The sequence below is a fragment of the Synechococcus sp. MU1617 genome (assembly GCF_020514235.1).
GTDB lineage: Bacteria > Cyanobacteriota > Cyanobacteriia > PCC-6307 > Cyanobiaceae > Parasynechococcus.
The window spans coordinates 1-216978 of record NZ_VTLB01000001.1 but is presented as its reverse complement, the minus strand read 5'-3'; the positions used below and the strand labels follow the sequence as shown (position 1 = coordinate 216978).

Below are 216978 nucleotides of genomic sequence, written 5' to 3'. Positions count from 1 at the left end.
CGCGTTGGCACCTGCTTCGATCACCTTCCAGGCATTGCCAGCTTTGATGCCGCCATCCACTTCGATCCAGGGATCGAGGCCCTTCTCGTCGCACATGCGGCGCAGGTCGCGGATTTTCTGGACCTGGCTTTCGATGAAACTTTGGCCACCAAAACCGGGGTTGACGCTCATGATCAACACCAAGTCGCAGAGCTCGAGGCAGTACTCGAGGGTGTCGATCGGAGTTGAGGGATTCAGGACTGCACCTGCTTTTTTGCCCAGGTCCTTGATCTGAGCCAGGTTGCGATGCAGATGCGGGCAGGCTTCAACCTGAACAGAAATGATGTCCGCGCCGGCTTTGGCGAAGTCGGGGACGTACTTCTCCGGCTCAACAATCATCAGGTGAACGTCCAGGGGCTTCTGGGTCACCGGACGCAGCGCCTCAACAATCAGCGGTCCAATGGTGATGTTCGGAACAAAGCGGCCGTCCATCACATCCACATGGATCCAATCTGCACCGGCTTCATCCACGGCTTTCACTTCTTCGCCGAGGCGTGAGAAGTCAGCCGACAGGATCGACGGCGAGATCACCAGGGGCTTGGTGCTCATGGATGAGGAGCGCGATTTGCCGGGAGATTTTAGGGACTCCTGCAACCACTGATACAGTGAGCCGCGCTCAGACGTCGAGATCCACTGCGGCGACGGCCAACTGCCCGTCCAGGAGATCTCGCCAACCCGTCCCACCTCATCCGGAGTCCCGTGGATCAGACCCTCATTCAGGAAATTCTCGAGATCGTCGAGCAGGCCGCCATCGCTTCCGCCTCGCTCTCCGGCAAAGGCCTGAAGGATGAAGCGGATGCATTGGCCGTCGATGCCATGCGCAAGCGCATGAATCAGATCCAGATGCAGGGCCGCATCGTGATTGGCGAGGGGGAACGTGATGAAGCCCCGATGCTCTACATCGGAGAAGAGGTCGGCACCGGCACTGGCCCTGGCGTGGATTTCGCTGTCGACCCTTGCGAAGGCACCAACCTTTGCGCCTTCAACCAGCGCGGCTCGATGGCTGTTCTCGCCGCTTCCGATCGCGGTGGTCTGTTCAACGCCCCCGACTTCTACATGAAGAAGCTGGCTGCTCCTCCGGCTGCCAAGGGCAAAGTGGACATCCGTAAATCGGCCACTGAAAACATCAAGATCCTCAGCGAGTGCCTGGGTCTCCCCGTCGACGAGCTGAACATCGTGGTGATGGATCGTGCTCGTCACAAGGATCTGATCGCTGAGATCCGTGCCACCGGTGCTCGCATCCAGCCCATCTCCGACGGCGACGTTCAGGCCGCCATTGCCTGCGGTTTTGCTGGCACCGGAACCCACTGCCTGATGGGCATTGGTGCTGCCCCTGAAGGTGTGATTTCCGCCGCTGCCATGCGCGCTCTTGGTGGTCACTTCCAGGGTCAACTGGTGTACGACCCTGCGATTGCTCAGACCTCCGAATGGGCTGACATGACCAAAGAGGGCAACCTGGCGCGTCTCTCTGAGATGGGCATCAGCGATCCCGACAAGGTCTACGAAGCAGAGGAGCTGGCCTGCGGCGAGCATGTTTGTTTCGCTGGCAGCGGCATCACTGATGGTCTGCTCTTCAATGGCGTTAAGTTCGAAAAGGACTGCACCCGCACTAGCAGCCTGGTGATTAGCAATCTGGACAACACCTGCCGCTTCACCAACACCGTGCACATCAAAGACGGCGCCCAGAGCATCGCTCTGAGCTGATCGTCACCCACTGGTTGAGAGGAACGTCTTCATGCATATCTCCGTCGTCGGCCTCAGTCATCGCACGGCACCGGTGGAGATCCGGGAACGGCTCAGCATCCCTGAGCAGACCATGGAGACGTCCCTTCAATCCCTCCGCGGCAATGAGCAGGTGCTCGAGGCATCGATCCTCAGCACCTGCAATCGCCTTGAGATTTACACCTTGGTCCGCAATCCGGACCTCGGCGTGTCTGCTGTTAGCGACTTCCTCAGCAGTCACTCCGGCCTTGAGACAGGGGAGCTGACCCCTCACCTGTTCAGTTATCACCACGAAGACGCTGTCGACCATCTGATGCGGGTGGCAGCAGGTCTCGACAGCCTTGTGCTGGGGGAAGGTCAAATCCTCTCCCAGGTGAAAAAAATGATGCGGCTCGGCCAGGAGCACAAATCCCTGGGTCCGATCCTGAATCGTTTGCTCACGCAGGCCGTCACCACGGGCAAACGTGTCCGCAGCGAAACCAACCTCGGAACAGGGGCCGTTTCGATCAGCTCAGCGGCCGTTGAGCTCGCCCAGCTCAAGCTTGGTCAATCCCGGGGACTGGATCAGCTGGTCACCCTGGAAAGCGAGCAGATTGCCGTTGTCGGTGCCGGGCGCATGAGCCGTCTGTTGCTTCAGCACCTTCAGGCGAAAGGTGCCTCGGGTGTTGTTCTGTTGAACCGCACCGTTGAACGGGCCGAACAGCTGTCGGCCGATTTCCCCGATCTTCCTGTTCAGTGCCGGCCGCTCACGGATCTGGATCAGTATCTGAGCACCTGCTCGCTGATGTTCACCAGTACCGCCGCAGATGATCCGATCATCGATGCCGCGCGTCTGGCTCCTCTGAACCGGCGCAGCAAGCTTCGCTTGATTGATATCGGGGTGCCGCGCAACATCGCTGCTGATGCTGCCGATGTGGACGGCGTTGAATCCCACGATGTGGATGACCTTCAAGAGGTCGTTGCCCGTAACCAGGAAGCCCGTCAGGCCATGGCCCGGGAGGCTGAGCAGTTGCTTCAGCAGGAAGCGCAGCAGTTCCTCGAGTGGTGGGACAGCCTCGAGGCTGTGCCGACCATCAACCAGCTGCGCTCCTCGATGGAGTCGATCCGCTCGGAGGAACTCCAGAAAGCCCTCAGCCGAATGGGTCCTGATTTCTCAGCCCGGGAACGCAAGGTGGTCGAAGCCTTGAGCAAAGGGATCATCAACAAAATCCTCCACACGCCGGTGACCCAGCTGCGGGCTCCCCAGACCCGTCAGGATCGTCAACAGGCCCTTCGAATTGTCGAAAGACTCTTCGATTTGGAAGCCTCTTGAGCTCTTGAGCGATTCAGTCGCGAACTGAATCCCAGTAATCTCGACTGATTCTTCCCAAAGACGGTTGAGAAGCCAAAAACTCCGGTAAGTTCTTGCGGCAACGCCGATTTGGGACAGCGGCATGAAGCGGGTTTTGGCCATCATTCTGGGCGGCGGAGCAGGCACACGCCTGTATCCGCTCACAAAAATGCGCGCCAAGCCGGCCGTCCCTCTGGCAGGCAAATATCGACTGATTGATATTCCGATTAGCAACTGCATCAATTCCGACATCAACAAGATGTACGTGATGACGCAGTTCAACAGTGCGTCACTCAACCGCCACCTGAGCCAGACCTACAACCTCAGCAATTCCTTCGGTGGAGGGTTCGTTGAGGTGCTCGCAGCCCAGCAGACCCCTGACAGTCCCACCTGGTTTGAAGGCACTGCAGATGCTGTACGCAAGTACCAATGGTTGTTCCAGGAATGGGACGTTGATGAATATCTGATCCTTTCCGGCGACCAGCTGTACCGGATGGATTACAGCCTCTTCATTGAGCACCATCGCCGTTCAGGCGCCGATCTCACCGTTGCTGCCCTTCCCGTTGATCCCAAGCAGGCCGAGGCTTTCGGACTGATGCGGACCGACGAAAACGGCACGATCAAGGAGTTCCGTGAAAAGCCCAAGGGTGATTCGCTGCTGGAGATGGCTGTTGACACCTCTCGCTTCGGTCTGAGTGCTGATTCAGCCAAGGAAAGGCCTTATCTGGCTTCCATGGGCATTTATGTCTTCAGCCGTCAAACCCTCTTTGATCTGCTCGACAAGCATCCCGCCCACAAGGATTTCGGCAAAGAAATCATTCCCGAGGCTCTCGCGAGGGGCGACAAGCTTCAGAGCTATGTGTTCGACGACTACTGGGAAGACATCGGCACCATCGGTGCGTTCTATGAAGCCAACCTTGCGCTGACCCAACAACCCACGCCCCCCTTCAGCTTCTACGACGAGAAGTTCCCCATCTACACCCGCCCCCGTTACTTGCCCCCCAGCAAGCTGGTGGACGTTCAGGTCACCAATTCCATCATTGGCGAGGGATCCATTCTCAAGTCCTGCAGCATTCACCACTGCGTGCTCGGTGTCCGCAGCCGGATTGAAAGTGACTGCGTCCTTCAAGACACGCTGGTGATGGGAGCCGACTTCTTTGAATCGCCCGACGAACGTGCCGTCTTGAAGGAGCGAGGAGGTATTCCTCTTGGCGTGGGCAAGGGCACCACGGTGAAACGCGCCATCCTCGATAAGAACACCCGCATCGGTTCGGGTGTCTCGATCATCAACAAGGACAACGTGGAGGAGGCCGATCGTTCCGATCAGGGCTTCTACATCCGTAACGGAATCGTGGTGGTTCAGAAAAACGCCACCATCGCTGATGGAACGGTGATCTGAGCGCTGGAAGCGCTCGCGTGAATGAGCCGCCGTCTCCCTGAGCCGATGGTTCATTCCTGACATTTGTTGGTTGATTTGCAGTCAGCACCAGCCGAGATCAACACACTGAGGTCAATCGTTAGTGGTCCATTAGGCCATGTCCAAGTCTCACTTCGGCCTCATTGGTCTTGGCGTGATGGGCGAGAACCTCGTCCTTAATGCGGAGCGCAACGGTTTTTCCAGCGTTGTTTACAACCGCACCTACGCCAAAACTGAAGACTTCCTCCAGGGGCGTGGCAAGGACAAGAATATTCAGGGGGCCACTGACCTCGAAGATTTCGTTTGCAAGCTGGAACGACCCCGCAGAATTTTGATGATGGTGAAGGCGGGGCCTGCCGTCGATGCCGTCGTTGATCAGCTCTCTCCTTATCTCGAAGAAGGCGATCTGCTGATTGATGGAGGCAACTCCGACTATCACGACACCGAACGTCGGGTGAAGCAACTCGAGAGCAAGAGTTTCGGCTTCATCGGTATGGGTGTATCCGGAGGCGCCAAAGGTGCCCTGGAGGGGCCGAGCATGATGCCCGGAGGAACCAAGACCTCCTACGAGGCCATCGAGAGCCTCGTGAACAAGATGGCGGCGCAGGTCGAAGACGGACCTTGTGTGACTTACATCGGTCCCGGGGGGTCAGGACACCTGGTCAAAACGGTCCACAACGGGATCGAATACGGGATCGAGCAGATCCTTGCCGAGGGCTACGACCTGATGAAGCGGGTCAAAGGAATGAGCGGTGTGCAGATGGCCGACGTTCTCGGTCAATGGAACGCCACAGAAGAGTTGTCGTCGTATCTGGTGGAAATCACTGAGGTGTGTCTCCGCACCAAGGACCCCGTCGATGGCACTGATCTGGTGGAGAAAATCACCGACCAGGCTGGCCAGAAGGGCACGGGACTCTGGACCGTGGTGACAGCGCTGCAGATGGGCGCTTCTGTGCCAACGATCTATGCCTCCCTCAATGCACGGGTGATGAGCTCGATGAAGCCTCAGCGCATGGCGGCGGAATCGATCCTCAAGGGTCCTGCCGTTAAGGACTTTGATCTGGGGACGCCTGATGACGCCATGGCTCCGTTGATGGACGCCACGGTGCTGAGCTGCATCGCCAGTTATGCCCAAGGCATGGAACTGCTGCGCATCGCCTCCCAGGATCTCGATTATGAGCTCCACATGCCATCGATCGCTCAGATTTGGAAGGGTGGTTGCATCATTCGGGCCCGTCTGCTGAAGCGCATACAGGATGCTTTCGATGCTGATCCCCAACTGCCCAACCTGATGGTGGATCCCTGGTTCGCTGAGCAGATCAACAGACGGCTGCCCGGGCTAGCTCAAGTGGTGGCCGGCGCCGCCGAGGCCGGTATTCCCGTTCCCTGCTTCAGCAGCACCCTCGACTACATCAACAGCTACCGCTCCGGTCGTCTCCCCCAGAACCTGGTTCAGGCGATGCGCGACTGCTTCGGCTCCCATACGTACCAAAGGGTCGACAAGGAGGGCGCCTTCCACACCGAATGGCTCAGCTGAGCTGTTGAGTGATGACCAACTACCGCATTGAGCGGGCCAAGGATCCCCAGGACCTCGCCCGCCAGGCCTGCGAAACAATTGCCGCCCAAATTGACTTGGCACTGGATCAACGGGACCGCTGCCAGATCGCTCTCTCGGGTGGAAGCACGCCGGCCAGGGCCTATTCCCTGCTCGGACAGGAGCGGTTGCCCTGGGATCGTGTGGACGTCGTCCTGGGCGACGAGCGCTGGGTTGCTGCCGACGATGATTCGAGCAACGCCGGCATGTTGCGACGCACCCTGCTCTCCCCCGGGCCTGGAGCTTCGGCCGCCTTTCACCCGGTGCCCACCGTGGAACTGGAAAGTCCTGAGGCCAGTGCCCTGGCGTTTGCTGAACAGATTTCTCAGCTTTGTTCAGGAGCCCCACCGGTGTTCGATGTGATGCTGCTGGGCCTGGGTGATGACGGCCATACCGCATCCCTTTTCCCTGGTACGGAGGCTCCAGCGGTGCTGGATCGCTGGACGACCATCGGCCGTGGCAAAGGGTTAGATCGAATTACCTTGACGGCTCCTGTGCTCAGTGCCGCCCGTCAGGTGATCTTCCTCGTCAGTGGGGCCGGAAAACAGGAGGCCCTCCGGCGACTGGTGGATCCCTCCGAATCCTCCGATCGGACCCCCGCTCGGCTGGTTCAACCTGCTAGTGATGTGCTGGTCCTTGCCGATCAGGATGCAGCCGCCGGCCTCTGAGCAGATTCTTTTCCAGGGCAGCGACTTTGCTGACTGGGCCAGCCTGAACGACACGATCATGGGCGGCCGATCCCGTGCCGGTTGTCGCGTGACCCCTGATGGCCTCGTGCTGGAGGGGGACCTGGTGGAAACCGGTGGTGGTTTCGTGAGCTGCCGTTCCCCCCGCCTGCAGCCCGCGCTCGATCTGTCGACCTATTCGGCACTTCGGCTTGATGTTGAAGGCGAGGGACGCACACTGAAGATTGCCCTCGGTTGCCGGGATGGTGCCATGGGACTCACCGAACTGATTCCTGGTGGTCTTCGCTGGGTGGTGGATGTTCCAACTCAACCCAATGGCGTGACCCCTGTGGTGGTGTCTTTCGACGACCTCAGACCCACCGTGAGGGCCAAACCCGTTGGCTTACCGCTGCGCTTCGACCCCAGTGGCATCACCCGCATTCAAGTGTTGCACTCGAAATTTGGTGATGCAGGGGATCTCAATCCGGGTTTTCGCGCAGGCTCTATCCGGATGCTGATCCGCTCAATCCGCGCCTTGCCCTGAGCCCATGGACCTTCTGGTGTTGATTGCCAAGGCGGCTGACGTTTGCCTCAAGCCCTGGAACCATGCGGTTGTTTTGATCGATCCTTCAGCTCCCGAACAAATCGACGATCTGCACGTGCGGATTGAATGCCGCGATGGCGAAGGCCAGCGTTGCTCCGAGCAGGACCTTGAACTGGAGATCTACCGGAGTGGTAACGAGATCAATCTGATGCTCAGCTGGTGGGACCAACCGGAACGCCCGATGCTCTGGCACGGGCGCCATCCGGTCTGGATGGATGGTGGATCCGGTCAGCGTTGCGCGGCACCACAGGATGCCGCCCCCCTAGAGGCATTGGGTCGGCGTTTACGGGCCTTGGTTCAACCGGCTGTTTGACTGCGCCGAATTCAATCGGCGTGGTCGGTTGTTGCACCGCGGCTTGAGCTGGAAACCAGCCGTGCGTATTTGCCGAGAATTCCATGGCGATAGCGCGGTTCCGGCTTGCTCCATCCCGCCCGCCGGCGCTCCAGTTCCACTTCATCCACGTTGAGTTGGAGCAGCAGCTGGTCGGCATCGACGGTGATGCTGTCGCCCTCTTGAACCAGGCCGATCGTTCCACCAACAGCAGCTTCAGGTGCCACGTGACCTACCACCAGGCCATAGGTGCCACCGCTGAAGCGGCCATCGGTGATCAGGGCGACCTTGTCCCCCAGGCCTTGACCCACGATCGCTGATGTGGGAGCCAGCATCTCCCGCATGCCCGGTCCACCAACGGGACCCTCGTTGCGGACCACCACCACATCCCCGGCCTTGATCTTTTTGTCGAGGATGGCGGCAAGGCAGTCTTCCTCACTTTCGAACACCCGAGCCGGGCCAGTGAGCACCGGGGTCTTCACACCGCTGATCTTGGCCACGCTGCCCTCGCTAGCGAGGTTGCCCTTGAGGATGGCGAGGTGGCCTTTGGCGTAAAGGGGATTGCTTAAGGGGCGGATCACGTCCTGCCCTTCGGCGGGGACCGACGGCACGTCTGCCAGCAAGTCCTTCAGGGTCTTGCCCTCCACCGTTCGGCAGTCGCCGTGCAGCAACCCGGCATTCAGCAGCAGCTTCATCACCTGGGGAATGCCGCCGGCGTTGTGCAGATCAACGGTGACGTAGCGGCCACTGGGCTTGAGGTCACAGATCACAGGCACCCGCTGACGGATCCGTTCGAAGTCATCGATGCTCAGTTCGACGCCGGCCGTGCGGGCGATGGCCAGCAGGTGCAGCACCGCATTGGTCGAGCCACCCACCGCCATGATCACGCTGATGGCGTTCTCAAAGGCTTCCTTGGTCAGCAGATCCAGGGGGCGAATGTTGGCTTTCACAGCCTCCACCAGCACCTCAGCGGAGCGAGCGGCACTGTCGGCCTTTTCCTCGTCCTCCGCAGCCATCGTGGAGCTGTAGGGAAGGCTGAGACCCATCGTTTCGATGGCGGCGCTCATGGTGTTGGCGGTGAACATGCCGCCGCAACTGCCAGCTCCAGGGCAGGCATTTTTTTCAACTGCGGTGAGCTGCTCTTCGTCGATCTTGCCGCTGGTCAGTTGGCCGACCGCTTCAAAAGCGCTCACCACCGTGAGATCACAGCCCCCCAGCTTGCCCGGCTTGATCGTGCCGCCATAGACGAACACCGAAGGAATGTTCATCCTTGCCATGGCCAGCATGGCGCCAGGCATGTTTTTGTCGCAGCCACCAACTGCCAGCACCCCATCCATGCTCTGGCCGTTGCAGGCCGTTTCTATGGCGTCAGCAATCACTTCACGGCTCACCAAGGAGTACTTCATCCCTTCGGTGCCCATGGAAATTCCATCACTCACGGTGATGGTCCCGAACATCTGTGGCATGCCTCCGGCATGCCGGGCAGCTTCCTCAGCCCGTTTGGCCAGGTCGTTCAGCCCCACATTGCAAGGGGTGATGGTGCTGTAGCCGTTGGCAATGCCCAGGATGGGCTTGCCGAAATCACTGTCTCCAAAGCCAACGGCCCGCAACATGGCGCGGTTGGGAGACCGCTGAATCCCCTTGGTGACGGCGTCGGAGCGAAGCATGGAACGGAGCGGACCAGTGGCAATCAAGCCAACCTACCGAGCGCTCATCCTTCGCTTCCGAGTCCCTCGAGCTGGGCACGAACGCGGGCAATCTCCGCGTTGAGTTTTTCCACCCGTTCCTCGAGGTGCCCGTTGGCTGAACTGTCCAGCACTTCAGAACCGTCCTGCATCCGCGGTGCGTGCAACATCGACGTCTGCGCGCCGTAACGCCTACGCCTGTCAGCTTCATTGAGGAGCCACCAGGCCAGGCCTGCAGCACCGAGCATTGCTCCGGTGACCAGAGTTGCCAGGGTGCCTGAGCCCGTGTCGTGCTGCTGGGCCATGGGTGCGATCAACCTGCCTGAAGGTTAGTCACGCCCTCAAGATCTGAAGTTCAGCCGTCGCACAGGGTCACCGATTCCCGGACGAATCTCGCCTTTCTCCCCCAGGCTTTCGTCGATGCAGGCGGTATGCAGCGTTAGGTCTGGAATCGCTTCACCCAAAAGCTTCAGTCCAGGACTGGCACACAACGCAGTGATCACTCGCAGCCGGCGTCCATCCACACCCTTGGCTTGGAGCTCTTGCAGAAGCTTGAGGGTGGCTTGCCCATCGCTGATCTGGTCAACAAACAGAATCACCCCGGCATTGGCTTCGATTTCCTCTGGGCATGACCCCAGGCTTAGGGAGGAATCGGGAAGGACGGATCGTCCTCCCTGCCAAAGCTCAAGGCCTGCTGGCAGCACTGGAATGGCGATCAGCGGAACCGACGACTCAACGATGGTGCCTTCGGTGTCTCCATCGATTCCGGGCACCATGTCCCGTCGATGGGGCAGCCAGTCCCGCAGGGCTTCGTAGGTGAGCCAACGGCCCAGCTCCTGCAGGGCGGTGGCGTAGAGGGCAGCAGGGGTTTCCCGGTGCCGCAGCATCGTCAGCCAATGACCGATTAGGGGATGGGGTGGGACCACCACCCGCAAGCTCATGGCCATATCGACTCGCTCCGCTGACAGTTGCCATAACGTGATTGCTCAAATTACCGGTCTCATGGGCGCCCTTCGACGTATGGCCTCGCTGTTGGCGGTGATCACGCTGGCGATCAGCACAGTTTTCTGGTCTGAATCAGTGCAGGCCATCACCGCTCCCGAGTTGCGTGGTCAATTCGCAGTTCAGGAGATCAGCGCTGATATGCACGGTCTCGATCTCAAGGAAAAAGAGTTCCTTAAGGCCGATTTGCGTGAGGTGAATCTCAGCGGCACGGACCTGCGCGGAGCCGTGATCAACACCTCTCAACTGCAGGGGGCCGATCTTCGAGATGCCGATCTCTCCGATGTTGTCGGCTTTGCCAGCCACTTCGAGGGCGCAGATCTGCGGGGGGCCAACTTCACCAACGCGATGATGATGCAGAGCCGTTTCACGGACGCGCAGATCGACGGTGCTGATTTCACCAACGCCGTGATCGATCTGCCGCAACAGCGAGCCCTTTGTGCTCGGGCGGATGGATCCAACCCGATCAGTGGCGTCTCAACCCGTGAGAGCCTGGGCTGCCGCCCTTAATCCTCATGGCTAAGCGTCTGCCGGTGACCGTGATCACCGGGTTTCTTGGGGCCGGCAAGACCACGGTCCTCCGCCATCTGCTCACCCGCGGAGGCCAGCGATTGGCCGTGATGGTCAACGAATTCGGCAGCGTTGGGCTTGATGGTGATCTGATTCGCAGCTGTGGCTTCTGTCCCGAGGAGGATGTGGATGGCCGGTTGGTCGAGCTGAATAACGGTTGCCTCTGCTGCACGGTGCAGGACGACTTCCTCCCGACGATGGAGACGTTGCTGGAACGGGCGGATCAGTTGGATGGGATCGTTGTCGAGACAAGTGGTCTGGCCTTGCCACGGCCTCTGCTCCAGGCCTTGGATTGGCCGGCCATCCGCAGCCGTGTGCATGTGAATGGTGTGGTGACGCTGGTGGATGGTGAAGCCTTGGCTGCAGGTAGTCCAGTGGCTGATGCTGAAGCGCTGGAGAGGCAACGTGCCGAGGATCCCAGCCTCGATCACCTCACAGCGATTGACGACTTGTTTGAGGATCAACTCCAGGCCGCTGACCTGGTCTTGATCAGCCGGGCTGATTGCCTGGATGCATCAGCGATGGCTGAGGTGCAGGGGCGGATCAAGGACAAAGTCCGCCCGGGAACCGCTCTGCTCCCGGTGTCTCAGGGACAGGTGGAGACATCAGTTGTGTTGGGTCTGGAGCACAAGCCCACCCATCACACCCGCCACGATCACGACCACGATCACGACCACGACCATCACGACCACAGCCATGTCGAGATGCTCGGCAGCAATGTTCGTGTCGAAGGTGCGTTGGACCGCCAGGCCCTAGAGGATCTGTTGCCCAGCCTCGTCAGCGATCACCAGGTGGTGCGACTCAAGGGGCGTGTCTGGTTGCCCAGCAAAATGCTTCCCTTGCAGATCCAAATGGTGGGTCCGCGGTTGAACAGCTGGTTTGAAGCAGCTCCCAGCCATGCCTGGCGACCCGATCAGGGCTGTGGTGCTGATCTGGTGGTGTTGGCCTTGAATAAGGCTGCCGCTTCGGCAGTGGAATCCAGCCTTCAGAGGCTGGTGCAGGCCACACCGGCCAAAGCGAGCCCCGCGGCAGCCACGCCAGAGAGCTGAATTGGGTCTCCTTCCATTCGGCCCACAAACAGCGCCATCACTGGCGCCGTGGCCATCAGCGTCACCCCTTCTCCAACGGGCATGCTCTGCAACACCACTTGTTGCAACAAGATTCCCCCGTTGGTTCCGATCACGGTGGCGGTCACAAGCCTCCATTGCTCCCGTCGCGTCAGGTTGGTTTGTCTCCAGATCCCGTTGAGGAAGGGGAGTAGACCAAGCCATCCGCCCAGCAGCCTGATGGCTGCCGTCTGCAATGGGGTTAGGTCGCTGCTGATCAGCACATGACGGGCCAGAAAGGCTCCGCTTAGCCCACAGATCACGGCCGAGAATGCCAACAGCAGCCCGGGGCCGAGGTCAGCAGCGATCCCCCCCTGGTCGCTTTGGTTCGTCTTTTTCGCCTTCAAAGCAATGAGAACTACGGCGCTTGAAACCAAAAGCGCGCCGAGACCGTTCTTCACTCCCAAGCTGTCTCCCATCACCAGAACCCCAGCGATGCTGGCCAGCACCGGGCCGCTGGCTTCCACAGTGAGGGTTCGTCGGGTGCCGAGTCGCCGCAGCGCCCCGAGATAAAAGCTGTCGCCGACCGCGATGCCGATCAAGCCGCTGATTAACAGCAGCAGAACGGCCTGCATTTCGGTGTTATGCGGAAGTGTGAGTAGAACCGGCAGAAACAGCAGGCTGGCCAGCCCGTTTTTCATGGCATTGAGCCGGATCGCCGTCATCCGCCCCGATAGCGACCGCCAAAGTGCACTGGCTCCCGTCCAGGCCATGGCCGCTCCGAGGGCCGCCAGTACACCCGTCATTTTTTGGTGGTGATCGTTGTGCAGTCTGCTGCGCTGTTCCGAACTCTGTGCACAATTCGGGAATGTGAGGTCTGGAGACGTGCAAGGTGCTGGGGCATTTGCTGGAAACCCTCTCGGGGCATTGGGCGGTTCATCTCGAAAGTCGTGTTCCGCGCACTGAGCTCTATGAAGCCCGGATCGCATCATCCAAGCCATCGCTTGGCTTCTTCATTCTTCTGATCAGTTCTGCGGTGATCGCCACGCTCGGGCTGGTTTCCAACAGCACGGCGGTAGTGATCGGGGCCATGATCGTCGCCCCTCTGATGGACCCCATCCTCAGCCTGGCCTTTGGCTTGGCAGTCAGCGATGGAAAGTTGATCCGACGTTCCGCTGTCACGATCGGCTTTGGCGTGTTGGCGGTGGTCGGCACCGCATCGTTGCTCAGTTGGGGGCTCGGCATCAGCCATGTGCAGTCGGAGATCACCGGACGCACGTCTCCGAACCTGATCGATCTCGGCATCGCTATTGCGGCAGCGGTTGCCGGGTCGTTCTCGATGACCCGCCAGCACTTGTCGAATTCGATTGCCGGGGTTGCAATTGCTGTTGCCCTTGTGCCACCCCTCTGTGTCAGCGGCATCGGCCTCGCCCTCGGCTCGGAAATGGTTGCTGTGTTTGGGCGAGGAACAGTGGCGGGCCTCACCAATCAGATTGCGGAGGGATCGTTTCTGCTCTTTCTGGCGAACCTGATCGGCATCACTGTCACCAGCCTTGTGGTGTTTTTGCTGCAGCGTTACGGTTCAATCCGCAGGTGTTGGCGCAATCTTTTGGTTTGGCTTGGATTACTCGGCTTGCTGAGCATTCCGCTGTCATCGGCCTTGCACGACTTCAGCATCCGGCAGGAAATGGATGCCGTGTTTGGTCGCTTTAAGGCAGGCCAATTGAAACGTGTAGCTATCGCCCAAAGCAACCCAAGATTTTGGTCGAGGGTTCGTCTGATGTACAGCAATGTGATAGTCGTCAATAACAAAGCAAGGCTTGATCTTGTTTTGAATGCACCAGAAGATTTTCTAAATCAATCACTGATGGACGACTTTTATCAGAAAATGCAGAGACGAGCTAAAGACTTTGGCTTAAACGATCTTGATGTGAACATCAGCGTGATTCCCAATCGTGTTTATAAGTTTGATAGCCAGAAGGTGAATTAAATCATGGCTTGCTTTTTTTGATCAATTTGAGCATCAGATTGATGGCGTTAGAGCAGAGTTGATCAAATCGTTCGACAACGTCCAGAGCATCGTCGCTTTGTCGCTGTCATTCGCTTCCTCGGATGGTTCTGTTGGTTTGAATTGGTGCCGACCGGGGCCCAACAGGCCATTGCTCCAGTAGCTGAAGCCTGGCTGATGAAGCTGTTCATTGATGAGCTGCACAAGCAGTCCTCCAGCTCGCTCAACGCTCTCCGTCAGTCTCAGAACATCTCGGGCAACAAACCCAAACAAGGCCTGCCCTAGGGGATTGGCTTGGCGACTGTTTCTGAAAAAACCGCCCGATGTCCGAGGAATGACCAGTCCTGGACTCCACGCCACAACAGGCAAACCGGGACGCTGCCGATGGATCTCCTGGGCCATCAGCAAATTGCAGAGCTTGCTGTCTTTGTAGGCCTTATCCGCATTGAACCGACTCTCTGCATCCACCATCGGGGCACCAGGTCCCTGGTGAAGTCCCTCCATCGCTCCCAGCCCGGCAGGAAGGCCGACCCTTCCCCCGCCGCTGGATGGGTTGTGCACCTCCGAGGCGGTGATCACGATGGCTCGGGTGTACTCCTTCAATCCTTCCACCAGGAGTTGATGGGCGAGGTGGTTCACCGCAAAGGTGAGTTCAATGCCTTGTGCACTCCAACGGGGTGAGCCATGGCCGGCGTATTGCAACCCAGCATTCAGCACCACTACATCGAATGGCGTCCCGTCACAGCAAAGTTCTTCGATCGCCCTGGCGACGGATGCAAGGTCTGCCAGATCGGCAATACAGGTTTGAACGGAATCAGACAACGCCGCCCGGGTTGCATCGGCCCTCTCCGCATTGCGACAAACAACGGTGAGTGCATCGCCACGGGATACCAGCATTTTTGCCGTTTCAAGGCCAATGCCGCTGCTGGCACCGGTGATCAGAACGCGGCGCTTTTCAGCAGTCGTCATGGAGTTTGAACACGTAGAGATCCGCGTCCCGATCGCTCACCACGTACATCCTTTTTTGCACGGGATCGAAGGCAACACCCTCCGGTTTGCGGATCCGTTTTGGCTTGTCTCCCGAGCTGATGGTGAGATCGAGGCGCTGGAGAACAGTGTCGCCTGTCCAGTCGTATTGGAACAGGCACCGCCCCTTGTCGCTGACGATCCAGAAGGTGTCGTTGCTGCGGTCGTAGCTCAGGCCCGAGAAATCCAGCTTCTCGGCCTCTAATTCGGGATGGATGAACTCTTGGCTGGGTTGCAGCACTCTTGTGGAGAGGATTGTCGTGAGTGAGGAATCGATCTCGATCAGCAGACCGGGCTGGCACTCTTTCACCACAACCACATGGTTGTTCCTGGTGTTCACGGTGATGCCCTCCAATCCGTTGTTGTCTGGAGGGTCTGGGAAGTGGTGCGCAATTGTGTCGAAGTTGGTCATCGCTGAGAGGGGGCGTCGATAGCGTTCCTTCCTGCTGTTCAGATCCACCACCACCACAGAATTGCTCTCTTCCTGGACAACGAGCAGCTCGCTGTCATCGCTACGGATCGCAATGCCCTCCAAGTTGTCGAGACCGATGAAAAACGAGTCGCTTACTGACACCGTGCCTTGGAGATCCAGACGAAAAATCGCCTTGGTGTCATCACTGACGGTGTACAGCGCCGAGCCATCCCTGTTCAACGTCAGTCCCGATGGTTCATTTAGGCCGAGGCCTGGGTCACGAATCCGATGACGGCTCAGCAGCTCAAGGCGCATCGAGGTCATCTTCATCGGGACCCGTTCCTGGTGATTCTCGGGGCTTGGCTCGTTTTTATCAGCCATCGCAGGTGAGGATGAATGGATCACAGCGAGGCGTCATGAATCGGATCGCTGTGTATTGCGGCTCCTCGAGCGGCGACTCGAGCCTGTTCAAGCTTGCTGCCACTGAGTTAGGTGCACTGATCGCCTCCCAGGGCATGACCCTGGTTTATGGCGGAGCTCGGATTGGCTTGATGGGCGTTGTTGCTGATGCCGCTTTGGCCGCTGGCGGGGACGTGATCGGGGTCATCCCCGGGGCGTTAATGAACGATGAGGTGGTGCATGCCGGTTTGACCCATCTCGAGGTTGTTGGATCGATGCACGAGCGCAAAGCGCGAATGCTCGACCTGGCCGATGCAGTCGTGGCCATGCCCGGAGGCCTCGGGACCCTCGATGAGTTGTTTGAAGCCTTGACCTGGGCTCAGCTGCGTTTTCATGCCAAGCCCATCGGCATGCTCAACCTGAATGGCTATTTCGATGCGTTGCTGAGCTTTCTGGATGACAGTGTTTCGACGGGCTTTCTCTCGGAGCGCAATCGCGCGCTCCTCCTGGATGCAACAACGCCAGAATTGATCATTCATCGACTCCTCAATGCGCCTTGATGCAACGCACTGTTTTGCTCACTGGAGCCAGTCGTGGCATTGGCCGTTCCATTGCCAGGCGTTTGCTCACTGATGGTCACCGCCTCAGTCTTGGCCTGCGGGATCCAAATGCTTTAAGAGGAACAGATCTGGATGTCGAGACGGTGTTGCATCACGCCTACGACGCCAGCGATCCAGCCAGTGCTGATAGCTGGGTTGGCTCCACAGTTCGTCACTGGGGTGCAATCGACACCCTGATTCACTGCGCGGGAATTTTGCATCGAACACCGCTGCTGTTTGCGGATGGTGAGGAGCAGCAGCTCGACGAACTCTGGGCGATCAATGTGAAGGGGCCCTGGTGGCTGACTCGTGCTGCCTGGCCGTTCCTTGTGACCAGTGGCCATGGACGAATCCAGGTGCTGGTGTCGATGAGTGGTAAACGCGTCAAAGGTCGAATGGCGGGCTACCCCGTGAGCAAATTCGCCTTAATGGGGCTTTGTCAGAGCATGCGCAATGAAGGTTGGGACAAGGGGATTCGGGTGACGTGCATCTGCCCAAGTTGGGTCAATACCGATATGGCTTCCGCGGTGACGGCCGTTGAGCCTTCTGCGATGACCCAACCCGAGGATCTTGCGGTTCTCTCCAGCAGCCTGTTGTCGATGCCGAACGCTGCCGTTCCTTTCGAGTTAGCGATGAATTGCTCGCTCGAAACATGAGTTTTCTCATTAGGACCATGTCGCCTCCAGATGACGTCGCTATGGATGACTCAGCGTCCGTGCCCTGCGATGTGTCTTCTGGCGGCGATTGGCCTACTGGCCCCACGCCTTGTGTTGGTGCTGATGTGGGTGATCAACAGCAGCTTCGTGCTGCAGCCCTTCAATGGCACCAGTGTTCCCAATCCGGTGTTGCCCATCCTGGGCCTGCTGTTTCTCCCCACCACAACCCTCGGCTATTGCTGGGCTGCGGCATCGTTCGGAGGTGTGTCGTCGTTCAGTGGCCTCTTGGTGGTGTTGATCGGACTGATCATCGACTTCGGTTTGATCGGTAATGGCCGCGGTGCCGTTCGTCGTTGAAGATCATCCCCGTGGAAAACTGCGCCATCTGTCAGCTGCATATCGACCCCGCAGCGCAAGAGCGTTATGAGATTCAACGTTCTGAACTCTGGGTCTTGCGCCATCACCCCGACCCAGCACCTCTCCCTGGTTGGCTTCTGTTGGATTCACTGAGGCACTGTTCCGGCCCTGTGGATTTCACGGCGGTCGAGGCTTCTGATTGGGGTCGCGCTGTTTGCGATGCCAGTGAGTTCGTGAAACAGATCACCGGATGCGAACGCGTGTATGCGATTGCCTTTGGTGAGGGGGCCCAGCACCTTCATCTGCATCTCATCCCGCGCCATCTGAATGAACCGGCCTCCAAGGCCTGGGCGATCGCCGACCTGTACCGTGCGATGGATCGTGGAGATCGAGCCGCTGCCGATCCCGCTGCTGTGGCAGCGATGGTGAAACGCTGTCGATCGTTGATCAGCGCCCCGGGTTGAAGCGTTTGCGCGTCTTGGTGCCGTTGGCGAATTGCTTGAGATTGCCCAAGGGCCAGCCGAGGTGCCTGAGATGGTTCACCGTGTTCGGCGATGCGTTGAAGCAGTTTTCGTTGTAGCTGCTGGCGATACCGATCTCTTTGAGGGTGAGTAACAGCAACCTCTGCTCTCGGCGTGTACCCCGACGGCTCGCGAGCACCACGAAATCGCGTTCGCGAAGCTGTTCGCTGATTGCATCGATGTTGCTGGAATACCCAAGGGAGAGGGTCTGATCAATGGCCCGATAGGCGGTGTAGATCCTTCCTTGAGGATTGTCCTCAAGGGTTTGAACCCTTTCACTCAGGGCAATCACGGCATCCATCACCGGTGCCTGGAGCGCTTGTTCGATCCGATCAAGTTGCACGATCACAGCCCTCCCACGGCCAAACGTTCATCACAGGCAGCCTCGTAGGCGCGGATGGCTGCGTTGGGTATGGAGCCATTGCTCTTGAGTTGGCGAATCGAGAGCTCTACGCACTGGAGCACAACACTGGTGAGCTCACGCCCTTCGCACAGGGCCCAGCCGCGAAGCAGCACATGAAGGCTCGGGGGAACGGAGACCGTGAGCTTGACCTGGGTCTCGCGGGTGGAGGTTTTGATCATGACCCGTCTGCTGCCGGAGCATCTCAAAGGTAACCCGAGAGATACCCAAAAGCAACTAGAGAGTATCTCGTGGGTGTCTTGTGGGTTGTTGCAAGGTTGCTTGGCAGTGTTTCTTGGCCGTGCTGCGCGATCTCAATGGCTGGTGCACGTGCACTCGGTCCATGGACCACATCTCTGGAGCGGCAGGCTTTGCTGATCTGGCGGTAATTGTTGTGTCTTGGTGTCGTCAATTCAGCTGTTCCATGGGTATCCCCGTTCTGCCAACTCGGTGATTCGATGGATCGACTTTGAATGTCCCAAGCGAAGCCCCTTCTATGCAGATTTCGCATCAATGTGGATAAAATGTCACTACGCTCGCTCTGAATTTGATGGGCACTGCTTCTGTTCAGGCTGACAAGGTGGTCAACGTCAGGTTGTCTGAATCAGAGCACACCCTGCTGAAGGCCTACTGCGCTTCGTTAAACCGAAGCATGCAAGATGTGCTCCGTGATTTCGCCTTGATGCAAATCCAGAAGCAACGATTTTGTTGCCGCCTTGTGCGCTCCTTGATGGCTGAGCACGGGATCGAGCAAGACCCGAGGGTCAGCAAACCTTGCTATGGCTATGCCTGTTATTACTGCAGCCATGCAGAGGCCTGTACGGCTGGCGAGACTGATCTGCTCTATATCCCCCGGCAGGAGATACGTGAACTCGTTACTGAGGAATCGGCTTTTATCTTCGATTTCGACGGCAGCAGCATTGATAACCCCGTCCAGGCGGGTTGATCGTGTTTCGTCGCGCCAATAACCTCGTCTTTTGAGGGATGGTTCTTCGATTCCAGAGTTCCGCCCAGGCCACCTAGGCAAGAATCATTTCGAGTCTCGAGCGCAATTTGTGGATGTCATCAAATGACAGTGCAACCCCTTCAAAAATCAGGTCGATTCGTCCCATAGTGATGTGGCCAAGTCGCTAGACGGGCTTGGAAGCCGGACAGAGCGATGTCCGACGTGTTGGTATTTGACTCTTGCTTTGGCGGGGGTCAAATCCATTTCTTTCTTAAGAAATCTGGTTGTGTATTCAGGCGAACGGAAGGACCCGTCAAGGTGTTGACGTGGTCGAATCGCTCCGGTGATGCATCACCGTCGGCCACACAACATTCTCTGATTCATTGAAAGACGATCGATCGCTGTGATCGTCTTATCGGGTTGTACAAAACGGAGAGGGTGGGATTCGAACCCACGGTGCCCGTGAAGACACGCTGGTTTTCAAGACCAGAGCCATAAACCACTCGACCACCTCTCCAGAGGTTGTCAGGTGCCCCGCGGGACACCCGACAACTGTATCGGGACGAGATCCCTGCTCAGTTTTCCGGCTTGGCCAGAGGCAGCAGACACTTGTCGGAATCACAACCAGCGGGGCCGGCTTCGGTCAGCTCACCCTGGTCGTAACGCTGCAGTGCTTCAAAGAAATCACTGCTGACGCGGCGCTTCACCACAGCGGATTGCAGCTCTTCGTAGGTGGCTGCATCGATCGGCTCGAAGGGCAGGCGGGGGAAAGTGGCATTGGCATCGAACCGGGCCAGAAGTGCCGCTGAGATGTACCCCTCGCCCTTCTCCATGGCTTGATGCAGAGCATCAGCCAACGGTTCGATTTCGTGCTCGCGGAATTCGATCGTGGCGGAGGTGTTATGGGCGGTGTAATGCCGCTGCACCTGCATGTAGAAGTCGAATTGCGCCATGGCACTGAAGCCGTTGATGTCGACGGCATCAGCACCTGGCAGGTTCGCCCAGCTCACCTCGGTGGGGATCTCCACCAACCATTCGGTGCAGCGGGGATCGAAGGGGTCATTCAGCAGACGGCCTTCCTCATCCTTGTCGGACTGGGAGGGAACGATGGTGTAGCCGTAGTCCATGCAGGCCATGGCTACGGGATCGTTCTTGCGGAAGGTGATCCGGCGGATGAAGCGCTGGGCTTTGGGGGGATGCCAGCCAGGTGCAGCGCCGGTGAGAAGGCTCTTGGTGCCTGCAGGTTGGACAGTGGTGCAGCGGTTGGGGCGACGCAGACCCTGGCGGTCGCAGTAGTCCCAGACCGTTTGATTGACGATCTCCTTCCACCGGCTCAGGTAAGCGGCTTCCTGCTCCTTGAAGTGCAGGCCTACCTCGGTATCAGGCCGGCCGGCTTCCCACCAACGCAGCCAATCCGTTCCGAAGGCATGCACAAAGAAGTCGAATAGACCGGTGAAGCTGACGCCAACGATCGGATCCCACTCGCGGCTCTGGCGGTACCGCTCAACCTCGAAACGGTGGTTGAGCAAACAAGCAACCGACAGGCCAGCTGCACGGAAAGCATCGGCCTGGCCCTCCTCGTCACTGGGGTCGATCTGGTTGAGGTGCACCTCGGCCAGGTTGCAGTGGAAGTCAGCACCCAGGATCTCGCCGCAGGGATTTAGGCCGTAACGGCTGAGGCGGTGCTCCAGCTCGTTGGCGCCGATGGGGCCATGGTTGTCGGACAACCAGCGACCTGCTTCCTTGCGACCCTGGTCGCAGTAGATCTCGATGAACTCCGTGCGCAGTTCAGGGGTGGTGAGCAGATCGGCATTGGAGCGAGCGATCGCTTCGGGAGCGAACTGGATCGCACCTTCACCGGAGTGGAATTGCTTGGTCACCGCTGCGTGCACAACGTCCTTGCTGGGACGGGTGTGATACACACGGGTGTGGTTGGCCATCCGCAGAGCATCACGCTCGGGATCGATCCTCCAGTTGCCCTCCTCGTCTTGCTGCCAGAGGTTGTCCTTGGAGGACGCAGCGGCCTGGTCGTCTGCAGCGAACTGGCGCATGCCGGCGCTGCGACGGATGTTTCCGGCCACGATCGTGACGGCGGCTTCATCGATCAGCAGGCAGCACTCCACCGAAGTGAGCCGACGGCCCTGGGCTTTGTTCAGAAGCCGAGCAACGCGCCCGTAGAGATCCTTGAGCTTGACGGGGTTTGCCATGCCGCCGAAACCCTTCAGCGTTTCCCCAACAGGACGCACATCACTGAGGTCCACTTCGATCTGGATTGGACCGCCATTGAATCGTGCATCGCTGCTCAGCTCGAGCATCAGCTGGTAGCTGTCAACCCAGCCACGGCGGGTGTCACCCACCTTGATGCTCACCTTGTTGCCGTCAATGCTGTGGGTGCAGTCGTCCTGTCGCTCAGATGCAGGAGTGATGCCGATGTCGCTGACGCCGAGGACTTCAAAGGTGTTGCGCACCACTGGAAGCCTGTCGATCAGGTGCGGCTCGATGATGGCGCCGGTGCCACAGCCCATCATCGCCAGGTCCATCATCAGACCGAAGGCCTGCCAATCCACCAGGTTGGTGGACGTGCAGTTGTATGAGCCCGAGAAGTTTTCCGGCTGCTCGATCCAGCGTGTGCCACCGATCCAGAGCCAGCGGCCTGACGGAAGAGCTTTTTTCTCGGCCTGCATGCGAGCCAGCAGGGCCACTTCCGCGTCGTTGAGGTTGCCCAGCTGACGCAGACCTTCCAGGTTTCGCGCACCCACCTGACTCCAGCTCTCACGGCCGCTTGGGGTTTTGCGGCTGTAGGTGCGATAGAAAACTGGGTTGGCAGCAGGAGCCGTTGCGGGGAAGGCGCCGAACACGGCGACAGATCCCGCAGAGGTCTCCACACGATTTGGAGTGAGGGTCACGTGCGGTGCGTGGGCAAAGGACAAGTATCGAAACCCTAACGCCACAGATGGGGGGAGCAAGGTCTCTTTACCACCATCAACAGTGTCCCGTTCAAACTGAGTTCCAAATCGGCAGCGAATGATGCAGCGGCGGCTGGAGCCTGAGTTGATGAACGGCGATGCACAGGTGCAGGCCTATGCCGCTGCCGACTTCAGTTCCGGCGATCAAGACACCATCGAAGCGATACAGCGTCTCCTCTTTGCCACATCACCTTTGCCCCAGGATCCACTGGTGGTGGATCTGGGCTGTGGCCCAGGAAACATCACCCTTCGGCTGGCCGGACTTTTCCCCCAAGCTCGGATTATCGGTATTGACGGTTCCGAATCGATGTTGGCTCTGGCTAGGGGGCGGGCGCAGCAGCAGCAGCTGGAGATGTCATTCCTCTGTCAGACCCTTCAGGAGGTGCTTCGTGGTCCACTCCTCGGGCAGGCCGATCTGATCGTTAGCAACAGCCTTTTGCATCACCTACACCAACCCGATCTCCTCTGGAAGGTCAGCCGAGCCTTGGCCGCACCGGGTTGTCGCGTGTTGCATCGGGATCTGCGGCGTCCGTCCTCCGATGCTGGACTTCAACAGCTGCTGCGCAAGCATCTGCCATCTGCGCCAGAGGTGTTGCAGCACGACTTCGCTGCTTCGTTGGCGGCGGCCTTTGAACCTCAGGAAGTGACTGAGGAGTTGTACAAGCTGGGCCTCAACCAATTGACAGTGTCGGTGGAGGACGACCGTTACTTGGTGGTGTCAGGCTTGGTGAAGTCCTGAAATCCGATGAGCGGCAGTCAAGCGACCACTGATGGTGATCTAGCCCAGGTTTTGGCCTCGGCGGTGGATCGCCGTCGCAACTTTGCGATCATTTCCCACCCGGACGCGGGAAAAACAACCCTTACTGAGAAGTTGCTGCTCTACGGCGGTGCGATTCAGCAGGCCGGTGCTGTGAAAGCGCGGGGTGAGCAGCGCAAGGTGACATCCGACTGGATGGAGCTTGAAAAGCAGCGGGGGATCTCGATCACCTCAACGGTGCTGCAGTTCGATTACGGCGCCACCACGATCAATCTCCTGGACACGCCAGGTCACCAGGATTTTTCCGAAGACACCTATCGAACGCTGGCGGCTGCTGACAACGCCGTGATGCTGGAGGACGCCGCTAAGGGTCTTGAGCCGCAAACCCGAAAGCTGTTCGAGGTTTGCCGCATGCGGGAGATCCCAATTTTCACCTTCATCAACAAGATGGACCGCCCGGGGCGGGAACCGCTGACCCTGCTCGATGAAATCGAGTCGGAACTCGGCCTTACCCCCTGGGCCGTGAACTGGCCCATCGGTAGTGGGGAGCAATTCCGTGGCGTGATCGACCGGCGCACAAAGGAAGTGGTTTTGTTCAGCCGTGCTGAACGCGGCAAACAGGCCAGTGAGCAGCGTCTCTCCCTGGATGACCCTGCCCTCCGGGAGTTGGTGGAAGAGGACCTCCTGGATCTTGCTGTTGAAGAAATGGAATTCCTGGAAGCTGCAGGCGCCGAGTTGGATATCGAGATGGTCCATGCCGGCGAGCTCACCCCGGTGTTCTTCGGCTCGGCGATGACCAATTTCGGGGTCCGTCCGTTCCTCGATGCCTTCCTTGAGATGGCGCAACGGCCGATTGCCCGATCCAGCAGCGAAGGCCTGGTGGACCCGTTGCGGGAGGGGTTCAGCGGCTTCGTGTTCAAGCTTCAGGCCAACATGGACCCCAGGCACCGCGACCGGGTGGCCTTTGTCCGTGTCTGCAGCGGCCGTTTCGAAAAAGACATGACGGTGAAGCATGCCCGCACCGGCAAAGCAATCCGCCTCTCACGTCCTCAAAAGCTCTTCGGTCAAGACCGAGCCGTCGTGGAAGACGCCTATCCGGGGGATGTGATTGGTCTCAACAATCCCGGCATGTTTTCCATTGGCGACACCCTCTATGTGGGTTCGAAAGTGGAATACGAAGGCATTCCCTGCTTCAGCCCGGAGATTTTCAGTTGGCTGCGCAACCCCAACCCTTCAGCCTTCAAGAATTTCCGCAAAGGGGTGAATGAACTGCGGGAAGAGGGGGCTGTGCAGATCCTCTACGACACCGATGAGAGCAAGCGGGACCCAATTCTGGCGGCCGTCGGACAACTCCAACTTGAGGTGGTGCAGCACCGGCTGGAAAACGAATACGGCGTTGAAACCCGCCTTGAGCCCATGGGTTTCCAGGTTGCCCGTTGGATCAGCGGTGGTTGGGCTGACCTTGAGAAGGTCGGGCGGATCTTCAACTGCAAGACCGTGCGTGATGCCTGGAATCGGCCTGTGCTGCTGTTCAAAAACGAGTGGAATCTCAATCAACTTCGAGAGGACCATCCCGAGCTTGAACTCAGCAGTGTTGCGCCGGTGGTGAGCGGAGTGGAGCCGATCAGTCTTTGAACAGGGCTGATCTCTTCATCCACACCTCCACGGCTCTCTCGCCAGAATCATGCCGCGCGTCCAACTCTCGTGAGTACGTTCTGGCTGCTGAAGAACAACGCTGACGGCGGCACCGAATACGTGTGTTTTCGTGGCGATGATGAATCAGTGGAAATGCTCGAGGGCTACCACTTTCCTCCGCAGATGCCGTTGATCAAACGTCGCTCCTGGATGAACCGGGTGGATGCCCTCAGCTGTCGCAGCCGGCTTGAGCGAAGCGAGGGTTTTCGTCACGGTGCACCCCTCTTCTGAACAGGCCCCGATACGCTCATCAAACGACCCCAATCGACGCAATGGCAGCCCTGGGTGAATCTGGTCCCGATGCAAACGCAGATGATCCATTTGCTCGCCTCGGCCTGAGCCGTGATGCGGGGTTTGAACAGGTTCAGGCGGCGAAGGCGCGCTGCCTGTCCGAGGTTTCCGGTGACGATCAGGCCCGGGCAAAGATTGAAGCGGCCTACGACGCCGTCTTGATGGCTCGACTTCGGGACCGGCAACAAGGTCAGGTAAGTGCTGCTGCAGCCACAGCATCGGAACGTGAGGCGACGGCAGGATCAATGCCCTCGTTGCCGGCACAGGCTCCGATGGGCAATGTGTTGGCGAATCTCCGCAGCAAGTTGCCTGATCCCTCACAGTCTCTTTCCGGCCTCAAGCCGGACTGGGCCCTGGTGGAAGGACAGGGGCGTTCCGTACGCATCATTGCGGGGATCGTCGGCGTTGCTCTGCTGCTGCTTTCCGCCGGCAGCATTCAATTGGTGCTGGCTTTGGCCACCATCGGTGTGTTTCTCAGCCAGATTCGCCGTGGCCGTCGACCACTGGCATCCCTGGGCTGGACGCTGCTGGTGCTCAGCATCGGCTTGGCGGTGGGCTCTTTGCTGAACCTGGCGCTCTCTCCCACTGCTTTTGAGCAGCTGGCTCTCAGTCCTCTGCAGATTCAAGCCCTGCCTGCTGCACTGCTGCTCTGGGCGGCTGCTCTGTTCCTGGCCTGAAATTCAGTCAGGCAGCCGACGGCAGGCCATCAATCAGTTCCTGAAGCTCCGCAGCACTCACGTCATAGCGGTTGTTGCAGAAGTGGCAGGTCAGTTCCGCGCCACCATCCTTGTTTTGCATATCGGTGAGTTCCTCCCTGCCCAGCAGGAGCAGGGCCGCCTTGCTGCGTTCACGGCTGCAAGGACAGAAAAAACGAAGCTCCTGACTGGCCTCGGCGTCGTCGAGTGGTTTGGGGTCAAGGTCGGGGAAGACATCCTGAAGCAGATCTTCAAGCTGGTCTCCACTTGCAGCCAGCCGCTGACTGAATCCAGTGATCTCGCGGCAACGCTGTTCAATCAGCTCCACCAGGGCTGGCTCTTCCGCTGCTTTGGGAAGGATTTGAACCAGCAGGCCCCCGCTGGCATGGATGCCGGCACTGCTCACCTGCTCTCCCACAAACACAGCTGAAGGGGTTTGTTCGGAGTGGAGCAGATAGGAGGCAACATCCTCACCAATGCCTCCGCTGACGAGCTCAACGGTGCTGTTGAAGGGCTCACCCTTGCCGTCATCACGCATCACGTGGAGGTAACCGGTGCCAGCGGCTTCCTTGAAGTTGAAGCTGAAGTGTCCGGCTTCATCCTGAATCGGATCGAGTTCGAGGGCCGGCTCGCCGACGTAGCCACGAACGGTTCCGTTGCGACCGGCATCCACCATCAAGCCCTTGATGGGTCCATCGGAGCCGAGGCGAAGATTTACGCGGCCGTGGCGCACCTTCATCGAACTGGCGAGCATCAGTCCAGCCGCCATGGCCCGTCCGAGCATCACGCTGGTGATGAACGACAGCCCATGGCGTTCTCGTGCCTCACGCACGATGTTGGTTGTCGATACCGCCACCAACCGGATGCCACCTGCAGCTGCGGTTGCGCGAACCATCCGGTCGGCCATGTCCCCTTGGAAGCTCAGGGCAATGTAGTCATCGGATCGAGCCGCCCGCCCTGCAAACGCAGCCGTTGGCAGTCCCAGTCCTTGAACAGCTCGGGTTCATGGGTGACCACGATCAACACCTGTTCGCGAGCCAGGCCGGCGAGCAGATCCAGCACGTCTCGTCGCACCGACCAATCCAACCCTGCGGTGGGTTCATCCAGGAGGAGCACTTCAGCGCCGCGGAGCATTTGCACCGCTAGGGCAAGCCGCCGTTGCTGCCCGCCGCTCAGTCGTTCTGGTGCCGTTGTGGAGGCGATGTTGTTGAGGCCAACGCGTTCCAGCACGCTCTGTTCGCGCTCATGACCAAGCCGGCGATGGCCCAGCCGTAGTTCCTGAGCCATGCTCAGACCGAGGAAATGGCGCTCGGGAAACTGGAAGACGAAGCCGCAAAGCCAGCGCAGCTGCCGCCGTTTCATCGCGCTGCCGTTCCAGCGGATGCTGCCGGATGTGGCTGACGCCAAGCCGCTGATGATTTCGAGCAGCGATGTCTTTCCGGATCCACTGGCGCCAGCGATCAGCAGCGGCCGTCCCTTCTGCATCTGAAAACCGACGCCATCGAGGATGGGGGCGCCAGCCGTAGCAGGTGCATAGGTGATTCCTGAGAGCTCGAGCATGTGATCAGCTTGAACGATGATGAAGGTGTCGCGATGGCCCCATGGACATTCGTTTTCGTGAAGTCGATCCCTTCAATTGCTGGTTATGGATCCGTTTCTCGGAACCCCCCAGCCAGGGGGAGCGAAATTACGTGGATGGGGTGTTTGACAGCTGGTACGTGATTGGGCGTTTGGGCGGCTTCAATGCAGAAAACCTGCAGGTTCACGATGCAGGCTCCGATCTCAGTTGGATGGCCTACGAAAACGATGGGGCTGAGTCGGCGATGCCTGCCCTGATGCACAACATGGGACAGCTCGAATATCAGAACGACTGGGGACGCTGCTGGGTGGATCTCGGTACGTCGGATGGTGTCGCCATCGATGTCTTGATCAATGCCCTGCGTCAACTGGACTCTGATGTAGTTCAGCTCGAGGAGCTGGTCGTTGGTGGGGTCAATGAAAATTGGCCGATCGAAGATCATCCGGACAGCGTTTTCCCTGCAGGTGGCTGAACGCCGACGTTTACTCCTGGCGCCTGATCGCCTGGAGGAGGGTGGATCGGTTCTGCTCAACACCGAAGAGCAGCACTATTTGCGGAGGGTGTTGCGTTTGCGCTCTGGCGAGCAAGTGGATGTGACCGATGGTTGCGGCCGCCTCACGCTCGCAACCTTGGTGGAACCGCATTTGCTTGCGCTCGACATGCCAGCGCAACTGATCGAGCCCTTGGCACAACCTCAGTTGGGCTTAGCCGTGGCCTTGATGCGGCGGGGGATGGATGAGGTGGTCCGAATGGCCTGTGAGCTCGGTATTGATCGGATTCAGCCCTTGCGCTGCGATCGCTGTGTTCCCCAGGCCGACCATCGACCGGAGCGGTGGACCACGATCATTCGTGAAGCGGTGGAGCAGTGCGAGCGTTTGTGGATGCCGCAGCTGCATGAGCTGAACGGTTTATCCGAATGGATCGGAGCGGTGGATGGTCTTTGCCTTGCAGGGGTCACCCGCGAGACCGCAGCTCCATCTTTGGGTCAATGTTTGCGCCAACAGGGCGATCCTCTTCAGCCCACTTGGTTGGTGATCGGTCCTGAGGGGGGATGGACCTCAGCAGAGCAGAGCCTCTTTGCCGATGCAGGGGTCCGGCCTGTGCGGATGGGGGCAACCATCCTTCGCAGTTCAACAGCAGCAGTGGCAGGCGCGGTGGAACTGGTTCGTTGGCGCGATGGCCTGATCAGCTCTTGAACAGATCAGTGGAAATTCAAAGACAACAACGTCGCTGGATTTTGTGGCTTCCCTGTGGTTTGGCGCATTTTTGAACCACAAGTCTTGAGTTGAGCTGTGATGGCTCAAAACTGACCAAATCTATTGCCGCTTGCCTGAGTCCGATACGTCTGACGGGCTACATCAGGGAGGAGGTCCGAGGCGCTGGTTTGTTCCTACCCATCGCGTACCGGGGGGGGCAAAGAGGGAGCAGTTAGCAGTTGCCTGAGCCAATCAGTTGCGACGGAGCGTTTCTGAAACAGCAAAACTCTGGGACGAAAAGAACGCAATGATCTGAAACCGGTCCAAAAAGAACGCACTGACTGGCACCCAACAAAGTCCCCACCAAACCTTGGAGATTGCGCTCTTGCATCAGCAGGGACTGTCAGAACATGCTCGTTTCTCTACTGGTGTTGGCGGTGTTACTCGTGTGGGGAGTCCTAAAAAAGGCGTGCAAGTCAAAGCGGTAAAACCATGGTTTATCGAGGGGACTTCCGCAGGTAGTCACTTTTTTCGTGCCCGTTTTCAACCGCTACTCACCACAGAAGCGACTGCTTGAACGACGGTGTCCACTCGCCTCGCCTCGCCCTTTCAAACAGACGAAGGGTTCGAGTCAATCCTTCGTCTATTGCTGGGGTTCGGTTACTCCAAGGCCGCTGAGTTGCTGACTCTTCACAAGTCGGCCTTTTCCTGACCGTGTTGACCTTTACCCCAAGAGCCAAGGCCGCTGAGTTGCTGACTCTTCACAAGTCGGCCTTTTCCTGACCGTGTTGACCTTTACCCCAAGAGCCAAGGACGCTGCGGTGCGTGCTCCCCACAGACGACAACACACCTTGATTTCCGCAAGCGAAGGACGGCGTGGTGGTTAGGGCGTCTGACTGAACAAAAGAAGAACACTGATCAAGACAGCTAGCGAAAGCATTCACAAATTTGGCGACTCCCACCCAGGTAATTCGTCATTGACCTTCTCGACAGTGGATGGAGACCAGGCGATGACTTTTTTGAATTTCTAGAAGAGCAGTGCCCTGACCTTGATTCAGATGATGTTGAGGACTGGGCTCCACCTTCCTATCGCCGCTAAACGCTCACCTTCCCTCCCAGAATTTTTGTCTGGTCGAAGAACGGCGACACGATTTGGACGACGTTTGGAGCACTGGACTCAAACGTTGGACTATTTCAGGATGTTTTCTAACCTTTGAAATCCAGTTGGACCCGATTTTTTAACCACAAAAACTTTGTCCTTAACGGGGTTTTTAGATCACTGATCAGCTCTTGAACAGATCCTGAGCGATGCCCCTGAAGGATTTCAGCGCTGCTCCAGGCCGACGGCTGCGCTGGCGCAGTCCTCCACCGGGCATCAGGTTGCCGGGTGCAAAGGTGGAATAAGTCACGGCTGGGCGGGCTGCCTCTGCCGCAGCCAGGTCAGCGGCGATGGCTTCTGCAGTGGTGAGTGAGGCTGCGGGCTGAGAGCTGGATTCAGCTTTGGTTTCCACAACGGCCTCAGTGGCAGAAGGCTTTGAAACAGCTGAAGGTTCTGAGGGTGCGACGGGTGTTGCTACGGCGCTTGCAGTAACGACAGCCTCCTCGACCGGCGCTTCTTCGGTTGCAGGAGTCTCTTGTTGAGGCAGCTCGAGGGTGGCAGGAGCGGCGGAGTCATCCAGGGTGAGGAAAAAGCCCTTGTTGCTGTTGAACACCATCCGGTCGACCAGAGAACGAACGCACCCGATTCTCCCTCTGCAATGGCCGCAGGCAGGAGATGCTTAGAGCACTGCAACACGGTGTGATGTCCGCACTCTGGATTCAGGCCCTGGTGGTGAACACGGTTTTGATTGCCCTGGCGCAGCGGACAAGCGTGCTCACCCGGAGTGGTTGGGTCCATGCGGCTGCGTTGGGCACGATCCTTTGGGGGTGTTTGGGTTGGTCGGGCTGGTTGGCTGTGGTCTCCTACCTCTGCCTTGGAAGCCTGGTCACCAAGATCGGCTTTCAAAACAAGCAAACCCGTGGCCTTGCCGAAGCCCGCGGTGGTCAGCGCGGCCCTGAAAATGTCTGGGGTTCCGCTGCTGTTGGAGCCTTCCTGGCACTGCTCATCGGTGCCGGTGTCGAGCCCCATCAACTGTTGTTGGTTGGCTTTGCTGCGAGCTTCGCCGCCAAGTTGGCCGACACCTTCGGAAGTGAAATCGGCAAACGTTTCGGTCGCACCACGGTGTTGATCACCAGCCTTCGGGTGGTTCCACCAGGCACGGAGGGGGCCATCAGCCTTGAGGGAACCCTGGCCAGTGCCGCCGGCAGTATCGCCATGACCCTGGTGATGCTGGCCCTGCAGCTGGTTCCCTCATGGCCTGTGGCTGGGCTGGTGATGATGGTTGGTCTGGTGGCCACCCTCGGCGAGAGCCTGCTCGGCGCTCTGGTGCAGGACCGCGTGGCCTGGTTGAGCAACGAGCTGGTCAATGCTCTCCAGACCCTCTTGGCCGCAGTTTTGGCGATGCTGCTGATGTCGCTTTGATCAGCTTGTATGGATTGGCATCAAGCCATCGCGGTGGGCCCATTGCCGTAGGAGTTCAAGCCCCTCATTGAGATGAAGGCGCAGGGATGAGCGGCTGCAATTCAGGCCCTGAGCCAGATCCCTGAGGCTCTGGCCTTCGATTAAGTGGGCTTGCAGCACCATGCCGGCCTTGCCCTCCACCTGGTCCAGCACGCTCCTCAACCAGTCCAGGTGTTCATCCTCCGCACAGGAGCTTGCTGGCTCTCCAGGGCTGCAAAACAGGTCGACGACCTGGCTGGCCCCATGGCTCTGCACGGCGGCGGCCCAGCGTTCCGGGCGAACCGAGAGTTCGGTGGCAAGCTCCTGATCGCTGAGGCTCGGTAGCCGGTTCTGTTCGCGCTCACGCTGGATTTTCACCCCTGCTGCGTAAAGATCACGCAACCGCCAGGGAATCCGAATCGTGCGTGATCGATCGCGGCGGTAGTGGAGGACTTGGCCGGTGGCCCGCGACAGCAGATAGCTGCTGGGTTGTATGCCTTGTTGTCGATCAAACCGTTCAAGACCACGGATCAATCCAACCCGGGACTCCTGCAGCAGGTCATCGAACTCTTCAGGTCCGCGTTGCTGTTGGCGACGGGCCGCGCAGTGGGCCAGGCCAAGGTGCTTGAGAGCCTGTTGATTGCGCCGTGCAATGCAAGGCGGAAGCCCGCGACGGGACTCATGCCGCAGGTGACGTTGAGAAATCAAGGGATCAGTGCAACTGATCCAACGGTTCAACGATCAGCCTTGGACCGGTTGGCCCTTAGGTGCCGCAGTTCGGCACTTTGGTGCCGGATCATGGGTGCAACGGTTTTGGATTGATGGACTGGCAACCAGAGGCTCTGGCAGCACTCAAAAAGGATGTTCCCTTCTTTGTTCGGCCTGCTGTGCGTAAACGTGTTGAGGCGATGGCGGATTCAGAAGGTCGTTCCGACATCGACCTTGGCTATTACCAGTCCGCGAAGCAGGCGATGGCGCCGAGCTGATCCTCAGGAGGGGTCCAGATCGCAACGCTGTAGTTCCGGCTGGGTCAAGCGGTCAATGATGCGGGCCATGTCGAGGGCGGTCAGTTCACCGTTTTCGTCCCACTTGAGCGTGGTTTTGCGCTGGGCTGGAGGGTGGCCGGCAGCACGTTCTACAGAGCGGTCAGGTCCCAAGTCTGATCACCAATGTCAGGAGAGCCACACATTAATCGCCTCTGGGGGGCTCGTTTACATGCTGATAGGTGTTGATGTGTTATGGGGAGCCAGTCCGGCCCAGTCCCGCAGAGGCGCCCATTGATCCAACCGCTGATCCAGCCAACGGTGGCCATCGGCATTGAGATGGATTCCATCGGGTTCCATCCAGGTCAACCAGTCGGACTGCTCCTGCATCTCCTGATGCATGGACAGAAAAGGCACATCAGCCTCACGGCACTGTTCAGCCATCACGGCTTCCGTTGCCGCGATCTGGCTGTTGGCGTACCAGAGGCAGCCGGCAAAGGGCATCACGTGTTCATCCACCGCTGTGAGGCCCAGCACAAACACCTGCATCTCCTGGGTCATCTCATTAAGAAGTTGCCCCAGGCCGAACGAAAAGGCTTCCACGTCAAGTTGGGGTCTGCCGTCGATTCGGCCAACTCTGGCGGTGTCATTCAGCCCAACACTGAGCAGAAGCCCACCCGGTGTTTGACGACGCAGTTCACCTCGGCAGCACCATTCCCTGCGCCAGCGGGCGGCCACGTGTTCCAAGCCATCGCCGCGCACGCCGAGGGGGTACACCACCGGAGCGCTGGGCAGATTCATCCAGCGCAGGCGGAGTCGTTGGCACCAACCACCTGCTTCACGGTCACCCCAACCATGCACGCCACTGTCCCCGAGCACGATCAGCTGACGGGGGATGTCGTTCGCTCCGCTCATAAGGCCATGGCCCGGCTGTTCCAGCTCCCCTGAAGTCGTTCCCCCAGGGTCTCACCCAGCAGCGTGAGCACCGCGGAGATCAGCACGATCCAGAGCACCAACCACCAATGAAAAGAGCTGAGTGCCTCCATCAGCTGCCAGCCCAGGCCGGCTCCCCCCACCATTCCGATGATGGCGGTGTCGCGCAAGATCACATCCAATCGGTAGGTCGCATAAGTGAGGTAAGCGCGACTTACATCCGCCAGGGGCCCGTAAAGCCAGCTCACCCGGGCGGAGGCCCCGCAGGACTTCATGGTCTGAGCAGAACGCAATCCCGTGCTGCGGATGTCGTCCATCAGCACCCGACCCATCACACCGCTGTGGTGAAGCCCTAGGGCCAGACCCGCCAGTGCCAGGCTCGGTTTGGCCAGCATCAGTAGCAGCAACGCGGTAAGAGGCGCCGGGATCAGCCGCAACGCACCCCACACCACTCCCTGCAGGTGGAGGCTGGCCTGGCTGGGCCAGATCAACATCAGCAGCGGTGGTAGGCCGGTGGCAATACAGGCGGCGATCAGGGTGATCCACACCGTGGATCCAATCACCCCTGGCCAGGAGATCTCAAGGGCAGCATTGAACCCCTCGGATCCGTCGATGAGGTTCCCAACAACCGTCGACCACGCACCAACAGGCCAGACCAGCTGCAGATCAAGTTGTGTTCCCCAGCCGAAGGCAACCCATGGGCTGGCAATGGCCACAGGAAGGATCAACACGCGTGACCAACTGCGCAGCGTGCGCAGCAATCGGTCGAGCACCACCATCGCGATAGCAAGCAACCACAGGCCACTCCACATCTCCTGAAATTGAAGCGAGCGCAGGCTGAGGCTGAGGTCTGTCCCGATCCCTCCGAGGCCGAAAACGCCCAGAATCAATGCTGAACGAAGCGCGCAATCGAGGCGGTGGCCGATGTGGTCACTGATCGGCTCTGCCAGCGGAGGGACAAGCCCGGTGAGCATCACGGCCCATGGAGTGGCGCCGACTCCTTTAAGTACGGGGATGGCCGGTGAAACGTGGCAATCCACCTGATCGGCAATGACCCGCGCCATCAGAACCGTGTAGGGAATGGCAATGGCGCAGACCGCAACCCAGCCATTCAGTCCGAAGACCTGCAGCAGCAAAAGGCCCCAGATCAGTTCATGCACAGCTCGCAGGGGGGCCAGACAACGGCGGAAGACCACTGCAGGCCAACGCACGCCTACCAGGATTTCCCAGAACGTGTTTGAGCTCAGCAGTCCAAGACCGACGCCGAGAAGGCTGCTGATGCCCCAGGACATCACGGCGATCACCAGGGTGATCTGGAGCCCGTTGAGCAAGCTGCCCAGCACGATCGGATCGATGGAGGGCTGCACGGCCCCAGCGGCGAACTGTTGCAAAAGAGCAAGTCCTCCACCGTGCCCATCGCGCAACAGCACCAGAAGAACGCCCAGCAGACTCAAGCCCGGCAGCAATGGGATCAGCGGCAGAGCTGGTGTCAGGCGGATGCGTAGAGCCATTCCAACTGATCCCGATGAATGGTGTCCGGAGCTGAATCGATCACCAGGGCACCATCACGCAGCCCCAGAACCCGATCAAACCGATGAATCAGATCCGGTCGGTGCAGGCTGATCAGACAGCCCGGCGATAGAAGCAGCGTGTTGAGAACGTCCTCGGCGAGTGTGGGATCAAGGGCGGAGAGGGGTTCGTCCGCCAACACGAGTTCTGGCTGCTGATGCAACAAACGGCCCAGAGCCACCCGTTGACGCTGGCCTCCGGACAGCTCTCGTACAGGCTGTTCAAGCAAATCGGCCTCCAGTTTCACCTGGTTCATCAGCGCAAGACAGGTGTTCTGGTCCAGAGGGCTGAGCAGGTTTCGAATCGCCCAGAGCAGACCATGGCGTCCAAGGGCACCGCTGTTGATGTTTTGGATGACGTTCAATTCCTCCACCAGGCGCAGGTCCTGCCAAAGCGTGCCGATTTGTCGCCGTTGCCTGCGCGATAGCTGCTGATGGGAGCGACCACACCAGTGCACGGATCCTGTATCGGGTCTTAAGGCCCCGTTGCAGAGCTTCAGCAGGGTGGTTTTGCCGGCGCCACTGGCACCGAGCAAAACCACACGCTGGTCCGCACGAAGGGTGAGGGTGATCGGTTGGAGCCTTTGCTCCAGGCAGGCCTGGTGCAGCTCCAGCAGCGCCGTCAACGGATCTTTCCGAGTTGGCGACCCACTGTTTCGATCATCACGTAGTCCTCGTCTTTGGCGGGAATGAAGCGTTCCGCACCGAACAACTCAAGAATCGTGGCGCCGTTCTCTGTGCCTGCCGACAGGTTCAGCAACGCGGTCTGGAGCTTGTCGGTGAAACCATCGCCAAAGCGCTCATCCAGACCGGGGCGCGTAACCCAGTGGTAATCCACGTAGGGCGGTGTCCTCCAGATCACCGACACCTTGTCGGGATCCACGCGGCCGTCCGCCACATTGCTGCGCCAGACCTGCTCATTCAAGGCGCCCACCTCATAGGCACCGCTCTGCACCACAGCAATGGTGGCGTCGTGGCTACCGCTGAAGCCAGGTCCGCCCCCCGCCAGATCCTCAGGTTTCACGCCGTTTTCTCCCATGAAGAACTGGGGCATCAGGCGGCCAGAGGTGGAACTCTCCGAACCGAAGGCCAACCGGCGTCCCTTCAATTCAACCAATTGGTCGGCACTAGTGAAGGGGCGCAAGCCGCTGGCGCCATTGGCGATGAACACACTGGTGAATTCCGCATCGATATCCCGTTGTGCAAGCACCCGGGCTCCAGGCGTCTGCAGCCTGGCCTGCACACCGGTGAGTCCACCGAACCAGACCAGATCAAGGCTGCCTGTGCGGAAGGCACTCACCGCGGCCGCGTAGTTGCTCACCGGCGCATAACGCACAGGAATTTCCAGCTTCTCGCTGAGTTCCTCAGAGAGAGTGCCGTAGAGGCGATTGAGTTTTTCAGGGTTCTGGTCGGGAATAGCACCGATCTGCAGAACGACCTGTTTGGAGTCGTTCTGGGGTGCTCCGCAGCTGGCAACACTGGCCGTGAGGGCGAGGCCGGAAATTAAACCGGTGGCCACCACGGCCCTGCGTTCTCGTACAGACATTGAGAAATTGGATGTGATCAGATTGGATCAGAAGGAATCAAGCAGTCGCTTCAGTCGCTTCAGTGCATCGTTGATCGTCTCATCCGCTACGGCACAGGAGAGCCGAATGCAGCGGTCATTGCCGAAGGCCAGGCCCGGAACCATCGCCAGGCCTTCCTGTTCCAGGGCTTGCCGGCAGAAATCCATTGAATTTGGGACACCGTCCGGCAGGCGGGGGAAGGCGTAGAAGGCCCCCTGAGGGGGAGTCAGGGTGATGCCCTCCAGGGCTTGCAGGCCTTCGGTGAGCAAAGCGCGGCGGCGGTTGTAGCTGAGCGCCATCTCGCGCACGCAATCTCGAGGTCCTTCAATCGCAGCCAGGGCTCCCCGTTGAGCAAAGCTGCATACATTGCTTGTGCTCTGGCTCTGCAGGGCTGAGGCGGCCTTGATCACGGCAGCATCTCCAGCCAGATAACCGAGGCGCCAGCCGGTCATCGCCCAGCCTTTGGCAAAGCCGTTCACCGTGAAGCAGCGCTCGCGGATCTCTTCGGCGATGGCCGCAAAGCTGAAGTGCTGCTGACCATTGGCCAGGAGATATTCATAGATCTCATCGCTCATCACCATCAGCTGGGGGTGACGGCCCACCAGTGCGGCCAGTGCCTTCAGTTCGGCCTGTGACATCACCTGACCGCTGGGGTTGCCAGGTGAATTGATGACAAGCAGTCGGCTACGTGGCGTGATCTGCTGCTCCAGCAGATCGAGGTCGAGGCGGAAGCCCTCATCCGCTTTGGTGGGAATGATCTTGGTACTCGCCCCAGCCAGGGCTGCCATCTCGGGATAGCTCAGCCAGAAAGGCGCCGGCACCAGCACTTCATCCCCGGGATTGAGCAGCACCTGGAACAGGTTGTAGATGGCTTGCTTGCCGCCATTGGTAATAAGAACCTGCTCGGGGAGTGTTGGGATCCCGTTTTCGATGCTCAGTTTGTGGGCCAGAGCAGCACGAAGATCGGGGTCGCCGGCGGCGGGGCCGTAACGGGTGAAGCCGGATCCAAGGGCGCGCTGGGCTGCTTCAACGATGAATGAAGGCGTCGCAAAATCCGGCTCACCGGCGCTGAGGCTGCAGATGTCCTTGCCGCTGTCGCGCAGTGCTTTTGCCTTGGCGCTGATCTCCAGCGTCAGTGACGGTTTCAGGGCGACAGCCCGGTCGGAAAGTTCTGGCGGGCGCGGCATCGGTAACGCACCTCCCCGCGGCGCGTCTAAAACGACATCATCCTGCCGCAGATGGTGTCGCAGACAACCGTGATTTCTCAGCGCCCATGAATGCGATACAGATCAGCTGGGTCCTGGCCGCAGAAGACAGCGCCAGGCTTGCGACCTTCTATAGCGAGCTGTTTCAAGCCAAGTTGAATCCTGGGCTAGCGGAGCACCACTGCATCGTTCAATTCAGCGATGGCACCCAGCTGGAGATCTACAGGCCCTCACGCCGGCGCTCTTTTCCTGCCCGGGGGCGAGCGCTGGCGCCCTGTTTGAGACTCCCCCCATCGCAGGAGCCCCTGCCTGAACTGCAACGGCTGCTCAGCAACGCCCTGCAGCGTGGTGGATCGATTCTGGAGGAGGCGCGGCTTGAGCCCTTTGGTGCTGAGGCCTGGATCCACGACCCGGAGGGCAATCCCCTGTTGCTTCTGGCTCCCCTGGTTGCTGTCGCTTCGATCGCATGACCGGCACCAACCTGGAGGACTGCAGTTCCTGCAGAGCTTGTGACCTCGCCAGCACTCGACAGGCCGTCGTGATCAGTCGCGGCAATCCCAAGGCGAATCTGATGCTGATCGGCGAAGCACCAGGGGCTCAGGAAGATGCTCAGGGCGCCCCGTTTGTCGGTCGTTCAGGACGTGCCCTCGATCAGCTGCTGCGGGACGTGGATCTGGATCCAGAGCATGACCTTTACATCTGCAATGCAATCAAATGCCGCCCACCGAACAATCGACGACCGAAAAAAGCTGAGTTGGCTGCCTGCCGGTTCTGGCTTGACCTGCAACTGGCTGCTGTCAACCCAAAAGTGATCGTGTTAACAGGAGCCACTGCTGTGGAGGCCATCCTTGGAATCAAGGGGGGCATGACCCAGCTTCGTGGTCAGTGGCAGATCTGGAATGAACGGGCGGTGATGCCGATTTTTCACCCCTCATACCTGTTGCGTAATCCCTCCAAAGCAGCCGGCGCCCCCCTGGATCTGACCCGACAGGATCTCGACGCAGTTCGGCGCAGGCTGTGCGAACGTTGACGCGCTTCACCACCGGCCCCATGACTGCCCTGGATCGGCGCTACGACACCCAGATCCACCGCCGTGTGACCCGCACCGTGATGGTCGGTGATGTGCCCATGGGCAGTGAGCACCCAATCGTGGTGCAGTCGATGATCAACGAGGACACCCTCGATATCGAGGCTGCTGTGGCAGGCATCATCCGCCTGGCCGAAGCAGGCAGTGAGATTGTGCGGGTGACGACTCCGTCAATGGCTCATGCCAAGGCGATGGGACAGATCCGTCAGGAGCTTCGCCAGCGCGGCTGCACCGTTCCCCTGGTGGCGGATGTCCATCACAACGGCATCAAGATCGCCCTGGAAGTTGCCCAGCACGTCGACAAGGTTCGGATCAATCCCGGTTTGTTCATTTTCGACAAGCCTGATCCGAATCGACAGGAATTCACCCCGGAAGAATTTGCCGCCATTGGCCAGCGCATCCGGGAAACGTTCGAGCCCCTGGTGACCCTGCTGAGGGACCAGAACAAAGCGCTTCGCATCGGTGTGAACCACGGCTCCCTGGCGGAGCGGATGCTGTTCACCTATGGCGACACCCCTGAGGGGATGGTCGAATCAGCGATGGAATTTGTGCGGATCTGCCATGAGCTCGATTTCCACAACATCGTGATTTCGATGAAGGCCTCGCGGGCGCCAGTGATGCTCGCCGCCTACCGCCTGATGGCGGACACCATGGACAAGGAAGGCTTCAACTACCCCCTGCACCTGGGCGTGACCGAAGCCGGTGACGGTGATTACGGGCGGATCAAAAGCACCGCCGGCATCGCCACCCTGCTGGCCGATGGGTTGGGAGACACCCTCCGGGTCTCACTGACGGAGGCCCCCGAAAAGGAAATCCCCGTCTGCTACTCGATTCTTCAATCCCTGGGTCTGCGCAAGACCATGGTGGAGTACGTCGCCTGCCCCAGCTGCGGTCGCACCCTGTTCAATCTCGAGGAGGTGCTGCATAAGGTGCGCAACGCCACGTCCCACCTCACGGGCCTCGACATCGCCGTGATGGGATGCATCGTCAATGGTCCCGGCGAGATGGCCGATGCTGATTACGGCTATGTGGGAAAAACCCCGGGCGTGATTTCGCTGTATCGCGGTCGTGATGAAATCCGCAAGGTGCCCGAGGCAGAAGGCGTCGAAGCCCTGATCCAGTTGATCAAAGAGGACGGTCGCTGGGTGGAGCCCGCCTGATCTCGTTAGGCTGAAGAATCAGTCCTGAAGGGCCATGGTTCGGAGTCAGCGCCTGCGTTCTTTGGTCCGATCGACTCCGTTGCTGATGATGCTTGGTGTCGGCGGTGTGGTCACCGCCATGGGCATCAGTTCACCGGGCCTCTCCCTGCCATCGGCCTCCGGCGGATCCATCCACGACAGCCCCAAGGAGGTGATTGATCAGGTCTGGCAGATCGTTTATCGCGATTACCTGGATTCGACGGGTTCCTACGACGAAAGAACGTGGCGCCAATTGCGGAGCAATCTGCTCAGCAAGTCTTATGGGGGCAGCGCCGAGTCCTACGAGGCGATCCGCGGCATGCTGGCCAGCCTTGATGATCCCTACACGCGTTTCCTTGATCCGAAGGAATTCAAGGAAATGCAGATCGACACCTCCGGTGAGCTGATGGGCGTGGGGATCCAGCTCAGTCTCGACAAAGACACGAAGGAGCTGATTGTTGTCTCCCCGATTGAGGGCACCCCTGCATCCCGTGCGGGCGTTCAGCCCAAGGATGTGATTGTCTCCATTGATGGTGCCTCCACCAAAGGCATGACCACCGAGGACGCCGTCAAGTTGATCCGAGGCCCTGAGGGCACCGATGTGGTGCTGGGACTCAGGCGCCAGGGTCAGGTGCTGAATGTGCCGCTGAAACGGGCGCGGATTGAGATTCATGCCGTGAAAGCCATGCTCAACACAGCGCCCAACGGCCGCAAGGTGGGCTACATCCGTCTTAAGCAATTCAATGCCAACGCCACGCGTGAGATGCGTGCGGCCATCAAGGATCTTGAATCGCAGGCTGCTGAGGGCTATGTGCTGGATCTGCGCAGCAATCCAGGCGGCCTGCTCGAGGCCAGCGTGGACATCGCCCGCCAATGGCTCAACGAAGGCACCATTGTCAGCACCCGAACCCGTGAAGGAATCCGCGATGTGAGGCGCGCCACGGGCAATGCGATCACCGACAAACCCATGGTGGTGCTGATTGACCAAGGATCTGCCAGTGCCAGCGAAATTCTTTCAGGGGCCCTCCAGGACAATTCCCGTGCGCAGCTCGTCGGTCAGAAGACCTTTGGCAAGGGTCTTGTTCAGGCTGTTCGCGGCCTTGCCGATGGATCCGGTTTGACGGTCACGATCGCCAAATATCTGACTCCGAAGGGAACTGATATTCACAAGAACGGGATCCAACCGGACATCAATGCAGCGATGTCGGAGAAGGAGCTCAAGAATTTCTCGGTTGAAGACCTTGGAACCGAGAAAGACAGCCAGTACAGGACGGCTGAGGGGACCCTGTTGAAACAGTTGAACAGACCTCAGACGGGCACCACGTATCAGCCGGGCCGGGCCAATCTCAGCTACGCGCTGCAGTAGATCAGGAGATCGGCTGCATCAATCCGCCGCCACCACCACCGTTGGAGTCGTCGTCGTCTGAGGCATCAGGTTGGAAGAGGGCATACACACCGAGTGCCGTGGCACAGAAAACGCCGCTGATCAGTTCCAGAGAGACGCCACCAGCACCGATCTCGACGAATTCACCCATGTCCAAAGGATTTCGTTCAGACCAATGTAACGAAGAATTGCGTGGTTGGTAACGTTTTTCTCAGAATTGGGTTCAAAGCTCAGACCTGAACCACCTCTGCGTTCTTGACCCGCAGCTCCGCCTGCCGCTGTGACTCGGTTTTGCCATCGGCGTCGGGAATCTGGGCTGCCATCAGACGGAGCCATTCCATCAGCTGTTCCAGTTGCTTCTCCATGGGGAGAACACCGAGACCTCGGGCCATCACCTTGTGTTGTATGCCGCTGCCGGCCTGATACACCAAACGGCCATGCAGGTGCTGGGGCAACCCCTGGCGCAGTAAACGGAACGCCGGCTCCTCCATGGGGGTTTCGAACACCACGTTGGGCTTCTCCGGTTTGATCCTCGAGAAGCCACACCGCTTCGCAAGAAGTTTGAGCTCCATCAGCTGCAGAAGTGACACCACGGCAGCAGGCAGCGCTCCGTAACGATCGGCCCAACCGGCAGCCAGCTCCACAAGGGCTTCCGCCGTCAGGCAGTCCGCTGCAGCTCGATAGGCCGCGATTTTTTCATCGGGATCAGTGATCCAGTCAGCAGGCACAAAGGCCGTGACGGGGAGGTCAACTTGCGTGTCTTCAACACTGGGGATGTCTTGACCCTGAATTTCAGCCAGAGATTCCTGCAGCATTTCCATATAAAGGTCAAAGCCGATGGTTTCCATCTGGCCGCTCTGCTGCACGCCGAGCAGATTGCCGACCCCGCGGATCTCCATATCCCGCATGGCGAGCTGATAACCACTGCCCAGTTGGGCGAACTCCTGAATGGCGCGAAGCCTCTGACGCGCACTGTCGCTCAGCGATCCATTGCCGGGATAGAACAACCAGGCATGGGCCTGAATCCCACTGCGGCCCACCCGTCCCCGCAGTTGATACAGCTGGGCAAGGCCAAAACGGTGGGCGTCTTCAATCAGGATCGTGTTGACGCGCGGGATGTCCAGACCGCTTTCAACAATCGTGGTGCAGAGCATCACGTCGGCTTCGCCGGCATTGAACGCCACCATGGCGCTTTCCAGCTCACCTTCGGCCATCTGACCGTGAGCCACCAACAGTTTCAGGCCCGGCAGCATCTCCCGTAGGCCCGAAGCCACGTCTTCGATTCCTTCGACCCGAGGAACCACGTAAAACACCTGGCCCCCACGATCCAGTTCCTGGCGAATGGCGCTGCGCACCGCCTCCGGATCAAGAGAGGCGAGGTGCGTCTTGATCGGACGGCGCAGCGGCGGTGGTGTGGTGATCAGGCTCATCTCCCTCACGCCCGAAAGACTCATGTAAAGGGTTCTGGGGATCGGCGTTGCCGACAGGGTGAGAACGTCCACATCCTTCCGCAGCACTTTGATCTTTTCCTTCTGGTTCACACCGAAGCGCTGTTCTTCATCCACAACCAACAGGCCAAGCTCTTGAAACGACGCTCCTTTGCTGAGCAACTGGTGGGTTCCCACCACCGCGTCGATGGTTCCCTGCTTCAGACCATCGAGAATGGTTTTGCGTTCCGATGCTGTTCGGAAACGATTCAGCAGAGCCACCTTGATCGGATAGGGCGCGAATCGTTCCGACAGCGTGCGCCAGTGCTGCTGAGCCAACACCGTCGTAGGGGCCAGCATCGCCACCTGTTTTCCGGCGGTGATGGCTTTGAAGATGGCGCGGATCGCAACTTCGGTCTTGCCGAAGCCAACGTCACCGCACACCAGTCGGTCCATCGGTTCCTGCCGTTCCATGTCCCGTTTCACGTCGGCCGTGGCCTTCAGTTGATCCGGCGTCGGTTCATAGGGGAATGACTCCTCCAATTCCACCTGCCAGGGTCCGTCGGTTGGGAAGGCAAATCCGGCAGCCTGTTGCCGCTCTGCGTACAGCTTCACTAAATCAAGGGCAACCTTGCGGACCGCTTTCTTGGCCCTCTCTTTGGCCTTGTTCCAGGCTGTTCCACCCATGCGGTTGAGCTGCGGGGGTGTTTCAGTCGTGGCGCGGTAACGACCCAGACTGCCGAGTTGATCGGCGGCGACACGAAGGATTCCGTCGGCGTACTGCACAACGAGGTAGTCGCGGATGTCGCCTGACATCGCGAGTTTTTCCATGGCTTTGAAGCGGCCGATGCCATGGTTCCGATGAACCACGAAGTCGCCCGGTCGCATCTTGTTGGGATCAACTGTGCGGCTTGCTGCCTTGCGGCGTCGGCGCACGTAACCACTGGAACTGAGGCTCTGTTGGCCAAAGAATTCACGGTCGGTGACCAGCGCAATCCGCCAGGCCGGCAGCTGCAAACCCTCAAGTTCTGCTGTTCCCCTCACCTTCAATGCGACGGGGGTGTTCTGCTCAATCAGACGGGCAATGGCATTGCTGTCTCCGGCATTTGGTACAAACCGACTGATGCAGTCGTGCTCCTCCAGCAGAGCAACCGCTCGGCTGGGTTGCGCAGACACCAACCAAACCGCCGTGCGGTCGGTTTGAAATCCCTTGATTAGTTCCCCGAGCTTTCCGAATTGGTTGGGGTAAGCCGCAACAGGTCGGCTGGCGAGGTCAAAGCTGTTGGGGTGCTGATCAACTTCCAGCAGTTCAGCCATGTCAAAGCCATGGAACACCTTCGTCAGTCCGTAGGCGGATTCAATCCCACGGTGCAGAACCGCTGGCCAGAGCTGATCACGTTCGCCATCGTCCAGGCCCGCCTCAGCGGCCATGTCGCGGTGGTGTTCCTCCACATGGCTGAGCCACTGTTGTCCGTGGGCCAAGCCGTGACGTCGTTCATCGATCACCACCGTTGTGGTGGCAGGGAGGTAGTCGAGTAACGATGCGGGGTGCTCCCAGGCGAGCCCCATCAGCCGGCGCATGCCTTCCGGTGTTCCACCGTTCAGAAGTTGCTCTGTCTCCTCAGCACCGAGCAATTGCTCCAGTCCATCCGGCATCGTCTCCCTGAGCTGGTCCGCAATCAGAGGGCCAAATCCTGTCGGTGTGAGTCGAAGGGCATCGACGGGGTCCAATGAGCGTTGGCTGGCGGGATCGAATTCCCGCAGCTTGTCGAGTTCCTCTCCGAAAAATTCGAGCCGAACGGGCAGCTCACTGCTCACCGGGAAGATGTCGACAATGTCGCCGCGACGGCTCCAGCTCCCCTCTTGCTCAATGGTTGTGACCCGCTCGTAACCGAGCTGAGCCAGCGTCTCACCAAGACTCTCCAGATCAACCTCATCCCCTTTGCGCAAGGTGCGCGTCTTCTTTTTGAGAACATCCGGAGGGGGAAGGTGAGGCTGCAAGCAACGTTCCGTGGCCACGATCGCCCAGGACGACGCGTCGGGCTCCCCAAGCAGGTCACTCAGAACTTGAAGTTGCCCCCAGGTGATTTCGCTCGTGGGATCAAAAGGTTCATAGGGAGAGCCTTCGCTGGTGGGATACAGGCTGGCTTGGCTCCACCCCATCAATTCCAGTAGCGCTGTCCAGCGGCCTGCTTCCTCAAGCGTCGGCACCACCACCAGCAGAGGTGCGCCCCGTCGTTGACTTAGCGCACTGGCCACAAGAGCGCGGCTGCAACGACCTGCTCCGCGCATCAACAGACGTTCAGCGCGGCTTGAGCGCTCATCAAGCTCACCGGTGAGAGCAGTTTCCTGCAACTTGGTCACCAGGGAACGGAGCGGCATGGAGCAGGCCTCGGCAATCCATGATCTTCGCAATAAGGTGCCAGAAGCTGCGTTCCACTGGTCGATGCCGCGCTATCGCTGTCCGTCCTGCTGTTGCGGCCCGGCCTTGGTGTTGCGTCCCACCAAAGGCGTGATTCCGCTCTGCTCCAGTTGCGCGACACCGTTACAGCGTCAGCCGCTGGTCCGGCCCATCCCGCTGCTGGTGTTGCTCACAGTTGGCGGAGTGCTCGTGGTCTCATCGATCCCCATCCTGTTCAACCCAGAACCCGCTCCCAGATCGAGGCACGAAAAACTGGCCTAGAGCGGTGTTTTTGGTTCAATACTTCGGTATTGGTGCCTTCATGACCCTCGGCCGTTTTCTGATTTTCTTTGTGATCGGACTGGTGCTCGCGCTAACCGTTCCTCAGTTGACCTGGTTGCTTTGGCCACTGGCAGCTTCAGCTCTTTTGGTTGTTGTGCAACTGATTCGTTCCTGATTTCTGGTGTGTTTGAGACCGAGCGGGATCTCAAGACAACCAGCAGGCATCCACAGAAAAGGTGAGAACGTCGTGGGCATCGCGATGGCCGCCGGAAGTGATGGCCACACAGGCCAACTGACCATCGCCAAAACAGGTTTTCGACTTGAGTACAAATCTGGCGGCGTCACTGTGGGACCAGACCGCTAAACCCTGCTGTTGGGCTTCGTCGTTGTAAATGTCCCAGAGTTCCGCGAAGCGTTCTGCCTCTGGACCCCTCAGAAATTCGTCCAGCGCTTGATCAGCACCAACCTCACGGAAGCGCTCCAGAAAGGAGCGCATCAACGGATCGTCGATCACGTTGCTGGTGGCTATGGCACCGGTAATGCCACGCACCGACGTTCGAACAACCCGGTTGGGTTCGGTTCGGGCGTCAATGATGACGACGGGACATTGAAGATCCCAAGCGTTCCGATTTCTCAGTTCACGTCCTGCTTCGGACATGTCATCCCGAAGTTCGTTGATCAGCTGCCGTATGACAAGTGTAGGGTCGCCCATGACTAAATATATCGCGCCAGCAACTTGGAACTGTGAAAAGTTAAAGATTCAAAATGTTGAGATTTGAAGGCAACTCTTATGGCAAATATGATCTCAAGGCAACATGTCTGGGAGCGGGCAATAGGGGTGAGACCTTCGCCCAGATCAAGCAGCCGTCGACCAATCAATCACCTTATATGCCGTCAGTCGGGTTGCTTAGGAAGGGTTTTGCTGGCCTTGCTGGTCTGACGCTGTTGCTGTTTGGTCAAAGCATGCAAGCGCAATCTGGTGGCTGCCAAAGCTATGAGGCGGCATTCAACCTTGAAGCGGGAATGCGGGATGGATTAACCCTTCAACAGGCCAAAGCAAGCATTCTCGAAGATGGCTATTCGGACGGCTCCGCCACCTGCTTTTCAGCCATCAAGAATGAAATCAACCAAATGCCCTATGCCTTTCCGCTCGTAAATCAAGCCCTCTACAAAAGAGCGCGCCGCTAGAGACCCCGCATAAGGAACCTTTCAATTGCAAAAGCATGCTGTATAGTTCACCGAGACGAGTTGAAGTCCATCACAACGGCTATATCATCAAAAGCTTTGAATCAAAAGTCTAATCATTTGGCTCAGGCTGCCGAATATTATTCACGAGCCAAGGAGCTGATCGAAGTGAATCACGACTGGCAAGCCTCCGGCTCAATGATCCTTAAAGCGCTCGCTGAAGAAAGGAAGTCCGAAAATACCGGTCTTCAGGTGATGAATGTGATCAAATATCAAAAGCCCAAAAACAAGCTGGAGTTCAACTTCCGCAGTTGAGTTCAGCGCTCAACTAGCTCTGAACGCAGGGCAGACGGAAGCTCGTTATCGCCCCATAGGAGCCATCTCCCCCTTCAGGAAAGAAGCGGGGGAAATGGCCAGGATGCGCAGAGTGTTTAGACGATTCACTCTGCTGCAATCGGCATGGACGCCGTATCAGTCCCTGCCGCAAATCCGTTGTAGACCACTAACTCGGACCATTCCTGAGTGTTAGTGCTTATTTGGCCAAGCTGATCGTCTGTGGCTTCAGCAGCAAAAGATTGCGTGGCTGACTTGGTTTTGAGCGAACCTCGACAATCTGCACGCAAAAAAGCGCGCTTTTGGTGAGTGATGCTTATGGCTGCTCTATGTATCGCTAGGTGCGCTGCCCGGACGGAGTCGCATCGCGTCGAGCGAAAACGGACGCAACTCCGCCACCGGCTTGACCCTCATGCAGCCGGCATTTCGTTTTTATTCCTGTTTAGGAGACAGAACACGTGTCATCAATCACTGAGTGACCGTCCTTAAAGGAACCTTGATTCCCTCTTAGTGGGGTTTGGCTTCCTCCCAAGCGTTAATACAGGCGCCTGGTTCAAGTGGTATGTCAGCTGGTTACTCGAGCGCTGTTGCAGCTCCTAAGCCGGATCCGATCTTTAACCACGTCAAAGCGGGAATGTCCGTGATCATCAAGAACATGGACGGGTCCTGGCATATGGCTGACGTGATTCACGTTATGGGCAGCGCCAAAAGCACAAAGACCCCTTTGTTTTTCCAGGTGACCTATGTGAATAACCACGTCACCAGCTGGGTCAAAGCTGACCTCGTGACTCACATCGTTCCAAGGGTTTGAGGCCTCAGCCTTTTGCAGGCTGAGACAGCTTGTAGAGGTTCAGGGCTACGAGAGCCACGCCGAAGCTTGCGAAGACGATGATCAGGTCTTGGCTGGAGATGGACATAAGGACCTGCAATGTGAGCTCATTACGGAATGTAACGAAAGTCGACTATGTTCGTGTTAGCAGAGGCTTGACGATGTCCATTGATGCTCGATGTCAGGAACAGCGATCAGTCGCCGATCGTATGTTTATGGACTTCAAATACACCCGCCCTGGCTCGAAAGAGCAGCTTCGCGCCTTAGGGACGCTGAGCTTCCTCATAGGGATGTGGGCCGATTTCCTCAATGCCGAGGAAAAGAGAATGGATCAAGCATTGGTCCTCGATGTAGGCCACTCCTAGGAACTAAGCGTCGATCACCTGTGATGCCACGTCCTCAAGGTTGTCCAGATGCCCTCGGATCGCATGCAACTGCTTGCGTTACTCGTTTCCAGCACGTTGCTTTGCACGATCTTGAAGGCCTCTGAGATGGCTTCAATGTGGCTGTAAGACTTAACGCGCACGAAAAACGATTAGCCCTGCACGTACAAAAACAAGTTCATTTGGGAAGGGCTGCTTATTGCAGCCCCAGGAACTTCTTCTCTTATGACTTCGGATTCAGGGCTCTAAACCCAATCCTCTGAATACTTTGTCTTGGTGGCGCTCAGCTCACGTATGTCCTCTGTGAGGTGCTGTGCTGCCCACATGCCTCTGACTACTTGGCAGATACCTTCTCGGTCGCAAACCCTGTAGTACTCGAAGCCCTCTGGAGCGATTGTGAGTTTGGTCTTGGTGCCTTTCATGCTCTGAATCCCTACTGAACCAACAAATAGGTCGCTAATTGAGTCCCGTCTGGGTAAGTCGAGACAAAAGGTTTGACTTGTCACATAAGCATGGAGGGCTTAACGATTCGGGTTGCAGCAAGTAACGCTGCTCTAGCGAGGGGCAGCGCTGACCTCGTTACACACATTGCCCCCAGGCTTTGAGCAGTCAGGGGTTGCTGACCCTAAGTATTTCTACTCCGTGGCCTGCGGCCTTCAGTTCCTTATGGTTCATGCGTTCTCAGATCAGTAGGCCCCCTTTCGACAGCGCTAGGCCCTGCTCCTCCGCTTTTGGAAACGCCAATCGATGGCTGACCGCACTCTCGATATCTCTGCCGCACTGGGTGAAGCGCAACTGCAGCGTCTTGAGGCTTCTCTTGCTTCAAAGTCAGCAGCAAAGCCTCAGGTCGAAGCACCCAAAGGCAAGGACGAACCAGTACGCGACTGACCGTTGAGGGCTGTTCTTCATCCTTTGACCATCACGTCATATTGGCAGCATTCAGCTCTTGCTAATGGTCTCCTGAAGACCTGTAGTGGAATCGCCTGTCTCGATAGCTCTGGGCGTCTTGCTCGCCTGGTTCACTAACCGGCTGATCATTTGGTTTTTCAGTCCTGATTGGTGCCGGCGTTATTGCAGTTCAGAAGACTGAAGCAGATGCCATCCTTCACTCAATCAATGAAGAGGGTCGTCCCAAAGAGTTGGCTGTTCGAACTCCTCAAGAAGTGAGTTTGCTTCGAGCTCTTTGCCGCTCTCAAGCAAGACCATGATCCTCCCCCAGATAAATCGATTCAGGAGCTCTGCCTCCCTCCCCTCGAGCCCTGTCTCGAATTTCAGAGGCGGAATTTCTGCAGCATCTTCGTCAAAGCTTGAAACCTTAGACACAAGATGAGACCCAATGACCCCTGTCCTAGCTCTGCTTGGTTAAGCCTTGGAGTATCAAGGAATCCTTAAGTCAATCTTTGTACTAGACGTCGATTGCCTGGTCGGCGCCGTCCTCAAGGTTGACCAGATGCGCTCGGATCGCCTGCAACTGCTTCCGTTGCTCAGCTTCCTGCACGTTGGTGTTCATGATCTTGAAGGCTTTGAGATGGCTGCAATGCGGCTCTAGGGCGCGCACGCACGAAAAACGAAAAACGAAAAACGATTAACCCTGCATGCAAAAGGCTTTGAAGCAGCTGCAAAAGGCCATAACTGCACGCAAACTACCTTCTCCTAAACACTGAGAAGGGTTGTCAGCACTTCCTTCTCAGCTAAAAATGTCAGCTGGCCGTTTTCATAGCTTGCTCCTCCAGCAGCATGTTGAACTGCAGCAGCTGTTCATCGCTCAGCTGTTGACGACTGGTCAACCCAAGTTGTTGTTGGAGAAAAGCCCGGGCTTGATCGGCGCTCCAGCCCAGCTGCTTCAACATTGAATCTCCTTGCTGAAGCAGGTCACCACGACGGATAGGAGCCGGTGCCGTGGATGCATCATCGTTGGCTTGGATCAACTTCAGCTGACGCAGATAGGCCACCAAATCGGCATAGCGCGTCAGCTTATGGCGGCTGCCAAGACCGAAGGCCCGGGTCAAGTACTCCTGCTCCTGCTCCCGAGACCAACCGATGCGTCTGATTTCCATATCGATGGCGGTCAGCTCATCACTCCAATCATCAGGATCCGTGGGAGTTTCAGAGGGGGCATTGTCAGAAGCTGTGATGGGGAGCTCCTGTGGGGCAGGAGTGGACGAGGCAGAAACGGGCTCGGCCTGATCAAGCTTTCTTGGACGTTCGACGGGAACCGCCTTCGCGTCCCCATCTTTCGCCTTGGCTTCGGAACGAGCCGAAGTCTGTGTGGGTTGAGTTCGCCCAGTGGGCTCGAGCCTGGTGTTCAGGCGCTGCAAGGCCCTTTCCTCAGCTTCCTCCGCTGTCGCGGCTTCACCAAGGGCGCTGCCCAGCAAAGCACCGTCGTGCCAGGCCTCAACACGCACGATGCATCGCAGGGTGTCGACGTGACACAGCTCGGCCCGGATCTGCATCGCAATGGAACAGCGCTTGCACTTTCTAGGCTGCCGCGATGGACATCACTTCGCTTCCCTCACTCTCGGATTTTTTCGAAGGTGCCGATCAATGGAGAGAGGTTGTGTCACTGCTCCCAGTTCTGGTGTTGCTGGAGCTGATCCTGTCGGCCGACAATGCCGTGGCCCTCGCTGCCATCGCCCGCAGCAGCCGCCAACCGGAGCAGGAACGCCTTGCCCTCAACCTGGGCATTGGCATTGCACTGGTCTTGCGGATCGGCTTAATCGTTGTTGCCCAGTGGGTGTTGCAAAACGCGTGGGTGCAGTTATTGGCTGCCGCTTATCTGGTGTGGCTGGTCGTGGATCACTTCAACAATCGATCAGGCGATGACGCGGAGTCCATCGGGGGCAGTGAATCCAGCGCTCTTTCACGCCCTTTTCTCAACACTGTTCTGCTGCTGGCCTTCACAGATCTTGCCTTCTCCATTGATAGCGTTGCCGCAGCAGTGGCCATCAGTGATCAAATTTTGTTGATCAGCGCAGGCGCCTTCATTGGCATCGTGGCGCTGCGCTTCACGTCCGCCCTGTTCATCCGCTGGCTTGATCTCTATCCACGTCTGGAAACGGCTGGATTTCTCGCTGTTGCCTTTGTGGCGCTGCGCCTGATTGTTCACGTTGTTCTCCCCAGCATCAATCAACCCGATTGGCTCACCCTGTTGGTGGTGCTGATGCTGTTTGGCTGGGGAATGTCAATCCGCAGCAACGATCTCGATCAGGACGAAAGCCATGCTTGTTGAACTTCGCCATATCAGCGGTGATCGTTTGATCCATCGCATTGATCTTGAGGATCCACCCCAACCAGGACGCTGGCTTGTTGTCGAAGAGCAATCCTTCCTTGTGATGCAACGTCGACACCGTTATGCCCTGCGTAACGGTCGCTATGTGATGGCATCGGTGGCCTTGATGGTGAAACCCCAGGCTCGACCCGCGGACGCAACACCCTGGAGACACGGCTGGGTGATCGGCGACCCGAAATGTCGGTTCAATGCTCGCAGCCCTTTGCTTCGCTGTGCCGTGTGGCCGGAAGGCCCCTGCGAGAGCTGCAGCCATCGTGAACTCGTTAATCCGTGAGCGCTGATTGGCTCACTGGGCGTCTCTGTGCTGGCCATGGAGTCGCCTCCGGAACAAGCAACGAATCTCCATATCCGGATGGAACAATTCGAATGCAAGTACCTGCATTCAAAGCATTCGGTCTCGACCTGTCCGGCTGTTATTTCGGCACGCTGAATATTGATTTTGCGCCGCTCGAGGTTTCTCTCTCAGATCCAGATCACCTGTTCGAGAAGCTGCATTGGACCGAACTCCATCCCCCTGAAACATTTTCGTTCTGGACCGTGGAGATCAAAGCAAGTGAAACTGAGTTTGTGAATGGCTGGATTTACTACCCCCACCCCGAGACCAAGGAACGTCATTGGCAGCCTCCAACAATGTTGGAGTTGCTTGCACCCCATTTAAGTGGGATTGAACCCGGCAGCACCATTCAACTTCGAGATCAAGGCGGACGAATCAAACTCGTGGATACGATTCGCCTGCGCGCAAGGTTGCTTGAATTCCTCAAATTCAGAGTGCTCGCATCGCAGCAAACATTTTTTGAGGCCGACACCCTGTTGAAACGCCAACAATGGCTTTCAACGATGTTCCCAGAAGCTCTACAACTCTCTGAACAGGATCTTGATCGGGTCTGGTCTCAAGCGCGTTTGTTGTACACGGAAACCTGAATCAACCCTCGCCGAAGCGATCTCCTGGAGTGGCCTTGAGTTGCTGAAACAGAACGGGTGCTGTGCTGCGTGCTTTCCCTTCCAGCTGTGCCTCCCGAATCAGAAGAGGACAGCCGGAACTGCTCACCACAAGTCCCAGATCCTCAATCACCGCCAAGATCGTCCCTGGGGGATGCCCGCCGGTGGGCCATTGACCCACGAGGTTGCGCACCTCGGCGCTGAGTTGATCCTGCAAGCGCTCGATCAACGGCTCCGTGCGCAACACCTTCAAACGTTTGCCATGCCATTGGGTGAATGCTCCGGGATGAAGCCCCATCACTTTGCGATGGATGCTGAGGGCAGAGGCTGACCAATCCAATTGGAAATCCTGCTTCTCCAACATGCGGGCATAGGTCGACTCCTCTGCCTGAACGCGCACGTTGAGCCTTGCCAATCTCTCGCCTTCGCTGCCAGGGCCAGCCGCTTCAATCAAAGGCATGGCCTGCACCATCAGGTCTGCGGTCAGTGCACTCAGCCGTTCGGCTAAGGCGATGGATGAATCCAGCAGCTGGATCGGGATGCGTTGCTCCAGCAGCACAGGTCCGGTGTCGAGGCCTTCTTCCATGGCCATGATTCCAACACCCGTTTCCTGATCACCTTCGAGCAGGGCCCACTGAATTGGACCCGCACCTCGCCAACGGGGCAGTAGCGATCCGTGGCCGTTCCAGGAGCCCAGGGGCGGTTGCTGCAACACATCCTTGGGAAGGATCTGACCGAAGGCGACCACCACTGAGACATCGGCTCCGAGAGCATCAAGCTCAGCCTTGCAAGCGTCATCCCGTTTGATCCGTTCAGGGGTGAACACCGGAAGACCCAGCTCTTCAGCCCTCGCCTTGACCGGTGATGGAACCAACTGTTTGCCGCGACCACGCCGGCGATCAGGCTGGGTCACCACCCCAACGATGGTGTGACCCGCCTGATGCAATGCATCAAGGGTCGGCACGGCATAGACCGGTGTCCCCCAGAACAGAATCTTCAACGTCAGGCTTCGCCCGTGATGGAGAGTCCATCCACCCACACATGAGGGGAAACCCCACGGTGGGTGACTTCAGCATCAGCTTCCAAATGAACGATCCCGTTGAGAACGGAGCGGATGTCACCAGCAACCGTTGCCGCTTCAACGGACAGCCGTTCGCCGTTGTTCACCAACCAGCCATCGAAAGGCAAGGAGAAGGAGCCCTGGGTGGCTTTCACACCGGCGTGGAGAGCTGACAGATCCTCAATCAGAACGAAGGGGCCTGACTCGGTGCTGTGATCGAGGGTGTTGCCGCTACTCACCTGAGGGTTGGAACCAACCACAAACCAGTCGGGACCAACCGAAACCTTGGCTCCAAGGCCTGCATGGCCTGTGGGTTGAACACCGAAAGCCCGCGCCGTGGCTTCCGAGTGAAGGAAGTTCCGCAAAGTTCCGTCCTCAATCAAGGAGAGCCGCCGGGTCGGGGTTCCCTCGCCATCAAAGGCTGCAGCACTGATGTGGCCGGGATGGAGACCATCATCGTGGAGATTGAAGAAGGGAACCGCCACATCGGATCCAATCGAATCCCGCTGGCTCAAGCTCACACCATCGAGTACCGAACGAGCATTGAACATGCTGCTGAAGGCACCGAGCAACGAGAGAAAGGCCTCAGGTGTAAAACAAACCCGGTAGCTCCCGGTTTCGATCGGTCGATAGTTCAGATGGCTGACGGTGCGATCAATCGCTTCGCTGATGCAGCCTTGAACATCCAGCTCGCTGCTGCCAAGACCCAAACGAACAGCACCTCCACTACGGGGCTTGCGACCTGTTTCTTCCGCTCTTGCGTAGAGATACAGGCTGGCTTGGGTGCGCTCCATCTGGCGGAGTGCTCCTTCACTGTTGAGATAGAGGCTCTGGGATAGGGATTCCGCCAGTCCGTTGTAGGGAACGGTCTGGATAGCGGGGTGGCGACCTAGCAGGTCTGCTTCCGCAGCCCGCAGGGTGTCCAGGAGGGGGAGGATTCCCTGGCGTGGTTGAAGCGGTCGATCAAGCTCGGGGAGTGGAGCTGTTGCCAATGGTGAGAATTGAGGAATTTCCTCGGGATTTCCAAAACGGCTGGCCGCATGTGCTCCGACCAGAGCTTGTTCTAAGCCGTTATCCGAGAGGTCAGTGGTGCTGGTGATGCCCACCAGTCCATCGTTGTTCCAGACCCGGACGGTGATTGAGCTCCGCTGCGAAGCCTTGAGTTGTTTGGCTTCACCGCGATCCACCTGAACGGAGCAGTCATCGCTGCAGGCGGCACCAAGGTCCCAGAGACGAATGCCTTCGCGGGAGGCGAGGGTCTGTAGGCGATCCCTCAGATCTGTGGCGTTGAGGCTGTTGTTGCTGGTCATCATCAACGCCCCCCCACCGTGATCGAATCAACCTTGATATGGGGTTGGCCCACGGTGACGAACACACTTCCGCTGACGGAACCGCAGAACCCGGCAGCCAGGTCCAGATCATTGGCACACATCGAGATGCGAGGCATCACCTCCTTGGCATCACCGATCAACGTGGCCCCTTTCACCGGTTTGGTGAGCTTGCCGTTCTCGATCAGGTAACCCTCTTCAACGGAGAAATTGAACTGACCTGTCGGACCGACGCTTCCCCCACCCATGGCCTTGCAATACAGACCCTGGTCGACGGATTCAATCAACTGCTCGGGGGTATGCGAGCCCGCATCGATGAAGGTGTTGCGCATCCGGCTCGCAGCGGCGAAGGCATGGCTCTGACGACGGCCGCTTCCGGTGCGTTTGTGACCCGTGCGCAGTTCACCGGCTCGATCACTGATGAACCGTTGCAGCACGCCGTCTTTGATCAGAACAGTGCGCTCCGGTTCCATTCCTTCGTCGTCCATCGAGAGGGAACCGAAGGATCCACCACTTAGCCCTTCATCGATAGCGGTGACAGCTGGGTGAGCGATCAATTCACCAACGCGGTCAGCGAAGGGAGTGGTGCCCCGTTCGATCTGGGTTGTTTCGAGTAGGTGCCCACAGGCCTCATGGAAAATCACGCCACCGAAGCGGTTGGCAAGAACGGCCGGCATCTGTCCGGCATCCACGTAGTCGGCACGCAGCATTGTTCCTGCGCTGTTGCAGACCTCAGCTGCACTCGCCTCGGAATCCCAGTCCCGAAGATCATCCGGACGATCGGAACTTCCATAGCGGCGGCCAATGCTGGAGCGGTGATCTCCGTCGGCGGCAAGAACGGAAAGACCGGTCGATTGATGCAGGCGGATGTCCCGGGCGAAGGTGCCATCGGATGCAGCCACCAACACTTCTTGCCAATCGCGGGCATAACTGCCACGGCGCACCTGAAGGTGCTGACCGAGACGATCGAGATGGGTTGTGCCCTGAAGCAGACATTCGCTGGCCTGGTCGAGGGATGGACAGCGTTCCAGCCAGTCGGCTTTGGTCAGACCATGGTCGGTCAGCTGCTTCAATCCTTCAAAAGTTGCCGACGAAGTGAGCTGTTGAGCCTCGAGCCCGAGCATGGCGAGGGCCTGATCGAGGGCCCGCTGGAGTCCTACTTCGCTGAGGTCGTTGGTGCTTACGAAGCCATCCCGGCCATCACGGAACACCCTTAGGCCAGCGCCACGGGCGAAGGATGGATTGACACTGGTGATCCGGTCCTGTTCAGCGAGCAAACCGATGTGATCGGTGCGCTCGAGGAACACCTCCACCAGGTCGGCTCCTGCAGCACTGCCGCGATGCAGCAAGGACTCCATGAGTCCTCGCCACTGATTCGAAAAGGCGTTGGTCAAGAAATCTCCTCGGTTGAGCTGAGGTAGTCCCTCAGCGCACGGCAGGCTGGAAGCGTTCGCTGTCGACCGCAGGCATCAGGAAAAGCTTGGCCATTTCGGCACCATTACGGATCCAGAAGGGCAGCTTCCGCAGCAGCTTCACAGGAGCAATAGCACCGCTGGCATCAGCTTTTTCGAGGGCGGCATTGTTCGCTACAAGGCGTTCGAGGCGGGTCCAGAATTTGTCGTTGTTCACATCAAGAACAACAGGAAAAACGCGCGCAGAGGTTTCATTGGTCTTCTCGATCACCATCTTGTCGTAGGTGCGAGCGTCCAATCCGAGAGCCTCGTAGAAGTCCTTGCGAGCCACGTCACGCACATACATTGTGGCGAAAACCGCCAGCAGGAAGAAGCGGCACCAGAGCTTGGCGATCGGTCCACGAACCGTGTCCGGTTGAGCCTTCATTAAGGCATCGAAAAAATCGCCATGACGGTTTTCGTCCTGACACCAGTTCTCGAAGAAATTGAAGATCGGGAAGATCTTGCTGTCGGGATTCTTTTCGAGGTGACGGTAAATGGCGATGTAACGCCAATAGCCGATCTTTTCAGACAGGTAAGTGGCGTAAAAGATGAATTTCGGCTTAAAGAACGTGTAGTCCTTGTTGGCCGTCAGGAAGCCGAGATCCAGCTGCATCCCGAAGTCGCCCATCGACTTGTTGAGGAAACCGGCGTGGCGAGCTTCGTCACGAGCCATGTGAGCGAAGCACTCCGCCAGAAGCGGATTTTTGGCTTTGATGCGGCGGCTCAGCTCCTTGTAGAGAAGGAATCCTGAAAATTCCGACGTGCAGCTCTGCTCGAGGAATTCGATGAACACCTTGCGTGTTTCCGGATCGAGCTTGTCAGCGGCGCCTTCAAACTCTTCGTTCCGAACGAAATGGTGTCGGTTGTAATCCTTCCTGAACTCTTCACAGATGGCTTCCAGTTCAGCCTCATTGGGCTGAAGGTCCATTGCCGCCATCGCTTCGAAATCGGTGGTGTAGAAGCGAGGGGTCAGGATTGTGTCCTTGACAGGATCCTTGATGGCTACAGCGCTGCCTTCGGCCACGGCGGTGGGAGGGACCATCAGTTGCGGTTCACGATCCTGCCAATGTAGGCCTGTCAGCCCGACTCCCGAGGCCAACGCCGTCGGTTAGTTACCTCCCAGCCACTTTTGGCCGTTAAGCCGTTGCAACAGGCGGGACACAAGAAGGGGCAAGGACATTCGCTTCTCATCGATCAGAAAGCTCTCCAGCAGCGTTGGCTCACTACCGGGATCAGCAAGGGCAATCACCTTGGTGCTGTTGATGTCGGCCTTGGAGAAGCAGACCCAGAAGCGGCGGCCCCCAGGCAATTCGCCAACCACCATCGGACATTCACCACCGACGACAGGACGCTGCCCGTCCACGCGCTCAAGCCGATCAGCTTTGATGTCGTGTTCGGCCAGCTGTTTGGCGACGGCCGGCAGAAACAGCGTGTCGATGAATTCAGGGAAGGGCTTGTCCTCCGGTTTGGGAGGCTTGGCTTTTGGCGCCGCTTTGGCGGGGGCGTCTTGACCTGAAGACGGCTTCTCGACTGGGGTTTCGCTCACCGATCAAGCATTGCTGGCGCAACTGTAAGCAGCTTGGTGCGTTGCTTACCAGTTCGACTCCGGATCATCTCCCCAATCACTCAAGTCCTGTGGGGCGGAGGCCACGGCTGAAGCTTCTGGCTGCTGGGGGGCTGATGAAGGGCGTTGAATCACGCGGTAGGCCACAGAAACCGTTGGAGCCGGCTCTCTCACATCTCGTTCGGGGCCAGGGTTTGCGCTCGATCTGGGTGTCGGTGCGTTGGCCGCGTAGCCCCTCTCATCCAACTCCGGTTGAACGGGGGAACGCCTTTGGCGACTCAGAGGACGCTCCACTGGCGATACCAGAAAAGCTGCGACAGCCGCTCCGGCCGCACCACCAACGCCAGCCATTGCTGTCCACGCCCCAACGGGGAGCGGAGGTGTTGTCCACACCAGCAGACGGATCCGGGTCTTGTCTCCGACGTTGGTGGCGGACAGAACCAGCAAGGCCAGCAGTGGCGCCAGGCAGGGAATCAGGAGCAGCCGCTGAAACATGCTCATTCCAGGGGGCCGTTCCAGCGTTTCAGGGGTGCGAGGTCTTCCTCCAGACCATCGAACAAGCGCACCACTAAAAAGTCCACCATCTCTTGCAACGAATCGGGCCGGGTATACCACGCCGGGATGGGAGCGGCAATGGTTGCTCCAGCCTCAGCCAGGCCGGTGAGGTTGCGGAGGTGAATGAGGTTGAAGGGCATCTCCCGCGGAGCAATCACCAGAGGACGGCGCTCCTTCAGATGCACATCTGCACAACGTTCGATCAGATCAGCTGCAATACCGGCATGGATCCGCCCGACGGTACCCATACTGCAGGGAACGATGACCATCGCCCGGGTTTTGTAGCTCCCACTCGCGATGCAGGCAGCTTGATCATTCCAGCGATGACAGGTGAGTTCGCCGCTCTCCACTGCAAGCCTGTCTCTCCAGAACTCGCGTTGCTTGACAGGATCCACAGGAATGGACAGGCCCTGTTCCGCACGGAAGACCTCATGGGCACCATGGCTGAGCACGAGATGCACCGCGCGCCCGTTCTGCAACAGCAGCTGTAGGGCGCGCTCGGCCAGTGGTTGGGCCGATGCACCGGTGACGGCAAGCACATAGGGATGCATCACTCAGCGCTCGCTGAGGGCCACGGGCAAAGGTTCCGAAGATTCAGGCTCACTGGAGCCATTGGAACCCTGACTGATGACCTCGAGGTCGATCTGGTTACGCAGAACATCCACATTGATCACGCGCACCTGAACGGTGTCGCCGAGTTGATAGGTCTGACGGTTCTTGCGCCCGACCAAGCGATTCTGGCGTGATCTGTATTCGTACCAGTCATCGTTGAGGGAGCTCACATGAACCAGCCCCTCAACACGACTCTCACCAACTTCAACAAAGAAGCCATAGCTCTGAACACCACTGATGTGGCCTTCCACCTGTTGGCCGATCAGGGGCTGGGCTGAACGAGCTTGGATCATCGACAGCAGATCCTTTTCCAGTTCCAACACCTGACGTCGACGGCTGTTGAGCCGCTGCACGGTGCGCTCGTTCACCAATCCGTTCAGTTTCTCTTCCTGGGATGCCGTGAACAGGGGCCATGTGAGATCAGCACCGGCACCCTTAAGCCCAAGCTTCAGGCGCGTCTTGTGACGCACGGTTGGACGATCCTTGGCCTCGGTCAGCAGCGCAACGATCACCTGTTGATTCACCAGATGGGCGTAGTGCTGGGTGGCACAAGTCCATGGAGTAAGAGAAGTCTTGGGGCTGCTCAAAGCAGCCTCCTCCCCATCGGAAACTGCTGACGCCGGGGTGGCTTCTTTCGATGCCACAAGGCAAAGCTGTGGCAGGGCGTGACTGAGCTGCTGTTCAAGCACCCGGCGTTGACTGCTGTCTTTGAACACCTGAATCAGTTCCGAAGCTGATGGGCTGCCGTCGTCATCCAGCTCAAGGGGGAGATCCAAGGCAATGGCTGTCTTCGCCACATCGGTCAGCACGCTGCCATCAGGTTCATCCGCCTCGATGGTGATCCCAGGCAATTGCAGATCGAGTCGTTGGGCGGTCCATGCACGGTCAGCAGCCCTCAACAGAGGCTGAAGGAACGCATGGGGGTCCAACGGGTTGAACGCATCAACCCAGCGATGCCGCAAACCGGATGGATCTGCGCTGCGCAGGTCACCAAGGGCCTCCAGCTGTGGAGGGCAGAGATTGAGTTGCACAACCCCGTTGATGCGCTCATGCTCCAACAGCAGGGTGCTGCAGAACCGCAGGGTCTCCAACTGACCGAGCTGGTCTTTGATCGGTTTGAGCGCCGCAGGAATGCTGCGCGCCTTGGGTTTGCGTTCCGCAAGGGCGATCAACTGCTCAGCGCAGACGTCGGCGACGGGACGCACCGAGCTCAGCATGAACTCCCAATTGCTCACCTCACCGTTGGCTGAGATATCGAGCCGAACGCTGATGGCGTCAGCCTCGGACCCAGCGGAGAAGCTGGTGGCCTTGTTGAGGGCCGGAGTCAGCAGGGGTTGCCAGACTTGACCGAGGCAAAGCGCTTCGCCGCGATCGCGCAGGCAGGCATCAAGGCTGTTGCCTATCCCGATCCGCTCGCCCACGCTGGGCACATGGACCCAGAGGCGACAACCACCGTCCATGGCCTCAACATGCACGGCAGGCAACCCCGGCGCATCCTCCTGAGTCCATCCCTTGAGAAGCAACGAAGGTTGCTCCGTGAGATCAACCCGGCCCTTGGTCGCAGGGTTTTTGCCAGAGCTTCGGGGTGCAGCCGGACGGTCTTGAAGCCCAGCCTTGGTTAGTAACAGGTCTCGATCTGCTGCAGGTCCGCCGTTGAGCGGGAGAGATCGCACAACATGACCGGCGGCAGCATGCTGCGCCAAGGGGTAGCGATCGATGCGCACCTCGACAACGCTGGAGACTTCATCGCCGGGGAGATGCTTTAAGTCCTCTGCTGGAAGTTCAATACCAGCGAGCACCCTGTCGTCCAAGGGGGCGGCCAGCAGCTGCTCGCTCTGCTGCTCCACCTGAGCCAAGAGCGATTGAGTGGCCCTTTCAAGGATGCATTGCACGCCACCTTCTGGTGAGCGGCGGCGTCCACCATCCCTCGTCACCCGCACCAGCACACGATCGCCATTCCAGGCGTGGTTGAGCTGATGGTCGCGGATATAGATATCTTCGCCGCCGTCATCGCGAATAGCGAAGCAGAAGCCTTTGCTGCTGCAACGCAGGCGGGCATCAATCAGGTCACTCTGTTGGGGTCGTGTGAGACCTCCCTCACTCGTCTGTTCGATCACACCGATCTTCACGAGTGATGAAACGGCCAACTCAAGTGATGCTTTATCCGTTTTGTTGCTGAGCTTGAGGATCTTGGCCAGTTGGTCTGGCTCGGATGGATGCTCTGTCGAGAGCTGATCCAGCAGATCGGCAACCGTGAATTTCATCGTGGCGTGCGCAGAAACCGACCATCAGGGCCGGGAGAGACGGAAGGGGCGGCCGACGCTGTTCAGCAGGCCATGCGGAGTCAGCCCTCCAAAGCCCACCCTAGGACTCAGGAGTTTGATCCCCGTCCGCGGCGGGTTCTGTCTCACGGAACAGAGGAACCAGCAAACGACCACCGATCACAAGGAAACCCAGCGAGGCCAACAGCTGAAGTAAGTCACTGGGAATCACCGTCGCAACGGATCCACCAGCAAAGGCCCCGAGCAAACTGGCAAGAACCAACGCGGATGATGAGCCCAGAAACACAGCCAGGGGGCGATTGGACGTGCCGCTGATGGCAACGGTGGCGAGTTGGGTCTTGTCACCGAGTTCGGCCAGGAACACGGTCAAGAAGGTTGAAATCAGAAGTGGAAAATCCATCGTCAGCTCGCGACATTGAGCCAAAGGGAGCGGGCAGCCTGGAGACCCAGCCAGATGCCAAGCGCCACCATCAGCACTCCAGCCATCAGTTCAAGACGCTCAGGCGGAAGGGTTTTGGCCAACCATTGACCCACGAGAACGCCCACAAGGCTGGAGGCAATCAACGCTAGAGCGGCACCAATGAACACCAGAACCGGTGAGCCCGACTGGGCCGAGAGCAAGAGCGTTGCCAACTGCGTTTTGTCGCCAAGTTCAGCAATAAAAACCGTGGTGAAGGTGCTGAACAGAACGGCAGCAAAGCTGCGCGACTCAGGGCTGGTTTGCTCACTCATCAACAGAGCCTCCAGAGGTCTGAGCGCGATTGAACCTACGCATCACGCCACTGCGACCGCCATAGCTGCTGCGAATCTGCTGTTGGCAACAAGCGATGGCAAAGGCATCGAACTGATCATCGGGAACGTCAAACAGACGGCCCAGGCCACTCACACGACAAAAGTCAGGACGCTCCTCATAAATCGTGCATCGCTGACTGCCCGTGTCGTAGTGAATGCACCAGCCGTCGGGACCAACCATGGCCAAATAGGTGCGTTGTTGCTCTTCGCTCAAGGCCGCCAGGGCGTCAGCCCGTTCTTCCGGAGCGAGCCGGCAACAGGCTCCGCAGTGCTTGATACAAGTCCATTGCGGCGTCGTTCGGCTCATGACTGAAGCTGTGACAAGCCATCACAGAGATCAGAACCAATCCGTCGCTGTCGGGACAGAGCCCCGTAGCCTGGGAGGCGTAACGATTTCGGACAGCGCTGCATCGCCATGGGCTTTGACATTCACCTGATCGCCAACTTTGCCGCCCTGGCGATGATCACCATTGCAGGTCCCGCTGTCATCTTCATCCTCTTCTACCGCCGCGGTGCGCTCTGATCGCATCGCCTTAAGGGCGAAGCCCTAATCCCAGACAGGCTTCCTCGATCAACTGAATCACCCGCTGATCCCTCGTCAGGTCGTTGTCACTGGTGAGGGATCTTTCTTGTTCAACGCTCGCCTGAAGCGTTTCACCATCACCATTGGTGAGCGTCAGCCCTGAGCTTTCCGTCCAGCGGGCGGTGTACTGCCGTGACCCGCGGTCGATCAACACCACCTCCGTATGGGCGCGGATGGCTTTGAGTTCCAGCTGGAGACGCTGCTCACCCTGCCAGCGGTTGATCGAAATGCTGTAAGCCACGTCACAGCACTCAGGGACGGGCGCCGATGGATCCCATCGCCAGGCGATAGCGCGACGCTCACTGTCCCCTTGGCGCAACGTCAGGGCCAGATGTCCACCCTTGAGGTCCCGCCGCTCCTCAACGCTCACACCTCGCGTCCAGAAGAGCGGTTTCGGATGACCGATGCCGAAGGGGGCCAGGGATTGCAGGTGGCGCCACAGATCCCAGTTCACATCCTTCAACTGCAGCAGAGCGTCAGGTTGCACGGGACGCCCCTGAGCCTGGGTCATCAGCCAACCATCGGCCTCGGCGCAGAGGCGCTCATGCAGGGCATGGACAAGCTCCGCTTTCACGGTGAACCCCCCTGCAGCGGGATGGCCTCCAAAGCGGGTCAACAGATCACTGCAACTGCAGAGGGCACGATCCACAGCGAAGCCACTGGGCCCACGCACCGAAGCGCGCAGGCTTCCATCACCATCACCGGCTAGCAGAGCGGTGGGACGGTGATAACGCTCCATCAGACGGGCAGCAACAATGCCAATCACCCCGTGGTGCCAGTGGCTTTGTGCCAGCAGCAGAAAAGACGGAAGGTTGTCAGCGCTCTCCGCTTCCACCAGAGCCACGGCCTCCGCTTCAATCGCATCGCAGAGATCCCGACGCTGGCGGTTGTAATCATCACAGCGGCGTGCCAGGGCCATCGCTGAATCAGGATCCTCAGCCGTAAGCAGGTCCACAACGAGCCTCGGTTCGCCGAGGCGACCGACAGCATTGATTCGTGGTGCAAGCTGAAACCCGATGTCCTCGGCCGTCAGCGGGCGTTCTCCAAGACCGGCCAGACGCTGAAGTGCTTGCAAGCCTTTGCACTCGGAGCGGTGCAGGTGGTTCAGCCCCTCAAGCAACCAACTGCGGTTTGCCCCCACCAGAGGAGCCATATCGGCCACCGTGCCGATGCAAAACAGATCACGGGCAACGCGGATCGCTTCTGGTTTGTTCAGCACTTCGGCAACGGCATGGGCCAGCACATAGGCCAGGCCCACGCCGGCCAGTCCGCGGTAGGGCGAGTCCTCTGGCGTGGTGGCCGGGTGAATGAGTGCGGTCATGGGCGGCCGCTCCGCCGGGATGGTGTGGTGATCGGTCACGATCACCTGCATGGTCAAACTCGCTGCCAGTTCAAGGGCTTCCCTCGCGGCAACTCCGTTATCAACGGTGACCAGAAGCCTCACTCCATCGTCGTAGAGCCGCTGCACCATGGCGGGATTGAGACCATATCCCTCCTCCATCCGCGACGGAATCGCTGGCTCCGGCTCAGCGCCCAGCGGGGCCAACGCCCGCAACAGCAGAGCTGTGCTGGTCATGCCATCGGCGTCGTAATCACCACAGATGGCGACACGCTCACGGGATCGGCAGGCCGCCACCAGACGGGCACAGGCCTGCTCGAGATCGGGGAAATGATCGTGGGTGGGTGGCAGATCACCAGGGGAGAGAAATTTCTCGGCCTCGGATGTGGAGCTGAATCCCCTGCGCCGCAGCACACAGCGCAGCGCCAGAGGCAAATCAAGCCCTCGCAATGGGGATGGTTCCACCACGGCTGGAAGGGACCAGGACCAATGGAGCGGAACAGCCGGCAAGGGAACGCAACAGGGGGTGATGTCCCAGCATTGTGCCGTTGCTGCTGCTCAAGGTGAACAGACTTTCAGCGGTCTTTTGGGATGTGGACGGCACCTTGGCCGACACGGAAATGGGCGGTCATCGACCGGCTTTCAACATGACCTTCAAGGAGCTGGATCTCCCCTTCGTTTGGGATGAAGCGCTCTACAACAGATTGCTGGCGATTCCAGGCGGACTCCGCAGGGTGAAGCTTCACGCTGAAGCCTGTGGGGTGACCCTCACCCAGGACCAACTGGACCAGGTGCGTGATCGCAAACGCTTGCATTACCTGGAACGGGTCCGCGAAGGACACGTGCATCTCCGCCCCGGTGTGAAGAGGCTTTTGCATGAGCTGAGCCGCGCCGGCGTGCAGCAGTGGATCGTCACCTCCAGCGGATTGGCGTCGGTGATGGCACTGCTGGAACAAATCCAGAAACAGATCCCCAGCTTCGATGGCGTGGTGACATCGGATGACGTTGCTACGGGCAAGCCAGCACCGGACGGCTACCTTCTCGCTCTCAAACGCAGTGGGGCCAACAGTGCTGCCAGCCTTGCTGTCGAAGATTCTGCCGCTGGTCTCTCGGCAGCAAGAGCCGCAGGTCTGCGTTGTCTGCTGACCCCTTCCCCCTGGGATGCCGAAGCCTTGCGTGATTCCGCTGACGAGGCAACAGCCGTGTTGGATCACCTGGGAGACCCTGGACAACCAGCAACCGTCCTTTCCGGTGCCTCTTGCCAGGAGGGGGCAGTGACGCTGAAGTATCTGGAGACCATGCTGTCGGTGCCGGATCGATGAGCTCAATCCAGCGCACACGTCTGGCGGGGCTTCAGAACAATTGGGGTGCAGGGATTCGTCAGTCTTGGTCTGGACCCTGGTGGCGCCGTAGCGCCACGTTGCTGCTGCTCCTGCTTGGATTTTTCATTGGCAGCAACCTCCCCGTTTACATCCTGGATGCTGTTCAGCTGAGGACCTATACGGCGTTTTATGCCCTTATCGCCTGTGAATTGATGGTTCTTGGGCGCCGTCGTCTTCCCTGGCTCGACAACCTGCGGCTTGGATTTGTTTACGCGGTTGTTCTGGAGGCGTTCAAAGTTGGATCCTGAAGGCCAACGCATCATTCCCAGCAGCGATCAGCAACGGTTGCTTCAGCATCTTGATTTGGGCGACGTCGCAAGTTGGTCTGCACAGCAGCGCAACTCCGGGCGTCACCGGGTCGCCCTCGATCACTGGCATCCCAGAGCTGCACCGGATTGGCTGTGGTCAGTTGGCCTGCCTCTTCTGAGCCTGGGAGATCAATGGCTGGGAGAACGCCGTCTGCTCGGACTCAGTGCTTTGCCGGGATGCGGGAAGACCACTCTGGGGCAATGGATTGAAGCAGCGGCAAAGGAACTTGGCCTCTCCATCCAGGTGGTGTCGCTGGATGATTTTTATTTCGAGGCCGAACGGCTTGATGCGGCCATAAGCGGCAACCCCTGGGGTGTGCCCCGCGCACTTCCTGGCAGCCATGACCTGGAGCTCCTGCAGGAGTGTCTTCAGGTATGGCGCCAGGGTGACCACGTCTTGATGCCCTGCTTCGACAAAGCCAAACGACAAGGACGTGGAGACCGCAGCGGTTGGCGCCGTTGCGATGCCGACCTGCTGATTTTTGAGGGTTGGTTTGTGGGATGCAGATCAAACGCCGACCCAACGGCAGATGAGCCCCATCTCGAGTTTCCTCTAACGCCGCAGGAGTTGGAATGGCGCCAGAAGCTGCAACCAGTTCTCGCCCTCTACGAAGCCACCTGGAGTTGTTTCGATCAACTCTGGCAACTGCGGGCGACAGACTTCAACGCTCAATGGCGTTGGAAACGGCAACAGGAAGCCACCCTTCAAGCGGAACGGGGAGCATCGCTTTCCAGTTCCGAACTCGATCGATTCATCCGCATGATTCTCTGCTCGCTGCCATCGAGCAGTTTTCAAACAATGCGAGCGGATGTTGTTGTGGAGGTGGATCCAGATCGAAACCTGAAACGAATCCACCTCCAGGGTGCGATTCAGGATTCGCCGTCTTCGGACTCACTCACCGGGTAGACAAAACCCTGGGCGCGGCCACTCAGCACAGACTTGCCGATGGACATGGCGCGCTGGGCGGCAACGGCTGCCTTGCCCTTCCAGGTGGCGCTGCGCTGGTTGCGCTTGGCCTTGGATGTTTTCTTCTTCGGGACGGCCATTGCGCCTGATGTATTTCCAAACCGAGATTGTCTCGTTTGGAACCCCCTTGCGTCAAATCGCTAGGCTCCGTGAAGCGCAGCGATGACGTGGCACCAGGTTCGGACGGCTCCAGTGGTTCCGCGGCCCCTCAGAAGGTTCAACCTTCTTCGATTCAGGGTTTTTGGACGAAGAAGGACACGGTGAGTTACTCCACCCTGCTCAAAGATATTGATGCAAAAGAGATCAAGCAGTTGGATCTCGTACCGGGCAGCAGGGAAGTCAGGGTCCAATACAACGATGGGCGACGGGTCACCGTTCCCGTTTTCGCCAACGACAACCAAATCCTTCGGGCGGCAGAGAGCTCTGGCACGCCTCTGACAGTTGTTGATATCCGCCGTGAACAAGCAGGGCGCGAACTGGCCGGGACCCTGGTGGTGGTTCTGCTGGTGCTGGTCGGCCTATCGCTCCTGCTGAAGCGGTCAGCTCAGATGGCGAATCGGGCTCTGGGTTTTGGGCGAAGTCAACCTCGCTTGAAGCCACAGGAAGACCTGCAGATTCGGTTTGAAGACGTGGCCGGCATTAACGATGCGCGGCTTGAACTGGAGGAGGTGGTCACCTTCCTTAAGCAGCCTGAGGCTTTTATTCGTCTTGGCGCCAAGATCCCGCGGGGCGTGCTCTTGGTGGGCCCCCCTGGAACTGGGAAAACACTTCTTGCCAAGGCGATTGCAGGGGAGGCGGGCGTGCCGTTCTTCTCAATCGCGGCCTCAGAGTTTGTTGAGCTTTTCGTGGGTGTTGGCGCCAGCAGGGTTCGCGATCTATTCCGCCAAGCCAAAGAAAAGTCCCCCTGCATCGTTTTCATCGATGAGATTGATGCAGTTGGTCGCCAGCGGGGTGCTGGCATCGGCGGCGGCAACGATGAACGCGAACAGACCCTCAACCAACTCCTGACGGAGATGGATGGTTTTGAGGAGAACTCGGGCGTCATCCTGCTGGCGGCCACAAACCGTGCCGACGTGCTGGACGCCGCACTGTTGCGTCCGGGTCGCTTCGACCGGCGAATTGATGTTGGTCTTCCTGATCGCCAAGGTCGCGAGGCCATTCTCGCCGTACATGCGCGAACACGACCCCTCGATGACTCGGTTTCGCTATCGGATTGGGCGAGCCGCACCCCTGGTTTTTCCGGTGCTGATCTGGCCAATCTGCTGAACGAAGCAGCGATCCTCACGGCCCGCCAGAACATGCTCCGGATCGGTCAATTCCAGCTTGAAGGGGCCTTGGAGCGGATCACCATGGGGCTCAGCAATCGCCCCTTGCAGGACAGCGCCAAAAAAAGGCTCATCGCTTACCACGAAGTGGGCCATGCCCTGGTGGCCAGTCTTCTGCCGGCGGCTAACGCGGTGGACAAGGTCACGATTCTTCCCCGTGGCGGAGCCGGTGGTTACACCCGCTTCATGCCCGATGAGGAAGTGCTGGATTCCGGTTTGATCACCCGCTCGTCTTGCCTGGCTGATCTTGTGGTCGCCCTCGGTGGGCGGGCAGCAGAGCAGGTGGTTTTCGGATCGCTCGAGATCACCCAAGGGGCTAGTGGTGATCTCCAGATGGTGGCTCAACTCGCACGGGAGATGGTGACGCGCTTCGGCTTTTCCAGCCTCGGGCCCATGGCCCTTGAAGGCCCCGGTACGGAGGTGTTTCTGGGACGCGACTGGTTCAACCAACGGCCGAGTTACGCCGAATCCACAGGTCAGGCCATCGATACTCAAATCCGCCAGCTGGCCAAGAGTGCTTTGGCGCAAGCCATCGCTCTACTGGAGCCACGCCGTGAGTTGATGGATCAACTGGTGGACGTTTTGATTGCCGAGGAAACGATCAACGGTGATCGGTTCCGCGACATCGCTGGCCTCCCATGAGACGCCTTCTCCTTCTGCTGCCGCTGGTTGTTGTTGCAGCCCGGATGCAGATCGAGTGGCTCTGGTTCGATCAGTTCGCCTGGACTGACGTTCTTCTTAAGCGCTGGCTTCTTCAGCTTCTCTTCGCTGGGTTGGCCATGCTGCCGCTATTGGCAGCCCGGGCCTGGTCCAGGCAATTCAAACAACAGACGTCAAGCTCATCCCAGGGAATCTGCCTGACCGGATGGTCCTACGGATTCGCTCTGTTGATCAGTGCTGTTGTGGTGCTTGTCACTGCCTCGCTGACGCTGGATCTCTTGGCGCTGGCCATCCATGACCCGTTTCAGCTGGGTGAGTGGCGACCACACCTTGGGCCAAATGTTCGAATCGGCTCAGCTAGAGGAGTCATTCAGGCGTTAGCGATAGCCCTGGCGATGGCCTGGCCGCGGTTGAGGCCATGGCTGGCACGGATCGTTGCAGGGTCTCTGGTTGTTGTCGTGAGCCGCGCTTGGAGCATCTGGTCGCTGGCCCTCTTGATTCCTGATGAATCCACGAAAGACCCCTTACTCGCAGCCGATCTGAGCTTCGGGTTGGGGCGCTTTGCCGGATTGCATCTGGCCCTGGAACTGTTGATCTTGGGCGCAGCATTCACCCTCGTCTTTGAGCTCTGGCGTCTTGTGGCTGGCTCAAAAGCAATCTCTGACTGGGCCAGTCCAATCTTTTCGCGGCGACAGATTCAGCTGATCAGGTCCCTGTCAGCGCTTCTGCTGCTTGGAGCAGCGGGTCTGGTGTGGTTATCCAGGCATCAACTCCTGTGGACTCAACACGGCCTTGTGGCCGGGGCGGGATGGCTACAGGCCCACCTCACCCTGCCGTTGCGTGCAGTCGCCACGCTCCTACTGGTGCTGATTGCGCTAGCTGTTCTGTTGCCCTGTCGGCGGCGACTGCGTCAGGGACTTGCATTGACCTTGGCGACGCTCGTGGTGCTGGAAATGGTCGCCACACCTCTGACCCGCTGGCTCGTGGTGCGGCCAAGGGAATTTGCCTTGCAAGAGCGCTATCTGAAAAATGCCATTGAGGCCACGCAATGGGGCTTCCAGTTGGATCAAATCAAGAGTCAAGTCGATGACCCCTCAAGGTTCAGCGCCGCTGATCGTGAGCAAGGCGCCAGCACTCTCGAAAATGTCCGCCTCTGGGACAGCGGTCCTTTGCTTGAAGCAAACCGCCAATTGCAACAGCTGAGGGTCTACTACCGCTTTTCCAATGCAGCAGTTGATCGTTATCCGCTGAATCAAGACAGCGATTCGTCCCAGCAAGTGATTGTCTCGGCGCGCGAATTGGATCAATCCGCATTGCCGCGTCGCTCTAAAACCTGGCAGAACAGTCATTTCATCTTCACCCACGGCTACGGCTTCACCGTTAGTCCGGTGAATGAACGCAGGGACGATGGTCTCCCTTCTTATTTCATCAAAGGTCTCGGCACGGAAACAAAAATTGCTGGAAATCCAGCACTGGGTATTGAACGATCTGACGTTCAGGATCAAATCCCTGTCGGCGATGCAGCGCTCTATTACGGGATGCTTCCTTCGCCCTATGCCATCGCTCCAACAGATATCGCAGAATTTGATTACCCCGAAGGCGATATCAATGTAATGACGCACTATCATGGATCAGGCGGTGTATCAATTAGATCTTGGCTTCAACGATGCGCAGCAGCGGTTTATCTACGTGAACCTCGATTGCTGTTCACAAATGCGATCAACGTTGATTCCAAACTACTTATCAGGCGTGATGTGCGCAGCCGTGTCAAAGCGATAGCACCCTTCATTGATTTTCGTGGTGAGCCCTATCTGATTTCCATTCCCAATTCTGATCAGGACAGTTCCAACACGACCAAAGCGACATCGGATCAACGCCAACAACATCAGTATTGGGTCGTTGAGGGGTACACCCACAGCACGACCCTGGCTTACAGCGCAGCGGTCTCACCAGATGATCCTGATCGGTACTTAAGAAACTCAGTGAAGGCCATTGTCGATGCTTACAACGGCAGCATTCAGTTCTTCATTTCAGAACCCGACGATCCGATTGCGGGCACCTGGGCTCGCATCTTCCCAGATTTATTTGAACCAATGCAGGCGATGCCGCAACTCGTTCGTGACCACCGCAGAGTTCCTGAGGATTTCTTCAATGTTCAAGTGAATCAGCTGAAGCGATATCACGTTACCGATCCCCAAATCTTCTACAACGGCGATGATGTTTGGCAGGTTCCCAGTGAGATCTATGGGGGACAAAAAATTGATGTTGAGCCTTATCACATCACGGCACAGGTTCAAGGCAACGACAATTCCGAATTTCTTTTACTCCAACCACTTACCCCCCTAGCCCGGCCAAATCTCACAGCGTGGTTGGTGGCTCGAAACGACGGTGATCACTACGGTGAATTGGAATTAATCGATTTTCCCAAAGACAAAATCATCCTCGGCCCGGAACAAGTTCAGGCTCTTATTCATCAGGATCCAGATGTGAGCGAGCAGTTTGGCCTTTGGGATCAGGACGATCTAGAACTCGTTCAAGGCAATCTTCTTGTGCTTCCCGTTGGCTCTGGACTCCTTTACGTGGAACCGGTATATCTGCGTACCAGGAAAGTGGGGCTGCCCTCTTTGGCCAGGATTGTTGTGAGTGACGGTCGGTTGATTGCGATGGACCAGGACTTAGATCTCGCTTTGGATCAACTCATGAAAAAAAGCTCCACCCGTTTGACGGGCAGAGCTTAAGAAAATACCAATTTGGTTGATTGAAGAATCAGCCGATGGAGGAGAAGTACTCCTTGGAACCCTTGGGATCAGGCTTCATGGTCTTTTCACCAGGAGTCCAGTTGGCAGGGCAAACCTCGTCGGGGTTGGATTGCACGTACTGGAAGGCCTGCAGAACCCGAAGAGTCTCATCCACGTTGCGGCCAACGGGCAGGTTGTTGATGGTGGCGTGCATGATCACACCATCGGGGTCGATGATGAACAAGCCGCGCAGGGCAACACCCTCGGCATCATCCAAGACGTTGTACGCCGTGGAAATTTCCTTCTTCAGATCGGCAACGAGGGGATAGTTGATATCGCCCAGGCCGCCCTGATTGCGAGGGGTCTGAATCCAGGCCAGGTGGCTGAACTGGCTGTCCACGGAAACGCCGAGGACTTCGGTGTTCTTGCTGGAGAAATCGGCGTAGCGGTCGCTGAAGGCCGTGATTTCAGTCGGGCAAACGAAGGTGAAATCCAGCGGATAGAAGAACAGCACCACGTACTTGCCCCGGTACTGGGACAGGGTGACTTCCTTAAACTCTTGGTCCACCACTGCGGTGGCTGTGAAATCAGGGGCCTGCTGGCCCACACGCAAGCAACCGGTGTCGGTCATGATCGGGGGGTGAAGGAGTGAGCTGAAGGCCGCAATCGACTTAACACGTAGTCGAATCGACTTCCAGTTTCATGTTTCAACCTATCACGGATGCCGCCCTCCGTCGCCATAAACTCAGACGATGACTGATCGATTCACCAGCTGGGACCCAGCTCTGCTGCGCAAGTTCAGCTCTACTGGACATTTCCGTCTGCTGAACCAGCTGAAAGGAGATCTGCGCAAGAAACCTCTGGATCGAGACCAGCGCACAGGGCAGCTGAAAAGCTTGGGAGGGAATCGCGGAGCAAGCCGACGGTCGTCGCCCTCACGAGTCGCCGAGCCAGCACCTTTACCTGCACCGACACCCGTTGTTGAGACAGAGACGCCTCTGATCAAGGATGACCAGCCGAGATCCTTTCGCGACCGCCTCAATGCCATCGACATGCGCTGAGGCTGAACCCCTGAGATGTATGATGGACACTGGCCTGAAGGGCCTGCGTCAGAGTAGCTCAGCTGGTTAGAGCACAGGATTCATAACCCTGAGGTCGGGAGTTCAAGTCTCCCCTCTGACATTCATTGATTCAAGCTGGGGAGCAGCCTGCTCGTTACCAGCTTGGATATGAGCTTGATTGATTCAGGCCTTTCGTGCCGGAAGCTTGACCAGGGGATTGAGAGCAGCGCCACCGGCGCGACGGATTTCAAAGTGAAGGTGAGGTCCGGTGCTGCGTCCGGTGCTTCCCATCAATGAAATTCGAGCACCACGGGGTACAACCTGACCTTTCTTGACCAAAAGGCGGCTGTTGTGGGCGTAACGCGTGGATTCACCATCGCTGTGGGCGATTTCGACCAGATAACCGTAGGCACCGCTCCAGCCTGAGAAGGAGACGATCCCATCACGCGCTGCAAGGACAGGGGTTCCGGTGTTGTTGGCAATATCAATCCCTTTATGCATCCGACCCCAACGCCATCCATAACCTGAGGTAAAAACACCCTTGGTTGGCCACTGGTAACCAACGATTGGGGGTTTGAGGTGGTCGGGCTGGTCGGCGATAGGCAGCAGAGTTTGCTCTGGCCAAGCAGCACCTCCACTCCGAAGCGGACGAACAGCAAGAAGTGACTGCCCTGAGGAAGCCTGAGCGATCTGGAGCTCCCGGCCAACAGTCAAACCACTGACATCAAGCCCAGGATTCCAAGTCTTGAGCTGTTCCTGGGTGACACCGTGACGCTTAAGGAAAGCAGCCAAAGAATCACCCTTCTGGATTTTGGCAAGGGTGCCGACCGGTGGCGGAGCAGCAACTGGAAGCGTCTGACGCTCACTGGTCCGTTTGAGTGACGACAGCGTCACCGCAACAGCCCGCGCAGAGCCAGGCAGAGAGAGCCAACTCTCCTTTTCAAAAACATGGGAGTAAGGCACGTTGTTCAACGTGGCCAGAACCTCAGGATCAAGGTTGAACAGCTCAGAGAAACGCCTCAGTGACGTGGCCCGAACGACCTTGAACCAAACGGAGGCAGTCGTTTTGGCTTTATTGCCGGCGGCGATGGAATCAGAAAGCTCGAGAGCTGGCAGGGGAGGCAGCTCGGCAAGTTCAAAGGTGGCGTTATCGGCAATACCGGGTAGGGAGCTCCACAGACCCAATGACACAACAGGGGCTACTGCAGCTGCCAGAGCAAGCGATGCGCGCATGAAAACCCTGAGACGCGTTGAAGGTAACGAGCCGAACATCACGGCGCAAGGGGGTTTGGAGCAGTGGTGAGATCACCACAACCGCAACTGCTCTCCAGCGACGTAGGTCACCAATGCGCAAGCGACGGAAAGGTTGAGGCTGCGTACGCCCCCCTGGCCAGCGTCATCAGCAGCTCCAGGCATTGGAATCGTGAGGATGCTGTCGCAGGCTTTGCGCACCGGTTCCGGCAGCCCCGTGTCTTCCCGGCCAAACAGCAGAACATCCCCTCGTCGAAAGGTGAACGACGAGAGCGATGAGCCACCACGACGACTGCAACCGATCAACCTCTGCTCAGGTTGGAGCTCAGCTTGAAACTCGGGGAAGTTCGACGCGATTGAAAGCTGAACGTGGGGCCAGTAATCAAGACCGGCACGGCGAACGCTCCGATCATCCACCTTGAATCCAAGAGGTTCAATCAGGGTCAGTGGAATGCTGAAGGCTGCCGATGTGCGGGCGATGTTGCCGGTGTTCGGTGGGATCTGGGGCTCGTACAGGGCAATACGCAGGGGGGCAAACTCAGTCATGGCACAAGCTGGCCTAGGCCATGAAGATCCAGAGCGCGACCCTGGAGAACCAACCAGGCGGCGTTGGCGACACGGTCAAGTGCTTGGGCAAGGCTTCCAAGACGATCCCGAAACAAGCCACCGATGCGTGTTGGGGGGACAACGCCCCAGCCTGTCTCTTCGATCACCAGAACAAAAGTGCAATGCGATGACCTGATCGAGGCGATCAGCCGTTCACAGAGGTGCTCCCACTCCGATGCATTTAGGTCGAGGTGATGGGCAACGAATCCTCCAAGCGCGTCAATCAGAACAGATTGGCCTGGAGCAAGGTTGTCGATGACGTTCACCAGGTCTGCTCCGCATTCAGCGAGGCTCCAGTGGTCGGGTCGACGCTTCCGGTGGACCTCCAGCCGCTTGTGCCAATCAGGGTCATCCGGTCGGGTGGCAGCGGTGGCGATGTAGGTCACAACAGGGTGATGAAGCAAAAGATGCTCAGCCCAACGGCTCTTGCCACTGCGGGCTGGTCCGCTGACCAGGATTAAGCGGCTGGTCTGGCCTGCCATGGGTGGCTCCAGATGGAACGTGGGATCAACCACCGCCATTCATCCCCTTCAGCGTCGCGACGGAAGACGGAGAAACACGGTTGAGATACCTGAAAATCCAATATTTGAAGATCGTCGCTAACACCACTGGGAATGTCGCGATGAAGAGATTGACGAAACTCTGGCTGGAGGGAAGGCCGAAATGGTCGGCAATTCCTTCCAGCAGCACCGACCAACCTTCCGGGCTGTGGTATCCAACAAAGATGTCAGTGAACAAGATAATGGCGAAGGCCTTGGCGGAATCACTCAGCCCGTAAACAGCCTCATCCAAAAATCCTCGAAGAACCCGCAGTTCATCGCGGCTCATAAAACACACCACGGTGAAAGCGATTAGGCCGGCCAAATCTGCAAAGACATTTTTAATTGCCTTGAGACTTTCCTGATCGGCATCCTGCTTGAGTTCCGTTGCCTTTTCGGTGAGCTTGTCGCGCAGGGCGCCATCAGCCAGGGGCTGGTCGCCTTTGAGGAAGGCATCGAATTCCAGCTCTTGCTTGTAGACCCGAAGTTTTTCAGCTGCCTTCTCTTCCAACTGAGGCTTGGGATAACTCAAGAAAGGAAGTTCAGGTGAAAACTGATTCACCACAGGGGAGATCAAATAGGTCCCCGCAATCTGTTGAACCAGCAAGGGAACCAGAACGAGAAGCAGCAGGACCCTCAATGAAATCAGCGTGCTGTCCCTTCGGCGTCGATAGCCGGCAACCAAGTTGTCCTCGGTCGAAGGATCCAATTGAAGTCGAATGCTGTCGAAGACACCGAGAAGCGAACGGGGCAGGGCATCCGGTGAGCGGCTGATCGACGGTGAACTGCTGGATCGTCGCGATCCATAGCGGCTCACGACGGATTCAATCAGTTGGAGTTGACGCAGCTCCTGGGAATCCAGTTGGCCCCGTTGTTCCGAGAGATTGGCTGCTGAATTACGGCAAATGGCCAGCGCCGTTTTGAAGCGACGCAGAATCGTGGCCTGAACAGAGCGCGGCACAGAGAGCTTGAGGTCCGGCCGGATCTGCCGGTCGCCGTAGTACTCCAATTCCAGGCTTTGGATAAGAAGAGCCGCCTCGTATCCACGCTCAAGATCACTCGAGAGTTCGATGGATTGGCTGTTGCTGAACAGGTTGATCCAGTTACGGCGGCTCATCGCAGTTAGGTCTTCAGCGCGAGAACACCCACCAGGTGGCCATCGGGATGATGGTTCCAAGCACCAACAAGATGATCACCCATTTGGTGGCATCGCTCTCAGCGGTTTCCGCCTTGGTGGGAATGTTGGTGGGCAGAGTGACCCGTTCAATTTCCTTCGGAGGACCAGGATCTTCCCCACCCGAGAGGACAGTTGAAAGTCGAGTGAGGCCATCAACAGATGCCTGGCGATAGCGATCGCCCTCCCGCAGGGGCACCGTCATCGTTGTCCGCGCGGTGCTCTTCAGCAGGCTTGCAGGAAGTTGTGCTTCGAGCTCCTGATTTGCGACCACGGCTGAACGCTTGTTGGAGGTTTCGATCAACATCAACAGCAGGGGATTACCGCTGGGGGAGCTCCACGTCTCGAGAAGTTCCTCACCGAAGCTGTTCAAGTTGATGCCGTAATCCAATCGCCGCAGCGTGATCAAGCGGGCGTCCACCCGTTGATCATCAAAACTGCGCAATTTCACCTCCAATTCACCACGGCTGGCGCGGCTGAACACGTCGGCATCGTCGATCACCAGTGCATCCGGCAGGCTTCCACCCAACGCGGCAGGTGAGATCGCCAGACTGGCAGGGGCGCAGAGGAGAAGACAGAACCCGAAACTAAGCAGGCTGGCCAACAGGCGTCTGGCGGAACGAGGCATCCCTTCAAGCGTTATGACTCCCTCAGTCTGCCGTTAGCTGTCCAGCATGTCGCGGTTAAGGGCTTCAATTGCCTCAACAACCATGCAGGCTTCGTTGTCGGGCAACGTCATCTGACGGGTGAGCTGATCCAAGAGGTCGGTCTCCTCCGTTGTGATCTTGCGGTCTGCATGCACCAGATGCGCGGCCACAGCCAGGGCCGACTGCTGCTGTGTTCGATTGAGCTGCGGTAAGGCAGAGGCAATCAAGCCCTGAACGCCCTGCTCCCGCAACAGCAGCAGCAGGCGATCAAACAATTCACCCATCGCAGCTTCAGAGCTGTCGCTGTAGAGCGATCGGTATTCCAGCTGACAGCGCAGGGCATGCGCTTCATCCCGCCCCAGCTTTCCATCACAGGCAACGGCGGCGAGGGCAATGGCGGCAAAAGCCTCGGGAGTCGTCATGGCAGAGACGCACATGTCCGTATTTGAGCAGGATGATTGCGTTCTGACAGCAACCTTCTTTGATGCCAGGTCCCGCCCGAGCCGTTCTGATCTGTGCGCTCTTGTTGCTGGGTCTGACCGTGACCAATGCTGGGTTAGCGGAGACCGTGACACCCGAACTGCAAAGAGCAGAGGTTCTGGCGGGGATGGCAGCGGTTGGGTTGATGTTGGTGGCTGTGCTCTGGACAAGGGCCAATCCCAAATCAGCGGAGAAGGTTCCGTTGAAGGGAGAGCAGGGACTGGTGATGGCGGATCAGTTCAGTAAGGACCAACAACAGGAGCTGGCCTGGGGCAGCCACATGCTGCTGACGGCAACGCCAGCGGCATCGGTGCTCGTGCTGTGGCGCCAACAGGTCGTGTTGCGTCGAGGCCTAATCAGTCAGGACTCGTTTCAGCCAGGGCCGATCACCAAACGGGCCCTTGAACGTGACCAAACCATCTCACTGGTGAACACAACACTGTTTCCGGGCCGGGCGGAATTCGACGCGATGCTGCCTTCACTCCCTTCCATCGTTGTATGCCCCATGGGCAACGAAGGAGCCGTGATCGTGGGGGGCTGGTCACCGCGATGTTTCACCCGATCGGATGAACGATGGATTGAGGGCTGGACCCAGCGGCTCAGAACGACACTTGGGGCCGGCGAGGTTTCTCCTGTGCTGCCGGACTCAGCTTGATCCTGGATTCAACCCTCGCTCCGGATTGGCCGAAACGGATCTCGCCATCATCAGAGAGCTTGGCTTCCATGCGTGATGCCCGCGTGATCTGCTCAGGCTTGGTTCGCTGAAGAACCACATCACCATCAGCCACAACCCGTTCACTGCGCCAGTTCCATGCACACCTGCGAGCCGTAAGCGTTTCCGACTTCTGCTCCACGCGACAGTCCCTGGAAATGATCACAGTGCCAGTGCGTTCATCAAGCTTGAATCCCCCGCCCTGCACTTTGCTGTTTTTCAAATCAGCCTGAAGGGGTTGATCGGATTGAAGTTGCTTCGCCGAAAACAGCCAACGCGTCCGTCCGGCAGTGATCCTTCCCCGTTCGTTTTCGAGCACAAGCATGACCGGTTGTTGAAGGTCGAGGTAACCCTTGCGGGTATTGCCATCCAGGCCCGATGCGTTGAGCGTTCGGCCATCACTGCGCACGGCCTCCACCGGACCAGGCGCCTGCATCAAACCGCTCTTCAGATTCCAGGTTCCGCTGCCACCGCGCACCACTGTTGAAGCAGCACTTGTTTCATCAACACGGTTCAGCTGGGTCGGGCCGCTGAACACCAGCACCTCGGTGTCCTGCTGGAAGGCCAGCTCGCGGGATCGAATTTGCGTCTGGCCATCATTGGCCGTTGGCCGTTGATTGATCACCATCCGCGACTGCGATGGCGTCCAAATCAGATTGTCTCCCTCAATCGTCAGCCCCCGTTGGTTCAACTGCCGCAGCTGAACCGATCCTTCAAGAACGACGAGCTCTCCATCTCTCAACACCGTGGCGAGATCAGCAGTGATCCGGTAGTGCGGTTGATCGTCGCGATAGAGAACGCCCTCAGGACGTCGTGCACGGATGGTTCGACTGCTCAGGTCGTAACGCGCCTCGGGGCTGCTGAGATCCCAGTCACGGTTGCCGTCGTCGGTCCGTTGACTCAAATCCAGCGATCGAAACACGAAGGAAGGCGTGGGTTCAACCGTGATTGGCCGACGTGTCGTGCAAGCGGTCAGCAATGCACTCGCCACAAGGGCAGCCGTCAAACCACTACGCGACAACCGACCCAGCATGCTTTGTTTAGAGGGGTTCATCCAGTTCCAACCGCTGCATCACCGGTGTTGGCTTCGGCAGCGCAGAACCGCCGCTCAGCCTGCCCCAATTCAGCTGATTCGACCAGTTGTTTTGATCCAAGCTTTGCCCGAGCTGGGCAAGAATCCTTTCGCTGAGGTCGGGCAGCAGCGGGGCAAGCAGAAGGCCAACAATCCGGGTGGTTTCCAGCACTGCGAACAAATCTTCGGCAACGCTCGCCTCTTGACCGGGTTCCTTCATGCGACTCCAGGGAGCTGTGTCATTGAGATGGCCGTTCGCGGCAATTGCCAACTGAAGAATCGACTCGGCGGCTGTCTTGAACGCAAACTGCGGCATCGCCTCAATCACCGTGCTGACGGATTCCGCAGCCTTGATAGCCAGGGGATGGTCAGCACTTGAGGCTGCTCCTGCCGGGGGAACGCCGTCATCGAACCATTTGCGGGCCATCGACGAGGTGCGGTTAAGCAAGTTGCCGATGGTGTTGGCGAGGTCGTTGTTGACGAGATCCACAAAGCGTTGTTGTTGAAAATCTCCGTCGTCTCCGAATTGGATGTCGCGCAGGAGATACCAACGAACGGCATCGGTGCCGCATCGCTCCAGCAACAATTCCGGGTCCAACACATTGCCAAGGGATTTGCCCATCTTCTGGCCCTCCCGGGTGAGGAAGCCATGGCCAAACACCTTTTGCGGCACCGGCAGTCCTGCAGACATGCACATGGCAGGCCAGAAGACAGCATGAAAGCGAAGGATGTCCTTGCCGATCACGTGCACGGAGGCGGGCCAACCGCAAGAGGCAAGCCGGTCCAGTGACACCGCTTCGCCGTCGTCGAGAAGTGCTGTGAGATATCCCAGCAGGGCATCAAACCAGACGTAAAAGGTGTGACCGGGATGGTCGGGTACTGGAAGACCCCAGGACACATTCACCCGTGAAATGGAGAAGTCACGCAAGCCTTGGCCGACGAAGTTGCGCACTTCCTGTCGTCTGCTGGCAGGCGCGATGAAGTCATCCCGAGCCACCAACTCCTCAATCGCGGATTGATAGCGGGAGAGCCGAAAAAAGAGGTTCTCCTCATCGCGCCATTCCAGAGGCTTGCGGTGGATCGAACAGGAAGGCGACTGGGCTTCGGCCGGATCGTCCTTGTATTCCTCGCAATCAACGCAGTACCAGCCGGTTTGCTTGCCAACAACGATGTCGCCGGATGCCTTGACCCGTTCGTAGAACTGCTCCACCAACTCCAAGTGGCGCGGGTTGGTGGTGCGCACGAAGCGATCGTGGGAAATCCCCCACTGATTCCAGAGATCGCGGTAGCGGCTGCTGACGCGATCGCAATGATCTTGGGGGCTCAGCTGCTGACGTTCTGCCGTGCGTTGAATCTTCTGACCGTGCTCATCAACACCGGTCACGAAGGTCACCGTCTCCAGCCGGAGTCGCTCGAAGCGAGCCAGGGCGTCACAGGCGAGGGTCGTGTAGGTGCTGCCCAGATGGGGACGATCGTTGACGTAATAGAGCGGAGTCGTAAGGGTGTAGGGCATCAGAAAAGTTCGAACTCCGCTGCACCGCAGCGACGACAGACTCTAACGAGCATGCCCATTGCGCTCCAAGCCAAACCACCCTGGCCATGACCCAACGCGACGTGGTGGTTTGGGGTGGTGGCTGCGGAGGCGTCGCTGCTGCTCTGCAGAGTGCAAGATCAGGAGCTGACACGACACTGTTCACTCCCGGCCCCTGGTTGGGGGGCATGGTGAGTTCGGCAGGAGTCTGCGCCCCGGATGGCCATGAACTGACTTGTTGGCAGACCGGGATCTGGGGCGCATTTCTGCGGCAGCTGGAGTTGGAGGAGCCGAGCGGGCTCGACCAGAACTGGGTGAGTTGTTTCGGATACAGGCCGCAAACGGCCGAACGGATCCTGCAACGCTGGGTGGCTGCCGAGCCCAAGCTGGAGTGGCGTCCCCACAGCAGGCTCGAGCAGGTTCACGGCCAGCAGGGCCGCCTCCATTCCGTGGAGATCCACAGCGCAAATGGTGTCGAGACCTTCTCCGCCGATGTGTTTGTTGACGGCAGTGACCTGGGTGATCTGCTTGCCCTGTCCTCGGCTCCTTTCCGCTGGGGTTGGGAAGCAAAGGAGATCTGGGATGAACCCAGTGCACCCGATCAGTGCAGGCTCGAGAGCGAAGCCTTCTTTCAAGAACAACCCATTCAGTCACCCACCTGGGTGGTGATGGGTCAGTTGCATGGGGATCTCGATCCGCAGCGCGCGGATGCGATCCCGCGGATTCCGTTTGATCAGAGCATCGCCAGCTTCGGCATCGAGAAAACCATCACCTATGGCCGTCTGCCCAGCGGCCTGGTCATGCTGAATTGGCCCCTGGAGGGCAACGACTGGCACAAAGGTCTCGATCGAGCTCTCAGTGCGGATGCCGAGGTTCGTGCAGAGCTGGCTCAAGAGATGCAGGGGCACAGCAAGGATTTCCTCGCGGCGCTGTCGGAATGCAGCGGTGGTTGGATCGCTGCAGGGAACGCTTTTCCAGGTGAAGACCCCAGCCTGGCGTTGATGCCGTACTGGCGGGAAGGTCGGCGGCTGATGGGTCGATCAACGGTCACGGAATGCGACCTCTTGCCGATGTCCAAGGGAGCCCAGCGGGGACCTCTACCGGTTGATGCCCAGGGACGCTGCACCAGCATCGCTGTGGGCACCTACGCCAATGACCATCACTACCCCGGTGAGGACTGGCCCCTCGCACAGAAAAGTGTGCGTTGGGGAGGGCGTTGGAGCGGTACGCCCTTCTGCATCCCCTTCGATGCCTTGATCTCAGAATCGATTCCCAACCTTGTGATGGCGGAGAAAGGCTTCAGCGTCAGCCATATGGCCAATGGGGCAACGCGGTTGCAGCCTTTGATCCTCAATCTGGGCCAGGTGGCGGGTCTTGCAGCGGCCATGGCCGTTCGCCAGGGCTGTGCCGTTGGTGATCTGGCGGTTGATGCCATCCAGTCAGCACTGATCCACGAGCCCCAAGCCCCTGCGGCAGTGCTCCCGATCTGGGACTGGCCGCTTTGGCATCCGCACTGGGTTACAGCTCAGGAGCAGGGCTTGGCTCGACCTGAACACCTGGATGCGAAGGGCTGCCTTTCAGGCCCACGGGCCAGCACGCTCATTCCCCCCGGCGTGAACCAGGCGCCAAACCAGCCTCATGAGGTCGGTCTCAGTGGCGTGCTCACAGGCAACCTTCAGGAGGGCTATCAATTGCAAACCGCAGAAGGACTCTCGCCCCTGATCACGCTGGAACCCGCCATTCACCGCTGGCTTTCCGCCTCGGATCACGCCGGCCAAAGGGTGAGTCTGCGCGGCGTAAAAAATCCATGGGGTCCGTGGGTGCGGATCACAGGGGTTCTGGATCAGGACAACTGAAGCTGCAGCTCACCGCGTACGGGGTCAGCACGACCCACCTTGAGTTCAAGAGCGTCGCCGGGCTCAGCGGCTGTTGCAGTCACACAACCGACCAGATCCATGGCCAGGTCGCTGACATAAACCAGGGCCAATCGATCCTGCGGCCGCAACCAGCGCAGGAATTCGGCCGACCAAACGGTGTTCTGATGCTCAGCGAACCACACCTGCTGCCAGTGGCGTTGATCCTCCCGGCTGATCTGAATGGATTGGCGCAATGGATCATCGAGATCGTCGATCACTTCACCCAGATGCTCTTCATCCATCGGCGCAATCGCCGAAAGCTGGGCAATGATCTGGCGGTGGGCCACGAGATCGGCATAGCGTCGAATCGGTGATGTCGCCTGCACATAGGCCTCAAGCCCGAGGCTGAAATGGGGCATGGGTCGCGTTCCCTGCACGCCACGGCTCAAACAGCGCTTAATCGCCGCATCACGGGCTGGGCCCTCGGGGATTCGATTGAGTTCATCGCTGGAGGGCAGCTCCGCCGCAGGCTGACTGCGGAAGGGCAGTGGCAGGTTGTGCTCTTTCCCAAAGCTGGCCACAACAGCGCCCATCAGCAGCATCGCTTCACTCACCATCAGGCGGGAGGGTGACGGGTCAATCACCTGCAGCGTCAACGTCCCATCGCTGCGGCGGAAGCGGCCCTCGGGTCGGTCGAACATCACGGCCCCTTTGGAGCGGCGCCAGCGCATGCGCTGAATCAAGAGTCGCGAGAGATCCGACAAGGCTTCATCGCCTGGGGGAGCCAACTCGATCAGCTCATCACCATCGGTGTAAGTGAGGCCGTAGCGCGGTCGGATCCAGCTGCGCGCAATCCGTTGTTCCGCCACAGCACCATCATCATCAAGGTGGACGGCCACACTCAAGGCTGCACAACGCTGCCCGGACCGCAGGCTGAGGGGACCGGCTGCCAGCTCAAGAGGGAGCATGGGCATCACACCCTCCGCCAAATACAAACTGGTGGCCCGACGTTTGGCTTCCTGATCGAGGGGGGAGTCAATGCCGATCAGCCGACTGGGATCAGCGATGTGGATCCAGATCCAATCAACGCCGTCACGACGCTCCAGGGAGAGAGCGTCATCAATTTCGCGGGTTCCTGCATCGTCCAGGCTGTAGGTCGCCAGGTGCGTGAGGTCGATGCGTTGCTCATCCCCAGGCAGCTCTTCATTCGACAGAGCAACAAGGCGATTCGCTTCCTCCACCAGATCAGTGGGAAAACGACGAGACCAGACGCTGCCTCTCAAACCAATGGGCTCATTGGGATCGAGCAACCCACGCACGATCAACCATTGCCGCAGATCGGCTGCATCGGATCCGATCGATAAGGGTGCCGACCACTGCTGGAGATCCAGGTCGGAGCCCACCGCCGCGGGATTGTCTTTCAGCAACTGAATCCAGTGGCTGAAGCGCTCATCCCAAACCTGGCCCAGTTCGAGGCGTTCATCGTCGCTGAGGCCTCGCTCCGCCCGCAGCAACACGAGCTGCCGTTTTTCATGCTGTTGCACCTGCCGCTCAGCACGGCGTTGGCGCCGCAGGCTGTCCCGTTCCTCGCAGGGGAGTGGTTGGATCAAGCGGTCTCGACGCCAGCGGAACAACTGTTGGCTTCCATGTAGCCAGGCCCACAGCGCTGCCAGACCGGCGAGATCGAACGGGGTCAACACCAACTCGCCCAGCTCACAAAGGCTCAGTCGAGCCATGCCCCCAGGTTGATCCATTTCCAGCAGCTGCCAGGCCTCGACGACGGCCCGTGCTGATGGCGCGCTGTCCTGCACCTGCTCAGGGCCAGGCAGGTCACATTGTTCGAAGAGATGCTCAGGATCAATGGCAATCAGATCGCGCAGGGGCAGGCCCTGGTCACGACGTTGACCACCAAAAGAAAGAACCGCCTTGCTGCCCTTGATGGACAGAAGACGGCCGAGAAGAGGAGAACCCTTGAGAACAACCGCGACGGTGTCTCCGGGTTGGATGGAATTGTTCAACGCCCGAGGATCAACCTTCGGGGTTCACGAACGGCAGAAGGGCAACGATGCGGGCACGCTTGACGGCGTTGGTGAGATCGCGCTGCTGCTTGGCGGTGAGGCCGGTGAGGCGACGGGGAAGAATTTTGCCGCGTTCGGTGATGAACTTCTTGAGAAGATCCACATCCTTGTAATCGATGGGATCACCGGGTTTGATCGGCGAGAGACGCTTCTTGAAGAAGGAGCTGGACATGACTCAGGAACGGATGGAGGAAAGACGGACCTGCAAGGTCACTTGATCTCCTTATGGAGCGTGGCCTTGTTGCAGTGGGGACAGAACTTTTTGATCTCCAGCCGTTCGGTGGTGTTCCGGCGGTTCTTTTCCGTCGTGTAGCGAGACACGCCGGGTGAACGCTTGGCGGGATTGGACCGGCATTCGGTGCACTCGAGAGTGATCACGATCCGGACGCCCTTGTTCTTGGCCATAAAGGACGTTGCGCCGCAGGTGCGAAGCGAATTGACAAACATCGAGCTTACCCCCTGACCCGACAGGTCCTAAGCAGCTCATCCAGGGGGACTTCCTAAGATCGCGCGCTGTCTGGCTTAGATCCGATGCGGGTATCCATCTCCTGGCTGAAACAGCTGGTCCAGGTGAATGAGTCCGTGGACGATCTCTCCGAGCGCCTGTCGATGGCGGGCTTTGAGGTGGACGACGTTGATGACCTCAGCGCCCGGGCCCAGGGCGTTGTGGTCGGCCACGTGCTGGAGCGGGATAAACACCCCAATGCCGACAAGCTGAGCGTCTGCAGCGTGGATGTCGGAGCTCAGGAGCCAATTCAGATCGTCTGTGGTGCAAGCAACGTTCGTGCCGGCATCCATGTTCCGGTGGCAATGGTCGGAGCCACCCTCCCCGCCGTTGGCTTGACGATCAAAGCCGGCGAATTGCGGGGTGTCGCCAGCAACGGAATGATCTGCTCCCTGACCGAGCTGGGCCTCACGGATCAATCAGACGGCATCGCCATCCTTGATGAGCTTCAGGAATCGCTGCCACCAACCGGGGCGCCTGTGGCACCCCTGCTCGGACTCGACGACACCGTTCTGGAGCTGGCCATCACCGCCAATCGCCCTGACGGCCTCTCAATGGTGGGTATCGCTCGCGAGGTGGCAGCCCTGACCGGTGGCAGCCTGAGCCTTCCCGAGCTGGATCTGAATCCCAGCTCCACTCCGCTGAACACAGAACTGGACGGCTGCTTCTACTCGATCACCAGGATCGAGGGTGTGGATGGCTCCAAGCCCTCACCGAACTGGTTGCAGCAGCGTCTCGAGCGCGGTGGTGTGAAAAGCGTGAATGCCGTGGTCGACGTCACCAATCTGGTGATGCTGGAGCAGGGGCAGCCCCTCCACGCCTTTGACGCCGATGCGCTGGAACAACTAACCGGCCAACCGGTGGATGCGAAGAGCTTTGCTGTCCGTCCCGCTCGCGACGGGGAAATCTTCGTTGGCCTTGATGATCAGAAACGTAGCCTCGACAGCCGTGTTCAGGTCGTCACCTGTCATGACAGGCCTGTGGCCATTGCAGGTGTGCTGGGGAGTCTCGAGAGTGGCGTGACCGCCAAAACCCGGAACATCTGGCTGGAATCCGCCCTGTTTGCTGCGCCGCGGGTTCGCCAGTCCGCCCGGGCCCTGGGCTTGCGCACCGATGCCAGCAGCCGCTTCGAAAAGGGGCTACCTGTTGAAATGACCCTGCCATGTTCGGCCCGTGCCTCGGCCTTGTTGAGTCAGGAGTTTTCCTGTGCTGAGAAGGGCCGTTGGGTGGGCGGCACCGGGCCCGCAGAAGCGGCAGCGGTGCTGTTGCGGCGCAGTGCTCTGCATCAACTGCTTGGACCCCTCGATGCTGCTGATGGCCCGGAGGATCTGGATGACTCCAGCATCGAAAACTGCCTGTCAGCCCTGGGTTGCCAGCTCTCGGCCCATGAACAGGGATGGCAGGTGGTTGCGCCGCCCTCAAGACGGCAAGACCTGCAGCGAGAAGTTGATCTAATCGAGGAAGTGGCCCGACTTGTGGGCTTCGATCGGTTCGAGGCCCATCTACCCGATCCGTTGGAGCCCGGTGCCCTCACACCGCGCCAGCAGGCAGAACGGCGCCTGCGGCAGCTGTTCTGTGCCACTGGGCTGCAAGAGGTCACGACCCTGTCACTCGTTCCTGGTTCAGAGCAAGAACAGCGCATCGCCATCAGCAATCCTTTGCTAGCCGACACAAGCCATCTGCGCACCAACCTCTGGGAAGAGCACCTGCAGATTTGTGTTCGCAATCTGAAGGCATCCCAGCGGGGGTGCTCCGTCTTCGAGATCGGCAACACCTACAGCGGTTCCCCGGAAGCCGTCAGCCAGACCGCCGTTCTGGGTGGGGTGATCTGCGGAGATCGACGCCTCTCCACCTGGGCAACCAGTGGCAAGCCACAGGCACCGGACTATTTCCAGGCCCGTGGCGTTCTGACCAGGGTGATGGAGGCCCTGCAGCTGGAGCTGTCAGACCGTCGTCTGATCGACGATGCACGACTGCATCCGGGTCGGGCCGCCACCCTGGTACTGGAAGGCCGTCCCTTGGGCTGTTTCGGTCAACTTCACCCTGCCGTGGCTGAGGAGCTTGATCTTCCTGAAGCCACCTATCTGTTTGAACTCGATCTGGTGCGACTGCTGGATGCAGCCACCCGCAGCAACCGCTGGACGCCGTCCTTCAAGCCCTACCCAACAGTTCCCTTCAGCGAGCGGGATCTTGCCGTGGTGGTCGACCGATCCAGTGCAGCTGCCGATCTGATCCAAGCCATCCGCAAGGCGGGTAAACCTCTTCTGGAACAGGTGGAACTGGTGGATCGCTTTGAGGGCGAGCAGCTTGGCGACAACAAAGTGAGCCAAGCCTTCCGTCTGCGCTATCGCGGCAAGAATGAAACCCTCACCGACGACAAAATTCAGCCCGTTCACGACAAGGTGCGCGCCGCTTTGAGCAAGCAGTTTCAGGCAGAACTCAGGAGCTGATCCGTTTCAGCAGCGCCAACGACTCAAGGTGCGTTGTCTGGGGGAAGAAGTCCACGGGCTGGAGCATCTCCAGCTCGTAGGGGCCTGATGGGTGGAGCAGTGCTTTCAGATCCCGCGCCTGGGTGGCAGGGTCACAGCTGAGGTAGGCCAGCACGCCAGGGGGGTGCTCAAGGATGCTGTCCACCACGCGACGATCAAGACCCCGGCGCGGTGGATCCAGCACGAGTGCCTGACAGTCCTCCAGCTGAGCAGCGAGGAGGTCTGCCACATCGCCTGCATGAAATGCACAGCGGGAGGAGAGGCCGTTGTGCATGGCATTCAGCCGGGCCTGCTCCACCGAGTCAGGGTTCAGTTCCAGACCTTGAACAACAAAACCGGCTTTGGCCAGGGGCAGGGCAATGGTCCCCACGCCGCAATAGGCATCGACCACACGTCCGCCGGCGCACTGAAGCGAAAGCCAGTCGCTGAGCAGCTGAACAATCCGTTCCGCCTGCGGCGTGTTCACCTGAACAAAGGTGGTGCTGCTGAGGGAGAGCTTGATGCCGCAGAACTTGTCCTCGATCGTGGGAACACCTGCCAGGCAATGGGTGGTTCGACCGAGAACCAGGTTGTTGGCCTTGGGTTGAAGGTTGAGACAGACCCCTTTCACCGCGGGCCAACGCTGCACCCAGCTCTGCGCGAGGTCCTCAAGGCCTCGAAGCTGGGCATGGCTGCTGATCAAGGTGATCAGCACATCGCCAGTGGCGCTGGCCAGACGAAGCCCGAGGTGACGCAGGCCCTGGGCTTCGAGCAGGTCATGGTCGGCCGGCCACCCCCCTGCATCCAGATCTTGCTTGAGTGGTTCCACCAACGCGTCCAGGCGTGGATCGAGCACCGGACAGTGGTTCAGGTTGACGATCTTGTGGGTCTTCGGTCGGAAGTAGCCGGCTTTCAGCCGGCCGTTCTGGTCCCGCTTCAGCGGGATCAGGGCTCTATTGCGGTAACCAAAACAGCGTTCGTCATCAACAAGAGTTGCCGCGGGAGCAACATCAATGCCCCCGATTCGCTGCATGGTCTGTTGAATCTGCTGGGCTTTCCAACGGGTTTGGGCGGGGTCATCCAGGCGTTGCAGGGTGCAACCACCGCAGTCATCGGCAAGGATGCAGGGTGGGCGGCGCCGATCTTCGGAAAACGAGATCTGATCCACCCGTCGGCTCAACCAGCGCGACTTTTGGCGTTGCTGCAGCTGAACCGTGGCGCGCTCCCCCGGCAAGAGATTGGGAACAACAATCACCCAGTTGTTCCAACGGGCCAGACCCTTGCCGTCGCGGTCCAGGTCAACAGCCTCGAGCTCGATGGTGAGCCCCGGCCGAGGTTCACTGCTGTTCGGGCTGTCGACTTTGTCCATGCTCTCGGTTCCCTGCCATTGCAATGGCGTAACACCCGGGCGGTGAAGGGTCTAGTGAACGGGTCGAGACCACTAAACTCCACGAAGCCTGCCCAGTTCCATGAGCGTTGTCCGGGATCTCATCCTCCAGGCCGATGACGATCTGCGGTATCCCACCAGCGGAGAACTCCGCACCATGGTGGATTTCCTCGACCAAGGCGCCATGCGCGTTTCTGTGGTCAAGGTTCTGACCGAGAACGAAAAGAAGATCGTCGACGAATCCGCCAAGCAGCTGTTTGGTCGCAAACCCGAGTACGTCGCCCCTGGCGGCAATGCCTACGGTCAGCGGCAGCGGGCCCAGTGCCTGCGTGACTACAGCTGGTATCTCCGTCTCATCACCTACGGAGTTCTTGCAGGCAGCACCGAAATGATCCAGGAAATCGGGCTGGTGGGAGCGCGCGAGATGTACAACAGCCTCGGTGTTCCGATGCCTGGCATGGTCGAAGCTATGAAGTGCATGAAGGATGCATCCCTATCTCTGCTTTCGGAACAGCAGGTGAAGCTCACGTCTCCCTATTTCGACTTCTTGATTCAGGGCATGCAAACGTCCACCTGATTCAAACCTCAACGTCCTCAAAAGAACCGGGTCTTCGAGCCCGGTTTTTTATTGTCAACCTTTCTCGATTGAGACCATCGACAGGACTAGATACGAGCCTCACCTGGGACTTGCGAGGCATCTATCTAGTCTCAGGGTGACAAGGCAAGACGCCTTCTGAGTCCCGCAGTAATTCCTATACGGTCGGCAAGAGACTGAGCCCCATGCAGGCCTTCGAAGCACCAAAAAGACCAAGCAAAATTGCGTACCTGTGTCTACAGCAGGTACGCAGACCTCAAAGTTCCCAAGAAGACTGCATTTTGGGGATCTCGGATGACCCCTGGACTGGCCGTGGACCGCTTCAAGCGCCTTCATGCAAGGTTTTTTCACGTGAAGAAGAACGTCCTGGGAATATATGAACGCAACAAACAAAACAGGGCATTTTTGGATTCTTGATGAATAGCGCTTGTCTCAGCCAAGACTCACATTGCGGCTCGTTATGTGTCTCAGGCAAGACTTGCGATTGCGTTGGTCAGACTATGGGCCAGGCATTGATCGGAATGAACCATGGCCGCGCGATGGATTGAACGACGGTTTGAGCGGCTGATCTGGAAATTCCGCTTGATCAGCATTGTGCCGGTGGTACTGAGCCTGCTCGGAAGCGTTGGTTGCTTTGTGATTGGGGCGATTGAAGTCTTCAACGCTTTTCTCGTGATCATGCGGCTGCCCTTCAGCACCAAGAGCGTTGCTGCAAAGACAATTGCCCAGATGGTGGGTGGGGTTGATTACTTCGTGATCGGCATTGCCCTGCTGATCTTTGGCTACGGCATCTATGAACTGGTGATCTCAGACCTTGATCCACGCATTGAGGGTGGCGCAGAGCAGCACACCAACATTCTCTCGGTGAACAGCCTGCAAAGCCTGAAAAACAATCTGTCCAATGTGATTGTTGTCGGCCTGATTGTCGCTGCGTTCAAAAAGACCATTGGCTTCGAAGTGAACAACGCCACCGATCTTCTGGCGCTGAGCGGCTCTGTGGTCATGCTGGCCCTGAGCGCTTGGTTGATTGTTCGCAGCCACGGAACAAGCCATGAGTCATAAGGCACACGTCTCAAACAAGACTCATCCCAAGTCTCATAGTGCATCTAGAACGCGATACCTGGTCAACGGTTCCGGTACAGCTCACGCAGCAACCGATAGGCCTCATTGAGTCGTCGCATCGCATCGGTGGAACCACCCGCATCGGGATGTTCTTCAAGGGCCCTTTGTTTGTAGGCCTCCCGAATGGAGCTCAGGGTGACCGAGGTACCTGCTTGCGTTGACAGACCCAACAGCTTCAGAGCCCCGTGAACCGTCATCGTTGATTCAAGGGTTTCGAAGGAGGTGACCTGCCGGCTGCGACGGAAACGGTTTACGAAGCGACGGATCAGGGTCGGCATGCGTTCCGCCAATGAGGACGTGGCAAAGGGATCCTCCAGAGCTCCTGCCACCACCATCACCCGCCCGAGAGATGGATCACTGGAGTCCCACCCGGCACACAGCGTCTCAACGGCTGCATTTGCGGCAGACCAAGTGAATGGACGCCCATCACTCGCATCGGTGGTGGACCAGACATCACGCGCCAACCAGGTCATGGCGGCTTCAATCACTGTTGGGCCCGGAGCTTGGCCATACAGGGACCTCCAGTGCTCTTCAGCAGCAGCACTGGCCTCCTTTAATTCAGCGGGATCCACCGTTGAGACAAGGGGGTCGGTCTGCGGAGATTCCCGTTGCTGAGAAGAGCGAAGAGTCGCTTTGAGCTGACTGGTGCGCTTACTGACGAACCCCGGCAGATCGATGCCCGAGGAACCACCCCCAGAGGAAAGCCCAGACGCTGAGGTTGGAGTTTCTTCAATGTCTTCCGGATGGTTGCCCGTTGAGATCAGAACGAGACTGGTGACCTCATCGGACCTGCTGGTGGACGCTGGTTCTGCATCGTCCTTCAGGGGAGTGACCTCAGGATCCGAAGCTGAATCGCCAGGGTCGATCAGATCCTGCAACAACATTTCGAGCACGCGCCCACGGGAACGTGCTCCGTATTCACCCTTGAGCTGGTCAATCAACGCGACCATGGGCTCTGACATCTCCACGGAGATGCGTTGACGTTTTGAGTCCTCGCCGCTCAAAAGTTCAATCCACCTTCGGGAAGGTTATCGGCCCTGAAGCTGCAGCAACCATTGCTGTTGAGATCGAATCAACTCGCCGTAGCGCGGTGTGGTGACGGGGACCACCGCAGGCATCACAGGAGCTGGCTTCCCAGGAGCAGGATTCACAACAATGGGCTTTGTCTCAGGAGGTGGGGGAGCGGTTTTCGGTCCCACCTTCCTTGATTTGGTGTCCGCAATTTTTAACTGGGCGTTTCGCTGCTGTTGCTGGCGGCGATGAAGCACGGCCAGCTGCTGAACGGGAACAACACTGAGGAGATGGCCTGGGGTGGCATCGGCCGGGTAAACCAGACTCACCTTCACCGCCTTGCGAGTACCAGGCGCCAGGTTGAGATCAGCCAGGGCAAGACTCTCGCCTGAGCGCATGCCAACGTGAACTTCTTGAAGGGTTCGATCCTGAGCAATCTGCAGCGAACCACGAAAGGCAGTGAAGGTCTTCTTGCCAGACACAACCGGGTGACTGAGCACGAGTTGATGAGGCCCTGTACCCGAAACATTCAGGGTCACGTCGTAGCGAACCCCATAGGTTCCAACGTTATTAAGAGCAGAATCGATCATCCGTGTGGTCAACGGATTGACCTGAACATCGCTGGTGCCGAAGTGATGCCGCTTCGTGCTGGTTAAGGGCACATGTAGTGGACCCTGGTCGAGGTCATGGCTGATCTCTGCCTTGTAAGCATCGCCAAGGGCAACGCCGGCCACCCGTGAGAAGACGCGACCCAGCTGAATCTCTCGAATCCGATTCAAGTAAATCCGCCCCGGGGCCAGACGCCCTGATTGCAGAACCGCAAAGAGATCTGAATCCTGAGCTGTTTGCTCAGCAGCAACAACAGCCATCGTGAACGGACCACTGCTGCGTCCCTTCAACAGGCCGTTGGCAATGCCACGGGCGGGGAGAACAGTGCGCACCACAACACGACGTCCTCCTGCAGGGATCACGACGCGTTCGGGCAACTTGCGATCCAGTTCTCCGCGAAGCAGTTGAACGGCGGTGGCATCGCCAGGACCGGTGTTCCATGGGCGCTTCCCGAGGGGTTTGACCCCCATCAAGCGATTCGGGTGATACGGCGCTTCAAAACTATTTTTGACCGAACCACGGTCGAAATCCAGCGTGATCGGCGTCGATCCTGGATTCGTCGCGATCAGAGCCAAGGTCATCAAGCCCCGGGATCGTCGTCCCCCGAGCTTTGCCTGGTCTTGGGGGTAGTACTTGTGATGCATATGAACGCCGAACTCACCATTGAAGGTGTAGGCGGCGTTGCGAAGAGGCTGGTTCGACTCTGCTGCTACAGCAGAACCGGCAGCGGTGTTCACCAGGATTCCAGGTCCGGTGACGATCTCCGGTTGATTGGAATGCAGCACAGGGACGTTATTGAACGTTCCGTTGAGGGGGCGTGCGCGCTGACCAGCCATCAAGGCGACGTAAGCGTCAGCACGGCACTGCAATCCAAACTCAAGACCAGCAAGCGAGACACAGGTCAAGACCAATACCGGGACTCGCCTGAGACTCATGCGGCTTGCTGTTGTGGTGTTCGCAAGGACGTCGACACCACGGTGTGACTGTCGTGAGCCCACACCGTAGTTCCACCTTCTGCCACAGCCAAGTGATTGGAGAGTCGCACCAGACGTGGAAATCCGTCAGGATTCATGGGATTCGACCCGCTGACATGCTTCCTCCTTTCTGCTGCAGCACCAGCACCGATCACACGGCCCTGCGCCGCCAGCATCAGGAACGGAAGTTGTCGATGCTGCGGTTCTGGCGTGATGGTGCAGAACGGCAGCTGTCGGCCCTCAATGCCGCCATCAAAACGCTCCAAGAACAAATGGATCGCGACGCTCAGGCGTCCAGCTGAACAGCGTTCAACTCTCTCGAAAGGCTATTGAGGCCGCGTTTAACCCGACGCTGAACAGTCATCGCTGAAATCCCGAGCTGTTGAGCTGTTTGCCTCAGACTCATCCCATCGATGACGACCATCTGCAGGGCGCATTGGTCGTCTTTCTCAAGTTTGCGGAAAAGCCTTTTCACCCTGCTCCAGGCTTCCGAGCGTTCAAGCAACTCGATTCCTTCCAGCGTTTCATTGAGCAGATCGTCGTTGAATTCCACCCAGTTCTGCTTGTTGCGGTAATGGTCAACCACCAGGGCATCGGCTGGGCTCAGAACAGAGCCTCCGGAGCTGCGCATCATCCGCATGGCCCGTTCTTCAACGGCCCTTGGGAGTCGAATCAAACCGACTCTGTCACGAAGAAAATGAAGAATGGCTCCTCGAATGTGCGGCTTGGCGAAGCTGGGAAATGGTGCCCCCCGTTGAGCGTCGTAGCGGTTGCAGGCCTTGATCAGTCCCAGACATCCCACTTGCAGGAGATCGTCATTTTCTAGGCCTGTCTGCTGAGCGTAATGACGGGCAATGGGTCGAACCAGATGCAGGTTGTCCTGGATCTGAAGATTTCGACGCTTGAGGCAGGTCTTGTCCAATGGATGGTGATGAGTGCACCTACAGCCTTGGCAGAGACAAGCCAGCCACGGCATCCGTGGCACCACTGCACTAATGCGTCGTTGGTGACGTCTTTGTCACGGAGCTTTGCTTCACCCGTCAGCGTCAACAACGGCTTGAAGCAGGGCCTCCGGTCCTGAACGCTGAATCCATTGCCGATCGGAGGCCTCGGTACTCAACAAGGATCCGGCGAAGCCGAGAGCATTGACGCTGAAACCACGTATCCCCTCCCTTCTGCGGCGAACGATGGCCATCCACTGCCTTGAGAGCAGCAGGTTGTAGGCCCCCCGGGGGCAGTCGTCGGTGGTGGGGTGTCCGAGACCGAGGTCATCTGCAAGAGCGAGATAGAGCTCTTGAAGCGTTTCACCCGTCAGGATTGAACTGATCGCTGCGACCCGTGAACTGCGCAACAGAGGATCCTGAGCAGACATGGTTGTGTTCTGAGCACAGCGTCGAAACCAATCGTCCCGAGCACAGATGCGCTCCCCTGCTGCACGGGGTAACAACTGCAGATGCCGGTGCGGCTGACTCGCACCGGCATCAGGACCACTGTTGAAAAACCAAAGCCCCGTCGTCGTCGCATCAATCCGGGCGAGGGACCGCCAATCCTCCATGGACAACCAACCGGTCTGGGGTTGCCAGTCCTGGGTGATGAGCAACATGTGGGAGGTCTGAACTGGATATTTGTTCAGGATCACGACGTGGGAATCACCAATCCGATCAACCTCCAGACGTTGATCCCAGGGGAGAAATGGATTCGGCTTTGGACCAGAAGCTCGAAGGTGCTTTGGTGTGGCGCTGAGGAGATGCCGTAACTCAAAGCGGCTTCCTCCATCCCCCATGAGGTGGGTCAACGTGGTGTCGAGCGGCACCAGCGCTCCGGATGCACTCGCTGCAACCGTGACCTCCGTCGCTTTTCGAAGCAGTTCACTGGTCATGCCAAGTCAACCGTGCCAGCGAGGCTCCTGCGTAGTACCTGCCGAGGATGGCATTGAAGGGCAGTCCCTGGCGGGCCAGTTGCTGTGCCCCGGTTTGACTCATGCTGGCGCCGAGATGGCCATGGGCTTCAGCACTGACTTGCGCGTTTGACGCATAAAGGCTCTCCACAATGCCACCGCTGTAACTCAGGATCATTCCCCGAGTCTCCCGAGTGGCTGAATGACTCGCCTGTGTGGTGCTCTTCTCCCCTGCGAACACCTGCCAACGGGTTGTGTCCCCGAGGTGATAAGCGGTTGTTGCGGGTCTGGCGAGATGCGCCATCGCATAGGAGCGAGCTGCAACAGCTTGTGCCTTCAGGGCTTCCTGATGCCACTGGCTCGGCATTTCGGCGCCAACCACTGAGGCCACATAGGTTTCCAGGTCAAGGGAGACCACAGGGAGCCAAGCACCTTGGCTTTTGACCAGTGATACATCGCCTCGATAGTGGTGCTGGTTGATCTGAACAGGCCCGCCTGAGCAGTGAATCTCCTGTGGGGTGGATGAAGCAATCCTTTTCCCCAGCTGTTGAGAAGGAATCACAGAGCCGTTTTGGTTGCGACACAGCACGTTGGGGCCTGGCCGGAAGGCTGTGATGGGACTCTGGCTGACCAAACCGACGCGGATCTCCAGAGGCACGTGATCAGCAACCGGCGGCACCTTGGGCAATACACCCGAACCAACGGTTGAATCGGTCTCGAGCAGCTCAAGCAGTCTTGAGGGGGGCTGATCAAGCCGCTGAGCGAGTGGCCGAGCCAACCAGCCGATCAAAGCGGCCATGAGCAGGCTTCCGAGCACGGCAGGGGGCCAGAAGTAACGGTGAAGCGGCACCAGAACTGCTCAACAGAGCCTCCAGCCGATGATGCCTGATTTCCGCTAGACGGTCTCCACTCCGCAGCAAGATCACATGGTCGAAGCAGCCTCGACCGACTGGATTGGCCTGGCCCTGGTGGTTGGCCCCGGTGGGATCGGATCAGCAGTGGCGGCGGAACTAAAGCAGTGCTGCCCTGATCTGAAGGTGCTGACGGCCGGACGTCATGGACCGCCCGAATCCTCACTGCAGCTTGACCTCGAAAACGACAGCGATCTGGATCGATTGAACACGAGCTTGCGTGCGGAGGGCCTGCCGCTTCGTTTGGTGTTCAACTGCAGCGGCCGTCTGCATGGGCCTGAACTTCAACCGGAAAAACGTCTTCAACAGGTCGAACGCTCCCAGTTGGAGCAGCAATTCGGGATCAATGCCATGGCTCCGATCCTCCTGGCCAAAGCGATTGAACCTCTGCTGCAAAGGGATCAACCCTTTCACTTTGCGAGCCTCAGCGCTCGCGTGGGCAGCATCGGCGACAACCGCACCGGGGGCTGGTACGGCTACAGAGCGGCCAAGGCGGCTCAGAACCAACTGCTCCGCTGTCTGAGCATTGAATGGGCCCGCCGCTGGCCGTTGGCCACCGTGAGCCTGCTTCATCCCGGCACGACGGACACAGCCCTGTCTCGTCCGTTCCAGAGCTTCGTGGCACCGGACAAGTTGTTCTCACCCGAACGGGCCGCTCAGCAGTTGGTGGCGGTATTGCTGCAACAGACCCCAGAACAGTCAGGGGCTTTTCTCGCCTGGGACGGTCAGTCGATCGATTGGTGAGCGTGCTGCTTCAGCTGCTCAAGGCTGACCACGGTCAGGGCCGTGTCTTCCGTTGCTTCCAAGCGCACCAACGGCGCGACGCCATCTTCGTAGGCCTGCTTCCAGCGCGGCGCACAGACGCACCAGTGGTCCCCCGGTTGCAAGCCCGGGAACTGAAAGGCGGGCATCGGAGTGGTCAGGTCATTGCCCTGGGCCTTGCTGTAATTGAGAAATTGCTCGGTCATCACGCAACAGATGCTGTGCTGGCCGAGATCGGATGGATCGGTTTGGCAGAGACCATTGCGGTACCAACCCGTCATCGGCTCGCAACTGCAACTTTGCAGTAGGTCGCCAAGAACGTTCCTGGCCTGCGGAAATTCGGGGCTATTGCTGGACATCTGAGCGCTGAATTAAGGGGGAGTCTGCCCAAGGACTGGCACATTTTGACTTCAGACGGTTGACGAACCCCTGGGGGAGCGGGTTAAAGGTCATTCAGTCATGTCCACTCGATGGATTGGGAGTTCACTGAAGACGCCGCGTTTCTGGCGCTCTGCGATGCGTTTCGCGAGAGCGGCGAAAGCTCGGCGATCGAGTTCCTGGCCAATGGAGAGGGAGCCTTTCATTTCCAGGACCTAGCCCAGAACGCTGCTGGCGAAGGCCTTGATCTGAGCGAGTCCAATGCCCTGGAATCGTTTCAGCAAGAGGTGATCGACACTATGGAGAAGCTCTGCCAGGAATGAGCCCGGCAGAGGCTGTGTCTCGGTCAGCAGGAGATCATCCGTAGAAGAAAGAGATCTCCTTGTCCTTCAGACCGTCCCATCCGGCCTCCTGGAGCCTCTGATTGAGCGTTTCCTGGTCGAAATGCTTGGCTCCGGTCTTGACCACCCGGTTGCGCATCGATTTCAGAACACCGCTGCGAGTGCGCTGACTTTCCAGATCCATCACCTGGTTGTAGAGAGCGAGCATCGCTTCAGGGATTGGACTTCCATCGAGATCGACACCCGCTTTGATGGCGGCATCGACTCCATCCGGTCCGGCAATGGCCATGGTGAGCAGAAACAGGGCGCCTAAGGCTATGGGACGCTCCTCAGGGCTTAGGCGCTGAAGTAACGCGCCTGGGAGTGGAGAGCCACCAGTGCTGTGGTGCTTTGCTCCGGTTCGAGCTGGTCGCTCGCATCCATGCTGAGACCGATACGGTCGGCGCCGAGCCATTCCAGCTGCTGCCTGGAATCAGCCACGTTGGGGCAGGCGGGGTAGCCGAAGGAGTAACGACTACCGCGATAACGCTGTGCCAGCACATCCCGCAGTGCCATGCCATCAGGATCAGCGAAGCCAAGTTCGGCGCGAATGCGTGCGTGCACCCATTCAGCCATCGCTTCGGCCATCTGCACCGCAAGGCCGTGGAAATACAGGTAGTCGCTGTAACGATCGCCCTTGAACAACTCCTGAGCCACAACGGAGGCCTTCTGCCCCATGGTCACGGCCTGCATCGGCAGAACGTCCGTAGGGCGTCCATCAGAGTCCAGATCGTTGAAGAAATCGGCAATGCAGTAGCGGTTGCCAGACCGCTGACGGGGAAGTTCGAAACGTCCGAGTTCCCGCTTGCCATCGGTATCGAACACCCGAAGGCTGTTGCCATCGCGTCCGGCAGGGAAGTAGCCGTACACCGCCCGGGGGGTCAGCAGTGACTCGTCGATACAACGCTGCAACCACTCCTGCAGCACGGGCTCTGCCTTCTCCGCGAGCATCGCCTCGTAATCGTCCCGGCTCTGTTCCTTGGTTTTGCGGAGCATCCACTGGCCAGCGAAGAGAGCATTGCGGTCCAGGTAGTGGAAGACCTCAGCGATGTCGATGTCGACCTCGGTGATCACAGCAGAACCGAGGAAGGGAGGCACTGGTGCGGTTTCAGAAGGGACGGCGTCAGAACGATCCGAGCTCACCGGCGGCAGATCCGCTGCTGGAGCATCCGTTGGAGAAGCGGAGGACTCCTCAGCGGTCTCGGAGGTTGTCGACTCTTCATCCAGGCCGACGCCTTGGGGGGCATCAGCCAGAAAGCCCTTGGTGTTGCTCCAGTTGTCGCTCCGCTTCGCGTCCATCAACGCATCCATGAAGCGCAAATCAGCGAAGGCATCACGGCCGTAGATCACCTTGCCGTCATAAACCTCGCGGCAGTCCTTATTCACGAAGCGCGGCGTCAGGGCCGCACCGCCGAGGATCACAGGAACATCAATGCCCGCATCGTTGAAGGCCTGGAGGTTGTCCTTCATGAAAGCCGTGGATTTCACCAGCAGACCGCTCATGGCGATGCAATCGGCCTGATGCTCACGCTGGGCCTCAACGATCGCGTCACAGCTCTGCTTGATGCCGAGGTTGATCACCTCAAAGCCGTTGTTGGTAAGGATGATGTCCACCAGGTTCTTGCCGATGTCGTGGACATCACCCTTCACCGTGGCGATCAGGAACTTGCCCTTGCTCGTGCTCTGACCCTCGCCTTTTTCCATGTGCGGCTCGAGGTGAGCCACGGCGGATTTCATCGTCTCGGCGCTTTGCAGCACGAAGGGGAGCTGCATCTGGCCGCTGCCGAACAATTCACCCACCACCTTCATGCCATCGAGCAGGAAAGTGTTGATGATCTGCAGAGGGGGATAGGTCTGCAGCGCCTCGTCCAGGGAGGGCTCAAGGCCGATGCGCTCACCATCAATGATGTGCTGCTTGAGCCGTTCCTCAATCGGCAGATCGGCCAGTGAGGGGCCTGAAGCACGGGCTTCCTTGGTGCTGACTCCCTCGAACAGCTTGGTGAGTTCAGTCAGCGGGTCGTAAACGCAGATGCCGTCCTCGAAACGGCGGTTGTCATTGATCAAATCCCGACACACCTTCTGGTGGTCATCGCTGATCTTGATCAACGGAAGAATCTTGGCGGGGCTGACGATGGCCGAGTCCATGCCGGCCTCACAGCAATCGTGGAGGAAGACCGAATTGAGGGTGATCCGGGCCGCCGGTGACAAGCCGAAACTCACATTGCTGACCCCGAGCACCACGTGCACACCAGGGAGGTTCTCCCGGATCATCCGAATGGCATCCACGGTGGCGCGACCATTCAGACGGTCTTCCTCGATGCCAGTGGAGATGGGAAGTGCCAGGGGGTCATAAAAGATCTCGTGGGCCGGGATCCCGAACTCCAGGGCATCGCGATAGGCCCGCTGGGCGATGGCGAACTTCTTCTCGGCCGTTCTGGCCATACCGTCTTCGTCGATCGTGCCGACCACCACAGCGGCGCCATAGCGGCGGGCAAGCTCCAAAACCTTGAAGAAGCGCTCGTCACCGTCTTCGTAGTTGGTGGAGTTGAGGATGCACTTGCCCCCTGCCACCTTCAGGCCCGCCTCCATCTTCTGCCACTCGGTGGAGTCGAGCATCAGGGGCAGGTTGACGTTGGTGACCAGACGGCTCACCAAGTCGTGCATATCCCGTTCGCCATCGCGACCGACGTAGTCGACGTTGACATCGAGCACGTGAGCATTTTCCTTCACCTGGCCACGGGCCACCGACACCAGCCCGTCCCAGTCTTCCTCTGCCAACAGTTCGCGGACCTTGCGGCTGCCGCTGGCATTGAGCCGCTCACCAATGATCAGGAAAGAGTTGTCCTGGTGATAAGGCGTGACGCCATAGATCGATGACGCGGCGGGCTCGTAATTGAGGCTGGGGCGCACATCTTCCGCGCTGGCGAGATCCCAGCGGGAGGGGCGCTGTGCAGGCTTGAGCTCCTGCGCCAGTTCCGCCAGGCTGCCGATGTGGGCCGGAGTGGTGCCGCAGCAACCACCGATCACCTGCACGCCGAGGTCTTCAACGAAGTGCATCAGCTGCATCTTCAGCTCCACCGGCGTAAGGCGGTAATGGGCCACACCGCCAACGTTTTCTGGCAGACCTGCATTGGGAATGCAGCTGACAGTGAAGGGGGAATGCTCGGAGAGATAGCGAATGTGCTCCTTCATCTGCTCCGGACCGGTGGCGCAGTTCAGGCCAAGAATGTCGATCGGGAACGGCTCAAGGATCGACACCACGGCAGCGATGTCCGTGCCAACAAGCATGGTGCCTGTGGTTTCCATCGTCACCGACACCATCAGGGCCCGCCGCTCACCAGTGGCGGCAAAGGCTTCTTCGATGCCCTGGAGAGCTGCCTTGATCTGCAGCACGTCCTGACAGGTTTCGACGATGAACAGGTCGACGTTGCCGGCGATCAGTCCCTCAGCCTGCTCGCGGAACGAGTCCCGCATGGTGTCGAAATCGATGTGGCCGAGGGTGGGCAGCTTGGTGGTGGGTCCCATGGACCCCGCCACGAAGCGGGGCTTCTCAGGGGTGCTGAATTCATCAGCAATCTCCCGTGCCAGCTCGGCTGCCCGCTTGTTCAGCTCGAAGGCCTTGTCCTCCAGGCCGTACTCCGCCAGGACGATTGATGCAGCCCCGAAGGTGTCGGTCTCGATGACATCGCAGCCCACCTCGAGGAACTGGCGATGCACAGCCTTAACCGCATCCGGTTTGGTGACCGCAAGGTTCTCGTTGCAGCCCTCCAGGTCAGGACCACCGAAATCATCAGCGGTCAGCCCCAGACCCTGAAGACTGGTGCCTGTGGCGCCGTCGAACACCAACACAGGGCGCTGCGGCCCATGCAGGTACTTGAGGAATGCAGAGGTGGTGGCTTGCCGATCTGCCTGCGTCACCACCATCCATTCACCCCAGGAGAAGCACCGATCTTAAGAAAAGCTCAGGACGAACTTCAGGCTGTTCCTTCAGGAGATCGGAATTCGAGTCACCCAGTGCTCATAGGCGGGGTCTCGCCCTTCAGTGATCCCCACGAGCTTGGCCTTCAGCGCATCCATCACAGGGCGCTTGGCATTCAGCACCGTGGATTCGATCTGACGGATCGGCGTCACCTTGGCGGCCGTGCCGGAAAGGAATACTTCATCGGCGATGAACAATTCGGTTTTGTCGACCGGACGTTCAATCACAGGGATATCCATCGCTTTGGCCAGCTCAATCACGCTGGCGCGGGTGATGCCCTCGAGGATGTCTTGATCAACTCCAGGCGTGATCAGCTGGCCATCACGCACCAGGAACAGGTTCATGCCACTGGCTTCACTGATCTTGCCGCGACTGTTTAACAGCAGTGCTTCGTCGAAACCGCTCTGAACGGCTTCCGTCTTGGCCAGCGAACTGGTGATGTAGGCGCCAGAGATCTTGCCGCGTAGCGGCAGGGAACGGTCCTCCTGGCGGGTCCAGCTGCTGATTCGGCAGCTCACCCCCTCCGGGGACAAGTAATCCCCCAAGGGGAGGCCGTAAATCAGGAAATCGGTCTCAATGTTGTGCAGGCGCGGGGCAATGCCCAGATCGCTGGTGTAAACGAAGGGCCGCAGATAGATCGGCTGGTCAGGCTTGTTGGCCTGCAGCATCGCGGTGAGGGCTGAGAGGATCGTCTCCTCACTGAGATCCGTGAGCAGCAACCTGGCGCTCTGGCTGAGACGTCGGGCATGACGATCAGCGCGGAACAACAGCATGGTGTTGCTGTTCTCGGGATCGGGTATGGCACGCATGCCGCCGAAGGCACCGGTGCCGTAGTGCAACGCATGGGTGGCAATGGAGATCCTGGCCTCCTCGAAGGGAACGCACTGGCCCTGGAACCAGGCATAGGGCAGGAACTGATGCATCACCGTGATGGATCCGACCGCTGAATCTTCTCACCACCGGTCACCACAAACACGGAGAATGAGGTCATGCATCGCCTTGCCACCTGTCCGGGTCTAGACCCACCGGAAGATGTGGTGCTCGTCGAGCAGCCGGTTGCGGACGTGCTGTTCCTCACCAGCGCTGGCACGGACATCAGCTGCCTCGACGCGAGCCTGGCGAGCAACCCGGCCTGGAACGATCGGATCCGGGCATTGCCCCTGAGCTGCCTTGACCACCCAGCCCAGCTGGACCACTACCTCAACACCACCGCCCAAGCGGCGAGGTTGATTGTGGTGCGCCTGCTTGGCAGCCGTGGGCACTGGAGCTATGGCCTGGAGCAACTGCAGCGCTGGTGCGGCGAAGCGACGCAGCGGCAACTGATCGTGCTTGCCGGAACCGCCGATCAGAGCAACGAGCTACATGGTTTGGGATCCTGCAGCCCCGAACTGGCGGATCAGCTGTCGGCACTGCTGCGGGAAGGCGGCATCGACAACATGGGGCAGTGCTTGAAGGCCCTCGAGGCCCTGCTGGAGGGCACCCCCCCATCACCCGACAGCGTCGCGGTGGTGCCTTGCCCCGATCCGATGCCCTGGGATTGGCGCGATGAACCGGGGGCCGCGGTTGGCGTGGTGCTCTATCGAGCTCAGTTTCAGGCCGGAGATCTGGCCCTGGCGGATGAACTCACGGCCGCACTTCGGCAACAGGGACTGCGACCCTGCCTGCTCTGGGTCAGCAGCTTGAGAGACCCGGCAGTACAGGCCGGAGTTCATGACCTGTTGGAACAGCAAAACGCTGAGCTCGTGATCGCGGGCACGTCCTTTGCCTCAGTGCAGGCCGAACAGGCCGGATTGGGCAGCCCCCTCTGGGATCGGCTGGATCGACCGGTGTTGCAACTGCTCAGCAGCAGCCGCAGCCGTGCCCAGTGGCTGGAGAGCAGCCAGGGGCTCAATCCGATGGACCTGTCCTTGCAAGTGGTGATGCCGGAGCTGGATGCCCGGATCACCACGCGGCCCTGCGGTTTTCGTGAGCACCGGCAGACGAGCGGACCTCTGGCCACGGCTATTCCTTGTCTGCAGCCGGATCAACGGGGGCTGGCATGGCTGGTCGAGCACTGCCTGCACTGGGTGGAGTTGCGCCAGACCCCATGCACCGAGCGGCGCATCGCCATGGTGTTAGCCAACTATCCCGTGCGCGATGGCCGTGTAGCCAATGGTGTTGGCCTCGATACACCGGACAGCACGGCGCGGATGCTCCGATGGCTGGCGGACGCAGGCCATGACCTGGGCACGGAGGCCTTGCCGGATACCGGCGATGGCTTGATGCAACAGCTGTTGTCCGGTCGCACCAATGCACCGGAGGGACAGCACCGACCACCACTGGATCATCTGCCCCTCACCACCTATCAGCAGTGGTGGCGAACTGTTCCGGAGCAGGCTCGATGCTTGATCGAATCCCGATGGGGACCTCCAGAGACCGCCTGCGATCTGGATCCAAACCAGGGGTTTGCCATTCACGGCCTGCGCTTCGGTCATGTGGTGGTGCTGATCCAGCCGGATCGTGGCTATGACGCCGACCAGATCGCCGATCTCCACTCACCGGATCTGCCGCCACCGCACCGGTATCTGGCCCAGTACCTCTGGCTGCGCAGCGTGCATCAAACCCAGGTGATGCTGCATGTGGGCAAGCACGGCAGTGCGGAATGGCTGCCGGGCAAGTCAGTGGGGTTAAGCGATGCCTGCGGCCCCGGGCTGGCCCTCGGCCCCATCCCACATCTCTACCCCTTCATCGTCAACGACCCCGGCGAAGGGTCCCAGGCCAAGCGTCGCGGTCACGCCGTGGTGCTGGACCATCTCACGCCGCCCTTGGGTCGTGCTGGGTTGCACGGACCACTGCAACGGTTGGAGGGACTGCTCGACGAACTGGTGGAGGTACGACAGCTGGGGGGGCAGCGAGCCCAGGTGCTGGAACAGTCGGTGCATGCCAGCTTGCTGTCCCTCAACTGGCCAGGAATCCCCAGCGAAGAGGACATTCGCCGGCAACCGGAGCTGCTGGAGAGCTGTCTGGATCAGGCGGAGACCTATCTCTGCGAGCTGAAGGAATCGCAGATCCGCACGGGCCTACATCGGTTCGGTGTTGCGCCATCGGCAAAAGCCGCCGATGAACTGCTTGTTGCCCTGGCCCGTCCCCCCAGACAGGGACAGCCTGGCTTGCTGCAAGCCATGGCCCTGCAGGCAGGTCTGGGCTTCGACCCCTGGCAACAGGACGAAGGCGACAAGCTCTCGGAGACGGACCAGACCCACCTGAGGGTGCTGGGCGGCTCGGACTGCCGTCGTGTTGGGGATGGTTGTGCGTGGCTTGAGCAGCAGGCTCAGCTGTTGATCCGTCAGGTCGTCCATGGGGAACAGTGCGACGGGCTGGCGGAACCCTTCCGGACCTGGAACCCGGAGGATCCCTGCCTGCTGAACCTGCGCAACGACCTCTGGCCCCGCTTGAGCGGTTGTGCCGCAGCCGAAAAAGCGGCGTTCCTTCGGGGCATTCAGGGTCAGCGCATTGCTGCTGGACCGTCAGGAGCTCCGAGTCGTGGCCGTCCCGATGTGCTGCCCACAGGCCGGAACTTTTATTCCGTCGATCTTCGGGGCTTGCCCACGGAAGCCGCTTGGGACCTGGGGCGACGCTCAGCAGAACAGCTATTGGATCTGCATCTGCTGGAGCAGGGGGAGCCGCTGCGCCATTTGGCGCTTTCGGTGTGGGGAACGGCCACGATGCGCAATGGCGGAGAAGACATCGCCCAGCTGCTGGCCCTGATTGGTGTTCGACCGGTCTGGGACGGTCCCACCCGAAGGCTGGTGGACCTGGAGGTGATTCCAGCCCGCTTGCTGGGGCGACCACGGGTGGATGTGGTGCTGCGTATCTCCGGACTGTTTCGCGATGCATTTCCCCAATTGGTGGGCTGGGTGCATCAGGCCCAGTCGATGATTGCGGCCCTCGATGAACCGGATGAACTCAACCCCCTAGCCGAGCTCACCCGTCAAGGAGGACCACAGGGCCGCATCTATGGATCCGCCCCCGGTGCCTATGGAGCCGGTCTGCAGGCTCTGATCGACAGTGGTGCCTGGGAATCCCGAGCAGACCTGGGCCAAGCCTTCCTCAGCTGGAGCCAGTGGTCATACGACGGTGGCGCCGCCCCCAGCCTCGATCGTTCCGGCCTGGAGCGGGCCTTGGGCAGAGTGCAGGTGGTGCTCCACAACCAGGACAATCGCGAGCACGATCTGCTTGATTCCGACGACTACTACCAGTTCCAGGGTGGCCTTAGTGCCGCGGTGGAGGAGGTGTCAGGAGTCCGTCCGCAGCTTTGGTTCGGGGACCATTCCCGCTCCGAGCGGCCTCGCCTGCATCGGCTCGAGAAGGAACTGGACAAGGTGATGCGCAGCAGGATGCTCAACCCCCGCTGGATCGAGGGAATGATGCGACACGGCTACAAGGGGGCCTTCGAGATGGGGGCCAGCCTTGATTACCTGTTTGCCTACGACGCCGCCACCGATCGCGTTCCCGATTGGTGCTATGGCGCGCTGTGTGATGAGTGGCTGAGTCAGTCGCGGATTCTCGACTTCCTAAAGGCAAGCAATCCCTGGGTGCTGAGGGACATGGCCGAACGACTGCTGGAGGCCTCGAATCGAGGCCTTTGGGCTTCAGCAACTGATGAGCAGCTGCTGCACCTGCAAACGCTGGTGAACAGCAGCGAAGCCCAAATTGAACGCGGAAGCCCTATTTGTTGAGGTCGCGAACCATCTGACGGAAGGGATCGATCGATCCAGGCTTCGAGGAAGGCGCAGCGGAACCAGCCTTAGCCACCGGTTGTTCCTGTGCCTTGAGCTCTTCCTTGCGTCCAACGGGAGCAGCATCTGCTGGAGCGGGTGTATTCACACCGGTGATGGCCGTGCCCTTGAGGCGCTTGCTCATCTCCTCCGTACTCACCTGCTCGGCGAAGGTTTTCTTCACCGGTGTAGGGATGCCCGCATTGAGGCTGATTGATTCTTCCTTTTTGACAACACCACCGAGGCCTTCGCTGCGCTTTTCAAGCTTCCCGGTTTCAGCGGCCACCTCCATGATCTGCTCCTTGGTGCCGGGGCTGTCGACCGTGCCGGGGAAGGTGCGACGAATCGTCTTCGACTCCCGCATGTAGTCCACGTCACCCAGTGAGGATGAGGAATCGGCATCGAGGAAGAACTCGGCCGGCTTGTCCTTCGCTGGCTTGCGCGGCTGAATCGTGGAGTCGGACTCTGCGGAATCCTTTTTCAGCAGACGATCCAAGAAGCCCATGTCGACCGGAACTGAGATGGGATGAACTTAGCGGCCGCAAAGGTCAATTCCATGGGTATCGGTGCCACACGTACGCAAAAGGCCAAGGTTGCTCAGCTGTCGATCGATGGATTCGCAGATCAACGGACTGGCAGACCAGGTTGGTTGCATGTCGTAGTCGTACCAGGCTTCACCGCCATCGAAACCGAGACGAGCCGCCTCATCGATCAACAGGTCATGACCCAGGCGATAACGGGCGGGATGGGCCAACACCGCCAATCCACCGGCGTCATGGATGGCCTTGACCACCGCCTCAGCCCTTAGCGGTTCACCGACAACGGCATCACCACGGTTGTAAGGCTGAAGCGCAGGGTGGTTCAGCTCGAAGCCAAGGGCGAGCACATGAACCAGGCAACCCTTCAGCAGTGCACTGATTTCCATGCCGCTCCAGACCGTGGGGAGCACCGCACCGGTGCCGCGCTGCTGCTTCAGCCAGGCTTGGATTTCCTGATGGGCTTGGCTGCTGTGGTGATCCGTCACCGCAAGATGCTGGAGCCCCCGCTCGGTGGCCTGCTGAATCAGAGCCAGCGGTTCGAGGCTGCCGTCGCTGCAGACGGTATGGCAGTGAAAGTTGTGCGTGGTGGGGCAGCTCGACGGTCCCACCTGGTCGAGAACAGCCTTGAGCGGATGGGTCATCTCAGCCCTCATCTCAAGCTTTAGCGGAGGCTTCGGCCCGCAGTCGGCGCCAACGGGCATAGAACTGAATCGACGCCGCCATGAACACCACCAGGGCGACGATGAACCAGCTCGCTGCGCTGGTGGGGAACTGTGTTTTGAACACCACCAGCATCACCACGATCACCAGCAGCAACGTGGGCAGCTCATTGAGGGCGCGGAGCTGCTTGCCCGACCAGGCACAGGTGCCGGCGTGGAGTTGGCCCATCAGCCGGTAACAAAACACGTGATAGGCCAGCAAAGCCGCCACGAAGGCGAGCTTGGCGTGCATCCAGCCCTGCTGAAGCCAGGAGGGCTGGGCCAGCAGCAACCCGATGGCCATCGACACCGCCACCGCCATACCGGGCGTGGTGATGATGTTGGCGAGACGTTTCTCCATCAAGGTGTATTGATCGCGAAACGGCTGCTGCAATTCCGGCGCCAGTTCCTCGGTTTCAACGTGGTAGATGAACAGGCGCACCAGGTAGAAGAGGCCTGCAAACCACACCACAACTCCAACGATGTGCAGGGTCTTGAACCAGAGGTAGGCCTCAGGCGAAAACGTCATCAACACAACTGCTCTGGAGCGACCTTACGCAGGGTTCAGGTGAGAGCGTCAAGAAAATCGCTGGCCCGGCGTTGATGGGCCGCCAGAACATCGGAAGCCATGCGATCCAGATTCCGGGCCATCATCGCCAGGCGGTATTGGCGCCGGAAGAAGTCTTGATGGCAATGGATGAAACTCCAGAACAAGCCATCCCAGGTGTCACACCACTCGCCTTTGCGGTAGTCCGACATCTTGCGAACGTAGTTCGACCCGGAGAGATAAGGCTTGGTGGTGAAGATGCCACCATCGGCAAACTGACTCATGCCATAGACGTTGGGCACCATCACCCAGTCGTAGGCATCCACAAACAGCTCCATAAACCAGCAGTAAATCCGGGTTGGATGGAATCCGCAGAGGAGCATCACGTTGCCCAGGAGCATCAGACGTTCGATGTGATGGCAATAACCGGTCTCTAGGGCATGGCGGATGGCGTCATCAATCGGAGGCAGTCCCGTGGAAGCGGTGTAAAAAGCTGAAGGGATCGGTCGGTCTTCAAAGCCCCAAAAATTGCCGTTACGCATCTCGACACCATGGCGCCGGTACATCGCGGCCATGAACTCTCGCCACCCGACGATCTGACGTAGAAATCCCTCCAATGAATTGAGGGGGACATCACCGGCCTCAGCCCGTTCCAGCGTTCGATCCAGCACCTGCTGCGGCGTGAGCAAACCGATGTTGAGCATTGGCGTGAGCACGCTGTGCCACATCACCTGGTGCTGGGTGCTGATCGCATCTTCGTAAGCCCCGAACTGGCGCAGCCGCTGATCGAGGAATTGATCCAACCAACGGGCTGCATCGCCATGGGTGACGGGGTAATGGAAGCCGTCCCAGCTGCCGATGCCGGCCACCCCCTCCTCAATCAGCTGCTGCCGAGCGGTGTTGACGATGGCGATCGAGCTGCTCGAACGTTCGGCGGGGAGCTCAGGGACAAGGATTCCCTTGGGAAGCTTCTTGCGGTTGTCGGCATCGAAACTCCAGCGGCCGCCGACAGGGCCACCATCCGGATCGATCAGCAGATCCAGTCGCTTGCGCTGCATCTCGTAGAAGCGACCCATCAGGGGCTTCTTGCCGGAGCCAAAATGGTCATCGATGACGGCCTCTGGGGTGAGCAGCATCGGGGTGGGGACGACCTCCAGACCGCAGTCATGGCGTGATGCGAAGGCGGAGATCCGTTGGGTCAGAACATCGTCCACCGGATCCGCGAGATGAAAGGAGCGGTAGCCCTGATCGAGCAGACCCCCGAGGATCACAGCGGTGCTGGCCGCCTGGCCCTGCAGGATCCGCAGCACAGAGAAGCCCTTGGCCTGAAGCATCTCTGCATAGGCATTCATCGAGGCCCGATGCAGAAGCAGGCGCTGCCGATGCACCTGGATCGGCCAGCGGGGATCGGAACCAAACAGCAGCGGATCCTCGATCAGGGCCACGGCTCGCCCCGGCTGGATCGCGGGATGGTTCTCAAACAGCTGATGGGGAAAAACGAGACTGAGATCCACCGTCAGCTGTCCTCCCCAGCAAGGCGGCAGGCACGACGGCCCAGGGCGGTGGCATAGGCGCGATCCACGGGTCCTGCCATGGGGCTCAGCTGGCCGGCCCGGCAATTCATCACCACTTTTTCTCGATGGCCCTGCTGATCGTTGAGCCGCAGCACCAACTGCCAGTGGTTCTTGGCACTGCGGGTGATGCCATCGGCACACACGGGCCCCGTGCACAGGCCGGGGGACGCCCAGACCGGAGTGGCGAGCAGAAGCACTCCAGCCAGAGCCATGCAGAGATGACGGATCATGCGGAGAGTTCCTGAGGCTGCCCTTCTAAAGCAGCCATGGCATCAGCGTCGGTGCCGTCCTCCGACGGGTGGAAGAAATCGTGGATGTCGCGGGCCAGCGCCGGGCCGACACCAGGAGCCTTGGACAGGGTCTCAAGCGATGCCAGCTGGATGGCATCAATCGAATGGAAGTGAGCCAATAGATCCTTGACCCGCTTGGGACCGACCCCAGGGATGTCCGACAGGCGTGAACGCTTCATCCGCTCACCACGCTGCTGGCGGTGGAAGCTGACGGCGAAACGGTGGGCTTCGTCCCGCAAGCGGCGGAGAAGCACAACCCCGAGCTGATCCGGTTCACTCTCCAGCGGCTGGCTTTCGCCGGGGAGAAACACCTCTTCGCGCTGCTTGGCGAGGGAGCAGACGTTGAGATCCTCGTGCAGATCCAGCTCCCGCAGGGCCTCCATCACGGCTGAGAGCTGGCCTTTACCGCCGTCAATCATCACCACATCGGGCCAGTCGTTGAGGCCATCGGTCTGCAAGGCGCTGCCGCCTTTGTGACGCAGGGCACCCACATCCACCCCCTCCGCCTTGGCCCGAGCCCAGCGGCGAAAACGGCGGCGCATGATCTCTGCCATCGCCATGAAGTCGTCGCTGTGACCAGCGCGGATGCTGCTGCTGCGGATCTTGTACTTGCGGTAGTGCTGCTTAGCGGGCAATCCGTCGATGAACACCACCTGGGAGGCCACGGCATCGCTGCCCTGGATGTGACTGATGTCGTACCCCTCGATCCGCCGGGGCGGGGTCGGCAACTCCAGCAGTTGCGCCAGATCCTCCGTGGCCAACGACTGCTTCTCCTGGCCTTGCTTGGCGCGGAGCAACTCAAACTCCGCATTGCGCTGAACCAGTTCGATCAGGTCGGCCTTCTGCTGGCGCTGGGGGCAGTGGATCTGCACCCGACGCTCCCGCTGTTCCGAGAGCCAGTCCTCCATCAGTTTCTGCTGGGGCAGAGCGTGCTGCACCAACAGCTCGGGGGGAACCTCAACGGAATCCACCTGGCTGTAGTGCTCTTCAATCACCCGTTGCAGGATCAGTCCAGGTTCCAGGCCTGAGGCGTCGGCGGTGTAGCCGAGACGTCCCACCAACTTCCCGGCGCGCATTTGAAACAGCTGAACGGCCGCCAACCGTTCATCAAAGGCAAGGGCCAGCACATCCCGACTCACGGAGGAATCCGGCAGGCTCATCTTCTGGTCGGCGGTGAGCTGATCCAGCCCCTGAAGTTGATCCCGGACCCGGGCCGCCGACTCGTAGTCCATCCGCTCGGCGTACCGCTCCATCTGCTCCTGAAGCAGCTGCTGCAGTTCATCACTGCGGCCTTGAAAGACCATCGCCACCTTGCGCAGGGTGCGGTGATAGTCCTCTGAGCTGATTTTTTCCTGGCAGACCCCCGGACAGCGGCCAATGCTGTAGTTGAGGCAGGTCCGGTCGGGATACATCGGACGTGGTCGTTGGCGCAGCGGAAACACCCGCTTCACCAGGAACAGGGTGCGGCGCAGCAGGCCGACATCGACATAGGGCCCGTAAAAGCGATCAAGGGGACTGCGGAAGCGGCGGCGACGGGTGATGAAAATCCGTGGGTAGGCCTCACTCCAGGTGATGCAGAGGTACGGATATTTCTTGTCGTCCTTCAGCAACACGTTGAAATGCGGCTGATGGTTCTTGATCAGGTTCGACTCGAGCACGAGGGCCTCCGCCTCGCTGTCGGTGACGATGAACTCGATCTCACAGACTTGGCGCGTCATCAGCCGGATCCGTGGTGACAGATCGTGGCGGCTGCGGAAATAGCTGCGCACGCGACTACGCAACGCCTTCGACTTGCCGACGTAGAGGATCCGGTCGTCGCCGTCTCGCATCAGATAGCAACCCGGCTCAGCGGGGATCTCCTTGAGGCGGCGTTCGAGACGCTCGGGCTGCGTCAGCAGCGGTGCACCGGAGGCGGCATCCACCAGGCCAGCTCAGCCGCCGTAATTCCAGCCGGTGCTGGCCAGGTTCAGGGCCTCGCCATCGGCAATCAGACGCGCCGTTTTGACTTCGCCGACAAAGACGGTGTGGTCACCGTGCTTGATCGAACCCACGAGCTCGCACTCCACACCACCGACGGCATCGGTGAGAAGGGGAAGGCCAAGCTCACCTTCTTCGAAGGGTGCCGCTTCAAAGCGACCACCGAGCGCCTTCTGGGGCTTGAAAAACACCGCCGCCAGGTCCTTTTGATCGGCCCGCAGCACATTGAGGGAAAACTTGCCGGTGGCCTCGATGATGGCGTGGCTGCTGCTGTCTGCCCGAACGCCCATCACAACCAACGGTGGTTCGAACGATCCCTGGGTCACCCAGCTGGCGGTGAAACCGTTGACCTCATCGCCGTTGCGCACGCCGCAGATGAAGAGACCGTGGGGGATCTTGCGAAGCAGGACCTTCTTGGCGTCAGCGTCGAGGCTCATGGCACGAATGCGTTGGTTGAAATCTAAACAGCGATCCACTGCATAGGATCCGCCCATCGCTGATTCCCGATGCGGGCGCTCTACCCCGGCAGTTTCGACCCTCTCACCAACGGTCATATGGACCTGATCGAGCGGGCGGTGAGCCTGTTTGGCGAGGTGGTCGTTGCGGTGCTCAGCAATCCGAGCAAACGGCCTGCATTCAGTGTCGAGGAACGGATCGAACAGATCCGCACGGCGACGCGCCATCTCTCCGGAGTTGAGGTGATCAGTTTCGATGGCCTCACGGTGAACTGTGCCGTCACCCATCGCGCCGACCTGATCCTGAGGGGCTTGCGAGCGATGAGTGACTTTGAATACGAACTGCAGATCGCCCACACCAATCGCTCGTTAGCGGACGATCTGGAGACGGTGTTCATGGCCACCACGGCACGCCACAGCTTTCTCAGCAGCTCCGTGGTGAAGGAAGTGGCCCGCTTTGGCGGATCAATCGACCACATGGTCCCTCCAGAGGTGGCGAAGGACCTCAACAGGCTCTTTAATTCGGCTTTCCACGCCAGCTGAGATGAACGACGTCCGGTTCTCCGTTCTCGATCAACTCGATCAGTTGGAGGAAGTTGTGCTGGAGGGCAGTCGGATGCCCTTCACCGGCGGACGTCTGGTCAACGAAACCGATGCCGTTGAACTACTGGATGCCGTCCGCGAGGAATTGCCCAAGGAGCTGGAGCGGGCGGTCAAATTGCTGGACCGCCGCGACGAGTTCATCAACACCGCCCGCAGGAACGCCGAAGAGATCGTTGAGCAGGCCCAGCGTCAGCGCGAGCAGCTGGTGAACAACGCCGCTATTCGCCAGGAAGCGGAACGGCAAGTGAATGAGATGCGTGAGCAGGCCCGCCAGCAGTGTGAGCAGCTCCTGCAGAAAACGCGGGAGCAGGGGGCGAAGTTGGAACAGGAGATGCAAAGCAAGCTGGCCCAGTTGGAGCAGCAGTTCGCCTCACGCCGCCAGCAGCTGGAGCAGGAAGGCCTGGAGCGTCGCCAACAACTGGATCAGGAGGCGATTGAGCTGAAGCGTCAACACGCTGAGCGACTCGAAGCCAGCCGCCAACAGGCCCAACAGCAAATCCAAAAGATCGAGGCCAACGCGGCGGAACTCAAGCGCCAACACGCTGAGCAACATGAAGCCAACCGGCAGCATGCACTGCAGGATCTGGAGACGATTCGCCGTGAAGCCTTGAGGCTTCAGAAGGAAGCCCGGGACGAGGCCGAGCGGATTCACAGCGATGCGCTGCAGTTCCGCCAGCAGACCCAACAGCAATGCGAGTCTCTGATCCAACGCAGCCGCCAGGAGGCCGCCGGAGTTCAGGACGGCGCCAACCGTTACGCCGAACAGACGCTGGGTGAGCTGGAAGTGCGCCTCAAGGAAATGGCCCAGGTGGTGATGGCCGGCCGTCAGGAGCTCTCCAAGATTCAGACGATCCGCTCAGCGACCCCTTCCGCCAACGCTGCCGACGACGCCAAAACAGTGCCGTTCAGTCGGGCCCACCGGGCAGCGTCCCGGCTGCGGTCCATGCGGGGCAACGGCTAATCCGCTGGCTGGCCAGCAGGATCTGGCCCATCACGGAGTTGGGTGCGTAGGACCCGTTAGCAATCATGCTCACGTAACGCGGTCCATCGGCGGTCTCAAGAATGCCCGAGATCGAACGAACACCACTGAGGGTGCCGGTTTTGCCCCAGAAGCGACCCTGAAGCGAGCTGCCGCGGAAATAGTTGCGCAGCGTTCCCCTCTGGCCAGCAATCGCCATCGAGGCCTGGTAGTAGGCCGCCAGGGGGTGTTGCGCCATGCGCCAAAGCAGCACGGACAATGAACGGCTGGTGAGACGGTTGCCCCGTGAAAGTCCACTGCCATCCCGCAGCCGAAGTCCCGTCATCGGGACCCCCTGGGCTTGCAACCAGCGGGTGGTGGCGACGGATGCACGATTCACATCCCACACATCGGCCGCCTCCCGCATCAGCACCTCAGCGGTGAAGTTATGGCTCTCCGTGTTGGCCAAGCTGAGCAAGGCGTGCATGGGCGCAGAATCCTCGCTGTACAACACCACACTCGCTCCCCTACTCCGCGCAAGGGTCGCTTCCCGAGTCTGCTGATCAACCATCTGAAGATGGATCTGACCTCCCTGCTGGCGGACTGTGGAGTTGAGGATGCGCTGCAGCCGTGCCGCTGGATCCATCACCGCCATGTGCAGAGCATTGCTGGTGAGGGCGAGACGGGTGATCGGTGCGCCATAGGCGTAGGACCGATCTGCAGGATCCCAATCGGCTGGCCACCAGCGCTGACGCGGTTCTTCCCGAACCATCAGCTGAACAGGTGTTGCGGCGAGGCTGGTGGTGCTGCGGGAGCCCCCCTGGCCGAGAGCCACCATGGCGAACTTCTGGATCTCGGCAATGCTGAGGTCGGGATCGCCTTCCCCCACGATCTCCAGTGATCCATCGGGGTGACGCAACAGCTGCGTCTTCAAACGGAAGTCGGGACCGAGGCGATCCAGGGCAAAGGCCGTGCTGACCAGTTTCTGATTCGATGCAGGAATCCGGGGGACCCCCCCGTTCAGATCAGCCAGCAGCTGTCCCCGTTGATCGAGAACGCTGACGCTCCAGAGCCGCTCTTCCGTCCCCACCGCTGATGCCAAGGCCGTCTGCAGAGCAGGGCAAAGCGCACCGCCGCTGAGCATGGCCTGGCCCTGACGCTGGACCACAGGAGGTGGTGCCAACAGTGGAGGCGCGGCCCTGAGGGGCAACTGGGGCGCCAGCACCAGCAGGGAGACCAGGGCAGAGCGAATCACAGAGGCATGACTCCACTTACAACACCGTTCAAGCGGTAAAGGCGTCCTTCCAGCTCAACGGGAACTCCCACCTTGAGCTTGGTGCCACCGATCACAACGCCGGAGGGTTTGATCTCAGCTTGGGCCTCCATCACAAAACGGGCATGCCGGGGCAGGTCTGTGCTGGGGGCATCCGCGATCACCACCGAGCCATCGGGCTGCACCGCCGTCAGAGGGTTGGTGAGGTCAACCACCGACACCAGGGTCACCCGACCTGCCGGTTGATTGCGGATCACGATGTTGAGGGCCGCTTCCTCCCGGGCTGAATTCAACAGCTGCTCAGGATCAGCGCTGTAGAGGCGATGCACATCAACGCTGACCTGCACAGGCTTAACGGCACCCGTGGCCTTGGCGACTGCATTGGAGAGCTTGGGGGACCAGATCACCCCAACCAGCGCTGCCAGAGCAACGACTCCGGCCACGGCATCGATGGGTGAAAGGGATCGCAGCCTGGGGAGCACTATCGATACGGAGCCTGGGCTCGAACCTTATAGAGAGTCTGAGCCTGGATCAAGCCAGGCGCGGCTCAATTGCGCAGACCATCAAGGAAGCGGTCGACACCGGAAAGCTGTTGCTTGATGCTGTCAGGATCTTCACCGGCCAGAAGCGCAGCTGTGGTATCCGGATCCGGACGTTCGGGAAGCACCTCAAGTTGCCTGTAACCATCGGGATCCTGGCGATAGAGACGCCAGTCATCGGGGAAGCAGCGCATCAGTGCTCCTCCCTCCAGGGGCTGAAGCCAATAGGCCTGCTGCCAGCTGGCCACGAAACCCTTACGGCGCTCGCGGGCCACGCTCCCGATGCCAACGGCGGCATCTTCAAGACGACCATTCAGCATCAAAACCACTCCAGCGTGGTTCTCACACAACGCCTGGAACTCCTCGTAATCGGCAGGGGACGGGTTCACCGCAAGCAGCAGGCGGGTGTCGGGAGAGTCGCTCTCCGCACGTTTGAGCTGATTGAAATCGAAGATCACCTCCTTGAGGTCTTCCGCATCACGCCTGGCCAGGGCGGCAGCACCGGCATCGGGCCAAACCATCAACAGCTGCTGACCGGCGGCGATCAGCGCGCGGGCCAGACGCACCGCCACCGGGAGCAGGCGAAGGCCCTCAAAGCGCAGGCTTGCGGCCCAGCGTTGACCGTCGCCGGATCCAACGGCCGCCAGGGCGGCTTGCAGCATGGCCTCCTCGGCCGCGAGCAGATCCGCGGGTAGATCGAGACAAGGAGCGTTGGATTGAGTCATCGCCAAAGCATGTCAGGGAAATGCCTCCAGCACGGATGCAAAACGGCCGGGAACGGCGTCGAGATCCTGGTCCGATAGCCAGGGGCCAAGGGTCAGCCGCAGGCCCGACTGGCGTGCAGGCCCGGGAATTCCCATGGCCGTGAGCACAACACTGTCAGCACTGCTGCCACTGCTGCAGGCACTGCCACTGCTGCAGGCCACTCCCGCCGCTGCGAGCCGTCGCACGAGATCGCGTCCTTGTAGGGGCTGACCATCGGCGGAGTTTGCTAGCAGCGCGATGTGATGAGGCAGACGCTGATCGAGTGGAGGGCCGCAGAGCTGAAGCTGGGGCAGATCGAGTAAGCGTTCGAGCAGTTGATCCCGTTGACGACGGATCTGCGGCGAGCAGCCGGGGGGGACGGGTTGGCTGACGGGGTCAAAGCTGGGGAGGGCCATCAGGGCTTCGGCCATGCCGCTGACCAAAGCAACGGGTTCGGTGCCGGAGCGCAGGCCGTGTTCCTGGCCGCCACCGCCCTGGAGGGGCGAAAGCGCCACACCAGGGCCACGAATCAGCAGACCCACACCCCGGGGACCACGGAACTTGTGGGCCGAGAGGGTCAGCAGATCAACCCCAAGCCGCTCGAAAGAGAAGCAACCCTGCGGCACCAGTTGCGTGGCATCGCTGTGGATCACGATGTCGCGCTGGCGGCAGGCCCTTGCAATCTTGCTCACTGGTTGCAACGCACCCACCTCGCCCTGGGCTGCGATCAGGGAGACCAGCCGGGTTGGAGCGGACAACAGCCGATCGAGCTGATCGAGCCGCACAACGCCCTGGCCATCAACGGGCCATTCAGCGATGGTCCAGCCCAACGCTTCGAGTTGGTGTGCCGCAGCGACCACCGCCGGATGCTCCACCGCAGAGATCACCAACCGGCCAGGGACAAGACCGGTGGCACTGCCGAGCAGGGCGAGGTGAACGGATTCCGTCGCCCCTGAAGTGACGATCAACTGATCAGGAGTGACAGCAAAGCGCTCGGCAATGCGCCAGCGAGCCCGCTCGAGGGCTTCCGCAGCTGCCAACCCTGCCCCATGGAGGCTGCTGGGGTTCGCCCAGGCTGTCTGCTGGAGCTGCTGCATCGCCGCGATCACCGTCGGCAGGGGCGGTGTCGTGGCAGCAGCATCCAGATAGAGCTCAGGGCGTTCCACGCTCAAACCGCGCCTTGGTGCGCTGCTCCAGGGACTCACTGGCGAGATTGAGCATCGAGTCGAGGGAGGTGCTGCTGAGGAAGGCCTGCACCTTTTGCTGCGCCTCATCGCGGAGACAGCGGTCGGGGCGTTGACACTGGTCAGCGCAATCCTTTGCGCAATCGAAGTCGGCTGCGGCCGTCTCCGCAGGTGAAGCGGCAGTGGCTTCGCTGATCGACGCCGTCAAGGAACCTGCCGGCACCAAATCGGGTGTCAGCACCCCGTCAAACACCGATTCAGCGGGTCCAGTCATCAGCACGGAACCGGTGCGATCGCGCCACTCAATCATTAACGGACCACCGGGCAGAAGCACCTCGGCGCAGTCATCGGCGAGGTCCAACAACACCGCCGCCACCAAGGTGGCGCAGGCACCGGTGCCACAGGCCAGGGTCGGGCCTGCGCCCCGTTCCCAGACCCGGATCTCCAGCCGCTCACGGCTGTGCACCTGGAGGAAATGAACGTTGGTCTTGGCCGGGAAGGCCGGATGCACTTCCAGAGCAGCACCCCAGGCATCAAAGGGAATGCTGGCGAGGTCGTCGACGGGCACCACCACATGAGGATTGCCCATGCCAACGGCCGCCACCTTCAGCTGCTCGCCCTCCAGAAGCAACACCCCCTGCGGCAGACCCTCTTCGGGCATCAGGGTTGTGGGGATGCCCTCGGAGGTGAGGAAGGGCGGGCCCATGTCCACCCGCAACTGGCCATCGGCCATCAGTTCAGGCCGGATCATTCCCGCCAGGGTTTCGATGTCCCAACGGCGGCCGGGGCCATCACCGTCGGTGTCGGCGAGGTAGCGGGCCAGGCAGCGAATGCCGTTGCCACACATTTCGGCCTCACTGCCATCGGCATTGAGAATCCGCATCCGCAGTTCTCCCTCCGCCTGAGGGGGCAGCGCCAGGATCAGGCCATCGCCGCCCACGCCGAAGCGCCGATCACAGATGCGCCTCACCCAGGCGGGATCGGGATTACTGATGGCATCTGGCAGTTGTCCCTGCCGGCCTTCAACGATCAGGAAGTCGTTGCCAAGTCCCTGATATTTGCTGAACTGCAGCATACGTGGCCGGTATCGCCCCCGAATCCTATGGAGACATCTCCACTCGATCCAAGCCTTCCGGGGGTTCGGTTGCTGCAGAGCTGGATCCGTGAACAGCTTCCCCTCAGCATTGCGGTGGTGGGAGAAGGGACCATCGAGGGCCGTCTGATCTGGCAGGACCCTGAATTTCTGGCCATCGAACGTGCGGGCAGCAGCCGGCCCGTGTTGATCAACCGTCGTCAGATCAGCGTGATCCGCTCCCTCGGCTGAACACCAGGCATGTGGCACGATCGCAACCTTGCCGAGCGCTGGTTCCGTGAACGCTGACAACCCTGCCGTCGACGCCAGTGCCCAGAGCGGTCGTTATGACCCCGCTGCGCTCGAGCAGCGCTGGCAGGAGAGCTGGAAGGCGGATGGGGTGGACAGCACCGAAGAAAGCAGTGAGAAGCCTTGCTTCTTTGCTCTGTCGATGTTCCCGTACCCCTCGGGAAGCCTGCACATGGGCCATGTGCGCAACTACGTGATCACCGATGTGATCGCCCGGGTTCAACGAATGCGGGGCCATGCCGTTCTTCATCCGATGGGCTGGGATGCCTTCGGACTCCCCGCGGAAAACGCGGCGATCGAACGCAATGTTGATCCCGGCGAGTGGACCGACCGCAACATCGATCAGATGCGGGCGCAGCTGGATCGGCTTGGCTTGTCGATCGACTGGAGCCGCGAGCAGGCGACCTGCCACAGCGACTACTACCGCTGGACCCAGTGGCTTTTCCTGGAACTCCTTGAAGGGGGGCTGGCCTATCGCAAGAACGCCACCGTCAACTGGGATCCCATTGACCAGACCGTGCTGGCCAATGAACAGGTGGACGGTGACGGCCGCTCCTGGCGTTCCGGCGCCCTGGTGGAACAACGCCAGCTGAACCAATGGTTCCTGCGCATCACCGACTACGCCGAACCGTTGCTTAACGACCTGGATGCCCTCAAGGGCTGGCCGGAACGGGTGCGCACCATGCAGGCCAACTGGATCGGCCGCTCCGAAGGCGCGGAAATCAGCTTCACCGTTGATGGTGCAGAGGATCAGACGATCACCGTGTTCACCACCCGTCCCGACACGCTCGCTGGAGCGAGCTATGTGGTGCTGGCACCGGAAAACGAGCTGGTCGACAGCCTCACCAGCGCTGAACAAAAAGACACGGTGGAGGCCTTCCGCAAGGAGGTGGCTCGACTCAGCACGATCGAACGGACCAGTGATGACCGGCCCAAACGGGGGGTGCCCATCGGCAGTCACGTGATCAACCCCCTGACGGGAGCGGTGCTGCCGGTGTGGATCGCCGACTATGTGCTGGCCGAGTACGGCACCGGCGCCGTGATGGGCGTTCCGGCCCACGACCAGCGCGACATTGCTTTTGCCCAGTCGAATGGACTTCCGATCCAGCAGGTGATTGACGCCGAGGGAGCTGCTGAAGCCATCGCTGCAGGCCAGGCCTGGACGGATGCCGGAACACTGATCAACTCAGGTGCTTTCGATGGCACCGCCTCCACCGAGGCCAAGGGCGCCATCACCGGCCACGGCGCCGAGCAGGGTTGGGCCCGCAGCAAGGTCACCTATCGCCTGCGCGATTGGCTGATCTCGCGCCAGCGCTACTGGGGCTGCCCGATTCCCATCATCCACTGCGATGACTGCGGTGCTGTACCTGTGCCGCGCGAAGAGCTGCCGGTGGAACTGCCTCGGGGCATTGATCTCTCCGGCAAGGGCGGTTCGCCCCTGAGCCAACAGAGCGACTGGGTCAATGTGGCCTGCCCCTGCTGTGGCAAGCCGGCCAAGCGGGAAACCGACACCATGGACACCTTCATGTGTTCCTCCTGGTATTTCCTGCGGTTTGCAGATCCCCACAACACCGAGAAACCCTTCAGCAAGGAAGCGGTAAACCGCTGGTTGCCGGTGAAGCAATACGTGGGCGGCATTGAACACGCGATCCTGCATCTGCTCTATGCGCGCTTCTTCACCAAGGCACTGAAGGATCGCGGTCTGATCGACATCAACGAACCGTTTGAAAGGCTCCTCACCCAGGGCATGGTGCAGGGCATCACCTACCGCAATGCGACCACCGGCAAGTACATCGCTCCAGCGGATGTGGCAGATCCGGAGGATCCTCGCGACCCCAACACCGGCGACAAGCTCGAAGTGTTGTTCGAGAAGATGTCGAAATCGAAGTACAACGGCGTCGACCCCGCGGCGGTGATTGATCGCTACGGCGCAGACACGGCCCGGATGTTCATCCTGTTCAAGGCACCGCCGGAGAAGGATCTGGAATGGGATGACGCCGATGTGGAAGGCCAGTTCCGCTTCCTGCAACGGCTCTGGCGCCTTGTTGAGGCGGGTGCTGGCCGCATCGACTCACTCGAGCCGCTGCAACGGCCAGCCGATTTGACCGATGCCGATAGCGGCGTACGCCGGGCGCTACACCTGGCCATCGAAGCCGTCAGCGAGGATCTCAGTGACGAGATTCAGCTGAACACGGCGATCTCCGAGTTGATGAAACTCTCCAATGCCATCAGCTCCACGGGCATCGATGCCCTCAGTGCTCCTGTGCTCCAGGAGGCTCTCTCGGGACTGGTTCGCCTGCTAGCTCCCTTCGCGCCGCATCTGGCAGAGGAGTTCTGGAGCCGTCTGGGGGGAAGCGGCAGCGTGCACCGTGAAAGCTGGCCGGTGCTGGATCCAACGGCTTTGGTGCAAGACAGCGTTGAAGTGGTGATCCAGGTGAAGGGCAAGGTGCGGGGCAAACTGCAGGTTCCGGCCTCCGCCGGCAAGGAGGAGCTGGAACGGCTGGCCCTGGCCAGTGACGTGGCCGAAAAGTGGTTAGAGGGCGCCACCCCCCGGCGGGTGATTGTTGTCCCCGGAAAACTTGTAAACCTGGTGCCCTGATCCCAGACGGGATCAGCCTTTGCTGAAGCGCATCGAGGCGGGCTGGCTCCAGTCGCCCTGGGCACTGAAACCACGCTGGTTGCCGGTGAGGTGACGCAGGATCCAGAAGATGGATTCGTCGGTGCCATCCCCGAGGGCCAGGCGGATCTCATCGGCGGAACGGGCCACACCGTCGGCCAGGATCGCCTCCACACGGCCTTGCAGGCCAAGAATCGCCGCCGCCGCCTTCTTGCCGGCTTCAACGCCGGGCTGGTGGTAGGCGTTGATGTTCACAAGTTCGCCATAGAGACCGACGGCGCGCTCGAACAGAGCGATCAATGCACCGAGACGGCGTGAATCAAAGCGGCGCATGCTGATCGTCATGCTCTGGCGCCCACCCTCGGTGAGGGCTGAGCGGGTGCCCTGCAGGAAACCATCGAGGAAGTCGCCAGGGCATTCCCCGTCAATCGTGGGGATATCGCTCGCGTCCTCGAGCACCTCGATGAACGTTGCGAAGAAGTTGTCGACACCATCGCGCAGTTGCTGCACATAGGCGTGCTGGTCGGTAGAGCCTTTGTTGCCGTAAACAGCGATGCCCTGGTGAACGACCTCACCGTTGCGATCCAGGCGCTTGCCCAGGGATTCCATCACCAGCTGCTGGAGGTAGCGGCTGAACACCTCCAGGCGATCGCGGTATGGCAGAACAACCATGTCACGCTGACCTCGCCCCCCACCGGCCACATACCAGGACGCGGCCATCAGGGCCGCTGGATTGCGGCGTAGATCCGCTGCGCGGGTGGCGGCATCCATCTGAGATGCGCCGGTGAGGAAGTCGCGGATGTCGCTACCGATCAGGGCACCGGGCAGCAGACCAACGGCACTGGTGATGCTGGTGCGTCCCCCCACCCAATCGAACATGTCAAAGCGCTTGAGCCACCCCTCGGCCTGGGCCTGCTGATCCAGCTTGCTATCGAGCATCGTCACGGCAACGGCCTGACCGGCCCACTGGCCACCAGCGGCCACAAGGCGATGGCGGGCCTGCTCCAATCCGAGGTGGGGTTCAGGGGTGCCCCCCGACTTGCTCACCGTCACCACCAACGTGCGGTCAAGACGACCCTTCAATCCCGCCAGGACGTTGCTCATCCCGTCGGGGTCGACGTTGTCGAAGAAATGAAACGGGAGACCCTCGCCTGGGTTCTGCAGGGCCTTGATCATCAAGGCGGGGCCAAGACCACTGCCGCCGATGCCGATCCAGAGCACATCGGTGAAGGTTTCACCGTTGGGCGCCTTGATCGTTCCGTTGATCACATCGCGCCCGAAGGCTGCGATCAGATCGATTTCCCTGGAAATGTGCTGTTGCAGCTCTGAGGAGGGGGCGAGTTCGGGGGTGCGCAGCCAGTAGTGACCCACCTGGCGCTGCTCATCTGGGTTGGCGATTGCACCGGCTTCCAGCTCCTGCATTGCAGCGAAAGCCTTGTCCATCCGAGGCTGCAGAGCCTGCAGGTCTGCGGCGTTCACGTGCATCCGGCTGATGTCGAGCCAGACGCCCAGATCATCGTGATACCAGCCGAGGTCGCAGAAGCGTTGCCACTGAATATGAGCGTCGGAAGCGTTGAAATCCGGAAAGCTCATGCCTGGCGGACGATGCGGTCTTGCTGAACGTATCCAGAATCTGACGGGATGCCCACGCAAAAGGACACCCCGGCTAGTTTCATGTCACATTCCGCTGACCCCATTTCCAGCCCCCATGGCTGAGCAACTGCGATTGACCACTGGGCTACTGGCGATGGCAGCGAGCCTCTTCCTGGTCGGTCAGTGGTCACAGCCGGTGGCTGAGGTTGAGGATCAGTTGCCTGTGGTGGTGGAAGACAGGCTAGAGCCGACCGACTTCACCCCGGAAGAACTGAAGCTGCTCCAAAGGCGCTTCGGGGTGCACGGCCCCCAGACGCAGCTGGCCCAGCTGTTCACAAGCAGCGTCGATCAGCTCAAACCGCTGCGCTCATCAACCTTGAATCGCCTGCGGAAGCTGAAACCGGTGATCCTGCGCGAAGCAACGGCGCATCAGGTGAATCCGATGTTGATCACGGCCGTTCTCTTCGACGAGATCCAGCACTCCAAGCCAGGGGAGAGCCTCCCCTTCATCGCCCACTCCGGCCTGGTGAAGACCCATGGTCTCGCGCAGCTCGGCATTGCTGAGCTGATTCATCAGAAGCGACTTTCCGAGAAACCAACGCCGGAAGAAATCACCTGGGCCCGCAATCAATTGCTGGACCCCGAGATGAACATCACCTTGCTGGCGGCGAAGTTCCAACGGCTGAAGTTGGCCCTGGGCCTACCGGACAACTTGATGCTGCAAGCAAGTCGCTCGTATCTCGATGCCAAGGCGATCGCCACCCTCACCTACCTGCACAACGGAAAACTGGATTACCCGGCTCGGGTGCTGGGCTACATGCAGGACCCTGAACTGCACGGGTTGATTTACGGCGGTCATCAACCGAATCCAGACATCACTGTTTAAAAATCCACGGAGAGGAGTTGGCTTTTAGGGGAAGCCAATCCAATCGCTCATCTCCTCATCCCTCAGTTGAGTGAGTTCTGAGCATCCAGGCCTCCCCCATTTGGGGGAGGCAGAAGCCCCCTGGCTGTTGAAGAATCGATCCAACTCAGAAGATCGATGAAACAACTCCTGATACCGCTTGCGTTTGGCCTGCTGTTCCCAACCGCAGCATTGGCTCAGGTGGATGCCGAGGTGGCTGACCAGTGCAAAGACGCTAGGGATTTCTATGGCTGCGTCAGGGCCTTCACCGCTCCTCCCCAATCCAGAGCTGATCTCGGCCCTCTGGGTGGAGCCATGGGTCAGATGGCTGCAGGTCTGATCTCAGGACCAAGTTTCCGTAGCTCGCCTGCCATCGCCCCAACAGGCGTGATTCCGGTGGGTCTTGTGGAGGGAATCCTGCGCGGCGTCCTTCGCTGAACCGACGCAGGATGCAATCACTTATGGCAGCTCGCCCGGAACCGATCGGAGCGGCTGGTGGCGGCATGTTTGGTTTTGCGGCCGCTCACCCGCTTGCGCCAGAGCTTGAACGACGACGCTTTCATCTGTTGCCGCATCACAGCAATCACCTGCGGCTCGGAGAGTCCGAATTGAAATTCGATCGCCTCAAATGGAGTGCGGTCTTCCCAGGCCATTTCAATGATCCGATCGAGATCTTCGCTGGGGAGCGTTGTCAACGACGCACTGAACAGGATGCTGAACGCTAACGACGCCTCAGGTCACGCAGAGGTCCCCGAGGGCCGCGAGTCGCGTCTGCAGTTTCGACCAGTCAAAACTGCGTGGATCACCGCGTTCTCCGCCCAGATCCACATGGCGATGGGTGGTGATCGCCGCCGGCGGCAGATTGAAGGAGCGGATCCAACCGGACAACACCAAGGCCAACGCGTCGTATTGCTGGGTGGTGTAGCCCGAATGAGAGCCATAGGCATTCGCCCCTGACGGCGGGGTTTCCAGGCTCAGGTGCAAGGCAAAGTTGTTAACGGAGCCCTTGAGCTTCTTGTTGGTGATCGCCCACTCCCCCAGAAAGGCGGAGTAACCCGCGCCGTAGGCACGACTTAACGGGTCCACCAGATCAACAACGCGCCCGTCCTGGCCCACCAACGTGTGATAGCTCACCTGATCTTCATCCCGCGGGTGCGGCGTCATGAAGGTGTTCAAGGCGGAGCTCAGCGAATAGACGGTTTCGTGCAGCACCACCACCCGCGGCGTGGCATCAATCACGCGGCCGTAGGCGTCCTTGTCATAGCGATCACCAAAATTGGTGGGATCGATCTTCACGAAGGCCCGCCAGGAACTCGAGCGGGCTTCGAGCTGGTTCAAACGCGACCGCAAAGTGGTGTCCACACCCGAGCACTGGCGGGCCAGTGGCGACCGCCAGGAGCGCGACTTCGGCGGCAACGGCAACGATGAGGAGGGATTGTCTTCCCGTTGGCGACCGCGTTCCATCACCACAGGGGACAGCTCCCCTGGATCCATCAACACCCAGCCGGTCAGTCCCAGAGCCAAAGCCCCCGCTGCAGCAACGCTGATCGCGAGCGAACGGTTCTTATCAACGCGGTTCCAGACACCGCTCCAGCAACGGCTTAAACGATCTCGAACCATCGATCCCGCAACTGCCGTTGTTCCCTTGTGCACCCAGGATCCCAATCCAACACCCAATGGTCCACACCGGTGCCAGGGGAAAGCTGGGTCTCCTTAAGCAGGCTGCGTCGTGAATAGGTGACGCGCACACTCTCCTGCTTCTCAAGCAGAACTGAAAGGTCACCGCTGCGACGCACCCGGTAGCCATTAATCGCCAAAAGCTCATCACCCACCACAAGCCCAGCCCCTTGGCCGGGACTGTCCCGGCGCACCCTCTGAATCAAAGCGGCACCGTCAGCATCCTTGAGGGTGAGTCCGTGGTCGGGATGCTTGAGCGGCACAGGGTCCATGCGCAGCCCCAGGGCCTCCACGCAATCAAGGAGGGGAAGGGCCTCGGGCTGGTCCAGCCATTGATCCAGATCCGCCGCAAGATCGGCATCCCATCGAGCCAGGGCGGCCTTGATGTCATCACGGCTGTAGCCACGGGCCTGACGGCCGGGACCATGCCACAACTCCCGCAGGATCGCGGCCATGGAGTGGCCGCGCTGCCGCAGGCGGACATCCAGGCAGAAGGCCACTGCAGCACCAAGGCGGTAGTAGCTGATCTGGCTGTCCCGCGAAGCTGGCGTCGCCTTGTAAAGCTTGATCCACGCCTCACGGGCACTGGCCGCCAGCGACTGGATCGAACAGCCGGGTGACATCAGCACGCTGGACAGCTCCTCCCCCAAATCCTTGAGCAGGGTCGGCCGATCCGAACACCCCGCTAGCAGGGGCAGGCTGAGGTCGAAGTAGCTGGTGATTCCCTCGGCAAACCAGAGGCCTTCGGTGATCACCGCCTGCCCGTAGTCGTAAGGACGCAGCTCAACAGGACGCAGCCGCCGCACATTCCACTGATGCAGGTATTCATGGCCGATCAGCTGCAACAGCTGCCGGTAGCCCTTGGGCTTGGCAAGGGCCGCCCAACTGAACTGGAGCACAGCACTGTGATCGTGTTCTAGGCCGCCATAGCCCTGATCGAGCAGTTGCAGAACCAGCTGGTACCGATCCCCCGCCGGAGGTGGCGTTCCCAGCAAGCGACAGGTTGCACTGCAAACCTTCTCGATGTCGCTGATGAAGCTCGGCGGCCAACCCATCGGCGGCGTGCCGATTAGCAGCAGCTCATGGTTCTTGCCCTCCACTGTGAAGGGTTCCGCCTGAAAGGGCCCCGCATGCAGCGGGCTGTCCACGAGAGCATCGAAATCGGCAGCCACCCAGCCCTGAGCACTGGCCTCCAGCGGCAGATGCACACTCCAGTGCTGCGGAGCCGTGACGGCAACATGGTGCGGCGACCAGCGGCAGCCGTCGATCTCCATCGCCAAAGCGGCAAGGCAGAGCGATGCGAAATCGGGATCCAGCAACCCGGTGCGGACGGTCAGATCTCGGGCCTCAAGCTGATAGTTGAGCGTGAGCGGGCTGAGATCCGGCAGATCGCAGAGCCATTGGTGCGGCGCTATCCGACGTAGCGGGAGCTCCTCACCGTTGGCATGCAGCTGCAGGCTATGCAGGTGCTGGGCATGATCACGCACCGTGTACGACCCCGGCGTCCACACCGGCAGTCGGAAGATCTGGCGTTGGGTCTGCGGTGTCCACTGGATGGACACAGCGATGGTCTGGGTTTGGGGATGGCTCAGATCGAGCCGGATCTGAACCGGTTCGAACACGTCAGTGGGTCTGCAGAATCAGGTCGGCCGAACCCATGTCACCGAGGTGCACTTGGTCGATGGCATGGAGCAGGGCGTAGCGGCGGGTCACCCGCTGCAAGCGCTGTTCAAGTCCCGGCTGGCGGCTGATTCGCTGGATATCGCCATGCATCACGATCGTTCCGTTCTCTCGCTGGGTCCAGCCCAGGGGCATGGCAGAGCCCTGAAACGCCAGCACATCAACGGCGTGGGAGTCGTCCGCGAATCCCTGCAATTCGGTCGTTCGCTCCACCGTGAAGCCCTCATCACAAAGGGCCTGAACCAGACGCTCGAGGTCGGTGAAGACAGTCGGCAGGATGGAGAGATGGGACATAGACCGAACCCCGCTTTGACTGACCCTAGCCACGACAATCGAGCTGACCAGGCCCCGCTGCAGCTGGGGGTGATGGCATCCGGAAACGGCAGCAACTTCGAGGCCCTGGCCCAGGCGATTCAGGCGGGGAACCTCAACGCGCGGATCCAGAGGCTGGTGGTGAACAATCCGGGCTGTGGTGCCCAGCAGCGTGCGGAGCGTCTCGGCATTCCCGTATCGGTGCTCGACCATCGCCTGATCAAGGACCGGCGCGAGCTGGACGGCGAATTGGTGCGCCTGTTTCGTGCCGACCAGGTGGAGCTGGTGGTGATGGCGGGGTGGATGCGGATCGTCACCGATGTGTTGGTCAGCGGCTATTCCGAACGGCTGATCAACATTCACCCCTCATTGCTGCCCAGCTTCCGTGGCCTGGACGCCATCGGGCAGGCCCTGAAGGCCGGGGTGAAGATCACCGGCTGCACGGTGCACATCGTCACCGAGGAGCTGGATGCCGGACCGATCTTGGCCCAGGCCGCCGTTCCCGTCCTCGAAGAAGATGACCACGCCAGGCTCGCCAAACGCATTCAGGAGCAGGAACATCTGCTCCTGCCTAGGGCCCTGGCTGGCCTGAAGCCAACCTGGCGTCAGGGATAGAACGGCTGCAAAGGCAGCCCCGTCTGCGGGGCGAGACCCGCCATCAGGTTGAGGCACTGCACGCCCTGCCCGGCCTGGCCCTTGATCAGGTTGTCGATGGCACTCATCAACACCAGCTGGCCCGTGCGGTTGTCCACCTGAACCGACAGCAGGGCACGGTTCGTGTGGCGCGCCCACTTGGTGGCGGGGTAGGTGCCCACCGGCAGCACTTCAACACAGGGGTGGTGGCGGTAGATCGCATCCAGAACCGTGGTGCAATCCTCGGCGGTGAGTCCGGGGTCGCGCAGGCGGGCATAAACCGTGGAGAGCAGACCACGCACCATCGGCACCAGGTGTGGCGTGAACTGAAGCCGCACCTCCTGGCCAGCCACCTCCATCGCCATCTGCTCGATCTCAGAGGTGTGGCGATGGCCGATAACGCCGTAGGGCGCGATGGATTCCGAGGCCTCCGCCAGCAGCATCGCCTCCTTCGGCACCCGACCCCCGCCGGACGTGCCTGTCTTGGCATCAATGATGATGCCGCTCGCCTCGATCAGACCCTGCTTAAGGAACGGCAGCAGAGGCAGCAGGCTGGCGGTGGGGAAGCAACCGGGAGCTGCAACAAGCTTCGCGTCAGCGATGGCGGGGCCGTTCCATTCCGGCAGGCCGTAGACGGCACTGCTGCAGAGCTCAGCGTCCTGACGGTTGAGGGAGCCAGCCTCCTTGGCGTAAACCTTCAGCCACTGCTCCAGAGAGCGGTAGCGGAAGTCGGCGGAGAGATCCACCACCCGCACACCCCGCTCCAGCAGTTGTGGTGCCAACTGACAAGCCAGGCCGTTGGGGAGGCTCAGTACTGCGAAATCGGAGCAGGCCGCAATTCGATCCGGATCCGCCGATTCCACCGTTGGGTCGTCCGGCAGGGGCAGGAAGGAACAGACAGAGCTCCAGCGTTGACCAGCACTGCGTTCACCACCCAGAAAGCTGACGGAAAGTCCAGGGTGGCCCTGAAGCAGACGGATGGTCTGCAGGCCGCCGTAGCCGGAGGCGCCGATCACAGCAACCCGTCCGCCCTGCACCGTTGCCATCGCTTCAACCGCCGACTTTGTCTTGCCTGCCATTGAACCAATCAGCCAACGATCGATCGTACAGAGATCAATAATGAAGTCATCTCCCGGCGACCAGGCTCCTGAATCCCAGTTCCCTCGACCCAGCAAACGAACCCATCGCGTTCGATGCCATCAGCGACGCCCTTGCGGCGATCCGTAATGGGGAGTGCGTTGTCGTGGTGGACGACGAACAACGGGAGAACGAGGGGGATCTGATCTGCGCGGCCCAGTTCGCCACCCCGGAAGCAATCAACTTCATGGCCACCGAGGCACGGGGCCTGATCTGTCTCGCCATGGAGGGGCAGCGGCTGGACGAACTGGATCTGCCGCTGATGGTGGACCGCAACACCGATGCCAACGAAACGGCCTTCACCGTGAGCATCGATGCCGGCATCGAGCATGGGGTGACCACAGGCATCTCCGCCGAAGACCGCGCTGCCACGATTCAGGTGGCCCTTAATCCAGCCACACGGCCAGCGGAACTGCGCCGCCCCGGGCACATCTTTCCCCTGCGCGCCCGACCGGGCGGCGTGCTCAAACGGGCCGGTCACACCGAAGCCGCCGTGGATCTGGCTCAGCTGGCGGGCCTCAGCCCCTCCGGAGTGATCTGTGAAATCCAGAACAGCAATGGCTCCATGGCTCGCTTGCCGGAGCTGCGCAGCTACGCCGATCGCTGGGGGTTGAAGCTAATCAGCATTGCTGACCTGATCCGCTACCGGCTGGAGAACGAGCGCTTCGTCCGCCGCATGGCTCAGGCCCAGTTGCCCAGCCGCTTCGGCAGCTTTCAGGCGGTGGGATACCGCAACGAACTGGATGGCTCCGAACACGTTGCCCTGATCAAGGGCGAGCCCAATGCCCTGCGGGAACCCGTGCTGGTGCGCATGCATTCCGAATGCCTCACTGGGGATGCCTTCGGCTCACTGCGCTGCGACTGCCGGCCCCAGCTGGAGGCGGCCCTGCGCCAGATCGAGGCGGCAGGCGAGGGTGTGGTCGTCTACCTGCGCCAGGAAGGTCGGGGCATCGGCCTGATCAACAAACTGAAGGCCTACAGCCTCCAGGAAGCGGGGCTCGACACTGTTGAAGCCAATGAGCGGCTCGGCTTCCCGGCTGATCTGCGCAACTACGGCGTTGGCGCGCAGATCCTCTCCGACCTCGGCATCCACCGGCTGCGGCTGCTCACCAACAACCCTCGCAAGATCGCCGGCCTCGGCGGCTATGGCCTGCAGGTGGAGGAGCGGGTGCCGCTGGTGATGGACCCCGGCGCCCACAACGCCGACTATCTAGCAGCCAAGCGAGAGAAGCTCGGGCATCTGTTCGAATCTGAGAGTCCCTGCGTGGTGCTGGCCCTTGCGGTGAATGTGGGCCCGGAAAGCTGGCCCACCATTCGCCAGGAAGTGGAAGCCATCGCCCAACGCCAGGGCTTCAGCCTCGAGGCCCTGCATGAACCACGCCTATTAGCGCTTTGGGATCGACCGCAATTTGTCTGGAAGTTGATTCCCGACGGTGCTGATGCAGCCCCCCTTCTCAAGAACCTGGCGGCCCTAGCAGCGACCGAACGTGTGGGTCTGATGCGCGTTCCTACAGAACGGATGGCCCTGCACCCGCCCCAGACCCTCGAACGGGTGGAGTATCAACTCAATGAGTTGATCAACTTGGGCAGTGACGGACTGCTGGAAAACGGCCCGTCACTGCTGCACTGGACCCGGAGCTGATCAGCCTTCCTGGATCGTCACTTTGTTGATCTTGGAACCGTTGGCGAGCTTCAGCACCACATCCATGTTGCCGGTGTGACCGAACACGGTGTGCACACCATCGAGGTGGGGCTGGCCCTCATGGCAGATGTAGAACTGCGAGCCACCGGTGTTGCGACCGGCGTGGGCCATGGCCAGGGTGCCGGCCTGGTGCTTCTGCTGGTTGATCTCGCAATCGATCTGATAGCCGGGGCCTCCGGTACCAGCCATGCCGCGGGCGCCTTCACGGCTATTAGGGCATCCCCCCTGGGCCATGAAGCCGGGGATGACGCGGTGAAAGGAAAGACCGTCATAGAAGCCTTCCTTGGCCAGCTTCACGAAGTTGGCGACGGTGTTCGGGGCATCGGCTTCGAACAGCTCGAGCTCGATCAGGCCTACTTCAGTGTCCATCAAGGCCTTGGTCATGGTGGCGCGAGCAAAATTGGAGTGTAAAGAGACGCCGACCATGCCCGACCTCTCCCAAGCCCGCGTTGGTGTGATCGGCGGCAGTGGCCTCTATTCGATCCCCGGCTTGCGCCAAGTGGAGGAATGCACGGTCGATACCCCTTTCGGGGCAACGTCCGATCAACTGCGACTGGGTGAGCTCGAGGGGGTCGAGACCGTCTTCCTGGCCCGCCACGGCCGCCATCACCATCTGCTTCCCAGTGAAGTGCCCTACCGAGCCAACATCTGGGCCATGCGTTCACTGGGGGTGCGCTGGCTGATATCCCTCTCGGCGGTGGGATCGCTGCAGGGGGATCTACAACCGCGCGACATGGTCGTGCCCGATCAGTTCATTGACCGCACCCGTGATCGACCCGCCAGTTTCTTCGGCAATGGCTGCGTGGCCCACGTCAGTCTTGCGGACCCCTTCTGCCCCCAGTTGAGTGCCCTGCTGGCCGATGCCGCCGAGCAGGGGTTGCCGGAGGGTCGACGGCTGCACCGCGGTGGCACCTATCTCTGCATGGAGGGACCCGCCTTCTCCACCCGGGCCGAAAGCAAGCTCTACCGCTCCTGGGGCTGTTCGGTGATCGGGATGACCAATCACACCGAAGCCCGCCTAGCCCGAGAGGCAGAACTGGCCTATGCCTCTTTGAGCATGGTCACCGACTTCGATTGCTGGCACGAGGACCACGACGCCGTCTCGGTGGAGATGGTGATCGGCAATCTCCAGGCCAATGCCTCGGCCACCGAACCGATCCTGAGTGGATTGATGCAGCGGCTCAAGCACGAGCCCCCCGCCTCGCCAGCCCACACAGCCCTCGCCGATGCCCTGATCACGCCCAAGGATCAGGTGCCAGCGCAGACCCGCTCCAACCTCGATCTGTTCACCACCCCCTACTGGGGACCGTTCAATCAGGCTTCCGCCAGCTGAGCGGCGCAGGCGTCCAGGGCTGGACGCAGCTGTTGGTCGTGATGCTGCAGCAGAGCTTCAGCCTGATCCACCGACAACGCCGCAGCGGCCATCAGCAAGGCGAGTTTCACCGATCCGCCGGCGTCCTCCAGCAGTGTCAGCCCCCGCTCCCGCTCCACGCCAGCCAGATCACGCAGAATCCGCAATGAGCGGTCCACCAGCTTGCTGTTGCTGGCGGCCACATCCACCATCCGATTGCCATAGACCTTGCCCAGCTTCACCATCACGGCGGTGGAGAGGGTGTTCAACGCCAGTTTTGTGGCGGTTCCAGCCTTCATCCTTGTGGATCCCGTCAGCAACTCAGGGCCTGTGAGCAGGCGGATGTCGATGTCGCAGGGCAGAGGGGCCTGCTCCGTCGGAACGCAGGCCATAGCGATGGCAAGGGCGCCGATGTTTGTCGCGAACGCCAGTCCACCGCGCACATAGGGGGTGGTGCCACCGGCAGCGATGCCCACCAGGCAGTCCTTGGAGCAGAAGCCTCGCTCCTCGAGATCAGCGCGACCGGCGGCCTCAATGTCCTCAAGCCCCTCAGAACTGCGCAGCAGCGCTGCGGAGCCACCGGCGAGAACGCCTTGCACCTGCTGGGGATCACTGCAGAAGGTGGGGGGGCATTCCGCGGCGTCCAACACTCCAAGCCGTCCGGAGGTGCCAGCACCGAGATAAAAGAGGCGGCCACCGGCACGGAGGCGCTCGGCAACAGCATCAACCGCCTGGGCCAGGGCTGGGGCCACCGCGGCGACTGCTTCCTGAGGGCGACGATCCTCGTCTGCAAACAACTCAACCAGCGCCAGTGTGTCGAGTTGATCCAGGCGTGAACTGCGCTGGTTGCTCTGCTCGGTGAGCAGATGGCCGCGGTCGCTGGAGGGCTGCAGATCGGGGTCAAACACGGCCATGGCTCAGAGCAGCCCTTCCAGGCGCCGACGCAGCTCATCCAGTTCAGGATTCGACTCCGGTTCGGTCTCCAGCCCCTGGCGCGCCGGCTCCACGGCCTGCTGCCCAGCCATCGCGTCGTCAGAACCAGCGTCGTCTTGCCAATTGCTCACATCGCGGTTGCTCTGGGGCGGTGCCATGAACAGACGCTCCTCGTCATTGCTGGGCACAAAACCCGACTCGATCAGGCGAGCCTCGTAGCCGGCCTCACGGCAGAAGAGATCAACGTCTTCACGGTCGAGGGCCTCCACCGTGGGGACAGGAAAATCCTGGGCTTCCAGAAGACCGGCATAACGCTCGGCATCGTCGGGATTCTCAAACAACAGAACCACGGTCCGTCCGGAGATTTCAAGCGAGTGGATGCCTTCGCTATCCGTACCGGCATCAAAGAGCAGGACGTGGACGCGCATCGGGAACAACTGTCAGATCAACCGGACCGGAGTCTCACCCATCGTCAACCACCCTGCTCAGATTCGCTCGCCAGTTCCTGAAGCCGCCGGTACAGGGCCCGTTCCGCATCCCCCAGATCAGAGGGGATCACCACAACAATCTCCACCAGCTGGTCCCCGCGCTCGTCATCCAGCTGCAGCCCGCGCCCCCGCAGCCGCAGCAAACGTCCACTGGATGAGCCTGGAGGCACCTGCAGCGTCACGGGTCCATCCAGGGTCGGCACATCCACAGCGCAGCCCAGTGCCGCATCCGGCGGGAACAGCATCAGCTTGTACAACACCCGCAGACCGTCAATCCGCAGCCCATCGTCAGTCACAACCCGAAGCTGCAGGAAATGATCACGGCCACCGGGGGCAACGCCTTCAAGCCGCAAACGCCAGCCATCTCCTGCCAAGGGAGGTGTATTCAGCTCGATCATCGTGCCGTCATCGAGCGTCAGTTCCACCATGGTTCCCTGGAGCGCCTGATCCGGGGTGAGATGAACCACTGACTCGAGATCTTCCACAGCACGCACCGGCGGCGGTGGCGGCGGTGCCGACACTGGACTTCGGAAGGGTGGATCGGGCTCTTCCTCAACCTGAGCGGCCGATCGACCTGATCCGCCGCCGAAGATCACATCGAGGTAGTCCTCAAAATCAGGGAAGCCCTGGGCAAAAGGATCGGCGACATCCGCCCTGGATCCACCCCCCTGCTGCCAGGCCTGGCGCCGGCGGGGATCGCTGAGCACCGCATAGGCCTCATTGACCAACTTGAAGCGCTCCTCAGCAACGGGATCATTGCTGTTGAGATCGGGATGCCAGCGGCGTGCTTCCCGGCGAAAGGCCCGTTTGAGTTGCTGATCCGTGCAGTCGGAATCGACCCCCAGCAGAGACCAGTAATCAGGCTCAGCGGTAGATGTCATCGTCCCAAGGTGCAGGGTCACGACGGCTCAGACCACGGCCACGTTCACCCGGACGGCTGGGAGGACCCCAGGGGTCGTCGTCCCAGTCATCAGCAAACAGCTCATCTTTGAGCGAGCCCAGGGTGTTGCGAATGCCCTGAAGCGGACTGCCATCGGCCTGACGTTCCGCCGACAGACGACGGTTCAACCCGAACAACGCCTCCTCCAGACCACTCACGCAGAGATCAAGCTCCTGAAGGTCATCGTTGGCGAGGCAATCCTGCACGTCACGCATGGCCATTTCAACGGCCCGTTGCTGACGTTCAGCTCCATAGGGCCCCAGCTCGAGTGAGGCATCCCGCAGCCGCCGTTCCGCCTGGGCAAGCAAGGTCTGAGCCCTGTTGCGGCGCTCGATCTGGTTGCGTTTGCGCCTGTCCTCATCAGCCCTGGCTTCGGCTTCCGCCAACAGAGCGGTCACATCCTCCTCATTGAGGTTCGAGCCGCCCTGGATCGACACAGACTGCTTGCGGCCCGTGGTGCGGTCGGTGGCACTGACCTGCAGCAGGCCATTGGCATCGATATCAAAGGCCACCTGCACCTGGGGCACCCCCCGCGGGGCCGGTGGTATGCCGGAGAGACGGAAACGACCGAGGGATTTGTTGTCCGTCGCCATCTGGCGCTCCCCTTGCCAGACATGAATTTCCACGGACGACTGATTGGCTTCCGAAGTGCTGAACACATCGGACTGGCGAACCGGAATCGGGGTGTTGCGAGGGATCAGCACCTTCATCAGTCCACCGATCGTCTCCAGTCCGAGCGACAGCGGGGTGACGTCGTTCAGCAACAGATCCCTGAGTTCGCCCGTGAGGATCCCCGCCTGAACGGCAGCACCGATCGCCACCACCTCATCGGGATTCACCGATTGGCAGGGATCGATCGGCACCAGGGTGCGCACCAATTGCTGCACCATCGGCATCCGCGTGGCGCCACCCACCAGCACGACGTCATCGATGTCGTCGGCCGCCCAGCCGGAGTCGCGCAGGGCCGCTTGAACCGGACTCAGCAGACGATCCAGCAGATCGGGGCAGAGCCCTTCGAAGGTGGCGCGATCCAAGCGGGTTTCGATGTGCAGCGGACCCTCGCTGCCGGTGGCAATAAACGGCAGCGAAATTGGGGTGCTCAGCACGCCGGAGAGTTCCTGCTTCGCTTTTTCAGCGGCTTCCGTCAACCGCTGCAACGCCTGACGATCGCGCCGCAGATCAACCTTGTGCTCTGCTTCAAAAGCATCGGCGAGCCAGTTGACGATGCGCTGATCAAAGTCGTTACCGCCGAGTTGGGTGTCGCCGTTGGTCGCCTTGACGTCAAAAACCCCGTTGGCAATGCGCAGCAATGACACATCAAAAGTGCCTCCACCCAGGTCGAAGACGAGCACCCGCTTGACGGCGCTGCGATCAAATCCATAGGCCAGGGCAGCCGCCGTGGGCTCATTGAGGATGCGCTCCACCGAAATCCCGGCCAAGCGTCCGGCGTCGCGAGTGGCTTGTCGCTGCGCATCATTGAAATAGGCGGGGACGGTGACCACCGCGGCTTCCACCGGTTCACCCAGGTAGGTGGACGCATCATCGACAAGCTTGCGAATGATGCTGGCCACCAGTTCTTCAGGGGCGTACTCCCGCTCGGTCACCGGGCAGGGCACCCGGACCTGTCCCTGGTCATTGGCACGCACTGTGTAAGGCACAGACAAGCTGCTGTCCTCCAGTTCGTCCCAGTCACGACCAACGAACCGCTTCAGGTTGGAAAAGGTGTTGCGGGGGCTGAGCACCAGCTGGCGCCGGGCCAGTTGCCCCACCAGCAGTTCCTGATCTTTGGTGTATCCGACAACGGAAGGGGTGGTTCGTCCGCCCTCGGCATTGGCGATCACATGGGGACGACCTGCCTCCAGCACAGCGACAACCGAATTGGTGGTCCCCAGATCGATTCCGACGATCCGCCCCATATCCCTGAAAACTTGATCCCCACGCTAACGGCAGGTCCAAACCGGCTCCAGTCCCCCGCTTAAGCCGTTCTTAATGACCTCCAGCGGTTCGGGTCATACGTTGTAGGGGCGCGCCATTGGCTGCATGTCCGACCCGGACAGTCGTTACTTGCTCCGAAGCCGTCCACCTGCGGAAAAGTTGGTGGACAACAGTTTCAAAAACCTCGCCATCGCCATGGCTTCCGCCGTGGCGATCGTTCTCTTTTCCATTTTTGTTGTGGTTTTCCAGGGGAGCCTGGATTCCATGGCTCGCTATGGCTGGCAATTTCTGGTCACCTCGGACTGGAATCCGGTGGACGATCAGTACGGGGCCGGGGCTGCGATCTACGGCACCTTGATCACATCACTGCTGGCGTTGTTAATCGCGGTCCCCCTCGGGGTTGGCACAGCCATTTTCATCACCGAAAACATCATCCCCAAGCAGATCAGGGACGTGATCGGCCTGATGGTGGAACTGCTCGCGGCGATTCCATCGGTGGTGCTTGGCCTCTGGGCCATTTTTGTGATGGAACCGTTCATCAGGCCTGGGCTTGAACTTCTCTATCAGCTGTTCAATTGGTTCCCCCTGTTCAGCACTCCGCCGATGGGTCCTGGCACCATTCCTGCGGTGTTGATCCTGGTGGTGATGATCCTGCCGATCATCACGGCGATTTCCCGTGATTGCCTGAATCAGGTTCCACCGCAACTCCGCCAGGCGGCCTATGGGGTGGGCACAACCCGCTGGGGAGCCATCATCAATGTGATTCTCCCGGCAGCGATTTCCGGAATCATTGGTGGTGTGATGTTGGCCTTGGGCCGCGCCATGGGCGAGACCATGGCCGTGACGATGATCATCGGCAATTCCAACAACTTCAGCGTGTCGCTGCTGGCCCCCGGCAACACCATCGCGGCGATGTTGGCCAATCAATTTGGTGAGGCGGATGGCTCACAGGTGTCATCACTGATGTACGCAGCGTTCGTGCTGATTGTTCTCACCCTGTGCGTGAATATTTTTGCCCAGTGGATCGTGAAGCGTTTGAGCCTGAAGTACTGACATGACACAGACACTCACCCACAACCAAGCCGAGTCAGCATCTGACCTCAGCTACAAACCCCTTCAACGCAGAAACATCAGCAGCAGGGCACTCTCGTTTCTGGCAGCCCTGTTTGCCACGATTGCTGTCCTACCCCTGATCCTTGTGCTGGGTTACGTGCTCGTGCAGGGGGGGGGCAAGATCAGCCTGGCCCTGCTGACGCAACTCCCTCCTCCACCAGGCCTCGAAGACGGTGGCATCGCCAATGCAATCGTTGGAACGCTGGTGGTGACGGCCATCGCTGCACTGATCGCCGTTCCGGTGGGCGTCGGTGGCGGCGTTTTTCTGGCGGAATACTCCCATTCGGGATGGTTCGCTCAGTTCATCCGCTTCGGCACCAATGTGCTGGCCGGGGTGCCATCGATCATTGCTGGCGTTTTCATTTACGGCACGATCGTCACCAGTCGAATTCTGTTCGGGAACGCTTACAGCGCCGCGGCCGGAGGCATGGCACTGGCGGTGCTGATGCTTCCCACAGTGATCAAAACCACTGATGAAGGCCTGAAGCTGGTGCCCGACGATCTCCGGCGTGGTGCCCTCGGCGTGGGGGCATCCCGGTTTGTCACCGTTGTTCGAATCACCCTCCCTGCAGCAATAACCCCGATTGCCACAGGGGTTGTGCTTGGCATCGCCCGAGCAGCAGGGGAAACAGCTCCTTTGATCTTCACCGCTCTGTTCTCACCGTTCTGGTCGGATCTGCTCACGCCGGAAGGGATCTTCGCTCCAATCGCGACCCTCTCGGTGATGATCTACAACTTCGCGATCATGCCCTACGAATTTCACAACGAGCTGGCTTGGGCCGCATCGTTTGTGCTCGTGGTGATGATCCTGGCCCTGAACCTCTTCTCTCGCTGGCTGGCGCGATTTGCTGCCAAATAAACCGCTTCTTACTTAAAACAATGACGACTCTTCAACAGCCCCAAGCCACCGAGTCCTACAACACAGACATCGCCCTTGCCCTGCAGAACGTCACGATCAGCTACGGCAATTTCGAAGCTGTCAAAAACGTCTATTGCGAGATTCCCCGAGGCAAGGTGACAGCCTTCATCGGACCATCCGGCTGTGGAAAGTCAACGGTGCTTCGTTCATTGAATCGGATGAATGATCTGATCGAAGGCTGCTCACTGAAGGGAAGCATTCTGTTTGGGGGCGTTGACCTTTATGGGCCCAGGATTGATCCCGTGGAAGTGCGCCGCCGAATTGGGATGGTGTTCCAACAACCCAACCCATTCCCGAAGAGCATCTACGAGAACATCGCCTTCGGTGCTCGCATCAACGGCTACACGGGAGACATGGATGAACTTGTTGAGCGTTCCCTCCGCCAGGCGGCGGTTTGGGATGAGTGCAAAGACAAGCTGAATGAGAGCGGGTATTCGCTGTCCGGCGGACAGCAGCAGCGCCTCTGCATCGCCCGCACGATTGCGATTCAGCCGGAGGTCATCCTCATGGATGAGCCCTGTTCAGCCCTCGATCCCATCTCAACGTTGAAGATCGAGGAGACGATGCATGAGCTCAAGAAGAGCTTCACCATCGTGATCGTGACCCACAACATGCAGCAGGCCGTTCGCGTCAGCGACATGACCGCCTTCTACAACGCAGAGGCGGTTGAAGGCGGAACCGGAAAGGTGGGTTACCTCGTGGAATTCAACGACACAGACAAGATTTTCAACGCCCCCCAACAGCAGGCCACCCAGGACTACGTCGCTGGTCGTTTCGGCTGATCGTCTGTCATTCACCCCGGCCAAGACCATGGTTGACGTACAGACCTCAAATGGGCAAAAAAAATCCGGTCCTGAAGGACCGGAGAAGCGGAGAGCGAGGGATTCGAACCCTCGATAGAGTTGCCCCTATACAGCATTTCCAGTGCTGCGCCTTCGACCACTCGGCCAGCTCTCCACCGGCTAAATGGGGCAGGTGAGAATGTAGCAGGGCACTGCCAGCTGACCTTCATGCGTCCCAGCCACAGGATCACGATTCATTGGCGCCAGGAGGGTCGCACCATCACCCACGACGTCCCTGAAGGGGACTACATCCTGCGCAGCTTCGAAGAGCAGGGCGACCCGCTTCCCTTCTCGTGTAGGAACGGATGCTGCACTGAGTGCGCCGTTCGCGTGCAGAGCGGCAGCCTCGACCAGCGCGAAGCCATGGGTCTGTCACAGGAGCTGAGGGCTCAGGGCTACGGCCTTCTCTGCGTGGCCCGCGCCGTCGCCCCCCTGGAAGCTGAAACCCAGGATGAGGATGAGGTGTACGAGCTCCAGTTCGGACGCCACTTCGGCAAAGGGCGCGTCACCGCTCGCATTCCCCTCGAGGAGGAATGAGCATGCAGGAATCGATCTGCAGCCAGGCCGCCCGCGATGGCGGTCTCACCCCAGGCGATCTAGAGCGACTTGTCGCCGTGGCCCGCTCAGCGGCCGATGCCGGCGGCCAAGAACTGATGCGCCATTACGGACGCCTGTCGTCCATCGAAAGCAAAGGCCGCATCGGCGACCTGGTCACCAATGCCGACGTTGCGGCCGAGGGCATCGTCTTGAAGCTGCTGGCGGAGCAGACCCCTGAGATTGCTGTGCTGGCAGAGGAAAGCGGGGCAGCCGGACAGCAGGACGGCCTGAGGTGGTGTGTTGACCCCCTCGATGGGACAACGAACTTCGCCCACGGCTATCCCTTCTTTGCCACCTCGATCGGGCTCACCCTGGGCCAGAGACCGATTCTCGGGGCCATCGCTGTGCCCTTTCTCAAAGAGTTGTACTGGGGGGCACCGGGGATCGGAGCGTTCTGCAACGACAGCCGCCTACAGGTGAGCAGCTGCGCTCGGCTCGAGGACTCCCTGCTCGTGACCGGTTTCGCTTACGACCGGCACACCCGACTCGATAACAACTACGCCGAGTTCTGCTGGTTCACCCATCGCACCCACGGCGTGCGCCGTGGCGGGGCTGCAGCTGTGGATCTGGCCTTTGTGGCTGCTGGCCGCCAGGACGGCTACTGGGAACGGGGCCTATCGCCCTGGGATCTGGCAGCTGGAGTGGCGTTGGTGGATCTGGCCGGTGGAACCGTCACCGGATATGGCCATCGACCCTTCGACCTCTCCAGTGGTCGGGTCGTTGCCGCTGGCGCCAGCCTGCATGCGGCGATCATCGATGGTTTGTCTCAAGTGAAACCACTGCCTGGAGCCGCTTTCGGTGCGCCCGAGGTCACGGCCATGGGATCCTGAGGCGTGGCCGTGAGGATGTGAGATGGCGCTGCAACCTGCAGCTGGCGCAAAGGATCTGAATCCACGTCAGGTGGAGACCAACCGACAGCTGACGGAACGTCTGGCGTCGGTTTACCGCCTCTGGGGCTACAACGAGGTTTCGCCACCCCGGGTGGAACGCCTGGCCACCCTGATGGCCGGCGGTGCCATCGACAGTTCAGACATTGTTCGTCTGGTGGCGGATGACCCCCTCGGGCTGCGACCTGAGATGACTGCATCCATCGCCAGAGCCGCCTGCACCCGATTTGCAGATCGCCAGAGACCGCTGCGGCTCTGGGCCTCCGGGACGGTGTTTCGCACCCGTTCCGCCGATGAGGGGGGACAGTGCATCGAAGAAAACCTGCAGAGCGGCGTTGAACTGTTCGGCGTCAGTGGCAGTGAAGCGGAGATGGAACTGCTCAGCCTGTTGATGGCCTCCGTTCAGACCTTGGGGCTGCAGGCCAGTCAGAAGCCGAGGCTGCTGCTGGGCCACACCGCCCTGATGGATCTGGTGCTCCGTCCGTTCAGCGGCGCGCTGCGCGATCAGATCCGCACGGCACTGATCGATTTCGACCGATTGGCCATCGAGAGCTTCGATCTCGCCGACGCTGAGAAGAGCAGGCTGCTCTCCCTGATGGAATGCCGCGGCACCCCCGACCAGGTGCTGGCGCAGCTCACCAGTATCTGCGGGGAACAACCGGTTTTCGACGAGTTGCGTCGCCTCTGTGTCCATCTCGCCTCGGCTGCTCAAGCGCAGGCCGTGACCATCCAGCTCGACCCAACCTTCCAACCCCATTTCGAGCTGTACACCGGCCTGGTGTTCCAACTGGTCTGTGATGGCCGCAGTTCACCAGTGGTGATTGCCCGCGGCGGCCGCTACGACGATCTGGTGCGCCGTTGCGGCGCAACGGGTGACCGGGCCTTTGGCGCTGGATTCAGTCTGGCGATCGATCCGATCCGCGAACTGATTTCGGACTTGGATGCTGCCGAACAACAGCAGTCCGATGTTCTCGTTGCTTTTTCAACGGCCTCGAATCTGGAATCCGCCATGGAGCGCCAGCGCAGCTGGCATGAGCAGGGACGACCAGCAGTGATGGCCCTTGAAGCATTGGCGTCCAAGCAGGAGGCTGAACAGCAGGCGAAGGCCCAGGGTGATCTGGAGCTGGATTGGCTCGATCCTTAGGATCCCGTTGTTCAGCAGGACCTCCATGGCTCATTCCATCGTCACTGACGTTTGCGAGGGCATCGCTGACTGCGTTGATGCCTGCCCAGTGGCCTGTATTGACCAAGGCAAAGGAAAGAACAAAAAGGGAACCGACTTCTACTGGATCAATTTCGACACCTGCATCGATTGCGGCATTTGCCTGCAGGTGTGTCCCGTTGAAGGTGCCATCGTTGCCGAAGAGCGTCCTGACCTCCAGAAGTCGCCCTGAGCCAGAACAAGGTACGGAGACCCCTCTGAAACAGCCGTTGAGCCAGGGTGAAGCCTGTCTCTAGTGTCTGGTTTTTCGCAGCAAAGGAATGGCGGTCCTGGAGGAACAGGGTCAGATTCAGATCCACACCGAAAATATTTTCCCGATCATCAAGAAGGCCGTCTACTCCGGCCATGAGGTGTTTCTGCGGGAACTGGTCAGCAATGGCGTGGACGCCATCAGCAAGCGGCGGATGGCCGCCATGGCTGGCGATTGCAGCGAAGGGGACGACGGCGCCATCCGGATCACGGTGGATCGGGAAGCCAAGACCATCACCATCAGCGACAACGGCATCGGCATGACCGCCGATGAGGTGAAGCGCTACATCAATCAGGTGGCCTTCTCCAGTGCCGAGGATTTCCTGGAGAAGTACAAGCAGGAAAACGACGCCATCATTGGCCACTTCGGCCTGGGCTTCTATTCCAGCTTCATGGTGGCCGAGCGGGTGGAGCTGCTGACCCGTTCAGCCCGGCCCGACTCTGAAGCCGTGCGCTGGAGCTGTGATGGTTCCCCGAACTTCAGCCTCACTGCCGCCGAGAAAGAGCAGCCCGGCACAGACGTGATCCTTCATCTGATGGAGGACGAGCTCGAATATCTCGAACCGGCTCGGATCCGCACCCTGATCAACACCTACTGCGACTTCATGGCAGTACCGGTGCAGCTGGAAGGGGAAACCATCAACAAGATGGATGCCCCCTGGCGCAAAAGCGCCAGAGATCTGAGTGATCAGGACTACATCGATCTGTACCACTACCTGTATCCCTTCCAGGGCGACCCCCTGCTTTGGGTTCACCTCAACACCGACTATCCCTACAACCTTCAGGGCATTCTTTTCTTCCCCAAGCAAACCGGTCGTGCCGACTGGGAGAAGGGGGAAATCAAGCTGTACTGCAACCAGGTGTTCGTCAGCGATTCGATCAAGGAAGTCGTTCCCCGCTACCTGTTGCCCCTGAGGGGGGTGATCGATTCACCCGACATCCCCTTGAACGTGAGCCGCAGTGCTCTCCAGACCGACCGTCGCGTTCGCTCCATTGGCAACTTCGTCGCCAAGAAAGTTTCCGACCGGCTGCGGAACCTGAAAAAGGAGGATCCCAAGGGCTACGCCGAGGCTTGGGATGCCCTTGCACCCTTCGTGAAGATCGGCGCCATGGAAGACGAGAAGTTCGCCGAGCAAGTGTCGGAATTGATCCTGTTCGCCACCACCGCTGCTGCAGGGGAAGGGAACGACGCTGACCCGATCGCCTGCGATGGCCGTGCCTTCACCACCCTGGAGGGATACCGCAGCCGACTGGCCGCTGATCAGAACAAGCGCGTGCTCTACAGCACCGATGACGTTGCCCAGGCTGGAGCACTCAACCTCTGGACCTCCCAAGGCGCGGAGGTGCTGAAGCTGGAGACGGTGATCGACACCCAATTCATCCCGTGGCTGGAGCATCGCCATGAGGAACTCACCTTCCAACGTGTCGATTCTGAACTGGACGAGAGCCTGAAGGACAACGACGCCGAACTCGCCGATCAAGACGGCACCACGGAGTCCGACCGACTGCGAGACCTGATCAAGGCAGCTCTGGCCAACGACAAGGTGACCGTTCAGGTGCAGGCACTGAAAGCCGAAGGGGCACCGCCGGCGATGATCCTTTTGCCGGAACAAATGCGCCGGCTGAACGACATGGGCGCCTTGATGGACCAACGCCTGCCAGGTCTTCCGGAGCATCACGTTCTGCTGGTGAACCGTCGTCACCCCCTTGTGGAGGGGATGCTCAAGTTGCGTGCCGGGGGCGTGCTGGTGGGAGCGGCGGAAACGTCTCCAACCGCAAGCCTGGCCGAGGATGTGGCGTGCCATCTCTATGACATGGCACGGCTGGGCGTGGGGGGGCTGGAGCCCAATGAGCTGGCCGGATTCCAGACCCGCAGCGCTGAATTGATGGGTGCCCTGATGCAGAGAGGACTTTGAGCTGAAGACCTTTTGCTAAGTTGATTGTTTGGAACTGGTTTCTCAGCTCCAAACAACCTCTCAGTAGAAGGACATCGTCATGTCACGGGTGTGTCAGCTCACCGGTACTCGCGCCAACAACGGCATGGCCGTGAGCCATTCCCACATCCGCACCAAGAAGCTGCAGCAGGCCAACCTGCAGCAGCGTCGGCTCTGGTGGGCAGAAGGCAATCGCTGGGTGAAGCTGCGTGTCACCACGCGCGCTCTGAAAACCATCCAGAAGAAAGGCCTGGGCCCCTACGCCAAGTCTCTGGGCATTAACCTGGCCAAGATCTGAGATCTTGAACGGGTGAATCGGCGGGAATTACTAGTCAAGTCCGGCCTTTTCCTTACAGCCCTGACCCTTTCACCCTCGCGGGCTTCGGCCCTCGGGGGTGTTGTTTTGGAAACGGGAACGACCGTTCCCCATTTTGATCTGCCCGGATCCAGCCAGTCCGAACCCGACCGGAAGCGATGGAGCAGCCGTGATCTCCGCGGCCGTTGGCTGGCGGTTTATTTCTATCCAAGGGATTTCACCGGGGGATGCACAATCGAAGCCAGGGGCTTCGAAAGCCTCCACGCCGACTTCCTTCAGGCCGGGGGCGAGGTCATCGGCATCAGCGCTGACAGCGTTGACGACCATGAATCCTTCTGTGAAAGCGAGGGGTTGAGCTTCCCCCTGCTGTCCGATCCCGACGGAACCGTGAGCAAGGCCTACGGGTCCTGGATGGCGCCGTACTCGCTACGCCACACCTTCCTGATCGATCCCGAAGGGGTCTTGCGTGAGCGGTGGGTGGCGGTTCGACCCAACGGTCACGCCCGGGAGGTGCTGGATTCGTTGACGTCTTTTCAGAACAAAGCCACCGTTTGACAAAAAAGGCCTTTTGCTGAATGGTGGAACGAACGAAGTGTTGTTCAAATAAATGGTTGTGGGTCAGAGTTCGTTTGTAATCCTCTACCACCGCACTCCGTTCGACGAATCAAAAGACAAGAACGGGAAAAGAATATGGGTCGATCAGAAAAGCCCTAACGGAATTATTCCGACACTTCGCAATCTTTTTCGCAGCTGCGAAAAAGGAACCTGGATTGCCTGGAGACGCGTCGACGATCAGTCGAATGAGGGCACAGAACGGTTTGAGATGGACAACCCTTCGCCGTTTACTCTGTGCAGAATCCCCCTGGAAGATGAACAGATTTCCAGTTTTTATCACATCACCTCTAAAGAATGCTTCTGGCCGATTCTTCATACATTCCCAACTTACTTCAATGTCAACAATGCAAATTGGAAAATCTTTGAAGAAGTCAATAAGTGCTTTGCCATGGCGGCTTGTGCGGAAGCCGCTGAAGGCGCAACAGTTTGGGTGCATGACTACAACCTTTGGTTGGCTCCGGGATACATCCGAGCAGAACGTCCCGACCTAAAAATCGCCTTTTTCCATCACACTCCGTTTCCAGGAAATGATGTTTTCGCCATCCTTCCCTGGCGAGAACAGATTCTGGAAAGCCTGCTCTGTTGTGATGTCGTCGGCTTCCACATTCCCCGCTACACAGAAAATTTTGCCCGTGCCGCCATCACCCTGGTTGGCGCCAAACGTGGGCCCAAAGTCCCGGTGGATAAGAAATTCATTGAGGTCGGCACCGCCCTTTCGGAAGGCACGGTGACCAGTCACCTTGAGCACAACGGTCGCACCGTTCAGCTACTCAGCTCTCCGGTGGGCACCTCCCCAGATCTGATCCAGGAGTTGTGCTGGAGCCCGTCTGTTGAAAGCCATGGTGAATTGATCGTTCAAGACACCAAAAAAGGCCGAAAGCTGATCCTCTCCGCCAGTCGGGTGGATTACACCAAGGGGAACGAAGAGTTGCTGCTTGCCTTTGAACGTCTCTTGGAACGACGCAAGGATCTGCATGGGCAGGTGGTGCTGATGCTGGCCTGTGTGGCCGCTGCCAGTGGGATGAAGATCTACGAAGACACCCAACGCTCGATCGAAGAAATGGCCGGCCGAATCAATGGCCGCTTCAGCCAGATTGATTGGGTCCCCATCCGCTTTTCCACCCGCCGGATCCCCTACGACGAAATGATCGCCTGGTTCTGCCATGCCGATGTCTGCTGGATCACACCGCTGCGGGATGGACTGAATCTTGTAGCCAAGGAATATGCCGCTGCTCGACGCAACCGTGGCGGCGTTCTTGTTCTCTCGGAATTCACCGGAGCCTCGGTTGTGCTCGATGGCGCTGTGCTCACCAACCCGTATTCGAATCGCCGCATGGATGAGGCCATCGAATCGGCACTGGAAATGGATGAAGACGAACAACGCGACCGAATGAGCCGCATGACCGATGCCGTGGAGAGCTACACGGTTCGCGACTGGGCTGATGAACAGATCTCTGGTCTGTCCTCCTCGACCCCGCAATGAACATGCGCCGCTGGCTCGCAGGCGGCGCCTTGGCTCTGGTGATGGCCCTGGGAGCTCTGGTTGGATCAGCCGCTTTGCGAGCGGAGGAGGTGAGCATCCTCATGCCCTCGTCCTTCACCGACGCCAGTGCTGATCTGGTGAAGGCCTTCAACCGCGAGCATCGCGGGCGGATTCATCTCAAATTGATTCGAGGTCCGTTGAACACGGAATCGATTTCAGACCTGGCGATCAGCAGTCTTCTTCTTGGAGATGCGCCGTTCGACGCGCTGCTGATGGATGTCACCTGGCTGCCGAAATATGCCGCCGCCGGTTGGCTGGAACCGCTGGATCCCTGGTTTGATCCGGGCGATCAAGAACAGCTTGTGCAAGGGGCACGGCTCGGCAATGACTACGACGGACATCTCTACCGCTGGCCCCTGGTGGCCGATGTGGGGCTGCTCTACTGGCGCACGGATCTGATGGATCAGCCACCGACAACGCCCGACGCGCTGGTGGACATTGCTGGACAGCTGGTGCAAAGCCAAGCCGTTGCCAACGGTTTTGTCTGGCAGGGGCGTCAGTACGAAGGTCTGAGCTGCGACTTTCTTGAAGTGCTGCAGGGCTTCGGCGGTGACTGGATGGACACCACCACCAACACCATGGAGCTCGATACGCCTGCGGCGACGGCCGCGGCGGCATGGTTGAACAATCTGATTCGCAAAGGCGTCAGCCCTTACGCCGTGACCAATTACGCCGAAGCAGAGTCGCTTCAGGCCTTCAAAGCCGGGGATGCCGCTCTGATGCGCAACTGGCCTTACGCCTGGGCTGAACTGCAGAAGGACGACAGCAAGGTGAAAGGCAACGTCGGCATCAGCCTGATGGTGGCCCAACCGGGTGAACGTCCCGGAGCCACCCTTGGCAGCTGGGGGCTGAGCCTGATGCGGCAATCGCAGCACCAGGAGGCAGCGGTGGAAGCGATTCGCTATCTCACCAGCGAAGCCGCCCAGCGGGCGCGCTTTCTCAACAACGGCTACACCCCCATCCAGGCGGATCTGTTCAACGACTCGGAGATGCTGAAGGCCTCCCCCGTGCTGCCGGATCTGCTGATGGCCTTGAACCATGCGGTGGTTCGTCCGCCAACCCCGCTTTACGCCCAGCTGAGTGATGTGGTGCAGCGGGAACTCAATGGCTTATTCACCGATGCCGGGTCCGCCGATGAGGCCATGACCACCAGTCAGCAACGGAGTCAGACCCTGCTGCGTGCTGCGGGAGCCACGCCATGACCATGCTCCTGGCTGCTCCGGCGCTGCTGTTGATTGCGGTGGTCTTCGGCTGGCCGATGCTTCGCTACGCCTGGCTGAGCTTCCACGCTGATTCCGTTCTCACGGGCCTTGAACCGGTGGCCAATGGCGGGGCCAACTGGTTGCGACTGGCGGCTGATCAGCGCTTCTGGCTGGATGCCGGACAGACCGCGCGATTCGCCCTGATCTCCGTGGGTTTGGAGTTGCTGTTGGCCCTGGCCATTGCGCTGCTCCTGCATCAGCGCTGGCGTGGCAGAGGCGCCGTTCGTGCCCTGACCCTGCTGCCCTGGGCACTGCCCACAACGATGATGGCCCTGGGCTGGCGCTGGATCTTCAACACCCCCTATGGCCCGATCGAGGTGCTGGCACGAAGCCTTGGCCTCAACTCCCTGGATCTGTTGTCCACCCCATCGATCACCTGGCTGGTGACCGTGTTTGCTGATGTCTGGAAAACAACGCCCTTCATCACGCTGATTCTTCTGGCGGGGCTCCAGAGCATTCCCGAGGACCTCTACAGCGCCTTTCGTCTGGAAGGGGGAACGCCCCTTCAGGCCCTTCGCCGGGTCACCTTGCCGCTGTTGCTCCCCTACATCCTGCTGAGCCTTCTGTTCCGCTTGGCCCAGGCCTTCGGGGTGTTCGATCTGGTGCAGGTGCTTACCGGTGGTGGTCCCGCAGGCAGCACCGAAAGCATCGCCCTTTATGCCTACCTCAACGGCATGCGCTTCCTTGATTTCGGCTACAGCGCGACGGTGATGCTCGCAGGATTTCTGCTGCTCACCGCGCTGATCCTGGCTGGCACATTGCTGCTGAGGAGCTCCGGTCTGCTGAGGCCCCTGGACCGATGACGGATGAATCGATGACACGTGGATCAATGACACGACGCTCCCTCTGGATTGCACTGCTGTTGGTTTGGTCCCTGGGTCCGATGCTGTGGCAGCTGGTGAGTTCCTTCACCACCGCAGATGCCCTGGTCAATGACCAACTGAGCTTCTGGAGCCGTTGGACGCTCAACAACTACCGGGATCTGCTCAGCACCGATCCACCGTTCTGGCGTTACCTGTTCAACAGCAGCTTTGTGGCCTCCCTCACCACACTGCTCACCTTGATGCTCGCCATCCCAGCCGCCTACGGCATGGCCAAACTCCCGGATCGGTGGAAGGGAAGCCTCAGGGCCGCCGTGGTGGGAGCCGCCCTGTTTCCCTATGTGCTTCTGTTCCTAGCGCTGCTCGAACTGGCCCGCACCTTTGCGCTGGGCAACAACCTGATCGCCATCGCCATTCCCTACAGCGCTCTGTCGATGCCCCTGGCCCTGCTGCTGCTCACGGCAGCGTTTGAAGCCCTGCCCAACGATCTCGAAGACGCAGCAAAACTGGAGGGTCTGTCGTTGTGGCAACGGCTGCGTTGGGTGCTTCTCCCTTTGATTGCACCGGCCTCCGCCAGCACGGCAATCCTGGTTTTCCTGTTTGCCTGGAACGAATATCCCGTGGCCCTCACCTGGCTGAGCCGCAGCGATCTGCTCACATTGCCGGTGGCGATGGCACGAATTGCGGGATCATCGACCTATTCGGTCCCCTACGGCACCTACGCGGCAGCCACCGTGCTTGGTGCCATTCCTCTTTTGGTCCTGGTGTTGGTGTTCCAGCGCCAGATCGTCAGTGGACTCACCAACGGAGCCATCAAGGGATGACACTGCAACTTCGGGCCATCAACAAGCGCTTCGGCGAGCGTCAGGTTCTCAACGAGCTTTGTCTCGATGTGGCGAATGGCGAATGCGTCGCTCTGCTTGGGGCCAGTGGCTGTGGGAAAAGCACGGCCTTACGTCTGATTGCCGGACTCGATCACCCCGATCAAGGGTCGATTCGCATCAATGGTGCGGAGATGGTTGACGTGCCCGCTGAACGTCGCCGGGTGGGGATGGTGTTTCAAAGCTATGCCCTGTTCCCGCATCTGAATGTGTGGGAGAACCTCGAACTTGGGCTGCGAATGCGGGGCGGCACCGCCGGTGCCCGCGATGAACGGATCCGCAGCGTCCTGGAGGTGTTGCAGCTCAGCGGGCAGGCCCAGCAACGGCCCTCACAACTATCGGGCGGACAGCGCCAGCGCGTCGCCCTGGCCCGCGCCCTGTTGCGAGATCCCCTCGTTTACCTGCTCGATGAGCCGATGAGCAATCTGGATGCCCAGTTGCGCGAGGACCTGCGACCTCAATTGCGCCGTCTGATGATTGGCGGTGAACAGCCTGTGGTCTATGTCACCCATGACCAACAGGAGGCGATGGCGCTGGCAGATCGCATCGCTGTGATGCGCGAGGGATGCATCGAACAGATCGGAACGCCCCGTGAGCTGTACCTGCAACCGGCCAGCACCTTTGTCGCCCAGTTCATCGGCCGCCCGCAGATGAACCTGCTGCCAGCCAAGGACGGGGTGATCACGGGCATCCGACCTGACGACGTGCGGCTCGATCCCGATGGCTCGCCCTGCACGATCCTCAGCCGTGAATGGTTCGGAGCCAACCAAATGTTGCTGGTGCGCTGCGATCGCGGCGACCTGCGGCTGGTCTGCCCCGGAGAAACAGAAATTGAGGCTGAACCACGCGTCAGTTGGCCCAGCGCTTGCGAGCACCACTTTGATGCCGTCAGCGGCCTTCGGCTGCCATCCGATTGAGAAGCTCGCTGTGCGCTGACGCCTGGCGACGCAAGATTTCGGTCTGATCAGGATCCGCTGGACGATCCACTTCTGGCCGCCAAAGGCTCAACAGATCATCGACAGAGGGAAGGGACCGCAATGGCGTGCAAGGCACGTTGGCCATAGCCGCTGCTGCCTCCACCTTTGGGTCGTAGCTGAGGGCAGCCATGGGGCTGTTGGCCAGTCGGGCCAGGATCAGGGCATGCAAGCGCATCGGCAGCACGAGGCGCGCCCGCTGCACCAAGTCGGACACAGCCTCCAAGGACTGGGGCACCAGGGTTGAGCTGCGCGCTTTCAATCGCGCCGGCAGCAGACCTTGATCACTCAGGTGCTGAAGCAGCGGTGCGTCCTGGGTGTGATGGAACGCCAGCCAGATCACCGGCGCCGCCAAGTCGGCACTAAGCAGATCCAGAGCTTCCGTCAAGCGACGCCAGCCCAAGTGATCCAGCAAAGGTGTTGGACGCCAGCTGATCACGATGGCGTCTCCACCGAGCCAAGGGCGCGCCGGCATCTGCCAGACCGGATCGGCGGCCAGGACCATCGGCAGCTTTGGGGCCCAGCACTGGGCCCAATCAAAGGAGCGCTGATCCCTCCAACTCGCTGCTTTGCAGAAGGGCAAAACCATGCGAACCAATAGCCGACTGATCCGACGTTGCAAGGGTCCAAGGCCCTGCCCCCAAAGAACCACCTCAGCGCCACCGAGGCGGGCAACCACCATCAGCAGGAAGTAATAAACAAGGCTGCTGAAGCTGGTGCTGTCCTGCAGCAGGCTCCCGCCACCAAGTACGAGCACATCCGCCCGCAGGGCCGCACGAAGACAAAGCAGCAAGGAACGACGATTCACCGTCTGCGCCGACGGAGCCAAAGCCAGAACGGGTGCCGGATCGCGGGCGGTAATCAGCAGCTGCTGCGGCTGGGGAAGTGACGACAGCAGCACCTGAAGCAGTGCGTCGTCGCCAAGGTTGTGCTCTCCGTAGTAGCCGCAAAGCAGCAATACAGGCGCAGTGGGGCGGACCACGGACAGCAGCCTGTTCACTCCGGGCATTATCAACCGATTCCTAGGATTCAGGGCATGCACGCGTTGTCACTCGGAACCTGGTGGATCCACGTCGCCTCCGTGGTCGAGTGGTGCGTCGCGATCGTCTTGATGCATCGGCGCGGGCTGCCGGGCATGGCCTGGGCCATGCTTCCGGCCCTCGTCAGTGCAATGGCCGCCTGCACCTGGCATCTGTTTGACAACAGCGAAGCGTTGAGGGGCCTGGTCACCCTTCAGGCCCTGTTCACCGTGATCGGCAACTGCACCCTGGCCTTTGCGGCTTGGCAGCTCCAACGACGCCGAGTGGTGGACGGAGTCAGCGCTCCATGAACTTCGATCCCGCACCGCTGTTCGCGGCCTCGCTGATCCCCTATCTGCTGTTTCTGTACTGGCTCAGGAAAAGTGAGGCGCTTCCGCTGATGGCGGAACGGGGCTTCCAGCTCACCCTTCTGTTTGTGGCCGTCACGATTGGTGCCGCCATTGCCGCCCTGCGCTGCTGCTCCGCCGAACTGGTGGAGATCGACTGGTTGCATGGTGGGGCAGAAGCCTTTCTCACCCTCAGCAATACGGTTTTGGTGATCGGACTGTTGTTACCAACCACCAAAAAAGGGTGAACAACTCTTAAGAGAGTCAGGCAAGGCGTCTCCATCACCGGAAGATGAGGTGTCGCTCATTGGCTCGAATGCTGACCCACCTTTTCGCGATCGCTCCCGCCACCGTGTCCTGGTCTCCCAAGGTCGCCTTGGTGATGATCCTCTGCAATGTGGTTGCCATCATGGTCGGCAAGGCCACGATCAAGCACCCCAACGTTGGTGCTGGACTCCCCAACGCTTCCTTCTTCGGCGGAATGGGCCACGCAGCCCTGCTCGGCACCACCAGCCTGGGCCACATCATCGGCATCGGCGCCATCCAGGGTCTGGCCGCCCGCGGCGTGCTCTGAAGCACATGACTTGAGGGAGGAGCCAGTCTCCTCCCTGAAACAACTCTTGGCTCAAAGCAGATACGGCAGCAGACGAAGGCCGTAACGCTCGAAGTTGTAGTCGAACAACAGCTCAGACAGAGCTGGGGCTTCTGTTGAAACAGAAAGCCCATGGATCAGACGTTGAAGACGCCGATCCGCCCTTGGATTGTCGAGTCCCCACCAGGTGCGCCGCGCCAGCCGGCCAGACACCAACCAGCGCCAACTCCGCTGGTCCTTGAGCTGCTGTTGGTATCGACGGGCCATCGTCGTGGAATCTCCCCGAATCCCTTCAGCGATCAACAGATCGGCCAATTGATCAGCGCTGTCCATGGCATGGCGGATCCCTTCTCCCCCAAGCAGGTTGGCGGAACTGGCCGCATCCCCCACCGCCAGCAGCGCCCCGGCCGCTAACGGTTCGGTGCGTGAGATGCTGCTGGACACGGGGCCGCCATGGCGATCCAGCACCGGGCAGGCGCTCAAGCCACAGCGTTGAATCAAGCGCTGAAGGGGGCTAGCCAGGCTGCCGGGAGTCGATCGATCCGCCGGTGGAAGGTGACAGACGCCCACCTTCAGCCGTTGCCCTTGCATCGGGAAGATCCAGCCGTATCCGTGGGGGATCCAGGCGGTGCCCAGGAAGAAACTGATCCGATCCCGCCAGGCAGCGGACTGACGGTCGTCGGCTTGGAGCAACCACTCAACGCCGATGCCCTGCAGCAATGGATCCTCCGGATTGGGGCTGAGGCCGGCCTGCTGCAGCAGATCTCGGCGTGCACCCGTGGCATCAATCAGCCAACGAGCTGAGCGTAATGACGTCCATCCATCGCGGGTCTGCAACCGGACACTGGCCCCTTCGGCCGAAAGCGAGCTCAGCGCAGCCCGGCAGTCCTGAATCAACTCCACCCCATGGCGACGCGCCTGCTCCCAGAGCCAGGACCGAAGCCGACCAAAGTCGAGCACCACCCCCAGATCGCCGGCAGACCACCACTGATGAACGAGACCCGAGGGATCGTGCAGCTGCCAGCCCTGCCAGGTGGCGGCAATGGCTTCATCCGGCAGACCAAGCCGACGAACAGCGTCCAATGGCAAAGCACCACTGGAATAGGCATGGCGATGGGGATCGGCCAAGCGATCCACCAAGGTGACCTCAACACCCGCCCGCGCCAGTTGAATCGCCAAACGGGCACCGGACGGCCCCGCGCCAACGATCAGAACCGACACCGATTCCTCAGCCTTAGGCCTGGAGGGCCTTGATCGAAGCGGTGGATGGCAGATCACCAGAGGTGTTGCTGAAGCGCTCAAGGATGCGTTCCGCCATCTGCGCAGGAGTGAGGCCGAGGGCCTCCTTGCTCTGCTGCGGCGTGGCGTGATCGACCAGCTGATCGGGGATACCGATGCGCAGCATCGACACGTTGATGTCCTGATCAATCAACGACTCAAGAACCGCTGCGCCAAAGCCACCGGGGAGCGCCCCCTCTTCCATGGTGACCACGCGGGGGATGCGTCGCGCCAGGGGATGAATCAGCGCCTGATCCAGGGGCCGCAGGAAGCGAGCATTGATCACAGTGGTGGAGAGCCCCGCTTCTTCCAAGAGCGTTGCTGTGGCTAGGGCAGGAGCCACCATCGAGCCGTAGGCCACGATCATCAGATCGTTGCCTTCCCGCAGCAGTTCACCGCGGCCGATCGGCAGCGATTCCCAACCTTCTTCCATCAACGGAACGCCTTCACCGGAGCCCCGGGGAATCCGCAGCGCCGTGGGCCCGTCGTGATGCAGGCAGGTCACCAACATCTGCTGCAGCTCAGCCTCATCCTTCGGCGCCATCACCGTGAAGTTGGGAATGGCCCGCATGTAGCTGATGTCGTATTGACCCTGGTGAGTCGGGCCGTCAGCACCGACGATGCCGGCACGATCCAGCACGAAGGTGACGGGCAGCTTCTGAATGCCAACGTCGTGGATCAACTGGTCGTAGGCGCGCTGCAAAAAGGTGCTGTAGATGGCGACGACAGGGCGCAAACCCTCGCAGGCCATGCCAGCCGCCAAGGTGACGGCATGTTGCTCAGCAATACCAACGTCCACGTACTGGTCCGGAACAGCCTTCTGAAGCAGATCAAGACCGGTACCGGTGGCCATGGCCGCGGTGATGCCGATCACCCGACTGTTCTGCTCACAGAGCTTGACCAGGGTCTGGCCAAACACCTTGCTGTAGCTGGGGGGCTTGGGTTTCGAGGACGGAATCGCCTTGCCGGTGCCGAGATCAAACGCCGATTGGGCGTGATAGCCAACCTGATCGGCCTCGGCGTAGGGGTAGCCCTTGCCCTTTTTGGTGACCACATGCACCAACACAGGGCCGCCCTCACGGTGGGCCGCCTGGAAGGTGCGCACCATTTCACCGATGTCATGGCCGTCGATCGGCCCCATGTAGGTGAAACCCAGTTCCTCGAAGACAGCACCCACCTTCGGAACCGCGAGGCGACGCATGCTCCCCTTGAGGCGGTTGAGTTCCGCAGGGATCTCACCACCCATGAAGGGCAGGTGCCGAACGCTTTCTTCGACACTCCCTGAGAGGAACTGCATCGGTGGGCTGAGCCGCGCACGGTTCAACACATTCGACAGCGCACCCACCGGCGGGGAAATCGACATGTCGTTGTCGTTCAGCACCACCAGAAACGGCGTGTTGGGAAGGTGTCCGGCGTGGTTGATCGCCTCCAGAGCCATGCCGCCTGTCAGGGCTCCATCACCGATAACGGCAACGCATTTGAACGACTCACCCCGGTTGTCCCGCGCCATGGCCATGCCCAGCGCCGCGGAGATGGACGTGCTGGCGTGGCCAGCTCCGAAGTGATCGAAGTCGCTCTCCGAGCGCTTGAGATAACCCGCGACCCCGTGCTGCTGGCGCAGGGAATCGAATTCGTTGAACCGGCCGGTGATCAATTTGTGGGGGTAGGCCTGATGGCCGACATCCCAGATCACACGGTCATGGTCGAGGTCGAGCGTCTGGTATAGCGCCAGGGTCAGCTCCACAACTCCCAAACCAGGACCCAGATGACCACCACTGGTGGACACCACCTGCAGATGCCGCTCACGAATCTGCCGAGCCACATCCTCGAGCTGAGCCGGGCTGAGTCCGTGCAGTTCATTCGGATGCTTCAGATCTCCGAGATGCATGCACCGACAACTCCAATACGTGCAATCTACGGGAACCGACCCGGCCCCTGTCTGGATCGAACCCTTGGAAGAATGGTGGGATGACCGATTACCTGCAGCGGATCCTGCGCGCCCGCGTCTACGACGTGGCGAGGGAAACCCCCTTGGATCACGCCCCCAATCTGAGCCGCCGGCTGAACAACGCGGTCTGGCTGAAGCGTGAGGATCTCCAGCCGGTGTTCTCGTTCAAGCTGCGCGGCGCTTACAACCGCATGGCCCAGCTCAGTGCCGACGAGCTGAAGCGCGGTGTGATTGCCTCCAGCGCCGGCAACCATGCCCAGGGCGTCGCCTTAAGTGCCAAGCGGCTCGGCTGTCGGGCCGTGATCGTGATGCCGAGCACCACCCCAGAGGTGAAAGTTCGCGCCGTGCGGGCCCTTGGCGGTGACGTGGTCCTCCATGGCGAGACCTACGACGAGTGCTCCGCGGAAGCGCAGCGACGCTGCAAGGCCGAGGGGCTCACCTTCATCCACCCCTTTGACGATCCGGAGGTGATCGCAGGTCAGGGGACCATCGGAATGGAGATCATGCGCCAGGCCGAGCAGCCACCCAACGCCATCTATGTGGCTGTGGGCGGTGGTGGCCTGATCGCAGGAATCGCCGCCTACGTCAAACGGCTCTGGCCGGAAACGGAGGTGATCGGCGTTGAGCCTGTCGATGCCGATGCCCTGAGCCGCTCCCTCGAGCAAGGCAAGCGGGTGGAACTGGAACAGGTCGGTCTTTTTGCCGATGGCGTCGCGGTCAGGAAGGTGGGCCAACACACCTTTGAGCTGGCTCAGCAGTTCGTCGATCGGATGGTTCGGGTCGACACCGATGCCATCTGTGCCGCGATCAAGGACGTCTTTGAAGACACCCGTTCAATCCTTGAGCCGGCCGGTGCTCTGGCGGTTGCCGGGCTCAAGCAGGACGTGGCCGATCGGCACCTAGCGGGGAGCAATCTTGTGGCGGTGGCCTGCGGGGCCAACATGAATTTCGACCGACTGCGCTTCATCGCCGAACGGGCTGAGCTCGGTGAAGAGCGAGAAGCAATGTTGGCCGTGGAAATTCCCGAATCACCCGGCAGCCTGAGGCGGCTTTGCGAACTGCTACGGGAGCGCAGTCTTACGGAATTCAGCTACCGCATGACCGATGGCGCCACGGCGCAGATCTTCATCGGTGTGCAGGTGAAAGATGAAAGCGACCGTGCCTCACTGCTGAACCAACTGGAACGTGGGGGTTTCCCCTGCCTCGATCTGAGTGAGAACGAATTTGCCAAGGTCCACCTGCGCCACATGGTGGGGGGCCGTCTGCCGTCCTCAGCGCGCACGGCCTGTGCCGGGGAATGCAAGGAGCTGCTGTATCGCTTCGAATTCCCCGAACGCCCGGGTGCCTTGATGAGCTTCGTGGATGCTCTGCACCCCGGCTGGAGCATCAGCATCTTCCACTACAGAAACCACGGCGCCGACGTAGGGCGCATTGTTGTGGGGGTGCTGGTGCCGGAACAGGAGAAGGAGGGCTGGACCGACTTCCTCGATGCCCTGGGATATCGCCACTGGGATGAAACGAACAACCCGGCCTATGGCCTGTTCCTCTGAGTTTTCAGGCGGTAACTTGAGTGCTCTCGAGGGCTTGTGATGACGTCTGCATCCCTGCCCACCAGACTCGAGGCGATTCTTTATCTCAAGGGCCGGCCCGTCAGCGTCGGCGAACTGACCGAGCTTGCCGATTCAGACCGCCGGTCCGTGGAAGAAGCCCTCGTGGCCCTGACGGCCTCTTACGCCCAGAGGGACAGTGCCCTTGAGATCGTTGAACAGAGCGGTCGCTACGGGCTGCAGCTCAGGCCGGGCATGGGCGATCTGGTCAAAGACCTGCTGCCGGTGAATCTCTCCACGGCAACCTTGCGAACCCTTGCCACCATTGCCCTGAAGAAGCGAATTCTTCAATCGGATCTTGTGGATCTGCGGGGCTCGGGGGCCTACGACCACATCAAGGAACTGCTGGCGCAGGAATTCATCGAACGGCGTCGACAGAGCGAGGGGCGGTCCTACTGGCTCACTCTCACCGAAAAATTCCATCGCACCTTCTCCGTGCTTCCTGATCTCGGGGCAACCGATCTGACGGAAGCTGCATAAAGTCGAAGCAGATCAGCCCCCGTCATGGAATCTCTACCCGTCACCCTGCTGCAGGTGCTGTCCCAGACCCTGCAGATCTACTCATTGGTGCTGATCGTTCGAGTTCTGCTGAGCTGGTTCCCGAACCTGGACTGGGGCAATCCGGTGCTGAGCAGCGTGAGTGCGATCACCGACCCCTACCTCAACGCATTCAGGGGTTTGATCCCACCACTTGGGGGCATTGACCTCTCCGCCATCCTGGCCTTCCTGGCCCTGAATCTGTTGCAGAGCCTGGTGGGGCAGTCGATCAGCGCCTTCTACATGTCGGGCTCCACCTGGTGATCACTGCTGATTGATGCCGCGTTCCAACGGCAGCAAATCATCCTCATCAGCATCAACGCGGGTTCGTACAGGGGCATTGAACCCACGGGCACGGGGATTTTTGATCACAAACGGTCCAGGTGTTCCCGCAGGCACTGAGATTCGCAGAGCGAATGGGGAGTGACCGGGGTTCACATCCCCGATCGATCCCACCCGGGTTCTGTTTGGAAGAACGGGTTCACCACTGGCATCAAGAATTCGTGCGTACACATCGGTATCGATGACGCTGTTTTTGCCGCGGTTCTCAACGTCTCCCGTCAGCACATAACAGCTGGCACCCATCGGCCGGCTCAGTTCGGGTTGATTACCAGCGTCCAGCTCTCCGCAGGGATCCAGGCGAACCTCAGTGAGTTGAAGTTCAGCGGCATCGCAAGGGAGTGCCAGTCCAAGCAGCAGAGGCAGGCTGCACAACAAGGCAAGGAGTCGTCGGAGCATCAGGAGATCAACGTTGGTCACCGCTGCCGCCGATGCGCCCACGGGCAGCCCGGCTCGACAGTTTCTGCAGGTTGGCTTCAGCCACCTCATCCAGGTCATAACCCAGTTCGCTGGCCAGCTGAGCCACGTACCAGAGCACATCTCCCAGCTCCAACTTGATTGCTTCGCGGGTGTCGGCATCAAAAACACCCTCACGATCCCGAATCACCTTTTTCACCTTGTCAGCCACCTCGCCGGCTTCACCGGTCAAACCAAGGGTCGGATAGATGGGATTACGGCCCACATCCGGGTAGGCAGCCGTCTTTCGGGCGGCGTCCTGATAGGAATTCATCTCCATGGGACCGGTAGGGAAACGCCCGGATGGTAGTTTCCGCAAGGATTTTCAGCCGCGATATGGGCCAGTTCGACCTGAACCGACGGACCAAGATCGTGGCCACCATCGGCCCTGCCACGGAAAGTCCGCAGCGGATCAAGGAGCTGGTGAAGGCTGGTGCCACCACGTTCCGGCTGAACTTTTCCCACGGGGACCACAGCGAACACGCCGCACGCATCGCCACGATTCGTCAGGTGTCTGAGGAATTGGGTCAGACCATCGGCATCCTCCAAGACCTTCAGGGCCCGAAGATCCGACTCGGGAGGTTTGCGGAAGGCCCGATCACCCTGGCCAATGGCGATCCCTTCACGCTCACCTCACGGCCGGTGAGCTGCGACAAGACGATCGCAACCGTGACCTACGACAAGCTGGCCGACGAAGTCACCGCCGGAAGCCGGATCCTGCTCGACGACGGCCGCGTTGAGATGAGGGTCGATACCGTCGACAAGGCGCAGCAGACCCTGCATTGCACCGTGACCGTGGGCGGTGTTCTTTCCAACAACAAGGGCGTCAACTTCCCGGACGTGCAGCTTTCCGTTCGTGCCCTAACGGACAAGGACAAGACCGACTTGGCCTTTGGCCTCAGCCAGGGGGTGGATTGGGTGGCACTCAGCTTCGTGCGCAATCCCTCCGACATGGAAGAGATTCGCGGACTGATCCGTGAGCAGGGCCATGAGACCCCTGTGGTGGCGAAGATCGAAAAATTTGAGGCCATCGATCAGATCGATTCGATCCTTCCGCTCTGCGACGGTGTGATGGTGGCCCGCGGTGACCTCGGAGTGGAGATGCCGGCTGAGGAAGTTCCGCTTCTGCAGAAGGAACTGATCAGCAAGGCCAACAGCCTGGGCATCCCCATCATCACGGCCACCCAGATGCTGGATTCCATGGCCTCCAGCCCCCGGCCGACCCGAGCCGAAGTCAGCGACGTGGCCAACGCCATCCTTGATGGCACCGACGCCGTGATGCTTTCCAATGAGACCGCGGTGGGGGATTTCCCCGTGGAAGCCGTTCAGACCATGGCCACCATTGCTCGAAGGATTGAAAAGGACTATCCCCAACGCTCGATCGACAGCCACCTGCCCAGCACCGTTCCCAATGCCTTGAGCGGTGCGGTCAGCACCATCGCCAGCCAGCTCAACGCCTCCGCGATCCTTCCCCTCACAAAAAGTGGGGCCACGGCTCGAAACGTCAGCAAGTTTCGGCCTGCGGCACCGATTCTTGCTGTCACCCCCGATCGCACCGTTGCCTGCCGTCTTCAGCTGGTGTGGGGTGTGACCCCTCTGGTGATTCCCCAGGGCGAACGCACCACGCAAACCTTCCACGCCGCCATGGTCAAGGCCAGAGAACTGGATCTGCTGAAGGAGGGAGATCTTGTGGTTCAGTCCGCAGGCACCCATTCGGGCGTTTCCGGATCCACGGATCTTGTCAAGGTGAGCATCGTTAGCAACGAAGCTGAAGCGACACTGATCTGAACGACGCCAAACCATGAACCGGCGGATGCCCGCAACGGAAACGGTGCGGATGGCCCTGTCCACCCTGCGGAGCAACCGTCTGCGCAGCCTGCTCACCATGGTGGGCATCGTGATCGGTAATGCCTCTGTGATCACCCTGGTGGGGGTTGGTCGTGGCGCCCAGGGGCTGGCTGAAGGGCAGTTGAACAACCTCGGTGCCAATGTGCTGTTTGTGGTCCCTGGCAACACAAACACCAGACGCCAAGGTGTCACCCGACCCAAAACGCTTGTCCTGGAGGATGCCGAAGCCATCGCCGCTCAAGTTCCCAGCGTCAAACGCGTCGCGCCTCTGGTCAACACCAATCAGGTGGTGCAGGCGGGAGCCCGCAGTGCCACTGGTGCGGTCTTCGGCGTGACACCGGAGTTCCTTCCGGTTCGCAGCTTTGAAGTGGCCAAGGGCCGTTTCATCAGCGCCAAGGCAGTAGCCGGTGCACGGGCTGTTGCTGTGCTCGGCTCTGATCTACGCAAAAAGATGTTCCCCACTGGCTCAGCGATTGGCCAGCAGGTGCGCATCGGCAATCAAAGCTTTGAGGTGATCGGTGTGATGGCCCCCAAAGGGGCCGTGTTCGGCAGCAACCAGGATGAAAACATTTACATCCCAATCACAACGATGGTGAACCGGATCACCGGTCGGGATCCGATTTACGGCGTCAGCCTCAACTCCATCAGTGTTGAAGCCAGAGATGAACAGAGCATCAACGCAGCAAGCTTTCAGATCAACAACCTGCTGAGACAGAGGCACCGAATTCTCCGGGATGACGATTTCGTGGTTCGGTCCCAGAAGGATGCCCTCACCATCGTGAGCACCATCACCGGAGGACTCACCTTGATGCTCGGGGCCATCGGAGGGATCTCCCTGCTGGTGGGCGGCATCGGGATCATGAACATCATGCTGGTGTCCGTCAGCGAACGAACCGAAGAGATCGGTCTGCGCAAGGCCCTGGGGGCTCGCAGCACTGATGTGCTGCAGCAGTTTCTGGTGGAATCCCTGGTGCTTGCCAGCCTGGGCGGCGCCATCGGCACGCTGGTGGGGCTTGGAACCGTGAGCCTCGTGGCGGCGGTCACGCCACTCCCGGCAGCGATCGGCGCCACGACAGTGATGTTCACCGTTGGGCTCTCAGGATCGATCGGACTGTTCTTCGGTGTCGTACCTGCCCGACGAGCCGCCAAGCTCGATCCAATTGTTGCCCTGAGAAGCCTTTGATTCGGGTCTCAGAAATCAGTCCAACTCCTTTACACTAGTTAACGAATTTTTTCGGCTCATGAATCAGCGCTGGCGCCTTCTTGCCCTCTGGCTGTTGCCAATCGGCGTCGTGTTGCTGATTGGCTGGCAGGTGGTGAGTAACGGAGGCATCAATGGCCTCAGCCAAGACAGCAATGGCACCACCGTCGCTCCCCGCAATGCTGCCGTGGCGCGTATGAGCTACGGCCGCTTCCTCGACTACGTCGAAGCCGGCCGCGTCACAGCCGTTGATATCTACGACGGTGGCCGCAACGCCGTGATCGAAGCCGTTGATCCCGATCTCGACAACCGCGTCCAGCGCCTGCGCGTCGATTTGCCCGGTCTTGCCCCTGAGCTGATCAACACCCTGAAGACTGAAGGCATCAGCTTCGATATTCATCCCCCCCGCACAGCGCCTCCGGCCCTGGGGGTTCTGGGCAATCTGGCCTTCCCGCTGCTGCTGATCGGTGCCCTGATCTTCTTAGCCCGCCGCAACAGCAACATGCCTGGCGGCCCTGGCCAAGCCATGCAGTTCGGCAAAAGCAAGGCCCGCTTCATGATGGAAGCAGAAACAGGCGTCATGTTTGATGACGTGGCTGGTGTCACCGAAGCCAAGCAGGAACTTCAGGAAGTGGTCACCTTCCTCAAGCAGCCCGAGCGTTTTACCTCCGTGGGTGCTCAGATTCCCCGCGGCCTTCTGTTGGTTGGCCCTCCCGGCACCGGTAAAACCCTTCTTGCCAAGGCCATTGCAGGCGAAGCGGGAGTTCCCTTCTTCTCGCTCTCTGGTTCTGAGTTCGTCGAAATGTTCGTTGGCGTGGGTGCCAGCCGCGTTCGCGACCTGTTCAAGAAGGCCAAAGAGAACAGCCCTTGTCTGATCTTCATCGACGAAATTGATGCCGTTGGTCGCCAGCGCGGTGCTGGCATCGGCGGCGGTAACGACGAACGCGAACAGACGCTGAACCAGCTCCTGACGGAGATGGATGGCTTCGAGGGCAACAGCGGCATCATCATCATTGCCGCCACCAACCGTCCCGACGTTCTGGACTCAGCCCTGATGCGTCCCGGTCGTTTCGACCGTCAGGTCACTGTGGACGCCCCTGATATCAAGGGCCGCCTCGCCATCCTCGACGTGCACTGCCGCAACAAGAAGCTCGAAGATGAGCTGTCCCTCGAAAGCATCGCCCGCCGCACCCCTGGCTTCACCGGGGCTGACCTGGCCAACTTGATGAACGAGGCAGCCATCCTCACCGCCCGTCGCCGCAAGGACGCCATCGGTCTGAGCGAGATCGACGACGCTGTCGATCGCATCATCGCCGGCATGGAAGGCCGTCCGCTCACCGACGGTCGCAGCAAGCGTCTGATCGCATACCACGAAGTGGGTCATGCCCTGATCGGAACCCTGGTCAAGGACCACGATCCTGTTCAGAAGGTCACCTTGGTTCCCCGTGGTCAGGCCCAAGGCCTCACCTGGTTCTCCCCTGACGAAGAGCAAACTCTGGTCACCCGTGCCCAGCTCAAAGCGCGCATCATGGGAGCACTGGGTGGACGTGCCGCAGAGGATGTGGTGTTCGGTCATCAGGAAGTCACCACCGGAGCCGGTGGCGACATCCAGCAAGTTGCTTCGATGGCTCGAAACATGGTGACCCGGCTCGGCATGAGTGATCTCGGCCCTGTTGCCCTCGAAGGCGGAAGCCAGGAAGTGTTCCTGGGCCGCGACTTGATGTCTCGCAGTGAGGTGTCGGAATCGATCTCCCAACAGATCGATATTCAAGTGCGCAACATGGTGAAGCGTTGTTATGACGAAACTGTGGAGATCGTGGCCGCCAACCGCGAAGCCATGGACCGCCTGGTGGAATTGCTGATCGAGAAAGAAACCATGAATGGTGATGAGTTCAAGGCCGTTGTGGCTGAATTCACCGCTGTTCCTGAGAAAGACCGCACAGTCGTCACCTTGGACTGATCCTCGGCCCAGCAACCAAAAAAGCCCCCGTCTTAATCAGACGGGGGCTTTGTTATGAATTGGATTTGTTCTTGCGTCGACGGCAACGTTCGGAGCAATACACAACCTCCTCCCAGCAATTTCTCCAGGCTTTACGCCACTCAAACGGGCGATCGCAGACTGGACAGATCTTGCTGGGACGGATGTTTTTAGCCCCCCCCTTCTTCAAGCGACAGCCTGAACGGGACGCTTGTCGATCACCGAATCAATCAACCCATAGTTCACTGCTTCGGTGGGTGACATGAAGAAGTCACGGTCAGTGTCCTGTTGGATGCGATCCAGAGGTTGCCCGGTGCGATCAGCCAGCTCCTTGTTGAGGCGATCCTTCAAGAAGAGAATTTCGTCCGCCTGAATGCGGATGTCACTGGCTTGGCCCTGGGCACCGCCCAAAGGCTGGTGAATCATGATCCGGGAGTGCTGCAGGCTGCTGCGCTTGCCCTTGGTGCCGGCACAAAGAAGGAAGGCACCCATGCTCGCGGCCAGGCCAACACACACCGTGTGCACATCCGGTTTGATGTGCTGCATCGTGTCGAAGATGCCGAGGCCGTCGTAGACCGAACCGCCGGGCGAGTTGATGTACAGGTAGATATCTTTCTCGGGATCCTCAGCTTCGAGGAACAACATCTGGGCCACGATCCGGTTGGCGGAGTCACTGGTGACAGCCTCACCAAGGAAGATGATGCGCTCGCGCAGAAGCCGGGAATAAATGTCAAAGGCCCTTTCTCCCCGGCCGGACTCCTCAATCACAATGGGGATCATCTGAGCATCAGCGGGGTCGAGCAATCCTAACGGCGATGTCTGCGGCGCTAGGGTTCCAGCCATTCATTCTGGGACTGCACGTTGGCCGCAAGTCAGACCATCGCCGACAGCAAACGAGCGTTTCATCAGGCCTTCCCCCACGTCATTGCGCCGCTGTACCGCCGCCTTGCTGACGAGCTGCTGGTGGAGCTGCATTTGCTGAGCCATCAAAGTCGATTTGAAGCCAACGAACTCTTCAGCGTCGGGCTGTGCAGCGTGTTTAACACCTTCACCAAGGGCTATCGGCCAGAAGCGCAGACAGACGCACTGTTCAATGCCCTCTGCAGCAGCAATGGCTTCGACGCAGCAAAGCTGCGTAAGACCAACGCTTCGCTGGTTGAACAAGCCAAAGGCAAGGATCTCGAGAGCCTGAAGAGTTGGCTGTCATCCCACAGCCTCAAAGATGGCAGCCACTACTCACGTTTGATGGCCGTCGGACTGATGAGCCTTCTCAAGGCGACTGCCGCGGATGCCACCGGCTTGGAAACTGAGGCCATTCTCAATCAAAGCAAGGAACTCGCCGAAAGCCTCGGTTTGCCCTGCGATCGCGTCGAGAAGGATCTAACGCTATTTAGCTCCAACAGCGAACGGATGGATCAGGCCGTTGAACTGTTGAACGAAACGATCGCTGCTGAAAAGCGCAAGAAGGAGCGCCGTTTGGCAGAGCAGGCTCAAGGCACCTCCAGCTGAAGGCGAAGCCATCCGGGCTGTTGATTCTTCGGCAGTGCTGTCATCTCAAGCTCCAGTTGAGATGCGTTACCAATGACCCGAGGCCAGCCCGGTCCCAGCCAACCCAGCCGAACCAATTGATCCGGTTTCCCTTGAAGGCGAAGTTGCTGTTGACCCATCCTTTTCAACGGTGAGGGGCCGATGGTCGGGACGTCCCCTAAGCCAAGCAGCAGCTCCACCTGATCCTGCGTTCCAGAGCTCAACGACCATCCACCTTGAGGGTGCCCCTGGGGATCGAGCCAAACATTGGCGACACGGTTTGATGGTCGACCATTCGAAGACAAAAGGGGGCGTTGCTCCATTTGAAACCCGCGCTTCAACAAGGCGGTTGCAACGGCATCAAGACTTCGCTTGATCCAGTCGGTTTGATCAGCAGCCAGCATCAACCTGGCTTGAACAGAGGCCTGGAAGCGGCCAGCCTCGAGCACGTCCACCCGCAAAACGACAGGCGCAGCGAGCAGAACATCACGCAACTCCTGCGGAAGTCCATAACGGCTGTCGAGTTGTTCTGCGATCAGTGGATTGTTGAAAACGGATCCCAGCAAAGGCTGCAGAGCAACGCTATTGAGCTCTAGATAGGCCGACGACGGATCAAAGCGAACGGAATTGGTTTGGCCTTTCGCCTGGTCAGCCTGCAGAGACGCGAAGGGTCTTGAAGCCACAGGTCCTTCAGCCATCAGCCGATCGCCCTGCAGCGCAACACGCAAACAGCCATGGGACACGCTTGCCAAGGCGGGGAAAAGAGAACCGCTGATCGAGGCCAGGCCTGACGGTTGCCACAACACGGCCGTTCCGCTGGTCAACCGCTGCAAGCAGCTCTGCTCCAAGCCCGAAGGCTCCCTTGGCTGAAGCGATTGGAGTTGATCAAAACTGCTGCGGTGTAGTGCATCAGCGAACAGCAGATCCAGGGAAGACGAGTTCGATGCTGACGGAAGAGCCAGAAGGGGTTCCCCGTCGTCCAGCCAGATCAGCCACCAGAGCCCGCGGCCATGACGGGCCCAGCGATCAGGGGCTGCCGAAGGACCAAGCCGCTTCTGCCAGACCTTCGGGACCGATCTAGAGGGATCAGCCTCAAAACTCTGCACCAAGCGAGCCCGCCGACTGAGCTCAAACAGCTCTGCTGTTCCATGGCGATTCAGAGAAGGCGTCAGCAGGCTGGACGTGCCGAGCAGCAGGGCGGGCAAAAAAAAGCACAACCCCAGAAGAAGGGCTGTGCAGGGATGCTCTTCAAGTTCGCGTCGGATGGACGCAATCAGGAGGAGGATTTGGTTGAACCCTGACGGCGTCGACGGTCCCTCCATTCGATCGTTGAGAGATAAATCACGGCAACGCTGACGAAGACAAGAAGCACTGCTGCCGTGACCGCCAGGGTCTGGCTGAGAAGTGGTGCGTCTTGAAGCACAGATTCGATCAGAAGTTCAGGGTGCCGTCACCATTGCGTCCCCAGACCACCATGGCGATGGAGAAACTGAACATGGCGGCCAAGGACGCCCAACCCAGAGTGAACAACATGCGCTTGACCGCTTGACTGATGGGATCCTACCTAGGGTTCGGCATCTTTTCGTCCGTCCGGAGGCAACTGTCATGACCAGCTCCAGCCCCGGTTCATCAGCAGTACTGGAGCGTCAGGAAACAACCCAGCGTTACCCCCAGGCTCGCGTGATCGTTCTTGACGATGATGTGAACACGTTCCAGCACGTGGTGGATTGCCTTCGCAAAATCATTCCTGGCATGAGCGAAGACAATGCCTGGAACCTCGCCAACAGAATTGATGGGCAGGGTTCGGCTGAAGTCTGGTGCGGCCCCCTGGAGCAGGCCGAGCTGTACCACCAGCAGCTTCAGGCCGAAGGATTAACAATGGCCCCTCTGGAACGCTGTTGAGTCAGGCCGCAGGCTTACGGCTTGCTTTGGTGAGTCGCAGCAGATCAGCCACCTGCAGACGCTGCAGCTGCTCGTCCATCACGAAACGCACCACACGTCCAGGGCACAAGGCCAGGCCCCGAACCTCCGTTCCGTGCACCTCAGCGGTGAGCATGCGGGCCTGGGGGCCGCATGCATCCTCCAGCGGTCCGCTGATCGCGTGGCGGAGAGTGTCAACTGATTTCAGCATCACAGCCCCGGAGCGCTCTCTCTGGCATAGCCAAAGTGGCTAACTTTCACCAGTTCTCGGGTTTTCGTTCAGCTTTGGGCCGGGTCGTCATCACCCACAGCACCTATGTGGACGGCTTAATCCCGTGGCTGAAGGCCCTGTCCCATGAGACGGATATCCAGACGATCACCCCTGCCGTGATCAGCCGGGTGCGTGGCCGCAGTCCCGAACTACAGCTGCGGGTGTCCACACCGATCCAAGGGGGTTTCAAGCTGGTGGCTCGCAAAGGCACTTCAGCTCAAGAGGTCTTTGTTGTGACATCGATGAGTCGGCCTGACCTGGAACAGGCGGTTCTGCATCACCGCCCCTGAGGGGGTTGGCGTTGCTGGAATCCTGCATCACGACAGGCCTCAGGATGACCAACAGCAACGCTGGGTTCACGGGCACAGAGATCAGCCCAATCGGATCGGCGGAAACATTGGGGAAGGATGGCCCGGCATGCGACTTCAGCGTCATCCGGCAGAAAGGAGACAGCGTCAACGGCGGGGCTGCCAAAACAATCAACAAGCAGTGCGCCTGCCACTACCCCAAAAAAAGGGGAGATGAATGAAGTTAACATTGAACGATGAAAATTAAAGCGATGCAAAAAGATCCCGAACTATGACTTCACTTAAACTCAATTCGCATTGATCAATGCACAACGACATCAATAATTGGAATCAGATGGAGGAATCTTGAATTCCATAAAAAGCGCCTCTGCGTCAGCATAATCTTTCTTTTCACGCAAATAAAAAACTTGGGCTTTCCACCAATCCCAGGTTTCCATTTGGATTAGCTCATCCAGGCGGGGATCACGCATCGCGATACAGCAACCGATCCAAAGCTAAGGACAACCAAAGCACTGACAAGCTTTGTTCACACAGTAGTAAGCATCATCGACTACACAACGGCTGAGGGGTAGCCTTTGATCGCTCAAGCGAATGAACGATGCCCCTGGAAATTACCGTCAAACAAGGGCAACAAACAATAGAGAGCATGGGAAGCTTCGATGATCTCGAAGATGCTCTGACCGAATTCAACGAATTGATCAATCGCCGAAACTGGCATCCAAGCGTGACCACCATTGCGCTGAGCGACACTGATAAAGACAAATGCCTCGCCCAATACGCGCTCCAGGAGTTCAACTATTCAGAAATAGACAGCCCTCATAAATTACAATAAAATGCAAAATCAAATTAAACCATCAATAAACACTCTAACTTGCAAAGATTCCAGCAGCTTCACTCGAGACACTGAAAATGAACAAATACAAGTCACTCATCAACAAAAAACAAGTCAAACCAATCGAACAAGCAATAAGTTCGAAAGGCCTATACACGTAGCTTGACCTATAGCGACGCACAGAAATGAAGCTGTATTCACACAGACTTGTTCAGTCATTCTTGAAATGGCTTTCGCACCAGTGTCGCTTACGGGACTGGCGAAGTGCATCTGCCAAATTACTTGATCTTGCACTAGAAAATCAAGAGATAAAGGCATTTAGATACCAGATGGTTATTGATCTTCTTGCACTTGGGCAAACGCGACTAGCTCGTGAAAAATTATTGTTCAGGAGTGAAACTTCACCAGAAGACTCAGCACTTGCAGAGAAACAAAAACAATTATCAATGTACATAGACTGGCATCTACAAAAAAATAAGCTTGAAGTCGACCTAAAAGAATCACAAAGTATGTTATCTCATCATTTCGAGAAATCTTGCCAACCAGAATGGAGAGCTAGCCTAGGCATAGAATGCTTTTCAGATTATATTCTGATCTCCAATGGAAGTATAAAACTATCTCAAAAAGATGTCGCCATAATAAAGGAGATGAGAGCGCCCATATTTATTTTTTTAAATGACGCCAACCCATCTTTCCAAAAGATCCTCTTACAACAAGGCCTTCACAAGATTCCTCATTTACTCATAGCTGGATCAAATTGCCTTGTAGACAACAGCTTGCGATTGATCTACAAAACCCACAACATTTACAACTTTAATCTACTAGCTTGTTTCATCAGAAATTGCTCTGTATCACATTTTCAAAGCTTCGTTGAGCCAGTGATAAAAAAAAACAAAGATGTTGCATTTCACTGTCTTGACGAAGTAACATTGTGCGTAAATAAATTCTATGCTGAGCATTCATTTTGGTCGGACCAAGGCAAATACTCTGCACCATCACTAGGCTTTCTTGTTATTGAATTATTTACAGCATTGAGGAAATACAGCAAAACCTTAAATGCTCAAAACCATACAACTCCACAAACTGTTTGGCTAGTGGGGTTCGACCTTTCTCCTTCCTACGTTTTTGAAATGACAAGAAATAACAAGGTGCATGACTTTGTCTACGAATATATTGCCCTTAAAACAAGATATCTCAATGGATCTGTTAGGAGGCTAGGTAGCCAGGGAAGAGGTAAACCAAAACGGACATCTAATCTAAAACGTCTTACTAATAATAAGATGAAAAGACTAAATTAGTCAAATTAAAACAAGGGGCCTCATAATAGGCAGACTATTCGTTCAATACTAAGACTTTTCAACGCCAAATTGAACACCAAATCCTAATTTCCATGAGTCATATTCAAGCAACATTAATTTCAGGGCTAAAGTTAGGCTTTAACGGCAAGAAGGCGTAATTACTATGATTTTCATTGAATTAGGCTATCAAGTACGGCTTAGCGATCCCCCATGGCAGCTATGCATATTATTCAACATACAACTTTTGATTATTCGAGCCAAAGGAAGAGGCTTCAATCCCTAGCTGATTACTTTGAACAAATGATTGCATAACATCATAAGCCGAGTGTCATTAATATTTGTATTGTCAACAAAGCCATTCTCAATTAACCATTGTTTGATTTCTTTTTTATGCCTAACTCGATAAAAATGTTTATTTTTTGCATTACGTATTGGAGCATCAACCTCATCATGAGGAATATCTCGATACGTTGCGAGAGGACCCATTGTATAGGGAAAACTAAACTGGTCTCTACTGCTTTTGGCTGTTAATTCAGCCCAGCACGCATTATTCGCAGCTGCAACTTCAGCTGTATTTCTGCGAATTATTATCGTACAGTAAGTAACTTTTCCTGGCAAATCTCTATGCATATTTAATTTTTTAAAAGAATCTTTTTTTTGAAATTTCGAATGCAGATATTTCATCGTTAATAGAATCCCTTTTGAAGTGACTGTAGACGCCAATATTCGGGAAATCAAAAAATCTGATCAATTCCTCCGGAGTTATTAAGAGCTTTATATTTGAGTCACACCATATAGTCCATTGAGCATCTGGAAAATAGATATGACTTAGGATTTTGGGAATCTTAGCATTCATCCTGTCACTCTTAAATATGGAAGGAGCGTTGACTTGTTGTGCTCCATTTGCTATCGGCAAGTCACAACCCCCAGAATTGCATGTATAGACAACAATCTTTGGATAGGTCAAGATTTAAAAGCTATTGGCGGCATTAATCTTAGCCCTACTGACGGGCCAATACTTTAATTCTATTAACAAATAAATAGCCAATTCTGTATCATGTACAATTCGAACTAATTGCAATTTTATCTCGAAAAGAATTATTCGCATTAATTGCCTGGCAACTGAAAAAAATAAGTGAAAAAGATTTCCATTTTGGCAGCAAGATAAAACCTATTCGACGTCAGCAGTAAGGCCAGTTCTTGAAATACTCCTATCCTGACTAGCTCTCTTTTCTCTTGAGCTTCACAAAAGAAACCATCATGTTTGCAGTAACTACCGACTGAGACTCTCCAGTATTCTGCATCTTCTTCTCGACGAGCCTCTCTACAAGCATTTGAGTGGAGTCCATTTAGCTGTGAAACAGGAACGCCAGGAAGTAGCTGATCAGCACACCTCTAGCGAAGGTGATCCAGAGCATTTGGTACTTGCTTTAACCTAAGCGTTGTCTAATACTCTCGATGTACGTCTTGTGCAGCGGCGGGACGGAGCAGGCCTGATTAGCATTCCTCAACTTTTTCGATTTATTTGTCATCACCCAATGATGGCCTCAACCTGTCTAAGTGACCCGACACAGCCACTTATGCCTCCTCGCGTCAACAACTTGCAATCTCCAGCGGGATATCTGATGCCCATCTACGTGTGGGCAAGAACCTGAAAGCCACCCATACCCATCGCTTCAGAACTACAGGCCAAGATCACTGAAATCAATAAACCCCACTGTTCAAAGCTATGGGACTTTTTATTGGAGTTTCTCGGACCTGAAAAGTACGAAACCGATTGGCATGAAAGGGGTGAACCGCCATGCCGTGCGAGCCCAAGTGGTCGACCTGGAAGAACCAGAAGGGGCAACAAAGTGGGGCTTCGTTTCCGGCTGCATGGCCGGTCTACGTCACCGTCACGACAGTCTCCCCAAGTCGAAAGAGAGTCAGATCAGAGCACTAGAAAAGGCCGTCACCAACACAGCAGTTCACTTGTAAGCCTAGTCCTGACTCTCGCTTTCGAGCGGCCAAATCCGGCGAATGGCGGCAAGCGCTGACTCGGCCTCATCGCGCCGCTTCAAGACCGTGTCGCCTTCGAGCAGCAGCGTCACATGCCCCAACTTGCGCCCCGGTGTTTCCGGTGACTTGCCATACCAGTGCAGGTGAAGTCCCGGCATGGCCTCCAGAGCCTGTAGCCGCTGATCCAAAGGAGCATGGCGCTCCGTATCCAGACCGAGCAGGTTGACCATCAAGGCACCGCGGCTGTTGAGCTCGGGATCAGGCACAGGCAGCCCGGCTGCGATGCAGAGCTGCTGATCAAACTGACTGCTGGTGCAGGCCTCGATCGAGAAATGACCGGAGTTGTGAGTGCGAGGGGCAACCTCATTCACCTGCAGGCCGGCTGGCCCGTAGAAAAACTCCAGAGCCAACACCCCCACATAGCCAAGCTTCGTCATCAGCGATGCCGCAACGTTGTAGGCCAAGGCCGCAACCGAGGGATCCACCGGTGCCGGTGCCAGAACCCAGTCACAAACCTGCTGGTGCTGGTGGGTCTGCACCAAGGGGAAATGACGGATCCGGCCGCGCTGATCACGGCTGACCACCAGAGCCAACTCCAGCTCGTAGTCCACCCAGGATTCCAGCAACCAATCGTCGGCTGGGACGGCGCGCAACAACTGCGCCAGGGCATCGATGTCACGCAACACCAGCGTGCCCTTGCCGTCATATCCCCCGCGGGAGGCTTTGGCCATCACGGGGAAGGTCCAGCCCTGAGGAAGCGCCGGTTGAGCGGGCGAAATCAGGCTCAGCGGACACCAAGGCGGGCTGGGAATCGCCAGGTCATCCAACAGCTGACGTTGAGAAAGTTTGTCGACCAGGGGCGAGAGCGCAGCCAAAGACGGCCGGAAACGAACCCCCTGCTGCTCCAGCGGCAGAAGGGCATCGATGTTCACCCACTCGTTCTCGAAGGTGATGCCGTCACAGCCCACCACCAGCTCCCGGGTCCCAGCCACATCCGTCGGATCCGCTGCGACGAGACGCGAGGCCAAGCCAGCGGCGGGATCCGCTGGCTTGGAGGTTTGAACGGCGATCGGAACCTGGCGTTCCGCGGCGGCCTGCACAAGCATCCGTGCCAGCTGACCACCTCCCACAACGCCGATCATCGTGTCCGAGCTGACTTCCGCAGCTTGCCACTTTGCAGGGTCGATGACAGCGTCAGATCAGCGGCCGATCGCCGGCAAAGGCCAACCGGATCATGGTGAACAGCAACACGAGCAGGAACAGGGCTAGGCCCAAGGTGCAGGCGTAACTGATCTCCAACTCAGCAAAGGCCTGGTCGTACACGTAATAAACGATGGTTCGCGTGGCATCAGCAGGACCTCCCTGGGTCATCAGGAACACCTCCTCGAACACCTTGGTTGCCGCGATCGACGAAACCACAGCAACCAAGGTCACGTAGGGCCCCATCAAGGGCAGGGTTATGTCGAGATGCTTTCTCCAGCCCTCGCTGCCATCCAGCTCCGCTGCTTCGTAGAGCTCCTTGGGAATGCCCTGCAGACCCGCCAGGAAAATCACCATGTAATACCCCAGTCCTTTCCAGAGGGTCACCAACATCACGGCGGGAAGGGCCAGCTGCGGCGTGGTGAGAAAACCAATCGGGCTGAAGGCATCGCCGAGCAGGGCGCTCAACCATCCATTGATCAGTCCGTTCTCGGCGTACAGCCAACGAAAGGCGATCGCTGCAACAACGATCGACACCAAGACGGGGGTGTAAAAGGCGCCCCGCAGCAGGGAACGACCGGGCAAACCCTGGTTCACCAACACCGCCAGTGCCAGCGCCCCGAAAACGATGGGCGGCACCACACCGATCAGATAAAAGAAGGTGGTGACCAACACCTGCCTCGCCATCGGATCGGACAGCAAGCGCTCCAGGTTGGCCAAACCCACAAAACGCAAGGGCTCACTGACATCAAGCCCGGTGGCGGTGAAGCTCATCACCAGGGCCATCAAGGCCGGCACCAGCACCGACAAACTGATCAACACCACCGCCGGCAGCAGAAACGCCCAGGCCGAAAGGGAGTTGCGCACTGATCTCTTGCGCACAGGACCAGCGACACTGTTGCGAGAGTAGGTGGGTTCCAACGGTTTCATGACCACAATCACCCCGTTGCATCACATCCGCGTTGCGCTGGAGCGCAATCCCTACGAGGTGGTGATTGGAGCCGGCGGCCTGGCCAGGCTTGGTCAGCAGATGCTGAGCGCCGGAGTGCAGCCTGGTCGGCGTGTGCTGGTGGTCAGCAATCCGGATGTCGCCAGCCCCTATGGCGACGCCTGTCTGAACAGCCTCAAGGCCGCAGGTTTCAGCGTTGACCTGTTGGTGATTGACGCCGGAGAACACCAAAAGACGCCCGCTACGGTGGCTGAGATCCACGATGCGGCCTACAACGCCAAGCTCGAACGCAGCTCGTTGATGGTGGCCCTCGGCGGCGGCGTAGTGGGGGACATGACCGGTTTTGCGGCAGCCACCTGGCTGCGCGGCATCCAGGTGGTTCAGGTTCCAACAACCCTTCTGGCCATGGTGGATGCGTCCATCGGTGGCAAGACCGGGGTCAACCATCCCCGCGGTAAAAACCTGATCGGCGCCTTTCACCAGCCGCGCCTGGTGCTGATCGATCCTTCCACCCTCAACACACTGCCCGAACGCGAGTTCCGAGCCGGCATGGCGGAAGTGATCAAATACGGAATCCTCGGCGACACCTCGCTGTTCGAAGAACTGGAGGCCTGTGACGACCCAAGCACCCCCGCTGGACTTGGAGCGGAACGCCTGAGCTCGATCCTGCAGCGATCCGCCGCGGCCAAGGCCCGGGTGGTGGCCGCCGATGAAAAGGAAGGTGGCTTAAGGGCGATCCTCAACTACGGCCATACCTTCGGCCATGTGGTGGAGACCCTCTGCGGTTATGGCACCTGGCTGCATGGTGAGGCAGTCGCCATTGGCATGGTGGCGGTGGGCGAACTCGCCGTGCTGCGGGGAAGCTGGAGTCGCGACGATGCCGAGCGACAACGCCGGCTGATCGAAAGCGCCGGACTCCCCACCGCCTGGCCCGATCTCTCCGTCGATGCGGTTCTCGACAGCTTGCAGGGGGATAAAAAGGTGCGCGACGGTCGCCTGCGCTTCGTGATGCCCACTGGCATCGGATCCGTTGAGATTCGCGATGACGTCAGTCGCGACGAGATTCTGAGCTGCCTGGAGCGCCTGAAAGACTGAAGCCGCCTTCAGGCAATCCGCGCCGATAGGTGAGCCAGCGGAACGCACCCAAACCCGCAGGATCCACCAGCCGAAGCAGAGCTTCGCGGCGTTGCAGGGCCTCCGCCAGGTGTTGGCCCGGGAGTTGCTGCAGCCCATGAAGACGCTGCGCAAGGCCCAAGGCGAGAAGTGCTTCGCCCTGCTTGGCCTGATCACCCACCAGCCAGCCGTTGCGCTGGGCCGCCTCATCCACGACTTCGATGCAGAGGTGTGCCGTGAGGTCCTGCTCGCCTGGCTGATCGAAGGGCGACAGACCCGCCTGCTGAGCACAAACAGCCATCAAGGTGCCGTCGGAGCGCCGGGCCGTGTAATAACGCTGGGCCTCCAGGGCGTAATCAATCACCAGCAGCACGCCCGCATCCACGGCAGCCGCCGCAGCAGCAAACCAGTCGGGCAGTGCACTGTTCCACTCCGTGGTCCACCCCTCTTCGGCATCGGGGGGCGGCAACTGAATGCCGCCTTGGCTGCACACACGCTTGATCTCCTGGTGCAACCGATCCGGAAAAGGCCGATGCGTCGAGCGCAGGCCACCATTTGGATCAAGCGCCACCCACTGCTGCTGGAGGGATCCCTCCCGCCAGATCAATCGCTCCACCGGTAGGGCATCCAGCAACTCATGGGCGATCACCACCCCATGAACCGGATCGCGGCGCAACTCGTCCAGAGAGCACCAACGCAGCGGCAGATCATCCACCTCTTGCAGCAGGGCCTGTTGCCGCCGCCGCATGCCGGGATTGGCCTCCACCAACACCATCTCGATCTGGCCCAACAGCTCTGGAGCCGCATCACGCAACACAGCAGAGAGATCCCGGGCCAGATGACCTTCGCCAGGGCCGATTTCCACAATCGACAGGCGTTGATCAGGATCCGTCTGGGGAATCGCAGCCAGCCAGGCCAGAAGTTGGGGCGCCAGCAGGGCTGCAAAGTCGCTGCCCAGGGAGGGAGATGTGACGAAATCACCCTGGGCGCCGATGCGTGCGCGGCCTGAGCCGTAGTAACCGTGCTCCGGCTCATTCAGAGCCAGATCCATGAACCGGGAAAACGGAATGGCACCCCCTGCCTGATGCAGATGCGTTGCCAACCAGTCAGGACAGGACGCAGCCATCGGTTTCATTGGAGAGAATGCCGGTCGCTGCAGCAGTTCCATGGGAACACATCACATCCGACATCTGTGGAGCCTCGTCGTCGTGGCTCTGATCAGCCTGGGTGTTCTGGTGAGCCCGGCTACGGCCTACGACAACCCGGAGCTGCTGCCGGATCACCCCACCCCGGTGATCGACCTCGCCAAGGTGTTCAGCGACACCCAGAGGGCCCAGCTGGAGGCATCCCTGGCAGATGTGGAGGAACGCACCGGCTGGAAAATGCGGGTGTTAACCCAGTACGAGCGCACACCAGGCCTGGCCATACGCGAGTTCTGGGGGCTGGATGAAAGCAGCCTGCTGCTGGTGGCCGACCCCCGTGGCGGGAACCTGCTGAACTTCAACGTTGGTGATGCCTACTTCGCGATGATGCCGCGCACTTACTGGGTGGAGCTGCAGACCCGCTACGGCAACCAGTACTACGTGAAGGACCACGGCGAAGACGGAGCCGTGCTGGATGCCCTCAATGCCGTGGAGATCTGTCTGGACCGGGGTGGCTGTCAGGTGGTGCCTGGTCTTCCCCAGGAACAGTGGCTGTGGACCCTGACCACCTCGATCTTTGGCGGCTTGATTGCTGGCTTTGCGGCCTACCCCCGGAAGGAGGGCGAGACCATCGCCTGGGCCTGGTTGCTGCTGCTTTCACCGCTGTGGGTGATGCTGTTCGGCGTCTTTGGAGTCGCCCCCGTGGTGACACGCACCTCAGAGGTGATGCCCCTGCTGCGCAATGGGGTTGGCTTCCTGGCCGGTGGAATCGCCGCCTATCTGATTGCCCAGGCCACCGTCGGGCAAAAGCTTCAGAACGACGCCGAAGGCTGAGGGACTTAGAAGTTCTCGACGCTTTTCAGAGCCGGGTGGCGCATTCGATGCGTGACCCGGTGCACAGCGCCGGCGGAGGCGCCACCAAGGCCTGTCGCTTGACGTCACGCAGTCGACGCAACTCAGCAAGATTCACGTCATAAAACGAGCGAAGTCGCGCGTATTTCTTGACGGGCTGGCCGTAGTAGCTGCGACCGGCAAGGGTGGGAAATGATGCCCACTCGGGAGCCAGCATGGCTGCGAGAACGGGGCTGAGGACACCGGTGTCGGTCAGAGACAGGGCTTTGCGCCGCTGAATCAGGAACAAAGCACCCTGGTCCTGAGCCTCAGGCCCGAACCCGCGCACGCCGATGCTGCGCTGAACCAGGTTCCAGGTGAAGGGCATGAACTGGTAGGCCCCGGCAGCTGCACTGGCATAGCGGGAGCTGTAGATCACCCGGTTGGGATGACGGGCAAGGGAGGGCATCAAGCCACCTCCGAACATCACCCGATAGCCCACATCCAGGCCACCTTTCCAGGTGCCTTCAGCGAAGCGGATCGTGTTCAGCATCGCCCGACGTTCGGGCGTGATCACATAGGGAATTGCCCGACTGGGCTGGATATCAGAGGTATGAATCAACTGCGCCCGCGAGGCAGGGGGCAACAAGCTCGCCTGGGCGGGCAGTGGGGAACTGAGAACAGGCAGCACTCCGACGATCACGGCCGCTGAGAGCGTCTGACGACCGATGAATGCAGAGATAGCCATAAAGAGCGTTCAAAGAACATGCCCTCGAGAGGGCGAGGAGCAGATCAGAAGCGGATGAAATGCTCAAGCGGAAAAAAATCCGCCCGACGTACCTTCTCGAACAGAAGGTTCAAAGCAATAGGTATATATGCCAGTCAAATAATCGGCTAAGACGTCAACGTGGAAACAAATCAGTTCAAAAAGGTGTTGTTAAATACCAGAAATTAAAAGTGATCTGCCAACCAATTCACCAGTGCTTGAGCGGCTTCTGAGGCCCCTGATGCAGAAAGAGCGGCGTCGCTTGGCCCCAGCAACGGCTGGTCCAGCTGCCATGCCCCGGTGTCCAGGTCCTGACGGCTGAGGCATCGGTGCTGGCCATGGCGACGCAGACCACCCATCAACGCCGAAGCTTCAGCGAAGCCACTGCGCTCCACTACATGCATCCCAACCCCGTGGGCCATCGCCTCGCAGAAACTACTGAAACCCGGCTTGCCCAGAAACCGGGAGCAACGGCCGAGCACATCAACGGGACGCAGCCCATCCGGTAGAAGCGTGAGATTGGGGAGGGCTGCCAACTCAGGCGCATGCGAAGCAACGGCAGAGGCCGGAAGCAGGAAATGGTGGTTGGGCCAAAGCCGAAACAGATTCCCAGAGATGGACAGGCCAAGGCCTCCAAAACCCACCATCACCAGGGGACCATCCTGGGCATCCAGGGAAGCATCAAGATCCGCCGGGATGGACCGCGGGCTGGCGCAGACCAACCCGAGCCTCCGTTCAGGCAAACCCCAGTTCATGGCCAGATCAAATGGACAGCGCAGCAGCAGATCACCGCTGCGATAGGCCTCAGCGGCAGCATCAGCCCAGCGCTGGAAGGCAGCCCCCAACGGGCCATAGATGTCATCCCATCCGAAATTGCTCATCCAAACCAGAGGTGCATCGAGGCGCTGGGCCAAGGCGGCCGCGGCCGGGGGAATGTCCCCGACGATCAAGACCGGCTGCCCCTGCGACGCCAGCCAGTTGGCCTCAGCCTCGATCAGGTGCGGCAGCCGTTGCTCCAGCTGATCCAAGGCGCTGAGGGTGGCAGCACAATCCACACCGAGCGCATCGGCCTGCACCATGCCCACATCCCATTGACAGGAACGTTGCTGAATTGCTGCATCCCCCAACAGCAGCTTCAGCACAGGGGAGGACAGACCCGAGCTCATCACCAAGGTCCAGTCGGGACGAAGGCGGCGCAGCCGCTGCAGCACCGCCGCATCTCGGGCGGCATGGCCGTAGCCATGGCTGCTGCTGCAGAAATAGATCAGCACGGCAGCGGAGCATCCATCTGCAACTGCTCCTGATGGATCAACTCAGCATCGGGGGTGTACCAGCGATGGGCGAGCAGAGCGAGACGGGAGCCCTGGAATTCAGCCCAGGAAAGGTGCAGCAGCGTCCGCCCGTGCCCATCAAACCCTGCACGCGGCACACAGGCGGCGTTGATCAGCGCGGTTCCATGGCGATGACGCAGCAGGTTCTGGCGGAAACCGGAGCCGCGCTTGAGGGCATGGTGCATGTGGCCAAAGATCACCAGATCAGCAGGTCGGTTCTTGGCCATGCGATCCAAGGCGAGGGCCAGATCCTGATCTCCCCAGTCGAGCGCCGGTGTCTTCCAATCGCGCCCGCAGGGACTGGCGGCATCGGATCCCAACCCCGAGGGTCCGCAGTGGGCCATCACGATCAAGGGCTGGTCGGTGGGAACAACGGCTGCGGCCTTCACGATCCGATCGGCTGAGGCTTCAAGCGACACCGGGCCGTACACCGCCTCAACCGCTTTCGACAGGTGAAAACCTCCACCTGCACTGCAGGGACGCGCACCTACAACCGTCAATGGGAGCTCGGGCCATTGGATCGAGCGCCAGGCGCAGTGCAGATCGCCGAGCACAGCCAGTTGCTGCTCAAGGATGCCGCCACTGCGATCCCGTCCGCGGTCGTGGTTCCCCAGGATCACGGCTACGGGAAAGGGAAGCCGCGTGATCCGTCGCGTCAGCCGCAGATCCCCATCAGCGAGATCACCTACAAAAAGAACAGCATCGGGCTTGAGATGCTGCAGCAGCTGTTCATCAGCGTCGCCCCAGGCGCCGTGCAGATCACCGGCAATGGCAAGTCGCAGGTGCTTCAGAGCGAATGCCTAGGCTGTGGTCATCCTGCCTCGAACCGGTCCTGATGAGCGCTGACACCGCCCTTGTTGCGGCGATCAACCGGCTTCGCAAGGACCGCAATGCCGTGATCCTGGCGCACTACTACCAGGAACCGGAGATTCAGGACATCGCCGATTTTGTAGGTGACTCCCTCGAGCTGTCGCGCCAGGCCGCCAGCACCGATGCAGACGTGATCGTGTTCTGCGGCGTGCACTTCATGGCAGAGACCGCCAAGATTCTCAGCCCGGAAAAGACGGTGGTGCTGCCGGATTTAGAGGCCGGGTGCTCCCTGGCGGACGACTGTCCCGCCGATGAGTTCGCCCGCTTTCGTGCAGAACACCCCGACCACTTCGTGGTGAGTTACATCAACTGCACAGCAGCGGTGAAGGCGCAAAGCGATCTGATCTGCACCAGCAGCAATGCCGTTGATCTGGTGAACCAGCTGCCTGCCGATCAGCCCGTTCTGTTCGCCCCCGATCAAAACCTGGGGCGCTGGGTTCAACAACAGAGCGGTCGCGAGCTGACCCTCTGGCCGGGACGCTGCATCGTTCATGAGACCTTCAGCGAAGAAGCGGTGCTAGCTCTCAAGCACGAACATCCTTCGGCTGAAGTCATCGCGCACCCCGAATGCCAGCAGAACCTGCTGGACCTGGCGGATTTCATTGGATCCACCAGCAAGCTGTTGAATTACACCGAACAGAGCTCCTGCAACAGCTTCATCGTTCTGACGGAACCAGGGATCCTGCACCAGATGCAGCAACGGGTCCCTGAGAAAACTTTGCTCGACGTGCCAGGAATCGATGGATGCAGCTGCAATGCATGCCCCTACATGCGGCTCAACACCCTGGAGAAACTGAAGGCATGCCTGGAGACCCTCACGCCTGCGATCGAGATGGATGAATCGATGCGCCTGAAGGCCATGAAACCCATGCAGCGCATGCTCGAAATGAGCCGGTGACGGGCCAACGGCTCAGAGGAAGCGATCTGATGCGAATAACTTTTCGACAATTCACCCCACGCAATGCATGGCACCTGTGACCCAGCCCAAGGGCATCAGGATTCTGATCTTGATGGCAGCGATGACGGGGACAACGTGCACCACAGCAGCTGCGCAACCCTGGAACCAACCCATCCCTGAACCTGCAACGGAATCCACAGCACAAACGATCAAGTTGGCCGACCAACTCAATACGCTGGATGCCAGGTTTTTTGGGGCCCATTGGTGCCCCGCCTGCAAAGAGCAGATGAAACTCTTCGGCAAACAGGCCGGACGCAAACTGAACTACGTGGAATGCGGTCTGCCCGACAAATATCCCGACCAGCTCAGCCAATGCAGGGGTGAAAACATTCGCTCCATCCCCACATGGACACGACCCGGATCAACGCGGCTGGAGGGTGTTCAATCGATCAACACCCTCGAGCGCTGGAGTGGCCTGAGGCCAAAACAGAAGAACTGATTACTTCTTGCGGCAGTAGCCAGCGCCAACATTCATCCAGCCGGAGGGGCAGGCTTCACCGTTGGTGGGCCTCATCTCGTAATAGATGGGAGACGTGCAGGTGGTGCCAAGCGTGTTGACATAACCCAGGGGGCATTGGTTATGGCCTTGTGCCTTGGGAATCTTTTTCTGAGCCAAAGCGGAACTGGGCACAGCCAGAGCTGAAACAAACAGAGCAGCAGCGAGAAGCTTCATCGCAAGCGGGGCAAACGCGTTCAAGCTACGGGGCTTTCAGACTGTCTGCAGCGATCAGCAGCGGAGCTTGATCGAACACACGCCCGAAGGGTTGTATTGCCGAGCCGCAAAGGCCTGGGTCGACCCTTGGCGTCCAGTTCCCCGGGCTCTGATCACCCACGCCCATGCCGACCACGCCCGACCCGGATGCGGGGAGTACTGGGCTGTGGCCTCCAGTGAAGGGGTACTGCGCCAGAGACTTGGTCAGGACATCACGCTTCACCCGGTGGCCTACGGCGAAGAACACTGGTTGGGGCAATGCAAGGTGTCGTTTCACAGCGCCGGACACGTGCTCGGTTCAGCGCAGATCCGCCTGGAATCGGAGGGTGAGGTGTGGGTGGTCAGCGGTGATTACAAACGGGATGACGACCCCAGTTGCGAACCCTTTGAACCGGTGCACTGCGATGTGCTGATCACCGAAGCCACCTTCGGGATGCCGATCTATCGCTGGCAGAGCGGGGCGCAGGTAGCCCAGGACATCCATGCCTGGTGGAGCCGTGATCGCAGCAGGCCGTCACTGCTGTTCTGCTACGCCTTCGGCAAAGCCCAACGGTTGCTGGCCGAATTGAAGGCCATTGGCGTGGAGGAAGAAGTGCTGTTGCACGGCGCCGTGGAAACCGTGACCCGTCACTACCGGGATGCGGGGATTCCCATGCCCCCTAGCCGCCCCGTCAGTGAACTTCCTCGCAAGGATCCTCTCAACGGCCGGTTGATTTTGGCGCCACCCTCAGCCCATCGCTCCAGCTGGATGCGCCGCTTCAAATCACCACAAACCGCCTTTGCCTCCGGCTGGATGGCCGTACGCGGAGCCCGGCGACGGCGGGGCTATGAGCGGGGGTTCGTGCTCAGTGATCATGCCGACTGGCCTGGACTGATCCAGACTGTTCGGGACAGCGGCGCCCGCAAGGTGTACGTCACCCATGGCCAGAGCGACGTTCTGGCCCGTTACCTGCGGGAGGTGGAAGGTGTAGATGCGGAGCCGCTGGAGACCCTGTTCGGAGGGGAAGCGGACTAAAACTTGGCGATCCCGTCCGGCAGCTCCGGGAGGTTGAGATTCGCCTCGCGACCTTCGATCGCGGCCGTGAGCGACTCGATCATCATGGCGTTGCCGCTGTCTTTAACGGCCTCAAGCGCCTTCTGAAGACGACGACGGCGATCGGATGGATCATCCGACGTTCCAGAGCCAACCACGGGGGTCACGACGGCCGTGGCTGAGCTAGCAGCGCGCACGCTGCTGAGTTGTTGCGCCAGGTTGTCCCAGAGGAGTGCCATCCGGCTGATTCAGGAAGCTGTCGCTCACATCAACACAGGTCTCAGCCTGATTTCCAGCACCTCTCACAAAATGTCTTGTCAGGATGGCGTGGCATTTCAACCATCCCGTTCAAACGCGCATGCGGGCCTTTCAGGACCTGTTCAATCAGCTGGATCAGGTCACAGGCACCAAGGCCAAGGTGCAGGCGCTGGTGGATCACTTTCAGGGGGTCGATCCAGGGGAAGCGGCTTGGGCGTTGACGCTGCTGTTGGGCAAACGACGCCGCCGCTTGATCACCGGTCGCCGACTGCGCGACATTCTGCGGGACCGCGGTGGTCTTCCGGATTGGCTGATCGACGACTGCTACGGCCAAGTGGGCGACTCAGCCGAAACCATCAGCCTGCTCTGGCCCGCCGTGCAAGAGCGGGTTAAAGCAACCGATCCCGGTCTTCCCAGCGGGGAGGGAGACATGCCCCTGCGCTGGTGGATGGACACCCTGCTGCCGGCCATCAGCACCAGAAGCGATGACGACCAAGCCAATGCCGTGATCTGGCTCTGGCACAGCACCCCGCCCGACCAGCACTTCATCGTCAACAAGTTGCTCACGGGCGGATTCCGTGTCGGCGTGTCGACGGGACTGATCAGCCGCGCCATCGCCGAGGCGTTTGATCTGGAGGAAAGTCTTGTGGTGCAACGGCTGATGGGCGGCTTTGAGCCCTCCGCTGAGCGATTCGTTCAACTCACCGCCTGCGCGACCGCGGATGAACACCGTTCCAGTGGCACCCCCTACCCCTTTTATCTCGCCAGTCCCCTGGAACCCGAACGACTGCAGGAGACATCCGCAAAAGATTGGCAACTGGAGTGGAAATGGGACGGGATCCGCGGTCAGCTGATTCATCGCGGTTCCGGCGTCTACCTCTGGAGCCGTGGAGAAGAACTGGTCAACGAGAGCTTCCCTGAGCTTGTGGAGATAGCCCAGGCCTTGCCATCCGGCAGCGTTCTCGACGGCGAACTGATCTGCTGGCAACGGAACGCGGCCACACCGCTTGGCTTTGATCAGCTGCAACGACGGCTCGGCCGCAAAACCGTTGGAGCAACGTTGAAACGGGACTGCCCGATGCAGTTCATCGCCTACGACCTGCTGGAACATCAGGGTGTCGACATCCGCCAGCAGGGATTAAGGCAGCGTCAGCAGCAACTGGCTGCGCTGCTGGAAAACATCGAGCATCCCGAGTCGTGGCGGCTGCAGCAGAGCCCGTCCTGGTCGATCAACACCTGGGAGGAGCTGGAGACACAACGCAACCAGGCCCGTCAACACAACGCCGAAGGCCTGATGCTCAAACAAGCGGAATCGCCTTATCTGAGCGGGCGCAAGCGCGGCAACTGGTGGAAGCACAAGCTGGAGCCGATGACCCTCGACGCAGTGCTCCTCTATGCCCAGGCCGGCAGTGGGCGACGCGCCAACCTGTTCACCGACTACACCTTCGGCCTCTGGACCAACGCGGAAGAGCCGCAGTTGGTGACCTTCGCCAAGGCCTATTCCGGCCTCAACGACGCCGAAATCCTCGAGCTTGACCGCTGGATCCGACGCAACACCCTGCAGCGCTTCGGGCCGGCACGATCCGTTCAAGCAGAACTGGTGTTTGAGATTGGATTTGAAGGGATTCATCCTTCCAAACGCCACAAATCCGGCATCGCCGTGCGTTTCCCACGCATCCTGCGCTGGCGACGCGACAAACCCGCCGATGAAGCGGATTCACTCCAAACAGCGATGGCGTTGATCCAGAACCGCTGATGGCGCCTTTAAAAAAGAGTGCAAAAGCGAAGGCAAAGGCCAAGCCAAAAAGCAGCGACCCTCGGTTGAACCCGATTCATGCCTGGTTCGCGAGGAAAAACTGGGCACCGCTCCCGTTTCAACGCCAAACCTGGGAGGCCTACCTCGCCGGTCAGAGCGGATTGATCCAAGTACCAACTGGATCCGGCAAAACCTTCGCCGCCGTGATGGGGCCGATCGCCCGGATGTTGGCGGAGGAGCAGCCATTGAAAGGAATACGCCTGCTCTACATCACGCCATTGCGAGCCCTCAGCCGCGACTTGTCACTGGCGATCCGCGAACCGATTGAGGCGATGGGTTGGCCGATTCGGGTGGGCATCCGTAATGGCGACAGCAGCAGCAGCGAACGCACCAAACAGCTCAAGGCACCGCCACAGATTCTGGTGACGACTCCAGAGTCCCTCGCCCTGCTGCTCAGCAACGCCAAGGCCGAAGAGCTGTTTGGTCAGCTGCAGACGGTGATCCTCGATGAATGGCACGAGTTGATGGGCAGCAAACGGGGCAGCCAGACGGAGCTGTGCCTGAGCTGGTTGCGGCAGCTCCGCCCCCAGCTCCAGACCTGGGCCATCAGTGCCACCATCGGCAACATCGAGCAGGCAGCGCGCCATGCCTTAGGGACAGCAGAGGAGCCGCAGCTGATCGGAGGCGCCCCAGCCCGCAGCACGGAAATTCAGAGCATCCTTCCTGAGACGATCGATGGCTTCCCTTGGGCCGGACACCTCGGGTTGCGGATGTACGAGGAGCTGGTGGCCCGCCTCAATCCCGGGATCAGCACCTTGCTGTTCACCAACACCCGCAATCAGTCGGAGCGTTGGCACCAATGTCTGCGCTTCGCCTGCCCGGAAATGGAGGAGGGATTGGCTCTGCACCACAGCGCCATCGACCGCGGCGAGCGGGAAGCGATCGAAGCCTCCGTGAAGGCCGGTGGCATTCGTTGGGTGGTGTGCACCAGCTCTCTGGATCTCGGGGTGGACTTCCAACCCGTGGAACAGGTGGTGCAGATCGGCAGCCCCAAGAATCTGGCGCGGCTGCTGCAGCGGGCGGGACGGTCAGCGCACTTACCCGGCGGAACATCCCAGGTGCTGTTCATGCCCACCAATGCGCTCGAACTGCTCGAGCTCAGTGCTGTGCGACGGGGGCTGACGGAGGGTCTGGTGGAACAACGCAAACCGCCGAACGCCCCGCTGGATGTGCTGCTGCAGCACCTCACGGGGCTGGCCTGCGGCCCTGGCTTCAATCCCGAGCAGACCTTGCAGGCCGTGCGGAGCTGTGCGGCCTACGCCGAGCTGAGCCCGGACGACTGGGACTGGTGCATGCTGTTTCTCGAGCAGGGCGGGGAGTGCCTCGGGGCCTATCCCCGCTACCGCAAACTCGAGTGGGAGGAGACAAGCCAGCACTACCGGGTGCGCGACAAGGCCATCGCCCGGCTGCACCGTCTCAATGTCGGAACAATCACGGCCGCACCGGCGATCACGGTGCGTTTTGTGCGTGGTGCTGTGCTCGGCCATGTGGAGGAGACCTTCATCAGCCAGCTGAAGCCGAAGGATGTGTTCTTTTTCTCCGGCCGCCAGCTGGAGTTCGTACGGCTGCGGGACATGACCGCTTACGTGAAGGTGAGCACAAAAAAAACGCGCACGGTGCCTGCCTGGGCTGGAGGGCAGATGGCCCTCTCCGATCTGCTGACCCATCACCTGCGTCTCGAGGTGGACCGAGCCAGCCGTGGTGACTTGGACAACGCTGAACTGCAGGCTCTGAAGCCCCTGTTTGATCGGCAACAGGACATCTCGGTGTTGCCGACGATTGGGCAGCTGTTGATTGAGACCTGTCACACCCGGGAAGGCACGCACCTGTTTGCTTTCCCCTTTGAAGGACGGTTCGTTCATGAGGGCATCGGCTTCCTCTGGGCGTCGCGGCTCACCCGTCTGGAGCGGGGCACGATCACGGTGTCGGTGAACGACTACGGCTTTGAGCTGTTGGCACCGAAGAGCTACCCCATGGCGGAGTTGCTGGAGGATCACTTCGATCTGCTGCTTGATCGTCAAAAGCTGGAGCTGGATCTGAAAAACGCACTGAATCTTTCCGAGCTGCAACGGCGACGCTTTCGCGCCATCGCCCAGATCGCTGGCCTAATGAACCGGGGATTCCCTGGATCCAGCAAAAGCACCGGTCAGCTTCAGATCAGTGCCTCGCTGCTGTTCGATGTGTTCAGCCGCCATGAACCGAACAACCGCTTACTGCTACAAGCGCAGCAGGAGGTGCTCGACGACCAGTTGGAGATCTCACGCTTGGAGGCGGCCTTGGAACGCGCTGCAAGCCAGGAATGGCTGCACGTTGAAACCCCGCGGCCCAGCCCGCTGGCCTTTCCACTGCTGGTGGAGCGGCTCAACAACAGGATGAGCAATGAATCCGTTTTGGAGCGGGTTCAGCGGATGAAGGAGGAAGCCATCCGCAAAGAGGGTTGAGATCGCTTTCCACTGCAGTGCCCTTAAGGTTCAACAGCGGAAGGGATTAGCAACGTTGGCCAAGCTCGGGGAGATCAAGCTCAAACAGATTCCACAGCTCAACACGGCCAACAGCTCGCCTTTGATTCGGAAACACAAGGAGGTTCTGAATCTGATGATGAGAACGCTTTCGCTCGATACCTACGGCCTCACCTGGGCCCAGTTCATCAAGGGGTTTGGTTGTGGTGCCTTGGCCGTTTGGCTGCTGATGCGCTGAGATCAACCGTGACGTACCGGCCTTCCGCCCTGTCGCAGCGACTCCAACATGCCCCTTTCCAAGGCCGTCAGTTTTGGTGCCGGCTCATTCAGTGCAGCTTCCGCCCGTGACTTGGCTGCGGCAATGAATCGGTCTGTCTTATCTCCAGAATCAAACGCCAAGGTGCCTTAGCAAGTACGACTCAAGGTATGAATCGGTGGCCGTTGAGGCTCAGGACTTAAGGAAAAACCCTGAACCCAACAGATGAGGGTGAGAGCCTTCGGCAACCATTCCCTCGATCACTTGTTCGTTGCTATCGGTTGGAGGTTGCAGCACCTCGATGAGCCGTTACCCCGTCTTTTATTGCTCTCCAGCGTCCGTTGACGCCGGCTTCATGCCTGTTGAGGCGGCGGACGCCTATGAGGCTGAGCAAATCGTGCAGCGCGAGCACCCCGGTGCCGTGACGGCATCCCTGAGCGAGCGGGTCACGAACGCAGAGGAAATCCGCCGGTTATTCCTGGCCTGGCTCGAAAAAGTCTGAACACCTGGAGCCACCGAGGGGTGCATGGGACGTAATCCGTTGTCGGTCAGCCCCCCCAGCTGGCTGGACATCGACGCCGAGAGCTACAAACGGCTGCTGAACCGCACCGCGGTAACGATCACCAAGCGCGCCAGAAAACGAGGAGCCACGTACCAGGTGAGGGAGACCATCGATGCCATTCACGCAGCCTTTCAGCGTTGCGACGGCACGGATCCCTTCGACGGGCTGCCGTTGGACAACCGCCTCAATGATGGAAGCCGCAGTCCGACCGTCTCCCCGGTGAGCAGCAGCAGCGCCGCGACCTTTGAGATTCTCAGCCTGCAGACCAAAGAAGCCAAAGGGGAGAGGGACGCCGAGGAGTTCATCGCCCACTGCCGTGCCGTCGTCGCCCATGCCGACGACCCATCAACGGCCCAGCGATGAGCAGCGCAAAGAAGCTGTTCCTGGTGGTGCTGGGCGGGCGTTGCAAGGGCTGCCATGTCGAGCAGCACGATGTGCGCTGGGTGGTGGGGGAGACCATTGAGGCCACGCTGCCGGCCCTGCGGCAGGAATGGATCGGGCTTCGCCGTGGCTTGCACATCGACAGCTATCGCTGCATCGACCATGTCGATGGCCATCGCGTTGAGGTTGTTGAGCAAGCGCAGGATCGATCCAGTGCTGATGGTCAGCAGCTGTGGTTCGTCAACCTTGGCGCCTATGACCCCACGTCAATGGCGGAACAGCACGCCTTTGGGGTGATCGTGGCCCGATCTTCAGCCTCAGCAAAAGCACTGGCACGCCAGCGTTGGCTCCAAGGACAGGAGCAAGTCCACAAGGATGACCTTCATCCTGTCGAAATGGACAGCGCGCTCGATGATCTGCTGCCGATTCACGGAAACGGCCAATGGCATTTGAGACTGATCGCGGATCCCCAAGTCGACGTCGCCCCAGCCCATCCCGATTGGTACGGCTACTGGACGATCTGACCACAGAACAAACACAGGTCAGCTACAACAAACACCCACGTTGAGGATGTGTCGTGCTGATCCTGATCCTCCTCGTTCTGACGGGCTCCTATGCCGGACTGTGGGCGTTGCGATTCGTACTGGAACAACGCACAGACACCGAATAGGCAATCACGGCCCAAAGCAGCATCCAGTCACACTTGGCCGGAAAGCTGAAATGGTTTGCAGGTCGAGCCGCAATACGTTTTTTTCAGTCCGTCGCTCAACCATGACGCTTGTTCAACGTCTCGGCACCGCCATGCTTCTCGTGGGGGTCACCGGAATCAGCCTGAGTCCTGCAGCTGAAGCCCATCGCGATCACCACCACCACAATCGCCACTCCCATAAGAAGCAAAAGGCCTACGACAAGGGCTACAGGAGGGGCTACAGAAATGCGATCGAGAACACCCGTCGCCGCCACGTTCGTCCGATCTACCGCAGTTATTCCCCGGTGTACGGCCCCATGGGTTTACCGACCCCATGGATGGTTCCGGTTCACCCGTATCACCACGGCAACCGGGTCAGTGGCGGTTTCGGGTTCAATCTGTAGACAACAGATCAATCCACCATGTCTGATCGAGTCAGCAAAGACGCAGCCGAAGCCTGGCGCGACCATGTGCTGAAGCAGGTGGTGGATTATCTGGAGACCCATCGCGATGCAATCCTCGATCGCTTTGAAGCTGACAACGCTTACAACTTGAAGCGTGAGGACATCGAACAGTCAGATCTGCTCGATTTCGATGTTTCAGTCACGCTGCATCGCGATCAATCCTCATCCTTTGGCCTTGGATTCGGTTTTTTCAAGGCCAACATAATTCGCTGAATCAAGCTGCAGGCTTCCAGAGCTCGTCGGGATCCTGGCGTTGCAGTGTTTGTTCAGCCAGCTTGAGGTAATAGAAATAGCTTTGCCTGTCTTCAGATTCAGCAGCTTTGTTCATCAAGTGCAGATAGCTGAGACGCTGATCGCTGTTCATGCGTGGACTGGAAGAGATCCAGACAATCACCTCAGGAAGCCTTGGGTTTCGGTATAGGAGCGAACAATCGAAACAATTTTAGGTATCAATATGGCACTTCTTTATTTTTTCTTTTGAAGACTTTGCCTAAAAACCTTTACCGACAATGCAATCAACAGGGCTGGAAGTTCTTCGTGACAGGCGGGCCGCCTCCAGGAGGAACGAAACAGCCAGGATCGGATGAACCTGTGTTCTGCTGAGGCAACGCAGGACCTTGAGGTACAGGCCCTTCTGGTGATGCCGGACCCAGGCCCGGCCGGATCAGTTGAGACGTGACGTTGAACGCCAAGCCGCCAAGCAAACCAAGCCCCATCGAGGCCGAGAAAGCGATAAGGAGTTGACGCTGACGGTTGTTCATCCCACTGCTCGATCCCGGTGAAGGTTGATTGGCCGCGAGCTCTGGCCTCAATCTCAGTCAATAACGGAGATTTGACAGATCAAAACAGACCGCCGGATGATCCGCCTGCTGCAACCAGAACGATCGAAACACAGTCTCTGCTGACGCTGCTCACGCCCTTCCTTGTGTTCGGAGCGTTGTTTGTGGTGCTCCTGCTGGTCTGGGACCGATGACAGCCCCCGTTGCGGGACTGTTCTGGACGCCATACGCCGATTGGATTTACACCGTGGTCAGCCTCAGTGGTCTGATGCTGATCACGTGGTTGGTGCTGGGTCGCAGCAGCGGTAGCTGACGCGCTTCAAAGGGCGTCAGGCAGCAAGCATCTCCATCTCAGGCTCCAGCAGCACATCGCGGGCTGTGTTGAACCGCGTCATCGCTTCAGGGTCGCCCCCTTTGTCCGGATGATGTTGAACAGCCAGAAGTTTGTGGACCCGCTTCACCTGGGCAACGGTCAGCCGACCGGTCAGCGGCAAGCCAAGGCATTGCCTGGCCTGAATCGCCTCCAGGCCAGGATCACGCCCCATCGGACATTGATCGCGGCGATGGTTTGACGTGCCTGGCTTGCGCTTCTTGCTGGTTTTGCGTTTGGCCGAGCTGGCCTTACCCCCAAACCCTTTCGATTCCTGCACAAGCTGATCGCCGAAGCAGGCCACAATGACTGATCGCCTGGTTCAGTCACCCAAAAGCGACCACCAGCGCTCGATGCGATCGGTGGAGCCGTACCAGCTTTGACCGAACAATCCCCCGTGGGCCGTATCGGCAAGCTCAATCCAACGGGCATCCCGCAACAGGGCTGATGAAATTGGCACCAGGCCATCACCCTCCAGATCCGGGTCGCCCATGATCTGGCGATAGCTGCGGGCAGAGCTGCGCCTCGAGAAGCTTGATGCATTCGCTCCCTGAGGATCAAGCCGACCCGCAACCGCGACGTAATCCACCCGATCGACTTCAGGGCAACCCGGAAACTCACGATCCACGCGAGCCCGCAGCGGTGTGGCACGCAGAGCCTGATGGGGACTGCCGAGAGTGATCAGGCGATTGCATCGGGCTGCGCCGTTGAAACGGCGTCCCAGAAAGGCCTGATCGGCCAGATAAGGCCGCAACATCACCCCACCGGAACTGTGACCAATCAAGGTGACTCGCCCGGTGGGCGACTGGCTTTGAAGCTCGCGCACAGCGGTATCGACGCGATCAAGCAGGCGGACCCAACCGAAGCCCCAGCTGGTGGCCAGCCAATCCAATTTGGACGCAGGCACGATGCGAACTGCAGCACCGGTGGCTTGATGAATCCAATCAGCGAGGGGGCGATAGGCCTCTTCCGTGATCAGAAAGCCACCGAAGATGACGACGGGCTGGGCGAGGCGAGCTGTGCCGATCACCGAATCAGCGCACATTGCGGGGCCTTGATCAGGTCGTAGCCACGCCGAATGCGACTGCCGCCAGGCTCAAGAACCATGCTCAGGTGTTGATCTTCAGAGGAAGCCTCGAGAACAACCTGCTGACCGATCAACACGATCCTGAAGCGCCAGGGGAGAAGACCCGGAAGGGTAAAGCTCATGGAGATCCTGGTTCTCGCCTCACGATGCCGCAAGTGAGGCCAACGTCCATCCCTTGAATTCAAAGGAAAGACGAGGAATCACTGGAGAGGTTTCTCCGCCACAACGGCAAAGAAAGGATCTCCCTTGCCACCGAACAAGCCCATCACACCCTCGGCGCGGGTGTCTTCGGCAACAATCTCCGGCTGGGGCCAGCCCTGGGCCATCAACACCTCAGCGACATAACGCAGGTGATCCCCGTCATCACCATCGGTCCAGATCTGCGGAGCCTTGGTGAAGAACATTCGATTGGAAAACGCCACGATCACCTGGCCCCGGGGCCGGGTGATCCGCAACAACTCAGCGGCGATCAGCTCGGGCTGTTGCAGGTACTGCCAACCGGCCACGATGAGGGTGGCATCGATCGAAGCGTCCTCAACCGGGAGGGCTTGGTCGCGGTTGAGGTTCTGAACCCAGTGCCGATCCAATCGGGGATTGGCGCTCAGCTCATCTGCATTGAGGCCATGGCCGGTCACCTTGTCGTAACTGACGTCTTCCGGCAGATGGCTGACCCAACTGCTCATCAGATCCAGCACCTGGGCACAGGGCGGAATGCGCTCGCGGTAGAGGGCGGTCAGCCGAGCCCGAAAACCCGCATCCAGGTGGTGAACGAAACGAGGCTCGCTGTAGAAGATCGCGTCATCCGTGGCATCCAACTTGAAGCGTTGGGAGTCCTTCAGAACAGGAACAACCGTCATCGATCAACCCAGCTGCAGGTACCAGCGCAGGGCTGCAGCAAGCTGACCCGCAATTCCCAAGCCTGTGGTCTTTTCAAGCACCACGGCAGCCGCGAAACCGAGCATGGCTACACGGCCATTGAGACGCTCCACTTCGGTCAGAGCAGACCGGTTCCAGGGACGTGCTGTGGTGAGCGACTCGCCGAAGCGTTCCGGTTCTTCGTAGCGAAAAGCAGGCCGACTCATCGCAATGCGCAAATCCAGCGGACCTTAACCACGGTTCCATCGCGTCCGGGGTAGACGGTCCAGGAACCATCGGCCCGGCGTTGCTCAAGCTGCCCCTTGGAGCAGTTGGCACGCATCGGCAGAACCCGTTGGCGCCACTGATCCTGGCCAGCGCGCTGAATTAACAGGCCTGCCTCCACCTCAACGGCACCGTCAACAGCTTTTGGGGCCCGGATGTATTCAGCCGCCTTGAGCGCGGGGGTGTCGAGGGCCTCCATGAAGATCCAGCCGTCGCCGGGCAGCAGCTCGCCGCGACGCGATTGCCAAACCGCCGGCTCCTGCATCGGCTGCCATTCCGCCTGAACAGGCAGAGAGCTCAGGGACAACAATGAGGCCAGAGCAACTTTGAAGGTCAGAGAGCAGGAGGCCAAGGGCATCACGATGCGGGCAGAGGGGTCAAGGGGACTGTCGGCTGCTTCAAACAGCTTTACGAAGCGTTGAAACGCAAACATGAACGAATGGTTATGGAATTCCACCTAGCAGGAGTGCCAGCTTGAAACGACTGCTTCAACGGTCCATGGCCAGCATTGCTCAAGGACGAACTCCCTACACAGTCCGCCACAAGACCTCCAACGGAGAAAAGCTGGAATCCTGCTTCTACGCCACCGATGCCTTTGAAGCGCGTCTGCTGGCCATGGAGTTCAACGCCTATATCCGTCAGCATCCAAACTGCATCGATTCGATCCTCAGGACGGAGGCTTGAGCGGCGCTCGCCGACGCTCCACCTGAACGAAGACAAGCCAGGCCAGGCTGGCGAGGCCTCCTCCGATCCAATCGCTGCGCAGCAGTTCAACCAGGGCGATGGTGCTGGCCCCAATGCGCAGTCCCCGTAGAAGCAGGTCCGTTAGGGGAGGTGTCCGGCGCTTGTCGCGCTCCATGGGCCGACTCCGAAAAGATAGGGAGGTTGCAGAGCCCCATGATCTCAGCCGCATCTGGTCCGCCTGCCGCTGCCCTTCTGGCGCGTGAACGTCAGAGCCGCCGAGAGGGAAGCGGCATTCAGATCGAGCATTTGCCGGGCTGCTGGATGTTGCAGCAAACCTGGAATCGCAACGGTGATGCGCCGGCGCCCGGAACGGCAACACTGCTGCGTTGGCTGCAGGCCAGCCTGATTTTGAGCCCCTGTGACCAGGGCCTGGGCATCACCAATCAGGTGACCCTGGCCGGGTTCCGATTGAGGTTCAGTGGTCATGCCCAACTCAAGGGTTCAAGACCGCTGCTGATGTTCAGCTTCACGTCGATGGAGCTGTCCTGGTCGAGTCAGCTGCTGCTTCAGCGAAGCCTGCCTTCACCACAGCCCCAACGGCTTCCTTTCTTTGCCCTGATCGAGCTGAACGAGCAGCAGGGAACGCTTACGGCGCGTGGCCGGGGCGGTGGACTGGCTCAGTGGTCGCGGCTCAAACCGGAGGCGCCATGAAGCCCGCCGTTGCCCTGGCCATGCTCCAGCGGGAGGGGCGATGGCTGCTCCAGCTGCGAGACGATGTCGAGACGATCATTTATCCGGGCCATTGGGGGCTGTTTGGCGGCCATCTCGACCCGGGAGAAACAGCCAGCGAAGCCGTGCACCGCGAACTGCAGGAGGAGATCGATTGGTCACCCAGCGTGCCGCTCGAGCCTTGGTTCAGCGACGACAGCGGCAACCGGGTGGCCCATGTGTTCCGTGGAGCCCTCAGCGTTCCCTTGCGCAAGCTGCAGTTGAAGGAGGGCCAGGAGATGAAGTTGGTCTCGCTCAGCGACCTTGTGCGTGAGTCGATTTGGAGCGAGCGGCAGCAGGAGCTGCGGCCCGTCGCGCCCCGCCTGTCGATCGTGATCGAACGGCTGCTGCAGGAGGGCCATGACGGCTGAAACCTGGCTCGATCTCCGCAATGTGGAGGCATGGTTGGGCGATCGCCCAGTGCTGCACAAGCTCAACCTGCAATTGAAACTGCGGCAGTCCACAACGGTGTTGGGGCCCAACGGAGCAGGCAAAAGCAGCCTGGTGAAACTGATCGACCGCAGCCTGTATCCCATTGTTCGGGACGACGCGCACCTGCGGCTGTTTGGCAGCGAGACGGTGAACCTCTGGGCGCTGCGCAGCCGCCTGGGGGTGGTGTCCAGCGAGTTGGAACAGCGGCTTCATCCCAAAACAGCAGTTGATGAGGTGGTGGTGAGCAGTTTTTTTGGTGCCACCCGGCTGGGCCGGGATCAGAACCCAAGCGGTGAGCAATGGGAGCAAGCGCAGGATCTGCTTGATCAACTGCAACTCCACAGCATTCGTGGGCGCTGCTATGGAGAGCTGTCGGACGGACAGCGGCGCCGCCTGTTGATCGCTCGCGCCCTGGTGCACGAACCTGAGGTACTGGTGCTTGATGAGCCGAGCCGAGCCCTTGATCTCCAGGCCTGCCATCAGTTGCTAAACATCCTCCGGGGCCTGATCCGAGCGGGGACAACCGTGGTGCAGGTCACCCACCGCGTGGACACTATCCTGCCGGAAATGGAACGGGTGCTGTTTCTGGCGCAGGGACGCCTTGTTGGGGATGGGAGTCCGCGGGAGATGCTGCGGCCCGCCGAGCTGAGTGAGTTATTCAAGACTCCGCTCAGCGTGGTCGAGGCCCATGGCTTTCGCCAGGTTCTCCCGGGATAAATCCAGACGCAGCACCCTGCTCTGCTAGGGATGAGGGCCAGACTTTGCAATCGCCATGGCAACGGCAGAACAGAAAAAGACCATCACCAAAAAGCGCCTGCAGGAGCTGCGCAACCAGTGCCGTGACCACTACAACGTGGTGGCCGATGGTGTTCTGCCCGACGGTGCGGATGTGCGCGTCACGATGGGCAGGCTCCAGGAGCTGATCGAACTGCTGGATGGCAAAGCCAAGTGGGATGACAGCGAAGCCTCCTGAGCCACTCCAAGACATGCGGGACGATCTTGATTACCGCGAACCGTGGGACCAGGCAGGTTCCAAGCAAGCGGAATCCGATCAGGGCCGTTCCGCCAAGGACTTTCACTTCCGAGAAGCAGGCGTTCAACGCTTCAACGACACCTATGACTGGGACGACGACGCACGCTGATCCATCGATCAGAGACGCCGCAGTACACCCTGACCAGGGGCAAAAAGGAAGGCGAGCACGAATTGCGCGGTTTGCGCCAGCACGATGCAACCAGCGGTGGAGCTGTCAGTCCAGTAGCTGATGAACACACCCAGAACACTGGAGAGCACGCTGCTTGTGACGGCCAGCAGCGTCATCCGATCGAACCGATCGGTGAGCAGATAGGCCGTGGCACCGGGGGTGACAAGCATGGACACCACCAGGATGATTCCTACGGTCTGCAGACCGGCAACGGCGGCCAGGGAGAGGAGCCCCAACAGCATGTAGTGCAGCAGTCCGGTGTTGATCCCGATCGATCGGGCGTGGGTGGGGTCAAAGCAAAAAAGCATCAGGTCCCGCCGAAACAGCAGCAGCACCACCAGCACCAGCACAGAAATCACCAGGGTCTGTTGCACGTCCCCGGCTGAGATCCCCAGAACATTGCCGAACAAGATGTGGGTGAGATCAATGTTGCTGCGCGTCTTCGAGATGAGCACCAGACCCAGGGCGAAGAAGCCGGTGAAGACAAGCCCAATGACGGTGTCTTCCTTCACCCTCGACTTCTGCTTCACAAAGCCGATGGCGGCAACGGAGCCGACACCGAAGACGAACGCCCCCAAGGAGAAGGGCAGGCCCAGCGCATAAGCGACAACTACGCCAGGTAGAACGGCATGGGAGACGGCGTCACCCATCAACGCCCATCCCTTCAGCGTCATGAAGCAGGACAACAGCCCGCAAACACCGCCGACGAGGGCGCTGATCAACAACGCCTTGACCATGAAGGCGTGACTGAGGGGTTCCAGCAATAGCTCCATCGGTTCAGTATGGGCGCGCTGCAGCCGGTTCGATGCCCCGCGCCTCCACCCAGAACGCTCGTCCCGCGCTGCGCCGGCTACCCACCCGCCCCAACCGGATGGTTCAGGCCGTGGTCAGCCGCCTGCTTCCGCTGCTCTTCCGCAGTCAGGGGCTCGAAATCAGCCAGGGCAATACGGCAGAAGGCTTGGCGAAGGCCTTTGCAGCGCAGCAGTCAGGCGGCTGCAATTTGCTAATCGCCTTTCGCCACCCCAGCACCCGCGATCCGGTGGTGCTGGCGGATCTGTTCTGGAACCGTGTTCCCCAGGCGGCACGGCGGCTCAAGCTGCCGTTGCCACGTCCCATCCAGTTGCGGTTTCTCTACGACCGTGGCATTCCGATCTGGGCTGGCCAGGTCATTGGTTGGCTGCTGCAACGCAGCGGTGGTATTGCCATCCATCGCGGTCGATTGGACCGGCCGGCCCTCGCCCAGGCCCGTGGGGCTCTGAGCCGGGGGCGCTACCCGCTGGTGGTGGCACCGGAAGGAGCCACCAACAACCTCTCCGGCGAGATGGCGCCATTGGAACCGGGGGTGGCCCAACTTGCGTTCTGGGCCGCTGAAGATCTGGAGAAAGCCAACGACGTGCGACCACTGGACGTGTTGCCGATTGGCATTCACTACAGCTGGAGACAACACAACTGGGAGGCCCTCGATGCGCGGTTGACTGCCCTGGAGCGCCATCTCGGCATTTCCAACGACGACGCCGACCCAGAGCATGCCGAGGCGAGCAGGCGGGACCGGCTGATCCAGGTCGGCATGAATCTGCTCAAAGCGCTTGAGCAGCTCGAGCGGCTGAAGCCCGATCCAGATCAGACCTTCGGCGAACGGATTGGTGCCTATCGCCTGCATGGCCTTGCCAAAGCCGAAGCCCATTTCGCCTTGCGTGCCGTCGGCAATCTGCAAGAGCGTTGCCGTCGGATCGAGCAGGCCGCCTGGGATCGGATCTACAGGGAAGGTGTTGATCAGCTCTCACCCCTGGAGCGGAGCCTGGCGGACTGGGAGGCACGGGAAGCTGACCTCCAACTCACCCGCATGCGACTCGTGGAGCATTTCACCAGCGTGAGTGGTCACTACATCAGCGATCAACCCGACTTTGACCGCTTTGCTGAGATGTTGCTGCTGGTGGAGGAGGCGATCGGCTGGATCGAAGACAAGCCCTGGAAGGGTGAGCCCAGCCTTGGACCACAACGGGTGGAACTGCGTCTTGGACGTGCTTTGGCCGTGCGGCCTCGACTGAACCAGTACCGCAGTAACCGACGCGAGGCGATGCATCTGTTCATGCAAGACCTGGAGCAGGCTCTCGCTGCCCTGATGCCTGACGCTTGTCGAACAACAACGACTGAAGCTGGAAGGTCCTAATCAGAACGTCTCCTCCGGGGAGCTGTTGCCCGTGAGCAGATCGGGCGGCACGCCGCCGAAGGTCATGGCCAGGTTCTCGGGAGTGAACACCTCCGAGGTTTCCCCATAGGCGAGCACGGTCTTATTGATCAGAACCACCAGATCGCAAAAATCACGGACGTGACCCAGGTCGTGAGTGGAGATCAGGATCGTGCGGCCCTCATCGCGGAACTGAAGAAACAGCTGGGCCATCAGCTGCTCGGTGCGCACATCAACCCCGTTGAAGGGTTCATCCAGCAGCAGCACATCAGCACGCTGGGCGATCGCCCGGGCCAGGAACGTGCGCTTGCGCTGACCACCCGAGAGGGTGCTGAGGGGACGATCGGCCAGCTCCAGCAGATCGACGCGCGTCAACGCGTCCCGTACAGCCACACGGTCCGAGCTTCGGGGAATCCGCAACGGATTCATCGCGCCGTAGCGACCCATCATCACCACATCTCTGACCGAAACAGGGAACTGGGCATCCACCCCGTCGCTCTGGGGCACGTAGGCCACAGCCTGATGACGCTGTGCTTCGGCCACGCTGCTGCCGTTAATCCTGATTCTGCCGCGTGAGGGACGAACAAACCCAGTGAGGGCCTTAAAAAACGTCGATTTGCCGGCACCATTCATGCCCACCAAACCGCAGATGCAACCCGCTGGAAGGTGCAGGCTGGCGTCGTACAGGGCAACGGTGCCGTTGTAGTCCACACAGAGCTGGTCGGCCTGAATGCGCATCAGCGGTTGCTCTCGGAAAAGTCCAGGCCCTTGCGGATCAGACCCACATTGTGCCGCTGCAGTTCCAACAGGGTGGGTGCGGGCCCATCCGGAGACGACAGGGAATCCACGTAAAAGGTTCCGCCGAATCGGGCCCCAGCTGCCGCTGCCACCTCCCGTTGGGCTTTATCGCTCACGGTGCTTTCACAAAAAATGGCTGGCACCTGCCGCTCTCGCACCGTATCGATCAACCGTGCCATGCGTTTGGGTGTGATCTCGCTTTCAGCATTCACCGGCCAGAGATAGGCCTCCTCCAGCCCGTAATCGGTTGCCAGATAGGTGAAGGCCCCCTCACAACTCACCAGCAGCCGTTGCTGGGCAGGCAGTGCAGCAATCGCCGCGCGCAGCTCATCATCGAGGGTCTGGAGCTTGGCTTTGTAAGCCGACGCATTGGCGGCATAAACCGCGGCACCGCCTGGATCGAGTTGCGTAAAAGCCCGCTCGAGATGGTCCACATAAACCATCGTGCGCTGGGGGGACATCCAGGCATGGGGATTGGGCTTGCCGGAATAGGCATCCTCCGTGATCAGGAGAGGGTCCATCCCCTCCGAAAGGGTGATGGTGGGCACATCCCCCGCTGCAGCGGTGAATCGCTGGGCCCACAACTCCAGCCCCAACCCGTTCTCAACAATCAGATCCGCTTTGCTGGCGCGCTCGATGTCACTGGGAGTGGGTTGGTAACCGTGGATCTCGGCACCGGGCTTGACGATCGAAGCCACCTGCAACCGATCACCCGCCACATTGCTGGCTAGATCAGCCAAGACCGTGAAGGTGGTAAGCACCTGCGGGCGGGAATCCGTGGTGACGTCCTGATCTCGACTGCGGCAGGAGGCCAGCAGCACAGCCACCACAACAAACAGCACTGCCGCCGAACGGTTCCAGTTCAACAGTGGCAATGCGGGCTGAATCGTCTTGATCGAGGATCGCATCAATGGCTCCTAAAACAGTCTCGGCAACGGCCGGGAAACGTTGCAACGAAGCGATGCAATCGCCGAAGCGCCAAGATCACTCCACCCACTGAAAGCCCGTGCGCAGGTCAGAGCGGGTGGAGGTAATCCTGCAGCGCCTCCACGAGCAGTACCCGGAAACACCGATCCCCCTGGATCACAGTGATCCGTTCACCCTGCTGATCGCTGTTCTGTTGAGTGCCCAATGCACCGACAAGAAGGTGAATGAGGTGACTCCGGCGCTGTTTGCCGCCGGGCCAACACCCGCCGCCATGGCAGCACTCGAGGAGGAGCAGATCCTCGCTTTCATCCGGCAGCTCGGGCTGGCCAAAACCAAGGCCAGAAACGTCCGCCGCCTTGCCCAGATTCTGGTGACGGCCTACGACGGCGATGTTCCCCGGAGCTTTGAGGAGCTCGAAGCCTTACCGGGCGTGGGGCACAAAACAGCCAGCGTGGTGATGGCCCAGGCCTTCGGCGTGCCCGCCTTCCCCGTCGACACCCACATCCACCGGCTGGCCCAGCGCTGGGGATTGAGCGATGGCAGCAATGTGGCGCGCACGGAACAAGACCTCAAGCGTCTCTTCCCCAAGGAGCACTGGAACAAGCTGCACCTGCAGATCATCTTCTGGGGCCGTGAGTTCTGCACAGCACGGGGGTGCGACGGAACGGTCTGCCCCATGTGCCGTGAGCTTTATCCGAAACGGCGGCGTCCGGTGATCACCCACAAGCCTTGATTAAGACAAGTGCTCTTCAGCGTTGGCCTTGATCACACAATCAGAGGTTGGATAGCTCACACAAAGGAGGGCAAACCCCTGCCCCATCTGGTCATCATCGAGAAAACTCTGATCGGTCTGATCCACCGAGCCACTCACCAGGCGGCCGGCGCAGGTGGAACAGGCTCCGGCTCGGCAGGAATAAGGAAGATCGACACCGGCTTCCTCTGCTGCATCGAGGATATAGACGTCATCAGGGCACGAAAAGCTGGCACCACCCTCGATGTTGATGTTGAAAGAGGCCATGACTCAGAAGGTCCTGAGAGGTTGGTAGCTGGATCAGACCATCGGTGCCAAGGCAGCTGGACCTGAGAGGTCCACCCTTGATTTTTTTTTTGGGGGGGGGGAGGCGCAGGCGAGGGAACCTGCGCTCGTTCAACTCCCCGAAGCGTTGGCAGTGATGCTCGCGCCACCCGAATCATCACTCGAATGAGAACAGCTCTTACTAAGCAGTAATGCCTAAAAGCGTGCGAATCGATACCCGCCAAAGCGCCAGCGTCATGGACAGTGCAACGGGAAAGCAGTGGTGCTTTCCATGCGTCACGGAGAGGGTGGGCTGAGGGGCCTGCTCTTTTTTTTGACTTGAGCTTGAGGCAGGAGGCCACTTGACCGCCAATGCTCGCCATTGCTAGTACTGATGTACTTGCAGGATAGACATGGGAGAGGGCTGGCTGATTGACAGTGACGGCCGCTGGATCTGGCGATTCCATCGCGATCAGAAGGGATGGATCAACGAGCCAAAGGTTTTCATCGACAGAGGCCGTCGCCTGCCTGATGGCCCTCCTCTTCTGAAGGAACGGCGACACTTGAGAAAGGCCGAAGCAGAACAACTCTGGGCGTCATTACAGACCCAAGGATGGAAGCGCCTTGCGTCCCCGGCCTGGGGCGACGCGGTTGAACTGTGAGACGAACCGCTGGTGCCAACCACGAGGCTGTCCATCAGCAATCCCACCGCACCCATCGTGTAGGCATCTTGGTGATGTGAGGAAAAACGCCTCACAGGGTGGAAACAAGGACACACTCCTGCGAGTCGTTTTGGAACCCCTGCCTTTGGCGGGGGTTTCTTTTTGTCTGGAAGGAAGCCCATGGAATCCGTCATCAACGAAATCGAGTTCGACTTCGAGCAGACCGTCAGCATCCGAACTGATGTGAAGCTGAGCAAGGACGACGTGAAGCAGATCGTCTCAGAAGCTCCAGCGGAAACACTGGAAGAGATCGTTTACCAAAGCCTGGTGACCGATGAGTTGTACCTGAGAGCAAGGGCTAAGGAGATCGCAATCAAACTGAAGCAAGACGACCTTGAAGTGAGAAGGATCGAGTATTGGGACGACGAAGGAAACAGGGTCTGACAGTCGCACCTGGTCATCAACCCTTTTGGCGAAGGCGAGCCGAACTCAGCCTTTGGCAATGACATTCATCAGAGGTCTTGTTTGCTTCAGTGGAAGAGACGCTTACGGCTGCCTCCCCCACCCGCGATCATTCGATTCTGCTGAGAACAGGCTCCAGATCGTAGTCATAGCCTTGAACAATGACGTCTGCGCGTTGCTTCAAAGGGTGAATGAAGCGTCGCTCACCGGGCAGCATTTCACCCAGCATCTGGCGAATCACATACAGAGCTGACCGCTGCCTTTCGCGTACATCACGCCAGAGACGCCTGACAAGCCTCTGCAGAAGAGGGGTTTCGATGTACACGACTAGCGAGATCGGCACAGCCTCCAGCAAATGTTGCGGCCCATAGGATCCTTCCACCAGAACCAGGTCGTATGGCTGATTCAATGACCTGGAGCCAACCTTGCGGCTGCGCATGTCGTAGCTGCGCAGGGAGCCCAGCTGCCGGTAGCGAACAGCGTTGAGCTGCAGCCGCAGCTGATCCGCGTCAATGGCATCCACCGTGTCGAAGCCATAGCGAGAGCTCGGGAGCCAACCACTGCGGTAGTAGTCATCACAGGCGATCAGCAGTGGATGTCGTCCCCTGGCACGCAGTTGCTCGGCGAGATGTGCCGCAAAGGTTGTCTTGCCAGCTGCAGACGGCCCGCAGATGCACACCAGAGGGACTGCCCCAGACAAGCGTCGCATTCATCAAGCCCCATGCTGCCAACGAGACCCAAGCGAAGCAGAAAAAACAGTAGCCGTTGATACAAATCAGAGCTAAGGTGTGATCACGTTGAGCCTCTTCAACAGGCAGCAGTCAGATCCACGCCAGGCAACGGGGGCGTGGACACCGCGCAAGAGAAAGATGAACACCCTTCAACTGATCAAGGCACGGACTGTGCGCAATCAGGCCATCGAAACGGCCAGAACACAGATGGCACGGGCCTACCGCCACCAAGACCACACCGACCGGGTGCACACCCCGGTGGGAACCAAGACCAAAGTGCTGCGCTATCGCGGCGTTGCCTACGAAGCGATCGACCCACAACAGCACCCAAGCGGTGGGCGGGAACTGCGTTACCGCGGCGTCAGCTACGACGTGTACTGAGGCCAAATTTCCATTCATGATTGAAGCGGGGACATTCCCCGCTTTTTTCATGGCCGTTGAGGGTGACAAAGCAGCAGTGGCGCATTGTGGTGATCTCAACTGCGGCAGTGGCCTTCAGCATCACAGCAGGCCTGGAACCTCCGCTGCGAAACCTGGTCACCTTCGCCAAGGCGGGGACGAGTTTCATTGCCAAACAGCTCTGCAGCGGCGTGCTGATGGCTGGGATGGATCCAGACCAGATGCTGAAAGAGGACCTGGCCGCCGGCCAGGGGATGATCCACACCCAGATCGAGCCAAGCGCTGGTCGCGTTAAAGCGAGCTCCCTGTTCGGGCTGATTCGCGCTGAAGCCGTGCAGAACGGTGAACGGGGCTGTACATGGCGCATCAACGGCCAACCAACGCCCCGAGCACTCAGCCAAAACAAGCCCGGCTCCGGGAATTCCAAGCCCATTGGAGACCCCTGGCCCCTGATCGCCACAGCCCAGCCAGAGCCACCTGAAATCGATCACCAAGCGCTGAACAGGGCTCTCGATCGCGCCTTTCAGGAGAACGATCCGCTCCTACCAAAACGAACCCGAGCTGTGGTTGTGGTGCAGGACGGCTGGGTGATTGCCGAGCGCTACGCCAAGAGCATTCCGCCCGACATGCCACTGATTGGCTGGTCGATGAGCAAAAGCATCACCCATGCCCTGATCGGACGAGCCATCCACACAGGGCTTCTGGATCCAGACAAGCCGCCGAAGGTGTCCGAATGGAGTGATCCGCAGGATCCACGCCAAAAGATCAGCCTGGATCAGCTGCTGCGAATGAACAGCGGACTGGCCTTCGAGGAATCGACGGGAGCACTGAACTCGGATCTGGTGCGGATGCTGACCCAGGAAGCCGACATGGCAGGGTTCGCCGCCAGCAAATCACTGAGCAAAAAACCGGGGAAAAAGTGGAACTATTCATCCGGAACCACAAACATCCTCAGCCGGATCCTGAGGCACGCCATCGATGACGATCAGCACTACTGGAGCTTTCCCTCACAGGCGTTGTTCGGGCCTCTTGGGATGACAACTGCTGTTCTCGAGAGCGACAACAGTGGAACTTTGGTGGGCTCATCCCTGGCTTGGGCCAGCGGACGCGATTGGGCCCGGTTTGGCCAGCTTTACCTGGATCATGGCAGCTGGAACGGCAAACAACTTTTGCCCGCGAACTGGGTTCAGCAGGCTCGAACGGCGTCGCGGGGATCAAAGCAGGCCTACGGAGCGCACTGGTGGCTCAGCCGGCGCAAATCGAGGCCTGATCTGCCCAAAGACAGCTTCTCAGCGGAGGGCTACCAGGGACAATTGCTGCTGGTGGCTCCATCCCAGCGCGCGGTGATTGTGCGTCTGGGACAGACACCCAAAAAGCCAGGTTTTGATGCCAATGCTTTCGGGGCTGATGTTCTCTCAGCCCTTCGATGAAGCGAACGCCAAAACTCAGTTCTTATCGCCGCCCTTGGGAACAAAAGCCTGGGATGCTGCGACGAGAAGACCGGTGATGAGCAGGGCCGGAAGAATCACAGTCGGACCGCCTTGAGCTGTCTGGGAGGCGAATAACAGCATGGTCTGGCAACAAAAACCACTGCTCACCCTGGCAGAACAGGGGGCAAACAGCGATTTCTGCAAACGTTTGTCGTAGAGACCAAGGCTCAGCAGATCACAACGGGAAAGAGGAAGAGTTCTCCCTGCACCGCATCACAAACTCGAGCTGCAGCGGGCGGCCTGGCACGAGGCTTCGCCACGGCTGAGGCCTTCGCCGGGAACGCCTTGCGCGGACGGATCAAGGAATGACGCATCCACTCGTCAGCACAGAAGGGGGCGTAAGGGGAACTCGCAGACATGAGCTTTAGAGCAGTACATCTGTTTTAGTGCGCATGTACTACAGCGTCAACCCTGGGTCTCCCCGCAACAATCAGAGGCCCTTCCGCCCCTCCGCAGATGACGCAACAGGACGACGCCATCGCCAGCCGCTTGAGCCGGATGGAGACGCGGCTAGCCAGGATCGAAGAGCTTCTGCTCAGCGCAAGGGATGGCGAAGAGCAAAACCCCATGGCCACGCAACAGCAGTGCTACGAGGCATGGATCCACTATCTGAACAACACGCCTGAAGCCGTCGAAGCTCACCTCACTGCCCACGAGATGGCCGCTCTAAAAGCCTCCATCAACGCCCAGATACCAGTCGATTCGTAGAGTTATTCACAGCTTTTCCACAGGGGTTAAGCACGCGATCCTGACGACTACAGCGGTTTCGGCAATCGGCGTGGAAAACAAACTTCAGAGGCTCACCAGTCCCAGGCGAATCCTCCAGTTCATTGACAAGAATGCTGTGCTGGCGATTGATTTCAAGGAACCAATGGATCTGTGATTCTGATAACGCATCAAGCCCAAACGCAGCGCTCTCTGACGTGAGCGAAGCAAAGAATCCTCAGGGAAAGCCTCAGGCCACCGATTCGCCAGAGGAATCGTTTAAAGAACTGTGGAAAAACAAAAGATTTTGTTGCGAACACTGCAGACAGTCGGGGAACGTCCATTTCCGGGTCAGCACCACCCGACTCGCCGACTGGATTCTGGTGTGCGAAACCTGCTGGCCGAACTTTCGAGAACAAGCTGGTTATCGCTACGGAGGAACCCGCAAGGCCAACCGCCGCAACCCAAAACGGCGGTAACAGGACTCAGGCTCAGGTCGGTACGCATTGATGGTGAATCACGCTGCCACGGCGTTCCCAGAATTCCGGCGCTGAAGCATCAACAACACGCCACCACCAACGGCCATCGGTGTAGCTGGGCTCACCTGCATTGTTGGTGCGCGGAAGTTGCAACTCCACATCGCGCCAACGCAGCAGAATTCCATCTCCAGGAAGGGTTCCCTCCAACGTGTTGGGAATGCCCTCAGGCAGACCGGTTAGGTCGACGGCTCCTCGCGTGATTTCAACACTGAGCCGATCCCCATCGCAGATCCAATCGGCCCATGTCGGCTGGGGCGCCACCAACAACCAACAGAGCAACAACAACGCCAGACCCAAGCCCTTCGCGACAGAATTCAGCAATGCTGTTAACCCTCATCTACGACGGCGGGTGCCCATTCTGTCGGGATTTCGCCCTACGCAGTGAGCTCAAGGCGGGCGTTCCCAACCTGCGCATTGTTGACGGGCGAACCGATCACAAGATCCGTCGCGAGCTCAATGCCCTCGGACTGCCTCTGAGCAACGGCGCAATTTTGATCGAAGGGGAGCAGAAGTGGCATGGCAGTGAAGCCATTGCAGAACTCAGCCGACGCATGAAACCCAGTGATCCCCTGTTGAGGGTGCTGGCCAAGCTGTTCGGAGACAACCAACGTTCAGCACTCGCCTATCCCGCCCTGTTGGCAGCCCGGCGTCTGGCGCTCGCCACACGCGGCCTGAGCGTTGACCCGGATCAAGCTCCATCAGGTTGACGCAATGAGCCAAAACACGGGTGGCATTAATAGTTCGCTTTGAACTACCGTCGAGACAATCCTAAAGATTCTCTTAAGCATCGATCTCGATCCCTTTGTTCCTGACGCGCTGAGTCATCAGCAACTCAACGCTTTACTCAAAGCGGCGATGGACACATCCGCCGTTCCTGAAGGGCAGCTCAGCGATGACGAACTGCTTCGAGCAGCACTGAGTGCATGGGCCGACCAAACCCAGGAGTTGCTGCGTTGGATTGAAGGGCAGGGTGATGCAGTGAGCGACACCCGGTCACCCAAACAGGTGATGGCGCTGGGAAGTTTTCGCACCCATCTGGTGATGGGCCTCAAAGCACTGCGCTATTCCGAGGGCTGAGCCCTCTGAAGCTCCCGACGAGCATCACAACATTCCTCGAGAACTGAAAGAAACTGTTCCGGCTCCGGTTGATCATCAAGATCAAAGCGGGTGGCAGTGGTCACCGTGAAGTTGATCCAGGTCTCAACTTCAGGGCCACCGGATGCCATCACGAGGTCGTAGCAGGCTTGAAAATCTGAATCCGGTGCAAGATCACGCGCGGCATTGATGACGGCATACAGCTGATCCAAACCTTCCGTTTGAGCTTCAGCAAAGACGCCACGAATGCGAGCCAACATCAGCAAGCACGCTCAAGTGCAACTACAGAAGCTTCTGCTTTCAGATTGGAAGCTTCGTCTGCAAGCTCAAGCAGTTCTGCATTGAGCTCCAACAGCATCAGTGCCAAGGAGGACGCAAATTCGATGCAAAAGGATTCGTCTTTCACAGCGCCACCGCGTTGAATGCAGAGGGTCTAATCAACGCAGTGAGTTGACCGTGGATCGCGCAATCCTGCTTTACATCAACATCAAAAAATGAGAGAAATTCGCTCAATACGTATCGAAAAATCAAATCAGCCGCAGACGTCGTGCGGGGCCGCTAGCTAATGCAGCGAAGCTCAGGCCGCCACAGGTTCGAGCATGGAGCTGACACTGGGCTGAAAACCGATCTCACGAAGCCGGGCATTGCTGACACGGGCATTGAAGATGCGGGCACCGGGACGATCGTGGTTGTCCCAGATCACAGGGGGCAATCCGAAGTCATCACAGAGGGCATTGGAGAGCTGACGCCGGGTGAACTGAAGATCATCCACAAGGTTGTAGATGCCTTGGAGGCTCCGGCCGAAAGCAAAATCAACGCCGCGGATGATGTCGTGCAGATGAACCCAGGCATTGATGTGATTGCCGTTTTTGCGAACCGACTGTCCAGCAGCACTGCGGATGTACGACGGGATGTCCTTACCGGGACCGTAAATACCACCCAGCCGCAATACACAAGCCTGGGTTGAGGCTTCGTTCAACGAAAGAACAGACGTCTCGGCGCTGGCCAGAAGAGCATTGGCATTGTTGGAACAATCCGGAGGCGTCAGCTCATTGCAGATCGCGCCGGCTTGATCGCCGTACACCCCAGCACTGCTCAGGTAGGTCACATGCAGCGGCCTGCTCCCCTGGCGTTGACGCAGGGCATCAACGAGAGCCGGCACCGCCTGGCCGTAGACCTTCTCATATTGATCCTCTTCAAAGGTGGCTGTAGTGGGGGCGATCGCAATCAAAACGCCATCGAGCCGATCAAGGAAGCTGGTATCGGCCATGAGGTCGCCCGCGCTGTAGAGGCGGGGGTGGTCGACCAGATCGCAGAGCTCAGCCAGACGCTCGGGGCTTGTGGTGGTGCCAACAACTTCGTGGCCTTGACGCCTGAGATGGGCTGCAACAGCAGATCCGACATATCCACAACCAACGATCCCGTAATTGCCCAACATGCTTGGTCAAACACCTTTTACAGAATTTAACGAACGAGCATTGCGCTTGCCGTGACAATGGAGACATGTTCTCGATGGTCCTCAACCTCCTCTGGGTTGTTCTCGGCGGACTGCCCATGGCTCTGGCCTGGTGGCTGGCAGCATTGATCTGCGCCATCACCATCGTTGGACTGCCATGGGCGCGGTCGTGTTGGGTGATCGGCTGTTTCTCGCTCTGGCCTTTCGGCTCCGAAGCCGTGAGTCGTCGTCAGCTCAGGGGACGAGGCGATCTGGGGACGGGCCCCCTGGGTGCGCTCGGCAATGTGATTTGGTTCCTTGCGGCCGGCTGGTGGCTGGCCTTGGGTCACCTCAGCAGCGCCCTGGCCTGTTTTGTCACGATCATCGGCATTCCCTTTGGCATTCAGCACATCAAGCTGGCTTTGATCGCCCTGGCCCCCGTCGGCATGACAGTGGTGAAATCAAGAAACTGATCTGAGCAGAGCCGATCAGAACAACAGCTGAATCAGCCAAACCATCGCCAAACCGAGCACGCCTGCCAACAGCAATCCGCCCACCAAAAAGGTGATTGCAGCAGCCAGCCCGATCCTGGCCATGGTGTCTGGATAGAGAAGAAACAGTGTCAGGCCAAGGGCCACAGGCCACAACGGCGGAATCAACAGGCAGACCCCGGTGAGGATCATCAGCTTGCGATCACGCTGTTGCTTGGCCTCAACCTGAATGGCCACCGCATCGGCTTCACGATCAAGCTCAGCCTGCTCATCGTCACTGAGCCAACGGCCACGCGCCTTGGCACGATCGAGTTCGTCCTCGAACCGTTCAGCGGGGTTGCCCTTGCTCATCGGCACACCATAAGAAGCAAGGGATTAACAAACAAAGAAAGCCCGAACATCAAAATCGAGCCGTATTAGGTAATATTATCTAGGTATTTACCCGCCGCAATAATTTCATTGCCCAAAAAAGAAAATCGGGATAGTGTCGCTCTGCGAATTGAGAATGACATGCTAAATACAACTCTGGAATCACCAAATGCAGCCCAAGCTTGCGTCACTGAATCACAGGTGAATGCCTATTTTGAATGCCTAACACTCTGTAATCTCGATGATGGCAGTTGCTACGAGCAATGCATTCTCGTTCATCTGAAAAATGAGGTTGATGAATGAAAAGCTTGAGTCATCAAACACAAATGAGCTTGGCATCCCTTGCCTCAACGATTGCTGTTGCTCTTCTCGTGATCGGTTTTATGGGCATGGCCCAGCACATCAACGCCAGCCCGCTCTAAAACACCTGTTCACTTCTGGCGTTTGAAGGTGTAGCAACCACCGTGGTAACCGGTGAAGGGTTGGGCGTAAGTCACCAATTCCCAGCCCTGCTCACCCAATTCATTCATCAACCCCACCAGGCTGACGTCGCGCTGTGGATGGCTTCTGGAGATCAGCTGGCGATCATCCAGCCAGAGCTCCTCGATTTCCCCGGTCCACGACTTACCCCGGGGCACGAAGCGCAACTGGGTGTATTCCCATCGCATCACCAAGCATCAGCCGAACGACGCACCATCTTCACCGCAGAAGGCACCATCCGGAAGCGACAATTCAAGAACATGCTGTTCTGTGATGCGTCGCCTGCTCGTCCAGCTCGTTCTGCTCATCGGCCTGCTCACGCTCACACCGGGCTGGTGCGAAGCCTTGGAGGTCACCCTGCAACGCATTGATGCCAATGGCATTGACGAGTCGATTGGCAGCATCACAGCGCAAGACACCGACCAAGGCCTGGTGATTTATCCCGATCTGGCGGGACTGAGCCCTGGAGAACACGGCTTCCATCTCCACAGCACGGGAAGCTGTGAGGTGGGCAAAACCGCCGAGGGCACCCCAGTTGCCGGCCTTGCTGCAGGTGGACACTGGGACCCGGACGAAACCGGCCAGCACCTCGGCCCCTTCGGAAACGGTCACCGGGGCGATCTCAGCAGGCTGGTGGTGGATAACGATGGCAAGACCAACACCAGCGTGGTGGCGCCACGGCTCAGCACAGCTGATCTGAAGGGCAAGGCTCTCATTGTTCACGCTGGAGGCGACACGTACAGGGACGAGCCCCCCCTTGGTGGAGGTGGAGCACGGGTTGCCTGTGGTGTGGTGCCGGACGAGAGGTGACTCAGCCGTTTACCAGCCGGGCGTGGAGGCGACAGACCCTGATGGCCTGTGCGGGAGGCTCCTGACAAAGGGCACCGAGTTCCCTGTTCAGCTGCTTGAACAGGGAAAGATCCGCTCCAGGAATCGAGGGAAACACCAGGAACAAACCTGAGGCGATCAATCCGATCACGGCACCGCTCCAACTCTTAAGAGAAGCCTAAGCCCGCATTGATCAGGGATCCTGTTCGTCCCTGCGAACCACGGCTCGATGGTCTCCACCACAACCAAGCCCCCACACTCAAGGACCAGGTCATAGGCGGGTGGCATCAGACCGTTACAGCGCCTTCCTATTCAGTAGGCAAAGCGCGTCTGGCCTATCCCCCCATTGAGGGAGGTCAACGGCAGGTGAACATGATGAAAGGCTTGGGCTCTCAAAACGTTGTTCAAATCACCCCTGTTTCGGCGCGTCGGGATCTACCTCGTGCTCAGCACGGCAGCCGTCACCGTCGTCAATCAGCTCGAGATTGAACAGCAAAGTGCCTATCAGATTTATATCCCGATGTTCATTGGGATCTATGTGATTTCGCGTTGGCTCGACAGTCGGTTCAACCAGGCCTCACAACAGCAACAGGCCAACGCAAAGCACGAGACAACCCCACCATCCACAACCGACCGCGGTTTTGGACAGTGAGGTGAATCAGGGGTTCTGCTGCCGGTGAACGATCACTGGCCCATCACCCTTGGGCTTGTTTTGAAGCTCAGCGGCGGGGTTCGGCCTTGCGAACGGAGATGGCACGGCCCATCCACTCAACGTTCTGCAGGTCGTCGATCGCCGACTGCTCATCGGCTTCGTTGCTGAGATCCACAAAAGCGAAACCACGCTTGCGGCCCGTCTCCCGGTCGAGGGGCAAGGAGCATTTGCTCACCTCGCCGTACTGACTGAACAGATGCGTGAGATCCTCCCGCTCAGCGTCCCAGGAGAGATTTCCAATGAAGATCGTCAAAAAAAGAAATTGATCAAGACTTCTTACCTTCGCACACAAGCGGCCCAGGCAAGAGGCTTCAGAGGGAGTGGCTCAACCGTTTGATCGAGGCTGAACACCAATTCCGCTCAATGGTGAATTCCATAGAAGGTCTTTACTTCGAGCCCAATTGAGCCTCAACGGAACCAGGCTTGAGCTAGTTGAGGCATTGGGATGAGTGGACTCAGCGGGACCAAGACGGACGATTTCATCAACGCAGCCAAAGCACGCGGCGAGGCTGCCCTGCAATACAAGCAGCCCAAATTGACGAAGCTGGAAAAAGCATTCCGGCATGCCGCGATACGGCGGCGGGCTGAAGATGCCCGCAAAAAAGGGCACCACTCTTAATTCAGGGACCGGCCTTTCCAGGTCCAGCCGCGTCCTGTACGGGTGCGCCAAATCGAGACAGGGCCAATCGCACCCACTAGCAACCCACCAGCTCCCATCAGCCACCAATAGCTGAGGGGCACATCAAAGTTGCTGCGCGTCCACAGCCGCAGCAGCAGCTGTTGAAGGATGGCCAAGCTCGCCAGGGCCATCAACCAACACCAAAGATTCGCCAGCAGGGGCTGGAGCCAGAGCAGCACGAGCGATGCCGGCAACAACAGCCAGGGCACTGTGAACATCAACAACACAACCAAGGCGGCTCCGAGGGCTTTGACGGGATCCCGGTCCAAGCCCAGAAACCAGTTCTTGGTCCAGCCCTCCCAGAGAGCCGCCAGGTCGCTGTACATCCGCAGATCGACCGCATCAAGCCCCAGCAGATAACGAAGCCGATGGCCGCCGCCCTTGATGGCGCGAGCGAGGGCCAGATCTTCCACCACCTCGCCAGCCAGGGCCCGGTGGCCACCGATCTGCATGTAGGTGGACGCCTTGAACAACATGAAAGGTCCTGCTGCAAACGCCACCGGCGATGCCGGGTCGTTGGTTTCAAGGATGGGAAAACCGAGGCCCAGCAGGCTGGCCATGATCGGCTGCACCATCCATTCCGCCAAGCATCCGCAGCTCAACCGCGGCGCCAGGCTCAGCAGATCAGCATCCTCATCAAGGGCCTGGGCAAGGGCCCGTTGCAGCGCATCGGGCTTGAGCCGAACATCGGCATCGATGAACAACAGCCAATCGCTGGAGACCTGTTCAACGGCCTTGCTGCAGGCCCAGTTCTTGCCCACCCAGCGTTCGTTGACGGGCCTGGGACCGGCCTGAATCAGGCGGAAGTGAGACGCTCCAGAGCCAGCGCGAATGGCGTTCTCGACCGTTGAATCGGTGGAATCGTCATCCACCACCAGCACCGACCAATCCCGGCAGGGAGGCTCACTGGCCAGCACGCAGCCAACACAAGCTTCGATGTTATGGGCCTCGTTGAAGGCGGGGATCACCACGGTCAGCGAGGTGTCCGGAGCAGCGTCCGACTGAGCCGGCTTCAAGCGCGGTGCAACAGCAAACACCCGTTGCAGACCCAACTGCAGGATCAACAATCCCGCTGAAGCCGAACCAGCCGCAGCAAGAAACAGCAGAGGCTCAAGCAAGGCAAGCGTCAAAGCCGGGTAAGGGTTCTAGGGATTAGCCGTCTCAGTTGACGGATGCTGCAGCTTCCACCATCGGCCACATCGCAGCAAATTCGGCGTCCGAAACCACGGCGGTGACGTCGAACTGAATACCGAAGTCTTTGATCCAAGGGCCGAGATGCGCCCACACCTTGCCGATGTCACTGGCAACGGCAATGGCAACACCACTACCGCTGATCGGTTCACAGACGCGGTATTTGAGAGCAAAGCCGTCGAACGCATCACCAGGTGCTCCCGCATTGATGTAGTCAGCAAAGCCAGGGCACGACTCCCAGGCCCCCTCAACGGTCGGGAAGGTCCAAACGATCAAGTAGTGCTGCATGGTGAAGGAGGCAACCACTTGCTTCGTAGCCACGAACGACCATTCAGGCGGAATCGCAACTGAATTCAGCAGTCATTCCGCAGGAGCCTCAGGCGCAGCTGACAAGGGGCTACAGCTGAAATAGGACCCAGCACAGCCATGACTCTCCACATCGCCAACGAGATGGATGAAGTGGAAGTGGCCGTCTGGTGGGATTTATCGCGCATCGTCCGTCACTTCGAACGCCAGGGACTCGAGCGCCGGGAGGTGAAAGCTGCCGTGATGAATGCGGCGCTGCGCCTGATGAAGGATGAAGGCGAACAGAGCTGAACAGCAAGAACAACCCGTTGATCACTCGCCGTTAAGGCGAAAAATGATTGCGCTGGTGTGCATTCACCAGTATCCCTTTTCCATTTCGACCACCTGCAACGGTGATCAAGGCATTGAAACGTTGATCAACCGTTTGATGAAGCAATTGCTGCTTCAAGCTTTCAGCATCAGCTCCTGACAACGTTGCCCCCACTTCAAGGAGACGATCGAGGAGGCCAGCGTTGTTTTTGAGGCCCAGAAATTTCGCCACGGCCAAAGGAAGGCGATGACGAGACATCCATTCCGCTGCAATAGTTCTTTTGCTTTTTTTGCAGGGACGAGCGGTTGAATGATCCGAACAATCGAGCAGGGATTTGGCGACGCTTTCAGCCACCAAGTTCACGACTACAGGAATCTTTTTCAAGCCCAGCAGCTGCGCCAAAATCAAACGATGGCGTCCATCGATAAGCAGGAGATCGCCATTCGCAGCCAAGGCCACTTCCACATTGTTCTCAATCGAATCGGACGGCCGATAGCCGTTTCGCTCGATGTCTTGATAAATCAAGTCATACCACTCTAATTTTTCCGATAGAAACGTCTTGAAGCCTCCTTTTCTTTGACTCTTTCCCTTCATGGCCTGCTTGTATTTTTTCTCAAAAAGCACTGAATACTTGGTCTGATGCCAGTCCAGACCCTCAACAAATCGTTGACGCATTGCACGAACATGCTTGCATCGCTGCAGACGCTTTCCTGGCTTTAAAGCCTGATCGGCGATCACCATGCCGAAGTAACGCTTGTTGCCACAGGTTCTGGCCGAAACGTCACTGGGCACTCCAGCCTCATCAAGCACCCGGGAACGCAAAAAATGCGTAATCGCTGCGGGATTGACCTCGAGAAGCAAGTATTGACCTCATTTCTACCCCAAGATTAACACGCCTTTAATCCAGGCTTAAACTCTAGATTGTGATCGAATGCCATGAATTCATCCACTTACGATTGCAATAACTATTCCCAAAGATTCTGAGCAATCAACTTCAGCAGAGAGATTGATCAACCATCAACGTTGTGCTTGCTGCACAAACAACGCTTCCTCCGGTGAGCTCACCCGTCCAAGAGCAGCATTGCGATGGGGATAACGACCAAAGCGCTGCAGCTGGATGAGATGGCGGCGGGCGACATCAGCGGTAGCGACGTCCGCGAATTGCTCCAGCAGAGGGATGGCATGGACCAACACCTCCTGCTCTTCGCTGTGCAAGAGAGGCATTAGCCAGAACTGACGTTTGGCTCGCTCCTGTTCCTGTTGAATCCAACCCCGTTGCAAGGCGTCCTGGCTGAGGGCCTGGGCCTGCTGGTCGCCGGCGAAAGCCTGGGCCTCCCCGCGCCAGATCTGACGGCTGAATTGATCCAACAGCAGCACCAGGGCGAGGCCGCCCGATGGCGTATGAGCCCAGGCCTCAAGCTCGCCGGCCAGAGCCCTCTCCACAAGAGCAGCAAAACGATCGCGCACCAGCGCATCGAAGCTGTCGCGGCGACGAAACCACTGCCAGGGACGGCACTGCTGAAACCAGAACTCCAGAACGTCGTCTGCGGTCAAGACGAACAGCTGTAGTGGGACACCCCACCAGCGCTGAAGAACTCCCGCGGTTTCAAGCGGTCGTAGCGGCCCGCCAATTTGGGGGAAGGGTTGTCATAGGGCGTGCTGAACAGCTGCTGCAGTTCAGCCATCAAGGAGGTGTCGCCTTCGGCTGCCTGCTGGTAGGCCGGAGCGATCAACCACTCGCGCCAGGTGATCGCCGGATTAACCCGCCGCATACCAGCGGAGATCTGCGCCGGATCAAGGCCACTGGGCCACTGGGCGCGCCAGCGCCGCAACCAGTCCTGCCACTGGGATTCGAGGGACCCCGAAAGGGGCAGATAGAAACAGTCCCGCAACGGATCGATCTGCTCAGGCAGATCCGACAAGCGGCGGAACAACATTGAATAATCGGCGCTGGAATCAACCAGGAGCTGCAACAGCTCACGCACCAGGTCGTCGTCGGCACTGGACACGCCGAGTTTGCTGCTCCACATCCGTTGCATGGCCTCCTGCATGGCGGCAGGGAAGCCCTCAAGCAACTGGTCCAGTTGGGCCTGGGCCTCCGCCTGGCCCTCCATCAGCGTGCACAGAGATTTCCAGAACATGCGGTAGTTGGCCTCCGCGGCCACCGGCTGGTTGAAGAAGCAGAAGTGGGCGCCCCCGCCAGTCCAGGGCTGAAAGCGCGGATCGAACAGCTCGCAGAACCCAAACGGGCCGTAGTCGAGGGTGAAGCCTCCGGCGGCGCAGTTGTCGCTGTTGAAATTGCCCTGGCAGTAGCCAACCCGGATCCAGTTGGCCACCAGGGCCGTGAGGCGATCACGAAACAAGCGCGCCAACAGCACAACCTGGTCACTGAACGGCAGGCCGGGATCGATCTCCTGGCGGTAATTGCGTTCGATCAAGTGCGCCACGATCAGGTGCAGCTCCTGGTGCGCCCGGGGATGGGCCTGACTGCGGGCACGGCGGGCGAATAACTCCAGCTGACCCACCCGCAGAAACGATGGCGCCACCCGCGTGCTGATAGCCGCCGGGTTGTCGACCATCACGTCCGGGTCCATCGAGCGTGAGTTTTCGGAATACCAGGGGCGACGCACCGTCTCGGCATGGGAGACATAGAGCGTCAACGAACGGGAGGTGGGCACACCAAGGGCATGCATGAACTCCTGGGCCAGAAATTCACGAACGCTGGAGCGGAGCACCGCACGGCCATCGGCACCACGGCAATAGGGCGTCGGACCACCGCCTTTGAGCTGCATCTCCCAGCGGCGCCCTTCAAACAAACCCTCAAACACCGACATGGCACGGCCATCGCCATAGCCGTTTCCATTTCCAAAAGGGCACTGCTGGGTGTATTCGGTGCCGTAGATCGAGAGGGCATAGCCCGTGGCCCATCCCCAGGGCCGCATCGGACCGGTGGCCACACCGAGATCACCGGAGAACATGCGGCGAAACTGATCGTCCTGGGCCAGGTCGTCGCTGAGGCCAAGCTCGCTGAACAAGCTGCGACTGTGCGCTAGGTATTGGGGC

At 59.4% G+C, this 216978-nt stretch carries 255 protein-coding genes, 3 tRNA genes and 1 other RNA gene (1 of these 259 only partly in view); 125 read left to right on the top strand and 134 right to left on the bottom strand.

Going from position 1 to position 216978, the window contains the following annotated elements:
- Positions 1 to 588, bottom strand: partial view of a ribulose-phosphate 3-epimerase gene (rpe, locus tag FZZ90_RS01285; RefSeq protein WP_226423980.1) — the 5' portion only. 96 nt of this gene lie to the left of the window's left edge; 588 of the gene's 684 nt are visible here — the first part of the coding sequence; its start codon is at positions 586 to 588; the stop codon falls past the left edge of the window.
- 150 nt (positions 589 to 738) lie between these two features.
- On the opposite strand from rpe, the gene glpX reads away from it, so the two are divergent.
- The 7 genes from glpX to FZZ90_RS01250 all read left to right on the top strand — a co-directional run bounded on the left by glpX (position 739) and on the right by FZZ90_RS01250 (position 7684).
- A complete protein-coding gene (glpX, locus tag FZZ90_RS01280; RefSeq protein ID WP_226423979.1) occupies positions 739 to 1743 on the top strand; it encodes a class II fructose-bisphosphatase in 1005 nt (334 codons plus the stop codon).
- Positions 1744 to 1774: 31 nt separating this feature from the next.
- On the top strand, positions 1775 to 3073 hold the full coding sequence (locus FZZ90_RS01275) for a glutamyl-tRNA reductase (RefSeq protein WP_226423978.1): 1299 nt from the start codon (positions 1775 to 1777) through the stop codon (positions 3071 to 3073).
- Between the two features lie 121 nt (positions 3074 to 3194).
- The gene (locus FZZ90_RS01270; protein WP_226423977.1) at positions 3195 to 4490 is read left to right on the top strand and encodes a glucose-1-phosphate adenylyltransferase; all 1296 of its coding nucleotides are present in this window, start codon (positions 3195 to 3197) and stop codon (positions 4488 to 4490) included.
- Positions 4491 to 4626: 136 nt separating this feature from the next.
- A complete protein-coding gene (gene gndA / locus FZZ90_RS01265; protein ID WP_226423976.1) occupies positions 4627 to 6045 on the top strand; it encodes an NADP-dependent phosphogluconate dehydrogenase in 1419 nt (472 codons plus the stop codon).
- An 11-nt stretch (positions 6046 to 6056) separates the two neighbouring features.
- Positions 6057 to 6770 carry a 6-phosphogluconolactonase gene (pgl, locus tag FZZ90_RS01260; RefSeq protein WP_226423975.1) on the top strand — a complete coding sequence of 238 codons (714 nt, stop codon included), beginning with the start codon at positions 6057 to 6059 and terminating at the stop codon, positions 6768 to 6770.
- Positions 6751 to 7311: a CIA30 family protein gene (locus FZZ90_RS01255; protein ID WP_226423974.1), complete on the top strand. Its 561-nt coding sequence runs from the start codon at positions 6751 to 6753 to the stop codon at positions 7309 to 7311. The genes pgl and FZZ90_RS01255 overlap by 20 nt, the downstream gene beginning before the upstream one ends.
- Positions 7312 to 7315: 4 nt before the next feature.
- Positions 7316 to 7684 carry a hypothetical protein gene (locus FZZ90_RS01250; RefSeq protein WP_226412185.1) on the top strand — a complete coding sequence of 123 codons (369 nt, stop codon included), beginning with the start codon at positions 7316 to 7318 and terminating at the stop codon, positions 7682 to 7684.
- A gap of 11 nt (positions 7685 to 7695) precedes the next feature.
- On the opposite strand, the gene ilvD is transcribed toward FZZ90_RS01250, so the two are convergent.
- From ilvD to FZZ90_RS01235, 3 genes are read right to left on the bottom strand one after another with little or no spacing between them, the layout of a single operon-like run.
- On the bottom strand, positions 7696 to 9369 hold the full coding sequence (gene ilvD / locus FZZ90_RS01245) for a dihydroxy-acid dehydratase (protein WP_226423973.1): 1674 nt from the start codon (positions 9367 to 9369) through the stop codon (positions 7696 to 7698).
- Positions 9370 to 9413: 44 nt separating this feature from the next.
- Positions 9414 to 9692 carry a hypothetical protein gene (locus FZZ90_RS01240; protein WP_226423972.1) on the bottom strand — a complete coding sequence of 93 codons (279 nt, stop codon included), beginning with the start codon at positions 9690 to 9692 and terminating at the stop codon, positions 9414 to 9416.
- A gap of 36 nt (positions 9693 to 9728) precedes the next feature.
- Positions 9729 to 10334, bottom strand: coding sequence for a uracil phosphoribosyltransferase (locus FZZ90_RS01235; protein WP_226423971.1), 606 nt, complete (start codon positions 10332 to 10334; stop codon positions 9729 to 9731).
- A gap of 73 nt (positions 10335 to 10407) precedes the next feature.
- Between FZZ90_RS01235 and FZZ90_RS01230 the strand changes: the two genes are divergently transcribed.
- Entirely contained in the window at positions 10408 to 10899 is a 492-nt protein-coding gene (locus tag FZZ90_RS01230; RefSeq protein ID WP_370631019.1) for a pentapeptide repeat-containing protein, read from the top strand.
- A gap of 5 nt (positions 10900 to 10904) precedes the next feature.
- Positions 10905 to 12008, top strand: coding sequence for a cobalamin biosynthesis protein CobW (cobW, locus tag FZZ90_RS01225; RefSeq protein ID WP_226423969.1), 1104 nt, complete (start codon positions 10905 to 10907; stop codon positions 12006 to 12008).
- On the opposite strand, the gene FZZ90_RS01220 is transcribed toward cobW, so the two are convergent.
- Positions 11945 to 12811, bottom strand: coding sequence for an EamA family transporter (locus FZZ90_RS01220; RefSeq protein WP_226423968.1), 867 nt, complete (start codon positions 12809 to 12811; stop codon positions 11945 to 11947). The genes cobW and FZZ90_RS01220 overlap by 64 nt on opposite strands.
- Before the next feature lie 230 nt (positions 12812 to 13041).
- Between FZZ90_RS01220 and FZZ90_RS01215 the strand changes: the two genes are divergently transcribed.
- Positions 13042 to 13995 (top strand): DUF389 domain-containing protein, encoded by a 954-nt coding sequence (locus FZZ90_RS01215; protein WP_226423967.1) that lies wholly within the window; start codon positions 13042 to 13044, stop codon positions 13993 to 13995.
- Between the two features lie 33 nt (positions 13996 to 14028).
- Here FZZ90_RS01215 and FZZ90_RS01210 read toward each other — a convergent pair whose 3' ends face one another.
- Positions 14029 to 14982, bottom strand: a complete 954-nt coding sequence (locus tag FZZ90_RS01210; RefSeq protein WP_226423966.1) for an SDR family NAD(P)-dependent oxidoreductase — start codon at positions 14980 to 14982, stop codon at positions 14029 to 14031.
- Positions 14969 to 15775: an SdiA-regulated domain-containing protein gene (locus tag FZZ90_RS01205; RefSeq protein WP_226423965.1), complete on the bottom strand. Its 807-nt coding sequence runs from the start codon at positions 15773 to 15775 to the stop codon at positions 14969 to 14971. The genes FZZ90_RS01210 and FZZ90_RS01205 overlap by 14 nt, the downstream gene beginning before the upstream one ends.
- 92 nt (positions 15776 to 15867) lie before the next feature.
- On the opposite strand from FZZ90_RS01205, the gene FZZ90_RS01200 reads away from it, so the two are divergent.
- The 4 genes from FZZ90_RS01200 to FZZ90_RS01185 all read left to right on the top strand — a co-directional run bounded on the left by FZZ90_RS01200 (position 15868) and on the right by FZZ90_RS01185 (position 17926).
- The gene (locus FZZ90_RS01200; RefSeq protein WP_226423964.1) at positions 15868 to 16410 is read left to right on the top strand and encodes a TIGR00730 family Rossman fold protein; all 543 of its coding nucleotides are present in this window, start codon (positions 15868 to 15870) and stop codon (positions 16408 to 16410) included.
- Positions 16410 to 17105 carry an SDR family NAD(P)-dependent oxidoreductase gene (locus FZZ90_RS01195; protein WP_226423963.1) on the top strand — a complete coding sequence of 232 codons (696 nt, stop codon included), beginning with the start codon at positions 16410 to 16412 and terminating at the stop codon, positions 17103 to 17105. The genes FZZ90_RS01200 and FZZ90_RS01195 overlap by 1 nt, the downstream gene beginning before the upstream one ends.
- 69 nt (positions 17106 to 17174) lie before the next feature.
- On the top strand, positions 17175 to 17462 hold the full coding sequence (locus tag FZZ90_RS01190; RefSeq protein WP_226424426.1) for a hypothetical protein: 288 nt from the start codon (positions 17175 to 17177) through the stop codon (positions 17460 to 17462).
- Complete coding sequence (locus tag FZZ90_RS01185) at positions 17459 to 17926, top strand: diadenosine tetraphosphate hydrolase (RefSeq protein ID WP_226423962.1); 468 nt, start codon at positions 17459 to 17461, stop codon at positions 17924 to 17926. Before FZZ90_RS01190 ends, FZZ90_RS01185 begins: the two co-directional genes overlap by 4 nt.
- Here the strand turns inward: FZZ90_RS01185 and FZZ90_RS01180 are convergent.
- The gene (locus FZZ90_RS01180; RefSeq protein ID WP_226423961.1) at positions 17910 to 18332 is read right to left on the bottom strand and encodes a hypothetical protein; all 423 of its coding nucleotides are present in this window, start codon (positions 18330 to 18332) and stop codon (positions 17910 to 17912) included. The genes FZZ90_RS01185 and FZZ90_RS01180 overlap by 17 nt on opposite strands.
- Positions 18329 to 18565, bottom strand: coding sequence for a hypothetical protein (locus FZZ90_RS01175; protein ID WP_226423960.1), 237 nt, complete (start codon positions 18563 to 18565; stop codon positions 18329 to 18331). The genes FZZ90_RS01180 and FZZ90_RS01175 overlap by 4 nt, the downstream gene beginning before the upstream one ends.
- A gap of 368 nt (positions 18566 to 18933) precedes the next feature.
- Between FZZ90_RS01175 and FZZ90_RS01170 the strand changes: the two genes are divergently transcribed.
- Positions 18934 to 19329 carry a hypothetical protein gene (locus FZZ90_RS01170; RefSeq protein WP_226423959.1) on the top strand — a complete coding sequence of 132 codons (396 nt, stop codon included), beginning with the start codon at positions 18934 to 18936 and terminating at the stop codon, positions 19327 to 19329.
- 430 nt (positions 19330 to 19759) lie between these two features.
- Here FZZ90_RS01170 and FZZ90_RS01165 read toward each other — a convergent pair.
- Together FZZ90_RS01165 and nrdJ are read right to left on the bottom strand one after the other, a co-directional pair.
- A tRNA-Ser gene (locus FZZ90_RS01165) sits at positions 19760 to 19846 on the bottom strand.
- Between the two features lie 58 nt (positions 19847 to 19904).
- Positions 19905 to 22235, bottom strand: coding sequence for a ribonucleoside-triphosphate reductase, adenosylcobalamin-dependent (gene nrdJ / locus FZZ90_RS01160; RefSeq protein ID WP_226423958.1), 2331 nt, complete (start codon positions 22233 to 22235; stop codon positions 19905 to 19907).
- A gap of 121 nt (positions 22236 to 22356) precedes the next feature.
- Between nrdJ and FZZ90_RS01155 the strand changes: the two genes are divergently transcribed.
- The 4 genes from FZZ90_RS01155 (at position 22357) to FZZ90_RS01140 (ending at position 25715) form a co-directional block, all read left to right on the top strand.
- A complete protein-coding gene (locus FZZ90_RS01155) occupies positions 22357 to 23034 on the top strand; it encodes a trans-aconitate 2-methyltransferase (RefSeq protein ID WP_370631005.1) in 678 nt (225 codons plus the stop codon).
- Positions 23035 to 23040: 6 nt separating this feature from the next.
- Positions 23041 to 24687, top strand: a complete 1647-nt coding sequence (locus FZZ90_RS01150) for a peptide chain release factor 3 (protein WP_226423956.1) — start codon at positions 23041 to 23043, stop codon at positions 24685 to 24687.
- A gap of 69 nt (positions 24688 to 24756) precedes the next feature.
- The gene (locus FZZ90_RS01145) at positions 24757 to 24978 is read left to right on the top strand and encodes a hypothetical protein (protein ID WP_226423955.1); all 222 of its coding nucleotides are present in this window, start codon (positions 24757 to 24759) and stop codon (positions 24976 to 24978) included.
- Positions 24979 to 25019: 41 nt separating this feature from the next.
- The gene (locus tag FZZ90_RS01140; RefSeq protein ID WP_226423954.1) at positions 25020 to 25715 is read left to right on the top strand and encodes a CPP1-like family protein; all 696 of its coding nucleotides are present in this window, start codon (positions 25020 to 25022) and stop codon (positions 25713 to 25715) included.
- A gap of 7 nt (positions 25716 to 25722) precedes the next feature.
- Here the strand turns inward: FZZ90_RS01140 and hslO are convergent, their stop codons facing one another.
- Both hslO and FZZ90_RS01130 read right to left on the bottom strand, forming a co-directional pair.
- Entirely contained in the window at positions 25723 to 26640 is a 918-nt protein-coding gene (hslO, locus tag FZZ90_RS01135) for an Hsp33 family molecular chaperone HslO (RefSeq protein ID WP_226423953.1), read from the bottom strand.
- Between the two features lie 14 nt (positions 26641 to 26654).
- On the bottom strand, positions 26655 to 27293 hold the full coding sequence (locus FZZ90_RS01130; protein WP_226423952.1) for an ABC transporter ATP-binding protein: 639 nt from the start codon (positions 27291 to 27293) through the stop codon (positions 26655 to 26657).
- A gap of 41 nt (positions 27294 to 27334) precedes the next feature.
- Between FZZ90_RS01130 and FZZ90_RS01125 the strand changes: the two genes are divergently transcribed.
- Together FZZ90_RS01125 and FZZ90_RS01120 are read left to right on the top strand one after the other, a co-directional pair.
- Positions 27335 to 27784 (top strand): DUF3531 family protein, encoded by a 450-nt coding sequence (locus tag FZZ90_RS01125; RefSeq protein ID WP_226423951.1) that lies wholly within the window; start codon positions 27335 to 27337, stop codon positions 27782 to 27784.
- Positions 27777 to 28508: a 16S rRNA (uracil(1498)-N(3))-methyltransferase gene (locus FZZ90_RS01120; protein ID WP_226423950.1), complete on the top strand. Its 732-nt coding sequence runs from the start codon at positions 27777 to 27779 to the stop codon at positions 28506 to 28508. Before FZZ90_RS01125 ends, FZZ90_RS01120 begins: the two co-directional genes overlap by 8 nt.
- 1283 nt (positions 28509 to 29791) lie before the next feature.
- On the opposite strand, the gene FZZ90_RS01115 is transcribed toward FZZ90_RS01120, so the two are convergent.
- The gene (locus FZZ90_RS01115) at positions 29792 to 30223 is read right to left on the bottom strand and encodes a hypothetical protein (protein WP_226423949.1); all 432 of its coding nucleotides are present in this window, start codon (positions 30221 to 30223) and stop codon (positions 29792 to 29794) included.
- A gap of 86 nt (positions 30224 to 30309) precedes the next feature.
- Between FZZ90_RS01115 and FZZ90_RS01110 the strand changes: the two genes are divergently transcribed.
- On the top strand, positions 30310 to 31029 hold the full coding sequence (locus FZZ90_RS01110) for a TIGR00297 family protein (protein WP_226423948.1): 720 nt from the start codon (positions 30310 to 30312) through the stop codon (positions 31027 to 31029).
- On the opposite strand, the gene FZZ90_RS01105 is transcribed toward FZZ90_RS01110, so the two are convergent.
- Positions 31030 to 31755 carry a sigma-70 family RNA polymerase sigma factor gene (locus FZZ90_RS01105; RefSeq protein ID WP_226423947.1) on the bottom strand — a complete coding sequence of 242 codons (726 nt, stop codon included), beginning with the start codon at positions 31753 to 31755 and terminating at the stop codon, positions 31030 to 31032. It abuts the gene before it with no gap.
- A 59-nt stretch (positions 31756 to 31814) separates the two neighbouring features.
- Between FZZ90_RS01105 and FZZ90_RS01100 the strand changes: the two genes are divergently transcribed.
- A complete protein-coding gene (locus tag FZZ90_RS01100; protein WP_370631004.1) occupies positions 31815 to 32033 on the top strand; it encodes a PCP reductase family protein in 219 nt (72 codons plus the stop codon).
- A gap of 3 nt (positions 32034 to 32036) precedes the next feature.
- Here FZZ90_RS01100 and FZZ90_RS01095 read toward each other — a convergent pair whose 3' ends face one another.
- From FZZ90_RS01095 to FZZ90_RS01070, 6 genes are read right to left on the bottom strand one after another with little or no spacing between them, the layout of a single operon-like run.
- On the bottom strand, positions 32037 to 32204 hold the full coding sequence (locus tag FZZ90_RS01095) for a hypothetical protein (RefSeq protein WP_226423946.1): 168 nt from the start codon (positions 32202 to 32204) through the stop codon (positions 32037 to 32039).
- A 54-nt stretch (positions 32205 to 32258) separates the two neighbouring features.
- Complete coding sequence (locus FZZ90_RS01090) at positions 32259 to 32945, bottom strand: GDSL-type esterase/lipase family protein (RefSeq protein WP_226423945.1); 687 nt, start codon at positions 32943 to 32945, stop codon at positions 32259 to 32261.
- Positions 32942 to 34474: an ABC transporter permease gene (locus FZZ90_RS01085; protein WP_226423944.1), complete on the bottom strand. Its 1533-nt coding sequence runs from the start codon at positions 34472 to 34474 to the stop codon at positions 32942 to 32944. Before FZZ90_RS01085 ends, FZZ90_RS01090 begins: the two co-directional genes overlap by 4 nt.
- Positions 34453 to 35157 (bottom strand): ATP-binding cassette domain-containing protein, encoded by a 705-nt coding sequence (locus FZZ90_RS01080; RefSeq protein WP_226423943.1) that lies wholly within the window; start codon positions 35155 to 35157, stop codon positions 34453 to 34455. Before FZZ90_RS01080 ends, FZZ90_RS01085 begins: the two co-directional genes overlap by 22 nt.
- Complete coding sequence (locus tag FZZ90_RS01075) at positions 35154 to 36077, bottom strand: putative selenate ABC transporter substrate-binding protein (protein WP_226423942.1); 924 nt, start codon at positions 36075 to 36077, stop codon at positions 35154 to 35156. The genes FZZ90_RS01080 and FZZ90_RS01075 overlap by 4 nt, the downstream gene beginning before the upstream one ends.
- Before the next feature lie 27 nt (positions 36078 to 36104).
- On the bottom strand, positions 36105 to 37283 hold the full coding sequence (locus tag FZZ90_RS01070) for a pyridoxal phosphate-dependent aminotransferase (RefSeq protein ID WP_226423941.1): 1179 nt from the start codon (positions 37281 to 37283) through the stop codon (positions 36105 to 36107).
- A gap of 86 nt (positions 37284 to 37369) precedes the next feature.
- Between FZZ90_RS01070 and FZZ90_RS01065 the strand changes: the two genes are divergently transcribed.
- The 4 genes from FZZ90_RS01065 to FZZ90_RS01050 are packed head-to-tail and all read left to right on the top strand — an operon-like array spanning position 37370 to position 40932.
- Entirely contained in the window at positions 37370 to 37771 is a 402-nt protein-coding gene (locus FZZ90_RS01065; RefSeq protein WP_226423940.1) for a VOC family protein, read from the top strand.
- Positions 37768 to 38331: a uracil-DNA glycosylase gene (locus FZZ90_RS01060; RefSeq protein ID WP_226423939.1), complete on the top strand. Its 564-nt coding sequence runs from the start codon at positions 37768 to 37770 to the stop codon at positions 38329 to 38331. Before FZZ90_RS01065 ends, FZZ90_RS01060 begins: the two co-directional genes overlap by 4 nt.
- 20 nt (positions 38332 to 38351) lie before the next feature.
- Positions 38352 to 39548, top strand: a complete 1197-nt coding sequence (gene ispG / locus FZZ90_RS01055; RefSeq protein ID WP_226423938.1) for a (E)-4-hydroxy-3-methylbut-2-enyl-diphosphate synthase — start codon at positions 38352 to 38354, stop codon at positions 39546 to 39548.
- 34 nt (positions 39549 to 39582) lie between these two features.
- On the top strand, positions 39583 to 40932 hold the full coding sequence (locus FZZ90_RS01050; protein ID WP_226423937.1) for a S41 family peptidase: 1350 nt from the start codon (positions 39583 to 39585) through the stop codon (positions 40930 to 40932).
- A gap of 1 nt (position 40933) precedes the next feature.
- On the opposite strand, the gene FZZ90_RS01045 is transcribed toward FZZ90_RS01050, so the two are convergent.
- Together FZZ90_RS01045 and mfd are read right to left on the bottom strand one after the other, a co-directional pair.
- Positions 40934 to 41101 (bottom strand): hypothetical protein, encoded by a 168-nt coding sequence (locus FZZ90_RS01045; protein WP_188022244.1) that lies wholly within the window; start codon positions 41099 to 41101, stop codon positions 40934 to 40936.
- A gap of 79 nt (positions 41102 to 41180) precedes the next feature.
- On the bottom strand, positions 41181 to 44759 hold the full coding sequence (gene mfd / locus FZZ90_RS01040) for a transcription-repair coupling factor (protein WP_226423936.1): 3579 nt from the start codon (positions 44757 to 44759) through the stop codon (positions 41181 to 41183).
- A gap of 37 nt (positions 44760 to 44796) precedes the next feature.
- On the opposite strand from mfd, the gene FZZ90_RS01035 reads away from it, so the two are divergent.
- On the top strand, positions 44797 to 45060 hold the full coding sequence (locus FZZ90_RS01035) for a hypothetical protein (protein WP_226423935.1): 264 nt from the start codon (positions 44797 to 44799) through the stop codon (positions 45058 to 45060).
- A gap of 4 nt (positions 45061 to 45064) precedes the next feature.
- On the top strand, positions 45065 to 45235 hold the full coding sequence (locus tag FZZ90_RS01030) for a hypothetical protein (protein WP_226423934.1): 171 nt from the start codon (positions 45065 to 45067) through the stop codon (positions 45233 to 45235).
- 30 nt (positions 45236 to 45265) lie between these two features.
- Here the strand turns inward: FZZ90_RS01030 and FZZ90_RS01025 are convergent, their stop codons facing one another.
- Entirely contained in the window at positions 45266 to 45718 is a 453-nt protein-coding gene (locus tag FZZ90_RS01025; RefSeq protein ID WP_226423933.1) for a hypothetical protein, read from the bottom strand.
- 107 nt (positions 45719 to 45825) lie between these two features.
- On the opposite strand from FZZ90_RS01025, the gene FZZ90_RS01020 reads away from it, so the two are divergent.
- The 5 genes from FZZ90_RS01020 to FZZ90_RS01000 all read left to right on the top strand — a co-directional run bounded on the left by FZZ90_RS01020 (position 45826) and on the right by FZZ90_RS01000 (position 48678).
- Positions 45826 to 46248, top strand: coding sequence for a hypothetical protein (locus tag FZZ90_RS01020; protein ID WP_226423932.1), 423 nt, complete (start codon positions 45826 to 45828; stop codon positions 46246 to 46248).
- 60 nt (positions 46249 to 46308) lie between these two features.
- Complete coding sequence (locus FZZ90_RS01015; protein WP_226423931.1) at positions 46309 to 46560, top strand: hypothetical protein; 252 nt, start codon at positions 46309 to 46311, stop codon at positions 46558 to 46560.
- A 580-nt stretch (positions 46561 to 47140) separates the two neighbouring features.
- Entirely contained in the window at positions 47141 to 47389 is a 249-nt protein-coding gene (locus FZZ90_RS01010) for a DUF3104 domain-containing protein (protein WP_226423930.1), read from the top strand.
- A gap of 179 nt (positions 47390 to 47568) precedes the next feature.
- Entirely contained in the window at positions 47569 to 47772 is a 204-nt protein-coding gene (locus FZZ90_RS01005) for a hypothetical protein (protein WP_226423929.1), read from the top strand.
- Between the two features lie 765 nt (positions 47773 to 48537).
- A complete protein-coding gene (locus FZZ90_RS01000) occupies positions 48538 to 48678 on the top strand; it encodes a hypothetical protein (RefSeq protein ID WP_226423928.1) in 141 nt (46 codons plus the stop codon).
- A gap of 225 nt (positions 48679 to 48903) precedes the next feature.
- On the opposite strand, the gene FZZ90_RS00995 is transcribed toward FZZ90_RS01000, so the two are convergent.
- Both FZZ90_RS00995 and FZZ90_RS00990 read right to left on the bottom strand, forming a co-directional pair.
- Positions 48904 to 49113 (bottom strand): hypothetical protein, encoded by a 210-nt coding sequence (locus tag FZZ90_RS00995; RefSeq protein WP_226423927.1) that lies wholly within the window; start codon positions 49111 to 49113, stop codon positions 48904 to 48906.
- Between the two features lie 377 nt (positions 49114 to 49490).
- On the bottom strand, positions 49491 to 50243 hold the full coding sequence (locus FZZ90_RS00990; RefSeq protein WP_226423926.1) for a hypothetical protein: 753 nt from the start codon (positions 50241 to 50243) through the stop codon (positions 49491 to 49493).
- Between the two features lie 38 nt (positions 50244 to 50281).
- On the opposite strand from FZZ90_RS00990, the gene FZZ90_RS00985 reads away from it, so the two are divergent.
- Genes FZZ90_RS00985 through FZZ90_RS00975 form a run of 3 tightly spaced genes read left to right on the top strand, consistent with a single transcriptional unit; the run spans position 50282 to position 52000 of the window.
- Entirely contained in the window at positions 50282 to 51019 is a 738-nt protein-coding gene (locus tag FZZ90_RS00985; RefSeq protein WP_226423925.1) for a DUF475 domain-containing protein, read from the top strand.
- The gene (locus FZZ90_RS00980; RefSeq protein ID WP_226423924.1) at positions 51009 to 51353 is read left to right on the top strand and encodes a DUF6464 family protein; all 345 of its coding nucleotides are present in this window, start codon (positions 51009 to 51011) and stop codon (positions 51351 to 51353) included. Before FZZ90_RS00985 ends, FZZ90_RS00980 begins: the two co-directional genes overlap by 11 nt.
- Positions 51350 to 52000, top strand: a complete 651-nt coding sequence (locus FZZ90_RS00975; protein ID WP_226423923.1) for a hypothetical protein — start codon at positions 51350 to 51352, stop codon at positions 51998 to 52000. The genes FZZ90_RS00980 and FZZ90_RS00975 overlap by 4 nt, the downstream gene beginning before the upstream one ends.
- 1 nt (position 52001) lies before the next feature.
- Here FZZ90_RS00975 and fmt read toward each other — a convergent pair whose 3' ends face one another.
- From fmt to FZZ90_RS00920, 11 genes are all read right to left on the bottom strand, one after another.
- Positions 52002 to 53018, bottom strand: a complete 1017-nt coding sequence (gene fmt, locus FZZ90_RS00970) for a methionyl-tRNA formyltransferase (protein ID WP_226423922.1) — start codon at positions 53016 to 53018, stop codon at positions 52002 to 52004.
- A 2-nt stretch (positions 53019 to 53020) separates the two neighbouring features.
- A complete protein-coding gene (locus FZZ90_RS00965; RefSeq protein ID WP_226423921.1) occupies positions 53021 to 54391 on the bottom strand; it encodes a TldD/PmbA family protein in 1371 nt (456 codons plus the stop codon).
- Positions 54391 to 55800 carry a TldD/PmbA family protein gene (locus FZZ90_RS00960; protein WP_370631003.1) on the bottom strand — a complete coding sequence of 470 codons (1410 nt, stop codon included), beginning with the start codon at positions 55798 to 55800 and terminating at the stop codon, positions 54391 to 54393. Before FZZ90_RS00960 ends, FZZ90_RS00965 begins: the two co-directional genes overlap by 1 nt.
- A gap of 31 nt (positions 55801 to 55831) precedes the next feature.
- Positions 55832 to 56902 carry a magnesium-protoporphyrin IX monomethyl ester (oxidative) cyclase gene (gene acsF / locus FZZ90_RS00955; RefSeq protein ID WP_226423919.1) on the bottom strand — a complete coding sequence of 357 codons (1071 nt, stop codon included), beginning with the start codon at positions 56900 to 56902 and terminating at the stop codon, positions 55832 to 55834.
- Positions 56903 to 56968: 66 nt separating this feature from the next.
- Positions 56969 to 57406, bottom strand: coding sequence for a DUF2996 domain-containing protein (locus tag FZZ90_RS00950; protein WP_226423918.1), 438 nt, complete (start codon positions 57404 to 57406; stop codon positions 56969 to 56971).
- 45 nt (positions 57407 to 57451) lie between these two features.
- Complete coding sequence (locus tag FZZ90_RS00945) at positions 57452 to 57919, bottom strand: hypothetical protein (RefSeq protein WP_226423917.1); 468 nt, start codon at positions 57917 to 57919, stop codon at positions 57452 to 57454.
- Positions 57920 to 57921: 2 nt separating this feature from the next.
- Positions 57922 to 58530 (bottom strand): flavin prenyltransferase UbiX, encoded by a 609-nt coding sequence (locus FZZ90_RS00940; protein ID WP_226423916.1) that lies wholly within the window; start codon positions 58528 to 58530, stop codon positions 57922 to 57924.
- 3 nt (positions 58531 to 58533) lie between these two features.
- Positions 58534 to 60855, bottom strand: coding sequence for an RNB domain-containing ribonuclease (locus FZZ90_RS00935; protein WP_226423915.1), 2322 nt, complete (start codon positions 60853 to 60855; stop codon positions 58534 to 58536).
- 100 nt (positions 60856 to 60955) lie between these two features.
- The gene (locus FZZ90_RS00930) at positions 60956 to 61273 is read right to left on the bottom strand and encodes a TMEM165/GDT1 family protein (protein WP_226399856.1); all 318 of its coding nucleotides are present in this window, start codon (positions 61271 to 61273) and stop codon (positions 60956 to 60958) included.
- Positions 61274 to 61275: 2 nt separating this feature from the next.
- On the bottom strand, positions 61276 to 61605 hold the full coding sequence (locus FZZ90_RS00925; RefSeq protein ID WP_226423914.1) for a TMEM165/GDT1 family protein: 330 nt from the start codon (positions 61603 to 61605) through the stop codon (positions 61276 to 61278).
- Positions 61598 to 61972 carry a YkgJ family cysteine cluster protein gene (locus FZZ90_RS00920; RefSeq protein WP_226423913.1) on the bottom strand — a complete coding sequence of 125 codons (375 nt, stop codon included), beginning with the start codon at positions 61970 to 61972 and terminating at the stop codon, positions 61598 to 61600. Before FZZ90_RS00920 ends, FZZ90_RS00925 begins: the two co-directional genes overlap by 8 nt.
- 108 nt (positions 61973 to 62080) lie before the next feature.
- On the opposite strand from FZZ90_RS00920, the gene psb30 reads away from it, so the two are divergent.
- On the top strand, positions 62081 to 62188 hold the full coding sequence (gene psb30, locus FZZ90_RS00915; RefSeq protein WP_025362280.1) for a photosystem II reaction center protein Ycf12/Psb30: 108 nt from the start codon (positions 62081 to 62083) through the stop codon (positions 62186 to 62188).
- 10 nt (positions 62189 to 62198) lie between these two features.
- Here psb30 and recJ read toward each other — a convergent pair whose 3' ends face one another.
- Positions 62199 to 64097: a single-stranded-DNA-specific exonuclease RecJ gene (recJ, locus tag FZZ90_RS00910; RefSeq protein ID WP_226423912.1), complete on the bottom strand. Its 1899-nt coding sequence runs from the start codon at positions 64095 to 64097 to the stop codon at positions 62199 to 62201.
- Between the two features lie 32 nt (positions 64098 to 64129).
- Between recJ and FZZ90_RS00905 the strand changes: the two genes are divergently transcribed.
- The 3 genes from FZZ90_RS00905 to FZZ90_RS00895 are packed head-to-tail and all read left to right on the top strand — an operon-like array spanning position 64130 to position 66184.
- Complete coding sequence (locus FZZ90_RS00905; RefSeq protein ID WP_226423911.1) at positions 64130 to 64909, top strand: HAD-IA family hydrolase; 780 nt, start codon at positions 64130 to 64132, stop codon at positions 64907 to 64909.
- Positions 64906 to 65217, top strand: a complete 312-nt coding sequence (locus FZZ90_RS00900; RefSeq protein WP_226423910.1) for a DUF565 domain-containing protein — start codon at positions 64906 to 64908, stop codon at positions 65215 to 65217. The genes FZZ90_RS00905 and FZZ90_RS00900 overlap by 4 nt, the downstream gene beginning before the upstream one ends.
- Positions 65207 to 66184: a phosphoribulokinase gene (locus FZZ90_RS00895; RefSeq protein WP_226423909.1), complete on the top strand. Its 978-nt coding sequence runs from the start codon at positions 65207 to 65209 to the stop codon at positions 66182 to 66184. Before FZZ90_RS00900 ends, FZZ90_RS00895 begins: the two co-directional genes overlap by 11 nt.
- On the opposite strand, the gene rpmF is transcribed toward FZZ90_RS00895, so the two are convergent.
- The gene (rpmF, locus tag FZZ90_RS00890; RefSeq protein WP_226412070.1) at positions 66148 to 66324 is read right to left on the bottom strand and encodes a 50S ribosomal protein L32; all 177 of its coding nucleotides are present in this window, start codon (positions 66322 to 66324) and stop codon (positions 66148 to 66150) included. The genes FZZ90_RS00895 and rpmF overlap by 37 nt on opposite strands.
- Before the next feature lie 87 nt (positions 66325 to 66411).
- Here rpmF and ftsH (FZZ90_RS00885) point away from each other — a divergent pair, with 87 nt between their 5' ends.
- Together ftsH (FZZ90_RS00885) and FZZ90_RS00880 are read left to right on the top strand one after the other, a co-directional pair.
- A complete protein-coding gene (ftsH, locus tag FZZ90_RS00885) occupies positions 66412 to 68211 on the top strand; it encodes an ATP-dependent zinc metalloprotease FtsH (RefSeq protein ID WP_226423908.1) in 1800 nt (599 codons plus the stop codon).
- On the top strand, positions 68208 to 70967 hold the full coding sequence (locus tag FZZ90_RS00880) for a UPF0182 family protein (protein WP_226423907.1): 2760 nt from the start codon (positions 68208 to 68210) through the stop codon (positions 70965 to 70967). The genes ftsH (FZZ90_RS00885) and FZZ90_RS00880 overlap by 4 nt, the downstream gene beginning before the upstream one ends.
- 28 nt (positions 70968 to 70995) lie before the next feature.
- On the opposite strand, the gene FZZ90_RS00875 is transcribed toward FZZ90_RS00880, so the two are convergent.
- Positions 70996 to 71598, bottom strand: coding sequence for a peroxiredoxin (locus tag FZZ90_RS00875; protein ID WP_226399823.1), 603 nt, complete (start codon positions 71596 to 71598; stop codon positions 70996 to 70998).
- 121 nt (positions 71599 to 71719) lie between these two features.
- Here FZZ90_RS00875 and FZZ90_RS00870 point away from each other — a divergent pair, with 121 nt between their 5' ends.
- Together FZZ90_RS00870 and FZZ90_RS00865 are read left to right on the top strand one after the other, a co-directional pair.
- A complete protein-coding gene (locus FZZ90_RS00870; protein ID WP_226423906.1) occupies positions 71720 to 72028 on the top strand; it encodes a hypothetical protein in 309 nt (102 codons plus the stop codon).
- Positions 72029 to 72075: 47 nt separating this feature from the next.
- Positions 72076 to 72149: transfer RNA gene (locus FZZ90_RS00865), tRNA-Met, on the top strand.
- 62 nt (positions 72150 to 72211) lie between these two features.
- Here the strand turns inward: FZZ90_RS00865 and FZZ90_RS00860 are convergent.
- The 6 genes from FZZ90_RS00860 to FZZ90_RS00835 all read right to left on the bottom strand — a co-directional run bounded on the left by FZZ90_RS00860 (position 72212) and on the right by FZZ90_RS00835 (position 76682).
- Positions 72212 to 73261 (bottom strand): M23 family metallopeptidase, encoded by a 1050-nt coding sequence (locus tag FZZ90_RS00860; protein ID WP_226423905.1) that lies wholly within the window; start codon positions 73259 to 73261, stop codon positions 72212 to 72214.
- Positions 73262 to 73333: 72 nt separating this feature from the next.
- The gene (locus tag FZZ90_RS00855) at positions 73334 to 73825 is read right to left on the bottom strand and encodes a tRNA (cytidine(34)-2'-O)-methyltransferase (protein ID WP_226423904.1); all 492 of its coding nucleotides are present in this window, start codon (positions 73823 to 73825) and stop codon (positions 73334 to 73336) included.
- A complete protein-coding gene (cobU, locus tag FZZ90_RS00850; RefSeq protein WP_226423903.1) occupies positions 73822 to 74406 on the bottom strand; it encodes a bifunctional adenosylcobinamide kinase/adenosylcobinamide-phosphate guanylyltransferase in 585 nt (194 codons plus the stop codon). Before cobU ends, FZZ90_RS00855 begins: the two co-directional genes overlap by 4 nt.
- Positions 74393 to 75541 carry a proton extrusion protein PcxA gene (pxcA, locus tag FZZ90_RS00845; protein WP_226423902.1) on the bottom strand — a complete coding sequence of 383 codons (1149 nt, stop codon included), beginning with the start codon at positions 75539 to 75541 and terminating at the stop codon, positions 74393 to 74395. The genes cobU and pxcA overlap by 14 nt, the downstream gene beginning before the upstream one ends.
- Positions 75542 to 75554: 13 nt before the next feature.
- Positions 75555 to 76226 carry a photosystem II repair protein Psb32 gene (psb32, locus tag FZZ90_RS00840; protein WP_226423901.1) on the bottom strand — a complete coding sequence of 224 codons (672 nt, stop codon included), beginning with the start codon at positions 76224 to 76226 and terminating at the stop codon, positions 75555 to 75557.
- A gap of 33 nt (positions 76227 to 76259) precedes the next feature.
- Positions 76260 to 76682 carry a tellurite resistance TerB family protein gene (locus tag FZZ90_RS00835; protein ID WP_226423900.1) on the bottom strand — a complete coding sequence of 141 codons (423 nt, stop codon included), beginning with the start codon at positions 76680 to 76682 and terminating at the stop codon, positions 76260 to 76262.
- A gap of 47 nt (positions 76683 to 76729) precedes the next feature.
- On the opposite strand from FZZ90_RS00835, the gene FZZ90_RS00830 reads away from it, so the two are divergent.
- Positions 76730 to 77380 (top strand): cofactor assembly of complex C subunit B, encoded by a 651-nt coding sequence (locus FZZ90_RS00830; RefSeq protein WP_226423899.1) that lies wholly within the window; start codon positions 76730 to 76732, stop codon positions 77378 to 77380.
- Here FZZ90_RS00830 and lptC read toward each other — a convergent pair.
- Both lptC and metG read right to left on the bottom strand, forming a co-directional pair.
- Positions 77325 to 78470: an LPS export ABC transporter periplasmic protein LptC gene (gene lptC, locus FZZ90_RS00825; protein ID WP_226424424.1), complete on the bottom strand. Its 1146-nt coding sequence runs from the start codon at positions 78468 to 78470 to the stop codon at positions 77325 to 77327. The two genes, FZZ90_RS00830 and lptC, sit on opposite strands and share 56 nt — an antisense overlap.
- 7 nt (positions 78471 to 78477) lie before the next feature.
- Positions 78478 to 80022, bottom strand: coding sequence for a methionine--tRNA ligase (gene metG / locus FZZ90_RS00820; protein WP_226423898.1), 1545 nt, complete (start codon positions 80020 to 80022; stop codon positions 78478 to 78480).
- Between the two features lie 86 nt (positions 80023 to 80108).
- Here metG and FZZ90_RS00815 point away from each other — a divergent pair, with 86 nt between their 5' ends.
- Entirely contained in the window at positions 80109 to 81896 is a 1788-nt protein-coding gene (locus tag FZZ90_RS00815; RefSeq protein WP_226423897.1) for an FAD-dependent oxidoreductase, read from the top strand.
- Here the strand turns inward: FZZ90_RS00815 and FZZ90_RS00810 are convergent.
- Genes FZZ90_RS00810 through rpmG form a run of 3 tightly spaced genes read right to left on the bottom strand, consistent with a single transcriptional unit; the run spans position 81884 to position 84379 of the window.
- The gene (locus FZZ90_RS00810; RefSeq protein ID WP_226423896.1) at positions 81884 to 83914 is read right to left on the bottom strand and encodes a ribonuclease catalytic domain-containing protein; all 2031 of its coding nucleotides are present in this window, start codon (positions 83912 to 83914) and stop codon (positions 81884 to 81886) included. The two genes, FZZ90_RS00815 and FZZ90_RS00810, sit on opposite strands and share 13 nt — an antisense overlap.
- 10 nt (positions 83915 to 83924) lie before the next feature.
- Positions 83925 to 84146, bottom strand: a complete 222-nt coding sequence (gene rpsR, locus FZZ90_RS00805; RefSeq protein WP_006041316.1) for a 30S ribosomal protein S18 — start codon at positions 84144 to 84146, stop codon at positions 83925 to 83927.
- A gap of 38 nt (positions 84147 to 84184) precedes the next feature.
- Positions 84185 to 84379, bottom strand: a complete 195-nt coding sequence (rpmG, locus tag FZZ90_RS00800) for a 50S ribosomal protein L33 (RefSeq protein ID WP_186572289.1) — start codon at positions 84377 to 84379, stop codon at positions 84185 to 84187.
- A 126-nt stretch (positions 84380 to 84505) separates the two neighbouring features.
- Between rpmG and pheT the strand changes: the two genes are divergently transcribed.
- Positions 84506 to 86929, top strand: a complete 2424-nt coding sequence (gene pheT, locus FZZ90_RS00795; protein ID WP_226423895.1) for a phenylalanine--tRNA ligase subunit beta — start codon at positions 84506 to 84508, stop codon at positions 86927 to 86929.
- On the opposite strand, the gene rlmD is transcribed toward pheT, so the two are convergent.
- Positions 86919 to 88316, bottom strand: a complete 1398-nt coding sequence (gene rlmD / locus FZZ90_RS00790) for a 23S rRNA (uracil(1939)-C(5))-methyltransferase RlmD (protein WP_226423894.1) — start codon at positions 88314 to 88316, stop codon at positions 86919 to 86921. The genes pheT and rlmD overlap by 11 nt on opposite strands.
- A gap of 100 nt (positions 88317 to 88416) precedes the next feature.
- Here rlmD and FZZ90_RS00785 point away from each other — a divergent pair, with 100 nt between their 5' ends.
- Positions 88417 to 88911 (top strand): allophycocyanin subunit alpha-B, encoded by a 495-nt coding sequence (locus FZZ90_RS00785; RefSeq protein WP_226423893.1) that lies wholly within the window; start codon positions 88417 to 88419, stop codon positions 88909 to 88911.
- Positions 88912 to 89457: 546 nt separating this feature from the next.
- Positions 89458 to 89991, top strand: coding sequence for a YqhA family protein (locus tag FZZ90_RS00780; protein ID WP_226423892.1), 534 nt, complete (start codon positions 89458 to 89460; stop codon positions 89989 to 89991).
- A gap of 62 nt (positions 89992 to 90053) precedes the next feature.
- Here FZZ90_RS00780 and FZZ90_RS00775 read toward each other — a convergent pair whose 3' ends face one another.
- Both FZZ90_RS00775 and FZZ90_RS00770 read right to left on the bottom strand, forming a co-directional pair.
- Positions 90054 to 91001: a molecular chaperone DnaJ gene (locus FZZ90_RS00775; RefSeq protein WP_226423891.1), complete on the bottom strand. Its 948-nt coding sequence runs from the start codon at positions 90999 to 91001 to the stop codon at positions 90054 to 90056.
- 78 nt (positions 91002 to 91079) lie between these two features.
- Entirely contained in the window at positions 91080 to 92606 is a 1527-nt protein-coding gene (locus FZZ90_RS00770; protein WP_226423890.1) for a DUF3370 family protein, read from the bottom strand.
- Between the two features lie 155 nt (positions 92607 to 92761).
- Here FZZ90_RS00770 and FZZ90_RS00765 point away from each other — a divergent pair, with 155 nt between their 5' ends.
- On the top strand, positions 92762 to 92947 hold the full coding sequence (locus FZZ90_RS00765) for a hypothetical protein (RefSeq protein ID WP_226423889.1): 186 nt from the start codon (positions 92762 to 92764) through the stop codon (positions 92945 to 92947).
- Here FZZ90_RS00765 and FZZ90_RS00760 read toward each other — a convergent pair.
- The 3 genes from FZZ90_RS00760 to FZZ90_RS00750 form a co-directional block, all read right to left on the bottom strand.
- On the bottom strand, positions 92932 to 93567 hold the full coding sequence (locus FZZ90_RS00760) for a sigma-70 family RNA polymerase sigma factor (protein WP_226423888.1): 636 nt from the start codon (positions 93565 to 93567) through the stop codon (positions 92932 to 92934). The genes FZZ90_RS00765 and FZZ90_RS00760 overlap by 16 nt on opposite strands.
- 111 nt (positions 93568 to 93678) lie before the next feature.
- Positions 93679 to 94524 (bottom strand): DUF4922 domain-containing protein, encoded by an 846-nt coding sequence (locus FZZ90_RS00755; protein ID WP_226423887.1) that lies wholly within the window; start codon positions 94522 to 94524, stop codon positions 93679 to 93681.
- Positions 94514 to 95392 carry a SpoIID/LytB domain-containing protein gene (locus FZZ90_RS00750; protein ID WP_226423886.1) on the bottom strand — a complete coding sequence of 293 codons (879 nt, stop codon included), beginning with the start codon at positions 95390 to 95392 and terminating at the stop codon, positions 94514 to 94516. The genes FZZ90_RS00755 and FZZ90_RS00750 overlap by 11 nt, the downstream gene beginning before the upstream one ends.
- Positions 95393 to 95468: 76 nt before the next feature.
- Here FZZ90_RS00750 and FZZ90_RS00745 point away from each other — a divergent pair, with 76 nt between their 5' ends.
- Complete coding sequence (locus FZZ90_RS00745) at positions 95469 to 96197, top strand: SDR family NAD(P)-dependent oxidoreductase (protein WP_226423885.1); 729 nt, start codon at positions 95469 to 95471, stop codon at positions 96195 to 96197.
- Here the strand turns inward: FZZ90_RS00745 and FZZ90_RS00740 are convergent.
- Positions 96179 to 96574 carry a DUF2237 family protein gene (locus tag FZZ90_RS00740; RefSeq protein WP_226423884.1) on the bottom strand — a complete coding sequence of 132 codons (396 nt, stop codon included), beginning with the start codon at positions 96572 to 96574 and terminating at the stop codon, positions 96179 to 96181. The genes FZZ90_RS00745 and FZZ90_RS00740 overlap by 19 nt on opposite strands.
- Before the next feature lie 111 nt (positions 96575 to 96685).
- Between FZZ90_RS00740 and FZZ90_RS00735 the strand changes: the two genes are divergently transcribed.
- Positions 96686 to 96916, top strand: a complete 231-nt coding sequence (locus tag FZZ90_RS00735) for a hypothetical protein (protein WP_226423883.1) — start codon at positions 96686 to 96688, stop codon at positions 96914 to 96916.
- A gap of 34 nt (positions 96917 to 96950) precedes the next feature.
- Here the strand turns inward: FZZ90_RS00735 and FZZ90_RS00730 are convergent, their stop codons facing one another.
- From FZZ90_RS00730 to FZZ90_RS00720, 3 genes are all read right to left on the bottom strand, one after another.
- Positions 96951 to 97223: a DUF4090 family protein gene (locus tag FZZ90_RS00730; protein WP_226423882.1), complete on the bottom strand. Its 273-nt coding sequence runs from the start codon at positions 97221 to 97223 to the stop codon at positions 96951 to 96953.
- 47 nt (positions 97224 to 97270) lie between these two features.
- Entirely contained in the window at positions 97271 to 100897 is a 3627-nt protein-coding gene (gene metH, locus FZZ90_RS00725; RefSeq protein ID WP_226423881.1) for a methionine synthase, read from the bottom strand.
- 63 nt (positions 100898 to 100960) lie between these two features.
- Complete coding sequence (locus FZZ90_RS00720; RefSeq protein ID WP_226423880.1) at positions 100961 to 101875, bottom strand: branched-chain amino acid transaminase; 915 nt, start codon at positions 101873 to 101875, stop codon at positions 100961 to 100963.
- A gap of 66 nt (positions 101876 to 101941) precedes the next feature.
- Here FZZ90_RS00720 and cobN point away from each other — a divergent pair, with 66 nt between their 5' ends.
- On the top strand, positions 101942 to 105670 hold the full coding sequence (gene cobN / locus FZZ90_RS00715; protein ID WP_226423879.1) for a cobaltochelatase subunit CobN: 3729 nt from the start codon (positions 101942 to 101944) through the stop codon (positions 105668 to 105670).
- Here the strand turns inward: cobN and FZZ90_RS00710 are convergent.
- From FZZ90_RS00710 to FZZ90_RS00680, 7 genes are read right to left on the bottom strand one after another with little or no spacing between them, the layout of a single operon-like run.
- A complete protein-coding gene (locus tag FZZ90_RS00710; protein ID WP_226423878.1) occupies positions 105660 to 106214 on the bottom strand; it encodes a hypothetical protein in 555 nt (184 codons plus the stop codon). The two genes, cobN and FZZ90_RS00710, sit on opposite strands and share 11 nt — an antisense overlap.
- 27 nt (positions 106215 to 106241) lie before the next feature.
- Positions 106242 to 106889, bottom strand: a complete 648-nt coding sequence (locus FZZ90_RS00705; protein ID WP_226423877.1) for a PHP domain-containing protein — start codon at positions 106887 to 106889, stop codon at positions 106242 to 106244.
- Positions 106890 to 106902: 13 nt separating this feature from the next.
- Positions 106903 to 107475 (bottom strand): protoporphyrinogen oxidase HemJ, encoded by a 573-nt coding sequence (gene hemJ, locus FZZ90_RS00700; protein ID WP_226423876.1) that lies wholly within the window; start codon positions 107473 to 107475, stop codon positions 106903 to 106905.
- 35 nt (positions 107476 to 107510) lie between these two features.
- A complete protein-coding gene (locus FZZ90_RS00695; RefSeq protein WP_226423875.1) occupies positions 107511 to 109007 on the bottom strand; it encodes a cryptochrome/photolyase family protein in 1497 nt (498 codons plus the stop codon).
- A 2-nt stretch (positions 109008 to 109009) separates the two neighbouring features.
- The gene (locus tag FZZ90_RS00690) at positions 109010 to 109297 is read right to left on the bottom strand and encodes a hypothetical protein (RefSeq protein WP_186497814.1); all 288 of its coding nucleotides are present in this window, start codon (positions 109295 to 109297) and stop codon (positions 109010 to 109012) included.
- Positions 109294 to 111279, bottom strand: a complete 1986-nt coding sequence (uvrC, locus tag FZZ90_RS00685; protein ID WP_226423874.1) for an excinuclease ABC subunit UvrC — start codon at positions 111277 to 111279, stop codon at positions 109294 to 109296. Before uvrC ends, FZZ90_RS00690 begins: the two co-directional genes overlap by 4 nt.
- Positions 111280 to 111288: 9 nt before the next feature.
- Positions 111289 to 111771 (bottom strand): flavin reductase family protein, encoded by a 483-nt coding sequence (locus tag FZZ90_RS00680; RefSeq protein ID WP_115009275.1) that lies wholly within the window; start codon positions 111769 to 111771, stop codon positions 111289 to 111291.
- Positions 111772 to 111840: 69 nt separating this feature from the next.
- Here FZZ90_RS00680 and coaD point away from each other — a divergent pair, with 69 nt between their 5' ends.
- Both coaD and FZZ90_RS00670 read left to right on the top strand, forming a co-directional pair.
- Positions 111841 to 112332: a pantetheine-phosphate adenylyltransferase gene (coaD, locus tag FZZ90_RS00675; protein ID WP_226423873.1), complete on the top strand. Its 492-nt coding sequence runs from the start codon at positions 111841 to 111843 to the stop codon at positions 112330 to 112332.
- A gap of 1 nt (position 112333) precedes the next feature.
- Positions 112334 to 113353, top strand: coding sequence for a hypothetical protein (locus FZZ90_RS00670; RefSeq protein WP_226423872.1), 1020 nt, complete (start codon positions 112334 to 112336; stop codon positions 113351 to 113353).
- Here the strand turns inward: FZZ90_RS00670 and dacB are convergent.
- The 5 genes from dacB to dapF all read right to left on the bottom strand — a co-directional run bounded on the left by dacB (position 113298) and on the right by dapF (position 118165).
- A complete protein-coding gene (gene dacB, locus FZZ90_RS00665) occupies positions 113298 to 114605 on the bottom strand; it encodes a D-alanyl-D-alanine carboxypeptidase/D-alanyl-D-alanine-endopeptidase (protein WP_226423871.1) in 1308 nt (435 codons plus the stop codon). The two genes, FZZ90_RS00670 and dacB, sit on opposite strands and share 56 nt — an antisense overlap.
- The gene (locus tag FZZ90_RS00660) at positions 114602 to 115105 is read right to left on the bottom strand and encodes a DUF4330 domain-containing protein (protein WP_226423870.1); all 504 of its coding nucleotides are present in this window, start codon (positions 115103 to 115105) and stop codon (positions 114602 to 114604) included. The genes dacB and FZZ90_RS00660 overlap by 4 nt, the downstream gene beginning before the upstream one ends.
- A 65-nt stretch (positions 115106 to 115170) precedes the next feature.
- The gene (locus FZZ90_RS00655; RefSeq protein WP_226423869.1) at positions 115171 to 115887 is read right to left on the bottom strand and encodes a DUF1995 family protein; all 717 of its coding nucleotides are present in this window, start codon (positions 115885 to 115887) and stop codon (positions 115171 to 115173) included.
- 12 nt (positions 115888 to 115899) lie between these two features.
- Positions 115900 to 117072, bottom strand: coding sequence for an aminotransferase class V-fold PLP-dependent enzyme (locus FZZ90_RS00650; protein WP_226424423.1), 1173 nt, complete (start codon positions 117070 to 117072; stop codon positions 115900 to 115902).
- Positions 117059 to 118165, bottom strand: a complete 1107-nt coding sequence (gene dapF, locus FZZ90_RS00645; protein ID WP_226423868.1) for a diaminopimelate epimerase — start codon at positions 118163 to 118165, stop codon at positions 117059 to 117061. Before dapF ends, FZZ90_RS00650 begins: the two co-directional genes overlap by 14 nt.
- Positions 118166 to 118192: 27 nt before the next feature.
- Between dapF and FZZ90_RS00640 the strand changes: the two genes are divergently transcribed.
- Together FZZ90_RS00640 and leuS are read left to right on the top strand one after the other, a co-directional pair.
- Positions 118193 to 118414 (top strand): hypothetical protein, encoded by a 222-nt coding sequence (locus FZZ90_RS00640; protein ID WP_226423867.1) that lies wholly within the window; start codon positions 118193 to 118195, stop codon positions 118412 to 118414.
- A gap of 28 nt (positions 118415 to 118442) precedes the next feature.
- On the top strand, positions 118443 to 121070 hold the full coding sequence (gene leuS / locus FZZ90_RS00635; protein ID WP_255613435.1) for a leucine--tRNA ligase: 2628 nt from the start codon (positions 118443 to 118445) through the stop codon (positions 121068 to 121070).
- A 12-nt stretch (positions 121071 to 121082) separates the two neighbouring features.
- On the opposite strand, the gene FZZ90_RS00630 is transcribed toward leuS, so the two are convergent.
- Positions 121083 to 122681 (bottom strand): glucose-6-phosphate isomerase, encoded by a 1599-nt coding sequence (locus FZZ90_RS00630; RefSeq protein WP_226423865.1) that lies wholly within the window; start codon positions 122679 to 122681, stop codon positions 121083 to 121085.
- Positions 122682 to 122796: 115 nt separating this feature from the next.
- Here FZZ90_RS00630 and FZZ90_RS00625 point away from each other — a divergent pair, with 115 nt between their 5' ends.
- Together FZZ90_RS00625 and FZZ90_RS00620 are read left to right on the top strand one after the other, a co-directional pair.
- Positions 122797 to 123567, top strand: coding sequence for a helicase DnaB (locus FZZ90_RS00625; RefSeq protein WP_226423864.1), 771 nt, complete (start codon positions 122797 to 122799; stop codon positions 123565 to 123567).
- 156 nt (positions 123568 to 123723) lie between these two features.
- Entirely contained in the window at positions 123724 to 124023 is a 300-nt protein-coding gene (locus FZZ90_RS00620) for a hypothetical protein (protein WP_226423863.1), read from the top strand.
- 17 nt (positions 124024 to 124040) lie between these two features.
- On the opposite strand, the gene FZZ90_RS00615 is transcribed toward FZZ90_RS00620, so the two are convergent.
- The 4 genes from FZZ90_RS00615 to FZZ90_RS00600 are packed head-to-tail and all read right to left on the bottom strand — an operon-like array spanning position 124041 to position 127236.
- Positions 124041 to 124280: a TIGR03643 family protein gene (locus FZZ90_RS00615; RefSeq protein WP_226423862.1), complete on the bottom strand. Its 240-nt coding sequence runs from the start codon at positions 124278 to 124280 to the stop codon at positions 124041 to 124043.
- A gap of 37 nt (positions 124281 to 124317) precedes the next feature.
- Positions 124318 to 125205: an N-acetylmuramoyl-L-alanine amidase gene (locus tag FZZ90_RS00610; protein WP_226423861.1), complete on the bottom strand. Its 888-nt coding sequence runs from the start codon at positions 125203 to 125205 to the stop codon at positions 124318 to 124320.
- The gene (locus FZZ90_RS00605) at positions 125187 to 126884 is read right to left on the bottom strand and encodes a PDZ domain-containing protein (RefSeq protein WP_226423860.1); all 1698 of its coding nucleotides are present in this window, start codon (positions 126882 to 126884) and stop codon (positions 125187 to 125189) included. The genes FZZ90_RS00610 and FZZ90_RS00605 overlap by 19 nt, the downstream gene beginning before the upstream one ends.
- Position 126885: 1 nt before the next feature.
- On the bottom strand, positions 126886 to 127236 hold the full coding sequence (locus FZZ90_RS00600) for a DUF1257 domain-containing protein (RefSeq protein WP_226423859.1): 351 nt from the start codon (positions 127234 to 127236) through the stop codon (positions 126886 to 126888).
- 72 nt (positions 127237 to 127308) lie between these two features.
- Between FZZ90_RS00600 and purN the strand changes: the two genes are divergently transcribed.
- Positions 127309 to 127869, top strand: a complete 561-nt coding sequence (gene purN, locus FZZ90_RS00595) for a phosphoribosylglycinamide formyltransferase (RefSeq protein ID WP_303533399.1) — start codon at positions 127309 to 127311, stop codon at positions 127867 to 127869.
- Here the strand turns inward: purN and argC are convergent.
- The gene (gene argC, locus FZZ90_RS00590) at positions 127860 to 128933 is read right to left on the bottom strand and encodes an N-acetyl-gamma-glutamyl-phosphate reductase (RefSeq protein WP_226424422.1); all 1074 of its coding nucleotides are present in this window, start codon (positions 128931 to 128933) and stop codon (positions 127860 to 127862) included. The two genes, purN and argC, sit on opposite strands and share 10 nt — an antisense overlap.
- 137 nt (positions 128934 to 129070) lie before the next feature.
- Here argC and ribBA point away from each other — a divergent pair, with 137 nt between their 5' ends.
- On the top strand, positions 129071 to 130666 hold the full coding sequence (ribBA, locus tag FZZ90_RS00585; RefSeq protein ID WP_226424421.1) for a bifunctional 3,4-dihydroxy-2-butanone-4-phosphate synthase/GTP cyclohydrolase II: 1596 nt from the start codon (positions 129071 to 129073) through the stop codon (positions 130664 to 130666).
- Here ribBA and FZZ90_RS00580 read toward each other — a convergent pair whose 3' ends face one another.
- Positions 130667 to 131110 (bottom strand): peptidylprolyl isomerase, encoded by a 444-nt coding sequence (locus FZZ90_RS00580; RefSeq protein WP_226423857.1) that lies wholly within the window; start codon positions 131108 to 131110, stop codon positions 130667 to 130669. It lies immediately after the preceding gene.
- On the opposite strand from FZZ90_RS00580, the gene mtnP reads away from it, so the two are divergent.
- Positions 131109 to 132059, top strand: a complete 951-nt coding sequence (gene mtnP, locus FZZ90_RS00575) for an S-methyl-5'-thioadenosine phosphorylase (protein WP_370631002.1) — start codon at positions 131109 to 131111, stop codon at positions 132057 to 132059. The two genes, FZZ90_RS00580 and mtnP, sit on opposite strands and share 2 nt — an antisense overlap.
- Here mtnP and murQ read toward each other — a convergent pair.
- From murQ to dnaK, 4 genes are read right to left on the bottom strand one after another with little or no spacing between them, the layout of a single operon-like run.
- Positions 132041 to 132991, bottom strand: coding sequence for an N-acetylmuramic acid 6-phosphate etherase (gene murQ, locus FZZ90_RS00570; protein ID WP_226423855.1), 951 nt, complete (start codon positions 132989 to 132991; stop codon positions 132041 to 132043). The two genes, mtnP and murQ, sit on opposite strands and share 19 nt — an antisense overlap.
- Positions 132992 to 132994: 3 nt before the next feature.
- A complete protein-coding gene (locus FZZ90_RS00565; protein WP_226423854.1) occupies positions 132995 to 133438 on the bottom strand; it encodes a DUF3110 domain-containing protein in 444 nt (147 codons plus the stop codon).
- Between the two features lie 44 nt (positions 133439 to 133482).
- Positions 133483 to 134379: a DnaJ domain-containing protein gene (locus FZZ90_RS00560; protein ID WP_226423853.1), complete on the bottom strand. Its 897-nt coding sequence runs from the start codon at positions 134377 to 134379 to the stop codon at positions 133483 to 133485.
- Positions 134363 to 136354: a molecular chaperone DnaK gene (dnaK, locus tag FZZ90_RS00555; protein WP_226423852.1), complete on the bottom strand. Its 1992-nt coding sequence runs from the start codon at positions 136352 to 136354 to the stop codon at positions 134363 to 134365. The genes FZZ90_RS00560 and dnaK overlap by 17 nt, the downstream gene beginning before the upstream one ends.
- 124 nt (positions 136355 to 136478) lie before the next feature.
- Between dnaK and pstC the strand changes: the two genes are divergently transcribed.
- The 3 genes from pstC to pstB are packed head-to-tail and all read left to right on the top strand — an operon-like array spanning position 136479 to position 139187.
- Positions 136479 to 137426 carry a phosphate ABC transporter permease subunit PstC gene (gene pstC, locus FZZ90_RS00550; RefSeq protein WP_226423851.1) on the top strand — a complete coding sequence of 316 codons (948 nt, stop codon included), beginning with the start codon at positions 136479 to 136481 and terminating at the stop codon, positions 137424 to 137426.
- A 1-nt stretch (position 137427) separates the two neighbouring features.
- Entirely contained in the window at positions 137428 to 138345 is a 918-nt protein-coding gene (pstA, locus tag FZZ90_RS00545; RefSeq protein WP_226423850.1) for a phosphate ABC transporter permease PstA, read from the top strand.
- Positions 138346 to 138365: 20 nt separating this feature from the next.
- Entirely contained in the window at positions 138366 to 139187 is an 822-nt protein-coding gene (gene pstB, locus FZZ90_RS00540; protein ID WP_226423849.1) for a phosphate ABC transporter ATP-binding protein PstB, read from the top strand.
- An 88-nt stretch (positions 139188 to 139275) separates the two neighbouring features.
- Here pstB and FZZ90_RS00535 read toward each other — a convergent pair.
- Positions 139276 to 139362 (bottom strand) — tRNA-Ser (locus tag FZZ90_RS00535).
- Between the two features lie 53 nt (positions 139363 to 139415).
- On the opposite strand from FZZ90_RS00535, the gene FZZ90_RS00530 reads away from it, so the two are divergent.
- From FZZ90_RS00530 to FZZ90_RS00475, 12 genes are all read left to right on the top strand, one after another.
- On the top strand, positions 139416 to 139784 hold the full coding sequence (locus FZZ90_RS00530; protein ID WP_226423848.1) for a 2Fe-2S iron-sulfur cluster-binding protein: 369 nt from the start codon (positions 139416 to 139418) through the stop codon (positions 139782 to 139784).
- Between the two features lie 2 nt (positions 139785 to 139786).
- Positions 139787 to 140674 carry an inositol monophosphatase family protein gene (locus FZZ90_RS00525; protein WP_226424420.1) on the top strand — a complete coding sequence of 296 codons (888 nt, stop codon included), beginning with the start codon at positions 139787 to 139789 and terminating at the stop codon, positions 140672 to 140674.
- 22 nt (positions 140675 to 140696) lie between these two features.
- The gene (locus tag FZZ90_RS00520) at positions 140697 to 141875 is read left to right on the top strand and encodes an ATP phosphoribosyltransferase regulatory subunit (protein ID WP_226423847.1); all 1179 of its coding nucleotides are present in this window, start codon (positions 140697 to 140699) and stop codon (positions 141873 to 141875) included.
- Between the two features lie 25 nt (positions 141876 to 141900).
- Positions 141901 to 142125, top strand: coding sequence for a ferredoxin family protein (locus tag FZZ90_RS00515; RefSeq protein ID WP_226423846.1), 225 nt, complete (start codon positions 141901 to 141903; stop codon positions 142123 to 142125).
- 88 nt (positions 142126 to 142213) lie between these two features.
- Positions 142214 to 144118 carry a molecular chaperone HtpG gene (htpG, locus tag FZZ90_RS00510; RefSeq protein ID WP_226423845.1) on the top strand — a complete coding sequence of 635 codons (1905 nt, stop codon included), beginning with the start codon at positions 142214 to 142216 and terminating at the stop codon, positions 144116 to 144118.
- A gap of 79 nt (positions 144119 to 144197) precedes the next feature.
- The gene (gene rpmB, locus FZZ90_RS00505) at positions 144198 to 144434 is read left to right on the top strand and encodes a 50S ribosomal protein L28 (RefSeq protein WP_226423844.1); all 237 of its coding nucleotides are present in this window, start codon (positions 144198 to 144200) and stop codon (positions 144432 to 144434) included.
- Positions 144435 to 144446: 12 nt separating this feature from the next.
- Entirely contained in the window at positions 144447 to 145007 is a 561-nt protein-coding gene (locus tag FZZ90_RS00500; RefSeq protein WP_226423843.1) for a peroxiredoxin, read from the top strand.
- Between the two features lie 52 nt (positions 145008 to 145059).
- Positions 145060 to 146550 (top strand): glucosylglycerol-phosphate synthase, encoded by a 1491-nt coding sequence (ggpS, locus tag FZZ90_RS00495; protein WP_226423842.1) that lies wholly within the window; start codon positions 145060 to 145062, stop codon positions 146548 to 146550.
- Positions 146547 to 147812: an ABC transporter substrate-binding protein gene (locus tag FZZ90_RS00490; protein ID WP_226423841.1), complete on the top strand. Its 1266-nt coding sequence runs from the start codon at positions 146547 to 146549 to the stop codon at positions 147810 to 147812. The genes ggpS and FZZ90_RS00490 overlap by 4 nt, the downstream gene beginning before the upstream one ends.
- The gene (locus tag FZZ90_RS00485; protein ID WP_226423840.1) at positions 147809 to 148675 is read left to right on the top strand and encodes a carbohydrate ABC transporter permease; all 867 of its coding nucleotides are present in this window, start codon (positions 147809 to 147811) and stop codon (positions 148673 to 148675) included. Before FZZ90_RS00490 ends, FZZ90_RS00485 begins: the two co-directional genes overlap by 4 nt.
- A gap of 26 nt (positions 148676 to 148701) precedes the next feature.
- Positions 148702 to 149517 (top strand): carbohydrate ABC transporter permease, encoded by an 816-nt coding sequence (locus FZZ90_RS00480; protein ID WP_226423839.1) that lies wholly within the window; start codon positions 148702 to 148704, stop codon positions 149515 to 149517.
- Positions 149514 to 150491, top strand: a complete 978-nt coding sequence (locus FZZ90_RS00475) for an ABC transporter ATP-binding protein (RefSeq protein WP_226423838.1) — start codon at positions 149514 to 149516, stop codon at positions 150489 to 150491. The genes FZZ90_RS00480 and FZZ90_RS00475 overlap by 4 nt, the downstream gene beginning before the upstream one ends.
- Here FZZ90_RS00475 and csaB read toward each other — a convergent pair.
- A complete protein-coding gene (gene csaB, locus FZZ90_RS00470) occupies positions 150463 to 151557 on the bottom strand; it encodes a polysaccharide pyruvyl transferase CsaB (RefSeq protein ID WP_370631001.1) in 1095 nt (364 codons plus the stop codon). The genes FZZ90_RS00475 and csaB overlap by 29 nt on opposite strands.
- Positions 151558 to 151584: 27 nt before the next feature.
- Between csaB and FZZ90_RS00465 the strand changes: the two genes are divergently transcribed.
- The 3 genes from FZZ90_RS00465 (at position 151585) to psaK (ending at position 152488) form a co-directional block, all read left to right on the top strand.
- Positions 151585 to 151878 (top strand): DUF2499 domain-containing protein, encoded by a 294-nt coding sequence (locus FZZ90_RS00465; protein WP_226423837.1) that lies wholly within the window; start codon positions 151585 to 151587, stop codon positions 151876 to 151878.
- Positions 151875 to 152162: a DUF3593 domain-containing protein gene (locus FZZ90_RS00460; RefSeq protein WP_226423836.1), complete on the top strand. Its 288-nt coding sequence runs from the start codon at positions 151875 to 151877 to the stop codon at positions 152160 to 152162. Before FZZ90_RS00465 ends, FZZ90_RS00460 begins: the two co-directional genes overlap by 4 nt.
- A gap of 68 nt (positions 152163 to 152230) precedes the next feature.
- A complete protein-coding gene (gene psaK, locus FZZ90_RS00455; protein WP_226411830.1) occupies positions 152231 to 152488 on the top strand; it encodes a photosystem I reaction center subunit PsaK in 258 nt (85 codons plus the stop codon).
- Positions 152489 to 152539: 51 nt separating this feature from the next.
- On the opposite strand, the gene FZZ90_RS00450 is transcribed toward psaK, so the two are convergent.
- The gene (locus tag FZZ90_RS00450; RefSeq protein WP_226423835.1) at positions 152540 to 153727 is read right to left on the bottom strand and encodes an NAD(P)/FAD-dependent oxidoreductase; all 1188 of its coding nucleotides are present in this window, start codon (positions 153725 to 153727) and stop codon (positions 152540 to 152542) included.
- A gap of 13 nt (positions 153728 to 153740) precedes the next feature.
- Positions 153741 to 155672 carry a 1-deoxy-D-xylulose-5-phosphate synthase gene (dxs, locus tag FZZ90_RS00445; protein WP_226423834.1) on the bottom strand — a complete coding sequence of 644 codons (1932 nt, stop codon included), beginning with the start codon at positions 155670 to 155672 and terminating at the stop codon, positions 153741 to 153743.
- An 80-nt stretch (positions 155673 to 155752) separates the two neighbouring features.
- Between dxs and ilvA the strand changes: the two genes are divergently transcribed.
- Genes ilvA through FZZ90_RS00430 form a run of 3 tightly spaced genes read left to right on the top strand, consistent with a single transcriptional unit; the run spans position 155753 to position 158140 of the window.
- Positions 155753 to 157282, top strand: a complete 1530-nt coding sequence (gene ilvA / locus FZZ90_RS00440) for a threonine ammonia-lyase, biosynthetic (protein ID WP_226423833.1) — start codon at positions 155753 to 155755, stop codon at positions 157280 to 157282.
- A gap of 39 nt (positions 157283 to 157321) precedes the next feature.
- On the top strand, positions 157322 to 157819 hold the full coding sequence (gene scpB / locus FZZ90_RS00435; protein WP_226423832.1) for an SMC-Scp complex subunit ScpB: 498 nt from the start codon (positions 157322 to 157324) through the stop codon (positions 157817 to 157819).
- 24 nt (positions 157820 to 157843) lie between these two features.
- The gene (locus FZZ90_RS00430) at positions 157844 to 158140 is read left to right on the top strand and encodes a YggT family protein (RefSeq protein ID WP_115022017.1); all 297 of its coding nucleotides are present in this window, start codon (positions 157844 to 157846) and stop codon (positions 158138 to 158140) included.
- Here the strand turns inward: FZZ90_RS00430 and FZZ90_RS00425 are convergent, their stop codons facing one another.
- Together FZZ90_RS00425 and FZZ90_RS00420 are read right to left on the bottom strand one after the other, a co-directional pair.
- Positions 158141 to 158614 (bottom strand): hypothetical protein, encoded by a 474-nt coding sequence (locus FZZ90_RS00425; protein ID WP_226423831.1) that lies wholly within the window; start codon positions 158612 to 158614, stop codon positions 158141 to 158143.
- Between the two features lie 7 nt (positions 158615 to 158621).
- A complete protein-coding gene (locus tag FZZ90_RS00420; protein WP_226423830.1) occupies positions 158622 to 158951 on the bottom strand; it encodes a nucleoside triphosphate pyrophosphohydrolase family protein in 330 nt (109 codons plus the stop codon).
- A 56-nt stretch (positions 158952 to 159007) separates the two neighbouring features.
- Here FZZ90_RS00420 and pyk point away from each other — a divergent pair, with 56 nt between their 5' ends.
- The 3 genes from pyk to ftsH (FZZ90_RS00405) are packed head-to-tail and all read left to right on the top strand — an operon-like array spanning position 159008 to position 163680.
- Positions 159008 to 160459 carry a pyruvate kinase gene (gene pyk / locus FZZ90_RS00415; protein ID WP_226423829.1) on the top strand — a complete coding sequence of 484 codons (1452 nt, stop codon included), beginning with the start codon at positions 159008 to 159010 and terminating at the stop codon, positions 160457 to 160459.
- 13 nt (positions 160460 to 160472) lie between these two features.
- A complete protein-coding gene (locus tag FZZ90_RS00410) occupies positions 160473 to 161702 on the top strand; it encodes an ABC transporter permease (RefSeq protein ID WP_226423828.1) in 1230 nt (409 codons plus the stop codon).
- Between the two features lie 58 nt (positions 161703 to 161760).
- Entirely contained in the window at positions 161761 to 163680 is a 1920-nt protein-coding gene (gene ftsH, locus FZZ90_RS00405) for an ATP-dependent zinc metalloprotease FtsH (RefSeq protein ID WP_226423827.1), read from the top strand.
- A gap of 52 nt (positions 163681 to 163732) precedes the next feature.
- On the opposite strand, the gene FZZ90_RS00400 is transcribed toward ftsH (FZZ90_RS00405), so the two are convergent.
- Positions 163733 to 163888: a DUF2256 domain-containing protein gene (locus tag FZZ90_RS00400; RefSeq protein WP_226423826.1), complete on the bottom strand. Its 156-nt coding sequence runs from the start codon at positions 163886 to 163888 to the stop codon at positions 163733 to 163735.
- Positions 163885 to 164478 (bottom strand): ATP-dependent Clp endopeptidase proteolytic subunit ClpP, encoded by a 594-nt coding sequence (clpP, locus tag FZZ90_RS00395; RefSeq protein WP_226399680.1) that lies wholly within the window; start codon positions 164476 to 164478, stop codon positions 163885 to 163887. The genes FZZ90_RS00400 and clpP overlap by 4 nt, the downstream gene beginning before the upstream one ends.
- 81 nt (positions 164479 to 164559) lie before the next feature.
- Between clpP and psb29 the strand changes: the two genes are divergently transcribed.
- On the top strand, positions 164560 to 165207 hold the full coding sequence (psb29, locus tag FZZ90_RS00390) for a photosystem II biogenesis protein Psp29 (protein WP_226423825.1): 648 nt from the start codon (positions 164560 to 164562) through the stop codon (positions 165205 to 165207).
- Here psb29 and FZZ90_RS00385 read toward each other — a convergent pair.
- Both FZZ90_RS00385 and petN read right to left on the bottom strand, forming a co-directional pair.
- A complete protein-coding gene (locus FZZ90_RS00385) occupies positions 165189 to 166430 on the bottom strand; it encodes a hypothetical protein (protein WP_226423824.1) in 1242 nt (413 codons plus the stop codon). The two genes, psb29 and FZZ90_RS00385, sit on opposite strands and share 19 nt — an antisense overlap.
- A 226-nt stretch (positions 166431 to 166656) precedes the next feature.
- Positions 166657 to 166758 carry a cytochrome b6-f complex subunit PetN gene (petN, locus tag FZZ90_RS00380; RefSeq protein WP_011364412.1) on the bottom strand — a complete coding sequence of 34 codons (102 nt, stop codon included), beginning with the start codon at positions 166756 to 166758 and terminating at the stop codon, positions 166657 to 166659.
- Between the two features lie 72 nt (positions 166759 to 166830).
- Here petN and clpS point away from each other — a divergent pair, with 72 nt between their 5' ends.
- Positions 166831 to 167127: an ATP-dependent Clp protease adapter ClpS gene (clpS, locus tag FZZ90_RS00375; RefSeq protein ID WP_226423823.1), complete on the top strand. Its 297-nt coding sequence runs from the start codon at positions 166831 to 166833 to the stop codon at positions 167125 to 167127.
- A gap of 1 nt (position 167128) precedes the next feature.
- Here the strand turns inward: clpS and FZZ90_RS00370 are convergent, their stop codons facing one another.
- Complete coding sequence (locus FZZ90_RS00370; protein WP_226423822.1) at positions 167129 to 167356, bottom strand: hypothetical protein; 228 nt, start codon at positions 167354 to 167356, stop codon at positions 167129 to 167131.
- Between the two features lie 74 nt (positions 167357 to 167430).
- Between FZZ90_RS00370 and FZZ90_RS00365 the strand changes: the two genes are divergently transcribed.
- Complete coding sequence (locus FZZ90_RS00365) at positions 167431 to 167706, top strand: DUF2103 domain-containing protein (protein ID WP_226424418.1); 276 nt, start codon at positions 167431 to 167433, stop codon at positions 167704 to 167706.
- Here the strand turns inward: FZZ90_RS00365 and FZZ90_RS00360 are convergent.
- Positions 167694 to 167918, bottom strand: a complete 225-nt coding sequence (locus FZZ90_RS00360; protein WP_226423821.1) for a hypothetical protein — start codon at positions 167916 to 167918, stop codon at positions 167694 to 167696. The genes FZZ90_RS00365 and FZZ90_RS00360 overlap by 13 nt on opposite strands.
- Before the next feature lie 123 nt (positions 167919 to 168041).
- On the bottom strand, positions 168042 to 168194 hold the full coding sequence (locus FZZ90_RS00355; RefSeq protein WP_226423820.1) for a hypothetical protein: 153 nt from the start codon (positions 168192 to 168194) through the stop codon (positions 168042 to 168044).
- 128 nt (positions 168195 to 168322) lie between these two features.
- Between FZZ90_RS00355 and FZZ90_RS00350 the strand changes: the two genes are divergently transcribed.
- Both FZZ90_RS00350 and FZZ90_RS00345 read left to right on the top strand, forming a co-directional pair.
- The gene (locus tag FZZ90_RS00350) at positions 168323 to 168556 is read left to right on the top strand and encodes a hypothetical protein (protein WP_226423819.1); all 234 of its coding nucleotides are present in this window, start codon (positions 168323 to 168325) and stop codon (positions 168554 to 168556) included.
- A gap of 329 nt (positions 168557 to 168885) precedes the next feature.
- Positions 168886 to 169854, top strand: coding sequence for a hypothetical protein (locus FZZ90_RS00345; RefSeq protein WP_226423818.1), 969 nt, complete (start codon positions 168886 to 168888; stop codon positions 169852 to 169854).
- 279 nt (positions 169855 to 170133) lie between these two features.
- On the opposite strand, the gene FZZ90_RS00340 is transcribed toward FZZ90_RS00345, so the two are convergent.
- The 5 genes from FZZ90_RS00340 to FZZ90_RS00320 form a co-directional block, all read right to left on the bottom strand.
- Entirely contained in the window at positions 170134 to 170538 is a 405-nt protein-coding gene (locus FZZ90_RS00340) for a hypothetical protein (RefSeq protein WP_226423817.1), read from the bottom strand.
- Positions 170495 to 170710, bottom strand: a complete 216-nt coding sequence (locus FZZ90_RS12865) for a glycosyltransferase domain-containing protein (RefSeq protein ID WP_370631018.1) — start codon at positions 170708 to 170710, stop codon at positions 170495 to 170497. The genes FZZ90_RS00340 and FZZ90_RS12865 overlap by 44 nt, the downstream gene beginning before the upstream one ends.
- 933 nt (positions 170711 to 171643) lie before the next feature.
- Positions 171644 to 171826, bottom strand: a non-coding RNA gene (gene ssrS / locus FZZ90_RS00330) — 6S RNA.
- Positions 171827 to 171833: 7 nt separating this feature from the next.
- Positions 171834 to 172994, bottom strand: a complete 1161-nt coding sequence (locus tag FZZ90_RS00325; protein WP_226423816.1) for a 5-(carboxyamino)imidazole ribonucleotide synthase — start codon at positions 172992 to 172994, stop codon at positions 171834 to 171836.
- A gap of 52 nt (positions 172995 to 173046) precedes the next feature.
- Positions 173047 to 173919: a carbohydrate ABC transporter permease gene (locus tag FZZ90_RS00320; protein WP_303533487.1), complete on the bottom strand. Its 873-nt coding sequence runs from the start codon at positions 173917 to 173919 to the stop codon at positions 173047 to 173049.
- A gap of 61 nt (positions 173920 to 173980) precedes the next feature.
- On the opposite strand from FZZ90_RS00320, the gene aroB reads away from it, so the two are divergent.
- Complete coding sequence (aroB, locus tag FZZ90_RS00315) at positions 173981 to 175096, top strand: 3-dehydroquinate synthase (protein WP_226423814.1); 1116 nt, start codon at positions 173981 to 173983, stop codon at positions 175094 to 175096.
- On the opposite strand, the gene FZZ90_RS00310 is transcribed toward aroB, so the two are convergent.
- Positions 175050 to 176282 (bottom strand): class I SAM-dependent methyltransferase, encoded by a 1233-nt coding sequence (locus FZZ90_RS00310; RefSeq protein WP_226423813.1) that lies wholly within the window; start codon positions 176280 to 176282, stop codon positions 175050 to 175052. The genes aroB and FZZ90_RS00310 overlap by 47 nt on opposite strands.
- On the opposite strand from FZZ90_RS00310, the gene FZZ90_RS00305 reads away from it, so the two are divergent.
- Positions 176281 to 177090 (top strand): TPM domain-containing protein, encoded by an 810-nt coding sequence (locus tag FZZ90_RS00305; RefSeq protein ID WP_226423812.1) that lies wholly within the window; start codon positions 176281 to 176283, stop codon positions 177088 to 177090. The genes FZZ90_RS00310 and FZZ90_RS00305 overlap by 2 nt on opposite strands.
- Before the next feature lie 25 nt (positions 177091 to 177115).
- Here the strand turns inward: FZZ90_RS00305 and FZZ90_RS00300 are convergent, their stop codons facing one another.
- From FZZ90_RS00300 to FZZ90_RS00290, 3 genes are all read right to left on the bottom strand, one after another.
- The gene (locus tag FZZ90_RS00300) at positions 177116 to 177835 is read right to left on the bottom strand and encodes a glycoside hydrolase family 104 protein (RefSeq protein WP_226423811.1); all 720 of its coding nucleotides are present in this window, start codon (positions 177833 to 177835) and stop codon (positions 177116 to 177118) included.
- 203 nt (positions 177836 to 178038) lie between these two features.
- Positions 178039 to 179124, bottom strand: a complete 1086-nt coding sequence (locus tag FZZ90_RS00295; protein WP_226423810.1) for a hypothetical protein — start codon at positions 179122 to 179124, stop codon at positions 178039 to 178041.
- Positions 179118 to 179966: a TIGR04168 family protein gene (locus FZZ90_RS00290; protein WP_226424416.1), complete on the bottom strand. Its 849-nt coding sequence runs from the start codon at positions 179964 to 179966 to the stop codon at positions 179118 to 179120. Before FZZ90_RS00290 ends, FZZ90_RS00295 begins: the two co-directional genes overlap by 7 nt.
- 53 nt (positions 179967 to 180019) lie before the next feature.
- Between FZZ90_RS00290 and nadA the strand changes: the two genes are divergently transcribed.
- Positions 180020 to 180952, top strand: coding sequence for a quinolinate synthase NadA (gene nadA / locus FZZ90_RS00285; RefSeq protein WP_255613431.1), 933 nt, complete (start codon positions 180020 to 180022; stop codon positions 180950 to 180952).
- A gap of 67 nt (positions 180953 to 181019) precedes the next feature.
- Positions 181020 to 181451, top strand: a complete 432-nt coding sequence (locus tag FZZ90_RS00280; RefSeq protein WP_226423808.1) for a thioredoxin family protein — start codon at positions 181020 to 181022, stop codon at positions 181449 to 181451.
- On the opposite strand, the gene FZZ90_RS00275 is transcribed toward FZZ90_RS00280, so the two are convergent.
- The gene (locus FZZ90_RS00275; protein WP_226423807.1) at positions 181452 to 181685 is read right to left on the bottom strand and encodes a hypothetical protein; all 234 of its coding nucleotides are present in this window, start codon (positions 181683 to 181685) and stop codon (positions 181452 to 181454) included.
- A gap of 67 nt (positions 181686 to 181752) precedes the next feature.
- On the opposite strand from FZZ90_RS00275, the gene FZZ90_RS00270 reads away from it, so the two are divergent.
- The gene (locus tag FZZ90_RS00270) at positions 181753 to 182739 is read left to right on the top strand and encodes a ligase-associated DNA damage response exonuclease (protein WP_226423806.1); all 987 of its coding nucleotides are present in this window, start codon (positions 181753 to 181755) and stop codon (positions 182737 to 182739) included.
- Here FZZ90_RS00270 and FZZ90_RS00265 read toward each other — a convergent pair.
- Positions 182736 to 182996 (bottom strand): hypothetical protein, encoded by a 261-nt coding sequence (locus tag FZZ90_RS00265; RefSeq protein ID WP_226423805.1) that lies wholly within the window; start codon positions 182994 to 182996, stop codon positions 182736 to 182738. The two genes, FZZ90_RS00270 and FZZ90_RS00265, sit on opposite strands and share 4 nt — an antisense overlap.
- Positions 182997 to 183115: 119 nt before the next feature.
- Here FZZ90_RS00265 and FZZ90_RS00260 point away from each other — a divergent pair, with 119 nt between their 5' ends.
- The 7 genes from FZZ90_RS00260 to FZZ90_RS00230 all read left to right on the top strand — a co-directional run bounded on the left by FZZ90_RS00260 (position 183116) and on the right by FZZ90_RS00230 (position 189854).
- Positions 183116 to 184771 (top strand): ATP-dependent DNA ligase, encoded by a 1656-nt coding sequence (locus tag FZZ90_RS00260; RefSeq protein WP_226423804.1) that lies wholly within the window; start codon positions 183116 to 183118, stop codon positions 184769 to 184771.
- Complete coding sequence (locus FZZ90_RS00255; RefSeq protein WP_226423803.1) at positions 184771 to 187272, top strand: ligase-associated DNA damage response DEXH box helicase; 2502 nt, start codon at positions 184771 to 184773, stop codon at positions 187270 to 187272. Before FZZ90_RS00260 ends, FZZ90_RS00255 begins: the two co-directional genes overlap by 1 nt.
- Before the next feature lie 575 nt (positions 187273 to 187847).
- Entirely contained in the window at positions 187848 to 188048 is a 201-nt protein-coding gene (locus FZZ90_RS00250) for a hypothetical protein (RefSeq protein ID WP_226423802.1), read from the top strand.
- A 24-nt stretch (positions 188049 to 188072) separates the two neighbouring features.
- Positions 188073 to 188471 (top strand): hypothetical protein, encoded by a 399-nt coding sequence (locus tag FZZ90_RS00245; RefSeq protein WP_226423801.1) that lies wholly within the window; start codon positions 188073 to 188075, stop codon positions 188469 to 188471.
- Positions 188468 to 189013, top strand: a complete 546-nt coding sequence (locus FZZ90_RS00240; RefSeq protein WP_226423800.1) for a DUF1543 domain-containing protein — start codon at positions 188468 to 188470, stop codon at positions 189011 to 189013. Before FZZ90_RS00245 ends, FZZ90_RS00240 begins: the two co-directional genes overlap by 4 nt.
- Positions 189014 to 189260: 247 nt before the next feature.
- Entirely contained in the window at positions 189261 to 189581 is a 321-nt protein-coding gene (locus FZZ90_RS00235; RefSeq protein WP_226423799.1) for a hypothetical protein, read from the top strand.
- 18 nt (positions 189582 to 189599) lie between these two features.
- A complete protein-coding gene (locus FZZ90_RS00230; RefSeq protein ID WP_226423798.1) occupies positions 189600 to 189854 on the top strand; it encodes a hypothetical protein in 255 nt (84 codons plus the stop codon).
- Position 189855: 1 nt separating this feature from the next.
- Here FZZ90_RS00230 and FZZ90_RS00225 read toward each other — a convergent pair whose 3' ends face one another.
- The gene (locus FZZ90_RS00225) at positions 189856 to 190005 is read right to left on the bottom strand and encodes a hypothetical protein (RefSeq protein ID WP_226423797.1); all 150 of its coding nucleotides are present in this window, start codon (positions 190003 to 190005) and stop codon (positions 189856 to 189858) included.
- Positions 190006 to 190610: 605 nt separating this feature from the next.
- Here FZZ90_RS00225 and FZZ90_RS12775 point away from each other — a divergent pair.
- Positions 190611 to 190733 carry a hypothetical protein gene (locus tag FZZ90_RS12775; protein WP_006849913.1) on the top strand — a complete coding sequence of 41 codons (123 nt, stop codon included), beginning with the start codon at positions 190611 to 190613 and terminating at the stop codon, positions 190731 to 190733.
- Between the two features lie 16 nt (positions 190734 to 190749).
- Here the strand turns inward: FZZ90_RS12775 and FZZ90_RS00220 are convergent, their stop codons facing one another.
- From FZZ90_RS00220 to FZZ90_RS00195, 6 genes are all read right to left on the bottom strand, one after another.
- Positions 190750 to 191094, bottom strand: coding sequence for a molecular chaperone DnaJ (locus tag FZZ90_RS00220; RefSeq protein WP_226423796.1), 345 nt, complete (start codon positions 191092 to 191094; stop codon positions 190750 to 190752).
- Between the two features lie 18 nt (positions 191095 to 191112).
- Positions 191113 to 191835, bottom strand: coding sequence for a triacylglycerol lipase (locus FZZ90_RS00215; protein ID WP_226423795.1), 723 nt, complete (start codon positions 191833 to 191835; stop codon positions 191113 to 191115).
- Positions 191817 to 191999: a hypothetical protein gene (locus FZZ90_RS00210; protein ID WP_226423794.1), complete on the bottom strand. Its 183-nt coding sequence runs from the start codon at positions 191997 to 191999 to the stop codon at positions 191817 to 191819. Before FZZ90_RS00210 ends, FZZ90_RS00215 begins: the two co-directional genes overlap by 19 nt.
- Positions 192000 to 192077: 78 nt before the next feature.
- Positions 192078 to 192734 (bottom strand): methyltransferase domain-containing protein, encoded by a 657-nt coding sequence (locus FZZ90_RS00205; protein WP_226423793.1) that lies wholly within the window; start codon positions 192732 to 192734, stop codon positions 192078 to 192080.
- Positions 192735 to 192737: 3 nt separating this feature from the next.
- Positions 192738 to 192959: a chlorophyll a/b-binding protein gene (locus tag FZZ90_RS00200; protein ID WP_226423792.1), complete on the bottom strand. Its 222-nt coding sequence runs from the start codon at positions 192957 to 192959 to the stop codon at positions 192738 to 192740.
- Positions 192956 to 193450 carry a hypothetical protein gene (locus tag FZZ90_RS00195; RefSeq protein ID WP_226423791.1) on the bottom strand — a complete coding sequence of 165 codons (495 nt, stop codon included), beginning with the start codon at positions 193448 to 193450 and terminating at the stop codon, positions 192956 to 192958. Before FZZ90_RS00195 ends, FZZ90_RS00200 begins: the two co-directional genes overlap by 4 nt.
- Before the next feature lie 65 nt (positions 193451 to 193515).
- Between FZZ90_RS00195 and FZZ90_RS00190 the strand changes: the two genes are divergently transcribed.
- On the top strand, positions 193516 to 193701 hold the full coding sequence (locus FZZ90_RS00190) for a hypothetical protein (protein WP_226423790.1): 186 nt from the start codon (positions 193516 to 193518) through the stop codon (positions 193699 to 193701).
- Here FZZ90_RS00190 and FZZ90_RS00185 read toward each other — a convergent pair.
- Entirely contained in the window at positions 193685 to 193876 is a 192-nt protein-coding gene (locus FZZ90_RS00185; RefSeq protein ID WP_226399602.1) for a hypothetical protein, read from the bottom strand. The two genes, FZZ90_RS00190 and FZZ90_RS00185, sit on opposite strands and share 17 nt — an antisense overlap.
- 38 nt (positions 193877 to 193914) lie before the next feature.
- Between FZZ90_RS00185 and FZZ90_RS00180 the strand changes: the two genes are divergently transcribed.
- The 5 genes from FZZ90_RS00180 to FZZ90_RS00160 are packed head-to-tail and all read left to right on the top strand — an operon-like array spanning position 193915 to position 196043.
- Positions 193915 to 194412 (top strand): hypothetical protein, encoded by a 498-nt coding sequence (locus tag FZZ90_RS00180; protein ID WP_226423789.1) that lies wholly within the window; start codon positions 193915 to 193917, stop codon positions 194410 to 194412.
- Positions 194409 to 194840, top strand: coding sequence for an NUDIX hydrolase (locus FZZ90_RS00175; RefSeq protein ID WP_226423788.1), 432 nt, complete (start codon positions 194409 to 194411; stop codon positions 194838 to 194840). Before FZZ90_RS00180 ends, FZZ90_RS00175 begins: the two co-directional genes overlap by 4 nt.
- Positions 194830 to 195618 (top strand): ABC transporter ATP-binding protein, encoded by a 789-nt coding sequence (locus FZZ90_RS00170; protein ID WP_226423787.1) that lies wholly within the window; start codon positions 194830 to 194832, stop codon positions 195616 to 195618. The genes FZZ90_RS00175 and FZZ90_RS00170 overlap by 11 nt, the downstream gene beginning before the upstream one ends.
- 55 nt (positions 195619 to 195673) lie before the next feature.
- Entirely contained in the window at positions 195674 to 195874 is a 201-nt protein-coding gene (locus FZZ90_RS00165; protein ID WP_011364449.1) for a hypothetical protein, read from the top strand.
- A gap of 13 nt (positions 195875 to 195887) precedes the next feature.
- Positions 195888 to 196043 carry a hypothetical protein gene (locus FZZ90_RS00160; protein ID WP_226423786.1) on the top strand — a complete coding sequence of 52 codons (156 nt, stop codon included), beginning with the start codon at positions 195888 to 195890 and terminating at the stop codon, positions 196041 to 196043.
- 8 nt (positions 196044 to 196051) lie between these two features.
- Here FZZ90_RS00160 and FZZ90_RS00155 read toward each other — a convergent pair whose 3' ends face one another.
- The gene (locus tag FZZ90_RS00155; RefSeq protein ID WP_226423785.1) at positions 196052 to 196876 is read right to left on the bottom strand and encodes a metal ABC transporter permease; all 825 of its coding nucleotides are present in this window, start codon (positions 196874 to 196876) and stop codon (positions 196052 to 196054) included.
- 32 nt (positions 196877 to 196908) lie between these two features.
- On the opposite strand from FZZ90_RS00155, the gene FZZ90_RS00150 reads away from it, so the two are divergent.
- Positions 196909 to 198273, top strand: a complete 1365-nt coding sequence (locus FZZ90_RS00150; RefSeq protein ID WP_226423784.1) for a 1-acyl-sn-glycerol-3-phosphate acyltransferase — start codon at positions 196909 to 196911, stop codon at positions 198271 to 198273.
- Here the strand turns inward: FZZ90_RS00150 and FZZ90_RS00145 are convergent, their stop codons facing one another.
- On the bottom strand, positions 198274 to 199029 hold the full coding sequence (locus FZZ90_RS00145) for a metal ABC transporter ATP-binding protein (RefSeq protein ID WP_226423783.1): 756 nt from the start codon (positions 199027 to 199029) through the stop codon (positions 198274 to 198276).
- On the bottom strand, positions 199029 to 199997 hold the full coding sequence (locus tag FZZ90_RS00140; RefSeq protein ID WP_226423782.1) for a metal ABC transporter substrate-binding protein: 969 nt from the start codon (positions 199995 to 199997) through the stop codon (positions 199029 to 199031). Before FZZ90_RS00140 ends, FZZ90_RS00145 begins: the two co-directional genes overlap by 1 nt.
- A 98-nt stretch (positions 199998 to 200095) precedes the next feature.
- Here FZZ90_RS00140 and nth point away from each other — a divergent pair, with 98 nt between their 5' ends.
- Positions 200096 to 200749 carry an endonuclease III gene (nth, locus tag FZZ90_RS00135; RefSeq protein ID WP_226423781.1) on the top strand — a complete coding sequence of 218 codons (654 nt, stop codon included), beginning with the start codon at positions 200096 to 200098 and terminating at the stop codon, positions 200747 to 200749.
- On the opposite strand, the gene FZZ90_RS00130 is transcribed toward nth, so the two are convergent.
- Positions 200750 to 201034, bottom strand: coding sequence for a 2Fe-2S iron-sulfur cluster-binding protein (locus tag FZZ90_RS00130; RefSeq protein WP_226423780.1), 285 nt, complete (start codon positions 201032 to 201034; stop codon positions 200750 to 200752).
- A gap of 410 nt (positions 201035 to 201444) precedes the next feature.
- Here FZZ90_RS00130 and FZZ90_RS00125 point away from each other — a divergent pair, with 410 nt between their 5' ends.
- Both FZZ90_RS00125 and FZZ90_RS00120 read left to right on the top strand, forming a co-directional pair.
- Positions 201445 to 201693 (top strand): DUF1651 domain-containing protein, encoded by a 249-nt coding sequence (locus FZZ90_RS00125; RefSeq protein ID WP_226423779.1) that lies wholly within the window; start codon positions 201445 to 201447, stop codon positions 201691 to 201693.
- A gap of 180 nt (positions 201694 to 201873) precedes the next feature.
- The gene (locus FZZ90_RS00120; protein ID WP_226423778.1) at positions 201874 to 202137 is read left to right on the top strand and encodes a hypothetical protein; all 264 of its coding nucleotides are present in this window, start codon (positions 201874 to 201876) and stop codon (positions 202135 to 202137) included.
- Between the two features lie 127 nt (positions 202138 to 202264).
- Here the strand turns inward: FZZ90_RS00120 and FZZ90_RS00115 are convergent, their stop codons facing one another.
- Positions 202265 to 202855 (bottom strand): nucleoside kinase, encoded by a 591-nt coding sequence (locus tag FZZ90_RS00115; RefSeq protein WP_226423777.1) that lies wholly within the window; start codon positions 202853 to 202855, stop codon positions 202265 to 202267.
- A 169-nt stretch (positions 202856 to 203024) separates the two neighbouring features.
- On the opposite strand from FZZ90_RS00115, the gene FZZ90_RS00110 reads away from it, so the two are divergent.
- Together FZZ90_RS00110 and FZZ90_RS00105 are read left to right on the top strand one after the other, a co-directional pair.
- A complete protein-coding gene (locus FZZ90_RS00110) occupies positions 203025 to 203267 on the top strand; it encodes a DUF4278 domain-containing protein (protein ID WP_226423776.1) in 243 nt (80 codons plus the stop codon).
- A gap of 62 nt (positions 203268 to 203329) precedes the next feature.
- A complete protein-coding gene (locus tag FZZ90_RS00105; RefSeq protein ID WP_226423775.1) occupies positions 203330 to 204715 on the top strand; it encodes a serine hydrolase in 1386 nt (461 codons plus the stop codon).
- 15 nt (positions 204716 to 204730) lie between these two features.
- Here the strand turns inward: FZZ90_RS00105 and FZZ90_RS12770 are convergent, their stop codons facing one another.
- Positions 204731 to 204856: a hypothetical protein gene (locus FZZ90_RS12770; protein WP_255613428.1), complete on the bottom strand. Its 126-nt coding sequence runs from the start codon at positions 204854 to 204856 to the stop codon at positions 204731 to 204733.
- Positions 204857 to 205231: 375 nt separating this feature from the next.
- Between FZZ90_RS12770 and FZZ90_RS00100 the strand changes: the two genes are divergently transcribed.
- Positions 205232 to 205483, top strand: coding sequence for a hypothetical protein (locus FZZ90_RS00100; RefSeq protein WP_226423774.1), 252 nt, complete (start codon positions 205232 to 205234; stop codon positions 205481 to 205483).
- 488 nt (positions 205484 to 205971) lie between these two features.
- On the opposite strand, the gene FZZ90_RS00095 is transcribed toward FZZ90_RS00100, so the two are convergent.
- The gene (locus FZZ90_RS00095) at positions 205972 to 206340 is read right to left on the bottom strand and encodes a hypothetical protein (protein ID WP_226423773.1); all 369 of its coding nucleotides are present in this window, start codon (positions 206338 to 206340) and stop codon (positions 205972 to 205974) included.
- Between FZZ90_RS00095 and FZZ90_RS00090 the strand changes: the two genes are divergently transcribed.
- Entirely contained in the window at positions 206340 to 206726 is a 387-nt protein-coding gene (locus FZZ90_RS00090) for a DUF393 domain-containing protein (RefSeq protein WP_226423772.1), read from the top strand. The genes FZZ90_RS00095 and FZZ90_RS00090 overlap by 1 nt on opposite strands.
- Positions 206727 to 206874: 148 nt before the next feature.
- Positions 206875 to 207096, top strand: a complete 222-nt coding sequence (locus tag FZZ90_RS00085) for a hypothetical protein (RefSeq protein WP_226411700.1) — start codon at positions 206875 to 206877, stop codon at positions 207094 to 207096.
- Here the strand turns inward: FZZ90_RS00085 and FZZ90_RS00080 are convergent.
- The 3 genes from FZZ90_RS00080 to FZZ90_RS00070 form a co-directional block, all read right to left on the bottom strand.
- Positions 207081 to 207374: a hypothetical protein gene (locus tag FZZ90_RS00080; protein ID WP_226423771.1), complete on the bottom strand. Its 294-nt coding sequence runs from the start codon at positions 207372 to 207374 to the stop codon at positions 207081 to 207083. The genes FZZ90_RS00085 and FZZ90_RS00080 overlap by 16 nt on opposite strands.
- On the bottom strand, positions 207374 to 207520 hold the full coding sequence (locus FZZ90_RS00075; protein ID WP_226423770.1) for a hypothetical protein: 147 nt from the start codon (positions 207518 to 207520) through the stop codon (positions 207374 to 207376). The genes FZZ90_RS00080 and FZZ90_RS00075 overlap by 1 nt, the downstream gene beginning before the upstream one ends.
- A gap of 171 nt (positions 207521 to 207691) precedes the next feature.
- Positions 207692 to 208552, bottom strand: coding sequence for an SDR family oxidoreductase (locus FZZ90_RS00070; RefSeq protein WP_226423769.1), 861 nt, complete (start codon positions 208550 to 208552; stop codon positions 207692 to 207694).
- Between the two features lie 65 nt (positions 208553 to 208617).
- Between FZZ90_RS00070 and FZZ90_RS00065 the strand changes: the two genes are divergently transcribed.
- Positions 208618 to 209022, top strand: a complete 405-nt coding sequence (locus FZZ90_RS00065) for a YccF domain-containing protein (protein ID WP_226423768.1) — start codon at positions 208618 to 208620, stop codon at positions 209020 to 209022.
- A gap of 15 nt (positions 209023 to 209037) precedes the next feature.
- Here the strand turns inward: FZZ90_RS00065 and FZZ90_RS00060 are convergent, their stop codons facing one another.
- Positions 209038 to 209391 carry a hypothetical protein gene (locus tag FZZ90_RS00060; RefSeq protein ID WP_226423767.1) on the bottom strand — a complete coding sequence of 118 codons (354 nt, stop codon included), beginning with the start codon at positions 209389 to 209391 and terminating at the stop codon, positions 209038 to 209040.
- A gap of 449 nt (positions 209392 to 209840) precedes the next feature.
- Complete coding sequence (locus FZZ90_RS00055) at positions 209841 to 210077, bottom strand: hypothetical protein (protein WP_186495351.1); 237 nt, start codon at positions 210075 to 210077, stop codon at positions 209841 to 209843.
- An 85-nt stretch (positions 210078 to 210162) separates the two neighbouring features.
- Between FZZ90_RS00055 and sodC the strand changes: the two genes are divergently transcribed.
- Entirely contained in the window at positions 210163 to 210699 is a 537-nt protein-coding gene (gene sodC, locus FZZ90_RS00050; RefSeq protein ID WP_226423766.1) for a superoxide dismutase family protein, read from the top strand.
- Positions 210700 to 211117: 418 nt separating this feature from the next.
- Positions 211118 to 211369 (top strand): hypothetical protein, encoded by a 252-nt coding sequence (locus tag FZZ90_RS00045; protein ID WP_226423765.1) that lies wholly within the window; start codon positions 211118 to 211120, stop codon positions 211367 to 211369.
- Between the two features lie 67 nt (positions 211370 to 211436).
- On the opposite strand, the gene FZZ90_RS00040 is transcribed toward FZZ90_RS00045, so the two are convergent.
- Positions 211437 to 211682, bottom strand: coding sequence for an RNA-binding protein (locus FZZ90_RS00040; protein ID WP_186540459.1), 246 nt, complete (start codon positions 211680 to 211682; stop codon positions 211437 to 211439).
- A gap of 192 nt (positions 211683 to 211874) precedes the next feature.
- Here FZZ90_RS00040 and FZZ90_RS00035 point away from each other — a divergent pair, with 192 nt between their 5' ends.
- Complete coding sequence (locus tag FZZ90_RS00035; protein ID WP_226423764.1) at positions 211875 to 212048, top strand: hypothetical protein; 174 nt, start codon at positions 211875 to 211877, stop codon at positions 212046 to 212048.
- Here FZZ90_RS00035 and FZZ90_RS00030 read toward each other — a convergent pair.
- Positions 212045 to 213238 carry a glycosyltransferase family 2 protein gene (locus tag FZZ90_RS00030; RefSeq protein WP_226423763.1) on the bottom strand — a complete coding sequence of 398 codons (1194 nt, stop codon included), beginning with the start codon at positions 213236 to 213238 and terminating at the stop codon, positions 212045 to 212047. The two genes, FZZ90_RS00035 and FZZ90_RS00030, sit on opposite strands and share 4 nt — an antisense overlap.
- A 31-nt stretch (positions 213239 to 213269) precedes the next feature.
- Complete coding sequence (locus FZZ90_RS00025) at positions 213270 to 213587, bottom strand: DUF3303 domain-containing protein (RefSeq protein WP_226424415.1); 318 nt, start codon at positions 213585 to 213587, stop codon at positions 213270 to 213272.
- A gap of 138 nt (positions 213588 to 213725) precedes the next feature.
- Between FZZ90_RS00025 and FZZ90_RS00020 the strand changes: the two genes are divergently transcribed.
- On the top strand, positions 213726 to 213896 hold the full coding sequence (locus FZZ90_RS00020; protein WP_226411684.1) for a hypothetical protein: 171 nt from the start codon (positions 213726 to 213728) through the stop codon (positions 213894 to 213896).
- Between the two features lie 31 nt (positions 213897 to 213927).
- On the opposite strand, the gene FZZ90_RS00015 is transcribed toward FZZ90_RS00020, so the two are convergent.
- The 3 genes from FZZ90_RS00015 to FZZ90_RS00005 all read right to left on the bottom strand — a co-directional run.
- Complete coding sequence (locus FZZ90_RS00015) at positions 213928 to 214776, bottom strand: hypothetical protein (RefSeq protein ID WP_226423762.1); 849 nt, start codon at positions 214774 to 214776, stop codon at positions 213928 to 213930.
- 156 nt (positions 214777 to 214932) lie between these two features.
- The gene (locus tag FZZ90_RS00010; protein ID WP_226423761.1) at positions 214933 to 215469 is read right to left on the bottom strand and encodes a DUF924 family protein; all 537 of its coding nucleotides are present in this window, start codon (positions 215467 to 215469) and stop codon (positions 214933 to 214935) included.
- Positions 215466 to 216978: protein adenylyltransferase SelO family protein (locus tag FZZ90_RS00005; RefSeq protein ID WP_226423760.1), on the bottom strand; the 1513-nt coding region annotated here is incomplete at its 5' end. The genes FZZ90_RS00005 and FZZ90_RS00010, both read right to left, overlap by 4 nt.

Bases quoted from the DNA above. Each gene is read 5' to 3' on its own strand.
- FZZ90_RS01275 (WP_226423978.1), top strand. From the start codon at position 1,775: ATGCATATCTCCGTCGTCGGCCTCAGTCATCGCACGGCACCGGTGGAG.
- FZZ90_RS01270 (WP_226423977.1), top strand. From the start codon at position 3,195: ATGAAGCGGGTTTTGGCCATCATTCTGGGCGGCGGAGCAGGCACACGC.
- gndA (WP_226423976.1), top strand. From the start codon at position 4,627: ATGTCCAAGTCTCACTTCGGCCTCATTGGTCTTGGCGTGATGGGCGAG.
- pgl (WP_226423975.1), top strand. From the start codon at position 6,057: ATGACCAACTACCGCATTGAGCGGGCCAAGGATCCCCAGGACCTCGCC.
- FZZ90_RS01255 (WP_226423974.1), top strand. From the start codon at position 6,751: ATGCAGCCGCCGGCCTCTGAGCAGATTCTTTTCCAGGGCAGCGACTTT.
- FZZ90_RS01250 (WP_226412185.1), top strand. From the start codon at position 7,316: ATGGACCTTCTGGTGTTGATTGCCAAGGCGGCTGACGTTTGCCTCAAG.
- ilvD (WP_226423973.1), bottom strand. From the start codon at position 9,369: ATGCTTCGCTCCGACGCCGTCACCAAGGGGATTCAGCGGTCTCCCAAC.
- FZZ90_RS01240 (WP_226423972.1), bottom strand. From the start codon at position 9,692: ATGGCCCAGCAGCACGACACGGGCTCAGGCACCCTGGCAACTCTGGTC.
- FZZ90_RS01235 (WP_226423971.1), bottom strand. From the start codon at position 10,334: ATGGCCATGAGCTTGCGGGTGGTGGTCCCACCCCATCCCCTAATCGGT.
- FZZ90_RS01230 (WP_370631019.1), top strand. From the start codon at position 10,408: ATGGCCTCGCTGTTGGCGGTGATCACGCTGGCGATCAGCACAGTTTTC.
- cobW (WP_226423969.1), top strand. From the start codon at position 10,905: ATGGCTAAGCGTCTGCCGGTGACCGTGATCACCGGGTTTCTTGGGGCC.
- FZZ90_RS01220 (WP_226423968.1), bottom strand. From the start codon at position 12,811: ATGACGGGTGTACTGGCGGCCCTCGGAGCGGCCATGGCCTGGACGGGA.
- FZZ90_RS01210 (WP_226423966.1), bottom strand. From the start codon at position 14,982: ATGACGACTGCTGAAAAGCGCCGCGTTCTGATCACCGGTGCCAGCAGC.
- FZZ90_RS01205 (WP_226423965.1), bottom strand. From the start codon at position 15,775: ATGACCTCGATGCGCCTTGAGCTGCTGAGCCGTCATCGGATTCGTGAC.
- FZZ90_RS01200 (WP_226423964.1), top strand. From the start codon at position 15,868: ATGAATCGGATCGCTGTGTATTGCGGCTCCTCGAGCGGCGACTCGAGC.
- FZZ90_RS01195 (WP_226423963.1), top strand. From the start codon at position 16,410: ATGCAACGCACTGTTTTGCTCACTGGAGCCAGTCGTGGCATTGGCCGT.
- FZZ90_RS01190 (WP_226424426.1), top strand. From the start codon at position 17,175: ATGTGTCTTCTGGCGGCGATTGGCCTACTGGCCCCACGCCTTGTGTTG.
- FZZ90_RS01175 (WP_226423960.1), bottom strand. From the start codon at position 18,565: ATGATCAAAACCTCCACCCGCGAGACCCAGGTCAAGCTCACGGTCTCC.
- FZZ90_RS01170 (WP_226423959.1), top strand. From the start codon at position 18,934: ATGGGCACTGCTTCTGTTCAGGCTGACAAGGTGGTCAACGTCAGGTTG.
- FZZ90_RS01155 (WP_370631005.1), top strand. From the start codon at position 22,357: ATGCAGCGGCGGCTGGAGCCTGAGTTGATGAACGGCGATGCACAGGTG.
- FZZ90_RS01150 (WP_226423956.1), top strand. From the start codon at position 23,041: ATGAGCGGCAGTCAAGCGACCACTGATGGTGATCTAGCCCAGGTTTTG.
- FZZ90_RS01140 (WP_226423954.1), top strand. From the start codon at position 25,020: ATGGCAGCCCTGGGTGAATCTGGTCCCGATGCAAACGCAGATGATCCA.
- hslO (WP_226423953.1), bottom strand. From the start codon at position 26,640: ATGGCCGACCGGATGGTTCGCGCAACCGCAGCTGCAGGTGGCATCCGG.
- FZZ90_RS01130 (WP_226423952.1), bottom strand. From the start codon at position 27,293: ATGCTCGAGCTCTCAGGAATCACCTATGCACCTGCTACGGCTGGCGCC.
- FZZ90_RS01125 (WP_226423951.1), top strand. From the start codon at position 27,335: ATGGACATTCGTTTTCGTGAAGTCGATCCCTTCAATTGCTGGTTATGG.
- FZZ90_RS01115 (WP_226423949.1), bottom strand. From the start codon at position 30,223: ATGGTGTTCAACAGCAACAAGGGCTTTTTCCTCACCCTGGATGACTCC.
- FZZ90_RS01110 (WP_226423948.1), top strand. From the start codon at position 30,310: ATGTCCGCACTCTGGATTCAGGCCCTGGTGGTGAACACGGTTTTGATT.
- FZZ90_RS01090 (WP_226423945.1), bottom strand. From the start codon at position 32,945: ATGAGCGGAGCGAACGACATCCCCCGTCAGCTGATCGTGCTCGGGGAC.
- FZZ90_RS01085 (WP_226423944.1), bottom strand. From the start codon at position 34,474: ATGGCTCTACGCATCCGCCTGACACCAGCTCTGCCGCTGATCCCATTG.
- FZZ90_RS01075 (WP_226423942.1), bottom strand. From the start codon at position 36,077: ATGTCTGTACGAGAACGCAGGGCCGTGGTGGCCACCGGTTTAATTTCC.
- FZZ90_RS01070 (WP_226423941.1), bottom strand. From the start codon at position 37,283: ATGCCGCGCCCGCCAGAACTTTCCGACCGGGCTGTCGCCCTGAAACCG.
- FZZ90_RS01065 (WP_226423940.1), top strand. From the start codon at position 37,370: ATGAATGCGATACAGATCAGCTGGGTCCTGGCCGCAGAAGACAGCGCC.
- FZZ90_RS01060 (WP_226423939.1), top strand. From the start codon at position 37,768: ATGACCGGCACCAACCTGGAGGACTGCAGTTCCTGCAGAGCTTGTGAC.
- ispG (WP_226423938.1), top strand. From the start codon at position 38,352: ATGACTGCCCTGGATCGGCGCTACGACACCCAGATCCACCGCCGTGTG.
- FZZ90_RS01050 (WP_226423937.1), top strand. From the start codon at position 39,583: ATGGTTCGGAGTCAGCGCCTGCGTTCTTTGGTCCGATCGACTCCGTTG.
- FZZ90_RS01045 (WP_188022244.1), bottom strand. From the start codon at position 41,101: ATGGGTGAATTCGTCGAGATCGGTGCTGGTGGCGTCTCTCTGGAACTG.
- mfd (WP_226423936.1), bottom strand. From the start codon at position 44,759: ATGCCGCTCCGTTCCCTGGTGACCAAGTTGCAGGAAACTGCTCTCACC.
- FZZ90_RS01025 (WP_226423933.1), bottom strand. From the start codon at position 45,718: ATGTCCGAAGCAGGACGTGAACTGAGAAATCGGAACGCTTGGGATCTT.
- FZZ90_RS01020 (WP_226423932.1), top strand. From the start codon at position 45,826: ATGTTGAGATTTGAAGGCAACTCTTATGGCAAATATGATCTCAAGGCA.
- FZZ90_RS01010 (WP_226423930.1), top strand. From the start codon at position 47,141: ATGTCAGCTGGTTACTCGAGCGCTGTTGCAGCTCCTAAGCCGGATCCG.
- FZZ90_RS01005 (WP_226423929.1), top strand. From the start codon at position 47,569: ATGTCCATTGATGCTCGATGTCAGGAACAGCGATCAGTCGCCGATCGT.
- FZZ90_RS01000 (WP_226423928.1), top strand. From the start codon at position 48,538: ATGGCTGACCGCACTCTCGATATCTCTGCCGCACTGGGTGAAGCGCAA.
- FZZ90_RS00990 (WP_226423926.1), bottom strand. From the start codon at position 50,243: ATGCAGATCCGGGCCGAGCTGTGTCACGTCGACACCCTGCGATGCATC.
- FZZ90_RS00985 (WP_226423925.1), top strand. From the start codon at position 50,282: ATGGACATCACTTCGCTTCCCTCACTCTCGGATTTTTTCGAAGGTGCC.
- FZZ90_RS00980 (WP_226423924.1), top strand. From the start codon at position 51,009: ATGCTTGTTGAACTTCGCCATATCAGCGGTGATCGTTTGATCCATCGC.
- FZZ90_RS00965 (WP_226423921.1), bottom strand. From the start codon at position 54,391: ATGATGACCAGCAACAACAGCCTCAACGCCACAGATCTGAGGGATCGC.
- acsF (WP_226423919.1), bottom strand. From the start codon at position 56,902: ATGGTCCCTCCCACCGCCGTGGCCGAAGGCAGCGCTGTAGCCATCAAG.
- FZZ90_RS00945 (WP_226423917.1), bottom strand. From the start codon at position 57,919: ATGTTTCAGCGGCTGCTCCTGATTCCCTGCCTGGCGCCACTGCTGGCC.
- FZZ90_RS00940 (WP_226423916.1), bottom strand. From the start codon at position 58,530: ATGCATCCCTATGTGCTTGCCGTCACCGGTGCATCGGCCCAACCACTG.
- FZZ90_RS00935 (WP_226423915.1), bottom strand. From the start codon at position 60,855: ATGAAATTCACGGTTGCCGATCTGCTGGATCAGCTCTCGACAGAGCAT.
- FZZ90_RS00930 (WP_226399856.1), bottom strand. From the start codon at position 61,273: ATGGATTTTCCACTTCTGATTTCAACCTTCTTGACCGTGTTCCTGGCC.
- FZZ90_RS00925 (WP_226423914.1), bottom strand. From the start codon at position 61,605: ATGAGTGAGCAAACCAGCCCTGAGTCGCGCAGCTTTGCTGCCGTTCTG.
- FZZ90_RS00920 (WP_226423913.1), bottom strand. From the start codon at position 61,972: ATGAGCCGAACGACGCCGCAATGGACTTGTATCAAGCACTGCGGAGCC.
- psb30 (WP_025362280.1), top strand. From the start codon at position 62,081: ATGGGCTTTGACATTCACCTGATCGCCAACTTTGCCGCCCTGGCGATG.
- FZZ90_RS00900 (WP_226423910.1), top strand. From the start codon at position 64,906: ATGAGCTCAATCCAGCGCACACGTCTGGCGGGGCTTCAGAACAATTGG.
- rpmF (WP_226412070.1), bottom strand. From the start codon at position 66,324: ATGGCCGTCCCGAAGAAGAAAACATCCAAGGCCAAGCGCAACCAGCGC.
- FZZ90_RS00880 (WP_226423907.1), top strand. From the start codon at position 68,208: ATGAGACGCCTTCTCCTTCTGCTGCCGCTGGTTGTTGTTGCAGCCCGG.
- FZZ90_RS00875 (WP_226399823.1), bottom strand. From the start codon at position 71,598: ATGACCGACACCGGTTGCTTGCGTGTGGGCCAGCAGGCCCCTGATTTC.
- FZZ90_RS00870 (WP_226423906.1), top strand. From the start codon at position 71,720: ATGACTGATCGATTCACCAGCTGGGACCCAGCTCTGCTGCGCAAGTTC.
- FZZ90_RS00860 (WP_226423905.1), bottom strand. From the start codon at position 73,261: ATGCGCGCATCGCTTGCTCTGGCAGCTGCAGTAGCCCCTGTTGTGTCA.
- FZZ90_RS00855 (WP_226423904.1), bottom strand. From the start codon at position 73,825: ATGACTGAGTTTGCCCCCCTGCGTATTGCCCTGTACGAGCCCCAGATC.
- cobU (WP_226423903.1), bottom strand. From the start codon at position 74,406: ATGGCGGTGGTTGATCCCACGTTCCATCTGGAGCCACCCATGGCAGGC.
- pxcA (WP_226423902.1), bottom strand. From the start codon at position 75,541: ATGAGCCGCCGTAACTGGATCAACCTGTTCAGCAACAGCCAATCCATC.
- psb32 (WP_226423901.1), bottom strand. From the start codon at position 76,226: ATGCCTCGTTCCGCCAGACGCCTGTTGGCCAGCCTGCTTAGTTTCGGG.
- FZZ90_RS00835 (WP_226423900.1), bottom strand. From the start codon at position 76,682: ATGTGCGTCTCTGCCATGACGACTCCCGAGGCTTTTGCCGCCATTGCC.
- FZZ90_RS00830 (WP_226423899.1), top strand. From the start codon at position 76,730: ATGCCAGGTCCCGCCCGAGCCGTTCTGATCTGTGCGCTCTTGTTGCTG.
- lptC (WP_226424424.1), bottom strand. From the start codon at position 78,470: ATGCTGGGTCGGTTGTCGCGTAGTGGTTTGACGGCTGCCCTTGTGGCG.
- metG (WP_226423898.1), bottom strand. From the start codon at position 80,022: ATGCCCTACACCCTTACGACTCCGCTCTATTACGTCAACGATCGTCCC.
- FZZ90_RS00815 (WP_226423897.1), top strand. From the start codon at position 80,109: ATGACCCAACGCGACGTGGTGGTTTGGGGTGGTGGCTGCGGAGGCGTC.
- rpsR (WP_006041316.1), bottom strand. From the start codon at position 84,146: ATGTCCAGCTCCTTCTTCAAGAAGCGTCTCTCGCCGATCAAACCCGGT.
- rpmG (WP_186572289.1), bottom strand. From the start codon at position 84,379: ATGGCCAAGAACAAGGGCGTCCGGATCGTGATCACTCTCGAGTGCACC.
- pheT (WP_226423895.1), top strand. From the start codon at position 84,506: ATGCGGGTATCCATCTCCTGGCTGAAACAGCTGGTCCAGGTGAATGAG.
- rlmD (WP_226423894.1), bottom strand. From the start codon at position 88,316: ATGGACAAAGTCGACAGCCCGAACAGCAGTGAACCTCGGCCGGGGCTC.
- FZZ90_RS00785 (WP_226423893.1), top strand. From the start codon at position 88,417: ATGAGCGTTGTCCGGGATCTCATCCTCCAGGCCGATGACGATCTGCGG.
- FZZ90_RS00780 (WP_226423892.1), top strand. From the start codon at position 89,458: ATGGCCGCGCGATGGATTGAACGACGGTTTGAGCGGCTGATCTGGAAA.
- FZZ90_RS00775 (WP_226423891.1), bottom strand. From the start codon at position 91,001: ATGGTCGCGTTGATTGACCAGCTCAAGGGTGAATACGGAGCACGTTCC.
- FZZ90_RS00770 (WP_226423890.1), bottom strand. From the start codon at position 92,606: ATGAGTCTCAGGCGAGTCCCGGTATTGGTCTTGACCTGTGTCTCGCTT.
- FZZ90_RS00765 (WP_226423889.1), top strand. From the start codon at position 92,762: ATGCTTCCTCCTTTCTGCTGCAGCACCAGCACCGATCACACGGCCCTG.
- FZZ90_RS00755 (WP_226423887.1), bottom strand. From the start codon at position 94,524: ATGACCAGTGAACTGCTTCGAAAAGCGACGGAGGTCACGGTTGCAGCG.
- FZZ90_RS00745 (WP_226423885.1), top strand. From the start codon at position 95,469: ATGGTCGAAGCAGCCTCGACCGACTGGATTGGCCTGGCCCTGGTGGTT.
- FZZ90_RS00740 (WP_226423884.1), bottom strand. From the start codon at position 96,574: ATGTCCAGCAATAGCCCCGAATTTCCGCAGGCCAGGAACGTTCTTGGC.
- FZZ90_RS00735 (WP_226423883.1), top strand. From the start codon at position 96,686: ATGGATTGGGAGTTCACTGAAGACGCCGCGTTTCTGGCGCTCTGCGAT.
- FZZ90_RS00730 (WP_226423882.1), bottom strand. From the start codon at position 97,223: ATGGCCATTGCCGGACCGGATGGAGTCGATGCCGCCATCAAAGCGGGT.
- metH (WP_226423881.1), bottom strand. From the start codon at position 100,897: ATGGTGGTGACGCAGGCAGATCGGCAAGCCACCACCTCTGCATTCCTC.
- FZZ90_RS00720 (WP_226423880.1), bottom strand. From the start codon at position 101,875: ATGCATCAGTTCCTGCCCTATGCCTGGTTCCAGGGCCAGTGCGTTCCC.
- cobN (WP_226423879.1), top strand. From the start codon at position 101,942: ATGCATCGCCTTGCCACCTGTCCGGGTCTAGACCCACCGGAAGATGTG.
- FZZ90_RS00710 (WP_226423878.1), bottom strand. From the start codon at position 106,214: ATGGGCTTCTTGGATCGTCTGCTGAAAAAGGATTCCGCAGAGTCCGAC.
- FZZ90_RS00705 (WP_226423877.1), bottom strand. From the start codon at position 106,889: ATGACCCATCCGCTCAAGGCTGTTCTCGACCAGGTGGGACCGTCGAGC.
- hemJ (WP_226423876.1), bottom strand. From the start codon at position 107,475: ATGACGTTTTCGCCTGAGGCCTACCTCTGGTTCAAGACCCTGCACATC.
- FZZ90_RS00690 (WP_186497814.1), bottom strand. From the start codon at position 109,297: ATGATCCGTCATCTCTGCATGGCTCTGGCTGGAGTGCTTCTGCTCGCC.
- FZZ90_RS00680 (WP_115009275.1), bottom strand. From the start codon at position 111,771: ATGAGCCTCGACGCTGACGCCAAGAAGGTCCTGCTTCGCAAGATCCCC.
- coaD (WP_226423873.1), top strand. From the start codon at position 111,841: ATGCGGGCGCTCTACCCCGGCAGTTTCGACCCTCTCACCAACGGTCAT.
- FZZ90_RS00670 (WP_226423872.1), top strand. From the start codon at position 112,334: ATGAACGACGTCCGGTTCTCCGTTCTCGATCAACTCGATCAGTTGGAG.
- FZZ90_RS00655 (WP_226423869.1), bottom strand. From the start codon at position 115,887: ATGACTCAATCCAACGCTCCTTGTCTCGATCTACCCGCGGATCTGCTC.
- dapF (WP_226423868.1), bottom strand. From the start codon at position 118,165: ATGCTGCAGTTCAGCAAATATCAGGGACTTGGCAACGACTTCCTGATC.
- FZZ90_RS00640 (WP_226423867.1), top strand. From the start codon at position 118,193: ATGGAGACATCTCCACTCGATCCAAGCCTTCCGGGGGTTCGGTTGCTG.
- FZZ90_RS00630 (WP_226423865.1), bottom strand. From the start codon at position 122,681: ATGAGCTTTCCGGATTTCAACGCTTCCGACGCTCATATTCAGTGGCAA.
- FZZ90_RS00625 (WP_226423864.1), top strand. From the start codon at position 122,797: ATGGCTGAGCAACTGCGATTGACCACTGGGCTACTGGCGATGGCAGCG.
- FZZ90_RS00620 (WP_226423863.1), top strand. From the start codon at position 123,724: ATGAAACAACTCCTGATACCGCTTGCGTTTGGCCTGCTGTTCCCAACC.
- FZZ90_RS00610 (WP_226423861.1), bottom strand. From the start codon at position 125,205: ATGGTTCGAGATCGTTTAAGCCGTTGCTGGAGCGGTGTCTGGAACCGC.
- FZZ90_RS00600 (WP_226423859.1), bottom strand. From the start codon at position 127,236: ATGTCCCATCTCTCCATCCTGCCGACTGTCTTCACCGACCTCGAGCGT.
- purN (WP_303533399.1), top strand. From the start codon at position 127,309: ATGGCATCCGGAAACGGCAGCAACTTCGAGGCCCTGGCCCAGGCGATT.
- argC (WP_226424422.1), bottom strand. From the start codon at position 128,933: ATGGCAACGGTGCAGGGCGGACGGGTTGCTGTGATCGGCGCCTCCGGC.
- mtnP (WP_370631002.1), top strand. From the start codon at position 131,109: ATGGTGGCGCGAGCAAAATTGGAGTGTAAAGAGACGCCGACCATGCCC.
- FZZ90_RS00580 (WP_226423857.1), bottom strand. From the start codon at position 131,110: ATGACCAAGGCCTTGATGGACACTGAAGTAGGCCTGATCGAGCTCGAG.
- murQ (WP_226423855.1), bottom strand. From the start codon at position 132,991: ATGGCCGTGTTTGACCCCGATCTGCAGCCCTCCAGCGACCGCGGCCAT.
- FZZ90_RS00565 (WP_226423854.1), bottom strand. From the start codon at position 133,438: ATGCGCGTCCACGTCCTGCTCTTTGATGCCGGTACGGATAGCGAAGGC.
- FZZ90_RS00560 (WP_226423853.1), bottom strand. From the start codon at position 134,379: ATGACATCTACCGCTGAGCCTGATTACTGGTCTCTGCTGGGGGTCGAT.
- dnaK (WP_226423852.1), bottom strand. From the start codon at position 136,354: ATGGGGCGGATCGTCGGAATCGATCTGGGGACCACCAATTCGGTTGTC.
- pstC (WP_226423851.1), top strand. From the start codon at position 136,479: ATGTCCGACCCGGACAGTCGTTACTTGCTCCGAAGCCGTCCACCTGCG.
- pstA (WP_226423850.1), top strand. From the start codon at position 137,428: ATGACACAGACACTCACCCACAACCAAGCCGAGTCAGCATCTGACCTC.
- pstB (WP_226423849.1), top strand. From the start codon at position 138,366: ATGACGACTCTTCAACAGCCCCAAGCCACCGAGTCCTACAACACAGAC.
- FZZ90_RS00530 (WP_226423848.1), top strand. From the start codon at position 139,416: ATGCGTCCCAGCCACAGGATCACGATTCATTGGCGCCAGGAGGGTCGC.
- FZZ90_RS00525 (WP_226424420.1), top strand. From the start codon at position 139,787: ATGCAGGAATCGATCTGCAGCCAGGCCGCCCGCGATGGCGGTCTCACC.
- FZZ90_RS00520 (WP_226423847.1), top strand. From the start codon at position 140,697: ATGGCGCTGCAACCTGCAGCTGGCGCAAAGGATCTGAATCCACGTCAG.
- FZZ90_RS00515 (WP_226423846.1), top strand. From the start codon at position 141,901: ATGGCTCATTCCATCGTCACTGACGTTTGCGAGGGCATCGCTGACTGC.
- htpG (WP_226423845.1), top strand. From the start codon at position 142,214: ATGGCGGTCCTGGAGGAACAGGGTCAGATTCAGATCCACACCGAAAAT.
- rpmB (WP_226423844.1), top strand. From the start codon at position 144,198: ATGTCACGGGTGTGTCAGCTCACCGGTACTCGCGCCAACAACGGCATG.
- ggpS (WP_226423842.1), top strand. From the start codon at position 145,060: ATGGTTGTGGGTCAGAGTTCGTTTGTAATCCTCTACCACCGCACTCCG.
- FZZ90_RS00490 (WP_226423841.1), top strand. From the start codon at position 146,547: ATGAACATGCGCCGCTGGCTCGCAGGCGGCGCCTTGGCTCTGGTGATG.
- FZZ90_RS00485 (WP_226423840.1), top strand. From the start codon at position 147,809: ATGACCATGCTCCTGGCTGCTCCGGCGCTGCTGTTGATTGCGGTGGTC.
- FZZ90_RS00480 (WP_226423839.1), top strand. From the start codon at position 148,702: ATGACACGACGCTCCCTCTGGATTGCACTGCTGTTGGTTTGGTCCCTG.
- FZZ90_RS00475 (WP_226423838.1), top strand. From the start codon at position 149,514: ATGACACTGCAACTTCGGGCCATCAACAAGCGCTTCGGCGAGCGTCAG.
- csaB (WP_370631001.1), bottom strand. From the start codon at position 151,557: ATGCCCGGAGTGAACAGGCTGCTGTCCGTGGTCCGCCCCACTGCGCCT.
- FZZ90_RS00465 (WP_226423837.1), top strand. From the start codon at position 151,585: ATGCACGCGTTGTCACTCGGAACCTGGTGGATCCACGTCGCCTCCGTG.
- FZZ90_RS00460 (WP_226423836.1), top strand. From the start codon at position 151,875: ATGAACTTCGATCCCGCACCGCTGTTCGCGGCCTCGCTGATCCCCTAT.
- psaK (WP_226411830.1), top strand. From the start codon at position 152,231: ATGCTGACCCACCTTTTCGCGATCGCTCCCGCCACCGTGTCCTGGTCT.
- dxs (WP_226423834.1), bottom strand. From the start codon at position 155,672: ATGCATCTCGGAGATCTGAAGCATCCGAATGAACTGCACGGACTCAGC.
- ilvA (WP_226423833.1), top strand. From the start codon at position 155,753: ATGACCGATTACCTGCAGCGGATCCTGCGCGCCCGCGTCTACGACGTG.
- scpB (WP_226423832.1), top strand. From the start codon at position 157,322: ATGACGTCTGCATCCCTGCCCACCAGACTCGAGGCGATTCTTTATCTC.
- FZZ90_RS00430 (WP_115022017.1), top strand. From the start codon at position 157,844: ATGGAATCTCTACCCGTCACCCTGCTGCAGGTGCTGTCCCAGACCCTG.
- FZZ90_RS00425 (WP_226423831.1), bottom strand. From the start codon at position 158,614: ATGCTCCGACGACTCCTTGCCTTGTTGTGCAGCCTGCCTCTGCTGCTT.
- FZZ90_RS00420 (WP_226423830.1), bottom strand. From the start codon at position 158,951: ATGGAGATGAATTCCTATCAGGACGCCGCCCGAAAGACGGCTGCCTAC.
- pyk (WP_226423829.1), top strand. From the start codon at position 159,008: ATGGGCCAGTTCGACCTGAACCGACGGACCAAGATCGTGGCCACCATC.
- FZZ90_RS00410 (WP_226423828.1), top strand. From the start codon at position 160,473: ATGAACCGGCGGATGCCCGCAACGGAAACGGTGCGGATGGCCCTGTCC.
- ftsH (WP_226423827.1), top strand. From the start codon at position 161,761: ATGAATCAGCGCTGGCGCCTTCTTGCCCTCTGGCTGTTGCCAATCGGC.
- clpP (WP_226399680.1), bottom strand. From the start codon at position 164,478: ATGATCCCCATTGTGATTGAGGAGTCCGGCCGGGGAGAAAGGGCCTTT.
- petN (WP_011364412.1), bottom strand. From the start codon at position 166,758: ATGTTGTTCACTCTGGGTTGGGCGTCCTTGGCCGCCATGTTCAGTTTC.
- clpS (WP_226423823.1), top strand. From the start codon at position 166,831: ATGACCAGCTCCAGCCCCGGTTCATCAGCAGTACTGGAGCGTCAGGAA.
- FZZ90_RS00370 (WP_226423822.1), bottom strand. From the start codon at position 167,356: ATGCTGAAATCAGTTGACACTCTCCGCCACGCGATCAGCGGACCGCTG.
- FZZ90_RS00355 (WP_226423820.1), bottom strand. From the start codon at position 168,194: ATGCGTGATCCCCGCCTGGATGAGCTAATCCAAATGGAAACCTGGGAT.
- FZZ90_RS00350 (WP_226423819.1), top strand. From the start codon at position 168,323: ATGCCCCTGGAAATTACCGTCAAACAAGGGCAACAAACAATAGAGAGC.
- FZZ90_RS00345 (WP_226423818.1), top strand. From the start codon at position 168,886: ATGGTTATTGATCTTCTTGCACTTGGGCAAACGCGACTAGCTCGTGAA.
- FZZ90_RS00340 (WP_226423817.1), bottom strand. From the start codon at position 170,538: ATGAAATATCTGCATTCGAAATTTCAAAAAAAAGATTCTTTTAAAAAA.
- FZZ90_RS12865 (WP_370631018.1), bottom strand. From the start codon at position 170,710: ATGAATGCTAAGATTCCCAAAATCCTAAGTCATATCTATTTTCCAGAT.
- FZZ90_RS00325 (WP_226423816.1), bottom strand. From the start codon at position 172,994: ATGATCGGCGTTGTGGGAGGTGGTCAGCTGGCACGGATGCTTGTGCAG.
- aroB (WP_226423814.1), top strand. From the start codon at position 173,981: ATGACCACAATCACCCCGTTGCATCACATCCGCGTTGCGCTGGAGCGC.
- FZZ90_RS00305 (WP_226423812.1), top strand. From the start codon at position 176,281: ATGGGAACACATCACATCCGACATCTGTGGAGCCTCGTCGTCGTGGCT.
- FZZ90_RS00310 (WP_226423813.1), bottom strand. From the start codon at position 176,282: ATGGAACTGCTGCAGCGACCGGCATTCTCTCCAATGAAACCGATGGCT.
- FZZ90_RS00300 (WP_226423811.1), bottom strand. From the start codon at position 177,835: ATGGCTATCTCTGCATTCATCGGTCGTCAGACGCTCTCAGCGGCCGTG.
- nadA (WP_255613431.1), top strand. From the start codon at position 180,020: ATGAGCGCTGACACCGCCCTTGTTGCGGCGATCAACCGGCTTCGCAAG.
- FZZ90_RS00280 (WP_226423808.1), top strand. From the start codon at position 181,020: ATGGCACCTGTGACCCAGCCCAAGGGCATCAGGATTCTGATCTTGATG.
- FZZ90_RS00275 (WP_226423807.1), bottom strand. From the start codon at position 181,685: ATGAAGCTTCTCGCTGCTGCTCTGTTTGTTTCAGCTCTGGCTGTGCCC.
- FZZ90_RS00265 (WP_226423805.1), bottom strand. From the start codon at position 182,996: ATGGCACTCCTCTGGGACAACCTGGCGCAACAACTCAGCAGCGTGCGC.
- FZZ90_RS00260 (WP_226423804.1), top strand. From the start codon at position 183,116: ATGCGGGCCTTTCAGGACCTGTTCAATCAGCTGGATCAGGTCACAGGC.
- FZZ90_RS00255 (WP_226423803.1), top strand. From the start codon at position 184,771: ATGGCGCCTTTAAAAAAGAGTGCAAAAGCGAAGGCAAAGGCCAAGCCA.
- FZZ90_RS00250 (WP_226423802.1), top strand. From the start codon at position 187,848: ATGAGCCGTTACCCCGTCTTTTATTGCTCTCCAGCGTCCGTTGACGCC.
- FZZ90_RS00245 (WP_226423801.1), top strand. From the start codon at position 188,073: ATGGGACGTAATCCGTTGTCGGTCAGCCCCCCCAGCTGGCTGGACATC.
- FZZ90_RS00240 (WP_226423800.1), top strand. From the start codon at position 188,468: ATGAGCAGCGCAAAGAAGCTGTTCCTGGTGGTGCTGGGCGGGCGTTGC.
- FZZ90_RS00235 (WP_226423799.1), top strand. From the start codon at position 189,261: ATGACGCTTGTTCAACGTCTCGGCACCGCCATGCTTCTCGTGGGGGTC.
- FZZ90_RS00230 (WP_226423798.1), top strand. From the start codon at position 189,600: ATGTCTGATCGAGTCAGCAAAGACGCAGCCGAAGCCTGGCGCGACCAT.
- FZZ90_RS00225 (WP_226423797.1), bottom strand. From the start codon at position 190,005: ATGAACAGCGATCAGCGTCTCAGCTATCTGCACTTGATGAACAAAGCT.
- FZZ90_RS12775 (WP_006849913.1), top strand. From the start codon at position 190,611: ATGACAGCCCCCGTTGCGGGACTGTTCTGGACGCCATACGCCGATTGG.
- FZZ90_RS00215 (WP_226423795.1), bottom strand. From the start codon at position 191,835: ATGTGCGCTGATTCGGTGATCGGCACAGCTCGCCTCGCCCAGCCCGTC.
- FZZ90_RS00210 (WP_226423794.1), bottom strand. From the start codon at position 191,999: ATGAGCTTTACCCTTCCGGGTCTTCTCCCCTGGCGCTTCAGGATCGTG.
- FZZ90_RS00205 (WP_226423793.1), bottom strand. From the start codon at position 192,734: ATGACGGTTGTTCCTGTTCTGAAGGACTCCCAACGCTTCAAGTTGGAT.
- FZZ90_RS00200 (WP_226423792.1), bottom strand. From the start codon at position 192,959: ATGAGTCGGCCTGCTTTTCGCTACGAAGAACCGGAACGCTTCGGCGAG.
- FZZ90_RS00195 (WP_226423791.1), bottom strand. From the start codon at position 193,450: ATGTTTGCGTTTCAACGCTTCGTAAAGCTGTTTGAAGCAGCCGACAGT.
- FZZ90_RS00190 (WP_226423790.1), top strand. From the start codon at position 193,516: ATGGCCAGCATTGCTCAAGGACGAACTCCCTACACAGTCCGCCACAAG.
- FZZ90_RS00185 (WP_226399602.1), bottom strand. From the start codon at position 193,876: ATGGAGCGCGACAAGCGCCGGACACCTCCCCTAACGGACCTGCTTCTA.
- FZZ90_RS00180 (WP_226423789.1), top strand. From the start codon at position 193,915: ATGATCTCAGCCGCATCTGGTCCGCCTGCCGCTGCCCTTCTGGCGCGT.
- FZZ90_RS00175 (WP_226423788.1), top strand. From the start codon at position 194,409: ATGAAGCCCGCCGTTGCCCTGGCCATGCTCCAGCGGGAGGGGCGATGG.
- FZZ90_RS00170 (WP_226423787.1), top strand. From the start codon at position 194,830: ATGACGGCTGAAACCTGGCTCGATCTCCGCAATGTGGAGGCATGGTTG.
- FZZ90_RS00165 (WP_011364449.1), top strand. From the start codon at position 195,674: ATGGCAACGGCAGAACAGAAAAAGACCATCACCAAAAAGCGCCTGCAG.
- FZZ90_RS00160 (WP_226423786.1), top strand. From the start codon at position 195,888: ATGCGGGACGATCTTGATTACCGCGAACCGTGGGACCAGGCAGGTTCC.
- FZZ90_RS00155 (WP_226423785.1), bottom strand. From the start codon at position 196,876: ATGGAGCTATTGCTGGAACCCCTCAGTCACGCCTTCATGGTCAAGGCG.
- FZZ90_RS00150 (WP_226423784.1), top strand. From the start codon at position 196,909: ATGCCCCGCGCCTCCACCCAGAACGCTCGTCCCGCGCTGCGCCGGCTA.
- FZZ90_RS00145 (WP_226423783.1), bottom strand. From the start codon at position 199,029: ATGCGCATTCAGGCCGACCAGCTCTGTGTGGACTACAACGGCACCGTT.
- FZZ90_RS00140 (WP_226423782.1), bottom strand. From the start codon at position 199,997: ATGCGATCCTCGATCAAGACGATTCAGCCCGCATTGCCACTGTTGAAC.
- FZZ90_RS00130 (WP_226423780.1), bottom strand. From the start codon at position 201,034: ATGGCCTCTTTCAACATCAACATCGAGGGTGGTGCCAGCTTTTCGTGC.
- FZZ90_RS00125 (WP_226423779.1), top strand. From the start codon at position 201,445: ATGGGAGAGGGCTGGCTGATTGACAGTGACGGCCGCTGGATCTGGCGA.
- FZZ90_RS00120 (WP_226423778.1), top strand. From the start codon at position 201,874: ATGGAATCCGTCATCAACGAAATCGAGTTCGACTTCGAGCAGACCGTC.
- FZZ90_RS00110 (WP_226423776.1), top strand. From the start codon at position 203,025: ATGAACACCCTTCAACTGATCAAGGCACGGACTGTGCGCAATCAGGCC.
- FZZ90_RS12770 (WP_255613428.1), bottom strand. From the start codon at position 204,856: ATGCTGTTATTCGCCTCCCAGACAGCTCAAGGCGGTCCGACTGTGATT.
- FZZ90_RS00100 (WP_226423774.1), top strand. From the start codon at position 205,232: ATGACGCAACAGGACGACGCCATCGCCAGCCGCTTGAGCCGGATGGAG.
- FZZ90_RS00090 (WP_226423772.1), top strand. From the start codon at position 206,340: ATGCTGTTAACCCTCATCTACGACGGCGGGTGCCCATTCTGTCGGGAT.
- FZZ90_RS00085 (WP_226411700.1), top strand. From the start codon at position 206,875: ATGGACACATCCGCCGTTCCTGAAGGGCAGCTCAGCGATGACGAACTG.
- FZZ90_RS00080 (WP_226423771.1), bottom strand. From the start codon at position 207,374: ATGTTGGCTCGCATTCGTGGCGTCTTTGCTGAAGCTCAAACGGAAGGT.
- FZZ90_RS00070 (WP_226423769.1), bottom strand. From the start codon at position 208,552: ATGTTGGGCAATTACGGGATCGTTGGTTGTGGATATGTCGGATCTGCT.
- FZZ90_RS00065 (WP_226423768.1), top strand. From the start codon at position 208,618: ATGTTCTCGATGGTCCTCAACCTCCTCTGGGTTGTTCTCGGCGGACTG.
- FZZ90_RS00060 (WP_226423767.1), bottom strand. From the start codon at position 209,391: ATGAGCAAGGGCAACCCCGCTGAACGGTTCGAGGACGAACTCGATCGT.
- FZZ90_RS00055 (WP_186495351.1), bottom strand. From the start codon at position 210,077: ATGCGATGGGAATACACCCAGTTGCGCTTCGTGCCCCGGGGTAAGTCG.
- sodC (WP_226423766.1), top strand. From the start codon at position 210,163: ATGCGTCGCCTGCTCGTCCAGCTCGTTCTGCTCATCGGCCTGCTCACG.
- FZZ90_RS00035 (WP_226423764.1), top strand. From the start codon at position 211,875: ATGAGTGGACTCAGCGGGACCAAGACGGACGATTTCATCAACGCAGCC.
- FZZ90_RS00025 (WP_226424415.1), bottom strand. From the start codon at position 213,587: ATGCAGCACTACTTGATCGTTTGGACCTTCCCGACCGTTGAGGGGGCC.
- FZZ90_RS00020 (WP_226411684.1), top strand. From the start codon at position 213,726: ATGACTCTCCACATCGCCAACGAGATGGATGAAGTGGAAGTGGCCGTC.